Consider the following 230686-nt stretch of genomic DNA (forward strand, 5'->3'; position numbering starts at 1 on the left):
TCGATCAGGTCCAGGCCGACACGAAGATGAAGCCCGACGACAAGAAGCAAGTCCTCAGCGATCTCAACGCGGCGCTGAAGGCGAAACCGCCCGAGGTCGAGAACAAGGGCAACATCGATCTCGTCGTCAAATACTACGACAAGCTCGCCGCGGCGTTCGGCGAGGACGACAACTGAGCCCCGGACGTCACGTGAACTCGGGCCCCGGCCTGTTGGTCGGGGCTTTTGATTGACCGTGAGAGGTCATGCGCGGGAGCGAATCAGCGCGCGAACGTCCTTTCCATCTCTTTGCGGGTCGCGACGATATCCTTGTCCATGTCGTCGACGTCGACGTCGCTCCACCGCACGACTAAACCATGAGCAACGTCGTCGGTGAGCTTCACGCGATGCGCCAATCCGATCGGCAGCGCCCCAAGCTGGAGGCTCTTACGCGCCGGAATCACCTTGCCCCAGACCGTGTAGCCGCCCTCACCATCGAGCATCTCGCCGGCGCGCAGATCCTTCTTGGCGACGGCGACGACGTCGCCGCGGAAACCGAGCGGCCGTCCGGTCGGCTCGCGCCGCAGCGCCGCCGACAGCACCGAGACGTTCAGCTCCAACCCGATCAGGTGATAGGGCTTGTACATCGCCGCATAGCGGCCAGTGGCGTCCGTCTTCAGGCCATATTGGCGGAAGCAGTCCGCGGCGTAGTCGCTCGGCGACTCCAGCACGACATAGACGCCCCAGCGCAGATCGCGAAACACAGGCCGTCCGTCGCGCTCCAGCGATGACACCACCTCGACCATGCCCGATCGTTCCAGCACGCCGCCGCGGTCGCGCGGGCGCAGGACATGGGGCAGATCATCGACACCGCAGGGGGGAAACAGCAGTCCGTCCGTGGGCACGTCGAGCCCCGTCGCGTTGGCGATCGCGGCCATCTCGATGGCCGACTTGGTGCCGTCGAGGAAGGAATTGAACATCTGCGGATTCATGCCGGCGGACTGTGCTTCGCCGGCCGTCAGCCCGTAATGCTGCCAGACGCCGTCCGGCGTCACGTCGTGATAGGCCGGCAGATATTTCGTGCCCTTGCCGGCCGCGACCACGTGGAAGCCGGTCGCGCGCGCCCAGTCGACGAGCTCGGCCGTCAGCGCCGGCTGGTCGCCATAGGCCAGTGAATAGACAACGCCCGCCTTGCGCGCCTTTTCCGCGAGAAGCGGCCCGGCCAGCACGTCGGCCTCGACATTGACCATCACGATGTGCTTGCCAGCCTTGATCGCGGCGCGCGCGTGGCGGATGCCGGCAGCAGGGTTGCCGGTCGCTTCGACAACGACGTCAATGCCGTCACCCGTCGCCTTCGAGCCGTCGGGGCTGAAATTCGTGCGCGCGATCAGCTCGGCGCTCCAGCCGACCGTCCGGCAAGCGTCGCGGGCGCGGTCGGGATCGAGGTCGATGATGACGGGGACCTCGAGGCCCGCGACGTGCGGCACCTGCGCCAGGAACATCGAGCCGAACTTGCCGGCGCCGATCAGTGCGACGCGCACAGGCTTGCCGGCGGCGGCGCGGGCTTGGAGGAGGGCGTGGAGGTTCATTGGATAGTCCAGTGTCGATGCTTGCGCGAGCTGGCGTGATTTTCCTGACTCGTCATGGCCGGGCTTGACCCGGCCATCCATCTCTCATGGGGGAGTCGTCCTGTGGATGGATGCCCGGGTCAAGCCCGGGCATGACGCCTCTTTTCGTAGCGCGATTGTCTGCCTCACTCCGCCGCCTCGCGATTTTTCGCGCGGGCGAGCTGCAGCAGCGCGTCATCCGGAAGCATCGCGATCGGGGTGAAGTCGCGATGCGCGATGTACTCCGGCCGCGTCGGGGTGCGGATATGGTTCGAGACGGCGTTGAGCGTGAGGTACACGATCTTGCGCGGGTAAGGCGTGATGTTGCCGGCGGAGCCGTGCACAAGATTGCCGTGGAACATCAGCATGCCGCCGGGCTTTCCGGTCGGCGCGACGATGCCGCCTTCCGCGACCAGCCGCGTCACCGTCGCCTCGTCCAAGGTCCACAACGGATAGGACGTGGTCGCGAGATCATGCGACGCCTCGAGGTCGCCGGCATGCTGGCTGCGCGGCACCAGCATCAAGGGGCCGTTGATCGGCATCACTTCGTCGAGGAAGATCGCGATGTTCATCGCGCGCGGCTCCGGCATGCCGTCGTCGCGCTTCCAGGTGCCGTAGTCCTGGTGCCATTGCCAGACATCACCGGTGAAGGCCGATTTGGCGTTGATCTTGAACTGATGCATGTAGACCTTCTCGCCGAAGATCTGCTCGATCGGCTCGATCATGCGCGGATGCGCCGCGAGCACGCGGAAGGCGTCGTTGTAGAGGTGGGCGGCAAACGCCGTGCGCGGCGCGCCGCTCTTCTCGCGCCAGACCTCGGGACGGTTAGCCGCATAGATCGCCTCGGCCTCGCGGGCGAGAAAGGCGGTCTCCTCGGGGCTGAACAGCTCGGGCAGGAACAGCCAGCCCTCGCGGTTGAAGAATGCGATCTGCTCCGGCGTCAGCTTCATGGCCGTCTCCCTCGCCTTGGTTTCCTCGGATGAGGCGCCCGCTCTTGGCGCCGGGCTGCCCCCGCGCCGTGCTCCCATCCTTTCGGCCTGCCGATGGGCATCACGGTGCTTCCGCTGTCGACATTGGCAGAATCCGGGTGGATCGCAACATTCTCCAAGCCTAATTTGACTGGCAGATGATACGGGGCAGAGCGGCGATGGAGTCCGTCATGTCAGAGCAAAGCTTTGCAATTTTCGAGACCGCGATCGGCCCTTGCGCGATCGCATGGGGAGCGCGCGGCATCAATGCGGTGCAACTGCCGATGGGCGGCGTCGCGCAGATCCGCATCCGGATGCAGCAGCGTTACGAAGGCATCGGCGAAGCCGAGCCGCCGCCGCATGTGCGGCGCACCATCACGCGGATCACGGCGCTGCTTGCCGGAGAGCCGGATGATCTCAGCGATGTCGACCTCGATCTCGACGGCGTCAGCGCGTTCCAGCGCGGCGTCTACGAGATCGCGCGCCGGATCCCGCCGGGCCGAACCCTGACCTATGGCGATATCGCCAAGCAGCTCGGGGGAGTCGAGCTGTCACGCGAGGTCGGCCAGGCGCTCGGGCGCAACCCGTGCCCGATCGTGGTACCCTGCCATCGCGTGCTGGCGGCGGGCAACAAGCCCGGCGGCTTCTCCGCCAATGGCGGTGTCGAGACCAAGCTGAAGATGCTGGCGATCGAAGGCGCCGCGGTGAACCATACGCCGAGCCTGTTCGATTGACGGGCGCGGTGACCGGCGCCGCGCCCGTGTCTCAGACCGCCTCGCAGGCGAAGCCGTTGCCCTTGCGGGTAATGCGGCCGACCGAGGGCGACGGGAAGTGCGCCGTGCAGCACAGCGTCGACGTGTCGCAATAGCGCTCGAGAAAGGCGCGGCGCGTCACCCCGGCCTGAGCCGGGTCGACGTCGAATCTCGGTGACAGCTCGGGAAAGCTGAGCTGCAGCGGCGTGTGGATCAGGTCGCCGGCGAACACCGCATCGTCTCTGCCCCTGCCGACGGCGACTGCGATATGGCCGGGCGTGTGGCCCGGCGTCGGCAGCAGCCGGACATGATCACCGATCGCGAATGCGTCGCCGACGATGTCGGCGCGCTTGGCCTCGACCACCGGCAGTACGCTGTCGGCGAATGGAGGCACCTCGGCCTTGGCATTCTGCGCCACCCAGTAGTCATATTCGCGCTGCGCGAACACGTAGCGCGCATTCGGGAAGGTCGGCACCCAGCGGCCGTTGTCGAGCCGCGTATTCCAGCCGACATGATCGGTGTGCAGATGCGTGCACATCACGACGTCGATGTCGTCGACCGATACGCCCGCGGCCGCAAGCGCAAGCATGTAGCTGTCGTCGGTCTTCATGTTCCAGACCGGCCGCGCGCGCGGCTTGTCGTTGCCGATGCAGCTGTCGATCAGGATGGTGTGGTGAGGCGTCCTCACCACGTAGGACTGAAAGCACAGGATCAGCGTGTCCTGCGCATCGAGGGCACCGGCCGCCTGCAGCGCGCTGCGCTCTGCCGCCAGCATCTCCGATGTCAGCTCGGGAAACATCTCACGCGCCGGCAGGAACGTGGTTTCCTGCTCGATGATGCGATGAATGGTCGTGTCTGCAACCGAGAACGTCAGCGTCACGGCAGCTCCTGTTCAGGGATCAAGCCGCCGGCGGCACCGAGATCTTCACCGATTCGCGTTCGAGCATCTTGTTGTGGAACGCGTCGAGTGCTGGAAATGCCTTGCGCCAGCCGCAATCGGCGAAGCGGAAATCGGCATAGCCGAGTACGCAGACGAGTCCGATCGCGACGATGTCGAACGGGCGTGTCATCAAGTCGGGCTGCGCATTGAAGCGCGCCATGCCCATCCAGGCCCTGTTCCAATGATCGTCGGACCAGGCCTGCCAGCGGAGGCCCTCGGGCCGCACCATCGCCTCGTAGCGGCATAGCAGCATGGAATCGAGCATGCCTTGCAGCATGGAATGCTCGCTCTTGACCTTCCAGCGCGACGGGCCGGAAGCGGGGATCAGCTTGTTGCCGCCGGCGAGCTCGTCGAGATATTCGACGATCACGTAGGAATCCAGGATCACGTCGCCATTGTCGAGGATCAGCACCGGCAGCTTCTTCAGCGGCGTGATCTTCGAATACTCCTCATTGGCCTGGCCCGGCACCACGGCTGCAGGCACGAATTCGAGCCGGTCGATCAGCCCGAGTTCGATGGCGGCGATGCGCACCTTGCGGGCGAATGGCGAGGCGGGCGAGAAGGTGAGTTTCATCGGAAGTGTCCTCTGGCTGGTCATTCCGGGGCGATGCGAAGCATCGAACCCGGAATCTCGAGATTCCGGGTCTGGCGCTACGCGCCATCCCGGAATGACTCACAAGTCGATATCGCGCCTTACGCCTCGATGATCTCCTGGCGCTGCTCGCCGAGGCGTTCGATGCCGAGCGTGACGACGTCTCCGACATTGAGGAAGGTCGGCGGCTTCATGCCCATGCCGACGCCGGGAGGCGTGCCGGTGGTGACGATGTCGCCGGGCAGGAGCGTCATGAACTGCGAGACGTAGGAGATGCACTTCGCCATCGAGAAGATCATCGTCGCGGTGGTGCCGGTCTGGCGGCGCTGGCCGTTGACGTCGAGCCACATCGACAGGTTCTGCACGTCTGGAATCTCGTCCTTGGTGACGAGCCACGGACCTACGGGACCGAACGTGTCGTGCGACTTGCCCTTGGTCCACTGGCCCAGGCGCTCGATCTGGAAGTTGCGCTCGGAGACGTCGTTGCAGATCGTGTAGCCCGCGATGTGGTTCAACGCCTCGGCCTCTGAGACGTATTTGGCGCGGGTGCCGATGATGGCGGCGATCTCGACTTCCCAGTCGAGCTTGGTCGAGCCGCGCGGCTTCTCGACCTGATCATAGGGACCGCACAGCGCGGTGTTGGCTTTCAGGAAGAAGATCGGCTCGGCCGGGATCGGGTTGCCGGTCTCCTTGGCATGGTCGGAGTAGTTGAGGCCGATCGCCACGAATTTCGAGATGCCGGTGACAGGGGCGCCGAGCCGCGGCTTGCCGGCAACGGCGGGCAGGGAGGCCGGATCGAGCGCGGCGAGCTTCTTCAGCGACTCCGGCGCATAGGCCGCGCCATCGAGGTCCTTCACATGCGCCGACAGGTCGCGCAACTGGCCGGATGCGTCGATCAGGCCCGGCTTTTCCGCGCCCTTCTCGCCGTAGCGAACAAGCTTCATTGGTTTCTCTCCCTCAATTCCCTGGTATTCCAGAGCCCTGTCATGGAGCATGGCGGGAGGAAATTCAACCTTGCGGGCTATGCGTCGCCGCTGCCCTGTAATGCCTCGAAGCGGAAGGCGGCGCCGTCCCGCCGGATATGGCCGGCATGGAAATGGCCGCCGATCACCAGCGTCTCGGTGTCGGCAAAACGCGAGAACAGCGCCCGCCGGGTCGCGATCGCCAGCGCCGGATCGGAGTCGACCGTCGAGCTCCAATCGAGACGCGCCATCTGGCAGGGATGGTGGGCGACGTCCCCGGTGAGCACGGCCTGCGCGCCATCCGAGCGGATGTGCAGGCTGACATGACCCGGGCTGTGCCCCGGCGTCGGGATCAGGTTGATCTCGTCGGTGATCACCGCTTCGCTTCCGACGAACTCCGCGCGTCCGGCGGCGACGATCGGCTGCACGGAATCGGCGAAGGTCGCCGTCTCGTCGGCGCCCTCGCTGTGATCGCGCCAATGCTCATATTCGGTGCGGCCGAAAACGTAGCGCGCATTGGAGAAAGTCGGGACCCAGCGGCCGTCGACCAGCCGCGTATTCCAGCCGACATGGTCGACATGGAGGTGGGTGCAGATCACCATGTCGATGCTTTCAGGCGGGAGGCCGGCAGCGCTCATCGTCTCCAGGAACGGTGTCGCGCGGTTGTTCCACATTGGCACGCTGCGGCCCTGCGTGTCGTTGCCGAGCCCGGTGTCGACCACGATCCGCATCGTCGGTGTTTCCAGCACCAGGGTGTGGATCGACATCTTCAGCCGACCTTCATCGGTCGCAAAATCGGGCGTGAGCCAGGACAGCTCGCGGATCGTCTCGGGTGTTGCCTGCGGCAGGATGAAGCGGGTGCCGCCGACGGTCTCCAGCTCGACGAATTTGGTGACCCTGACCCGGCCGATCGTCCAAGACATGCGCGCTTCCTCGTCCTATTCTTGATGCCGGTCACGATGCCGCGCGGCTTGTTCCGGCGCAATGGATCAACTGCCCGGAACAGGCGTTGCTGCAGTCCGTCCATGAGGAGAACGCCATGCCAGAGCTGACGATATCGCCCGAGAAGGTCGCCTTCCTGATCGAAAAGGCGCGCGAGTTCGACGTCAAGGAGCAGGCGACCGATGAGGAATCCGGCTCGAATGCCGTCGATGACGACATGGTCGACGTGCTCCAGGATAGCGGCGATGATCCCGTGGTGCGCGAGATCACCGGCTTCATCAACGCGATGACCGAGGACGAGCAGACCGATCTCGTCGCCTTGATGCGGCTCGGCCGCGGCGACGGCGATATCGACGAGTGGGACGATCTGCGCCGCGAGGCCGCCGGCCAGCGCGACCGCCACACCGCGCGTTATCTGCTGGGCGAGCCGATGCTCGGTGACCTGCTGGCGGAGGGCCTCGATGCGTTCGGCATCGATTGGACCGAAGGCCGCACCACGGCGGATTCGTCGAGCCCAAGCCAGCGCGACGAGGACGAGAAGCGGTAGGTCGTTCGGAAAGGCAGAGTCGCTGTATTCATAGCGCGGATGGCAAACAGAACTCACAGCTTTATTAGTTGGATTCGAATTCCTATTGCGCCGGCACTGCGCTCCCTCGCCCCGCTTGCGGGGAGAAGGTTGGGGTGAGGGGGACTCTCCACAGACACCGCGTTCGCGGAGAGCCCCCCTCACCCGGATTGCATCTCGCGATGCAATCCGACCTCTCCCCGCAAGCGGGGCGAGGTGAAAGCCCGGGATCGGCGTAGCAGGTTTCCGCGCCAGACCGCCCAAGGAAGTCTGTCTTACAGCGTGCCTGGGAAGGCGCCGCCGTCGAGCAGGATGTTCTGGCCGGTGATGTAGCCGGCCTTGGCGCCGCACAGGAAGGCGCAGGCGAGTCCAAATTCCTCGGGATCGCCGAAGCGACCTGCAGGGTTCGTCTTGGCGCGGTCGGCGAGGATCTGCTCCGGCGTGACACCGCGCTTCTCGGCCTCGCCCTTTGCCGTCGAGAGCAGGCGGTCGGTCTCGAACGGCCCCGGCAGCAGCGCATTGATCGTGACGTTGTTGATCACGGTCTTGCGCGACAGGCCGGCGACGAAGCCGGTGAGGCCGGCGCGGGCGCCGTTGGAGAGGCCGAGAATGTCGATCGGCGCCTTCACCGCGGCCGAGGTGATGTTGACGATGCGGCCGAACTTGCGCGCCATCATGCCGTCGACGGTCGCCTTGATCAGTTCGATCGGCGTCAGCATGTTGGCGTCGAGCGCCTTGATCCAGTCGTCGCGGGTCCAGTTGCGGAAATCGCCGGGCGGCGGGCCGCCGGCGTTGTTGATCAGGATGTCCGGATCCGGGCAGGCCTTCAGCACGGCGGCGCGGCCCTCGGGCGTGGTGATGTCGCCCGCCACTTCCGTGACGGTGACGCCAGGATTGGCCGCGCGGATCTCGGCCGCGGTCTTCGCCAGCACGTCGGCGCCGCGCGCCGTGATCGTGACATGTACGCCTTCATTGGCCAGCGCGATGGCGCAGGCGCGGCCCAGGCCCTTGCTGGAGGCGCAGACGATGGCGCGGCGGCCCTTGATCCCGAGATCCACGATTGATCACTCCGATATGTCAGTGAGGCTGGAAGAAAGATGGGCGCATTCTAGCCAACCGAATTGCCGCTGATAAGAGCAGCCGGCCTGTGCCGAATTGCATGGCTCGCTATGACGGGAGAGGCGGCGCCGCCGTGTCCGTCAGATGCGCCGTTCCTGCTTCAGCCGGTCGATCAGGCTTGCGAGCTCCGGAGGCAGCGAGCGGAAGCCTTTTGCGCCTGCGAGCGAGAGCATCGGCCGCAGGCGTGATCCCTCGAGGAAGCGCGGCTGACGCTCGGGGGGAACGATCCTGTCGAACACCAGCACCAGCGTGGTCGCGACCATGCCGGTGCGCACGGCGCCGAGCAGAGCGCCGCCGAGCCGGTCGCCAAAACCGGCCTCGGAACCGATCGCTTCGTCGAGCAGGATGCGGCCGATCTTGCCCAGCGCCATGCCGATGACGACGAAGGCGGCGAAGAACTGCAGCCAGTTCTGTGCCAGCGGAGTGCCGTGCACGTCGCGCAGTTGCGGGCTCATCGCCGCAACCGCGCCCATCGCCAGCGGCATCGCGAGCAGGTAGGCCAGAATCGTGATGGCGCTGCGCAACAGCCCGGTCGAGAAGCCGCTGTAGACGGCAACCATCAGTGCGGCACAAGCGGCGAGGTCGAAAGCGTTCATGGTTGCTCCGCCGCGGTTGTAGGCCGGGCCCGGTAAACGATTCCGGTTTGCGCTGCTTCAAATCGTCTGTATCAATGCGCCGCAACAAATGAGCAATCGTGGGAGGAACCATGTCCGAGCTGTTCGACGTCAGCCGCGAGGTGATCCTGATCACCGGCGCGAGCCAGGGGCTCGGCCGGCAGTTCGCCCGGGTTCTATCGGCACGTGGCGCCGCCGTCGCGCTCGCGGCACGCCAGACCGGCAAGCTCAAGGCGTTGGAGGCGGAGCTCAAGGCAAGGGGTGGTCGCGCCGCCGCGGTCGAGATGGACGTGACGAGCATGGCATCGATCGTCAGGGGCATGGATGCGGCCGAGGCCGCGCTCGGACCCGTGACGGTGCTGATCAACAATGCTGGCATCGCGGTAGAGAAGCTCGCGGTCGAGCAGAGCGAGGCGGATTGGGACGCCGTGATCGGCGCCAATCTGAAGGGCGCCTATTTTGCCGCAACCGAAGCAGCTCGGCGCATGGCCGCGCGCAAGACCGGCGGCAACATCATCAACATTGCCTCGGTGCTCGGCTTCAGCGTCGTCAAGTTCATCTCGCCCTATGCGATCTCCAAGGCCGGCGTGGTGCAGGCGACCAAGGCGCTGGCGCTGGAGCTCGCGGCGAGCGGCATCCGCGTCAACGCACTGGCGCCCGGCTACATCGACACCGACATCAATCACGAGGTCTGGGAGACGCCGGCGGGCGAGAAGCTGGTCAAGCGGATCCCGCAGCGGCGCGTCGGCCACGAGAGCGACCTCGACGGCGCGATCCTGCTGCTGGCGTCCAACGCCTCGCGCTACATGACCGGCAGCGTCGTCACGGTGGACGGCGGCTTCCTGCTAACGTGAGACCCTGCTGATCGGCAGGTTGATTTCCCTCGATGGCGAGCCGTCTCAGCCTTTCAGCTCGCGCTTGATCATGTCGGCGGCCTTCTCGCCGATCATGATGGTCGGCGCATTGGTATTGCCGCCGATCAGGGTCGGCATGATCGAGGCGTCGACCACGCGCAGGCCGGACATTCCGCGCACCTTCAATTCGGGATCGACCACGGCGAGCGGATCGTCGACGCCCATCTTGCAGGTGCCGACAGGATGGTAGACCGTATCGACGCGGGCGCGCAGGATGGCGCGAATGTCGTCGTCGGTCCTGACGTCCGACGTGAACAGGTCGCGCTTGCTGAGGCTGCGCATCGCCGGCGTCTGCATCAGCCGCAGCGTGGTCTTGTAGCCGGCCACCATGGTTTCGAGATCGTCGGCCTCGCCCAGGAAGTTGGGATCGATCAGCGGCGCGGCGAGCGGATCGGCATTCTTTAAGCCGACCATGCCGCGGCTCTTCGGCCGGAGCAGACAGAAATGGCAGGAGAAGCCATTGCCGTGGCGCTTGCGGCCGTGATCGTCGGTGACGGCCATGCCGAAATGCAACTGGATGTCGGGCACGTCGAGATCAGGCCGCGTCTTCAGGAAGCCGCCGCATTCGGCGAAGTTCGAGGTCAGGACGCCGCGGCGCTCGCGGCGATATTGGCCGATGCCCGCCAGCAGCCGGCGCAGGCCCTTCGGCGACAGGGAAGAGAAGTTGGGGTTGTCGGAGGTGTAGGCGAAGATGAAATCCGGATGGTCCTGCAGGTTCTGTCCGACACCCGGCAAATGGTGGACGCCGGCGATGCCGAGCCGCGCCAGGGCGCTCGCGTCGCCGATGCCCGACAGCATCAGCAATTGCGGGGTCTGGAACGCGCCGGAGGCGAGGATCACTTCGCGCCGGCAGCGGATCTCCTTGACCTCCTTGCCCTGGCGATACTTGACGCCGACCGCGCGCTTGCCCTCGAACAGGATCATCGACGCATGCGCCGAGGTCTCGACCCGCAGGTTGCTGCGGCTGCCGCGATGCGGCTGGATGTAGGCCCGTGCCGCGCTCCAACGCTCGCCATTCTTCTGCGTGACCTGATAGAGCCCGAGCCCTTCCTGCGTGTCGGCATTGAAATCGTCGCGGACCGGAAACTGCGCTTCGCGCGCCGCCTGGAGAAAGATGTCGTGCACGGGATTGTCGGTCCGCAGCCGGCTGACCGGCAGTGGTCCCGATTGGCCGTGATACGCGCCGTTGAACTCGGCGTTGTTCTCGGCGCGCTTGAAGTAGGGCAGCACGTCGTCATACGACCATCCGGTGTTGCCGAGGGAAGCCCAATGATCGTAGTCGGCGCGGTGGCCGCGGATGTAGACCATGGCGTTGATCGCGGAGGAGCCGCCGAGCCCGCGGCCGCGCGGCTGATAGCCGCTGCGCCCGTCCAGGCCCTTTTGCGGCACGGTGGTGAAGGACCAGTTGTTGACGGGCCCCGCGACCATCAGGAACAGCATGTAGGGCGTGGTCACGATCCAGTTGTCGTTGCGTCCCCCGGCGTCGAGCAGCGCGACGGATGTCGCCGGATCTTCCGACAGGCGGCCGGCAACCGTTGCGCCGCCGCTGCCGCCGCCCACGACGATGAAATCGACCTCGTCCGTCACGCATCTCTCCCTGATGTTTGTCTTGCTTGTTGTTCGAATGTCGTTCCGGCGGCGCGCGGCAGGTGGCGAAGTCATTTGCGCTGAGCGTCGAACTCGGAATCGAGAGTTTGGTCTGCACCCGATCGTCTCGGGATTCCAGGGGGGCGCTCTGCGCCCCCGAACGACGATTGGCTAGGACAGGAATCGCAGCAGCTTTTCGATCCGCGCGATGCTGGCGCCGTAGGGTGGATAGAGATCCTTCATGCGGTTGAAGGGAGAGCGGTAGAACACCGGCTTCAACTTGCTGAAGCTGTTGAAGCCCCATTCGCCGTGATAATGGCCGATGCCGGAGGCGCCGACACCGCCCATCGGCTGGTTCATCTGCGCAAAATGCAGAAGGCAGTCGTTGATGGTGACGCCGCCGGAGACGGTGCGCGCCAGCACCGTGTCACGGGCCGCAGCGTCAGTGCCGAACCAGTACAGCGCGAGCGGCCGGTCGTGGGCGTTGATGTGGCGGATGACGTCGTCGGATTGCCGATAGGTCATGATCGGCAGCAGCGGACCGAAGATCTCCTCCTGCATGATTGCCATGTCCGCGCTCGCACCGACCACGATCGTCGGCGGAAATTTCCGCAGCTTCTTCCAGGCCGGATCTTCCGGGCTGGTCGTGCTCAGCGTCCTGGCGCCGCGCGCGATCGCATCGCGCAGCAATCCTTCCAGCCTGGCATAGTGCCGTTCGGAGATGATCGACGTGTAGTCGCCATTGGCCGGGTTGGTGCCGAACATCTGCAGCATGTGCCGGTGCAGCTTGCTCGCGAATGCGTCCGCGTGCTGTTCGGGCACGAACACGTAGTCCGGCGCGATGCAGGTCTGGCCGGCGTTGAGCAGCTTGGCATAGGCGATGCGCTCCGCGGCTTCGTCGATGTCGGCGGAGACGTCGACGATGGTCGGTGACTTGCCGCCGAGCTCGAGCGTCACCGGGGTCAGGTTGCGCCCGGCGGCCTCAGCGACGATGCGGCCGACGCGGGTCGAGCCGGTGAAGACCAGATGATCGAACGGCAGCGCGGCAAAGGTCTCCGCGACGCCGTCCTCGATGCCGGTGACGATGAGCTCAGTCGGGTCGAAATTCGCCGCGATGAGCTCCTTGAGCAGCGCGGAGAAGTGCGGCGTCAGCTCGCTCGGCTTGATCATGACCCGGTTGCCGGCGGCGAGCGCGCCGATTGCTGGCGCCAGCGTCAGCTGCAACGGGTAATTCCACGGCGCGATGATGCCGACCACGCCGAGCGGCTGCGGGATCAGGCGGTTGCGCGCCGGCCAGAACTGCAGCGCGGTGGCGATGCGCCGCGGCGCCATCCAGCGCGGCAGCACCTTGAGCGTGTGCCTGATCTCGGCCTGCAGGAACAGCGTTTCGGCAATCGTCGTCTCGACGGCGCAGCGGTGGCCGAAATCGGCCGAGATCGCCTGCTCCAGGCGCTTCTCGTTGTCCGACAGCATCGCTCGCAGCCGCTTCAGGCCGTCCAGCCGTGCCGCGAGAGCGGGCGGGGGCGCATTGCGGGAGGCCTCGACCTGGGCGTGGAACGCGTCGTCGAGCGCCGAGAGGGCTGGGCTCTTCAGGGACTGGTCCATGGACGTCTCCTCGCGTGTACCGCGGCCGCGTGCAGGGCCGTCATTCTGGTTGGCTTAAAGCTGCCGCGTTGCGGGACCCTTGGCAAGCACGGCGTCGGTTTTGTGCCGGCTGGGCGCGAGCGTGGAGCCAATCCATTTGGGGTGTGTGTCGTCGGTCCCTGCCGCCGCCCCCCGAAGAACTTGTCCTTGTCCCCAGCCCGGGCCGTGCCGTGGTCCCGGCCGGCAAATAGGTCGCTCTCATATGTATTTGTAATGTTGAGGTAATTTCTGATGTGAGTCGTGAGAGAGGCGGTGTCACAATCCGGCAAAAAAACTTCCCGAAAGGCCTTTCCAAACCGGCCTCGCATTGGTACATACCGCCCGCACCCGACGGCCGGCTAGGCCAACGGGCTCAAGCCTTCTCAAGAAGCCTTTGGGATGGATCGGCAGCGCCTCGGTGTCTGCCAGGACCGCCCGGCGCTTCTCTGAAGGTGACGCACAAGTTAACGCGGGGTGGAGCAGCCCGGTAGCTCGTCAGGCTCATAACCTGAAGGTCATAGGTTCAAATCCTATCCCCGCAACCATTGAGACCGACACTCCCGTAGCCGACGAGGCTGCGGGAGTTTTGGTTTGTGAGCTGCTGTGCAGCTGAGGACAGTGCCGTCTCCCCCTGAAGCGTGGCATCGGAAGATCCGGGAATTATCACCAGGACGGCGCTCAGGCGACCATGCGAGCCGGCAGACAATCTGCGAAGCGCGTGAACTGAAGTATTGAGGCAACGGCGAAATCCACAATCCGTCTGCCTGCGGTACAACCCCATTGCCCTGGTGTGGGAGCGAGCTTGCACATTGCGCGAGCGCAGCCGCCGTCACGATGTCAGACGCAGCAGGTTGCGCACGGCAGGGCGCCATTCGCCGGTCATGGTGTATTCGAGGCCGAGACGTGCGCCGCAGGTGATCGCCAGCATCGTCAGCGGCGCCGAGATCGCCAGCGTCGAGAATGCCGACAGGCCCTGTCCGATCGTGCAGCCCATCGACATGATGCCGCCGGTGCCCATCAGCAGCGCGCCGGTCATGTGACGCTTCAACTCACGCGCGTCATCGCAGGCTTCCCAGCGGAAGACGCGCGAAAACATTGCCGCGACGAACGAGCCCAGGATCACGCCGGCGACGGAGCCGATCGCAAAGTCGGCCCGGCTGCCCGAAAGCGTGGCGATGTAGAGCACGGTATTGCCGAGCGGGGCAACGAAGGTCAGGGATGCCACGCGCGCCGGATCGAAATCGTCATTGCCGAGCCAGCTGGTGGCGAACCAGCCGAACGCCACCGCGCAGCCTACGGCGAGGCCGGAGAGCAGCAGGCGCGGCGATCTCACGAGGCGCCCGTCGGCCAATGCCCAGGCCGCGAGCGCGACCGCTGCGACGGAAACGGTTGCCGGCCGCGCATATGAGCCAAGTGCGGGCGACAGCAGCATATCCATGCCCTGGGTCATCGTTTCGGGCAGGCGTATGGAGAGCGGCTCGATCAGCGAGATGCGCAGGAATCCCGTGAGCCCGCGCATCGCGGCCAGGGCTGACACGCCCAGCACCAGAAACACGACGATGGCGCGCAGATCACCGCCGCCGATACGGACCAGTGTCCCGAAGCCGCAGGTGCCGACCAGGGCCATCCCGATTCCGAACGACAAGCCGCCGAGGATGGCGCCGCCGAGCGGAATGGACGACGTCAAGTAGATCGAGCGCGACAGGTCGATCAGGCCGAAGCTGGCGAGCAGCTGGGTTGCGACCAGCGCGACCGCGGCCGCCAGAGCGAAGGATTTGAGTCGCCGGGTATCGGCGCCGAAGAACGCGTCCTCCAGCATCGCGAGCGTACAGAAGCGGCCGGCGCGACCGGCGACGCCGAGAACGGCGCCCGCGAGGAGCCCACACATGAACGTCAGTGCTGATGGGCTGAGCATTCCTCTCCGACATCCTCGTTGGTTTCCTGGCATTGTGCGCCAGGAGCGGCGGGGACGCCAGACCTCTTGCGCCGCTACGGGGCGCGCCGATGCGAAGCCCGAGACCGCGAGGGCCAACCGGTCAGCGGCGGCGCTTGCGGACCGGCTCGCAATAGACGTCGTAGATCGCCGTCAGGATCTTGCGGACATCTTCGCTCGCAAGGCTGTAGTAGATCGTCTTGCCCTCGCGCCGCGTCGTGACCAGCCGGTCGAGCCTGAGACGGGCGAGCTGCTGCGAGACGGTCGACTGCCGCTCGCCCAGGAACTGCTCGAGCTCGGTGACGGATTTTTCGCCTTCGGCAAGGATGCAGAGCAGCAAAAGCCGGGACTCGTGGGACAGTGCCTTCAGCATCTCGCTGGCTTCCCGCGCCTTCTCGATCATCTGCTCGAGCTCGGCAGAGGTTTCGATGTCCTTCAACTTCGGCAGCGGCATGAATTCTGAATCCCTCGGTTGGCGTCAGGAGCGGGCCGGAGCCCGCTTGTAGCATTCATTATGCGGCCGAGCAGCCCAAAGAAGAACGCATCGCCGGGATAACCGCGGATGCGTCCGATCTCGCGGCCCTGATCGACCACCACGAAGGTCGGGGTGAACGCTCCCGGATCGATACCGGAAAGGTCCGTCGGCAGCGGCTTGGCAAGGTCGACCCGTCGCAGCGGCAGCGCGCGCCCCTCGTCGGTCTTGTCATAGATCGGACCGATTTCCGCGTTGAAGCGGGCGCACCAGCCGCAGCCCGGACGTTCGAACATCACGAGCTCGGAGGCGAACGCCGGGGACGAGAGGCAAATGCCGGTCACTACGGCTCCTGCGAGCGTTGCGAATCCGCGCGATGCACGTCTGCTGGTCATGCCGAGATCCTCTCTGGACTTGGTGGCCAATCTATCATTAAATTCGAATATGTACTAGTGCGCGATTTCCGAATCCTGCCCGGCAGGCCGGGCACGTAGCGCTGGCCGACCGGGGGGAAAGATGGATCTCGACGTCACGCTGGGCGCCGCGCTGGCCGCGGGTCTGTTGTCGTTTCTGTCACCGTGCATTCTGCCGCTGGTCCCGCCGTTCCTGTGCTACATGGCCGGCGTCTCGGCGGCCGACGCGATCGGCGAAACCAGCATGGCCCAGCGGCGGCGGACGGTGCTGACGGCGCTGTGCTTCGTCGGCGGTTTTTCGCTGGTGTTCGTCGGTCTCGGCGCCACCGCCTCGGTGTTCGGAAGGTTCATTGCCGGCCATCTCAGCCAGCTCGGCATCCTCGCTGGCCTCGTCATCATCACGATGGGGCTGCATTTCCTCGGGGTGCTCCGGATTCCGCTGCTGTACCGGAGCGCCACGATCGACGTCGGAAGCAAGCCGGCCGGCCTGCTCGGTGCGTTCGTGATGGGACTTGCCTTCGCCTTCGGCTGGACGCCGTGTGCGGGGCCGGTCCTTGCCGCCGTCCTGATGATGGCCGGCGCGGAGGCGACGGTGGGGAAGGGCGCGCTGCTGCTCGCCGCCTATTCGGTCGGGACCGGCATCCCGTTCCTGATCGCCGCTGCCTTCACGGGACAGTTCATGACCATGCTCAAGGGCATCAAGCCGCATCTCCCCCTGGTCGAGAAGACGATGGGCGGCTTTCTCGTCCTGACCGGCGCGGCCTTTCTCGCCGGCGTGATCCCGCGGATGTCGGAATGGATCTTCGAGCGCTTTCCGTCGCTCGCCACCATCGGCTGATCAGCCGAAGCGGAAGTCCAATAGATTGACGAAGGACTGCAGTTCGATCTCATAGCGATGCACCAGGCCGGCGTCGCTCTCGCGCGCCGCGCGGCCGATCTCGCCGGCACTCGTCGTGGCGCCGTCGATCAGGCGGCGGAACTCGGCCTGGCTCGCCACGTCGGGCGCGGCGAGGCCGTTGCAGCGTTGCAGCCGGTCGCGCAGCGCTGTGCCGGCCTGGACGACCTCGCCAGGCTCGGCCTTGCCCGCAGCGAACCGCGCAGCTGCGTTGCGCAACGCGTCCATGACGGGTGACAGGTCGAACACGCAATCGCTGAGTTCGACCACGCCGGCGTCCTGCCTCAGGGCGTGAAGCGACCGGCGCAACGCGGCAATGGCCGCCGCAGCGCGTGCCCCGTCACCTGCGGTCAGCGCTTCGTCCGCCTGCTTCAGGCGATCGTTTCCGGTGGCGATCAGCTCTGCAAAGGATTTGGCCGAATAGGGCGCATTGGAGCGCTCGGCGAGCCGGCTGAGCCTGCCCCAGGCGATCCGGGCGTCGTCGAGCTCGATCTGCGCCAGGCCCACATTGCCGGTGCGGCCATAGCTCGCGGCGGTGCGCAGGCTGGCCATCGCCGAGCGCATGAAGGCAGCGACGTCCGTGTTCTCTTCGGCGCGCCCACGGACGCCGTGCGTGAGGCATGACAGCACGAGCGACAGCATGATGACGCGGCGCAGCATCGAATGTCCTTTTCACATTCTCTTATTCGAATATCATGTATCGAAATTCCGTGGACTTGGCAAAGTGGACTTGGCAAAGCGCGCGAGCAGGCTGATGACGACGAACCGGACGATGACGCGGCGCGATCTGGTTGCGCTGCTCTCTGCTGCGGCGGCCGTCGGCCCGGCGTCGGCGCCGGCGCAGGCCGACGCGGCGCTCGGCGACGACGGGCTCTATCACCAGTCCTGGTTTCTCAACAGCTTCCTGGACCTGCGCGAGGATCTCGAAAGCGCGGCGTCGGAAGGCAAGCGGCTTGCGATCATGTGGGAGCTGCGCGGCTGCCCGTATTGCCGCGAGACGCATCTGGTGAACTTTGCCGATCAAGAGATCACGGACTACATCCGCGCCAATTTCGAAGTGCTGCAGCTCAACCTGCTCGGCGCGCGCAAGGTGATCGACTTCGATGGCAACGAGCTTGCCGAGAAGGAGCTCGCCGAGCGCTACGCGATCCGCTTCACGCCGACGTTCCAGTTCTTTCCGCCATCGGCCGAGGGGGTCTCTGCGAAGGAGCCGCTCGCGCGCGAGGTGGCGCGCGCGCCGGGCTATCTCAAGCCGCCGCATTTCCTCGCAATGTTCCGCTTCGTGCGCGAGAGGGCCTACGAGCGCGGCACCTTCCGCGACTATCTCGCTTCGACCAAGGGTTGAGTGCAGTGCGGCATCGAAATACGCTTGACACCAATCACATTATCAAATCATAATTCTTGAATATGATGGATCGTAAGTCCGTCGTGTCATCGTAAGGCGAGGGGACGCCTCGTCGGTCAGGGTGGAAACATGCGCCGTTTGATTCCGGCCGCCTTGCTCTGCGTGTTGCTGTCGGCAGCCGCGCGGGGTGACGAGCCGATCAGGCTCGATGTCGTCGACTATGCCATTCCGAAATCGCTGACGGGCGCGCCCGGCAATGCCGATGCCGGCAAGAAGGTGTTCTTGACGCGGACGCTGGGCAATTGCCTCGCCTGCCATCAGGTGTCGTCGCTGAAGTCGGAGGAGTTTCACGGCGAGTTCGGTCCGTCGCTCGACGGCGTCGCGACCCGCTACAACGCGGCGCAATTGCGCCTGATCGTCGCCGATCCCAAGCGCATCTTCACCGATACGGTGATGCCCGCCTTCTACAAGAACGACGGACTCAATCGCGTCAGGCCGGAGTTCGTCGGCAAACCCGTCCTCACCGCCGCGCAGGTCGAGGACGTCGTCGCCTTTCTCGAAACATTGAAGTAACCGCCTCTGGAGGATGATGCATGGGCGCAATCAACAGACGACAGGCGTTCCTTCTCGGCGGCGGTTTCGTCGCCCTGACGGTGCTGCCGATGGCCGCCAACGCCGAGCCGAGCAACGACGCGGCCGAGATGATCAAGAAGTTCACCGGCGGCAAGGAAGCGGCCAAGGGCAAGATCACGCTCGATCTGCCTGAGATCGCCGAGAACGGCAACACCGTGCCGCTCGCGCTCTCGGTCGAAAGCCCGATGACCGCCGAGAACTACGTCAAGGAAGTGCTGTTCGTGGCCGACGGCAATCCGAATGCCGGCGTCGCCACGCTGATGTTCACGCCGATGTCCGGCAAGGCCGAGGCATCGATCCGCATCCGTCTGGCGCAGACCCAGAACGTGATCGCGGTCGCGAAGATGAGTGACGGCTCGCTCTTCACGGAGCGCAAGACCGTCAAGGTCACCATCGGCGGCTGCGGCGGCTGAGACAGGGGAGAGACGAACATGGCAGACAAGCCGCGCATCAAGCTTCCGAAGGAAGCCAAGAAGGGCGAGATCATCCAGATCAAGACGCTGGTCTCGCATCTGATGGAATCGGGTCAGCGCAAGGATGCGCAGGGCAAGCCGATCCCACGCAAGATCATCAACAAGTTCACCTGCGAGTTCAACGGCAAGCCGGTGTTCTCCTGCGCGCTGGAGCCGGCGATCTCCGCCAACCCGTACATCCAGTTCGACGCAAGGATCGACGAGGAAGGTACGTTCAAGTTCGCATGGACGGATGATGATGGCTCCGTGGTGACGGCCGAAGAGAAGATCGCGTTGAAGGCCTGATCGGCAGCGTGTGATCGCTAGGAGGAGTGACGGATGTCCATTCGCTACGGTTCTCTCGCCGTCCTGGCTTCGGCCGCGCTGGCCCTGTCCGCAGTCGCGACGTTCGGCCAGGAGGCCGAACGGAAGGGCATTCCGGCGCCTCCCGGTCACGTCTTCAAGACCATCATCTCGGGCTATCAGTTCCGCACCAAGGAAACGCGCGCGCTCCAGGATGACGACCTGGAGAATCCCGGCTTCCTCGCGGTGGAGCGGGCCGCCGACGTCTGGAAGACGGTCGACGGCAGCGAAGGCAAGTCGTGCATGAGCTGCCACGGCGAGGCGGAAAAGACCATGAAGGGCGTCGGCGCCGCCATGCCCAAATGGAGCGATAAGCTCAACAAGCCGGTCAATCTCGAGCAGCAGATCAACATCTGTCGCACCGAGCACATGAAGGCGCAGCCCTGGGCCTTCAAGTCGAAGGAACTGACGGACATGACGGCGTTCGTCCGCTACCAGTCGCGCGGCATGCCGGTGGCGGTGAAGACCGACGGTCCGATGTCGCCATGGTTCGAGAAGGGCAAGGAGATCTACTATACGCGGGTCGGGCAGCTCGATCTCGCCTGCGCGTCCTGCCACGAGAAGAACAACGGCAAGTTCATGCGCGCCGATTTTCTGAGCCAAGGCCAGACCAACGGCTTTCCGACCTACCGGCTGCGCGATCAGCGCCTGATCCCGCTGCACGAACGGTTCGAGGGCTGCATGTTCGACGTTCGCGGCGTGCCCTACAAGCCGCTGTCGGACGAGTTCCTCGCGCTCGAAGTCTACGTCGCCTGGCGCGGCATCGGGCTGCCCGTCGAGACACCGTCGGTCCGCAACTAGCCGCGGACACAAGGAAGATACATCATGATATCGCGTCGCGAATTCGTTCAGGTCGCATTGGCGGCGGCTGCCCTGGCGGGTGGCTCCGGTCTTGCGGGTGCGACCCGCGCCTTTGCTCAGCAGAAGCTGACCGAGAAGGAGCTGCTGGCGTTCGATCCGGTCGGCAACGTCACCTTGGTGCATGTCACCGACATCCACGGCCAGCTGATGCCGCTGTATTTCCGTGAGCCGTCGACCAATCTCGGCGTCGGTGACGCCAAGGGCCAGCCGCCGCATGTCACCGGCAAGGATTTCCTCACCCGCTTCGGCATCGCGCCGGGCTCGTCGTCGGCCTATGCGCTGACCTCGGAGGATTTCGAGGCGCTCGCCAAGACCTACGGGCGGATCGGCGGGCTCGACCGCGCCGCCACCGTCATCAAGGCCATCCGCGCCGAGCGCGGCGACAAGGTCGTGCTGCTCGATGGCGGTGACACCTGGCAGGGCTCATGGTCGTCGCTGAAGACCCGCGGCCAGGACATGATCGACTGCATGGCGCTGCTGAAGCCGGATGCGATGACGGGGCATTGGGAGTTCACCTACGGCACCGAGCGCGTCAAGCAGGCGGTCGATGGTCTGGGCTTCCCTTTCCTCGGCCTCAACATCCGCGACACCGAATGGAACGAGCCGGCGTTCGAAGCCTCGACGATGATCGAGCGCGGCGGCGTCAAGATCGCGGTGCTCGGCCAGGCCTTCCCGTATACGCCGGTCGCCAATCCCCGCTGGATGATTCCGAACTGGTCGTTCGGCGTGCGCGAGGAGGATGTTCAGACCCAGGTCGACAAGGCGCGCAAGGACGGCGCCGGCCTCGTGGTGCTGCTGTCACACAACGGCTTCGACGTCGACCGCAAGCTGGCCAGCCGCGTCAAGGGTCTCGACGTCATTCTCACGGGTCACACCCATGATGCGCTGCCTGAGGCCGTGAAGGTCGGCAAGACGCTGCTGATCGCGTCGGGCTCCTCCGGCAAGTTCGTCTCGCGGCTCGATCTCGACGTCAAGGACGGCGAAGTGAAGGGCTATCGTTACAAGCTGATTCCGCTGTTCTCCGACGTGATCACGCCGGATCCGGCGATGGCGGCCAAGATCGCCGAGGTGCGCAAGCCGTTTGCCGCGGATCTCGCCCGCCCGCTGGGGCGGACCGAGACGCTGCTGTATCGCCGCGGCAATTTCAACGGCACGTTCGATGACCTCATCTGCCAGGCGCTGCTGCAGGAGCGCGATGCGGAGATCGCGCTGTCGCCGGGCTTCCGCTGGGGCACCAGCGTGATGCCGGGCCAGGACATCACGTTCGAGGACGTCACCAACGCCACCGCGATCACCTATCCGGCCGTCTATCGCATGGGCATGACCGGCACGCGGCTGAAGGAGATCATCGAGGACGTCGCCGACAACCTGTTCAACGTCGATCCTTACTACCAGCAGGGCGGCGACATGGTCCGCATCGGCGGCATGTCCTACGCCATCGACGTCAACAAGCCGCAGGGGCAGCGCATCTCCGACATGCGCCTGATCAAGACCGGGGCCGCGATCGATCCGACGCGGGAGTATCAGGTCGCGGGCTGGGCCAGCGTCAACGAAGGCACGCAGGGGCCGCCGATCTGGGAGGTCGTGTCGAGCTATCTGCAGCGCCAGAAAACCGTTCGTCTCGAGCCCAACCGGGCCGTCAAAGTCTCCGGAGTGTGACGACGATGTCCAAGGACAAACTACTTCCCTCAGCCACACGCGCGTCGCGCCGTGGTTTCCTGACCGCAGCCGGCGGTCTTGCCGCCACGGCGCTGGCCTCGCAGGCGCGTGCCGGCGTCGGCAATCCCGCCAACCAGCCGCCGAACGTGCCGGAATGGACGCGGACCCTCGGCGAGGGCGTCGCTGTGCGCCCCTACGGCAAGCCGTCGAAGTTCGAGAAGGACGTCGTCCGCCGCGACGTCGAATGGCTGACGGCTTCGCGCGAATCCTCGGTCAGCTTCACGCCGCTGCATGAGCTCGAAGGCATCATCACGCCGAACGGGCTGTGCTTCGAGCGCCATCACGGCGGCGTGGCCGACGTCGATCCGGCCGATCACCGGCTGATGATCCATGGCCTGGTCGAGCGGCCGCTGCTGCTGACGCTCGACGAGCTCAAGCGCTACCCGCGCGTCAACCGCATCCACTTCATGGAATGCGCGGCCAACTCCGGCATGGAGTGGCGCGGCGCCCAGCTCAATGGCTGCCAGTTCACGCATGGCATGATCCACTGCGTGCAATATACCGGCGTCTCGCTGCGCACCCTGCTCGAAGAGGCCGGCGTCAAGACCAACGGCAAATGGCTGCTGGTCGAGGGCGCCGACTCCGCGTCGATGGATCGCAGCCTGCCGATCGAGAAGGCGCTCGACGACTGCATCATCGCCTACAAGATGAACGGCGAGGCGCTGTATCCCGAGCAGGGCTATCCGATGCGCCTGGTCGTGCCGGGCTGGCAGGGCAATCTCTGGGTCAAGTGGCTGCGCCGTATCAAGGTCGGCGACCAGCCCTGGCACACCCGCGAGGAAACCTCGAAATACACCGATCTCTTGCCGAACGGAAAGGCGCGGCGCTTCACCTGGGCGATGGATGCCAAGTCGGTGATCACGAGCCCGAGCCCGCAGGCGCCGATCAAGCACGGCAAGGGCTTTACGATCGTCTCAGGGCTGGCGTGGTCGGGCAACGGCAAGGTCAAGCGCGTCGACGTCTCGCTCGATGGTGGCCGCAACTGGTGGCCGGCGCGGATCGACGGCCCGGTGCTCGACAAGGCGCTGACCCGGTTCTACTACGAGTTCGACTGGAACGGCGAGCCGCTGCTGCTGCAGTCGCGCGTCCAGGACGAGACCGGCTACGTCCAGCCGTCCAAGGCCGAGCTGCGCAAGGTCCGCGGCTACAACTCCATCTATCACAACAATGGCATCCAGACCTGGCATGTGCAGGCAAACGGTGAGGTCGAGAATGTCGAGGTCGCCTAAGCTCATCATTGCCGCCGCAGCGCTGGCAGCGCTTGCGGGCTCGGTGGCGTTCGCCGGCGGTCCGAGCGAGAAGACCGAGGCCAAGTCCGATGCCAAGCCGGCGCAGCGCTTCAACATCGGCCGCGCGCCGAGCGCCGAGGAGATCCGCGGCTGGGACATCGACGTCCGTCCGGACGGGCAGGGGCTGCCAGTCGGCAAGGGCACCGTCGCCCAGGGCGAGAAGCTGTTCATGGACAATTGCGCCAGTTGCCATGGCGAATTCGGCGAGGGTGCCGGCCGCTGGCCGGTGCTCGCCGGCGGCAAGGGATCGCTGACATCAGACAATCCCGTCAAGACGGTCGGTTCCTACTGGCCCTACGCCTCGACGCTGTTCGACTACGTCCGCCACGCGATGCCGTTCGGCAGCCCGCAGTCGCTGAAGGTCGACGAGTACTACGCGCTGGTTGCCTATGTGCTGTATCTGAACGACGTGATCACCGATCAGAACTTCGAGCTGAGCAACAGCAATCTCGCCACGATCAAGATGCCGAACGAGGGCGGGTTCATCATGGATGACCGGAGCACGAGCGAGAAGGCGTTCTGGCAGAAGGATCCTTGCATGAAGAACTGCATCGCGCCGGTCAAGATCACCGGACGCGCGACAGCGGTCGACGTCACGCCGGAAGACAAGGACGGCAAGCCGCGAGGCGTCGAGTGAGGATTGCCGGATGCAGCCGCCGCCAGATGCTATTGGCGGCCGCATCCGTCGCCCTGGCCGGAAGCGGGGTTGCGTCCATCGCCACTGCAGCCGAGCCACATAGGCTCGCGCTGCAGATCAGCGACGAGGATCCGGCCAAGATGCGCGCGGTGCTCGACGTGGCCGCGAATGTCTCCCGCCACTATTCGGGCGAGGGCGCGGAGGTCGAGATCGTGATCGTTGCGTTCAATGGCGGCCTCGACATGCTGCTGGCCGACCGCTCGCCGGTGAAGGAGCGGGTGCTCGGCTTCGCCAAGTCGATGCCCAATGTGAGCTTCATCGCCTGCGGCAATACCTTGGAGACGCTCGCGAGCAAGGAGGGACGGCAGCCGCCTCTGCTCGACGGTGTCACGGTCGTCAAGACCGGGGTCGCGACCCTGCTGGAGCTGTCCGAGAAGAACTGGACGATCGTGCGTCCCTGAGGAATTTGCGATGCGGTGGTGGCTCGCTCTTGTCGTCTCGTTCATTGCGTCGATCGCCTTCGCGGCCGAGGAGCCGCGCGAGCTCACGATCGGCGGGCGTACGGCGCTCGGCACGCTCCGACTGCCGGCGCAGTCTGGACCGGATGTGCCGCTGGTGCTGATGACGCACGGCACGCTCGCGCACAAGGACATGGAGACCATCCAGGGCCTGTCCAAGGCGTTGGCCGAGCGGGGGATCGCCTCGCTCGCGCACAATCTCGTGCTCGGTCTCGATCGCCGCACCGGCATGTACGATTGTGCCAAACCCCATGACTATGTGACGGACGATGCTGTCGTGGAGATCGCCGCCTGGCTGAGTGAAGCGCGCAAGACGTCGTCGCACGTCTTCGTCCTCGGTCATTCGCGCGGCGCCAATCAGGTCGCGCGCTATCTGGCCGCCAATCCCAGAGCGGCGGTCGACGGTGCGATCCTGCTGGCGCCCGCGACGGCGAGCATCGAGGCCGGTTTGAGAGACGCCTATGCGGAAAGCTACGGCCAGCGATTGGCGCCGCTGCTCGACAAGGCTGAGGCAGCGATCGCCGCCGGGCGCGGCGGTGATTGGATGTCGGTGCCGGGCTTCATCTATTGCCGCGATGCCAAGGTGACGGCACGCGCATTCGCAGCATTCTATCGCGCCGACCGGCGTCAGGATACGGCGGCGCTGGTCGCCGATGTGAGCCTGCCGGTTCTGGTGCTTGCGGCAGCGCAAGACAAGACGGTACCGGACGTGGCAGCGTCGTTCGCGCCGCTGGCGTCACGCGCCGGCAGCCGTGTCCGACTGGAGACGATTGACGACGCAGATCACTTCTTTCGCGATCTCGCCGCCGAGGATGCCGCTGATCGCATCGCAGGATTCATTGCAGCCGCGCGTTAGGAGCCACCATGGAACGTCGATCTTTGATGCAAGCCGGTCTTGCCGGCCTGTTTGGAATCTTCGGTGTCAGCAGCGCACGCGCGGCGACGGAATCTCCGCGCCAGCGCGTCGCCTATCATCTCGCCGATCAGGACCGCGCCCTGTTCGTTCTCGGCAACCTCCAGAACCACGTCGATGGCACCGGAGGACCTGGACGCGCAGACATTCGCCTGGTGATCCACGGTCCGGGCTTGCGGGCCTTTCATGCGATTTCGGCCGACCAGACCATCTCGGCTCTGGCCGAGCGCCTCATGAAGGCTGGCGTCGGCTTCGAGGCCTGTGCGAACACCATGAAGGCGCAAGGCGTGAAACTCGACGATCTCTTGCCAGGGTTCGCGGTGGCGGAGAAGGGCGGCGTCGTGCGCCTCACGGAGCTGCAGCAGAGTGGATACGCCTACCTGCGCCCGTGACGGGCGCATGCGTCCTTGCCGATGCCGCCCGGCATGTTGAGCGGTAGGCCTGAACGACGGGAGCGCCTGTGCTCACCGCATTGATCGACCTTCTGGGTGAGGAGCTGGTGTCGCTGCTGTGCGGGCTCGCGGCCGGCGGCGCGTTCGGCTTCTTCGCCCAGCGCAGCCGCTTCTGCCTCCGGGCGGCCACGGTCGAGTTCGCGCGCGGGCAGGGCGGTCCGCGGCTGGCGGTGTGGCTCCTCACCTTCGCCTCGGCGCTGCTGGGCACCCAGGCGCTGGTGGCGATGGGCCTGCTCGACGTCTCCGAAGCGCGCCAGCTGGCGCAGCAGGGCAGCATTTCCGGCGCGATGATCGGCGGTACGCTGTTCGGCTGCGGCATGATCCTGGCGAGAGGCTGTGCCAGCCGTCTGCTGGTGCTCTCGGCCAACGGCAATCTGCGGGCGCTGCTGTCCGGCCTCGTCTTCGCGGTGACGGCGCAGTCGGCCTATCGCGGCCTGCTTGCGCCGGCACGCGAGTGGCTCACCAATCTTTGGCTCGTCGACGGCGGACCGTCGCGCGACATCATGAGCCTGTTCGGCGGGGGTACGCCCGAGAAGCTCGGCTTCGGAATGCTGTGGTTCCTGGCCGGGCTCGCCGCCGTGTCGAAGTTTCAGGTTGGCCCGAAGATCCTGCGCTCGGCGGTGGCCGCGGGCGCGGCAGTCGCCGGGGGCTGGCTCCTTACCTATCAGCTCGGCCAGGCCTCGTTCTCGCCGGTGCCGCTGAAGAGCCTGACATTCAGCGGTCCGTCGGCGGAGCTGCTGATGCAGGTGCTCGCCAGCCCGCAACTGAAGCCGGGCTTCGATCTCGGCATCATTCCGGGCGTGTTCATCGGCTCGTTCGTTGCGGCCGCGCTGGCGCGTGAACTCAATCTCGAAGGCTTCTCGGATGGGCGCGGCATGCGCCGTTACATGATCGGCGCCGTCCTGATGGGATTCGGCGCGATGCTGGCGGGCGGCTGCGCCGTTGGCGCCGGTGTAACCGGGGCATCGGTGTTTGCGCTCACAGCGTGGATCGTGCTCGGTGGCATGTGGTTGGGTGCGGCCGTCACCGATTTTGTCGTCGACCGCTGGCTGTTCGCCACCAAGCCGGCGCAGAGCCCGGTTCAGTCGCCCTCCGTCATGCCTTCTTGAGGCATCCTGCGGAAGCGAGCCTGCTTCTGCTGAGCGGCATGGGACATGCAGCGTCAAGGCGCAGCATCCATGAATCTCCGGGACCTGTCTGTCACAGGCTCGTCGACGCGTGGCGTGTCGGCGCACTTCAAGCCTCCGACGAAGAACATTGTCCGATCAGATCGGATCGAGCCCGAAGACACGCGTCTTTGCGTCGTCACGCCGGAGCGCGGATCGGCCACAGGAGATGCGTGCCGAACACGGCATTCGGACCATCGTGCCCGATCATGACGTTGGTAGATTCCAGTCTGGAAATCCCGCCCGTTAACCAATTTGCGAAGGTCGGGTGATACCGTCGCGAGGGGACGACGCAATCATGCGGCGGACCGATACGAATCGCCGGGACTACGAAAGGCACGCGTGATGTCGCAACTCTCCATTCGAGCAAAAATGGCGGCCGTCATTGCGCTGCTGCTGGTGGCGATGACCATCGTCGGGTTGCTGGCCGTCCGCGGCATGCAGACAATCAATACGCATACCGAACAGATCGCCAAGAACTGGCTGCCGAGCGTGCGCGTGCTCGGCGAGTTGCGTTCGGCGATCAATCTCAATCGGGCGCAGCTGCGAGCCTACATGACGGCAGATACGACTGAGGAGAAGGACAATCTCGACCGCAACATGAAGGCAACGCTCGCCGTCATCGCGACGGCGCGCCGCTCCTATGAGGCGATGATCTCGTCGGCCGAGGAGCGCAGCCTGTTCGAGAGCTGGTCGCGGGGCTGGGAGCAATATGTCAAGGCTGCCGATGGTGTGCTCGAGGTGCTGCGCGCAGGGAACGGCAACGCGACCAAGCAGGCGAGCGATCTGTTCAACAAGACGGTCCGGAGCGTCGCCAATCAGTCGGACGAATTTCTTCGAAAGCTGATTGACCTCAACAATCGTGGCGCCGACGCCGAAACCAAGATCGCCGCGGATGGCTATGCCGAGGCATTTGCATTGATGTCGACGGTCATCGTCCTTGCCGTTCTCACCGGCATCGGCGTCGGAAGCTGGTTCGTTCGCGACATTTCCCGGTGCATCGCTTCCATCATCAGGCCGATGCAGGCGCTCGGTGAGGGTAACCTGGCGATCGAGATCCCCTATCGCGGTCAGAAGACCGAAGTAGGCATGATGGCCGACGCCCTGGACGTCTTCAAGACCGCCTTGATTGCGAAGAAGCAGGCCGACGATATCGCTTCGAGAGAGGCAGAGGTGAAACTGGAACGCGGCCGGCGGCTCGACGAGATCACTGGCCGCTTCGAGGCCGTGGTCGGCGAGATCGTCGATACCGTGTCCACGGCATCGAGCACTTTGGAAGGTCACGCCGGCGGGCTCAGCAACACGGCGAGCCGCGCACAGAACCTGGCCACATCCGTCACCGCGGCTTCCGAGGAAGCCTGCACCAATGTGCAGTCGGTGGCATCTGCGACCGAGGAGCTCTCCGCGTCCGTCAACGAGATCAGCAGGCAAGTCCAGGATTCGGCCCGGATGGCCAATGAGGCGGTGGCACAGGCACGCAGGACCAATGAACAGGTCGGCGAGCTCTCGAAGTCCGCTGCCCGCATCGGCGACGTCGTCGAGCTGATCAATACGATTGCCGGACAGACCAATCTGCTCGCGCTGAATGCAACGATCGAGGCCGCACGCGCCGGCGAGGCCGGCCGTGGATTTGCGGTGGTCGCATCCGAGGTCAAGGCGCTGGCCGAGCAGACGGCGAAGGCCACGGGCGAGATCGGCCAGCAGATCTCCGGCATCCAGTCCGCCACCCAGCAATCGGTCGGTGCCATCCGCGACATCAGCATCACCATCGAGAAATTGCAGGAGATTTCGTCGACGATCGCATCGGCCGTGGAGCAGCAGGGCGCTGCCACGCAGGAGATCTCGCGCAACGTCCAGCATGCGGCGGCGGGAACGCAGCAGGTCTCAGCCAACGTTGCGGATGTGCAGCGCGGTGCCGTCGATACCGGAACCGCCGCATCCCAGGTGCTGTCCGCCGCGAAATCGCTGGCCGACGACAGTGCCAGACTGAGCATGGAAGTGAAGAAGTTCATCGCCGGCGTGAGAGCCGCCTAGGAACTCGCGGCGACTGAGAGCCGCGCAGATCCGATCTCGCCGCCATTCGCCGGCCCGCGTCGGAGTGCTGGACAGGTGCGCAGGCCCGGCCACCACGCGCCGGGCATCGCTTCTGCGTTGGCCTGCGAGCCTCATCTCGAGGACTTCTCCCGCGGCCGCGGTAAGCGGCGCGACCGAGTCGCGTGGTGACGATGGACCTGCGAGAGGCCGCGCCGACATGAACAGAGCGTGGGGCTGCGGCGGATCATGCTCCACTGCGGCTTGCTCGGGCCTGCCATCCCCGAGGTCGTCCGTGCCGCTGATTCCTCGCCGTCACGCTGCCGCAGGATCTCGCCTTTCACCTATCGGCACCGGCCGATTTATAATTGCATAAATTCGAATGTATGCATATAGTAGCGTGCGTCGGTCGCGGCGCTGGGCCGCGTCAGCAGGGAGGGCCCGTCGTGGCAATGATGAACGACGTCATGGTCAAGGATCTGGGCGAGTCCGGGCGCATCGACTGGTCGCCTTATCTGGTCGGCGCCGGCATCGGCATCCTCAGCTGGGTGGCCTTTGCCGGGTTCGGCGACCCACTCGGCGTGACGACGGCGTTCTCGCGCATCGCGTCGCTGTTCGCCGTGCCGGTGATCGGATCCGACGCCGTCGCCGCCAACAGTTATTGGAAGTCGATGCCGCTGAAATGGGATTATGGCGTCTGGTTTCTGGTCGGCATTCCGCTCGGCGCATTCTTGTCGGCGGTCATCTCCGGCACGTGGCGGCTCGAACTGGTGCCGGAGGTCTGGCGGGAGCGCTTTGGTCCGTCGGTGTTCAAGCGCTTCGTCGCTGCGTTTCTCGGCGGCATCGTCATCATGTATGGCGCGCGTCTGGCCGGCGGCTGCACCAGCGGCCACGGCATTTCAGGCGGTCTGCAACTGGCGCTGTCGAGCTGGCTGTTCCTCGCCGTGATGTTCGCGACCGGCCTGGTTGTGTCGCGCGTCATGTTCCGCAAAGCATAGGAGAAGGGCCATGACGTCATTGATGAGCATCGCCGGTCCGCTGTTGATGGGCGCCGTGTTCGGCTATCTCCTGCAGCAGGGCAAGGTCACGAGCTGCAACGTGATCGAGAACCAGTTCCGGCTGCGCGACTTCACCGTGCTGAAGGTGATGGGCACGGCGATCGTGGTCGGCGGCATCGGCGTTCTGCTGCTGGTCGATACCGGCAACACCAAGTATTACGTCAAGGACGCCAACATGCTTGCGGTCGCGCTCGGCGCGGCGCTGTTCGGCGTCGGCATGGTGGTTTACGGCTACTGCCCGGGCACTGCGCTCGGCGCCATTGCCAGCGGCAGCGTTCATGCTGCAGTGGGCGCTTTCGGCATGATCGTCGGGGCGATCCTCTATGCGCTGAGCTTCGACTGGGTGAAGGCCCATGTCCTGAATGTTTGGGCGCTCGGCAAGGTGCGGCTGCCCGACATCACCGGCGTGCCGGATGGCGTCTGGTTCGCCGCGCTCGCGATCGGTGCAGGTGCGTTCTTCTTCTGGGTCGAAGCGTCCGCGGCCAAGGCGAAGCGGACACAGGGCTAGGCTGAGTCGCCCGAGTGCCCCTATGTCAAACAGTGAGAGGTTCCTCCCATGCTATCAGGACTGTTCAGCAGGTTGACCGGGTCGACCAGCGTGCCGGCGATCGAGCATGATGAGCTGGTGCGGGCGCATCAGCAGCGGAGCTGCGTCATCGTCGACGTGCGCGAGCCGCATGAGTTCAAGGGCGGCCACATCCCCGGCGCCGTCAATCACCCGCTGTCGCGTTTCGACCCGGGCAGCCTCGTGCACGACAAGCCGGTGGTTCTGATCTGCCAGGCCGGCGGTCGCTCGGCCACCGCCCTGCGGCGGGCGCTGTCGGCCGGGCGGCAGGATATCCGCCACTATGCTGGCGGCATGAGCGGCTGGCGGGCGCGCGGCGGTCCTGTCGCCTGAACGCGCCCTGCCGGACAGGTCGGACGTTCTGCTCTGTCAGGATGTTCCGACGGGACTTGTGAAGGGTTGAGGTGAAATGATCTGCAACCAGCATGGATTGCGGCAGGTTAAGAGCAGAGTGTGCGGCGGAAGGCTGCGATAGCCGTTCCCGCCCCGCAGCAGCTAATTTGTTGTTGGTCCAGTCCATTGGTTGACTCGTTCAGGAATAATTAGTTGCAACGCTGCAATACTCGAACACCGGTCGACGTTCGAGGATCGCATGTTGAAGTTTAGTGGCTTGAGAACCCGGATCACCCTTTCTCTGGTGATCGGTGCGGCAGCGACGGCCCTCTTCGTGCTGCTGGTCGCCATGTGGATCATCGGCGGCATCATCGACCGCGCCAATGAGCGCGAGCTCCACGCCCAATATGACGCCTTCAATTCGCGCCTGCAGCTGGAGTCGACCCGCGCGGAAGCGATGAGCGCGGTGGTCGCCAACATCCCCGCGGTCCAGGACGCCATGGCGCAGAACGACCGCGACGCCTTGATGCGGCTGTTCGGCGCGGGCATGGCCAGCCTGAAATCCGATTATGGCGTCGACCAGTTTCAGTTTCACACGCCGCCGGCGATGTCCTTCCTGCGGGTGCACCAGCCGGCCAAGTTCGGCGACGATCTGTCGGGATTCCGCAAGACGGTGGTGGCCGCCAACACCGACCGCAAGCCGATCGTCGGGCTGGAGGGCGGCGTTGCCGGCCTCGGCCTCCGCGGCGTCGTACCGATCGTTTCCGCCGGCAAACATCTGGGCTCGGTCGAGTTCGGCCTGACCTTTGGCCAAAACTTCTTCGACGAGTTCAAGCGCAGCCGGAATGTCGAGGTTGCGTTCCGCCTGGCCGGCGACACCGGCTTCAAGCTGTTCGCGACGACGATCGGGGAGACCTCCTTCTTCGCAAGCGGCGACTATCGGGAGGCCTCGGCCGGCAGCTTCCTGTCGCGCCAAGGACAGCTCAAGGGTGTTCCGGTCGTCGCGCTGCTGGGCCCGATCAAGGATTTCTCCGGCAAGCCGATCGGGGCCGTCGAGATCATCATGGACAACAGCGAGTTCATCCAGGCTCGCAATCGCGCCGGGGCGTTGGCGATCGGGATGACGCTGGCCGGCCTCGTGCTGATCGCGCTCGCCGGGCTGCTGATCGCGCGCAGCATCTCCCGCCCGATCGTCCAGATGACGAGCGCGATGCGCGAGCTGGCTGACGGCAACCTGGACGTTCGCGTCCCGGCGGACTGGCGCAAGGACGAGGTCGGACAGATGGCACGCGCCGTTTCGATTTTCAGGGACAACGCCGTCCGGATGAGGGATCTGCAGGCGGAGCAGGAGAAGGCCCAGGCTCGTGCCCAGGAGGACCGGCGCCGCATGCTGATGGAGGTGGCCGATGGCTTCGAGGCCAGCGTCCGCGGCGTCGTCGACGCAGTGTCGGCTGCGGCCATCGAAATGGAGGCGACCGCCCGTTCGATGTCGGCGACAATCGATCAGTCGAAGCAGCAGGCCCTGACGGTATCGCAGGCGTGCGGCTCCGCATCGGACAATGTCAACACCGTTGCCTCGGCGGCCGAAGAGCTGTCATCCTCGATGAACGAGATCAGCAAGACGCTCGAGCGTGCGTCGTCCGTGGTTCGCAAGGCCGCGGACGAAGGGCAGCAATCCAACGACAAGGTGCAGCGGCTCAACATTGCGGCCAGCAAGATCAGCGAGGTCGTCGCACTCATCACCCAGATCGCCAGCCAGACCAATCTGCTGGCGCTGAATGCGACGATCGAGGCCGCGCGCGCCGGCGAGTCGGGCAGGGGATTCGCCGTCGTCGCTAGCGAGGTGAAGACGCTAGCGACCCAAACGGCCAAGGCGACCGAAGAGATTGGTGCTCAGATCGCCGCGGTTCAGGCCGAAACCGCCGCCGCGGTCCAGAGCATCGGCATGATCTGCACCACGATCCAGGAGGTCGACGAGATCTCGACCATCATCGCCTCATCGATCGCGCAACAGGACGCCGCGACCCGCGAGATCGCCGGCAATGTGAACGTCGTCGCCGGCAAGACCCAGGACGTCACGCGCAACATCGCGGGCGTGACGTCCGGGGTCGTGCAGACCGGCCACGCCGCTAACGAAGTGCTGTCGGCGGCCGGCGAGCTCGCGCAGCAGTCGACCCGGCTGCGTAGCGAGGTCAACCAGTTCCTAGCCCATATCAGAGCGGCCTGACCGGTCGTTGGGTGGCTGAAGTATCAAGCTCGCCGACACGCCGATCGCTCCGGCGTATCCGCCACGGGCGCGAGCCGGGGCGGGGCCTCCTGTCCCGTGGCTCATCCCTGCTTTGCGGCCGCCTTCTCGAGCCGCTTCGCCATCACGCGCCAATAGGTGGCCGGCATGAACCGCTGCAGGAGATCCATGAAGCGTGCATCGCCGCCAATCAGGATGCGGGGCTCATTGGGCTCGATGCCCTCGATGATCCGCAACGCGGCGTCGCGCGGGCTGGTCCTGGCAAGCCGCTCGAACCGCTCGATGGCCTGCACGCGGCGCGCATTGTCGGTCATGCCCTGGCCGGCACGGGCATTGCGCGCAATCGCCGTGGCGATGCCGCCGGGATGCACGACGGACAGCCGCACGGGACTGCCGGCGGCTGTGAGCTCGTGACGCAGGCTCTCGGAAAATCCCCTTACCGCGAACTTTGCCGCGGCGTAGGCCGATTGGCCGGGCGGAGCGATGATGCCGAAGATCGAGGACAGGTTGACGACGTGCGCTTCGCGCTGGCGCGAAAGATGCGGCAGGAACGCGCGCGTGCCGTGCACGACGCCCCAGAAATTGATGTTGAACAGCCACTCCATCTCCGCCTGATCGATCTCGGCGAAGCTGCCGAACAATGCCACGCCAGCATTGTTGACGACGATGTTGAGGCCGGGATGCGCGCGGGTCGCGTCTACGGCGAACTGGGCGACTGCAGCCACATCGCTGACGTCCAGCCGGTGCGTGGTCACCTTGCGGCCGCTTGCGGTGAGCTCGGCGGCGAGGCTTGCGAGGCCTGCCTCGTCGCGGTCGGCGAGCGCGAGGTCGCAACCGCGCCCCGCCAGCTCCTGCGCCAGCGCACGGCCAATGCCGCTGGCTGCGCCTGTCACGGCGGCAGATGCGCCTCGAATGATCGTCATTGTCGCTTCACTCCCCTGATCGACCGGTTCTACGTGCCTGTTCCAATTGCAGTTGGGTTTTCTGCCACTTTTTCTGATTGGAACCGAACCATCCGGCCGTTCAGCTTTTAACTCACATTACTTTGCGAGCACACATTCGTGGAGGACCTGCATGGGACAGTCGCAACCTTTTCGCGCCACCGCACTGATCGTGGAAGACGATCTGGCGCAGCGCGAGATGATCACGCTGCTGCTCGAAGAGAGCGAGTACGACGTGATCGCGTGTGAGAGCGCGGAGGCCGCCGAACTCGTCCTGAACAAGCCGGGTCATCGCATCGTGTTGCTGATGACCGACGTCAATCTGGCGGGCCGCATGAACGGAGTCGAGCTTGCCCATCTCGCCAAGGCGCGTCACCCCCACATCAATGTGGTCGTCACTTCTGGCCGGCCGTTGTCGCAGCCGCTGCCGGGCGGCACGAAGTTCTGGAGCAAGCCGTGGGCGCCGCTGGACGTGCTGCGCGAAGCCGAGGTGACGCTCGAGCGTACGCCCGATATCAGGTGAGGCGTGTTGCGTGGCAACCGCCGACCGGTGGAGACGTAGGATCGGCTGGCGGGTCGAGCTGACTGAGAGCCGGGTGGAAGCCGCGCTCCCACCCGGGAAGTGCAACTACTTCTTCTTGGCAGCCTTCTTGGTCTTCTTCGCAGCTTTCTTGGTGGCCTTTGCGGCCTTCTTCGCCTTCTTCGCCATGGAATCCTCGTCAGGAGTTGATGGATTGCAACGCGACTTCGAGGCTTCGCTGGCGCACGCCAGCCATGCATCAGCCTCGGGTGTCGATCCCAGCAGATTCGCGAAGCTCTGCCTCACGCTGTCACCAGCGCGGTTGCGCTTATCCACAGCTCGATGCATTCGCCGGCCAGTTGCGCCGCTGGCGCTCGGGGTGTGACAAGGTTAGCGGATCGTAAAAGGTGTCTTCATTGATTCAAAACCAAGGCGCAACCTTGGTTGGGCCCTTGAGGAACCGTTAACTGCGCCGCGCCCATGTTGCCTCGAGCAACAGGGTAGCTCATGAGCGCGGCGTTATTGAACATCGAGGACAGGACCTGCGGCGTCCTGCTGTCGGGATGCTGAACGTTCCGACGCTGTGGACCGCCTTCGTGGTCAATTTCCTCGCGTTGGGCCTGATCTGGGCCTACGTGATGCGCAGCTATCCCAATCTGGATTCGGCGCGGTACTGGACGGCATCTGCGTTCATGTGCGCGCCGGCGGCGGCGTTCGCGCTGACGCGGTTCTATTTCGGCTCGTTCGTTCCGCTGCTGGTCGGCGGCTCGCTGATGACCTTCGCGATCTGCCTCGCGGCGATGGGCGTCGAGCGCTTCTACGGCTCCAGGGCGTCGTGGCGACTGAGCTTGACCGTCGTCGCGATGACCTGCGCGTCGATCGCATTTTTCCAATACGGATACGACCACGGCCCGCTGAGGATCCTGTGCTACTCGATCGGGCAGGCGGTCCCCATGGCGATCATCGCGCGGCTGGTGCTGGATGCGAGGCGCGGGCCCGTCAATCCGGGAGCGCGGCTGGCCGGCCTGCTGTCCGTTCTGATCATCGCGGTGTTTGCCGCGCGCTCGATCGGGGCGTTCATCGGCGCCGATTTCAATTTCAGCCGCTCCACCAGCGGTCAGGCCGCCGCGGTGCTGCTGCTGATCTTCCTGTCGATGTCGCTCAATTTCGGCTTCCTGCTGATGGCGGTGGACCGGCTGCGCAACGAGGTCGCCGACCTCGCGCTGCTCGACGATCTCACCGGCGTCGCCAACCGCCGTCACCTGATGCAGCGCCTGAGCGAGGAATGCGCGCGCGCCGAGCGCTCGCGGCGGCCGTTCGCGCTATTGGTGATCGATCTCGACGGCTTCAAGATCATCAACGACACCCATGGCCATGCTGCCGGCGATGCCTGCCTGCAGCACTTCACGCTGATGGCCCAGACCCGGCTGCGCCCCGGCGACATGCTGGCGCGCACCGGTGGCGACGAATTCTGCATCGTGCTGCCGGCGTCCGCCTTGCGCGAAGGGGCGATGATCGCGCGGCGCATCCTGCAGGTCTGCCGCGACGATGCGGAGGCCTGTGCCGGCGCCGAGGTGCCGATCGAGGTCTCGATCGGCATCGCCGAATGGACCGAGGATGTCGGCGCCTTCCCCGACCGGCTGATGGCGCGGGCGGACCAGGCGCTCTATGCCGCCAAGAAGGAGGGCAAGAACCGCTATGCCGTCTTCGCCGCCGACCACGAGACGCCGACACTGGCGCCGGACCAGGTCGAGCCGATGATGGCGCCGCCGCGTCGGCAGGATGCCGCCGCCGGGTAGCCGGTGCTATCGTTGCCGGCCATGAGGCCGGTCCTGTTCTCCCTCCGCGCAGCGCTCGCGCTGCTTCTCGTCGCGCTGCCTCTGCCTGTTGCGGCTGAGGATCTCACGTCGCTCGCCCGTTCGTCCGGCACGCCGGACATCCCGGGACTGAAGATGGTCTGGCTGGCGCCGTGGGGCGATCCGCACCTCGCCCATCCCTGGACCAACATCATCGTCCACCAGACCGAGGGTCCGGCCGGGTCGGCGCGGGCGGGGGCGCTGGCCCAGGCCAAGAACCCGAAACGGCGCGGCGTCACGATCTGGGTGGAAACCGACGGCACGGTGTATTGGGCGGTGCCGGACACCCTGGTGACCTTGCATGGCGACGGCGCCAACCGCAACGACAACCGCTATATCGACAACGGCCCGACCTATCGCAAGGTCGTGCGCGACAATTCCATTGGCGTGGAGTTCGCCGGCAACTATCCCGACGTCACCCGGCCCGCCACGGACGCCCAGGTCGCCGCCTGGCGCGTGCTCTCGAAGCTGCTCCGGCTGCGCTATGGCATCGCCCGGGAGCGGATCTATGCGCACAACTGGATCGACTACAAGGACGCCCGCTATTGCGAGGGCTGTGCGCTCGCCGAGCTCGCCCGCGCCGCGCCCGACTAACTGCACCTAACAAGAAGCCGGCGTCTCCGCCGGCTCCGATCGCATCCAAAAACCACCTTCAAGCAAGCCGCGCGTCTAGTGCGCGGCCTCCAGGGCCGCCGCCTCCTGCCTGGCGATGGCGCCCTTGACGGCGGACTGCACCTTCTCGAACGCGCGCACCTCGATCTGGCGGACGCGCTCGCGCGACACGCCGAACTCGGCCGCCAGGTCCTCGAGCGTCATCGGCTCGTCGGCCAGGCGCCGCGCCTCGAAGATGCGGCGCTCGCGCGCGTTGAGCACGCCGATCGCGCCGTTCAGCGCCTGCCGCCGGTGGTCGTATTCCTCGTGCTCGGCCATGATGGCTTCCTGGTTGGGCGTATTGTCGACCAGCCAGTCCTGCCATTCGCCCGCTTCGCCGTCGTCGCGGATCGGCGCGTTCAGCGAGGCGTCGCCGCCGAGGCGGCGGTTCATGTCGACCACGTCCTGATCGGTCACGCCGAGGCGCTTCGCGATCAGCTTGACCTGATCCGGATGCAGATCGCCTTCATCCAGCGCGTTGATGCGGCTCTTGGCCTTGCGCAGGTTGAAGAACAGCTTCTTCTGGTTCGCGGTGGTGCCCATCTTCACGAGCGACCACGATCGCAGAATGTACTCTTGTATCGACGCCTTGATCCACCACATGGCGTAGGTGGCGAGGCGAAAGCCCTTCTCGGGCTCGAACCTTTTCACCGCCTGCATCAGGCCGACATTGCCTTCCGAAACGACTTCGGATATCGGCAGGCCGTAGCCGCGATAGCCCATGGCGATCTTGGCCACGAGCCTGAGGTGGCTGGTCACGAGTTTATGCGCTGCGTCGCTGTCGTCATGCTCGCGCCAACGCTTGGCGAGCATGTACTCCTCCTGCGGTTCCAGCATCGGGAACTTGCGGATCTCGGCGAGGTAGCGTGAAAGTCCCGATTCTCCGTTGAGAACCGGCAGCGTAGCTGTACGGGCCATCGAGCGCCCTCCAGTTGGTTCAGGCCCCCGATAGCGGCGGGCCAGGCAAAGCGGTCGCTTGGTTAAAGCCAACCGGTTTGCGACGTTCCATGCGTCGACCATTCGACGCAGGCGCAACATACACCATTTTCGCCCCCCGGTGGAAGGATTCCGGGGGTCACGTCCCCGTGTGGCTGCCATAACCTGTTGGCATGCTTGCGGTTTTCTGAAGGCGCTGCGTCATAGCGCCGCTCGCAGGGCGTCTCTCAAAAGCATGAGATCCTCCGGCAGCTCCGATTCCCAGTGCATTATTTCTCCCGTCCGCGGGTGCTCGATGACCAGCAGATAGGCGTGCAGCGCCTGCCGCCCGAGCGCCGCGAGCGCGTCCCGCGCCGCCGGCGCGAGCTGGTTCGCCTTGGTCTTGAAGTGCGGGCCATAGACGGCATCGCCGAGCAGCGGATGGCCGAGATGGGCGAGATGCACCCGGATCTGGTGGGTGCGCCCGGTCTCGAGATGGCAGGCGATCAGCGACGCCACCGGCTTGCCGTCGCGGCCAGGAAAGCTCTCCTGCACCTCGTAATGGGTGATGGCCTCGCGGCCTTTGGGCCGCACCGCCATCTTGTCGCGGGCATGCGGATGCCGGTCGATCGGCGCATTGATGGTGCCATGCGGCCGGTGCGGCACCCCCCAGGCGAAGGCGAGATAGCCGCGCTCCATCGCGCCGGTGCGGCCGTGATCGGCGAACTGCGCGCTGAGCGAGGCGTGGGCGTGGTCGTTCTTGGCCACCACCATCAGGCCGGTGGTGTCCTTGTCCAGCCGGTGCACGATGCCGGGCCGCTTGACCCCGCCGATTCCGGAAAGACTGGCGCCGCAATGCGCGATCAGCGCGTTCACCAGCGTTCCCGTCTCGTGCCCGGCCGCGGGGTGCACGACGAGGCCGGCCGGCTTGTCGATGACGACGATGTCGTCGTCCTCGTAGATGATTTTCAGCGGGATCGCCTCGGCGGCGGGCTCGGCGGCGACAGCCTCCGGCACGTCGATTGTGATCGTGTCGCCGGCTGCGACGTGATAAGCGGGGTCCCGCACCGCCTCGGCACGGAGCGACACCTGTCCGGCCAGGATCAGCGCCTTCAGCCGCGACCGCGACAGCTCCGGCAGCCTGGCCGCGAGCACGCGATCGAGCCGCGGCGAGCCTTCGTCGCCGGCGACCGTGACCGTCATCAGACCGTGGGATTGTGAAGTCGAGATGTCCATGAACTCTACCGTTGCGCCCGAGCCGTCCTCGCCCGAGCAGGCCCAGCTGATGGCGCGGCTGCGGCGCATGATGATGATCGCGGGCGTGACCACCTCGATCGCGATCGCAGTGCTTCTGGTCGCCATCGGCTACCGCCTTTTCCGCGGCGATGGAAGCACAGCTTCGGGCCCGGACCTCACCGCCATGCTCCCGAAGGGCGCCCGCATCGTCGCCACCGGCACCGCCGGCGACCGCCTGGCGGTGACGCTCGATGTGGGCGGCACCACCGAGATCCGCACCTTCGACGCCAAGACCCTGAAACCCACCGGCCGCCTCCGCTTCGCGGTGGAGCCGTAAGGGGGCAGGGCGGTTTCGGCGGCCATTTCGGCCCTTTCTCTTTTTGACTTTGGCCCATCTCCCCGCCCGCGGGCAGTCAGCGCCTCCCCCGCCTGCGGGGGAGGTCGCATCGCATCGAAGATGCGATGCGGGTGGGGGAACTCTCTCCATTGGCACCGGCGACGTGGCGCCCCCACCCCAACCCTCCCCCGCAAGCGGGAGAGGGAGCCCACCGCCGTCGCGGCCGCCTGACTCCATCCCCATTGATGACCACTTCCCTCACCACCCGGGCAGTGAACTCCCCTCCCCCTTGCGGGGAGGGGTCGGGGGTGGGGGTCCCCACGGGGACTCTCTCCTCCGCCCGCCCCCACAAATTCTGCATCCCCCGTCTTGCGGCGCGGCGATTTCGAGGCTATGCGGTTCACCTCACGCTCCCTTCGTCTAGCGGTTAGGACGCGGCCCTCTCAAGGCTGAAACAGGGGTTCGATTCCCCTAGGGAGCGCCAGTCATTTCAACAACTTAGAACTTGCCCCCAGAACTCGTCGAATATCGGTCGAATAAGCGGCGACGAACGTTGGCGAACACCGCCGCGCTAATTCAGGTGATCCACTAAGCGCGTTTGTAAGTCGATCAGAGTGGATAGTGGTGCGCCGAGAATCCAAGGTCGGCGCGACCAGCAAGCAGCGCGGCCGCGAGATCTGCAATTACCCCAGTAAGTGCATCCGCGTGGACGCCGGAGGCATCATCAGTCGTGAGTAACGCGTCTTCCAGTCCTGCGGCCTGATAGGCACGTCGTCGCTCGCGCCAATCGCGGGCATAGTCTTGCCGATCGAGCATACCGAGATGCTCCCAATAAAAGGTCTTGCCACCGACCTGAATAGTGAAATCAGGCCGGACGCTTACCTTGCGCTCTCCGAATGGTAGCTCAAGCGGCGCCTCATAAGAAAAGCTTAGTTGGCCGGCCTCGCGAGCGCGCACCAAGCTCGAATAGATCATGTATTCGATCTTGGATTTCACTCGGATTCCAGGCTCAGGCTCGAACAACCGCGCGGCATCAAAGGGTGCGGCGAACACCGAGGAGTTGCGTGTCGCGAGCACCGAGCGGTCGCGTGCAATCCGAAGCGGATTTGCGCGTTCAGATTTCTCGACGAGCAAGGTCAAGCGACCCTTGGAACGGGTCATTGCCGTGTAGAGCAGTTCCCTTGAAAGCAGGGCGCGCCGCTCGGGCACTACCATGAGCACCTCCGTAAACTCGCTGCCTTGCGCCTTGTGCACCGTCAGCGCATACGCGAGCTCAAAATCCTCCTCATCCATCCGGCTCCAGTCGATAGACCAGGCGCTTTCCGGAAAGAAACCTTGCCAGCCATGCTTGGTTGTGCGCGAAAGCACGCCGATCGAGCCGTTAGACAACCGCAATTCGCGGGTTCGGGTCGACTTATTCCAGAGATACAGGTTGCTGATTCGGACCAGCTTGTCGGAATGGTAAAAGCCGTCGGTTTGACGCCGCGGCTGTTCGCGCACATCCGCCCGCCAGACCTCGCGAATATGGGTGCCAAGGCCGAGCGCTCCACTTGGACCGCCGCGGTAAGGCGATAGCAACTGCGCGCGATCAAGGGCAAGACTGTCGGATTTGAACCCGCGCACGCTGCCATTCTCGAAGAGGTTGAGGAGCAGGTTAAAAGCCTGTTCTCTCGGCAGGTCCGCGTGGCCGGGCACCGCCTCGTCGAGCACCCGGGTTATGAAGGCGTCAATCGCCGCCCGAAGCTCTTCGGTGCTGCCATAGTAACGCACGTCAAGGAACGGGCTGATCTGGCCACCTTGGCACATAGCGTCGAAAAGTTCACTGTGATACCGGTTGCAGCCAGCGAATAGATGTGCCGCTTCCAGGACTTTGGTGTCATGCTGCTGCCGACAATTGGCCACGAGCCGGACATGATTGGCGGATTCGAGCGCTGGCTCGCTGCGCAAATGACCAAGGATGTCCTGGAGCGGCTTGCCGCAACCGATCGGCGGCAGCTGGTTCTCATCGCCGACGAGGATGACGCGCTTGGTGAGCGTCGGCTGATGCACTTCAATCGCGCGGAAGATGAAGGCCATTTGAAACAGATCAACCATCGAGGTTTCCTCGATGATGAGATTGTCGAACGTTTTAAACCGGTCGGCACGGGCCATCGCGCCAAGATCGGCCTCGTCGCCGCCATATGCCGATAGGCCCGAGCGCCACATCCAGCGATCGATGGTCTCTGCGACCCAGGTCGCGCCCGCTGGACGCTCGTGGTTGAGCCGGAGGGCGGCCTTGCCCGTGGGCGTGAGCACCACGGTCGCCTCGCCAAGTGCGTCGAATTCGGCGAGAAGGCGTAGGATCGCCTGGCTCTTGCCGGACCCGGGCCGCCCCGTCGCGCAGTAGAATCGCTGGGTGAGCGCGCCGCCCATCAGTCTTCTGCGCTCATTCAGGAATCCGTCGCGGTCGAAATCCGGGATGACGCTGCGCAAAATCTGGGCTTCATCTGTAAGATAGCCATCGAGCCAACTAGTGTCGGCTTTGAGTGGCGGCAGGCCTATCCGATCGGTCGCGAAACGCACGACGATCCGCTCAGCATTCCACGTCGGCTGCCTGTAGAAAAAATGCTCGCCATCGTGGATTTCGATATGAAGTCGCTCACGGAAATGCGCAAGGTGTCGGGATGACAAGAGTTGTGCTTCGCCGACGGTAAGCTTATCACGATAGAAAAGCGGGTGTTCGGCGGCATGCGCGGCGAGTGCCGCGCTCGAAACAAAGCTGTGACCGAGCGCTTCGGCAGCGCGCAGCGCCTCGACTGCAAAAGCGCGAAGGCGTTCGGGGCCGGCGACTGTCAAATCGTGCAGGACGTCATGTGACTCTAGATGATCGTCATCCGGAAACATGCCGATGTCGATGACCGCATAGTCGATTGCACTGTCGGTGCGTTGTTCGCGGTCGAGATCTGCGCGTTCTTCGGCCGCATCGGAAGTCACGGGAACATACGATTCAGCCAGAAGATAAGGGTTGGCGGCGATGTCACTGTCGCTTAGCGAGAGATAGCCGAAGGCCGGCACATCGTCAGCGTTCGGAAACAAGATTCGCCCGATCTGGCGCGAAGTGAGAGTGAACAGCGCGAGCTTACGCAGCAGTGCTTCGCGTGCCTCGTGATCGCGAAAGCCAAGCCGCGCATTCCGGATTATGCGCTTATGTGCGGCCAGAGATGAGGGCGGTGCACCCTTTCCCGCCAAGAGCTCAAACATTGCATCGGCAAGGTCAGCGCCTGGTGCAAGCGTCGACTTGACCGCGGCAACAAGTACATGACCATCCTCCCCTTCCAGTTGGACTTCTCCCTGTGCGAGGTCCGCAAGGGCGGTAACCACCGCTCCGAGCCCTGGATAAAGACCTCGATCGGCCCAACAGTCGGCGATGAAGCCCTCAATCCGCTCGAGTTGGTCGTTAACATCCGCGATTCCGTGAGACTGCGCCCGCTCGAGCGAGCGGCGCAGCTTATATAGGAGCGCTAATGCATGATCGTCATGCACTTGCTCGGAGACATACTTGAAGCGCGGCAGGAGCGCTGGCTCGTCGATGAGCACGCGAATCTCCTCAAGCTTAGCTTCATCCTCTGGGTGGGTTTCAATGTGCTTGAGATAAGCGTGATAGGGTAGCACCACCGCGCCCTGATGGCTGAGCCTGAGCGCCCAGTTAAGACTCGGGAAATTCTTCATATGCTTGGACGCGCCGCGCAACTCGGCGAGTTCGCTGGCGTTGAAAGGGAAGGTGCCGCTGTCCGAAATGTCGGTCAGGCGCCCGCAACCGACCACTGCATATTTGTACTCGTCGGCCGAGACCGGATTGTCGTAATTGAGATAGAAGAAGACCAGCGATCGTCCACCCTTGAGCCGCTCAGTATAGCGTCTGATCCGGTCATCAAGGTCGGGAAAGTACTGGCCATGCTGATCAAAACTATCGTGGGTGATCGAGAGCCGGAAGGGCCAAGTGTAGATCGAATTGGCGGGTAGTTCGTCGGCAATCTGTTTCTCGTCCCGATACTGCGGGAAGGGATGCCGATGCAGTGTCCGTGTCGCTAAAGGCGCGAAGGCGCACGAGGTCCAGAAGCAGGGTGGTTGGTAGTCGGGCAGATCGGCGTCAAGCGCCGCGCCCGGCCGCTCGCACTGAATCCTTTTCTCGCGGGCAAGCCGGTCCGAAAGTAGCGAATGACTGCCGACGCAATAGCTATTGGCGGCAGGATCGTCGCAAACCCGCCCATCCCATCCCCGGTCGTGCCACGCCATGCGCGCGGTGACGTGCCATGTCATTGCCTCCTCCCTTTCCGCGATGAACTATGCCTATCGCGCTGGGGGGATGCAACCGCGGAGCAACGGCACAACCGTCGCTGGGAAACCTGCATGTGGGACCGTCTGCCAGCTTGCCGCGAGAGCACCATTCGTCGTGAGAAGCTGGTTCGAATGCAGCAGGCGTTTGCTAGTTATGACTCAGAGACCCAGGGCCCCTTCAACTGTTCTGAAAGCGAGAGCTGTGTGCCCCCAGCACTTGTTTTTATGAATAATGACGCATGAAGTAATGATAGGCGAGGCGGTCTCCATACTGCACGAGATTGTCCACCACCGTGATTATCTTACAAGTCTCAGTGCCGCCGTTCTTGGGCCCTCGAAGTCCGCGGCCGACCATTTGCATATAGCGCACCGGGCTGAATACCGGACGCGAAATGAGGATCGTCGCTGTCTTCGGCGCGTCGAAGCCGGTCGCAAGGACCTGGTAGTTGGTGAGCACCTTGACGCGGCCGTCGAGGAATTGGCGGATAAAATATTGTCGCACTCCCGAGTCGGTATCAGCATAGATAGATGCCGCTGGCACGCCCGCGAGGCATAGCCTGGCGCTCAGGTGCTGAGCGTGTTCAACCGAGTTTGCGAAAAGCAGGACGGGCCCGTCTTGAACAGCTTTTTTAACGCGATTGACGATTAGGTTGTTGCGATCGCGGTCGTCGGCCAGTCGTCGAAGCGCGCTGTCGGAAAATTCGCTGAAGCGAAGAAAATGATCCAGTTCGTCTGGCGTAAACGCAAAGGGAGCGTCGTAGGGAAGCGGTTCAGCTTCGACCGCCGAGAGAATGCCGTCCCGGCGCAGCTGGTCATACAGCTCGGGCTGTTTCGTCGAAGAAGGTATCACGGTTCGCCCGAACCGGTTCGCGAGCCACTTCGTTTCCTCCTCGTTCGTGCCGCGAAACGGTGTCGCCGTCAATCCGATCACGGGAGGTAAGTTCTCGTCAGCATCAACTGTCTCCTCTGGAAGGAACCAGTCCAGTAGCTGCGTATAACTCGGGGTGATCGCGTGGTGCGACTCGTCAATGACGACTAACGCGCAACTTTTAAGAAATGCGAGACGATCTTTCCCAAGCCGTGAGGTCAACGTTTGAATCGTCGCTACAACAGCCGTAGGTGCGTCATCCACTGACGGCGTCGGGTCGGGATTTCCTCCCCACAAGCGCACAATCCGAAGGTCGGTCCAGTCCTTGCCACGGTTGCTCCAGACTTGACGGAAGCTCTGGACCGCCTGCTCGCACAACTCGTCAGTTTGAGCGACCCACAGGACGTATTTATCGCCGGCCCTAGCCGCGAGCACGTGCTTAATTGCTGCCTCTACCGCTACCCTGGTTTTCCCCGCGCCCGTCGGCAAGCTTACCTTGGTGCGTGCTTTAGCTCCGCGCGAAGCGATAATCGGAGCAAGCGCCGTCACGATATCTTCCTGGTATGCATGCAGGTCGCCGAGCGGCATAGGCCCGGATGCTGATAGTTCCGAAGGACGCTTCTGGGACGGGCTGACCGAAAATTCCGGAGGAAACCCAAGCGCCGCCACGAAATCCCGTGCATCCTGCGTGCCCCATCTGGCGGGTGGCTCGAGCCCATTATCCTTGAGCACCCCTGATAGATGGGAAAGCGTTGCCGGCCCATGCACGTGGAGTGCCAGCTGGGCAAGCCTACGAGCGTCAGTCGCGATAACATTGGAAATCGCCGTGCGCGTTCCTTGGTCAAAGCTGTCCAACAACTGTCTTGAGTTCCCGCGAACCGCGCGAAGGAGCCGGTCAAGAAGATCGTGGCCTTCGGCCACCGATGCACGGAGACGAAATACACTGTGTCCGAGGAGCTGGTCGAGCGCCGCCGTCGCATCGCCCGAGAACCACTTCGCGCTTACGGCTTCATCTATGAGTGACCGCATTTGCGTCTTCCACGGAAGCTCGTCGAATTGTTGTCGGTCCAACAAGAGCTCTCCCGCGTCAAGGATGCAGGGCTTTTTGATGCACGTGCCCGCGACACTCAGCGCAAGTCCCGCCACGAACCTTACTAACGCCGAGCCTTTCGCTTCATCCGCAAGAACCTGAACAAACTCCGGCACCACCTCGATGAGTGGCACGGGTCTTTCGTCTTGGGACGCAGTCTCAATCCGTATTTGAGTTTCCAAGGCCTGAGCGCCGTTCTTGAGCCACATGGCGGCTGCGCTCGGTGAGAGCACAATGGCGGGTACGGCGGCCTCACGAGCGGCCTCGGCCAGAGTATAGGATTGCGTCACATAGCAGTCCTTAAGATCTACGTTGGCGATCGCTGTGCCTACGGTCGACGGATACCATCCTGCTTCCGCCATCCATTCATAAATGGCCCGACAATCTTCCACAGATACGTCGTCCTGCTCACAATGCTTAGATAGGGCGATCCAAAATGATCGCTCTTCCTGGTCAGCTCTCTTCTTAGGCCTTGGAGGAAGGGTCGAATAATCGTTGTCGGGAATGCACGCCACGAGGCCTTCGATGCCACGTCGCCATCTCTTGAAAGGATGACTGTCGAGTGCTCGCAGTCCTTCGAGTTGGATAGCGAGCATCTCAACGCTTATCGATTGGCCGTGCGCTTCCACGATTCCGTGTTTCAGGAGCGACCACGCCGCGGGATTGACCACATCGATTTTCGGATAGGTCTCTGGCCGTGATCTATGGCCGAACGTGACGGGGCGAGTTGTGGCGAACGCGACTGTCTCAAGAAAGTATTGCGAAATGCGGGCCCGTATGCGCCCAGTTGTCCGTTCTACGAGCTCCCACCCATGCGGCGCTGTAAAATCGTCGATGATGCGGATCAGATGCGTATGGGGATTCGGGCTGTCGTCCCTCAGATGAGGCCAATACAACTGCCGCATTGCGTCGACGTATTCGCTCGGCGCGCTGGAATGATCGAACTGATGCAAACTGTCGCGGGGGACATCAGCGACGCCTATCAGTTTGAGGATCGATGTGTTCGCCTTGTGAAACTCACAATCGACGAGGAGACTGGCGCTTTGACCGGCCTCATGTTCAAGTAGAATGCGTCCTGGCAGCAAAACTTCGTGCCGACATCGCCAACCTTTGTCCAGGCACTGTATCCTTATCTGGTCAAAGAGGTCGGAGAGTTCCTCAAATACTGTCGGCGGTGCAGCTCTCAAAAGTCTCCACGCAGCTTTCCAAGCGAGCGTCTCTCGCATTCCTTGTTGGCTGCGCGCGTTCCCAACAAGCCGTCGTATGCGACGCTGCCATTCGTCGTAGTCGAGGCTTTTAATTGCGAGCAGCTCCACGAGAGCCTTACGCGATGCCGCATCGGCAAGCAGCTTAGGCTCAACTTGGTAGATCCCACTAATCTTCGTGGTCACTCCCTCGATGACCGCGTCTTGCGCGGTAACAAGCTCGCCAGTGTCCGCAAGAACTATCTTGGCTTGGCGAATGGGCTCTCTGAAAGACCACCACTCCGTAGAGTTGCTTAGCGCGGATACGAGCGTCAGGCATGCCGACGCGGCCCGAACAGTTGTATCGCATGCTGCCTCGAGCCACCAGCATAAGTCGTGCTCGGTCAGCTTCTGCTTGGAGCGGGAGCGAAGTTCCCGCAAGCGGGACATGCGAGGGCGCTTCATGCAAGAAGGATGAATGATTTCGCTGGGGGCGTCTTCGGCCTTAACAACCGAGAGCCACCGCTCTGCGAGCGCTTGATCTTCCGTTGGATGCGGTGAAAGTTCTTCTACGGAATGCAGGCTCCCCGTACCGTCAGGAACCACGGTGCTCTTGGCAAGCAAGGTCCACATCTCCTCGACGAGCGGCGCAGCGGGCTCATCCTTTGATTCGAGCGTCCGGGGCAGGGCATCTAGTGTCCGTCCAGGGTCATCCGATAGGCAGAGCTCAGGAATCGTGTCGACGATGAGTGCGGCGGCCGCTTTCATCAGCGCTGTGTTGAACTCTCCCGGAACGAGGGCTGAGCGGCCGAAGTCGATTTTCCACGGGGCATTGATAATGCCGGACACCCGGCTGCGCGTGTCCGTCGGAAAGAAGGCCCAGAACCTGCCAGCACTGTCCTCGGAGGAATCGAGCGGCGTGGCCCAAATGACCGGTATTTCTTGTATTTCCTTTCTGCCATGAAGCGCGCCCGCGTCCTTGCGCATGGCGTCGGTTACCGCAACGTCGCGTTCAGCTACGAGCCATCGCTCCTCGTTGTCGCCCTCGTAAAGGATGACGGTGTCGCCGTCGTGCTCTCGGTGAATTGTTCGCGATGTCCCATCACCAAGCTCCAGCTCTAGCGACACTTCGACCGGCAAGAACAGTACGAACTCGCGCGGAAAGTTCTTGAGCTCCTGAAGCAGCTGTTCACCTAGGCCTTCCGCCCTGATCTCCGCGCGTAGAACGGTTGTTGCCCAAGAACCAAGGTCCGCTAGGTGCTCGTCCTGTTCTGCTTCATCGGCGAAGGATATTACCTCGGCCATCCGCAGCCCGGGCGGCATCTCCTCGGGCGGAAGCTTTAATTCCTTAGCGATCGTCCGCTGGCAGGCTTCCGGATCGAACCGCATGGAGATCGATTGGCTGAACAGGTCGATCGTGCCGCCGAGCGCCAGCAGCGACTTGAAACCCAGCCCGAAGCGGCCGATCTGGTTTCTCCCCTTGCGGGAAGAATTAGCACCTAGAAGCGCGATTATGCCATCTTTGTTGAGGGGGGCGCCGGTGTTGCCAACGTAGAGATGCGTTTCGGTTGCTCTGACGAGTATCCTGCCTCCGTCTGCTGCAGGCTCGGTCTCTTCCAGGATGGCGTCTGCGCCGTTTTGAACGACTTCGAAAACCTGGCGATAGCGATAGCCGCTCGAAAGCACGGATTGCTCCGTGCCGAAGTGCTCCCGGATAAGCTCGGGCTTTATCCGGTAGACCTGGAGAGTCTTGTCGCGATCCGCTTCTATATATGAGACGAGCGACGGGTCCGGAGGCGGCCATCCCGTGGCTTTAATCGGCTTTGGCTTCTCTCGCTCCAGCATGCCAAGGATCGTACAGGCACGCTGCGACGGATTAAAGTGGCTCCTGGCAACCATGAATGCCGGAGCCGAACTGCAGAAACCGCTACCTTCAACGAAGAAAAATGGGCTTACACGGCGCCACTGATTGGCTCATGTCGGCTGGTAGTCCCGTCCTGGCGACAATGACAGGGCAAGTCGAGCGCATTGGCCGTACAGCCGAGAATGGACCGTTTTTCGTCCAGATAAGGGCATTCGACGGGACCATCGATTGCAAAGGGCGTGGAGGTAAAGGCAGGTGAGACCATCATTGGCCACGCAGCAGACTTGAGCATCGTGAATGAATACGCGTCGGCCGGCGTAACGAACCACGTTCACGTTGACTATACCGATCGCAACGGTCGGCGGTTCGATCCATTCTTGAACGTCTATATTGAAAATGCTCCACCAGTCGCGGACGCAAAGCACGAGCCTGGCAAGTAGCGGGAAAATGGTAAGCGTGGTTAGCCGCTAGCAAGGAAAGCCTCGAGGTAAGGCCGAAGGGTGCTCCAAACTCCGCCTCGCATGGCATAATCCGATATCTCCGCCGGAGTTGCCTTTCCCTGACGAAGAGCTTCCCCCAATGCGCGGATGCTCACCTCGATTCCAACTGATCGTCGATGGCGAAACACATCGGTGACGGTCTTGGCAACGTTAGAAATGGATACCGAGACGCCTTCAATTTGGTGGACCTCGATGCCGTCGCGAAGGAGCTTGTTAGAAAACCTGACGACACGGACGGCAGGATAATCGATTTGTGGTTTGCAATCCTTGGGTCCGATCGCGACCCAGACGCGGCACGGTGACTTATCGGCAATGCAGTGGAAGGCAAGTGCTGACGTAAGGCAAATCACCCCCCTAGGTATTCGCTTCGCTGCCGCTGCGAGACAACGATTGGGGTCAGCAGGTGCATTGGCTAGTTGATAAAGACCGCGGCCGAGCCTTGTAACATGCCCGCTATCGACTGACCGCGAAACCGTCGCTGCCGTGATTCCCTTGCGTCTGATCTCGGCCAAGCGAGCGATCCCTTGAGCCCGTAGGAAGGTTAAGAGCAACTCCCGCTGCGAAGCGTGGGGATTTGATACATTTCCTCGGAACGGTTGAGCTTTCATCCGAGTAATTGTATCATCTGCTTGCGGCCCAGTCAGGGCCTCCGAATCGGCCATGTAACGAGTGCGCGAAGTTGACCTCCGGGCCGTTCTGGGCAATGTTCCTTCTTTGTTCTCGGGAGGCCAGCATGCCGTTGCGAGATCATCGCTATCTACCTCTGAGCGAGAATGCTGTCAGCCTCAATCATAGGCTTGCGGCATTGCCACAAATATTAACTCATCCGCAGCAATTTGAATTACCGTCGAAAGGCGGTGGGGAAAGCTTTTGGACCGGAGGTTTGCAGGTGACGGAGTTGTGGGCGTTTCGCGTTAATTGCCGCGTTGCGCGGCGGGTCGAGGAGAATACCTTTGCGCAGTAAGGATATTCTCGCCCTGATGCGCCAGGCACACTCAGCTTCCGCGCCAACATTCATCGATGTGTTCGCAGGTTGTGGGGGCCTCACGCTCGGACTGATGCGTGCGGGTTGGCGTGGGATGTTTGCCGTGGAGAAGGACGCCTTCGCGTTCGCCACTTTGGAGGCAAATTTTCTCCAACCCACCTCGGTCTTCAAGTTCGACTGGCCGAGTTGGCTGCCGCGGCAAGCGTCGGACATCCGAGTGCTCTTAGAGACGCACGCCGGTGAATTGAGCAAACTTCGCGGCGCGATCGACCTGTTGGCCGGAGGTCCTCCATGCCAGGGGTTTTCTTCTGCCGGACGCCGCAAGCCACACGATCCGAGAAACCAGCTCTTTCGTGACTACGTCGCACTAGTCGAGATGGTGCAGCCGCGGCTGATCCTCCTCGAAAATGTCGAAGGTATTACGTATCCCTTCGGGGAAACAGAAGCCACTTCCAAGCAGGCGAAGCCAGCAGCCGACGACAAACGCGAATCCTACGCTGAAGCGATCGAGAGAGCGCTTGAGGAGCGCTATCACGTGTTCACGTCGATCGTCCGCTGCTCTGACCATGGGATTCCGCAGAGTCGACCACGATTCATACTGATCGGATATTCGAAGGAGTTCTTCGAAACGGAAAATATTCAACAGCCGTTCGCAATGCTCGAGGCGTGCAAGGAAGCCCTCCTCGCAAAAAAGGGCCTCAAGTGTTGCACGACGGCGAGGCAGGCGATTTCCGATCTAGAAATCAGCCGAAATGGCCTGATCGAAGGCGATGGAGCGCCACGGTTCAAGTCCATTGGATACAAGGGGCCACTGTCGAATTATCAGAAAGCGATGCGCGATGGACATTCCGGGATACCTTCCGATACGCGCTTGGCGCGCCATCGGCCGGATATCGCCCGGCGATTTGCGCGCATCATCGCCGCGATGAAGAAACGCAATCGCCTCGGCATCCAGCTTAATGCCGAGCAACGAAGGGAATTCGGCGTTGGAAAATCGACCCTGCGCGTGCTGAACCCGGATACACCCGCGCCGACGATAACCAGCTTGCCGGACGACCTCCTTCACTACTCCGAGCCGCGAACGCTGACCGTGCGGGAAAATGCGAGGCTGCAGACGTTTCCCGATTGGTTCGTATTCAAGGGAAAATACACGACGGGTGGAGATCGGCGTGCACGCGAGGTACCTAGGTTCACGCAGGTGGCCAACGCGGTCCCGCCGCTGCTTGCCGAGCTGTTTGGAGCAGTGCTAAAGGCGACACTCGTATCATCCAGGTTGAAGACCTGCCCTCCGAGGAGCGAGGCGGCCTAGCGTGGCTTACTGCACGAACCCCGTCGTCGAATACCTGCTGAGACATTCCTACGGCCAAGGCGGCACCGTCGCGGTGCCGACCCTAGACACGGGAGGGCCGTCAACAGCTCTAGCGGAAATCAAGGGCAAGTTTCCAGCCGGCGTTCAAGACGTGCTCAATCGGCTTGTTGACGTCTACGCGGCTTGGCAACCCTCTGTTGTTGGCGCGCCCCTGGAGTGGTGCTTCCTGGTGGGAGGCCCCGGTAACGGAAAATCCGAGGCGTTGCGCGCGCTGTCGGGCGCTCTCCAGGTTACCTTGCCTGCCCGGCAAGCCGGGCAGCCGGCGCCGCGGACCGTTCCCGAGACCTGGCCAGGCCAGGGCGCGGAGGTCGTACCCGGGCTGCAGATTGCGTTCGTAAACGACGCCTCCGTTCCACGGATGGACGCCGTCGGCGAACGTCGCACCGGCTCGTTGTTTCTTGACGTCCGCGATGGCGTTCAGAAGCTGTTCAGCGTCGACGCGGCGCTCGTGATGTTCGCGAATGTCAATCGCGGCATCCTAGTCGAGGAATGTAGGGCGCTGGAGATCGCCGGCGGTGCTGGTGTGCCCTCGAGCGCCGCGGCTGAAATCATTCGATGGCTTGCCGACCCACGGGGCACCGGGAGCCCACCGCGGAACCACGTGCGACCCACTGTCCCGGTTAGCCCGGCGTCCCCTTTTTACGGACAGCTCGCCGTAAGCTTAAAGGAACACGGCGCTGGCCACGACATCATCGTGCACGCGGTTTTCCTCGACGCTCTATCGCTGCTCGAACCGACGCCGGGACCAAGCGCACGATCTATCGATTTTACCACGTCCCCAGCGACGCCCGCCCGCTACGAGCCGCTTGGGGGCCTATCGGATAACATCTCGTCCCGGGCCGACACGATCGGCGGGGATCTCGCGCAAACGGTCGTAGCCGAGGAAAAATGGAACGGTGGTGGCTGCCGGACCCCTGGTTCGACATCCCCCTGCGAGGCGTACGAATATTGTCCGTTTGCGCAAAACGCGCGCTGGCTTCGCCATGGCCGGCTGGGCGACCGGTTTCTAGATATACTTAGGGCAGCGGAGTTAGCGGGTGGCCGCCGGCTAACTTACCGCGATCTGCTCGGCCACTTGGGGCTCGCACTTGTTGGCACGCCAGAGCCAAGCTGGCTCACTAACGAGCATCCGTGTAGGTGGGTCGAACGCAAGGTTCGCGAGGCCAGCAGCGGAAACTCGCAAAGTATTGCCGAGCTCGTGAGCCATCGCATCTACGCGAATCTCTTCCCCGTGACTGACACGATCGCGTGGCCCCGGCGGAGGCCGCTTACGGAGCCGCGAGCCTATCGTGTCGTCGCAACTACGATGCGCGGCGTTCACGACGCGCCGCGCGTCCGCGCCTTCGAGCAGGCATTTAACCTCATCGACCCGGCGCGAGACGTGGATTCTTGGGACGGGATCCGTGCCAAGATCCTGGACATGGTAGAAGCCATGGACGTCGCGCCGCCCGCCGCGGAAATCACAACTCTGCAAGGCTGGATCGACGAGGCGAGTTCCCAAATCGAAGAACGACTTGACGCCGTAGTGCCTGGAGAAATCGTAAAGGAGCTTGGCGAAAGCGCGGAAGCCGTTGCAAGGGCTCAACTGGTGAGAAAGTGGCGAGCCGTGTTGCTGCTGCGCCAAGCAGGGCTCGCCCTCGGCTGGTTACCACACAAGGGTGTCATCCAGGGATGGCTTCGCGAGCACCAAGCCGCGCTAAGCAATAGGCCGAGCGGTTCTCTCCGGGTTGGGCTGAACAATCTCGTCCTACCAGGCAAGAACGAGCTCAACCTTGCTCCATTTCGTCCTCGCACGGTGGAACTGGGAAGCACCTTACCTGCGAACTGCGTCGTGGTCTCGCTTCTCGAAAGAGATGTGCGCCTCGAACTAGTGGCCGATGGCGACACGCTTTCCGCGGAGCTGAGGCTAACAAGCACGGGTGGCGCCACGAGGATCGTTGCGCGACTCCCAATTGATCTTAAAGTCGCCCGAGAGGCTTTGCTCAATTTCGACGGCTCTTCTGGCTCGTTCACGGAAATCGGCGAGGCGGCTTTTGCCCGGATCGAACGCGCTCGCGCTGCACTCGTGAGCGAGCGCTACCTCGGGAGTGCAAGGTTGTTGTTCTCAGACACGTCAGGGCAGCCGTGGGAGATCGTTCCCCAAAGCTCGGGGCCCGCGCCATTTCGCGTCCAACCGGGGGCCGCGCGATGACGGGAAGCTGGTTGGTCAAGCCGGACGGCCTACTTCCCTTGCCGCGCCCCGAATACGCCAAGCAGACGGAGGTCCTCCTTACAGACCTCCTGTGGCGGTCTCGCGGATCGAGCCTGGGTGGAGACAGAGGGTATTTCGAGGACCTTGCTGCACTTCGATCGACGACAGGGCCGCACGACATTCGACGGCTCGTTGCGCGCAAGGCCCATGGAGGTTCGCCGAAAGCGCTGGAGACTTATCCGATTGCGATCGGCACTCAATTGACAGGGCTTGTTGACAGGGTGCCGGTCGGGATCAACCCGATGGCCATCATTCTTGATTCTATCCTTGCGCCCCGGGCCCGCGGGGACAAGTCGTTGGCCTGCGCGCCCGTTACCCCGGACGTGGTGGTCTTGCAGACGCTCCACGGCATGGTCAATAAGGACAGTCCCGCAAACCAGGCCCGCGCCATCGAGATGGTAGGTTGGCTTGGCGGATCAACAGGGGACGGAGACGTTGCCTCGACCTTTCTAACCGCCCTGTCCGCGGACGATCCGGCTGATCCGTTGAATCAAGTGACTTCGCTTGCCCTTCGGGCAATGGCGGCCCACGTATGGCGCGAGCTCGGGAGCGGCACCGCGAGCTGGCGAGAGTGGCCGGTCATCGGCCCGGTTCCTCCAACTGCGCCGCAAGTGCATCCGCTGGCTTCCGCGCGTTTCACACCTTTCCGCTGGTTCTGGACCAAGTGGGGCAATCTCTGCGACCCGGCAAATGGTTGGCGGGCTGCGCTACCAGCGCGGCGTTTCACGGACTGGGCGCTGTGCCTTTTGAGGACGGGGCTTGCGTTTGCCTACCTCTGGGAAGCTGAATTCTTCCGCATTTTGCACAAGGCGGTAATCCACTCGCGGGACAATTCCAGTGAGGCACCCGCGACTATCCTAGCCCTCAAGAATCTTCTCCAACAGGGCGCCCGCCTCGCATCCATCGAGCCTGCAGACGTCCCGCCGTCCGAGAAGAACGCCTGGCCCGCGCTCGAGATGCTGCTAATGCAAGGCTACAAGGCACGTGCCGCCATCGAGGACGCGCAGCCGCCCGAGGTTGACCTGACGACTATTGGATCAGACTTGTCCAGCCACCTTGAAACCTGGATTTCAGATTTCTCTCGGATCGGGGCCACGGCCCTCCCAGCGCGGCTCGAGCCGGAGGATGACGCGGCCAAGAACACGCGCGAGTTCGTTCGATACCTCCTGGTACCCAGGGTGTCGGATGACGATACGGAGGACCAGGCTGATTTTTACTACCTCGCCCGCAGCAAGCAGCGGAATTTCTGGTTCGAGCCTGGCCCAGAGTGGCTCGTCGTGGTTTGCAGCCTCCTAGCCCGACGGCCGGGTGAGCCTTGCACGTTGGGAGAATTGGTCGATGACCTGGCTGCTCTTGGAATTCACAACGATCGAGCGGTCTTGGTGAGATTGCTCGAAGAGGCTGGTCTCAGTACCGATAGTCCCGATGCGGACAACGCGCTGGTGATCAAGTCCGCGTTCTAGGGAAACGGCCCGCAGAAAGTTGAATGGCATGGGACTTCTCGGACGAGCTATTGCTGCTCACCTCTCGGCTCTCAAGGGCCTGTACTCGGTTGAGCTTCCGCTTGCCCTTGAGGAGGAGATGTACGACCTCGTTGCGCAGTGCAACTCGGTCGCGACCAATCGCGCCGTGCTGGTCGGCGAGCGGGCGACCGTGCCAAGCGGGGTGAAGCAGGTTAGCTGGCCAGACATAATTGGATGGAGGACGACGGAGGACAGGGTATTCGCTTGGAAACGAAGCGAGCGCGACCCGGACACGTCGTTCCGCGATGTTGTCCGCCCGTTCATTTCCGCCCGGTTTCCCGGGACGGGAGGAGGAGAGTGCTCCACCGAGTTGCTTGCCGAATTGTGCGTCAAGGAGCTGTGGCGAAGCCTTGGGCTTCCGCCGGGTGCACCGGCGTTTAAAGCCTTTGCTGAAACCGCCGCTTGGCTCGCGGAGCTGCTGGTAAAGGCGTTCGAAGAGGCCGGGAGCACAGCGACCGAGCACTGGAGCGACAGGTTCCTCGAACATTGGGCGGTGGTCTGGTCCGACATCGAGCAACGCATGCGGGTGTTCGGCTCTGCACCAGCCGAGAGACACGCCTGGGAGCTTCTTCGCCTGGCCGGGATCCCTGTTCCTGCCCGCGAGGGGGATGCCGACAATCCCTTCCTCGGCAACCCCATGAGACGGCTCGAGACAATCCCTCCCTCAAAACTTGCCGAATGGTGGCAGCAGTTCGTGGACGAATTCGTCATCCCGCGAGGCGGGATTGAGACGCTGCTGACCGCGCTCGACTTGCAATCGCCTGGTGTGCGGAAGCCAACGCCCTGGCGCGGCCTTGACTGGCCAACCGCGCTTTCAATGGAGCCTGGAACTCCAGCTCCCGTTGTTGCCCGGCAAGTGTTCATCGCGGCGTCTTCCCCAACTGTACTGGCCGCGACCCCACCGGCATTTCCGATAGCGCCGGTGCCGGCATGGTGGGGAGTGAACACGGAGCAGCTGCGGCGTGCGCGACAAGCACTGGAAAAGGCGCGTGGCATCGAGACAAATCCCTCGTGTGCGTCGCTGGTCACAATTCCAGGCAGGGAAGCCACCCTAATCCTGCAAACGCGAAATGGCGGAGTATCCATAGCAACGGCGGGAAAAAAACAGCGCCTCGTAGTGACGTTGGCCGGTCTCTCGCTACGCTTCAGGGAGCCTTGGACCTCGCTCCTCGTCACACCGACGCCCCCGCAAAGCGGAACGGCTGGCGCGACGATTGTCGACCCCGATTCTGTAGAGATATCCCTGTCTGGCGGAGGTCTAAAGGCAGAAAGACGGAACGTGCGTTCCGCACCCGCCGCGCAGCTCGAGGTCGAGTTCGACGTCACGCTAACCTATACAGCCAATATTGACCCGGCCGGCGAGATTTCTGGATCGTGGCATCCCGTTCGAACCTTGCATCTATCAGCAAGCGCCCAGGATTGGAATGGCACGGGTTGGAGCGAACCGCGCAAGTTGGACCACTCGATCGAGATAATCGCTCCATCGTGCTTCTCGCCGACGCTGGTCGCGTACGAAGGAAACCGCTCTAAGCTCGCCGTCGCGCCGGACCGTGGAGACACGTTCACCCGCAGTGGATCTGCCGGTTCGGACTGGGAAGCCAGCGCCACGCCCGACCTCCTACTCCAGCGCGAGGGCTCGTACACGCTCTCTTCTTATGATGGCAGGATAGTTGCCGCTGGTTCGTTCGCGACCGAAGGTATCATCGATGTTGAGACCAGAAACTTCGATCCCGTGGCCGGCACGGGCCTCAGGCAGGTCGTTGCGCGGGTAGACGAGGGTGATCAGGTCACGAGTTCGGCCGCGGGATTGATAGCCGTTGTCAAGGTAAAGCAACGTGCGAAGGCGGTCACATCTGGGCTTGTCGCGGCAATCACCAAGTCCGGATCTGGCCGAAGACCTCCGTCATCTGGTGCGCGTACCAGCGTTCTCGGTCGTTTCCAGGGAGCCCTGGTTGGCGCGGTACGTGGTTCGACCGGCGTGCTTCCTGAGAGCCTGTTTCAATACGTGCTCGGCACCACGCGCGTTGTGGCTGAATGGCCGCAAAACATTGCAGGTGCTGCTCCAACATTCCTCGCGACACTACCTGCGGGCTTCCGCTTGCCTGGCGTGGGTAACGGCCCGAGCGCTGCACTCGCTGGTAGCGCGGCCTGGACGAGCTTTATCTCGGCATCGCGGGCTGTCCTCGACCATCTTGGAGTGCGGCAAGGCGGAGAGGAGATTTGGCTATCCGCAGCCAACCCGGGCGACTTGCCTGGGTCTGCCGTCCGCGCGCTTGTAGAAGCTCACAGCGATCTCGTGGAGCACGCGAAATCACTTTCGCCCGCGGACACGTTCTGGGCCAGCTATCCGTTTTCGATCATCGTTGTCGATGATGCTCAAGGCGCGAGCCTCGGGCAGGTCCAAGCCGTCTTTCTTTCACCGCTGCATCCCGCGCGCTTGGCGTGGGCGTTCTCCGTCGCCCGCCTTGCGCAGGGATCTGGCGTCGACACGGCGCTCCTCGGCCTTGCTGAGGGCTGGAACTTGCCGCTGACCGGGACGACAGTGAACGTGACGGGACAGCCGATACCGATGGTCGCGATGCCGCTCGATCCCGGTGAGGACGCCGATTTCGTGACATGGAGTGCGCTCGGGATCCTTGGGAACGACGGCCTCGTGCGTGTGCCAAGGCTGGCGGCCGGCCTCGAGCTTCCGTGGGGTGGTCCAAGCGGCATCAATGAAGAGGTGGTTAGCCAGGCGATCACCGACTATCTGGCCACGCACCCCTACTTGAGCTCGCTCGAGATCGACGTCAGGTCAGTGTCGCCTGCTCCGCGCGCGAGGGAAATAGATGAAGCCCTTGTCAGTACAGTCGGAGGGGCAACGCTACGCGGCGTGTCGCTCCTGGGCGGCGCAACGAGAATATGGGACTCTAACAACAGGCTAGGCGCTCCGCCGGCGCGCGACCGCTTACTTGCGCAGCGCGGCACGGAGGGGGCTGAGCGGCCATTCGAGTGGCGGCGCTATAGCGCGTTCACCGTTCCAGCCTCCGACATCGCCCTCATCGAGAATGCCAGCGCCCACATGGGCGCGGTCGGCTCGATCGCGATGGGCGTACTAGGACCGTTGCCGCTTCGTCGCTTCACGGTGCCGTTCATCACGGGGCAAGTACTTGATCAGCAGTACGCAGCCCAACCAGGCGATGACCTGCTGGGGCTCGCTCGGCTGCTCTCCAACATCGAGCACGTGTTGCCAACTGGTCCGAGCGCGTTGCGAGTTGCACCCCAAGCGAACGCGCTCGGCATTGGCAGCAACGCTCGATGGGAGGTACTCGGAACGTTGAACATTGATCCAGCGCTGCTGTCGAGCACCATTAGGGCCGGGGGAAGCGCCGACCGCATGTTGTGGGAGTGGCGTCCATCCTGGCTCTCGAGTGGCCAGGCAGATCGAGACGCGCTTGCGAAACGCGCTCACTATGTCGTGGCACGCGTTCCGAGCTCCCTGGTGAAGGCCCTCGCCAGCCGCCAGGGACTCGCGGAGTCCCAGGCGCTAGAGATGGTGGCAGAGCTCGGACGCCGCGGGATTGGCTTGGCATCGCTGCAAGCGGCTGGCGGTACGCAGGAAAGCGCGGCAGCCGGTCATTTTTACGCGACGCGAGCGCTACTTCCCCCGGCCGGGCACCCGCAACCCCAGCGATGGGTCTCGCTTGGACAAAATACTTTCGCAGGCCTGCTACCTATTGATCCCGTTGCACCGCTGCTGGCCAGTATTGCGGGCGAACAGCACAAGCGTAGGGCTGATCTCCTAGCCTTCAAAGTGTCTATCGAAGCTGGCGCCGTTCGCATCGGCATCGTGCCCATCGAAGTGAAACATCATGGCAGGCCCGGACAACCCGAGCCGATCCCGCCGGAATCCGATCCAGAGCTACGCCGCGCGAGGGAGCAGCTTAAGGATGCGGCAGCACTCGTTAGGTCGCTGGCAACGGCATTGAGCACGGGTCCAGGGATGACCGCGGATCCAGCCGCTACAGCCGCTCGACGACAAGCTTGTGCTGCTCTCCTTGATCTCGCCCTTAGCTTTGCGGATGAGCAGCTGGACCCCACCATCAGGGCGTCGATCCTCCGCTACGTAGTGAACGGTCGATTCGTCGTCGACGCTGGAGCCGCGATGCTCTTGTGGTTCGCGCCAGGATCCATCACCACGAGCGGCTCCGCTTGCATCGTGCGGCCCGGTGCGGGTGGAAGCTACGAGGCCTTTATCGATCCTGCCGCATTAAGCGGTACATTTTGGCCTGGTATTGCGCCTGGGCCTGACGATGCTGCTCTGAGAACGGAAATCGACACGGCGATGCGGGCGCTGCTTGCCGAACAAGCGACCATTTCTCCAGAAGCGGAAACCGACATCACTCCGTCCCTGATAGCGATGCTTGGTCTCGCGACTGCTCCGACGAGCGGACCGGGGGAAGATGGCGGGGATCAAGGAGGAACGCCGTCGATGCCACAGCCTGGAGACGGGGAAGCAAGTCCCGTCGAGGAAGCAAGTGACGAAAGCCCTGCGGAACCACCGCCCGGTGTCGCTCCCCGGGAAGCCTTGGCCAGCGAGACCCGCCTTGATGAACAAGAGCCCGCAGCAGCGACCAACACCGGAAGCTTAACGCCGCCGGCGGCCTACGTTGGCTGGAGCGAGCCAGCGACCCGCTTCTCGTTGTTAGGAAATCTTGTTGGCAGCAATGAGCCTGTGGCCCTTGATCTCGACCATCCCAAGGCGATCGGCGTGTTCGGCTACATGGGTTCTGGCAAGAGCTACCTGCTCGGAACGCTAGTCGAGTCGGCGCTAGTCCCCATTGCTGGAATTAACTCGCTGCCATCCCCGTTGGCTGTCGTGATCTTCAACTATCGGCGACATTCTGCCGATCGCTTCGAACTGAGCTCGCTGGCAGTCCCGAACCCCGATCCTACCGATCGACAGCGACTCCAGCAGCTCTATCAGGCTTCCCCGCGGTCGGTGGACGACATCCACATCCTTTGCCTTCCGGGGCAACTCACGGACGAACGCGTCGCTGAGTACGGTGGCCTGCCTGCCTCCGAGCTTTTCTTCGATCCTTCAACACTGGGTGTCGAAGATTGGGAGCTGCTCATGGGCGAACCCGGGAGCAACGCTGTTTTCGCACGGGTAATCAGAAATACGCTGATGGATTTGCAGGCGGCTGGCGATGTCAGCCTCGAGAGCCTTGAGCGAAGCATTTCGAGCACGCTGAACAAGTCCAGTCAGGCCGCGGCGCAGCTTAGGCTTGATTTCATTCGTAGGTATCTCTCGTCCGATCGCGGGCTTCGCTTCGAACAGATCCTGCGGCCGGGCCGAGCGGTCATTTTTGACCTGCGACAACCCCTATTCAACAAAGAAGACGCCTTGCGGTTCTTCCTCGTTTGCTCAAATCACATCAGCCGCGTGCAAGGAGGCTTTAACAAGCTCGTCGTCTTCGACGAGGCCCACGAGTACATGAGCGAGGCTTTCGGCGAGAAGATAGAGGCTCGAATCCGGCTGATGCGACACGAGGGGACATCCTACGTGTTTGCGACGCAGGACGTCGGGTCAATTCCCCTCCAGATTCGCCGGTTCATCACTACAAGGTTCGTTTTTAGCCTAGGGACACGCGACAACGTCAATGACCTCGTGCGATTTGCCCCCGAATTCCAGGACATGTCGCTGCAACAGCTCGCGCCGGGAACGTGCTACGTTCAGTCAATCCCGTCGCAACGAAACTTATTTGGGCATCCGCGATTGGTGCAGGTGCGTCCACGAGTAACGCAGCATGGCGGCACGAGCCGGATCTTCACGGAGCCAAGCTAGCGCGGCCGCGCCGACCGTTGTGTTCGATCAGGAGGTCATAGAGAAGGCGCGCTGGTGCCGGCGGCGGCTCCTCTCATGGTACGACCTGCATGGGCGCCGCTTTCCCTGGCGGTCGCCAGGGGCTAGCCTCTACCAGCAAGTCGTCGCCGAGGTGCTTCTCCAGCGAACGCAGGCATCGACGGTCGGCCGCTTCTTTGACGCCTTCTTTGACCAGTTTTCCAGCTGGGTCGACATCGATACAGCGCCGAATGAAGCGCTCGAGAACGCACTTCTTCCAATCGGCCTCTGGAGGCGGCGCGCCATTGCTCTCAAGGCGCTCGCGCGCGAAATGGTGAAACGCGGCGGCCAGTTCCCGGATTCACGTGAGGAGCTCGAGGCGTTACCCGCGGTTGGCCAGTATGTTGCAAGCGCGGTGCTTCTGTTCGCGCACGGGCGTCCCGAGCCCCTTCTAGATGGGAACATGGCCCGGATCGTCGATCGCGTCTTCGAGCCTCGCAAATTGGTCGATATCCGCTATGACTCGCGGTTGCAGAGCTTAACACGGGTCATGGTTCGGTCACGCAATCCAGCTCGACTCAATTGGGCCATTCTCGATCTCGCGGCGCGTCATTGCACTTCGCGGTCACCTGAATGCAAAGCGTGTCCCTTGAGGACGCGTTGCAACTTTGCACTTGCTAGCAGCCCCGGTACCGCGCCAACGTCGGCACGCTCGTTTCGGAAAGGCGCCGCGTGAAGCAGTGCCGGCCTATTTGGCTCCCCTGCACTATTATCAAGGCTTAGAACGCGGCACGTAAGTCTGAACAACAATACATTTCTGCGGCTCGCCGCACGTTTCTGGCAATACAAGGTAGAGTCCCCCTGGGAGAAGAGGTTGATCCGTCATGGGTACGCCGTTTGCCTCTGCAATAGCGCGGCGCATTTCCAGCTCCCCCTCGGCCAATATCAAGTAGGCCTGCTCGATGCGCGAGCCGGGAAAGAAAGTGGCAGGGTCATACCCTTGCATCCGCTTGAAGGAGGCAAGCAGCTCGTCGCTCAGAAAATAAAACTCTTCGCGCATGAGGTCACGCTCGACTGCATCGTCGGTGAGAATGCTGTAGAGACGTTCCATCAATGCCAGCTTCTCGCCTCCCTGCGCGTCTACGGGCATGGATAGGTCCGGCCGGCGATTAAAGCCTCTGTGCATCTCTCTGTGACAGGTACTGCAAAGGGTGATGCCGTTTCCCGTTTGGAATTGTGCGTCAGCGAGGAAGGACTTTCGGCAGATGTGATGGGCCGACAGCCGCTTGCGTGAATGGCAATCCACGCACCTATGCCCATCGCGCTCGCGGATAAACTCGCTCCATCGGCGTAAACAACGTTCACGGGACAAGCCGTCGCCTACAGCTGCCTGGAGCCTCGCCAGCTTGCCCGTGATCGCTTCCAGATCGGGAGTGCCTGTCGCTTTCACCACCTGTCTAGTGCTCCCACTGGACCTCGGTGGCGAGAAATTCAGACAAGATCGACCGCACCCTGAGCCCGCCAACTTGCCTTACAGAATAGCGATAGATCCCGTCCTGCACAGTTACCCAGTGGCCTGCCATGTCCTCACCCGAAACCATGCGCGTCATCATGCCGCTGCCGACCTCCGGCAAGAAAGCAAAGCTACCTCCGTCGATCAGCCCGTTGAAACTCCGTCGCTCCACCGCCGTCATGCTTTCTAATGGGAGTACCCAGATATGAGCGGGGGCTTTCAACATCGGCTCTCCGTATTCGAAATACGCGTGCCCGCGAGCATTCTTCAGGACCACGCGCTGAATTCGCTCTAGCTCAGGCTTCCACATGATGCGTTTCTCTCCAGATCGCGTCATGTACTCGGTTCGCGAACGCTCAAGCCGGGCGCGTAACGCTGAGCTATCGATCAGGGCACGCCTAGCGCTCGCGTTCGGCTGTTGTGCTGGATCGGCACCGCCAGCTAGAACGCAGCTTAGAAAAGTGGTCGCGTACTGCTCATCGAGCGAGAAGCTCGTGTTGCATTCCTTGCAGATGGTCACAACAGGCAGGTTATGCGGGCGGGGTTTTACCAAAAAGCTCTTCGATGGAACATGATCCTCGTTCGTCTCGCGGCTTGCGAGCGATCGAGCGCAATGAATGCACCACGACTTCTGTCGTTCGTCGACGAATTCTTCAATCTTTCGCATGTGTCCCATCGTATGACAGGGAGCGCGGGTAGCAAGAACAACACGATCTCGGCTTCGCCGCGCCCAGGCCCTTTGTCTCCGCTAATCGCTAGTGACTGTTACTGCATTGTCATTTCGTCTTGGACTGCGTGGCGGCACTCATATTGGGTTGCTGGAACTTAGGCTTTGCAAGGACGACAAATACATCGTTCAAAAAAGCATCATACGCTTTCAGATGATCGCGCATGAACTTGTCGATAGGCATATAGCCATCCGCGGGTGAGTACCTGATGGTGTGCTCAAAAATCTTCTCCGTGCCGTCAGCGTAAGTCACTGCTCCAGTCGATTCATACATATCCAGCCCGAGCGGAAGTTCTGCATCCATCATTCGAGAACGCCGGGTATCAAGAATTAATTTGGGAATGCTTTTGGGTACAACCACAGGCAATATTGCGGTCGACGATTTACCGTTGTGAGACACCTTCCAACCGGTAACTGGTTGTTGGACAACCAGGCGGTGGACGACTTCATCCCGGTAGTCCTTCAGCTGAGTCAGCCAGGCGAGGTGCTTTGCCACCACGGCCAGCACAGGGGCGGATTGCCCCTTACCGGCCATCTTCATCAGCGTATGAATTGAATGAGCAGTTGTGCCGGGTAGCGATCGACTCGCTGCCATGGTCAAAAAATCGAGCCCGGATCGAAGAGCTGCGAGAAATGCTACCAGCTCGTGCGCGCAATCGTTCGAAGGCCGTGTTGCGGACATCGTGAATTTTGCGGCGGGCCCGAGTTTCTTCTTTTTGCTAGCTGCAGCTTGTTCTTTCGCCCGTGCTGCGACCCGAGCTAAACTCTCGACCATATTGTCCATATGATATTTTGCGGCCTGCCGCTTTCGCACTGCAAACATGAGGCGAGTCTCGTAGTGTTCCTTATCTTCAGTCTTCTTGAAAATTGGATGCTCTCTATCGGCCTTTTCAATGTCCAGTTGTTTGAAGACCTGCTCCAAAGCTTTCAAATATGGGGGCTCTGCCATTGACTTGCTCATGAGCTGTTCTTGCTCGGTTGTATATCGGGAATACTCTATTTCCGCGTAACCACTCCAATGGCGGGCGGGGCCGTCATCTTGGCGCTGCGCAGAGATGTGAGGAAGCAGCCATTTCACCGTAATTGTTTGAAATATATGCGTGAATGGTCTTCTCGGGCAATGGTGGGCAAGCAAATTGGGCCGGTCGTCAGTGCTTATCAGTGATCATAATCCTTCTCGACAGAGTTGGCGGCCGGAAGTTCGCGTCGTCGGCAGCTTAGTGGGCTTCGCAATCGCTGGAACGCACTCCGAATGAAAAAGCAAGCCACGAAGTCGGTCGCTCACCGCACGCTCAAGCTGCGTATCGAATTGATCCCGAGGCCACTCTGGGAACGGAATCTGCGGTCAAGCGAGGGTATCGGCAAGGGGCGATGGGACAAGCTGCGTCGGCAGCTCATCAAGGAGCGGGGCTCGCGGTGTGCCATCTGCGGCGCGATCCGGGAGCGGCTTCACGGTCACGAGGTATGGCAGTATCGGGAGAAGAAGACGGTCGGGACCGCTGTGCTTCTCAGGGTCGAGATCGTTTGTGGTGACTGCCACGACATCCATCACTGGGCGCGCACAACAAGAATCTTCGCGGCAGGCGAGATCACAGCCCAGAGATACAAGTCTCTCAGGCAGCACTTTCGGGCGGTCAATGGCTGTCTCCAGAAAGCCTTCGATGACCACTTTCGGCAGAGTGCCCGAGCTTGGGAAATGCAATCTAGGAAGCGCTGGAAGATCGACTGGGGCGAGTTCGCCCTCCTCGTGGAGCAAGCGAAGGCGGCTCGGACTGTTTGGGCCAAACGCAATCCCGACTACGACGAATACTTCAATGTAGGTCCTGGCCATCATATACCGAGCCGGTGCCCAGACTGCGGCGCAATCGGAAAGCTGACGCCCATTGAGCCTGACCAGGACCAAATGAGTGAAGGTGAAGAAGCGGAATATGAGGCCGGAATGTGGGGCTTAGCATTCTGTCACGCGTGCCAATCAAATGTTTTTTGGCAGGTCTAGCGTCCGGCGTGATCAGCGGCCGCGGTTCTTCTATCCTTCCAGCGACAACGGCTCAATGATGGCCGTGTGCTGGGCGAATATCTCTCGAACTTGTTGGGAGATCGCTTTGTAGACGTCGAAACGGGGCCTCACGAAGATCACGTCCGGCACTTCGCTTCGCTGTCATCGACGGCATCGCCCATCGGACTTCTGAACTTAGGGCTTCGTACCTGGCTGCCGCTATCACGCCGCCGCGCTCGCGGGATCCGCCGAAAGCGCTTGGCTTGCCGCGTAGATCCGGATTATCCCGCTGCTCGACGGACGCATAGAACGGCGGTCCGTGTCGAGGTGGATGATCTTGCTTTAACGGGACGGGGCCGAACCCTGATCGTCGTCCTCGTCCTCAAGCGTCGGCCCAGTCGGATCTTCCTTGACGCCGCGAGCAACGATTTTTAGCGACCCGTCCGGGAGCGGCCGCTGCAGCTTCAAGGCGTCGTCCCAAGGCGCCGTCATCCAGGTTTCGACTTCTTCCGATGTCGTTAGGATCACGGGCATTGCCTTGGGGTGGACGGCGCCGACCTCGGCATTGGGCTCCGTCGTGAGGAACGCGTAGAGGTCGTTGGTTGTCTCGCCTTCCTTAACTTTCCGGACCGATGTCCAGTTGGTCCAGATGCCAGCGAAGCAGGCGAGGGGACGAGTCTCATCGAGCGCGAACCAAATATCGCCGCCTTCGGCCTTGTTGAACTCGCTGAACGAGTTGAACGGCACCACGCAACGATGCTCGGGACCGAGCCAACGAGCCCAGTGTCTGCTCTTCACATTGCGGATGTTGGTCGTCCCGCCGTCCGGCTCCATTCTGAGCAATTCCTTGAAATCGACCGTCTTGCCTTTGGCCTGCAGCTTTTCGGCTCGTTTCTTCGTGGCATTCATCAGCGCTTTTGACGATGACGACATCCCCCACCGCGCCGTCACGAGTTCGCGGCCCTCGGCTCCGTTGCGCACGATCGGCGCCGTGTAGTCCGGAAAAACCCCCGGCATCGGCGCTAGGTTGCCAACGTAGCGGTTCACGACGCGGAACAGCGCGCTGATCGCGGCTTGGTTGGTCGTGATCGAATAAAGATTGCACATCTGTCAAGATTCGGTTCGAGGGTGGCGCGGCTGCCTCGTCAACTGTAGCAGAGTCGCGGATGGACGACGGCCCGCCTTGGCGCATTTGCGGCAGCGTAGCCGACTGGCAAGATCGTGCACCAAGGTGGTGGGCGGGTGCTTCATCGCCGCGAAGTCCACGTCGCTTGGCGTCTTGCAGCGTGCGCACCTGATCTCCAACCAGGCAAAGCCTCCGTTCATGGCCTGATCGATGGTCGGCGGATCGATCGGTTCACCGTCACTCCACATCCGCTCGTTCCAGCTTTCGCAAAGCAGCCTGTCGGCTTGCTGGATCATCGCCTCGCCCTTGGCCCGCATCTCCGCCGATTGGGTAGCCAGCATGCTAGCCATCGCGCGTGCCTTGCCGAGCTCTTTCGCCAGAGCCTTGCGATCGCCGCCCGACAGGGGCGTAGGGTGATACTTCGGGGCCATCCGGACATCGCAGGCGCAAAGAGAACGGATCGGCAAATCCAGAGCGACTACGGTGTCTCGAACGCGGGCCAGCACCCGTCTTCTTCATGCCTGCCGGTGCGCTGCTGGCAGGTGTTGTCGAGCAACCGCTGCGCCACGTCCTTCCACACGGCGTTGGCGCCATACAAGCTGACGGCATCGGCGGTCTGGATTTCCACGGTTCGCTCGCAGCGGCGACAGGAGACGCGGAGCACATGGCGCTGAATTTCGGAAAGACGTCGCTGCCGCGTTTCGGCCAGCGTCGTCCCGGCGCGAGGGTCTTTGAGGACTGATTCCCAGTATTCGGCCGGAAGCTGCGAATCCGGGGCCGGAGTCGAAGGGCTCGGCCTACGGGCGGCTTCGGCAGCCAGCTTTTCCATTTGCTTCGGGGTCGGCATGCGCCAGCTCGCGGGTCGGTCGGTCATGCCCGAATTAGAACATAACAAGAACAAATGTCGAGTCCGTCCAAGGGCCTAGGTGAGAAAAATCGGCCTGTTGGACGGGTCGCGATGTCGGAACCAAGGCGGGCCGTTCGTCTTGAATCCGGCATCAGTAATGGAGTTCCCCGCGATGGCCCCGCGCGCCAACTGGAAAGGCTTCCTTCGTCTTTCCCTCGTCACCTGTCCGGTTGCGCTCTATCCGGCCACGTCGGAATCGGAAAAGGTCTCGTTCAACCAGCTGAACCGAAAGACCGGCCATCGGATCAAGTACGCCAAGATCGATTCCGACACCGGCGAGGAGGTCGACAATGAGGACATCGTCAAAGGCTACAAGGTCGACACCGATACCTTCATCGAGGTGACCAAGGAGGAGCTTGAGAACGTCGCGCTGGAATTGACACGAACCATCGAGATCGACGAGTTCGTCGACCGCAGCGAGATCGATCCGCGATATCTCATTCGTCCCTACTACCTGCGTCCCGACGGTAAGGTCGGGCATGATGCCTTCGCCGTCATTCGGGAAACGATCCGCGAGATGAACAAGGTCGCAATCGGCCGCGTGGTGCTGACCAATCGCGAGCACATCATCGCGCTGGAGCCGCTCGACAAGGGGCTGATGGGGACGCTGCTGCGCTACCCTTACGATGTCCGTTCCGCGGACGAGTATTTCGACGATATCCAGGATGTCAAAGTTACCAAGGACATGCTTGATCTCGCCAAGCACATCGTCAATCAGAAGGCGGGCCACTTCGAGCCGAACAGGTTCGAAGACCAGTACGAAACCGCCCTCATCGATCTCATCAATCAGAAGCGCGCCGGCAAGCCCATCACCGCGAAAACTCGTCCTCAAGGTGAGAACGTCGTGGACCTGATGGACGCGTTGCGCAAGAGCATCGGACGAGAGGCGACGGCCCCGACAGAGGCGCCGAAGAAGCCGGCCAAGAAGCTGCGCAAGGCCGTGGCCGGGCAGAAGGAAATGCTGATGCCGATTGCCGGCAAGAAACCGGCCAAGGAGCCTGCGGCGAAGAAGCTGGCGGCCAAACCGCAGCGGAAGTCAGCCTAGGGCCTGTCAATTCTCGATGATGTAATATCGGAGCAGGTGAGAACCGCGGCGGTGCGTGCGCTCTAGCAGAGCCGTTCTGCGTGGCAGTCGTGACGGTCAATCCCGGGGCGATTTCTCTGACTGCCGATCGCCGTGTGCGGCAGGTAATCTCGGATACGGCAGATGCTCGGTTTCCGGCAGAAGTGACCAAGCGTTTCTCGATCATGATTGCGCAAGGCGATCCCATCTAGGCGCGTGCGGCAACGGCCGCAGCGGGCACTCGTGAACCGAGCCGCATGGCGTCTCGGCCATCCGGCTTCGATCCCTCGCGCAGAATAGTGTGTCGCTTGCCGGAGGCTCTCGTCCGCGGCCCCGCCGTCATTGCATGCCGGCGTCGCTATCACTGTCCCGCGTTCGGGTGCCTTGTTAACCGGTCTCGCGACTGCAGTCGGTCCCGCGTCCCGCCGCGTTCGGCGTCGGCGCTATGCTGACGCTCCTGCGGCTGCCTTATTCTCTGCCGGGCACGGCTTACACCAGCCAACATGCCCCGTCTTCTAGATCTAAGGGGCTCCGCCCCTCGCGCGCGCCAGGGTAAAGCGCCGGCTGGTGCCGGCGCCGACCCGAGCGCTCTCCCCGGTCTTCCGCGCTTCCTCACATCCTGAATCATCTCAGCCAGTCCTGCGCTTGTGCAGACCCGCTCTTCGAGCGGCCCTTGCGGGCGGGCGATCCCCCACCGCTCGGATCGCCCTGGCACTTGCTACCCCCGGTCTCGCCGACGGGCAGGGGCGCAGGCGCGGAGTGTGCGCGCTTTGCGCCCATCAAGCCAGAGAAGGGAGATCGATCATGTCGGCCAAATCAGTCGAAACCATTGTGGAGAGCGGGACCGAGCTTTTCATTCCGCTTAACAAGCTGAAGAAGTCCCCGAAGAACGCCCGCAAGACGCCGCACAGCGAGGCGGCGGTCGAAGCCTTGGCGGCAAGTATCGCCGCCAAGGGCATCTTGCAAAACCTCGTTGTCGAGCCGGAGTTGGATGGAGAGGGGGGCGCGACCGGGTTCTATTTCGTGACCATCGGCGAGGGCCGGCGCTTGGCCCAGCTCCTGCGCGTGAAGCGGAAGGAGATCAAGAAGACCGAGCCGATCCGCTGCATCATCGACACCGCCAACGATGCCCACGAGATCAGCCTCGACGAGAACGTCACCCGGGAAAACATGCATCCCGCCGACCAGTTCGAGGCGTTCAGGAAGCTTGCCGACGAACGCGGGTTTGGCGCAGAGGAGATCGCGGCCCGCTTTGGCGTGACCGCCCAGGTGGTGCGGCAGCGGCTGCGATTGGCCGTAATCTCGCCGCGGCTGATGCAGGTCTATCGCGATGGCGAACTGACCCTTGAACAGTTAATGGCGTTTGCCATCACCGAGGATCATGCGCGGCAGGAGGCTGTCTTTGACCGGCTGTCCTACAGCGGCGACGCCACCATCATCCGCCGTCTTCTCACCGAAACGCATGTGCCTGCCACGGATCGCCGCGCGCGCTTTGTCGGGATCGAAGCCTATGTGGAGGCGGGCGGGACCGTCCTGCGTGACCTGTTTACGGAGGATCGCGGCGGCTATCTGGAAGACGTGGCGTTGCTCGATCTGCTGGTGACGGCCGGGCTTGGCCATGAGGCCGATAGGCTGCGGGCCGCGGAAGGGTGGAAATGGACGGAAGCCCATCTCGATTTCCCGCACGCGCATGGCTTGCGGCGGGTCTACCCGCATCAGGTCGAGCTGTCGGCTGAGGATCAGGCGGCACTGGAGGCCGCCCGCCACGAGGTCGAGGAACTGTCCGAATGGCATCAGACGGTCGATGAAATCCCCGACCATGTGGATGTCCGGTTCTGTGAGCTGGAAGCGGAGATCGACCTGCTGGAGGCAAAACGGCACGTCTACGACCCTGAGGATGTCGCCCGTGGTGGCGCCTTTGTCATTCTCAGCCATGACGGCGACCTTCGCATCGAACGCGGGTTCATCCGTCCCGAGGACGAGAAGCCGCGATCGCAACCGGATCAGGTTGGCGATGCCTCGGAGCCGGAGGCCCAAGGCGCAGGTGACGAAGCCGCTGAGGATGGGAAGGGCGAGGAGAGCGGCAGCGATGAGGAGGATGAGGACTGTCCATTGTCGGACCTGCTTGTCCGTGACCTCACCGCGCACCGCACTTTGGGGCTGCGGCTCAATCTGAGCGAACAGCCGGAAACCGCGATTGTCGCTGTGACCCATGCGCTGGCCGCGCAAATCTTCTACATCGGCGCGAATGCCCATGCCGTCGGCATTCAGCCGGTCAGGATCGATCTGGCGTCACATGCCGATGGGATCGAGGATACCCCGGCCGGCAGGGCCTGGGCGGATCGCCACGCCGATTGGGCAAGGCAGCTGCCGCGCGACGTTGCCGGCCTGTGGACCTTTGTGGCCGACCTCGATTGCGACAGCCGCATGGCCTTGTTCGCGCATTGCGTTGCGCTGACCGTCAATGCCGTAAAGCTGCCATGGGAGCGGCGAACGCGCGCCCTGGCCACCGCCGACCGGCTGGCGCAATCGGTTGAACTGGATATGACCGGATATTGGCGGCCAACGGCGCGCAGCTATCTCGGCCGTGTCACCAAGGCGCGCATTCTGGACGCCGTGCGGGAAGGGGTCAACACGGAGGCCGCCGAGCGGATCACTGACATGAAGAAGCGCGACATGGCGGACGCCGCCGAGTAATTGCTGACCGCGACCGGTTGGCTGCCCGCGCTGTTGAGGACGCCGAAATCCGATCAGGAGCGCGCAGGCGAAACGCCGAACCAGGAGAGCGGAGCGACCTGTCCGATGGCTGCCGAATGAAGTCGAGGTCGGGGCCGCGCGAGCGGCCCCCGATTGGTTCCAAAAATTTGCGGCCGCGCGCTAATCGGCGCGCGGCCGGTTCGATGGATACCAACTGCGTCCACCGCCCCGTGCAAGCCCCGCCTGAAGGATGACGCGGATCGCGATCTCCCGATTCCGGCCGGCGACGCAGGCGAGGGATCGGTGCGTGACGCCCTCGGTCTTGACCATCACGATGCGGTCGGGGCAGGGGCTCTGACCACGGAATGGCCTGAGCCCTCGAGACCGTCGATACATTGCACGGCAACGCCGGCCACGCCTTCGATCTCGCGCGAGAAGCTGCGATGCCGGTCGCTATCGTTCGCCTTCGCAGTGCTTGACCTGGTGTCGATGCCGAGACGTCAGCGTGTGTCTGATCAAACCAGCCGTTTCGGTGTGTCGCGTCGGTCCGGTTGCGATGGTGATCTCCGTCCGTTCGTCGTGGCGCGCATCCGGCGTGGACCTCGAATGGCTGATCAGGCCCGAGGGCCGGCCAAAGCCTCGATCGCCTTCCCGCAAGGGCTACGCCGGCTTTTTTCCCCTGCCGCCAAGCGGCGGCATTCCTCGCGGGAAGCCAAAAGAGCCGGCTCTCGCCGTCCTCCGCTGGCGCTTCGGGCCTGACGGCTGCGGGCCGATCGCTCCCCGGGCCAAGGACCGCCATCGAGGCCGCGATGGGCGCGACCCGAGCAAACAGACGGAGACCACCATGGCAACCATTGGCACCTTCACCGCATCGGACAACGGCTACACCGGCTCGATCAAGACGCTGACGCTCAACATCAAGGCCAAGTTCGTCGCAAGCGACAAGGACAGCGACAAGGCGCCCGACTACCGCATCTGGGCAGGCGCCATCGAGTTCGGTGCGGCCTGGAAGAAGACCGCCCGTGACAGCGACCGCGAATATCTCTCGGTCAAGCTCGACGATCCGAGCTTCCCGGCGCCGATCTACGCGTCGCTGGTCAAGGTCGAGGGCGACGACGTTTTCGCTTTGATCTGGTCGCGCCGCAGCGGCGACTGATCCCCTGGGATCATCGGCCCCGCCTCTTCGGAGGCGGGGCTTTTTGCATGCTCATCGCCGTCTAAGAGGAAGGCCAAGGCTCTGTTTCTGACAAGCGATTGCTATGGGCTCCGCCCTCGCGCGGGCAAGGGTGAAGCACGACAACGTGCCGGCCGGTGCGGTTTCCCCAGTCTTCCGCGCCTCCATCGATCACAAGAGTCTCGCATGGAACGGCGCGTGCAGACGCGCGCGGATCCCGCGCGCCCTTGTCAGGCGGGTGATCCCCCTCCGCTCCGGCCGCCCTTGCTACCCCAGGTCTCGCCGACGGGCAGGGTTGCAGCGCAGCGCTGCGCTTCAACCTGAACAGGAGAGTGACAATGAACGTGACGATGTCACAGCACGGCGAACAATCGTTTTCCAGCGGTTTCCGGGTGGATATCTCGCGCGGCCAGCGGATCGGCCGGGTGTCGTCGGAGTGGTTTGCGCGTCCAGATGACGAACGCTATCTCAATTTGCCGGACCTCTATGACGCCGTGCGCAGCCGGGCCGAATGCGCCGATGTGCGCACCGTCGAAAGTCGGACCATCCGCGTGGAGGCTACCCGCGAGAACGCCGAGCGGTTGGCCCTAATCGTTCCCGGACAGTCTGAGCCGGTGACGCCGACGCATTGGAGTTTTGGCCAGCTCTGCACGCTGGTGGGTGCCCCGGGCGCCTATCTGCGGCAACTGCCCGCAGCTTTGTCAGCCATCAATCTGCAGCATGGCCTGCTGTCACACCGCGCCGAACTGGTGAAGACCCTTGAGGCCGATAATGGCCGAGTTGAGCTTCGTGCCGTCACCGGGCCGGACTACGGCCGCATCTGGGATCACGAACTGGTTGCCGCGGTCATGCAGATTGCCGGCAATGGCACCGGAGACACCCGATGGAAAGTGCCGGGTGTGCTCGACTGGTCGACCATGAACCACAATCCTTTTGTGGATGTCACCAAGGACACCACCACGCTCTACGCCAGCGATCGCGACGTGTTCCTCTTTCTGGTCGACGACACCAACCCGATCGAGGCGGGACGGCTTCCGGACGGCTCGCCGGATATGTATTTTCGGGGCTTCTACTGCTGGAACAGTGAGGTCGGCAGCAAGACGCTGGGTATTGCCAGCTTCTATCTGCGCGCCGTCTGCATGAACCGGAACCTCTGGGGCGTGGAAAATTTCGAGCAGATAACAATCCGGCATTCGAAGTTTGCCGCGCAACGGTTTGCGCATGAGGCTGCACCGGCATTGTCGAACTTTGCCAATTCCTCGCCCGCGCCGTTTGTTGCTGGCATTGCGGCCGCGCGGCAGCGCATCGTCGCCCGCACGGACGAGGATCGCGAGGGCTTTCTGCGCAAGAATGGTTTCTCCAAATCCGAGACATCGAAGGTCATTGAGGCCGTTCTTGGCGAGGAGAATCGCAAGCCGGAGAGCATTTTCGACTTTGTGCAGGGCATCACGGCCGTGGCCCGAAGCAAGGCGCATCAGGACGCGAGGCTCGAGCTGGAAGGCAAGGCCAGGCGCCTGATGGAGCGTGTCAGCTGACCACAAACCGCGCAACCGGGTGACACCGGTTGCGTGGCCACTCTCAAAAAGGTTCAGCGTCGCTGACTCCGCTAGCCAGATCGGCGACGCTGACGCGCGCACGCGTCCGGTGCTCGCCGGGCCTTCGGCCCGGCTCGCAATAGAGCACAGTTTGACAATCAACGCCCGATACGACGGACAATCGGACGGACGAATTCGTCCGGCGTTTTTGGTTTGCGCTGGTTTGTCGATCTGCCAAGATCGTCGGCTTAGTGCGCATTCTGCGCGGCACGATACCATCTACGACATCGGTGCATAGTGACGAGGCTGGTGCTGACTTTTTTGGCGAAGACCTACTGACAACCGACATCTGATTTGTAGCGGCCGGGCAAAAAGTCCGTAGCAGCGCCGCGGCCGCGAGGCGCTAGAAGCAGCTTCAGCCATCGCCTTTAGCGGTACTGCCTCGTTTTAGCCCGACGTTACCGGATGACGATTCTCAGCATCGAGGGCGCCCTGAGCGGCAGTCGGTTTGCTGCAGGACCGCCAGGATATTATCATTCTCGTACAGCGGCGGCACCGGCGCTCTCGCCAATTCTCTGCAAGGAGGCATCAAGAATTACTCACTCGGAAAGCCAGTTGGTTGCAGCATGATCGCGGCCTCATCAACGCGTCCATTGCAACAGTTGTGCGTTCTGGCGGCTGGGATTGGGCTTCTCCACAAGCGGGCAACGGCAATCAAGAGCAGAGATGAGTCTTAGGGAAGAGAAGGAAGAAGTTTTTCACACCCTATGCACCTGTGGTGCTGACACTTCGCGACCCGCATGCGGCTATCTCATTGGGGTGAAACAAAAAAGTCATGTTGATCGGTGTTTACAAAAGAAGGATCGAGCGAATACAGCAAGGGTTCTCTAAGGATCAATAGATCAAGGTGGGTCAATAACTTGCAGGCGCTTGGACGCGTATACGAGCGAAATTTCGGTATCACTTTCTAGCTGTGACGAGGTTATTCACGTAGCTGTTCCCAAAGCGTCCCCTGTCGCGATCTGAACTCAAAGCTAGCAAATCGTTTCCTAAGGGTCGCTGATCGATTGTGAACGGGCGGGGCTACTCCTCCTGCCGGCGTGTCCGTTTGCAGCGATCCAGGGGCCGACGCTGCCGCGGGAAGGGCCAATCGTCTTCCCGACTCTCGCTCAATCCCGATCATGCTCACTTTGGCGGAGCTTGATCCTGACCCCAGACATGCCGGCCGACTGGTCCATCGCGCGGAGCACTTGCCCGAGGCGAGAACCGAGTTGGGCGGCGCTTTGATGCTGGGTTGGTTTAGCAGCGGCCCGGGCTCCCGCCGGTGCTGGTTGGCCGACCGGCGAACGGGTTTGGCCCCGCCCTCCTGCAAGCTCCACGTGAGAACGGCTGCGGCTTGTGGTGTGTATGTGATCACGGCTCCTACGGATATCAAAGCCCAGAGACTTGGCCTCGGCTTGCCAATGGCTGGTGAGTTCGCTGAGCTTGGCATCCTGCTTGGGCCGGCGCGTGCGTAGCGTCGCCAGCTCCATGCCCTTTGGCGTGCTATAGCCGTGGGCTTTCGCGGCTTCCTCGATCGCGTGGCGCCGCTTGGAGAAAGCGCGCTCGATGTGGCGCGGGATGGCCGCCACGCGAAACGTGTCCTTATGCTGCTCCAGCCGAATACCTTGCCGTTCGAGCTCCGATGCAAGCGCTTGGCGGTAGGTGGTCCCGGCCTGCTTCTGGGTCTTGTAAAGCTCACGGCTGACGATCGCGCCCCAGCTGCCATCGTGACGCGGAGCCAGGTTGAAAACGAAGGTGTGGGTGTGCAGCTGCGGGTCGGATTCGCGGCTGGTGTGATGATCGAACTGCGCCATGAGTAGCCCCGCGGTCTGCTCTCGGGTGGCTCCGGCCCGGCCACGCCTTGCCCAGCCGGCGGTTGCTTCCAGCTGACCGCTCGCAGTTAGGACAGCCGACCGATGGGCCTGGGCGATCATCTGGCGCTCAGCGGGCTCAGAAAGAGCCCAGAGTACTGAGACCGATTTGGGTGCGCTGAAGGTCATGTCCCAGCCGGCCGCGTGCTCTCGACCGCGGCCGCCAAGCTGCGCCAGCCGCTCGCCGGTCTTGGGATCGATCCCGCGCAGCGCAGCGTCGAACTCGGTGCGCGTGACGGGTCCGTCCAGGCTGAGCCGCTCGGCCCCTCGGCCGGCCCAGCGGCCCGGTGGATCGCCGTCCCGGCTGTAGTAGTCGTCGCGCTGCAGATGACCGTAGTAGCGCGAAGCGGAAGCTGCGTTCCCGCGAGCTGAGATGGAGGCCACCATGGCTCACTCCCGCCGTTTGAGGATCTGTTTCGCCAATTCCTTCGACAGGCGGGCAGGGGGAGAGGGTGGAGTTGGATGAGTGTCATCGTCGGCGCGGTCCGACAGCCTCACCCGGGACGAGGGGCGAGTCCAATCGGCCGGCATGATCGGTTCGCGCAATTGACGCAGCTTGAGATAGGGCAGTTCCAACTCGTAGACGTCTTCGCCGAGACCGATGAGCAGGACCCGGACGCCGTCTTTGGTCGGTCCAAGGCGGGAGCCTAGTTCTGATGCCGTGATCACCCGGCGCATCTCGCGTTGGGTGCTCTCGGTGACGCTGGTCTTGCCGCCGGTATGGGTTGAGCTCTTCGTTCTCCGCTCGACCTCCTGCTCGCCGATGAGGCGGCTGATGTCCTCGGCCGCTTCGCTGGCGTTGATGCGGGTGATGATCTTGGTGCCGGTCATACCGAACCAGGACTTGGCTTGATCCTGTCCATAAACAGCGCGGATCTGGGCCGTGTCCTGAGCTCCGATCACGACCGCAACGCCCTTGGAGCGGCCAAGCTCGAGGAAGGTCGGAAACTGCTTGACCGGCGGCAGCTGCGGGAACTCGTCCAAGAACAACCAGACCCTCCGCTCGCGGCTTTCGGCAAGGGTAGGGCTGCCTACGGCTGAGGCGAGCAGGCCGAGCATGCTGCCGATCCAGATCCGTGACAGTTCGGGATACCCGGGGTCGTGCTGAAGGATAAGGGGGCGATAACGCGTTGGGTGATGCAGCCAATTGCGAATCGAGAACCGCCGCGCCGATGGGGCGGACCAAGCCTCCGCCAGGACCGAAACGATCTGCATGTGGGTCTGGAAGGTGGTCAGGATGCTGAGCGTGGTCTTGCTTTCCGGCTGGTCGAGCAGTCGCAGCGCATTGGGATTGTGATCCTTGGCGTACGCTGCGAGCGTGCCGACATCAGCGGTCACGACTCGTTGCAGATCACCCCACCCCCACTCCTTGCCCCTGGTCGCCTGGAGATAGGCGATACAGGCGACGAGGATCTCCTGTGCCGCCTGGGACCACATCGGATCGGAACTTGGCGGGATGAAGCGGGCGGCTAGCTCGCGGGCGTCCTGCTTGATGCTGCAGTCGGCTGCCACGTCCCAGACCAGAGACCGCTGATCATGGGGCGCGACCAGGAGGGGGTCCCCATCGGCTGGGAGCCCGCCCATCATGTCGCCTTTCGTGTCGAGCACCAGGAGGCCATCCCCGCGAGAGAGCGCTTCATCGATCAGGTGAAGCATGGTCTGCGTCTTGCCTCCGCCGACGCTGCCCACGATCAAGAAATGCCGCGCCTCCCGCTCGCGCCCAAGGGGCACCGATGGCATCAACTCAACGCCCTTGCCGTGGACCTGGCACTCCGCGGCGGCCGCCCGGGCGAACGCCTTCAGGCCTTGACGGCCGATCTGCAGCCGTGCTCCGCGAAGGACCTTGAGCGAGACCGAGTCTAACCGAAGACTCAGCGCAAAGCCGAACAGCGCCAGCAGGCCCGCAAGACTGGCGCCGATCACGCTCCAGAAACGAAGCTCGAAGCCGTTCAGAGCTTGATATCGCGCGAGCCAGTCTCGGCAAGCCTGCCAATAGGCCTCGCCGGAGCGGTCTGCCAGCCAGGCCAGGCCACGCCCTCTGATGCAGGCCTGAATGTCTGCTGGCTGGAATTCGGCGCTCCCTCCATCGGCCAGCGTGGCGCTCGGCGGCCAGACCTCGAACCCGAGATACGAGATGCTCGCCGCGACCGCAAAGCAACCCATGGCAGCGAGAAAGCTGATGATCCGCAAACGCTTGGTCATGCTGCCCTCCCGGAGCTTTCGTCGGTCAGGGCCTTCAACAGGGCCTCAAACATCGCAAGCAGATTACGCGCTGCCTTGTCGGTCGATTGAACCTGCGCGTAGGTTTCCTGGCTTTGCTGTTCGAGCGCGGCGACTCGACGCTCTATCCGCATCAACCGATCGGCGAGAGCCTTGTTGTCCCCGCCGGCAAGCCCGGTGCGGATAAGGTCGCGGGCGACCCCGGTGATGTTTGCCGAAAGTTTGTGAGCCCGCGCGCGGATTTGCTCGATCTCGTTCGCGGCGAGACGGATCGAGATTGGTCTTGTCTTGCTTGTCATGAGATGGCCTCAACAGAGTTGCCGAGGCGATCGCTGATGAATGCGGATGAGCCCGCTGCCCTATTTGGAGCGTCCAGAAGACTCGAGGCTAACGCTCAGCCCAAGGTTGGCAAGCGCGAGAAGGGAGCGGAGCTTATCGGTGCACCCGATTGTCGCCCCTTAAACAATCTCGCTCAGACGTTGAGATACACTGCAACTGACGAAAAGGCACGTCGAACGATAGGATACAAAAGGGTGGCTCCTGGAAATTCTCTGCCCCGCCGATCGTCGACCAGTAGTGGTCATTGTGCTTGAGAGTGGTTATAGAGAGGTGCCGTAAGATTTCTCGGGCCTATCTTTTTGAAAGGCTAGCTCGCTACAGAGGCACAGGCGACCGAAAGCGCCTCGTAGATGCGCGATGCGCAGGATAGATTCAGCTTCTCATTTGCAGGAAGTTCAGCCAATAAGTCGTCAATTCTGTTTACCGAGATCGGGCTCGGACCAACTCAAGCTACTTCTAATCTCGAGTTCGGCTGTACGGTCGATCACGCTTTGAACGATGGCCTTGCAATCAACTTGGGTTAGTTCAAGAACGCCGTATGCTACCAATTCATCTTCTAGTATCGCGGCCATGATCGATACGACACTCATTCGCTTTGCTCCGTCGTGAGTGAGCTATGGAAGCGCGACGCGAAACCGCACTCATGCGTCGACTTCTGAATCACGAAAAGGCAATGCTGCGCCCGCTACCTCGCAGACTGCTTCTATCAGGCAGCGCACCGCCTTTGCCTCCCAATCGATTTGGCCAAGGTCCTCTTCCCAATACTGAGACATTACATGGGCCGCGTGCCGCGCCTTTGCGCCCAATCCCACGATTGTCGATGCTGGAGTTTGTACAATCTGTTGCTCGATCGGGTAGAGGCGGCGAGGAATTGCTTCTGTTCGGTCTGCCGCGACTTCGTTAGGGGACGTTGCCATGAAGAGAGCTCCCCATGGGGCTGTACCTCGCCAGCGGCCTGACTTCGATTGCGAGGCAACGACTCCAGCCCTTCCAGCTCTGCGCATAACTCGGTGAATTGCTGTCCATGCGCGAGGAGCGGGCCGTCTTCCGGCTGAGATGCCGGAGAGTGAGCCGACAACCCGTCAGTTTTGATATTCCAGGAGCGGTCGATCATTGGCCACTCCCCATGCGCTCGGTCGCAAGACTCGCGATCGCCAATGAAACGACCAGCGTTGATCCGGCTCACGAGTTCTCACTGTGCTCGACAATGATTATGTGCTGCCTTCGAGCACTAGGTGTGATCCAGGTATGCGGGCTTTGGGCAGCCCAGCTGCACCTGCTTCCCACGAAGACATCCGTCTGTGAGGACGGTCCGATGCGCATGTTCGCAACCTGGCCTGGGTTATCGCAAGCCACGCCCGGCAGCTCTGAGTTGCACTCAATCGGATATTGGTTATGATCAGGACGATAGATTGAACTGAGCAAACTGATGAGCAAGACCCTTGATCGGCCATTGGCACCAATCTTCTCTGCCTGCAGAGAGTATTATCTCACCAATCGCGGCGGGTTGAAATTCGGAAAAAGCACAATTTTTCGAGAGTTGAAAGAGGCTCTAACCGCTACGTTGCAGGCGATGGCAAGTCTTCATGCCGTGACGTATCGCGACTACCGGGCTGATAAAGAACATGCGGGCTATCTTATAAAATTCGCCCCACCAATGATTTTCCGCGTCCCCTATCACGTATTGCCGACGTTTCCCACTGGACGTGAATTGGATGCTCTTTGGAATCTTTCAAGAATCGTAAGATCTAGCTCCAACTCGACGATCTCCATCAGTGGAAGCAACGTTCTGAGAAAGCTATTTGATGTAGTTGGCGATGTTGATTTCTGCGAGTACCTTCCTGCGCGAGATATCGGCGATGTGAGCAAACTGCGGTCTAATATGCTTGGCACACAGCAGATCGTCTGCCTTACCTTAACATTAGGATGTGAGCGATGGCGTTACCCCTGGGATGAAAATAGTCCGACGGAGGAGTATTTCGCAAGGACGATCGATCCTCGGAATAAAGATAGGTCGTTTATAAAGGCAGATTATCTTGGCGAAATAGACGAAATCGGCGTCAGCGAAATATCGAATTTGATTATTGCTATCGACGAGAATGGCAACTCCGCTAGCAAGTCCAGAACGTTCGCCGCACAGGAAGCGCCGTTAGTCCCCATTGACCGACTTCCCAATCAAATGAACGATCCTGCAGAGCTCGGGCGCTACATAGACTGGTTAAGCTCGACGATAAGGAGCCACGCTGCGGAAGGTGATATGCGGAAATGCTTAAAGAGGTGCGCCTCTCTATCGCGTATACTGTTTCTGCCGGATGTGACTGACGAAATTTCCGAATTGGCGAGCGGAAATGCCATACTTCTTAGCTACAAGCTACGGAACCTGCAGCATCTCTATTCCGAGCTTAGGAGTCTGTCAGACGAGCGATTGCAGCGACTCTGTAATCGAATTTCCGAGCAAATCACTACGACGCAGGAAACAATACGTATACGGGGTGCCCCAGACGAGGTGTCCCGTAAACGATTTAATGACCAAGCTCGCGCAATGATGGTTCGTTTGTTAAGTCATCTGGAGCCTGATTTATACCCGAGCTCAGGGAGGGTTGCATGACCAGTCCCGTGCCCTATTCTTTACCTAGTGCTTGGTCGCATCGCAAGAGCGCGAGACAACAGCTGGCCGAGACTTTGCGAGCATGGCCCCTCGACCGCGAACAGAGAGCGTTCTTAAGTGACGCAACCTCTTTAGTTTCTTCCCTTCAAGCTAGCGAGCTAAATGAACGTTTGTTGGAAGCTGAAGCGGCCTTGAACTCTTTCGCGAAAGCAGCCGGAACTGCGCCGTTTTTTTCTTACCGAGAGTCCTACGAAGTTTCGCCGCGAGGGCTACCATTGTTGCGTGATCCTCTGCTCAACAAGGGCACTGGTTTCACCGAGCAGGAACGCGATGCGCTCGGACTGCGTGGCTTCCTGCCCGCAGGGGTGTTGTCAATGCAGGCCCAGGCCGAGCGCGTCGTGGTCAACCTGCGCAGCCTTTCCAACGACCTCGAGAAATACGTCGCCTTGAATGCGCTGCACGACCGCAACGAGGCGTTGTTCTTCCGCGTGGTGTGTGACAACATCGACGAGATCCAGCCGCTGATCTACACGCCGACCGTGGGCCTCGCCTGCCAGAAGTACGGCCTCATCTTCCAGCGTCCACGCGGCCTGTTCATCTCGGCCAATGATCGCGGGCGGATCGCGGAGATCCTCGCCAACTGGCCGTACCGCGCCAAGCTGATCGTCGTCACCGACGGCGAGCGCATCCTCGGCCTTGGCGATCTCGGTGCCAACGGCATGGGCATCCCGGTCGGCAAGCTGTCGCTGTACTCGGCCTGCGCCGGTATTCACCCGGAGGAATGCCTGCCGGTCATGCTCGACGTCGGCACCAACAACGAAGAGTTTCTGGCCGACCCCTACTATATCGGCCTGCGGCAGAAGCGCCTCAGGGGCGAAGCCTATGACGCCTTCGTCGACGAGTTCATGACCGCGGCTCGCACGGCTTTCCCCGGCGTACTGATCCAGTTCGAGGATTTCGCCAATCACGCGGCGTTCAAGCTGCTGCACAAATATCGCGACGAGGCCTGCGTCTTCAACGACGACATCCAGGGCACGGCGGCGGTGGCGCTTGCCGGCATGTTCTCGGCGCTGCGCATCACCGGCGGCAAGCTGCGCGACCAGACCGTGCTGTTCCTCGGTGCTGGCGAGGCGGCGACCGGCATCGCCGATCTCGTCGTCTCCGCGATGATGGCCGAAGGCCTGTCCGAAGCCGAGGCGCTACGGCGCAACTGGCTGACGGATTCCCGGGGCCTGGTCATCAAGGGCCGCGACAATCTACATGGCCACAAGCTGCGCTATGCGCATGACCAGGCCCCGATCGGCGACTTCCTCTCCGCAATCAAGACACTGAAGCCGACGGCGATCATCGGCGTGGCAGCGGTCGGCGGCGCGTTCACGCCAGAGGTGCTGCAGGCGATGGCCGAGCTCAACGAGCGTCCGATCATCTTCGCGCTCTCCAACCCGACCTCGAAGGTGGAGTGCTCGGCGGAGGCGGCCTATCGCTACACCCAGGGACGCGCGCTGTTCGCCTGCGGCAGCCCCTATGACCCGGTCAAGCTCGACGGCAAGACCTTCGTGCCGCGGCAGGGCAACAACTCCTACATCTTCCCCGGCATCGGCCTCGGCGCCATTGCCAGCGGCGCGCGGCGGATGACGGACGAGATGTTCATGGCCGCGGCCCACACCTTGGCGAATTGCGTCACCGGCGCTGATCTCGAACAGGGCAGTCTGTACCCGGCGCTGCGGCGTATCCGCGAGGTCTCGGCCCATATCGGCGCGGCGGTGGCCGGCGTCGCCTATCAGAACGGACTGGCCAGCGGCCCCGCACCAAACGACCTGCTCGGCTTCGTTGAGTCGATGATGTATGACCCACGCTACTGATCTGTGTCGACTTTTTGCCCTATCGCTGAGGAACCTGATCCACGAGGGGTCATCGAAAAGCGCATCCGCCAACGGCAAATAAGCCTTTCAACCGGAATTAGGTAATCAAGTAATAGATATACCCGAAGCGTTGCGATTCAGGCCCGGCAGCGCTGATCCTGCTCGCCTATTGCTATGCTTTACAAGGAAACGGCAACCGCAGGCCGGCAGCCTTGCATATCGCTTCGATCAAGAGCCGAACGGCGCGGGCGTCCCAGTCAATTTGCTCGATCGGCGATTCCCAATGCTCTGAAACCACGTATGCTGCATGACGAGCTTTTATACCCAGACCTACGATCGTCCGCGCAGGCGTAGCCATAATGGCTTGCTCAACGGGTTCCAAGCGAGCCAGGATTGATTCGACCTTCTGTGCGCGGCCAGTTAATTCCGAGCCGGCACTCTCAGGGCGTCGCCCCCGACCGCCACTGCGCTGTGGGTCCAGGGCGGATATCTCGGACAACAGGGTGACAAACCTTGTGTCTAGCTGGACCAGCGCGAAATCGTCCAGGCACGCTTGGTCGAGCGTACTCGGGCTCACCACACCTTCATTTCTAGACTTTCGCTTCTGGTGTCTTGGAGGGCTGTTGGCGTTCATCGACTACCCCTGTCGCGACCCTATCCGTAATCGGTACGTATTGTACGTGTTACGGTACAACAGTTACATGGACCAAACAAGCTGCGTCGGAACAGATTGTTCTTATGCAGGTACTGGGGCAAAAGCTTCGATCACGCGCCAAAGAGCTCGGCTTTTCAAACGCCGAGGTAGCGCGCCGTGCAGGTTTGAGCGAAAGGCGTTATGGTTTCTATGTGACCGGCGATCGTGAGCCGGACCTCTCGACTCTATTGCGGATTTGCAAGGTGCTGACCACGACACCGAACGCCTTACTGGGGATATCAGAAGACGGAAAGGAGGGATCCAATCGAACGGTGCTAACCGAGCGTCTTCGTCTGGCAAGCCGCGGGCTATCTGAAAGCGATCTTCAGATTTTGGTAATTCAAGCAGAGGCGGTAGTATTGCATCGTGGACGGTCAAAGTAGCATTGCTGTGGATGGACTGAATGGCTTCGTAACGCTCAACCTGATCGGCCACTAGCTCTGGATCGCTGCAGCCGACGAAGGACCGCGCGGGTTCAACTCCAGCTAAGGCGGTGGCCGGCACGCTGATCCTAAGTTTGCCGAAGAGGTCCTGAAGTTCTTCGATGAGCTGAAGACCAATGCAGCAGAAGAGCCTGGACGACCAGCATCCCGACCGCATGCGGACCAAAGCTCGGGCTTTGGCCTCGGGGACCGAGGCCATGCGGTTTGTCGACGCGGTGAATGCGATGTCGTTCGACATTGATGACGGCCTTTCGCACATCGCGGCGCTTCGAGGCCATCATCTGGCCTCCCAGTGCAACCTGAGCGACGCCCTTGCGGCCTAGCCCATGAAGATCAGCACGCTGCGGATGAACCGGCGCTGGAAGCCGACTTCCTGGGCCGTCCAGTCATTCCCCTGGGTCGAGCTATCGCACGCGTGTGAAATTTACTGGCACGTCTTGTAATTGAATGTGGTTTGTGCAGAATTTTGAGGCTCCGGGCTTGGGGCCGAACAACTTACTGAGATTATTTTGACGCCGAGAATCCCGTGCAGGGATTTTGGGCGCTTATCCATGGCTGAAGCCGCCGGCTGAGGACAGGTTGTTTTTTTACAGGTTCGTGACGGCGCTTCTTGCGGGGCTTGCTTGGACTTTCTGTTCCTATTCTGCCTGAATTCATTCTGGAAAGTATTGAGCCGGTCTATGCGCAAAAGAAGCAAGCCAACCGATCCCTTTCCCGCCCTTGCAATCGCCGGTAGCCACGTTGTGCTGCTCGGATGGGATTACCCAGCCGCCTCTATCCGGAAGGACAGGGTTTTGGGGTTCGCCATTGAACGAACCCGTCACTCGGACGGCGAAGTCATCTGGCTGCCGGGCATGAAGACGTTCCAAGCTGTCGAACCGAACCCGGCACCCGGGGTCCCCGTCACCTCCTACAAACATCCGCTGCAGACCTTCCAATGGTCGGACTATACCGTCGAGGAGGTCCACGAGTACACCTATCGCATTGTCCCGCGCTGCGGGGCGCCGACGGCACTGACAGACGGGCCCGACGTTTCGCTGAAGGTCACAACCGAAGGCACGAAAATCGGCAAGCACGCCGTGTTCTTCAACCGCGGGGCCGTCGCGTCCCAGGAATATGCACGCCGCTTTCAGAACAGGGCGCCCGACGAGGTCGGCCAGGCTGCGTTCGACTGGCTTTCGCGCGGCCTGATCGAGGGGCTCGAAACCTATATCGAGCAGGCCGGAGATGGCGACGAACTCTACGGCGCGTTCTTCGAATTCAAGAACAAGGAGATTTACACTGCGCTTAAGGCGGCCAAGAAGCGCGGCGCGACGGTCAAAATCCTTTATGACGGAAAAACGCAAGGCGACAAGAACCGGCAGGCTATGGAGGGGGCGGGCGTTGGCAAGATGGTCAAGCCGCGCATCCATACCGGGCAGTTCGCACACAATAAGTTTCTGGTTCTCCGCAAAGGCGAGACATCAGAGCAGGTTTGGACCGGCTCGACCAATCTCAGCGAGAACGGCATCTATGGCCATTCCAACAACGCCCATATCGTCCGCGACCGTAACGTCGCCGAGAAGTATTTCGAGTTCTGGAGCTTGTTGGACAAGGACCTGACCAAAAAACCCACGGCGGAAGCTAATGACGAAGCGACGCCCGTGCCGGCGGATCCCTGGGACAAGGAGGTCACACCCGTGTTCTCGCCGCAGACCGAGCTTGGCGCGATGGACTGGTACGCGAAGATCGCCGGCAAGAGCGAGCGGGCCCTCTTCATGACCTTCGCTTTCGGTATGAACAGCCGGTTCGTCGACGTCTATGATCGGAAGGACGATGTGCTGCGTTTTGCCCTCATGGAGAAGAAGGGCAACGGCAAGACCATGAAGCAGCAATCGGCCGAGATCGACCGCATCAGAAAGCTTCCCAATACCGTCGTTTCGGTGGGACACAAGGTTGAGCTCAACAACTTCGATCGCTGGCTTGAGGAAATCGACAAGATCACGGACGAGCAGCACGTCCTCTACGTGCATACCAAGTACATGATCTCCGATCCTCTCGGCTCAAATCCGGTCATCATCGTGGGTTCAGCGAACTTCTCCGACGCCTCGGCAATCACCAACGACGAAAACATGCTGGTGATCAAAGGTAACGAAATACTGGCCGATATTTATCTGGGCGAATTCATGCGGCTCTTCTCTCACTATGCCTTCCGTGAATCGCTGTCGTTCAAGGACAGTCAGACGCCGGCCGCTGCCCTTTTACGAAAATGCCTGATCGACAATCCGAATTGGATCGACGGCGAGCGGCCGAGCGCCAGCTATTTTGCGAAGGGAACGGATCGAACCCTCAGGCGCCTCTATTTCTCAGGCCAATAGGACGCCGAGCGGCCATCGCAAGCAGCGTGCCCAAGTCCAAGTATTCCTCTCGAAGGGAGACGTATCATGCGGGTTCTTTCGCTTGCTACCATCATCTGGGCAGCGCTTTGCGGCCAGGCCGCCGCGTGGGGTGACGAGGGCCACAAGATCGTATGCGAGATTGCCTTTCGTCTCGCGCAGCCTGACACGCGTGCGGCTGTTCGAAAGCTGATCAAGTCGGGAACGGAGTTCGATACATTTGCCGACTCCTGCATCTTCCCCGACCACCCGCGCATTCACCCGCCGCGCCACTTTCTGAATTTGCCCCGCGACGGGAAGCCGCTAACCACGGATGATTGCGGCGGCGCCAGCGAATGCGTCGTGACGGCTATTCTCAACGATGCCGAGAACGTAGCCTCGAAGGCCTCGAAAACCGCCGACCGCCTGATCGCGCTCAAGTCCTTGGGCCACTGGGTGGGCGACGTCCATCAGCCACTGCATGTCTCGTTTGCGGATGATCGTGGCGGAAACAACATCGACGTCTCCGGCGCCTGTAGCCGAAGTCTTCATTCCGCCTGGGACAATTGCCTCGTGGTGCACGCGGTCGGACCGGATGTGAAGCTTGCGGCAGACAAGCTCCTAGACGCCATCACGGACGAGCAAATCGCGGAGTGGAATGCGTCCGATCCTCACGACTGGGCGAATGAATCATTCGCCATCAGCGAGGCGGCCGAAACCGGCTATTGCACCTTTCATGGGAAATCCTGCGACCCACCTGACAGTGGCAGCGTGACTATCGATACTGCCTATTTGGCAAAGAGCGACGTCATCATCCGGGAGCGCTTGCAGAAGGCTGGCGTGCGCCTCGCGCATCTTCTCGATAGCATTTTTGCAGATTGATTCTGCCGATGGCTTTGGCAACACAGACATAGGTGAGCGATGGACTCAGGGCTGACGCTATGGGGCTTGTACATCCCGGTGGATGTCCTCCTCACCTCGATTGCGCTCTATGTGGTCGTCTCGATCACGCTGATTATCGCTGTTCCAGCCTATGCGGTGCCCATCGACCGCAAGGTGGGTGATGACGGTAGGCGCCTTCCCATTCTGCCGGATGACCTCGGCAAGATCATCGAAATGCGATCCAAGGTCCGATCAGCAGTCGTACAGACGCTAGGGGGCCTCGCCGTCTTCGCCACCGTCATCACGAGCCTGCAGGGCATCCGCGGGACCGAAGACGCGTTCAATCAGAAGAAAGCCGAGCTGTTTGCCTCAAATATCAAGCCGCTGCTGGCGACGGATGCGACGGCTGGCTCGGAGCCTGCGCGGGCCGAGGCGATCCATGTCCTGAACTTTGTCGCGCGAAGCGACCGATCCTACCATCGGGCCGTGTTCGATGCGTTGTCGTCCTATGTTAAGACGGCCTCAGACAAGCTCTGCTCGGACGAAAAGTACCGCCAGCCGGGTTTCAAACTGGACGGATCTATTCAACTCGCGATGAGGGCCATCGGCGAGCGGAAAGTGCAGGACGATCCGACCGGAAAGCATTTTGACCTCGAACACGGCTGCTACGTCGGCCTCGACCTGCAAGACGAATGGGGCGTTGTCAAAGGTCTGGGCCATACGCGCATATCGGCGTCGAAGATGCACCGCGCCAATTTCGTTAAGGCGGAAATGCAGGGGGCGGAATTTATCGGCATCGAGGCGGGCGATTGGCAGAACCCTGGCTGGTGCACGGCAATCGGCAACCGTCTGAACGAACCGGCCGAGGATGACACGCGGCCCGCGCGGTGTCGGGGCACGTGGAATGGTGACGAGCGACGGCACTACGTCACGCATTTCATCGATGCCAACCTCACGGACGCAAATTTCTCCTACGCCAACATCCAAGGTGCCGATTTCTCGGGCGCTACACTCACGGGAGCAAAGTTCGACCACGCAACGATCTCACGGGTCAGCTTCAAGGGCGTCACCGGCCTGAAGGTAGAGGAACTGGAGAAAGCCTGCGTTGGCGCGCCGGGGATGACAGCCGAACAGCTCGAGTGCGAACAGCCCTATTTTACTAAGGATATGCTGGCCGAGCTGAAGAAGAGCGCGATGATAGCCAAGGGCATTCGGCAATGCACGGAGCCAGCTGGCTTCAAATATGAACCGATCGCATGCCCGACGCCGCCAGCGCGATAGGAAGTCTTCTGCGGAAGGCCGCGAGTTCTAGCCAGACATAAGCAGCCAGTTCCGGTCGATTCCTAGCCGTGCGCGTCCGCATGTGCGGATCGGGCTTTCGTGAACCAGGCCGCAAACCCGTCCTGGTCGTTCAGCTTCAATCCCTCGCGCAAGATGCTCTGAGAGTGGCAAGCCGCTTGCATACGTTCTTCCTGTTGCTAAAGGGCTGCGCCCTTGGCGTGCGCAAGTTCGACGCGCTGGTTGCGATCAAACGCGAGGTCAACGGTCTGCCGGCCCACGAACGCAAAGCCGCACGCAACGCACGCAGCCGTCCACTCATCGATGAACTCTATGACGTCCTGCGCAAGCACCGCACCAAGCTCTCCGGCAAGAGCGAGACCGCCGAGGCCATCGACTACAGTCTCAAGCGCTGAGAGGTGTTCACGCAATTCAGACCGCCGAGAGCAGTCGCTCAGGCGGCCTTCACCGGACGCGTACGCAGAAGTTGTCGCAATCTGGGGCGCGGCGGACAGCGACCGAGCCATGTTGAGGTGATCGAATAGGTATTATTTGCCAATCGCCCTTTACGGCATTCGGCTCGTTGGTGGCATTCAGGCGTCGGTCACCTCTTTGGTGGTCGCCAGGCGCCCGAGGCGGCCACGCGCAACCGCGCGACACTCCGAGCCGCAGGCGAGGAAATTTATGCAAGCTGCCTTGAAGTTGAGAAAATTTCATGCTGCAATCTGTGTCGAAAACGGGACGCAGACCGCGCTTCGCGCTACCAATATTTCTATCGCGGATATTATTGCGGGTGAAGCGCTCGACGCTTCCGAAGCCCGATTTTCGGATAATTGCATCTTCTGGAGCGTCCGATGAGCGCGCCTTGCCCTTTCGATGCACAACAGTTGTCGTTTGCGGGATCCCCTGTGGGGCAGGCGCGCTGTTTGGTCCGCTTTGTCAAACGTGCAGGCGAGGTTGATGACACACCAGCCAACCTGCCGCAGCCGCTTATCGACCTCTTATCAGATCCCCTCAACCTCGGCATTACCAAGACGCGACTGAGATCTTACCTGCAGAAACAGGGCATTCCGGAGAGCTCAAGGGAGGCGTTATCACGGATTTCGACGGTGTTGCAAAATCCTGGCGTATCGGCGCCGAGTGGCAGCCGGTCAGCAACGATCTCGGTCTGAGCGCTCCACTTCCGATCGATCTTCTGAATGCAACTGTAACGCCGACATTCAAGGTGCGGGCCGAGTACGACGGGGTCGTCGGCAAGACAACCCAGCCGATCTTCGCCCACCACAACGACGCAATAAGAGTTGGCCCAACCGTCGGCTTCCTGGTCGCTCCGGTGAAACTGGAGGGATACTGGCCGACATGGCTGCAGAACACGAGCTTAAGTCTGAGCTACAGCGTGCTGCAGGACTTGAGATCACCGTCGACCTATAGTCTTTTCGATGCCGCATTCACCTACTTCATGGACGACAACAAGACACTTGGTCGCACCCTCACTTACGAGCGAGGACAATTGGATCAGACGGGCGCAAAAAGCGACACCTTTTTGGCAGGACTGTCGCTAAAACTCTATCAGGATTTCTCCAGGCTGCCCCCCAGCGGCCTATAGCGAGATTGTTTGCCGATGGATCGCAGATGGCTAAAGAAGCCGGCGCTCTCGGCTGCGTTGCCCCCAAGGTTTATCTAGGTCGCCTCCAGTGAATGTCGGTGCGCTATCCCTCGAACTTTGGTTCTCGGACGCGCAAAGGCGCGTTCGCAGCATGATTTCAGGTGCTTTGGTCGCGAGGCGGAAACCTTAGTAAAAGCTATATCACAGTGCGCAAATGAGAGTCGTGCGGCCGCTACGAGGTCGCGCGAACATGCAAATGCTAGACGAAGGGGCGGGTCTCGCGGTTAATCGCACAATACCTTCCCGGAGCTCGACTGCGCTAGCAGGCTGTTGAAGAAGTGCCGTTCCGAGGCGGACTTTTGGGCCTGGCATCGATCGGCTGGTCTATATAACAGAACACCTCCATCAAGCCGACCTAACCAGGGTGAATTGAGAGGAGGGCTGCGACCCGGGCTGATAGAGCTGAACCAGATTTCCGTTCTTATCCAGTGTCCACTTGAGGCCGAACCATTGGGCCGAAAATTGCTGATCATTGGTTCGCTGTAGCTTCATGTAGGAAGCCGAAGGATTTCGAGCAAGGATTGCCTGCTTAGAAGAGCCTCGCGCTCCGAGGTAATCGAGAACGTCCGGCGTGTTGTCACGACTAATCTTGTATGCGCGATTTCCGTCGGTCTCCAACTTGATTGTCTTTGAAAGGGTCTGATTGCTCGAATTCCTTTCGGTCCACTTTACTTGATCGTAGTCGATTTCGAGCTTCCAACGCCCGCCAGGATCGTTACTGTTCCAGATGCCATTTCCAAAGTCCGATGTGCTGTTGTTCTCAGCGAGCTTGCGGATAAGAAAGGCTGGAAGCTGAAGGTTGTCCGGGACAGTGTCTCTTGCAGGCAACTTGAGCTTCAGAGCGCTAGCAATTTCAAAAGAGAATGTGACGCAGTCCTGGAACATCAGCCGATACTCGGCTGAATCATTGTTGGTCTTCTGTGTCCAAGTGTCGATTATCCTGCTTGCAGCCTGAAATTCGCGATCTGTCACCGCGCACGATAAAATGACGTCTGAGATGTTCCAGGCGTCGGTCTTCAGTTCTCCCGGGACCGGACCAATCACCAGGGATGCTCCGCCCGCGAGTTGGCTCTTTGGATGAAGGCCAAACGCCTTGATCCATGATTGCTTCTGCACAGAGTCATCCCGCCCGATACCAATGAAGGCGTGTCCAGCAGGAGAACTTCCTGCTTGCGATCCGACGACGCTTGGGAATCTTGCAAAGAAAAGGACCCAGCTTGGGTCGCCGCTTGCTCCAGTCTTGAGATCGACGTCTTTTCTGAATAGTGTAGCAGCGGCTGACGACATTCCAAACGTGAGCAACGCTGCAGAAGATAACAACAAGTGCCTACGGTTTAAGTCGAAATGCATGGTTGAGCTCGTTTCGGTTTAGTTGTTGAAATTCAAGAAGGGAGAACACCCAAGTGAGGGAAGCCTTTTCTTATGGACGTAAGTGGAGGCCCGGCCGGTAGACCTCTCTCAATCAGTCTGCAGCACGGCCGGATTGCTCGATAGCTGTTCTCGATGAAGGAGGAGGCGGACGGGACGCCCCCAGAGGAATGTATGGTTGTTGCGGCGCAAATCTCAGCTCTTCAGCTCGATGACGCAAAAATCAAGCACACGTCAGGCGTGTTGCTTCAGCGCAAATCAATTGTGGATAACCTGTTCACGGCCTTTGGGGACGTCATCCAGGCGCTCGACGAGCACGAAAATTGTACTCTTACTTAGGTTGCATTGCGATTTCGGTAGACTCAATTCCTTTTTGATCGGGATATTGTATGGGGGCGGACGAAGAAGGCGAGCTGGGCTCGTCGGACGATCGCGGCGCGAGCGTAGTCGCTTCGGTTGTTTCCCTAGTACGCGAAATCCGGCCCAGCCGACGTAGCGTATTGGCTGGCGGCGCGGCCATCGTGCTGGCTCCGCCGGCGCGAGCAGACGACTATCCATCAGTCGAGATCGGCTACGAAGATGCGTCCCGGCGCGCACTTCTGATCACGTACGCAAAGAGCGCAGGCGACGCCCGTCAGCTTCGGCTTGCGGTCGCAGCGTTTGGCGATCCCAACACCGAGGGCCTCAACAGTGCCGCGCGCTTTGTCAGAACAAAGACGGCAACGGGTTGGCTCGCTTACGTCGCCAATGCCGGCTTTCCAGGCAGCGCCACCTTTAGGCTGGAAGTCGAGATCGCTTGGGACCCGACAGCGGAGCCGGCTGCGAGGGTCAGGAACAGCAAGCTTGCCTTCCGCCTGATCGGTGGTTTCGGAAAAGCTCCGATCCAAATTTCGACCGGGCCCGACGGGGCAGGCGATCTCCAGCAATTTCTATTCAACGACGCGCACGCGCCGGGCACAGCGTCCAAGATCGAGTTGACGGGCGCACTCGCCCCGGATGCTGCGCAACAGCTCGTCTCAAGTCTGTTTGGCGATACCATAGCCGTGAACGGCACGAAGGGCGCCAAGGACACGGATGTTCGCCTCTGCTTTAACCGAAACGGACACTGGAGATTGTGGGCCAGGAAGGGCTCATTCACGGTCTTGCCGAAGGAGGGATTGAGCGCCCAGGTCGACAACGTCATCTTCGCTGTCTTGACCGATCGGACCGGCCCGGGCGGTGACAAGCCGACGTCGGATCCATTCGTCGTGACGGATGCCGACGGCAAGCCGCCGCTGGACGTGCGCGGCCTGTTTGAGGGACCCGGCGCGCCTCTGGGCGCGAAGACAGCGGACTCGGCTCTGCCGCGTGCGCTCTACGGTCTTGGCACGTTGACAAGGCTGTCGGGCTCGCTGAGCTTCGGAAATATCCCCGGGCGAAAGCCCGGCGATCCGCCGGCCGGAAAAGTCAGCGTCGTTCCCACCAACGACGAAATTCCGAACATCGTGGCGTGGCGGAATCTCGGCGACGGCAGGCCTGTGCTGGCGTTGCGCGCCGGCATGGCAGCGCTCGTCGAGCGGGCAGAGCCGAAGAGCAGGCCGAGCAAGTTCGAGCAATTGCGGGGCATTATTTGGCGCATGTCCGGCGAGGACAAGACTGTCCGGTTTGCCGGCGCGTTGGAGCCACTCGGCGAATCGCAAGTGGCGACGCGCTTCGGCCCGTTCACGGTCGCGCCGTTGCCGAGCATGCCAGCGCGGCCGACCGTGAGGGCGGCGGTTCCTCCGATTCGAATCGCCGCAATGGGCGGCGATGTGGCAAAGCGCGTGGTGACGCAATTTGCAGCGCCGTATGCACTCAAGCACGCGGCCATAGCCCTGGACCGCGCCGATGACGAGTCGAGGGAGATCTTCACTTCGCTTGATTTTGACGAAGCGGAGTGTCTGTTCCGGGTGGATGGCGTTCCGCTTCGACATTCGTGGAATGGCAAGCTTCTGCCGAGCACGGACCCTCCGCAGGCCGAGGCGATCATCCAGCTGGGTGCGCTGCCAGCAGAAGGTCCAGCGGTAAGGCTGTCGCTCAACCGTGCGAGATTGACGATGCGGCGGCCTCGCGATCTGCTGGCACTGAATTATCGCTTCCAGGATCTCGTGCTGGAACGCGATGGCGCAGAATGGGATTCCGCCAGGAGCGTGGCCAAGGACATGCCGCGCTGGTGGGTCGTGCCGGATCGCCGGCTGGCCGCATACGCAGGGTATCGCCCCGCCCTCGCACCATCGGCCGTGTCTCCGTTGTGCGACGATCCGAAGCCGGCACCGACGTCGGCCGCCGGCTACGGCACTCCCCGAGGCCCGCAGCCGTTGATGGTAGTCGAGTTTCCGCCGCAACACGTGGCCGAACAGACCTTCTTCCGTCAATTCAAGGTCGCCCCGGCTCTTCCGGATGTCAGGCCCGCAATCAGTGGCAAGGAAGCCGAACGCCTGCGAGGCTGGGATGCAAGGGACCTGCGTGGACGCGGCTGGGAAGCGAAGGCCGAGCGCACCGCACGCCTCGCGGCGGCGCTCGAGGCTCGCGTGAAGTTGCGCAATGAAATATGCGCCCGGACGATCATCGGGGAGATGCCAGTCGAGTACGTCAATGCTGCGGACGATCAGTTGCAGATATGGCGTGGAGCATTGAGTGATCCCGCCGCCAACGACTACGAGGCGATTCGAATTTTTGCCAATTTCTACCGCACCTATCCGTTCACGGCCTTCGCGGTCGCGTTCGCCCGCTTCGCCGAAAAGGCAAATCTCCCGAAGGATCAGGTCATCTACGTCGGTCCGGCCCATCTGGATCCGGTAGCGAGCCGCGTCGCGCGTCAGGTCGCCAACTGGATCGAGGAAGCAAACAATCGCATTCTGCCGAACGGCAAGGCGGAGCGCAGCTACCAGCTGCGCGGTTTGCCCGAAGTCGAACTGATACCGGGAGAACTCAACGACCTTGTCTTCACGACGTTCGGCGTCGGATCCACCAGCTTGTCTTCCCCTGACCTGCCGGCCGAGTGGAGCAAGAAGACGGCCGTGACAAAGGCCGATGGCAAGCCGGTCGATGCGGAACAGCTTTCGAAATTTGTCGAACGGCGTGAAGCGCTGAAGACACAGCGCGATCATGACTACGCTGCGTTTTCCGAGTTCTACCGCACCAACATGAAAAGTGCGGTGCCGTATCCGGAATTCTACGTCGGTCGGCATAGCTATATTAAATTCATCGAGGCATTGCCCGACGATCCGCAGCGGCTTACGGCTTGCAAGGATATTCTCGCCAGCGTCGACGCTTACAATCAGCTGGTAGAGAGTCGCAATCTGGAACCATTCAGGATTCCGGCGGAAGCCCGCATTTCCGGTGCGTCGCGTTTGGCTTTCCGGATTCCGGCCGACGACTATGAGGGCGGTCGGCCGGCAACCGAAGGAAGGCCCGCCGGCGCGTTCCCGTTTGCCGCGAGCGCGCTGACCAATTGGGGCTCGTTCGACCTTGCCGTGGTGCGGCGGGCCGAAAAGGTTTTCAACCCGCTAAAGGGCGGCCGCGACCCCCGGCGCTGGGATCGCAACGAGACGCGTGATGAAGCGGAGAAGCTGTTTCATCAGGGGTTGACGCAAGGCGGCGCTTGGGCGCGTCGCGACCGGGAGGGGCGCATCCAGGAAAAGGACAACTGCGTTCTGCCACCGTTGTTGACGAAGCCCTTTACCGACGACCAATATGCTAAGGTGAGGTTGGATTTTCTCGGGGCCAGCCGGATGACCGGCGCGCAGCGCATGGCCGAGATCGCGGCGAGCAGCCGTGACGCGCCGCATTGGGACCAGACATCGATCGAATTGCCGTTCCGGCTGATGTTGTCGCCAGCGCAGGATGCCTTGTGGCGCACGCCGCGGAGGGTACGCGCGATCGACTCGCTCTCGCCTGGAAGCGACCGGCCGGTGCCACTTTGGTTTGCGCGCCTGGAGGAGCCGGTGTCGAGCTTGCGAGCCATCTGGTCGCCCGACTACCGTCCGGAAGCGCTGCTGGACCCAGAGCGAGATCCGGAGGTCGGCAGTCCTCCGCGCGGGCCGTGGGCCCCGTGGGCGCTGCCACGCAACAAGACGTCGCGCCAGCCATACTCAGAAAAGGAGAGCGAGACGGTCGAGCGCTTCCGCGCCGCTCTCGATGCCTATGATCGCCATGAACTGGTGATGCTGAGTTCGTTGTACGGTCTGCCGGTTCGCGGGCGGCGGGCGGAAGACGGTTCTCTGGTCGGCAACAGCCAGATCAATCCACCGCCCGGCTACGAGTTGCGCGATGCGATGCCTGAGAGGCTAGGCGAGGATCAGTCTCCCAACGATTGGTCGGCGATATACCGGCCTCAGGCGATCGGGGCGAGCGAATTGACGTTGACCGCCCTTGGCGGAACGTTCGAAGCCGATACCAACTTCACGCCGCCGGCGTCGGCCCGGATGAGAGACCCTGGAGGCGGCGATTCGCGCTCGTTGTTTGACGCGCTCTCGATCGAGCGGTGGCGGCAGAGCACGGTCCTCGGCCGCGATACCAGGGTCGAAATCGTCTATCGAGGCTTCTTGTTTCCGTTGGGACACCGCGCGTCGCTGGTCAAGCTAACGGAACGGCGCTTCATGGCAATGAGCGATGGCGGGCCTCCGGTCGCCTTCCTGGTCCAGCGAATGTTTCTGCGCGTCGGCGCTCCGAACAAGAAATATCCGGCGATCCGGCAAGCCAACAGGGGGCGCGGCTGGCCGGCCGAAGCGGTCCAGATTCTCACAATCGAAACGCCGGACCTTGTCGATCCGACCGACGCGCTCGACCCCGGCCCCGGCAAAATATCGCCCACCAGAAACGGTCGACTTTTTCTCCGCGAGCCTACCGCCAAATCGCCGGGAGTGCGGCCGGGATTGGTGTTCTGGCCGCGCGTTGCTCCCCGCGTCGGCGCTGAGGTGCGCTTCGAAATGCAGATCGACGGCCGCGCGGCGCGTGTGCGTCTGCCGCTGATCTTCGTCGACAACACCGCGGCAAACGACATTCCGGCAATGAGATGTCTCGCGAACTACTACAATACCCTGATGGATGGGCCGGAGCCGGATCCGCTGCGCGTGATGGACCATTCGGGCTTCAAGCGCCGTTATGCCTCCGAGAAGGAGCCCGACGGCACGAGCTTCGAGACCTTGAATTGGGTGATCGGGGTGGAAGGTAGCGAGCGGGTGCTGCCGACCTTCGACCCCGATCGGAAGGCGTTCAGCTTCAACAACGATCTTTTCGATTTTTCGGCGCTGCATCAAGGCGCAGACCAGCCTCCCTTCTATCCGACCATGCAGGAAGGCGAGATCCGGATCGCTCAACTCGACCGGTTGTTGGGCGGTGCGACAAAGCCGGTCAAGGTCCGGTTTGATCCAGAGTATCGGACTTTCGGCTTTCCATCCGACGAGTCGCTCACCAAAGACCAAAAGGAACCGAAACAGGCCTGGACTGACATCTATCTCGATTTCATGTCGGAGGTAGCACTCGAGCCTGGAGATGCCGGGGATCGTATTGGAGGTGCCGCGCGGCCAAACGCCAATCTGGTTGCACTCTCTCGGTCAAGAGGACCCGTGGGCGGAGCTGTCGTGTCGGCAGCGCCCGCGGTAGCGGGCGGCGGCGCAGCAGGGAATAGCTCGCTGCCTTCTGCCGCCGGACAGTTTTCCACCCCGAAGGTCGAACAGTTCTTCGATCTGAACGCAAAGATCCTCGGAATTCTCTCGTTTAGGGATGCGCTGAAGTTTATCGGCGCAGGCATTGCCAGCACCCCAGCCTTCAAGGAGGTCACACACTACGCGTCCGCTATCATCGACCAAGGGAGGAGCAAGGAAAAGCAGCTCGAGAACGATGCCGGCGCTGTCATCGCCAAGGTTCGCGACGCCCTACTAGTACCGCTGCGTGACGCGCTGACGCTGCTTGCGAAGGAGTGGTTTGCTGCCGGCGCGGTCGCCGGGGCCAAATTCAACGAGACGGATGCGGTCGACAAACTGGCGTCGCTCTATCCTGACGTCGGACGCTCCTATACCGATCTGAGATCCGAACTCGACGATGCCATCGCCGCCAGTGCCTCGATTCGCGACATCGAGGATCTGCTCAAACACTTTGCCGCTATCTACGCCGCCGGACGCCGCTTCGTCTCGGCGATTGAGCGCGTAGCTGCCGACCCCATTGCGCCGGTGCGTGCCGCGCTGCGCGATGCGTTCCAGTCGAAGGTCGCCAAACTTCTCGGTGGACTTGGCGCTGTCGAACAGTCGGTACGCGAGGGTCTCAATGAACTCGAGAGCGCCGCAAAGGAGAAGCTGCGGAATTTCGTCGCGGGAGAAGAACTGGCCGTGTGGCGACGCATCGTATTCGCGCTACCGGTTCCGCGTCCGGGGTCTCTGGCGGACAAGGTTCGTGCTGCCGTGGAGAAGGCGCTGGTCTATACGCTCGCCCAGGATCCCTGGCTCGATGCATTGGGCAGCACAAATCTGGGAGAGGCGGCCAGGATCATTGAAAACGGCGTCCGCACGAGGCTCGCAGACGCCGCCAATAACGCCATCAAGGCCGGGATCAAGGACGCGCTTGACGATTGGAGCGTCACACCGGAAGCCGAACGCATTCGCGGCTTTCTGTTCGATCAGGTGCTGAATGCGATCCAGACCATCAGCCAAGCCGTCACCGACCTGACGCGCGCGAAGGACGCGGACGTCGCCGAGGTTCGCAGGCAGCTCAACAACGTGATTCGAAGCGCTATGGATCTGGCGGGCCCCGCGATCGAGAGCTTGCAGTTGCCAGCGCTCGAGCTTTGCCAGCACGCTCTTCTGAGTTTGAGGAACGCGGTGAGCACTGCAGCGCTTCGCAGCAATGCTCCGCTGGCCACTTCGGCCCAACTGACCGAAGGCCTGCAATCTGCCATCGGCAGACTTGCGGCATTGCGCGACAGTGTCGAGACGTATCGGGCGGAAGCTGCCAAGACCAACCCTGGCGCCGCCCTGGTTTCGGATCTTGAGGTGCTTCGTGACAAGGTCGAGGCGGTCCGCAAGAGCATTGACGACGCGCGCTCAGCAGCCTTCGACACAGCCGCCGCCCTGGAGCGCGCCTCGCAGGAATTCGAACGCCTTGTCAAGGCCGATCTCTCGGACAAGGTTTGCAAGCACCTCGATCCGGCGGATATTGCCGGCCTGCCGCTAGAGACGCTATCCGCGCTTGGGAAGTTGCGAGTCGCTCTGATTGACGCCCTGGTCAAGGTGGCCAACGCGACAAAAGACATTGCGCGACCCTTCGGGGACAACGGCGGCATTCTGGATCGGCTGCGAGCCACCGATGACGATATCAAGACAAGCGCAGCACCAGCCATTTTCACGAAAGGGCTTACTTCGTTCGAAAAATGGGCTTCAGAGCATGTGCCTCTGGTTGGCCAGTGGTTCACTCCGGCCGATCCGCTGAAGCCCCAACGCATCTACGCCGTGTTTGCGACGCGTGAAGCCGTGCAGGCCGTCGCAGGGCTGTCTGCGACGGCCTGCCAACTGGTCCAGGAAGCGACGTCGTTGAAGAGCAGTCCGAAGGACTTGCAGGATTTGCAGGATGCGATCAACGCCTTCAGCGCCGATCTGAAAAAGGTCAGCCCCGTCGCGGCGTCCGATCTGGACAAGGTCTTGACCAGCCTGACGGAGCAGCAGCGCACCTACGTCGGCAAGCTTAATGCTGTCGTGGTCAGAGCGAACCAGGCCGTCAGTGATGCCGATGAAAAGCTGAAGCAGAGCATCGATAACCTGCAGACTGCCGCAAAGGGGGCGGCGAACGTATTGGAGGGCCTGGGACGCGACCTCGTGCAACAGGCCGAACAGCGCTTGATGAGCGAGGCGGCGCGTCGGCTTTCGGCCGGGGAGCAGACCGCGAAGGCCATTGTCGATTCCGCTCTGGAAATCGTCAGGCCGGCCATCCGCGGGCTTTCTATCCTGCAAACGACAATCGTGAAGAACAGGGACGGCATCCTCGATGAGCTTCCTTCGGATGGCGCCGGAGGGCCCTCGGGTGGCGTTGAAGACGTTCTCAAAAATATAGCCAAAGCAACTGCGTCCGATCTCCGAAAGCTGTTGCTCGTGCCGCGACCGGCCGCCGCAAGACCCTTCTTTCCGAATGAGTCGCGTGAACCAAACGACCGCACACAAGACTATTTGACGGCAGAGTCCCGACAACTAAAGGCGCTTTCGGAGAAAAATCTTAAGGACTACGAGGTAAGCGACTTTGCCGACCTGATCGTTCTCTTCAAGGACTGGAGCGAGGGGCGCTCGTCGGCGGAGTTGCTGGTCGACAGGCTCAGGCGCGCCGCCGAAATGATCCTCAGCGGCGATCTCGCCCGCGTCGTCGACCTCGAAGGCGCGCGGCGGCGGATCGAGGCCAAGCTGAAGGAGATGATCCCCTCCAGGATATCTCTCAGCTACGATCTCAACGTCGAGATGCGGGACTTCAAGAAGCTGTTCCTGCCGAAGGGCGACAAGCGGCTCACGATCGCAGCAGGGGCCAACTACGATCTCCTCACGCCGCAGAATCCGCCGGTTTTTACCGCCGTCGCAACGCTGAGTCCGTTCGATATCGATCTGTTCGACGTCGTGACCCTTATGTTCGACGGCGCGCGCTTTACCAACGACAGCCGCAAAGGGGCCGATTTCAAGCTGAGCTACCGGGACTTCAAGCTCGGGTCCAAAGCGGAGTTCATCAAGCCGCTCGAGAGCATACTCAATCCGAAGGGCAGCGGGCCGTATGTCAGGCCGCTGCGCGGCTCGCCGGGCATCGAGGCCGGCTATAGCCTCGACATCGGAATCGTCGCCATCGGGACGCTCTCCTTCACCAACGTGTCGCTGAATGCGGCCTGTCGTCTGCCGTTTGACAACAGGCAGGCGATCTTCAGCGTTTCGATCGGCCGGCGCGACAAGCCGTTCCTGATCTCGGCACTTCCATACACCGGCGGTGGCTTCCTCGGGCTGCTCGCCAACAGCAAGAGCATCATCGGCTTCGAGGCGTCCTTCGAGTTCGGCGGCGGCGGTGCGTTCAAATTCGGCCTGCTGGAAGGGCGGGGACGAATTTGTGTCGGCATCTACGTGAATCAGGTCGACGACCCCGGCGGCGCGCAGGGAGCAGCGATCGAAGGGTTCTTTTACGCCGGCGGCGAGGCGCACATCTCCTGCTTCAGCGTTTCGGCGACGCTGGTGGTGCGGATCGCGCAGCAGGCGGGCGGCTCGATGCACGGCTCGGCCGTATTCACCTACTCCTTCTCGCTCGGCTTCACCGACATCACCTTCAAGATCGGAGTTGAGAAAAAGGAGGGCAAAGGCTTTTCGGGCAGCGCCGGGCTGTTCTCCCAGGACCTGACCCGCTTTGCTGCGGCCGGGCAACCTGCGATTCCAGTGCAGGTTCATCGCGGGGCGTCGATCGTGTCGAACGCCGTCTCTCAGAGCGTGGACTGGAACAAGTATCAATCATACTTCACCGACGATATTGACGGGTTCGCATCATGAGTACCGAGTCGGCTTCTTCGAGTGCGTCGAAACCATCACCGGGGCTGTTGGTCGATGCCGCCATTCGGGTCATCGCCGCGGGAATATTCGAGCATGCGGACGGAAAGCTGTACGCTCGCGCGACGCTTGCCCTCACGCCCGTGGCGTGCGTCGGCGCCGACACGAAGGACGCAATCGACCTCGCCAGTTGGCCGCAACAGGTCGAGACCCTGCTCGCGACAAAAGGCATCAGCCTCGATCTGTGGGACGTGACCACGGACGCCGGCCGCGGTGGAAAGCCCGATGGGCCGCCGCCGAAGTTCGTCAGCCTTCCGGTAACTCCGGTCAAGCGGTTGTCGGACGTGAAGGACAGCCTGAACGAATACTGGCTCGACGTCATGGGCGGGACAGACGGCGTCAAGTCCCTCGCGCGCGCCTTCGCGGGAAAGGCGGGGACGCTCGACGATGTCCTGCGCGCGTCGGCCGGCAATCCGGGCGGTGCGCGCGATGTTCCGGATATCCACGGCACGGATCGCAGTCCCGCCGCCGTCGCGTTGATCATGGAGCGTGCCTACCAAATCATCAATCGCCTAGCCGGGCGGGCCGATGCCACTCGTCCTGCTCCGCGCGACAACATAGAGGACCGGATCTGGGCCCGGGTTTGGAGCGACACGTCGACGCCGACATTGATCGCGGTGACGCCCGACGAGCGCCGCGCGGCCTACGAGAAGATGCGCGGGGAAGCCATCGCCGAGGAGATTGCGGCAGCGCTCGCTGGCAGCTCGGCGCGGGCCGATGCCGTCGCGGCGGCGCGTCGCAGATATCTCGACGCCAACGATTCCAAGTCGGCCATTGACGAGCTGAAGAAGGCCGATAGCCATTGCAATCGCACGCCGCCCGGCGCCTGCGCCAAGGCATTTGCGATCAATCCGGCGCTGGGGCCGCAGCTCGATGCAGCCCATGCGGCCTACCAGGCCGCATCCCGGACCGCGGAGCCCGGGAAATCAACCGACCGGCTGCCCGCCGACGTCGATGGCGATTTCGATGCGGAGCTCGAATTCGCGCGCCGGAGATTCTTTTCGCTGCAGACCTATCCCTCGCTGGCGCGGCTGTTCCGCTTCGTCATAGACGTGCAGTGCGAGGTCGCCCAGCTCGCGGCGAAGGTCGCCGGAGAGACAAAGCCGGAGCAGGGCGTGCTCGATCATGTCGTGCACGCCCTGAGCAACAAGACCCCGCCGTCGAAGCTGCCGCAGCCGTCGAATAACGAGGCGCGTTTCTTCTTTCTTTCCGCTCGACTTCAGGGCGACGGAGTCGCCAAGCGGCTTCCCCGGGTATGGACCAGCGCGAAACTGCGCCTGCCCAACGACAGCGGCAAGGCCGACGCCACACTACGCGGACATTTTTATCCCTGTACGCGGGAAGAGATGGACGCCCGCGCCGCCGGGGAAGACACCAGGAAGCTGCGCGAAATGGCGATTGCCGAGCAGATCGACGGCATCGTGGATCTGGGACAGGCTGCGGCGTGCGACGGAGCACGCGAGCCGCGCTTCGATATCGTGACGTTGGATTCCATCACTTTGACGGCCGGCGACCTGAATTATGAACGCGCGCGGTCGTTACGCGCGTCGGCGCGGCTCAAGAACCAAGGCGACTTGCCGATAGGTCTGCTGGACGACGAGCGAACACCGGAGCGAGGCACCTTGCGCACCTCCGGATTGGCGCTGGTCGACCGCTGGCGCCAGACCAACGCCATCGCGCGCCACCTGGCATCGTCCGCGCAGCATGATGCGATCGGAACCAAGAAGGATGTCTTGCTCGACGCATCCGACGTTACGATCGGCTACAAGCTCGATGTCGGCGTCAAATCCAAGCGCGACGACTCCGATGCGCGCCGGCGCTGGCACACTCTAATGCGGCGCAAGGTGGAGTTTCATCCCTACACGGCCCTGCCGGCAAACCTGAACAAGCTCGATGCGACGCTGAGCGGGCTGTACCCGGACAGGCTGTCGCGCATCAGGGCGGATGACGGCTTGTTGAGCGTGCCCGCCGCGCTCAGGGACTGGAGTAATGGCAGCTCGCCAAAGGGAGCGGCAAAAACCACGGCATTCACCGAAGAGATCATCGGCTCCTGGCGAGGCGATCCCCTCGGTCTGTCTTGCGGCAAGCAGACATATCGACTTTCGCAGGATGACATTGGCGTCAACATCAAGTTCGACTTGCCGACGCGGAGCGATAGCGACGCTTTCACGCCGCCGCCGCTGCGATTCGGCTGGCGCTATCATTTGGGACTGCGCGCGGTGTATGCGGGCGGCGTTGCCATGCCGCTTGAGAGAGCGCTGGGACACTACGAGCTCAGCCATGATCGTACGCTGGTGCTGCCGCCGGTGACGGAGCCGGGCCGCGTATTCCGTCGCCACGAACGCATCGACGCGCCGGTGGCGACCGTTCCGCAGTGGGCGTTTGGCACGGCGGCTTCGCCGGGTTCGAAACTGCTGAGGCTGCCGGGCCGAAACGCCGCCGAACAGACCGCGCGGATGATCGTGCGTACCATCACCGACGGCGAGAATGCGGAGGTATTGGGCTTCGGGGACAATCCCATTGTAGACCCGGATCATCCTGCGCAAGAGCCCAGGATATCGCGGCGGATTCTGATCCCGCCTGCTGTCGCGCTCGATTTTGCCGGACTCCATGGAGCGCTCGACGGGGGCAAGACCGAGCAGGTCGAACTCTTCGAGCCTCGGATCACGGATGAGCAGGATCGGCCTGCCGGCGACGAGTGCTGTGTGGACGACTTCACGGTCACGGGCGTGCCGGGAGCCGAGCAATCAACGACGATATGGAAGAAGGTCAAGGTGGCCTGGCGGCGAATTGAGGTCACCGACCGACCGGTCGGCGGCCTCAAGGGCGTCGATTACCACGCGGCTTGGGGCGGCTTTCCGGTCTTCCGCATGCGGTCGTCCAATTCGACGGCTCCGGCGCCCGCTGACGGCCAGCCGGTCATCGTCTCTGGCGAAGCGGTGACGGATTACGGCGAGATCGTCGATCGCGCGCCGAAGAAGACGGCGCTCAAGTACAAGCAACCCAGCGGCGGCGAGATACAGCGATTCGTCGAATGGAGCCCCGCGGCCGGCGTGCCGTCCGGCGCCGCCGTGTTCCGACCGCTTGCAGCTGATCGCGGCGGTGCGACGCAACGGGCGCCCTATTATCCGGATCCCGGCGCTCAGCATATGGTGATCGAGGTCGACGTTCACGGCGGGCCGAAGCGCCATCAGGTCGTGCCGCTGTATCGCGACGATAGGGGGATGCCAAAGCCGACCGGATACCCGGACGTCCTGCCGGTGCTGCTCGACGTGGTGGCCGCGCCGACCACGCAACGCGAACTGGTCCGGCTCGCCGAGGGGATCAGTGTTTACGAGGACAAGAAGCTGCTCGCACCACACCAGGGCGCGGCAAAGAACCTGAAGAAGGGCCATGCCAAGCCCAAGGAGGATGACAACGCGATCCTCGTTCGCCAGGTGATCGTCGCGCTTGCCCCTGGAGAAGAAGCCACGATTCGGACGTGGTGCCTGCCCAGCCTCGGATTCCTTAAATATATGTTTGAAGGCACGGAATCGGCCGCGGCGCTTTGCGTCGCCTGCGGCTGCGTGAGCCCTTCCGCCTTGAAGGATGCTGCGGAAGCGAACTCCGCATGCCGCGCCGGCTTCGCTGCCCTGGGCGCCGGCAAGCTGGCCGCAGCGGTCGACGCAAAGGATGCTTGTGCGCAGGGGGTGGGTGGTTTGCGCCTGCCCTCGCAAGAACAGATCGATGCGTTGGCTGCATTCATCCATGACTTCATGATGACGAAGCCGCTGAGCGAGATTTCCGCCATTCTCGAACTCGGGGCCGTTCACGCCGTCGATCGGCCGGCTATTGCGCCGAGTTTTCTTCCCGCGGATGACAGCCGGGGCTATCACGGCCTTCGTCTGCTCAGGACGCGAAGCGATGAGAAATGGCTGAATGATATCCTCCAGGCGAAGACGCCGTCGGACGATAGCGCTCTGCTTTGGGAGCCATCCAACTGGAAGCTCGACAACCACCCTGACGGTGGCATCGGTGTGCTGCTCTCGGGGACGATCGCGTTGCACGCCCCCTCCACCGGAGCAGTCGAGATCTATGCAAGGGGGGCGGCCGCGGCACGAGGGAGGTTCGATGATCCCGATCGCGGCCGCAGCGTTGACGACCAGGTGCGAGGGCTGTGGCCGCAGCCCGACGGGGAGAAGGATATCAGGCCGAAGGATCTCTTTGGTTTCACGCCAGCTGCGGATGGCCGCGTCGCGCTCAACGAGGAGACCGTCACCTTGCTGCGGATCGAGGGGTTCGAGCCGAACGAAGATGTTCTGGATCTTCTTGCTGTTCAGCGCCGTGCGGCGGACCCCTCCAATACGAGCGCATTGCGAGCAATACGGCCCGCATCCTTCCCGGATGCGCGCGCACGGTACATCACGTTTTTTGCGACGGCGATCGCGCGCCATGGCCCCGTGCTTCGCACGAGATACGACGAGTTGCTGCCAAACCTGTCCAAAGATGCTGCTCCACCTAAAGACGCGAAGCAGGCCGTATTGCGCAGTATGTGGTTGCCCGCTACCGTAAGGCCGGCGCGGATTGCGCCGCTCAGCCTGATCCCGTCCTTTGTCTGGGTCGCGCCCAAATGCGGGGATGGCGAGATCGGAGTCGAGCGGCGCATGTGTGTGCGGGTGCGGATGCGCCGGCCGTGGTTCAGTTCGGGGGAGGGCGAACGCATCGGCGTCGTTCTTTGGCCGCCCCAGCTTTTCGATCTCAAGTCGGAAGACGTGCAGCAGGACAGGATCATCGAACTGACGCCGGGCCGCGGCGAAATCCTGCTGAACAAATTGCCGCCGGACAGCGGCGATCTCAACAAACCGACGTCGGACCGGAAAGGCCTCGATGCGCTGCAGGACCTCGATCTCGGGCCAGGCGGTGCCTGGGTCACGCGTTGGGGCGCAGATCCGATTCGTCCGGGATCAGGCGTCAACGGCTGGCTGTTGTCGCCGGACAACTTCAAGGGCTTCGATCACGGCAAGAGCCATCATTTCCTGAAGGCACAGACCGTATCCGACCAGGCGTGGGACGCACCTCCGGACAATGCGCCGCCGGACGGGGCCGTTGTGGCTCACGCTCTGATGCCGGTCCCTGTCGCCATGGACGCTGAAGAATCGAGGGCGGCCGAGCCGAAAGGGGGATTCATGTCGGTTGCTCTGGCAACCTACGAGGCCCGCTTCGATCCCGAGCAGCAGAACTGGTACGCCGACGTCTACATCGACCCACTCAAGGCGACCTGCCCCTTCGTTCGCGTCGGCCTGGTTCGCTACCAGCCGCATGCGCCGGATAGACTGAAGGTCTCGGAGCCGATCGTGGAATGGATCCAGATCATGCCGACGAGAAACGTAAGCGCCAGTATCGGTTTCGATACGGCAGCGGACATGGCGCTGATCTATGTGAAGACGTCCGGTCCTGCACAGTCGCGTGGCGATGATCAAGGAGAGCGATCATCGGCGCAACGCCCAAGAGTGCGGTTGTCGCTCTTGCGAAGCGTCACCGATGCAAACGAAGCCAGCGGAGAATGGGTCCACGAAACGCAGGAGCCGACGTCGGCGACCGACGCCGGCGGGATCGAATGGAACACCACCTTCTTGGTCCCGAAGGCTGATTTCATGGCGCCGGAGAATTCCTGGTCGGTGTATGTCGAGGAAGTCGAGCGCATGCGGCCGGCGACCTACCAGGACGAGCCGCGGCCAGGAACGGCAAACGATACGGTGTTCGCCGAGACGGGTCCGCGGTTCGCCGCCAAACTAGAGTTGAATCCGCTAAGGAAACCGATATGAGCCGCAAACCAAAGGGACCAAAAGCGCATGCCAGAGGCAGCGAAAAACAAGATGCCTTCTCGTGCAGGCAGCGCATCTCAAGTGCTTCTAGCCACCTTCTGACTTGCATTGAAATGGAGCCCAAACGTGGAAAGATTCGCAAGATCTGGACGAGTACGCAGATGGCAAAGTTGGATCGACGGTGTGAGCTGGGCTGATAAGAAAACCGCACTTTGCGTGGCCATGACCTTTGCGCTTCTTGCTGCTCCGGGCAGGGCAGCCTCGATATCGGAAAGTAACAAGATATTAACTCTGCCAACATTCAAAGACTCAGATACTAAATGTTCTGCTACGCTGCTATTTAAGCCTGTGACCAATAATGACCAGCATGGCTTTGTCGTGGTCAAAGGTCCCGACGGTAAGGAGCTCGAGCTCCGCGGTGGCCCCTCCAAAGGTGGGGGAACGAGCGCATGGGTCCCTGGTCGCATATCTCAGGCCTCAGGTGATCAGCCGACTGGAAATCCGTTCAACTGCAGCACGTCGCACAAATGGGGCGTTATTGTTCCGTACGTGGGCCCCCATGGCCTGCTTGGGAAGGATGCCGCCGGAAATACTGTCTACTCGCCCGATGGCAATGTTCCCAATCCAACGGCCGCAGTGTCCCTGGGTCCTGGGGCGCAGGCCAACGTTTGCAAACTGGCAAATTGCATTATGACGATTTTGCAAGCGCAGGGGAAGAGCTGCAAAATCTACACCGTAGGTGTTGGCGCATTGAGAAATTCAAACACAGTTGTTTCCATGGCGCTCGCAGCCTGCGGGCTCTCGGACCCCCTTCCCCGAAGCATATCTGCGCCGGGTTGGGGAAGTAACTGGGAAGATCAAAATTAGCTAGCAAGCATTTTTCGGCGCAGGACGAGGTACTCTGTCTACTTCTTGAAAGAATTGGGATCACGGTGGTGCTAGCTGAACTTCTGGGGCGCCGCGGATGGACGGCGCTCGCTATCTTGAGGATGGCAAGCTCAGAGTTCGCCGCGGGGCTGGCATTTGCTACACCCGCCTGCGACGTTCACCGGGAAAATAGGTGACTCGGTCGTTGGAGATGAGGATCGAGGAGGTGGAAGGTGATAGGTCGATGGAACGGTTGTCGTGGAATTCGTAAGACCGTCGCCAAACAATCGGACAATTGACCTTGCCCCTCGGGCCTAATCCAGTTTGAAGTTCGTTCTGGCCCGCGACGAGGACCAGAGCCTGAAGCGCAGCCGCTTTACGGAAGAGCAGATCATCGGAATTTTGAAGGAGCACGAGGCGGGTGTTCCGGTCGCTGACCTGTGCCGCAAGCATGGCGTGAGCGACGCCAGCATTTACAAGTGGAAGGCCAAGTTCGGTGGAATGGACGTTTCGGAGGCCAAGCGGCTGAAGACGCTGGAGGACGAGAACACGCGGCTCAAGCGGCTGCTGGCGGACGCGATGCTGGACAATGCCGCCCTGAAGGATCTGCTGGGAAAGAAGTGGTGACGCCCGCGGCGACGCGGAAAGCTGTCGCACATCTCGTGGGCGTTCATGGGATGAGCGAACGGCGGGCGTGTAAAGCCATCGGCTGTTGCCGCATGACGGTCAGATATCAGACGAGCCGGGTCGATGATGCCGGGCTGCGGCAGCGCATGAGGACGATTGCCCACGAGCGCCGCCGCTTCGGCTATCGTCGCCTGCACGTTCTGCTCAAGCGGGAGGGCCACCTGGTCAATCACAAGAAGCTGTTCCGGCTGTACAGGGAGGAGCGGCTCTCGGTGCGCCGCAGAGGTGGCCGCAAGCGCGCTATCGGGACGCAAGCGCCGATGACGGTGCCGCTGCTCCCGAATGATCGCTGGTCGCTCGACTTCGTTTCGGATCAGATGACCGATGGCCGGCGCTTCCGCATCCTGACCGTGGTCGGCGACTGCACGCGCGAGTGCCTGGCGCTGGTAGCCGACACCTCACTCTCGGGCACCGGGTCGCTCGAGAGCTGGATCGGCTAATCGCCGAGCGCGGCAAGCCCAAGATGGTGGTGAGCGACAACGGCAGCGAGCTCACCAGCAATGCTATCCTGACATGGACCGATCAGAGCCGCATCGCTTGGCACTACATCGCGCCGGGCAAACCCATGCAGAACGCCTTCATCGAGAGCTTCAACGGCCGCCTGCGGGATGAACTGCTGAATGAGACGCTGTTCACCTCGCTCGCCCAGGCCCGCGTCGCGCTCCGATGCTGGCGGGCCGATTATAACGACGCTCGGCCGCATTCCCAGCTCGGATGGAAGACGCCATCCGAGTTCGCCGCCACCTGCAATCCGCGTCGAGATCTGGCGCTGCGCTGTGTCGAAGGCTCCGCGCCAGCTCCCGCCGCTACCACCGCCCGCACGGGCATATCCAACCGCCCGAACGAACTCAGACCTGGATAAAACTTGGGGGCAAGGTCAACATCAGCTGCTTCGACCGTCGCAGCGCGCGCTTCCAAGTCATTGCCGGCCAATGTCCGCCCTGGGTGTCTGCAATACGGTAGGAGTCGCGCTCGACCGACGCAGGTCGCTCGCCGCACTAAACGTCGCCATTCCGACAACGGGAAATTCTGTAGCAGTCACAATCATCCGCAAACCCGCAAAATGTCGGAATGGCTGTTGAATCGTTTTGCAGATTTCATGACTTCCAAGCTGAAGTAAGCCTCTGAATAATACGCCGGACGCTAGTCCTACTCGATGACGAGAGGAGTCCTTTGTCGCCCTTTTCAAATGCTCCGCGTCAGGTCGCCCCGATCGGATAGGCACAGCTATACACATGATCGCAGATCCCGTTCACGGTTGCTCCGGCGGGTTTTCCGAGAAGTTCAAGCTGATCAGATCACCACCCCCCACGATGAGTCTTAATGAAGGTCGCCTCGAAGAACTTTAATCGCCCGTTCTTCAAGTCGACCTACAACGCCCAGTCCGCGGCCTCGGGCAAGTAAGCGGAGAACAATCCGCCTTCCTTGCCGATTCGCATGTCGAGCAAGAAAGGCATTTCGGAAACGGTCTGACCCTTGCCGATGCGCGGCCAAGGCACTTCGTCTGGATCATCAACACGGTCGTATTTCCGCGAGCAAATGAGCGAGCAGGTCACTTCCTTGCCTAGGTGCTTGGGCATCTCAGGCTGCATTGCGACGATGTCGCAGAGCACGTCGGTTATGGCTTCGTCCGAGACGCCGTCGCGTGTTTTTATACATAGTAACTCACAGTGAAGGACTTCACGGACGCAAGCAGGGCCGCTCGTACGCCGGCTGCTGCTGCTTGCGCTTGCGTCCTCGTTCCTTCTTCATCAGACCCGCGCTCTCTCGACTCAATGAGGTTACGGACTGTAAAAACCGTGTAGAAGCGGGCGATTCGCGCAGACGATAGAAGGGAGACTCGAACGTGACCATGCGGTTCGGAAATGTTGGTTCGCGTTTTAGAGGCTGAGCCCTCCGCAGTATTCTGATGTACGCCAGGACACTCTGCTCTTTCGGTTTTGTTGACGTCGGGTGCAGGCGGCCTCACGGTGCATTTCTTCGATCACGGAGGAAGCACATCCTTGACGCGGCGTGGCCGAGACATCGAATGCACTACCCAAGCGGCGCCTATTGTGGCTCCAGAGGAGCCGAAGCGTCACCCGTCGGATTGCATCCCGTTCGCGCAGCGGCTGACCTGTACCGTGGCGGAAGCGTGTGAAGCGACCGGCCTTGGGCGAACAAAAATCTATGAACTCATCGGGAATGGTCGAGTTACGACCACGACGATCGGTCGTCGCAGGCTCGTCGTTGTGCAATCTCTGCTGTCTCTGGTTGGCATCAATGCGGCACCCGCCAACAGCAGATAGACTTGTTGCCTCAAAAGTAGCCAATAAAGTAGTCAATAACTGACGGTCGGCCGCGTTACGACTCAGGCCCAGCAGGGCCGGTCCATCTAAGGCATCATGGATCGGCAACGAGACCTTCCGGTTGGACCCCGCCATCGGCGAAATACTTGCCTGGCCTCTCCGGGTGAATAAGCGGTATAACAGCCGCCCTGGCGAGATCTTCGAGGGCCGTTGCGATGTACTTCGCATAATGGCGTTCAATCATCTGCACTGACGTGTTGTGAAGTTTAGCAACGTGTTGGATAGGTAGTAGATTGCGTAGGCCGCGTACGATGCTGGAATGCCGTAAGGCATAAGGGATAACCTTCGGGAGCCCGGCACGCTTGCGGATATCTTGCCACGGGCGAGTGAGTTCGGCTGTTCTCCACGGACCGCGCTCTGACTTTTTCCACCCGAAGCTACCAGCCTGCTCGTACCTCCAGCGCTCGAACAATGGCGCTTCTTTCGGGCGTCCTGAAATTGCGGGCAACAGCACGTCGATGACATCTTCACCCACGGGTACCGGGACATAGCCGCCGTTGCCGCCGCGCCCCTTGTATGACCCTGGCACCATCAAGCGTCGCTCTATTCGCTGCGCATCACTCACGCGCATTCGCCTTAGTTGCGCGAATCGCGCACCCGTGGCCGCAAGGCACACGACAATGCGATATAGGTCGCCTTCAAACCCTTGCTCTTCGTCGATCTTGCGCGCGGCTCGGAGGAGGGTGCTGACCTGTGTGTCCGTTAGGATTTGGTTGTCTCGAGCGACAGATGTCTCGTCGTCATCATCGATACGCTCAGCCTTGAGTCCGTCTTTTACGATCGAGGGGAATGTCGGGTTCAACTTCTTCTGTTCCGAGGGCAGGCGGAGCCATGCTGCATTTAGGGCAGCCTTCAGGTCAGCTGCGAGCCGGCGCCTGGTCGTGGCCTTCAATTTTGCGGGCAGGCTCTCGCGCCACGTCAAAAGGTGATTTTCTGTCAACGCGTACAGGCGGACAGCGACAAGGGGGGCAGCCTTAATGGCTTCCTGACGACCACGGCGCTCTTGACCAAGAAGGTAGCGCCGCAGTCGGTGGCCAGCATCGGAGCGAATCTCGCGACCGACCCTCCGGCTGTCACGGGCGTTGCGCTCCCGAACGTATGTCTCAATTGCCGCTTGCACCGTGGGCGGCGGTCCGGCAGCTAGCGCTGCCGCTTCTGCCCTTGACCGGGTGACGTGTTCTCGTGCTTGTGTCACGGCTTGTTCAAAGGTCAGCGTGCCTTCGGCTGGTTTGTCGTTGACGTCGTTGGCAACGCCGATCGGCGCCTGCTTGTAATTGGCCCCGTCATGGTGATTGCGCCAGCGTACCAGCCATTTCCCACTTCGCTTGCCCTTGCGATAGCCAAGATGCGCCTCGGCATCGAGGCGACGCCAATGTACGCCTAGCTCCAACCTTGAGCGCGCCCTGGCCGTTGTGATCTGTTCTTCTGCGAGTGTTTTCGCCATGACAATCTTCTCGAAAGCGTCGAATATCCGTCGAATAAGCGAGGGCGTACGGAGGCGGCCGACTGCGAACCGCTGCCGGCTAAGTGTATGATAATATTGGATTGTGGCGAATGGATGCGAACTGGCCGAGCGGGAAAAACTCCAACTCTCAAGGCTGAAACAGGGGTTCGATTCCCCTAGGGAGCGCCATTTCCGGCGCTCAACCCTTCATGTCTGACCTGTAAGCGCGGCTCCGCAGCCTCGCGGCGCGCTGTCGCGTCCGAGCTTTGCTCATCGGGGCACCCTTCAGAGAGAAGGGCGCAGGGAAGGCCGGGTGCGGGCCGCACCCATGGCCCGCCTGCAGAAAGAAAAGCAGGCGGCAGTCACCACAGGATTGGCCGAACAACCGGCCTTCCCTGCGCGATGGGTTGAACGGCTGCTCCGTGCTCTCCCAGGGGACCGGGCTTGCTTGCCCCCGTCATCGGGATGTCGCCGACCAAGACACCAGCGTCGGGGTGTCGGGACCACACGGCTTGACCGTCCGCGAGGGGCTCGTTCGTCCGCACGCGAAACGCGCACTGCGACCCCAGGCGGCCACCGCATCTCCCGCTCCACGGTCCGTGACGATCGCGAAACGCCCCTTCAGCGAGCAGGAGACGGCGGGGAGCATCGATCTGATTTGCCCGACGACACAAGCGGAGAGTTGCCCGACGGAATGCGGCAAACTGGCACGACGGGCAGTTTGGGCATGGGTGCGATGCGGGAGGCGATTTGAGGGCGGTGAGTTGAGTGCGGCGTACCAAGATCTGGCATCTGGGGCGCTTGCTGCCGATGCCGCCGTGCGGCAGCTCTGCAATCGGATTGAGCGGGATCATTGCAAATGCAACGGCGCGGGAGCGCGCTTTCTGTCGGCAACATAGATCGGCGCATACGATTTCGTCGCTTGATATTTCACAAGCTTAGCATTTCGCATCTTTGCGGCCGAGCAAACATGGAGTAATCAAAGAACGTTTCTCGGGGAAGTTGATGACACCAAAGATTGTCACGATATTCAATAACAAGGGCGGCGTCGGAAAGACTACGTTGACCTTTCACTTGGCTCACGCGCTCGGCGAGCTTGGAAAAAAGGTCCTACTGATCGACCTCGATCCCCAGTGCAATCTGACGATCTTCTCGCTCGAAATGGAGCGCATCCATGATATCTGGGCCGCAGAAGACGACTTTATTGAAGATTTTGCTGCGACTAGAAAACGCACGCCGGCACGGAATTTCCAGGCGATGCTTCAGGAGCCTCGATCAATTCACTTCGACCTTAAGCCCACGGAAGACGGCACTGCCGAGATCGACAACTTGCCTCCGCCTATCAAGCTGGCCGAGAACGTCGACCTCATACCTGGCCGCCTGACGCTTCATCTCTTCGAAGCAAAAATCGGAGAGCGATGGAGCGGCATCTACCAAGGCGATCCCCTGGCTATTCGAACGGCAACGCGGGTGCGCCAAATCGCTTACCAATTTGCCCAGATTAACGGGTATGAACTCGTGATCTTCGATACATCACCGAGCCTAGGCGCTCTCAATCGGCATCTGCTGACGTTGGCAGATGGCTTTCTTATTCCCTGTGCGCCTGACTTATTTTCGGTTTACGGTATCCGAAACATAGGCAGCGCTCTCCGCCTTTGGCGCAAGCAGTTTGACACGATTTTTCAGTTGCTGTCAGATTCAAAGCGCGATCAATTTCCGAAGAAGTTTGTCAAACTCATCGGATATACGATCTACAATGCGAAACGCTATAGTGGTCTGCTCAACGATCTGGATCTGGCCACCGCACATTATCACTATGCCCAGCAGATACCTCAGACGATCTCCAAATTCATCGATGCCGAAAATTCATTGCCGTTCAAAAAAGTCTTGGCTGGCTCGATCGGTGGAACAGCAGTTATTCATACTCATAACACCTTTCCTGGGATGTCGCAAAAGTATCACAAGCCCATGTGGAAATTGCCGAGCATCGAGCTTCAACCTGAGGATAGCAGCACGATCGGCGGCAACCGAGGCAAGTTCGAAGCAACCCAAGGCAGCTACCACGCTTTTGCTAAGGACTTTCTTGAAAGGGTGGCTAAGCTTTGAATCCAGACGCAAACGATGGGCCAGGCAGCGATGTAGCAGCGGGTTCGGTGGAGTCGGTAGTATCTGGCGCCGCGAGGACAGGGGCTGCAGCTCAGCCATTGCCGGCCCCAACTGATGCTGAGTTGGATGCAATTGTATCGGCCTACGGTACCATGACCCATGACTTGAGGATTTTCATGTCCGGGGTTGAGCAGTACATTGGCGAGAACCCGCGTCTGACCGTTAACGGCCATCGGCTGGTGCACTCGTCAAAGAGTCGTCTGAAAGATCCCGGGCACCTGCGAGCTAAAGTCGTTCGTAAGGCTGCCGAAGGCAAGGCTATCACGATCAACGACTTCTACTCCAAGATAACAGATCTTGCAGGAGTTCGCATATTGCACCTGTTTCAAGAGCACTTTTCTGAGATTGACTCTGTGATCCGCAGGAAGGTGGATGAGGGCGATTGGTTCCTCGCTGAGCGCCCTAAGGCATATACTTGGGATCCTGAGGCGGCCGCCTACTTTCATAGGTTTGACCTCGAGGTTTCGGAGAAATCGACTTCTTACACCAGTATCCATTATCTGGTGAAGCCTCGCGCGGATTCGAAGCTGTGCTGCGAGGTTCAGGTCCGCACCTTGTTCGAAGAAATTTGGGGTGAAGTTGATCACCAGATTAACTATCCAGTCCCGACCGAGAATGTTTCGCTACGGGAGCAGATCAAAGTGCTTTCAAAGATTGTAGGTGCAGGGAGTCGTCTTCTAGATTCGCTGCAACGAGTCCAACAGGCCAACTGAGGGCGATCGCTTTGCGCGTCTCGTATATCAGCATTTGATGCAAACTCTGCGGAAACGCCCGAAAATGCGTGAGTAGTTGCATCTGCTCTTCCATCGAAATAGGTGCTAAATTTTCAGTACTTCACATCGGCGCGTCGGGTTGATCTGCTAATCATCTTATGATCAGTTAAAATGTATTGATGGCGAAACGCAGTAGTATTTTTATCTCGTCCCAATCCTATTGCAGCCGCACCGGCAAATTCAGCGGCCCCCGAAACCCAAACCCGTGCCACCGCACGCTGGCCGCATCCACCAGCTTCATCCTCGGAAACCGCTCGAACAGCATCGGCAGCAAAATCGCGCCGACGGTGCGGCGGGAGAGGTGGGCGCCGGCGCAGTGGTGGGGGCCGTTGCCGAAGGCCTGGTGGGGGTTGGGGTCGCGCAGGGCGTTGTAGTGCTCGCCGTCGGTGAACAGCTCCTCGTCGCGGTTGGCGGAGGCCTGGATGGTCATCACGGTGTCGCCCTTCGGGATCAGGCAGCCGCGGATCTCGGTGTCCTCCATCACCAGGCGTGAGCTCGCCGGGCTCGGCGCCACCCAGCGCACACCTTCCTCGAAGACCGATCGTCATTTGTCCTGCGCGCGCACAGCGGCGAGCTGCTCCGGATTGGTGAGGAGGCCGTAGAGGATCGTCAGCAGCGCGTCGCGCGGTTCGTTGATGCCGCGGCAGCGGCCTCCGCACAGGAATGTGCGAGACGGGACGTTCGCCCTTCGAGCCCGCCGCTACGGCGTCCAGTTCCCCGGGCCGAGCAGGGTCGGAGGAATGAGCGCGCCGGTCATGGCGTGGATGAAGTGAAATCTCGTGCAGGCCGGGCAGCTCACGGTCTCGAAGGTCACGGTCTCGAACCGACAGTCGTCCTTCGGCTGGTGCAGGATGGCATCGACCTCGGACCCGGTCTGGGGGCAGCGAAATGTGATCGGACAATCCATCATCCCATCTCCGGTGCAGACTCGAAAGTTGGGTCGCCGCAAGTTGCGCCTGATTCTCCGGTATTGACTGAGCAATATTGATCAGCCGCGCGCGTTCGCCTCTGGCAGTCTGATCGCTGGAGACATTGGGAGACGCGCTCGAACGGCCGCTTCGCCCCGCCCGAAAGGCCGCGAGGCGGATCAAGCGTCGCTTCAGACCCGTTGTATCACGGGGCGTCCAGTCGTGGCCGCCGACCGCGAACGACGCGTCATGGCGTCGCGTGCCGTGCGGCGACGTCGAAGCTTGGATGACGACCATGCCGGAGAGCTGATCATGATCGCGAATTCCATCTTGCGACGTTTGACGCTTCACCTGAAGGAGACTCGGATGTTGATCGATGTCAGGACCGATGGAAACGTCGAGAGCGGCGAGCAGTTGTCGCAGGACGTGAAGGCGTCGCTTCATGCGGTGCTGCTTCGCTACGAGGATCAGGTCAGGCGGATCGACGTGCAGCTCAGCGATGCGGTGAGCCACAAGCCCAGTCACGACGACAAGAGCTGCAAGATCGAGGTGCACCGTGACGGCGGCGAGCCGATCGTCGCGGCGCATCAGGACAGCTTCATGGAGCAGGCCGTGCGTGGCGCGGTCCACAAGCTGAAGCGCGCGCTCGACCACGCCTTCGGCAAGGAGGCGGTGTCCGATCAGCTTCGGGACCATCGCTAGACGCGTGGCGGGACGGTTTGCCGGCAATGCTGCCGGTTGGGAGATCCGTGATGGACATGCTTGCCGAGATCACCGACATCGGGCCGCAGCCGCAGGCGTTCGACATCGAGCGGGCGACGCGGGACAATGCCAATTATCGGTCGGTCGCCTGGAGCGGGCGCTATCTGCAGGTGACGCTGATGTCGATTCCGGTCGGCGGCGACATCGGACTGGAGGCGCATCCGGAAACCGATCAGTTCCTGCGGCTCGATGCCGGCCGCGGCCGGGTGCAGATGGGGCCCGCCAAGGACAAGCTGACGTTCGACCAGACGGTGTCGAACGGCTGGTGCGTGCTCGTTCCGGCCGGGACCTGGCACAACATCACCAACATCGGCCCGACGCCGATGCAGGTCTATGCGATCTATGCGCCGGCCCATCACGCGCCGGGCAAGGTGCAGGCGACGGCGGCTGCGGCCGCAGCCGACCGTGACGACGCGCCCGCGACCTGGTCCGTGCAACCCAAACAGGTGGCCGATCACCACGGATGAACGACCGCGAGGATGCGATGAGGCCTCATTCGCTCGGCCGGCTCGCGCCGAGGAGATGGTCGAACGCGCGGGGTCTGGTGCACGCCGGTCTCTCGTTCGAGGCGGCTCCGGCGTGAGCATGCTCCATCATGTGAGGGGCTGCATCGCAGGGAAGGTCTCGCATCGATTGCAGAATGGCGCTCGCGGCGCTCTATCCTCGCCGGGAACTCAATCGGAGGGCGATGAGAAGATTGACCTAGCGCAAAGATGGAAGCGGTTTCCACCGTAAAATTTCGGCATGTCCACCGAGGGGGATGGCATGTCCACCGAGGGGGATGGGGGCTGTGCCGAGTTCGAACCTCGCCAGATTTGATCCGAAGGCCTTTCTCGACAAGGTATGCCCGGGGCAGAAGGTCCTGAAGGTTCCCAAGGGGGGAAGCGTGTTCGCCCAGGGCGACCCGGCCGACGCCCTGTTCTTTCTCCAACAGGGAAAGATCAAGCTGACCGTCGTCAACGACGTCGGCAAGGAAGCGGTCATCGGCATCGTCGATGCCGGGCAGTTTCTTGGCGAAGGCTGTCTGACGCGGCAGGCGGTGCATACCGGCTCGGCATTCGCCCTGCAGGATTGCGTGGTCACCGCCATCGCCAAGAAGACGATGATCGCAGCGCTTCGCCTCCATCCCGAGCTTGCGGAGATGTTCGTCGCGTTTCTGCTGGCCAGGATCGACCGGTTCGAGGCGGACCTGATCGACCAGCTCTTCCATAGCAGCGAAAAGCGGCTGGCGCGGCTGCTTCTGACGATGGCCGATTACGGCCGCGGCGAAACGCCGCTGCCGGTCATTCCAAGAATCAGCCAGGAAACGCTGGCCGAAATGATCGGCACGACGCGGTCGCGCGTCAGTCATTTCATGAACAAGTTCAGAAAGGCGGGCCTGATCGAATATGACGGCGAGATCGTCGTCTATCCGGCGCTGCTGCAAGCCGTCCTGAACGACAACCTGCAGGCGGAGCAGCAGAACTAGCTGCGGGTGTGCAGCGCGCGGGTGGTCTGTTTTGCACAGACGGAACTCCGTCCGCATCGCTAGCTGCCAGAACTCGCCGCCGGGCTCTGCGTTTCGTTTCGCCGCTTGAAGGCGGGACACGCGAAGCGTTCGTGACGGGGGGACGTGTTGCGTAGGGAGGGGACCACATGTTCAAGCAGCAGTTTTCCGACGCGTCTGACGCGTGCGCACTTGCCGAAGCCATTGTGGACACGGTCCGGGAGCCGCTGCTCGTCCTCGACCACGATCTCCGCGTGATTGCCGCTAGCCGTTCGTTCTATCTCACCTTCTCCGCGACGCCCGAGGACGTGCTGGGACAACTCTTCTATGAGCTGGATGACGGCGCCTGGAATATTCCGGCGCTGAAGTCGTGGCTGAGCCAGATCTTCTCCAACACCGGCGCGCTGCATGATTTCGAGGTGGAGCACGTTTTTCCCGCCGTCGGACCCCGGGCGATGCGGCTGAACGCCCGGCAGGTGTCCTACACGGTCGGGTCCCATACGACCATCCTGCTCGGCCTCGAGGACGTCACCAGCGAGCGCGAGATGGCGCGCCGGAACGAGGAGCTGCTGCGTCAGAAGGATATGCTGCTCGAGGAGTTTCAGCACCGCGTCGGCAACAGCCTGGCGATCATCGCCAGCATCATCTCGTTGAAGGCACGGTCCGTCGGCTCCGAGGAGGCGCGACGCCACCTGGACGACGCCCGCGACCGGGTCATCTCGTTCGCGAACATCCAGCAGAGTCTCCACACCTCCGCGCGCAGCGGCGTGGTCGCGCTCGGAGCGCATTTCGCGAGGCTCTGCCAGGCGATCTCGCAATCGATGATCGCCGACCATCAGCGGACCAGGATCGAAACCCGCGGCGACGGTCAGGCGACGACGAGCGAAGCCGAAAGCCTCGGGCTGATCGTCACCGAGCTCGTCATCAACTCCCTCAAGCATGCGTTTCCCGAGGACACCGCGAATGGGCTGATCACCGTGACCTACGAGTCCTCCGGAGCCGGCTGGACCCTGTCCGTCTCGGACAATGGAACGGGGAAATTGCAGCTGAACGGCCGGCCGAAGGGGGGCCTCGGCACCGGCATCGTCACGGCGCTGGCGAAGCAGCTCGGTGCCGAGGTCACGACCGTGGCCGGCCGGCCCGGCACGACCGTCTCGGTGCGTCACGCCGCCGTGGCGACCCGCGACGACTTGACCGGAGCAAGCGTGCCGTCCGCTTCCGCGATCCGATCCAGGGCCGAGTCCAAGGCGGGATCCACGGCCGGATCGCGGACCGTCAGCCGATCGTGACGTCGCCGCCGATCAGTACGACCCGATCAGTACGACGGTGAGACCAGGGTCCTAGCCCACCCGCGACCAGATCAGGCGCACCGACTCAGCGCGCAGTAGTACGATCCCCCGCGCGCTGCTTCTACTGCAGCCGAACCGGCAGATTGAGCGGGCCGCGGAAGCCGAACCCGTGCCAGCGCACGCTCGCAGGATCGGGCAAGGTCATGTTGGGAAAACGCTCGAGCCGCATCGGCAGCAGGATGGCGCCGACGGTGCGGTGGGAGAGGTGGGCGCCGGCGCAATGGTGCAGGCCGCCCCGATTGCGCAGCTCACTCTCCTCGCTCGAGCGACGACGTCCTGATCGCAAGGAACCAATGGTCCGACACGGAGATTGGTATCGAGACCGGGCTGGCCCCACTCCGGCGATGCCGCACAGGAAGGCCTTTCAATGAACAAGCGCAAATCAAATGGCTCCCACAAGGGGAACAGCGCGAAACCCGTCGTGGCGAAGCCGGTATCAATGCCCAAACACGCCGACGCGACAGCGAGGCAGAAGCGCGCTCGCGTGCTAACCGAGTTCGTAAGCTCGGACGCAGACGAACTGCAGGCAGTTCCGGAGACCGAAACGAGGCTCCCGGGACGACCAGGCCAGGAGACGGAAACGATCCTGCCGCCGCTCCCGCCTCTTGAGCCCGAATCCGCGCCGGCGCGCCTGCCGCCTCTCAGCGAGCTGAAGCCCGATGCCGTTCAGCCTGTCGGCGCTGGGACGGACTCGCACGAATCCCAGCCAACCCCGATCGCTGAAGCCAGGGCGGCCGATCCCTCGCCCGTGGCGGGCGGACCGCCGCCGGCGCTCGCCGGCATGGAGGCCTGCCAGACCCTGCTTATGGAGATGACGCGAGACAATCTCGATTTGGCGGCCAGCCTCGCCACGATGCGCTCGCCTCTCAGCATGTTCGGCGTCGCGACCACGTTTGCCGGCAGACAGATCGACATCTACCGCAGGTTCACGAAGGCCGTCGTCGAGATCGCCACCGGGCCTGCCAAAGCGCGATAACTCGAACGTGGTGATTCCAACCAACCCGGGGCCCGCCTCAGGTGCACTGAGACAACGCGAAGAACAACGCCCTTCGTGCCGGTCCTACTGCAGCCGTACCGGCAGATTGAGCGGGCCGCGGAAGCCGAATCCGTGCCACCGCACGCTCGCGGGATCGGGCAGCGTCATCTTCGGGAAGCGCTCGAACAGCATCGGCAGCAGGATGGCACCGACGGTGCGGCGGGAGAGGTGGGCGCCGGCGCAGTGGTGGGGGCCGTTGCCGAAGGCCTGGTGGGGGTTGGGGTCGCGCAGGGCGTTGTAGTGCTCGCCGTCGGTGAACAGCTCCTCGTCGCGGTTGGCGGAGGCCTGGATGGTCATCACGGTGTCGCCCTTCGGGATCAGGCAGCCGCGGATCTCGGTGTCCTCCATCACCAGGCGTGAGCTCGCCTGGATCGGCGCCACCCAGCGCACGCCTTCCTCGAAGGCGGAGCGCCATTTGTCCTGCGCGCGCACCGCGGCGAGCTGCTCCGGATTGGTGAGCAGGCCGTAGAGGATCGTCAGCAGCGCGTCGCGCGGCTCGTTGATGCCGCCGCCGATCGCGATCTTGATGTTGGCGATGATCTGGCTCTCGGGGATCGGGTTCTTCGCGTTGACCATGAAGGAGAGCGCGGAGGAATCCGGCATCGCGCGGACGCGCGCCATGTTGGCGCGGATGCAGCGGTCCATCTCCGCGTTGGCGATATCGGACGCGTCGAACGGCCCCGGCGTCCAGCCGAAATTGCCGGCGCCGTCGATCAGGGCCTGCGACCAGCGCTGCATGTCGGCATCGCTGGCGTCGGGAATGCCCATCACTTCAGCGAGGATGCGCGCGGCCAAGGGGCCGGCGAGGGCGGGGAACAGATCGACGATCTCGCCGCGCGGCAGGCGGTCGAGATAATCAGTGGCGAATTTGGTGTAGAGCGGCTCCCAGACGGCCTCGATCGTCTTCGGCATCAGGGCCGGCATCATCGCCATGCGCTCGGCGCGGTGCTCGTCGTGATCCTTGCGCATCAGCGTATGCGCGAGGAAGGCGCGCTTCATCGGCGTGTTCGGATCGTCGGACGAGAACAGCGCCGCATTGTCCTTCACATATTTGGTGTCGGCCGCCTTGGTGAGGAACGTCCGGCCCACCGACTTGACCCGCAGCACCGGCGCTTCGCGGCGCAGCCGCCGGTAGATCGGATAGGGATCGCGCGTCAGCTCCGCGATGGTGATGGTCTCGTCCAGGGGAGCCAGGGTCTGAGCCGGGGTCGCGGTCGGCATGGGGCGCTCCTGTGGGATGCGGGCCAGCGCGTGTCGTGCCTCGAGGATAGTGGCCGGGACGGACCCGTGCAATCCTGGTCCGATGCATTGGCCGGGACGAGCGTCCGTGCTGAACGAATTCTGACCTCGCCGGTTCCGTACCTTCAGCGATTCCGCGGGTTTGCGGTGACAGCCGGCGGGCGACATTCCGCGCTGCGAGGTGTCAGCTCCGACATCGTCGGCGCGCCACCGCCATTGCAGCACGCGGATGGATCGCGAGATCGTCGTTGCCAGCGCCTCCTGCGCAACGCGGTGCGACGTGCGCTCCGCGGGGCGGCTGTGACGCGGCGTTCGGGCCGTGATTCCCGGCACGCATTCAGCCGGTCAGTCCTGCGCCGCCGGCGAGGCCTCCTGCGGCCTGGTCAGCAGCGCTCCTTCGCGGCGCAGGTGTCCTGCGTCGAGAAGACTTCTGAGACTGCCCTGCACGGTCTCCCGCAGCTGGGCGCTGGTCGACCCGAAGCCAAACAAGCGGGCCACCGCCTGGATCAACTGGTCCTCCTCGGCACCGAAGTTCTGCTCGACAATCTGCATGATGGCCGCCTTGATTTCCTCCGGCGGCAGCATCTCGGGCTTGCGCAAGGACTGCGATTGCACGTCCTCGCGCGTGCGGACGACGATCGCCTGTCCCGGCACGGCGTAGAACGGACCTCCGGCGATCTGTCCCTTCGCAACTGCCGATGTCAGCGCCGCTCTCACGGCATCGCGGATGCGATTGCCGGCGCGGGCAAGGCCCCAGGCCGATCTGATCCGGACGATGATTTCCGATTCATGCACCGGCCCCTCGATGGCGACGATCTCGACGACATGCCGCGTCATGTCGGCAAGCGGCGTCTCGTGCGGCTCGATCTCCCGACGGACGCGCAGCTTCGCCTCTTCATAGGGGGCCACCGTCGGTGCCTGTGCGAGGATCTCCTGAGGGCGCTGCTCGGTCTGCTCCGGCGCCGGCACATCGGAGGATGCCGGAGGCTCGGGTTGAGCTCGCGCCGTCCCTTGGTCGATGTCCCGCCAATGCGCCTTCGCAGCGTCGATCGCGCGGAGGACCTTCTCGGTTTCCTCCTTGGGACGGAGAAACCAGTCGGTCGACCAGATGCGATGCAGCACCCAGCCATGCGCTTCCAGCACATTCTGCCGAAGGCGGTCGCGGTCTCGCGCCGAACGAGACGCATGGTACTGGGCGCCGTCGCATTCGATTCCGAGCAGGAAGCGGCCCGGCTTGTCGGGATCGACGACGGCGAGGTCGACGAAGAATCCGGCGGTGCCGATCTGGGTCTTCACGTCGTGGCCGAGCGCCCGCAGCCTTGCGGCGACCTGCTCCTCGAACACCGAGTCGGGATCGCGCCCGGTCTCCTGCGCGATGCCGAGCTGCCCCGTCTGCGCGAAGGTCAGGAACGTCTTCAGGGCCGCGATGCCGCGGCCCTTGGCGCGCGACAGGTCGATGTCGTCGCCGGTGATCGACGAGAACACCTCGCATCGGAGCTTGGCGCGCGAGATCAGCACGTTCAGCCGGCGCTCGCCTCCGTCGGAGTTGAGGGGGCCGAAGCTCATCGAGACGAAACCTTCCTTGGTTCGCCCATAGCCGATGGAGATGAAGATGACGTCGCGTTCGTCGCCCTGGATGTTCTCGAGGTTCTTCACGAAGAACGGCTCGCTGGCCCCGCGGACGAAGAAGCTCTCCGTTGCCGGGTTTTCCTTGCGCAGGATTTCGAGCTGATCCTGGATCGCCTGGCGCTGCGCCACCGAGAAGGTCGCGACGCCAAGGCTTCGGTCCGGCGTCTCGCGCGCATGGCGCATGACGGCCTCGGCGACGAGCCGCGCTTCCCTGGGGTTGGTCCGGCTGCTGCCGCGTTCGTAGTGCGCATCGGGGTTGTAGTTGAACTTCAATCCCATTCCCGCGACGGCGTCGTACGGGCTCGGCACGATGAACAGCCGGTTGTCGTAGAACTGCTTGTTGGAAACGGCGATCAGCGACTGGTGTTTGCTGCGATAGTGCCAGTTCAGCATCCGATGCGACAGGCCCTTGGCAAGGCAGAGGTCGAGAATGCTCTCGGCGTCCTTGACCTGGAAGGTCGGCTGATCCTCGTCGTCATTGTCCTCGTCGTCGTTACCTGTCAGCTTCGCGAAGAAGCGCGTCGGCGGCAGCTGCCGCTCGTCGCCGACGACCACGATCTGCCGGCAGCGCGCGACCGCGCCGAGCGCGTCGACCGGCTCGATCTGCGAGGCCTCGTCGACCACCAGAAGATCGAAGGCGATCGCGCCAGGCTTGAGGAACTGTGCCACCGACAGAGGGCTCATCAGGAAGATCGGCTTGATCTGCTGAATGACCGGACCGGCCCGTTCCAGGAGCTGGCGGATGGGCAGATGATTGCGCTTCTTGGCAAGCTCGCCGTTGAGCACACCGAGCGGCCCGATGCCGCCGGCGTTGCGCGGCAGGGCCGCGGCATGCTCGTGGGCGATCTGATCGCGGGCCAGTTGCATCCGTGCGACGTCGAGCTTGCGGAAGCCATCGACCAGCCGATCGTGCGATTCGCCGTCGAAACGTTTCAGTTCAGGATGATCGGCGAAGATCACGCTGCGCATGGCGTCGTAATAGGACCGGTCGAAGGCGGCTTCGAGCCCTTCGCCTGGCAAGGAGCCATCGAGCGTGCGGTCGACCAGCGCGGCGAGGCCTTGCGCGCGCGCAAGGCGGACCCGGTCCATGAATGCGATCCAGCGGGTGAGGCGCTCGGTCGCGTTCTGCCACTCCGACAAAGTCTGCGACAGGCCGTCCAACCGGATCTGGTCGCCGGCCTCGAGCGGGATGCGGGCAGGCTCCAGCTGGAGAGAGTCGATCAGCCTGCCGAGGCCGGACCTCAGACTTGCGAGGTCGTGGTTGAGCTGTTCGATCGATTGCCGATCATCGGCCGACAAGGCCAGCTGCGTCAGCCGCTGGCGCGTTTCGTCGTTTGCGAACGGCTTGGGGAATGCACTCCACCAGGTCGCCAATCTGGACAACGCATCCCAGTCCGACCGTTCCTTCTGCCACGCCGTTCCGAATGCGGTGCTGCCGGCAGCTTCGACCTCCGCGAAGGACCGGCGTGCGGCTTGCGCCGCGATGAGGCCGTCGAGCAGCAGAAGCCGCTGCTCGAGCGTTTTCGGCATCGGCACCTTCAGGTACGAGGCCAGCAGCACCACCTGCTCGCGATAGCGCGGGCTGAGCAGACGCAGCCAGGAGCGGCCCTTCTCGGCGATGACCTTGCGGCACTCGGCGATCGGCGCATCCCAGGCGGCCTCGACGAAGGCGCTCTCGAAGGCCGTCCTCAATTTCGCGTAACGCAGCCCCTTGTCGATGATGTCCGTGATGAGTCCGGTCTGGCTCCAGACGCCGTCGCGGAAGGACGTCCGATCGCACTCCGGCATCGCGGCCGCGGCCTCGGCGAAGGCGAGTATCCCCGCGGCATCGGCCAAGGTGGCCGGCGGCGGGAGATCGAGCAGCGTGCCGAGGCGGGCCGCGCCTGTGGATACGCTGCCGACAACGTTCGAAATGTCGTCGAGCGATTTTCGCAGCTCTGTCATCTCGGCTGGATCCAGCGCGTCGCGGCCGACACCGCGCCAGGGATGCAGGTGCGGCGCGCCGTCGGCCGCAATTCGTTCGGCGAGTTCGGCGATCAGCTCACGCCGCCGCTCCAGATCGAGGGGAGACCAAGAGGGGGCACCCTGCAACGGATAGGGAGGCTGCGCGGAGTTGTCCCCAGAGCGCACGAGATGACCCAGCAGCCTGAACGGTGTCAGTTCGCTCGGCTGATGCGGCTGGTGCATCATCTCCGCATGCCGGTTGAGGCCGTCCCGGCTGTCGGTCAGGCGCTGCACCAGCGTGGCTTCGCCGCGCGGGACCGGGACCTCAGCCGATTTGCAGCGTTTCAGCTCTTCGAGCAGAACGCGCTTGTTGGCCTTGTTGGAGTGCAGCTCCAGCGCGAGCGCGCCGAGACCGACATGCTTCAGCCGCCGGTGCACGACCTCGAGCGCCGCCATCTTCTCGGCGACGAACAGCACCGTTTTCCCCTCGGCGGCAGCCGACGCGATGATGTTGGTGATGGTCTGCGATTTGCCGGTTCCAGGCGGTCCCTTGACGACGAGGTCGCGTCCGCGGACCACTTCCTCGATTACCACGGCCTGCGATGAATCCGCATCGACGACATGGTTCATCGCCACCGGCTGGATGACGGAATCGATCTTTCCGTCGTCGGCCACGATCGGCTCCGCGCCCTCGAAACCGTCCTGAAGCAGCGCTGCGATGAGGGGGTGACGATCAAGGCCGCCATCTGCGGGCCAGTTGTCAGGGTCCAGATCGCGATACATCAGGAACTTGGAGAACGAGAAGAAGCCGAGGACGATCGCGTCCGTCCTGACCTCCCACCGCTGTTTGTTGGCGACCGTCTCCGCGACGCCGGCGAGATAGGCCGCGATGTCGACATCGTCCTCGTCGCCAAAATCCTCGATCTTGAGTCCGAACTCGGCGTCGAGCTTGGCCTGGAGCGAGAGGTTCGGCGACGGCGGCTCAGCGCGCGAGACCAGGTGAAACCGATCGGCGGCGCTGCTGCGTTCCAGACGGACGGGCAGCAGGACGAGCGGCGCGAAGCGCTCGACATCGGATTTGTCGTCCTCGAACCATTTCAGTAGCCCGAAGGCGAGATAGAGGATATTGACGCCCTGTTCTTCCTCGAGCGTTCGTGCGTCGTACCAGATATCCAGCAGGCGCTTCTGCAGCGCCTCCGATGACAGCCGGGTCCTGAGCCGGGTGTCCGGCTGCCGCGTCTGCGACTCCGAATCATCACCTTCCTGGTCCACCTTGGTGGTCGGCGTGTCGGATCGAGGTGCCGGCACGCTCAAGGGCAGGGTGCCTTCCGCCTCCGCAGTCTCTGCCTTCGTCGGAAGGAACGTGAAGCGCTTGCCTTCGCCGAGAAGCTCGAAGAGCGCAGCAGAGCGCGCGCCGACGATGTCGATGGTGCGGATGGTCTTGGTCTTGAGCGGGATGTGCACGAGCCGGTTGCGCGTGCCCAGATCGAGCAGCGCGCGCCGGTCCGCCAGCAATCGGTCTCGTACGGATGTGGTTGCCACGTGCAATCCTCCTGCGATTCGAGGATTGCAACCCGGAATGATCGCGGTCAAGCATCCGGCGCGGTGGAGAAGCGGTCAATGAGCGATGGTTCATCTTCCCCATGAAGAGGTCTCATCTCCCAATCGAGGGAGATGAGACTCGTATGTTCCCAGGCCGCCTGTTCCTAGGCCGCTGCCTTATGCCGCGCCAGTTCCGTCTTGTAGAGCTTGAACTCCTCGGCGATGGCACGGGCGATCGACGGCCGCGCGCGCAGGCGCTCGTAGTACGCCTTCACGGCCGGCCATCTCGCGAGCTGGACCGGCGGCGTTGCCATGGTCCAGTTGATCACGGTGACGAGATACGCGTCGGCGACCGTGAAATGATCGAGCAGATAGTCGCGATCCCGCAGATGGTTCTCGAGATGATCGAGCCGCGACAGGTTCTTTTTCAGGACATGAGCCTTCATTTCCTCGGGCGCGGTCTTGTCGAGGATCGGAATGAACAGGCCCTTGTGCAGCTCGGTGCCGATGAAGCAGAGCCATTGATGCAGCCGGCTGCGGTCCATGCCGGGGCCGGTGCCGAGCTTCGCCTCGGGGAAGCGATCGGCGACATATTGCAGGATCGCGGCGTTCTCGGTCAGCAGGTCGCCGTCATCGGTGCGGAGCGTCGGGACGAGCCCGAGCGGGTTGACGGCGCGGAAATCGGAGCCGTCGTTGAGGACGATCTTGGTCTTGGGATCGACCTCGAGATAGTTCGCCTTCGCGCCGGCTTCGTAGAGCGCGATGCGGGTGGCGAGCGAGCAGGCGAGCGGCGAGAAATACAGGTCCATGGACGTCTCCCTCGGGCTCCGGACCGGAGCATTGGTTGATTTTTATACTGTCTCGCATAATATGGGCTCGGTCAAGGAATTTAGTGCGAAATGGTACAAAAAAAGAAAGGGCCGCCGCAAGGCGACCGTCCGATAGAAAAGGCGGGTGCCCCCGACCAGCCGAAGCGGCGCGGGAGGCCGCGGGCGTATGAGCCGGATGTCGCGCTCGGCAAGGCGCTCGACCTGTTCCGGTCGACCGGCTTCGCCGCGACCTCGCTCGACGATCTCAGCGCCGCCACCGGCATGAACCGGCCGAGCCTCTATGGCGCGTTCGGCGACAAGCGCGAGCTCTACATCAAGAGCTATCAGCGCTATCGCGACAATGCCCGCGTCCTCATGGGCGACGTCTTCAGTAACGATTGGCCGGTGCGACGGCAGCTCGAGCAGATCTTCGCCACGGCGCTCGACATCTATCTGTCGGGCGAGGAGGGACCGCGCGGCTGCTTCACGGTGATGACGGCGGGCTCGGAGGCTGTCGCCGACCCCGACATCCGCGCCATGGTGCAGAACGCGCTGACCGAGCTCGACAAGGCGTTTGCGCATTGCTTCCGCCGCGCCAAGGAAAAAGGCGAGCTGCCGGCCGACGCCGATCCCGTCGTGTTGGCGCGTCTGGCGTCGGCGACGATCCACTCGATCGCTGTCCGGGCGCGCGCGCGGGCGCCGCGTCAGGAGCTGGAGGCGATCGTCGCCGGCGCGATCGATGTGATGGTCGGCAACAAATAGCGGTTCAATATCCCCTGACGCGATCGACCGGATTGCGCAGCGCCCCGCCGGCCTCGAAGGTCGCGATCTGCTCGGCGACGTAGCGCGAGATCGCGTCGGCGTCGGTGTCGGCCGCATTGTGCGGCGTCAGCACCACCTTCGGGTGGCTCCAGAACGGGCTGTCGACCGGCAGCGGCTCCTGGCCGAACACGTCGAGCGAGACCGAACCAAGTGTGCCGTCGTCGAGGCAGGCGAGGATGTCGGCCTCGTTCTGCAGGCCGCCGCGCCCGGCATTGATCATGACGGGGGCGCCGAGCGGCGAGCTGCGCCGAAGCCTCGCGAACATCTTGCGATCGAGAATGCCGCGCGTGTCGGGCGTCAGCGGTAGCAGCGACACCAAAATGTCGGTCCGCGCCAGGAACGCATCCAGCTGCGCCGCACCGTGGAAGCACTCGATGCCGTCCGCCTGCTTTTCGCTGCGGCTCCAGCCGGCGACCTGGAAGCCGAGCCGCTTGAGCACTTCGGCCGCATCGATGCCGAGCGTACCCAGTCCGAGAATACCGACTCCGATCGCGGCCGCCGGCCATTGATACTTGGGCGCCCAGCGCTTCACGCGCTGCGACTCGCGCAGATACAGCTCCTGCCGATGATGCATCAGCACGTGCAGCACGACATATTCGGTCATCCGCGCCGTAAGATCATCGACCGCGACCCGGACCAGCGGCACGCTCGGCAGCGTCTTGTCGGCCATCAGTGCGTCGACGCCCGCGCCGAGATTGAAGATCACGCGCAGGTTCGGGAAGCCGGCGAGCTCGCCGGGGACCGGCTTCCACACCGCGGCGTAGTGCACCTCCGCCGGATCGAGGCTCGCATCCGGCAGCAGCACCACCGGGCGGTCGCCGCAGACGTCGTCGAAACGCGCCTTCCAGCGCTGCGGCGACCAGTTATCGGTGCCGCCATGGATCAGGAGCGCCAGCGCGCCTTTGGTCATCAGGGGGTCCTCGAGCTTATGTGACGTGTTCCACATACCAGATCGCGCGCGCAGGCCAATCTCCAGCCATCAACACGGAGACATCGTCATGCGCAAATTGCTTCTCGCCGCCGCTTTCGTCATCGCATCCGCCTCGGTCCAGGCTCAGACCATCGATGTCGGGTCGATCCTGTCGGCCAACGGCATTTCCATTGGCAAGGGCGGCGGTCAGCCGCAGGCCGCCAGTCAACAGGGCGCCGCGGACGGCATGGCGCAAGGTGCGGGCGGCCAAGGTGCCGCAGGGCAAGGTCAGGGGCAGGGCCAAGGCCAGTCGCAGCGCCAGACGGGCCGAGCCAGGCAGCCGCGCGAGAGCGCGCAGGAGACGCGGGCGCGCAACATCGCGGCCAAGTACGGCATCTCTTGGTAGGCGGCTTGTTCCTGCAGGCGGAACCCGCGAAAATACTTCGTGGGTCTGTCGGCCGGAGGCATACTCCGCCGTCTTGAAGACGAATGGAGATGACTTCCGATGCTGTATGCGCTGCTCTGCTATCATGACGAGGATGTCGTCTGCGCCTGGAGCAAGGACCAGGATGCCGCGGTCATGGCCAAGCTTGCGGTCATCCAGGAGAAGCTCGCCAAGCAGGGGCGGCTCGGGCCGGTGGCGCGGCTGCTGCCGACCACGGCCGCGACGACGCTCCGGAAGGAGGATCCGCCGCTCGTCATCGACGGCCCCTATGCCGAGACCAAGGAGCAACTGCTCGGCTTCTATCTCGTCGACTGTGCCAATCTCGACGAGGCGCTCGAGGTCGCGCGCGAGCTCGGTGAGGCCAATCCAGGCGGCTCCTACGAGATCCGTCCCGTCGGCACGTTCAGGCCGGGTGGAGCGCTGGCATGACCGATACGGCCTGGATCGATGCAGCCCTGACATCAGCACGTCCCCAGGCCGTCGGCGCGCTGCTGCGCTATTTCCGCGACCTCGACACGGCGGAGGAGGCATTCCAGAACGCCTGCCTGCGCGCGCTGAAGAGCTGGCCCCAGAATGGGCCGCCGCGCGATCCCGCGGCGTGGCTGATCATGGTCGGACGCAACGCGGCCATCGATGACGTCCGCCGTGTCCGCCGCGAGCAGCCGCTGCCGGAGGACGAGGCGATCTCGGATCTCGACGACGCCGAGAGCGCGCTGGCCGACCGGCTCGACGGCTCGCATTATCGCGACGACATCCTCCGCCTGCTGTTCATCTGCTGCCACAAGGATCTGCCCGCGACGCAGCAGATCGCGCTGGCGCTGCGCGTGGTGTCCGGACTGACGGTGAAGCAGATCGCCCGGGCCTTCCTGGTCAGCGAGGCCGCCATGGAGCAGCGCATCACCCGCGCCAAGGCGCGCGTCGCGCAGGCGAACGTGCCGTTCGAGACCCCTGGCGCGGTCGAGCGGTCGGAGCGCCTGACCGCGGTCGCCGCCATGGTCTACCTGATCTTCAACGAGGGCTATTCGGCCAGCGGCGAGACCGCCGCGCAGCGCCAGCCGCTGTCCGAGGAGGCGATCCGGCTGGCGCGGTTGCTGCTGCGGCTGTTTCCGAGCGAGCCCGAAATCATGGGGCTGACGGCGCTGCTGCTGTTGCAGCACGCCCGCTCCGCCGCCCGCTTCGACGCCGAGGGATTGCCGATTCTTCTGGAGGATCAGGATCGCTCGCTGTGGAACCAGCCGATGATCGCGGAAGGCACAGCCCTGATCGACAAGGCGATGCGCCATCGCCGCAGCGGTCCGTACCAGATCCAGGCGGCGATCGCGGCGCTGCATTCACGCGCCGCGCGTCCGGAGGACACCGACTGGACGCAGATCGACCTGCTCTATGGCGCGCTGGAAGTGGTGCAGCCCTCGCCGGTGGTGACGCTCAACCGCGCCGTTGCGGTGTCCAAGGTCCGCGGCGCCGGGGCGGCGCTCGACCTGATCGGGCCGCTCGAAGGGCGGCTCGCCAACTATTTCTATTTCTTCGGCGTGCGCGGCGCGCTGCTGATGCAGCTCGGACGCGCCGACGAGGCACGGACCGCCTTCGACCGCGCCATCGCGCTGGCGCACAGCTCGGCGGAGGCCGCGCATATCCGCATGCAGCTCGATCGCCTGATGCGCGACAGCGCAACGGCTCAGGTCCAGGTCGGCCAGTGACATTCCGCTGAGATTCGATCCAAAATCTTGAACCGGGCTGTCGGCGGCACGCTCCTTCATTCGTCCTTGGAGCAGCATTACGGGGAGGAGCTGCAGATGACGACGATCACCTTGGAAGAACCGGTCTCGCGCGCCGAATTGTGGAGCGGCCGCATCCTGAGTGGGCTGGTGACCCTGTTCCTGCTGTTCGACGGCGCGATCAAGCTCGTCCCTCTGTCCGTCGTCACCCAGACGCTGGATCAGATGGGCTATGGCGCGAGTGACGGCACGGCCCGCGCGCTCGGTCTGATCACGATCGTCTGCACCGTGCTCTATGCGTTGCCGGCGACGTCGTTCGTCGGGGCGATCCTGCTGACAGGCTATCTCGGCGGCGCCATCGCTTCTCATGTCCGCATCGGCAGTCCGCTGTTCAGCCACGTCCTGTTCGGCCTCTATCTCGGGCTGATGCTGTGGGGCGGCTTGTGGCTGCGCGATCGCCGGCTGCGCGCGCTGCTGCCGCTGCCGCTGCCGCTGCCGCTGCCGCGCTGACGAATGATCTTTCAACCAAGGAGGATGACGATGATCTGTCCCTATCTGACGTTCAACGGCGATTGCGAGCAGGCGCTCAAGCACTACCGCGAGGTGCTCGGCGCCAAGATCGAGATGATGATGCGCAACGGCGAGGCGCCGCCGGAGATGCCGTGTGCGCCGGAGCACAAGGACAGGATCATGCATGTCCGCTTCTCGATCGGCGGAGGCGTCCTGATGGCCTCGGATTCGCCGCCCGAATATTATCAAGGCAAGCCGCACGGAATCTCGGTCTCGCTCCAGATCGCGGATCCGGCCGAGGCCGAGCGCAAGTTCAACGCGCTCCTCGAAGGCGGTGCCGTCACCATGCCGTTTGGCAAGACCTTCTGGTCGAAGGGCTTCGGCATGGGCGTCGATCGCTTCGGCATTCCGTGGATGATCAATTCCCCGGCGGAAGGCTACGCGGCGTGACGCCGCTAGCGGCACGAGGGGTACATCGCCTTGAGCTCGCGCCCGCGCAACAACAGAAGCCGCGACGTCAGGCCGCCGCGGCGCTCGATCCAGCCGCGCACCGGCGTGGGATAGGTCTGCAGCACCAGCTTGGAGGCTTCGGGTTCCGCATAAACGCGGCCGCGCCGGTCGACCGAGCGTGCGGCGTGGAAGCCGAGGGAGGCTCGCTGCGTCACGCAGATGCGGTCCTCGGGCACGACGCTGAGCACCAGCGTGCAGGCCGACAGGCAGGGACCGTCGATGATGACACGCTCCCCGGAGGCGCGCACCTTCTCGAACAGATCGAGGAACGGTCCCACCTCGCCGCCGGGCGAGGAGATGATGCGGACGTCGGCGCGCGCCAGCATCGTCGCGATCCCCCACAAGAGGACGGCGAGCAGCAAGGTCAGGATGATGCGCGTCCGGCTCGGCATCGTTTCATGTGTTCCTGCGTTGGCCGCGCAAGGTCGGCAATCCGATTCCCGCGGCATCGAAGCCGCCATCGACGGCCAGGATCTGTCCGGTGATATAGCTGGAGCGTTCGGAGCTGAGAAACAAGATCGCCTCGGCGAGCTCGTCCTCGAGGCCGTAACGGTTGAGTGGAATGGCGTCGTGATAGTCGGCGCGGATCTCCGGCGTGTGCACGTCCTTGGCCATCGCGGTCTCCACCGGGCCCGGCGCCACCGCGTTGACGCGGATGCCGGTGGAAGCGAGCTCGACCGCGAGCTGCTTGGTCAGATGCGCCAGCGCCGCCTTGCTGGTGCCGTAGGCGGAGCGCAGCGTCGAGGCGCGGACGGCTGAAATCGAGGTGATGTTGACGATGGTGCCGCCGTGCTCGCGCATCAGCGGCACCGCGGCGCGCGTGCACAGAAACGGCCCGGTCAGGTTGACGTCGAGGATGCGTTGCCAGTCGGCTTCGCTGGTTTCCATGATCGGGGCGAAACGCGCCACGCCGGCATTGTTGACCAGTGCATCGAGACGACCGAAACGGCCGGCAATGCGCGCCAACGCATCGGCGACCATCGCCGCGTCCGCGACGTCGCAATGCAGCGCGAGCGTTCGATCGGGGGATTTGAGTGCCGATGTGGCGTCGTCGAGCAGCGTCTTCTCGATGTCGAGAAGCGCCACGCGCCAGCCTTCGTGCAGAAATCTCTTTGCCGTCGCCAGCCCGATGCCGCGTGCCGCCCCGGTGATCAGGGCGACCTTGTCAGTCAGCGTCGTCGTCGATGTTTCCGTCACGGGGGTCGACTCCTCGGGCCGGCAGCCCGGCTCTTCTCGTCGTTGAGTCCTAACATGCGCTGCGCGGATCGGCTGTGAAGGCCGTCACATCTGTCAGTGTACGTTCAATCCAGCTCCGCGCGATGCGTATAGCCAGCGAGTTTCGTGGGCGTTGTCAAACAGCCAGGGGTGGTAACGACGACGTCAATTCGCGTTCTCGCGGTGTCGAAGCACCCGAGTCATGCTCGCCCTGGCCTCCCTCTCGGGTCGGAGGGCGCAGGGAAGACCGGGAGCTTGCCCGCCCCATGGCCCCCGCGGGAAAAATGCACGGGGCAGGAACCACAGATTCGGCTGAGACATCCCGGCCCTCCCTGCGCGATGCCCGGGGACCGGCTGTTTTGCCCCCGTTTCCGCCACAATACGCTCCCGCATCGGACACGGCATCAGCATCGGGATGCCAGGGACCACATGATTTCGCCGTACGCGCCGCGTTGTTCGTCTGCGTGTCCTCATATGAGCATGATCTTGTCGGAAAGCTGTGGCGCAATAGCCGTCAACGGCCTCCGGTTCCGAATCATGCTCCACGCTGCAACATCGACGCGTCCACCGCATCCTGCTCCCCACGTTCGTGACGACCGCGAAACATCCCTCTCGATCGGGAACAGGACGTGGCTAAAGGAGCATGAATTCTGGAAAGGCGAAAGAGGGACTTTCTTACGGGAAGCACTGGACAAGGGTGATCGACTTGAAAGTCTTCAGGAAAAGAGCCGCCTCTCCAGGCGCGTTCCCCCGTGGAATTGGACAGTCCCGCCGTCGGCTGATTTGCCCGTCGTCGGGTGGCTCTCGGACGTGTCCGGGACGAATCTGAACCGGTGGCGTAGAGTTTAAGAGTCTCGGTAGAATCGACATGGGCGATCTATTCATCAGCCGGCGAATCACCCTCGTCAGAACCACGGAGCTGCACGCTTCGTCGCACGGGTCGAATGGTCTGTGGCGCGGGTGCGGCGCGCTGCTGTTGTCGTGCATTGTCCTCGGGCTCGCGGCGTCCGGCGCCGCCGGAGCGGATGGCAGCGTTGCTGCGAAACCGGCAGAGACCGAGCAGGCTGCGCACGATGTCGCGCCGCCGCAGCAGCCGCAGACGGCGGAGCCCGAGACGGTGGGGCGGCCGTCGGACGTGCAGACGCCGGCTCTGAAAGTGGTTGTTCCACCGACCGAGCCTGCGAAGCCGATCGCGGTCGAGCGCAAGGGCGACCCGCGGAGCGACGCCAAGACCACGAAGAATCTGTCGGTGCCTCAGCGCGCGCTGCCGGCCGACGTCGCGCAGATGATCGGCCGCAGGATCTGGCTCAACGAGGCCGGGGGACGGCGCGACGCGATCACGTCGTGGAATGCGGGTGAAGAATTCGCCTCGCTGGGAATCGGGCATTTCATCTGGTACCCGTCCACCGCGAAGCCACCTTATGAAGAGGGTTTTCCGGGGCTGATCGCATTTCTGCGCAAGGGCAAGACGCCGTTGCCTGCATGGCTCGACAAGACGCCGATTCCGGCATGCCCGTGGACCAGCCGGGCCGACTTCAAGCGGAATTTCAACTCGCCGCAAATGCGGCAATTGCGGCAGTTCCTGCTCGACACGATTGCGGAGCAGACGCAGTTCCTGGTGGCGCGTGCGCAAGGCGCGATGGACAAGATCCTCGCCAACACGCCCGACAGCGCCGAACGCGAGCACATCGTCGCGCAATATTCGCGAGTCGTGCGCGCCTCCAACGATCTCTACCCGCTGATCGACTACATCAACTTCAAGGGCGAGGGCACCAATCCGTCCGAGACGGCCGTGGACAAGGAGACGGGCCAGCGCCAGGGCTGGGGTCTCAAGCAGGTGCTGCTCAAGATGAACGGCACCACCACCGAGTCCAAGGCCGTGCTCGCCGAATATTCCGACGCGGTGCAGGTCGTGCTGCAACAGCGGGTTCGCAATCTGCCCTCGAACCGCGTGTGGGAGGCGGGCTGGCTGCGTCGCGCCGAGACCTATCGCCGTCCGATCGCGCAGCTCGAGCAGGCCCCCGAACGCGCCCCGCGCAAATCATCGCGCTACAGGGCCGACAACACGCGGTTCTGATGCGGGAAGCGGCGCGCACGATCCGTGCGCGTCGCGAGGCGTGCGATCATCGGCCGCCTGCCTCGGCCTTCTTGGCAGCGACGACCTTCTGGTAAGCTGCCTGCAGCCGCTCGCCGACGCTCGGTCCAGCCCTCCTGCGCCGTTTCGCGCCGAGATGGGTTTCGCGCAGCTCGTCCATGAATTCGGCCCACATCTTCGGGCCGCCTTCCATCAATAGCTTGGCGCGGATGCCGAGCTCCTCCGAGACGGGCAGATACTTGTAACCCCAGCCCGCCATCTGCGCGAGGATCGGCAACAGCTCGATGCCCTGCTCGGTCAGGGAATAGATGCCCTTCTGCCTGTGGCTCGGATCGTCCGCACGGCTGATGATGCCGGCCGCGAGCAGCGTCTTCAGCCGGTCGGCGAGAATGTTCGAGGAGATGCCCTCCTCCGAGCCGCCGAGCAGCTCGCGATAGTGCCGGCGATTTCCGAACATCATGTCGCGGATGATCAAGAGGCTCCATTTGTCCCCCACCACTTCAAGCGACAGGTTGATCGGGCAGCCGGAGCGCTGAGGGTCGGACATCGAAGTCTCGTGAGCAGGGATCGCGCATAAACCGCTTGCAATATTGCACCGGTCTGGGCATTCTCCAACTGCTTGCAAAATGAAAGCAGTCAGGGAGAGGCAGTCGATGGCGAGACTGGTGATGTGGAACATGATGACGCTGGACGGCATGGTTGCGGGCCCGAACGGCGACATCTCCTGGCACGAAGATGTGTGGGGCCCGGAGCTGGAGCATATCTCCGAGACGCAACTGCACGAGGCGGGCGGATTGCTGTTCGGCCGGGTGACCTACGATCTGATGGCCGGCTATTGGCCGACCGAGAAGGGCGTGATCGCCGACGTCATGAACAGCATCCCCAAATATGTTGCCTCCCGCACGCTGTCTCGCCTGGCATGGTCAAACGCGCATCTGCTGGGTCCGGAGCTCGCGGCCGAGGTCGACAAGCTCAAGCAGGAGAATGCCAAGGACCTGTTCCTGTTCGGCAGCGCCGACCTCGGCTCGACGCTTGTGGCACACGACCTGATCGATGAGCTTCGAATCGCGATCAATCCGCGCGTGCTTGGCGCCGGACGGCCGCTGTTCAAGCCGGGGCAGGCCTTGAAGCTCCGCCTGATCGACAGCCGGGCGCTGTCCAACGGCGTTGTCATCGCGCGCTATGCCCCCGTTCGGGGCGTGTGAGCCCATATCTCGCGGCGCGCTCCGGGTTCCGGGGGAGCGCAGGTCTTTCCACTCACACCACCCGTGCGTCTAGCGCCTCAGCTCAACCCTCTCCCCGTGAACAACGGTCCGCGGGAGCGCACCGCCCTGCGGCCGCGCGTTCGGGACCAAACGACTTGTTCTCACTCAACTCAGCAGGAGCGTACGATGTCCCTGACCCTTTACTATCATCCGCTGTCGTCGTTCTGCTGGAAGGTGCTGATCGCGCTGTATGAGAACGACGTTTCGTTCACGCCGAAGCTGATCAATCTCGGGGACGCGGATGAGCGCGCGGCGTTCTTGAAGCTGTGGCCGGTCGGTAAATTTCCCGTGCTGCGCGATGAGCAGCGCACGATTCCGGAATCGAGCATCATCATCGAGTATCTCGACCAGCACTATGCGGGCAGGACGCGCTTCATTCCCGATCATCCCGATCTCGCCTTGCGGACACGTCTACGCGATCGCTTTCTCGACCTCTATCTGCACATGCCGACGCAGACCGTCGTGTTCGACCGGCTGCGGCCGGCCGATGCCCGCGATCCGCTCGGCGTCGCCGACGCTCGAAGCCGGCTGCGCACGTCCTACGCCATGCTCGAGGCCGAGCTGCCGCCGCGTGGCTGGGCGATGGGCGACCCTTTCACCCTGGCGGATTGCGCGGCCTTGCCGGCGCTGTTCTACGCCGACAGAGTGGAGCCGCTGGGTGATGGGCTGCCTGGGGTCACTGCCTATCTCGACCGGCTCAAGACGCGGCCCTCCGTCGCGCGGGTGCTCGCCGAGGCCGAGCCTTATTTCCACATGTTCCCGCAAGAGCCGGGCTGAACCGGGAACCCGGCCAAAACAATTGCGGGAGCGTGTCGGCCGTACCGGGGCCGGATCGTCCTACTGATGAGGGCAGGGCAGTCCTGCCGGACAGCATCAGGGGAGAGCAGCCATGCGGTTCATGGTGATCGTGAAGGCGACCAGGGACACGGAAGCCGGAATCCTGCCGACCACCGAGGAGTTCGCGGCGATGGGCCGGTTCAACGAGGGCTTGGTGAAGGCCGGCATGATGGAGGCCGGCGAGGGCCTGCATCCGACCGCGAAGGGGGCGCGCATCGACTTCTCGAACGGGACGCCGAGCGTCGCGCGCGGTCCGTTCGATCTCTCCCGCGATCTCGCGGCGGGCTTCTGGATGCTCAAGGCCGGCTCGCTCGAGGAGGTGATCGAGCACATGAAGCGGGCGCCGTTCCCGAGCGGCGAGATCGAGATCCGCCAGGTCTATGCCGCGGAGGATTTCGGCGAGACGTTCACGTCCGAATTGCGTGAGCGGGTCGAACGGCTGCGTGCGCAGGCCGCCAGGAACTGAACCGACCCTGATCAGGAGAGGAGGATAAACGCGATGCGATTCATGATGCTGATGATCCCGCTCGGCTATGAGAGTGCGCCGCCGGACGTGCAGCTCGATCCCGAGCGTGTCAAAGCGATGATGCGCCACAACGAGGCCCTGAAGGACGCCGGCGTGCTGATCACGCTGGAGGGCCTGCATCCGCTGTCGATGGGGGCGCGGGTCTCGTTCGCGGGCGGCAAGCCTGTGGTGACCGACGGCCCGTTCGCGGAGGCCAAGGAGGTGCTCGGCGGCTATTGGATGATCGAGGTCGCCTCGCGCGACGAGGCGATCGCCTGGGCCAGGCAGTGCCCGGCCTCGGACAACGAGATCATCGAGATTCGCCAGGTCCAGGAGATGGCCGACTTTTCCGAGGAGGTGCAGCAGGCGGCGGCGGGCTTCGCCGAGCTGCCGCATGCCGGCCGTGTCTGATCGATCCGTTTCACAGCAGGAGAGGGAAGTGCAATGAGTGACAACAGCAACACCTATCTCGCCGTCTTTCTCGGCAGCAAGACCAGTCCGGTCTGGAAAGCCTGGGAGGCGCTGTCCGAGACGGAGCGCAACGCCAGGGGACAGCAGGGCATGGCGGCCTGGCATGCCTGGGTGGACCAACACAAGGGCGCGATCGTCGCGATGGGCGGGCCGCTCGGCAAGACCAAGCGGGTCGACAAGGGCGGCGTCAACGACATCGCCAACGAGATGGGCGCGTTCACCGTGGTCCGCGCCGCGTCGCACGAGGATGCCGCGAAGATGTTCGTCAACCATCCGCATTTTGCGATCTTCCCGGGCGAGCGGGTCGAGATCATGCCGGTGCTGCCGATTCCGGGCGGCTAGTTGAGCGGCCTGCAGGGCGGAGCACGTCGGCTGAGGTGAACGTCCCGCTTGCTGCGGGCGCCCGGCGCTTGTGCCGGGCGCGCTGATCCCGCGGCGAGTTCGGTGCCACCCTGCCCCTTGCGGGGGGCCTCAAGGGACGAGGGTGGCACCTGTTCGCGGGGGCTTAACCGAACGGCGCGATAGAGCGTCCCGGAAGTCGGCGGCTGACCCCGCCCAAAAGTCGCTGGCTTCCTTCGACCCGGCTCATGTAAAAGCCATTTACATGAGCTGGCGCAAGGAAGAGCGCCGCGCCGAGCGCGGCTATCATCACGGTAACCTCAAGGAGGCGCTGCTGCAGGCGGCGCTCGACCTGATCGCGCAGAAGGGGGCTGCCGGCTTCACCTTTGCCGATGCGGCCCGCATGGCCGGCGTCAGTCCGGCCGCGCCCTATCGCCACTTCCGCGACCGCGATGAACTGCTGTCGAGCATCGCCCAGCGCGGCTTCGAGCAGTTCGAGGCGCAGCTCTCGGCGGCGTGGGACGACGGCCGGCCCGACACCGTCACGGCGTTCGAGCGCGTCGGCAAGGCGTATCTGGCATTTGCCCGTTCGGAGCCTGCGTTCTACTCGGCGATGTTCGAATCCGGCGTGCCGGCGGACTCCACCGCGGGCCTGTTGGCGGCGGGTGAGCGCGCTTTCGGCGTCATTCGGGCCGCGGCGGAGCGGCTGGCGGCGCTGGCGCCGCCCGGGATGCCGCGGCCGCCGGCCCTGATGATGGCGCTGCACATCTGGTCGATGGCGCATGGCATCGCCTCGCTGTTTGCGCGCGGCGATGCCGCCCGGCGCAAGCTGCCGATGTCGCCCGAGGAGCTGCTGGAGGCCGAGCTGCTGATCTATCTGCGCGGGCTCGGCTTCCCGACCGACCGCCGGCCTGCGCCGTCCTCCGCTGCCGAGCCGCCGCCGCTGCCGGACGATGACAAGCCGGCAGGGCCCTGGGGCCGCCCGAAATAAGGTTCAAAGAACGCCGAAAAATAATTCGAGCGACGCGTCAGGCGGTCGCCTTGACAAAATCCCGGGTTGAGCTAGCTATGTAAATGTTATTTACATTCACACGGCATGGCGCCGCGAATGGAGAGGGAGATGGCCTACACCGCAGATGTCAATCGTTGGCGCGGTTCGGAGGAGGAGCAGAGGTACCGGCCCCGCATGATGGAGTCGCCCTGGCATCCCGGCTGGATCGCCGTGACCGTGCTCGGCTTCATCATCTGGTGGCCGATCGGACTTGCCCTTCTCTTTTTCACACTCGGGAGCAGAAAGATGTCGTGCTGGAACGGCGGCGATCGCTGGTCGAACAAGATGGAACGGATGCAGTGGAAGATGGACCGCATGCGCGACAAGATGGAGCGCCGCGGCTTCGGCTTCGGTTTCTCGCAGCCGGCTTCGAGCGGCAACCGCGCCTTCGACGAGTACCGCATGGAGACCCTGCGGCGGCTCGAAGAGGAGCAGCAGGAGTTCCGTGACTTCCTGACCCGGCTGCGCCACGCCAAGGACAAGGAGGAGTTCGACGCGTTCATGGCCCAGCACAAGCCGCGTCCGACCCCGCCGAACGACCAGCCGCAGAGCTGATCGCCTCTCACCTGACGCCGCAGGGCTTTCAGCCCCCGCCCTGACGGCACAAGACGCCCGCCTGCGGTTCCCCCGCCGGCGGGCGTTTTGCGTTCTCCGATACCGCCCGCCTGCGGCGGCTGGCCGCTGTCCGCCGCCGGCCAAAACGGTCAAGCGGCTGATCACAAAGGCTCTATCTGGCTGGTCCGGCTGGACCTTTGACCTCGGCAATACTCCGCGGTAACCCCGCCTTAACCCCGGAGGGGGTTTGGTTAAGGGGCGCTTACGCGCGCCAAGAGCCCTTGTTTTGACACGTTGGCAGAGGAAGCAGGCCGCTTATGGCTTCGGCGGGCCTCTTAAAGCGATCAGTTCAGGGTTTTCTCGCGCAGGCGCTTTCCGCCGCGACGGCATCCGGCATGGAACGGCGGCTGCATGGTCCCGGGCATCCCGGGATGATTGGTTGAGAGGATACTGCAGATGTCTGTCGATAGCGGCGGCCTGTCCCTGATCGATCTGTTCGGCAATGCCGGCTGGGTAGTTCGGATCATCATGCTCGGCCTGATCTCCTGCTCGATCTGGGTCTGGGCGATTGCGATCGACAAGATGTTCCTGTTCTCGCGGACCCGTCGCTCGATGGACCGGTTCGAGCAGGCCTTCTGGTCCGGAGAATCCATCGAGGAGCTGTACCGGGTGCTATCGGCGAAGCCGACGCAATCCATGGCGGCGTGCTTCGTGGCGGCGATGCGCGAGTGGAAGCGCTCGTTCGAGGGCCACGCGCGCTCCTTCGCCGGCCTGCAGATGCGCATCGAGAAGGTGATGAACGTGTCGATCGCGCGCGAGGTCGAGCGGCTGGAACGCCGTCTCCTGGTGCTTGCCACGGTCGGTTCCGCCGGCCCGTTCGTCGGTCTGTTCGGCACGGTCTGGGGCATCATGACCAGCTTCCAGGCGATCGCGGCTTCCAAGAACACCTCGCTGGCGGTGGTCGCGCCGGGCATCGCGGAGGCGCTGTTCGCCACTGCCATCGGCCTGATCGCGGCCATCCCGGCGACGATTTTCTACAACAAGTTCTCTTCGGAGGTGAACCGGCAGGCGCAGCGGTTGGAAGGCTTCGCAGATGAATTTTCGGCCATCTTGTCCCGTCAGATCGACGAGCGGGGATGAGGGCAGGTATAGTGGCATCCGGATCGTGAGTACCACAGCATGGGCATGAGCATGGGCAGCGCGTCCGGCGGCGGTGGTCGCCGCGGTCGGCGCAAGGCGGCCGTGATGGCGGAGATCAACGTCACGCCGATGGTCGACGTCATGCTGGTGCTGCTGATCATCTTCATGGTCGCGGCGCCGCTGCTCACCGTCAACATCCAGGTCGACCTGCCCCAGGCGCAAGGCGGCTCGGCCTCGACGGCCGACGCCAAGCCACCGCTCGAGGTCACCGTGAAGAAGACCGGCGGCGGCTGCGCGTCGAAGGTGGACGTGTATCTCGGTGACTCGCCGATCGCGATCAACGAACTTGGGCCGAAGATCAAGGCGATGAAGGAGGTGGGCGCCGGCGGCGGCGACAACGTCGTCAAGATCCGCGGCGATCGCGACGCCTGCTACTCCGACATGATGAAGGTGCTGGGCCTGGCGCGCGATGCCGGCTATCGCGCCAGCATCGTCGTGCTGCCGGATCAGGGCTCATGACGTCGAAGGACCTCATCCGGTTCGTGCGCACGCGCAAGGGGACAGTGCTGTCCGTCGCCCTGCACGTGCTCGTGCTGTGCTGGGGCCTGTTCAGCTTCTCCGCGCGCTCGATGGTGGCGCCGCCGGAGGACCTTGTGCCGGTCGACGTGATCTCGGAGGACAACAGCTCGAAGGCCAAGGCCGGCGCGCTGACGGGCAAGAAGGAATCCCAGAAGCTGCTGGCCGACAAGATCGGCGAGAAGAAGCCGACCGAGGACATCGTCGGCAAGGTCGATACCAAGCAGGTCACCGAGACCGACGCCGCGCCTGAGCCGCAGCCCAAGCCGGAGAAGCCGGTCGAGAAGAAGCCCGATCCGCCGAAGCCGGTCGAGAAGCAGCCGGATACGCCGAAGCCGGTGGCCGAGAAGAAGCCGGAGCCGCCGAAGCCCGCGCCGGCCGAGAAGCCGAAGCCGGAGGAGAAGAAGCCGGACCCGTTCAATCCGGACCAGATCGCCAGCGTGCTCAACAAGGACAAGGCGAAGCAGCCGCCGAAGCCGCAGGCCGCCGCCGCGCCGCCGGAGCCGCCCAAGCACAAGAGCGAGCGCAAGTTCGACGCCGAGAAGATGGCGAGCTTGATCAATCAGAAAGATCCGACGCGGCAGGCGGTCACGGGATCCGAGATCAATGCGAATGCGGCGCTGGGCTCGGTGCGAGGAACGGCAGAGGCCAATGTCGCGAGCTGGCAGGCCGCGTTCCAGGAGGCGGTCACCCGCTGCTTCAATGCGCCCTATAGCGGCGTGGATGAAGACAAGATCTCCGTTGATCTCGATATCCAGCTACGGCCGGATGGATCGCTCTTTGCTGCTCCCGCCGTCGTCGGCATGACCGGACCGTCCCGTACCGTCAGCCTGGCCATGGCGGAAAATGCCAAGCGTGCGGTCGAGAACTGTGCGCCCTACGCGTTTCTGCCGAAGAACCGGTACAATGAGTGGAAGTTGATACCCGCGACATTCAACCTCAAAATGATGAATTCGATGCGAGGCCGAACTTGACGACACCTCCGACGCGCAAGATAGGATCCACCACGCGGCGCCAGGTTCTGCTGGGCGGAGGAGCCGCCATGGCAGCCTTGGGCGCGGGGCCCGCGTTCGCGCAACGTGTGATTATCGGCCCTGGCGAGTTCAAGCCGATCCCGATCGCGATTCCGCCATTCGTGCCCGGCGGTGCCGGTGACGCCGATGTCGGCAACGGTATCGCACAGGTGATTACCAACAATTTCAAGCGCAGCGGGTTGTTCGCGCCGGTGGACCCGGCCGCCTTTCCCGAGCGCATCAGCAATTTCGAGGCCCCGCCGCAATTCGCGAGCTGGAAGCCGCTCGATCTGCGCGGGCTCGTCACCGGCCGCGCGACGCGGCAGCCGGACGGGCGGCTGAAGGCCGAGTTTCGGCTGTGGGACCCGAACTCGGGCCAGCAGCTCACCGGCCAGCAATATGTGACGGCGCCGGAATACTGGCGGCGCATCGCACATATCATCTCGGACCAGATCTACACCCAGATGACCGGCGAGAAGGGCTATTTCGACAGCCGCGTCGTGTTCGTCGACGAGAGCGGCCCGTCCGAGCGGCGCGTCAAGCGGCTCGCGCTGATGGATCAGGACGGGGCCAACGTCCGCTACCTCACCCGCGGCGCCGACCTCGTGCTGACGCCGCGGTTCTCGCCGTCGAGCCAGGAAATCACCTACATGGAGTTCGGGCAGGGTGACCCGAGGGTCTATCTGTTCAACATCGAGACCGGCCAGCGCGAGATCGTCGGCAACTTCCCCGGCATGTCGTTCTCGCCGCGGTTCTCGCCGGACGGCCAGCGCATCATCCTCAGCCTCCAGCAGGGCGGCAACTCCAACCTGTTCGTGATGGATCTGCGCTCGCGCACGACGACGCGGCTCACCGACACGCCGGCGATCGACACCTCGCCGTGCTACTCGCCGGACGGCAGCCAGATCTGCTTTGAAAGCGATCGCGGCGGCAAACCGCAGATCTACGTAATGTCCTCCAGTGGCGGCGCAGCGCAGCGCATCTCGTTCGGCGAGGGCAGCTACTCGACGCCGGTGTGGTCGCCGCGTGGCGACTTCATCGCCTTTACCAAGCAGGGCGGCGGCCAATTCGCGATCGGCATCATGAAGACGGACGGCTCGGGCGAGCGCATCCTCACCGCCGGCTTCCACAACGAAGGGCCGACCTTCTCGCCCAACGGCCGCGTGCTGATGTTCTTCCGTGACCCCGGCGGCACCGCTGGTCCTTCGCTATATTCGATCGACGTCTCCGGCCGCTTCGAGCAGAAGGTGCCGACGCCGGGCTTCGCCTCGGATCCGGCTTGGTCGCCGCTGCTGTCGTGATGGAGCGAGCCTCTGGGCCCGCTCACGTCGTGGTGGACGCGATTTTTCCAGTCGCGCGATGCGTGTTCTATGGAAAGGCAGAACTATTAGTTGTAGTAGCCGGGTAGTGTTTGCCTAGTTCTCTGAATTTTCGAGCGAATTCGTGCACTTCGCGAACGCGGAAACGCTCCGCTAACGATGTTCCCTCAGAAAGACTTCACCTGCGAGCGGTAATGTTTGTGCACCGAACAGGACGCGTGCGCACGAATGCAGCTTGCCACTCAGAACGGAGAAGACGATCGAAAGTTGTCGCCTGCGATCCAGGCGGCTCTCGTCGACTCCCTCTTCCAGGATCCCGGCCCGATGTTCGCCGGCGCACTCTGCGCCGCCGTCGCCGCCGTCATGACCGCGATCAAGAGCGGCGACGTCAATCTGTGGCCGTGTGCCGCGATGCTGATCATCGCAGGGGCGTTCCGTTCGCTCGACATGCGCTACTATCGAAGCCTGTGCGACAACGGCCGCCTCACGCAGGAGGCGGTCGAGCGCTGGGAGGTTCGCTACCAGATCGGCGCCATGATCTATGCGCTGGTGCTCGGCGTCTGGTGCGTGGTCGCCCTGGTCGACAACAGCGACCCGGTGGTGCACCTGATCGCGATCACGGTGACGCTCTGCTACATGTCGGCGGGCGCGGGCCGGACCTACGGGCGGCCCTGGATCTTCCACGTCCAGATCCTGCTCGCCTGCGGACCGCTCGCAGTGGCCCTCGCGATCCACGGCAGCCCTTATTACCTGGGCATGGCGGCGTTCTGCGTCCTGTTCTTCGTGTCGCTGAAACACATCTCGACCAACCTGCAGCGGATCTTCGTCCAGGCCTTCGTGGCGCGCGAAAGCGAGGCCGCACTGGCCAAGCAGTTCGATACGGCTCTGAACAACATGCCGCACGGCCTGTGCATGTTCCGCTCCGACGGGCGTCTGGCCGTGATGAACCATCGCTTCGGCCAGATGATGAGCCTGCCGGATGACATCCTGCAGCGTGGCGGCAAGGCGGCCGACATCATCAACGCCTGCGTGATTGCAGGCTCGATCTCCGCTTCGAGCGGCCGGCTGATCCTGGCCGAGATCGAGCACACCAAGACCCATAATGTCATTACCAGCGATCCCGACGTCGCGCGCGACCGGTCGCTGTCCTGGACCTTCCAGCCGATGGCCGACGGCGGCGCCGTGGTCCTGCTCGAGGACATCACCGAGCGCCGGCATGCCGAGGCGCGCATCTCGCATCTGGCGCGCTACGACGAGCTCACGACCTTGCCGAACCGCGTCAGCTTCCGCGACGAGATCGAACGGCTGCTCAGGATTCCGCAGCGGCACGGCGAATTGTCCGCGCTGCTGTTCGTCGATCTCGACCGCTTCAAGCAGGTCAACGACACGCTCGGCCACCCCTGCGGCGATCAACTGCTCTGCGCGGTCTCCGAGCGGCTGCGCGACATGCTGCGTCCTGAAGACTTCGTCGCGCGCTTCGGCGGCGACGAGTTCGTGGTGTTCCAGCGCAACATCCGCTCCAACGACGACGCGGCGATGCTGGCGCGCCGGATCGTCGACCAGCTCAGCGAGCGCTACAAGATCGACAATCACCTGGTCGAGATCGGCGCCAGTGTCGGCATCGCCATGACCGCGCCGGGGATCAGCGCCGACACCCTGCTGAAGAATGCCGACATGGCGCTGTATCGCGCCAAGGCGGAGGGACGCGGCACCTTCTGCTTCTTCCGCGATGAACTCGCCCAGACGGTGGAAGCACGCCGCATCCTCGAGCTCGACCTGCGCAAGGCGCTGGCGAACGAGGAGTTCGAGCTGTTCTACCAGCCGCTGGTCAACCTGAAGTCCGGCAAGATCTCGACCTGCGAGGCGCTGCTGCGCTGGAACCACCCGGTGCGCGGCACGGTCTCGCCGGTCGACATCATTCCCGTCGCCGAGGACATGGGCCTGATCGTTGATCTCGGCCGCTGGATCCTGCGCAAGGCCTGCCTGGAATGCATGAAATGGCCGGATGCGGTCAGCGTCGCCGTCAACTTCTCGCCGCAGCAGTTCCATCAGCGCGATGTGCTCAGTGAGGTCCGCTACGCGCTCGAAGTGTCCGGGCTGCCGCCGCATCGGCTCGAGATCGAGATCACCGAATCCTCGCTGTTGCGCAACACTCAGCTCACCCACGATGTGCTGTCGCAGCTGCACATGCTCGGGGTCCGTATTTCGCTCGATGATTTCGGCACCGGCTATTCGAGCCTCAGCTATCTGCACAACTTCCCGTTGGAGAAGGTCAAGATCGATCGCTCATTCCTCGAAGGAATCGACAGCGATCGGCCGCTGACCCTGTTGCGCGGTGTCGCAAGATTGTCCGCCGATCTCGGCATGTCGGTGGTGGTGGAGGGCATCGAGACCAACGAGCAGCTCGAACTGGTCAGCGCCGACGGTACGGTCACCGAGGCGCAGGGCTATCTGTTCAGCCGGCCCGTCCCCGCCATCCGCATCCGGCAGCTCCTGAATGCATCGCATGGGCGCCGTTCGAGCGACGGGGCGATCGCGGCCGCCGGCGGGACACGTTCGATCGCTTGATCGCCCGACCTCCGCCTTGATGCGGTGGTGCCGGGAAAGACCGACCAGTGCTGAAGGCGGCTCTGTGCGCAGCATCCCGCCGGTCCGAGCATGGCTCGTATGGGAATGGCAATGTAACAACCCCACGTCGCATCGTTCGGAAACATCGCACGTGCATGCCAAGCGAATCCGTTTCGATTTGATACGCAAGTGATCCGAAGCAATCGTCCAGCGTAGCATCCAATCCCGTAAGTCACGGTTACGCCTCCGGGATTCTACGTGCCGTTAACTTTGTACCGGCGAAAGCTTTGCGTCGGCATTAACCCGCTGTTAAGCTCATACTGCTCGTAGGAGTTGTGTGAAAAGGGGTTGCGGATGAAGTCGGCGGCTAGAGTGAGTGCCGTTGCTGAGCAGAAGTCGGATGTGCTGGAGAACGTGGACTATCGACTGGCGTTGACTGCTGAAGACAAGGACGAGATCTATCGGCTGCGCTACCGCGCCTACCTGCGTGAAGGCGCCATCCTGCCGTCGCCCAGCGAACGCGTCAGCGACGAATATGACGATCTTCCCAACAGCTTCATCTTCGGCGTCTACGTCAATGGCGAGCTCTACAGCTCGATCCGCATCAGCGTGCTGAACTCGCAATGGCGCCGATCGCTGTCCTCGGACATGTTCGCCGACCTGCTGCATCCCGAGCTCGATCGCGGCAAGGTCATCATCGACCCGACTCGGTTCGTCGCCGACCATGAGAAGGCGCGGCTGTTTCCGGCGCTTCCCTATGTGACCGTCCGGCTCGGCTACGTTGCCTGCGCCCATTTCAATGCGGACATCGGTCTCGCCAACGTGCGCCCCGAGCATCGTGCGTTCTACAAGAAGGTGTTCCTGCAGGAACCATGGGGTGAACCGCGGCTCTACTCCGGTCTCACCAAGCCGGTCGGCCTGGTGGCGGCGCATTATCCTTCGATCCGCGATCGCGTGTTCCAGCGCTTTCCGTTCATGCGATCGAGCGCGTTCGAGCGACGGATGCTGTTCGATCGTCCGGCGCCGGACGCCTTCACTGATTCGTTCAGGATTCACGCGGTCGCGAGGGCTGGCTGATCGTCGGCCGATATCGGGGCCAGTTCGGCCGTCCGGCCGGTTCGCACCGTGGCAGCGATGCAAAAATCAGCGAAAAAGCGCCCTGCTGCAGGCGCTGAGCGGCTTGCCTTCACCCTGGCGCCACATTTACAACCCATTAACCATCGCGGTCGCTTTTCGGGTTTCGTTAGCATTTGACGGGGTTCGGCAAGACCCCATCAAGGTTGACGGAACGTTCGCTTAACCATCGCCCTGTAGACCGGATGGCAGTCTAAGAACGTGAGCGTGGAGGCTCCGGGAATGAAATATCAGATGCGTATCCTCCAGGGATTGAAGTTGGCCGCCGTGCTGGCCGTGGCGCTGTCGATGGGCGCCTGCGCCAACAAGAATCTCACCGGGGCCGACGGGGCGATGGCCAGCGCTGCGACTCCAGGCAGCCAGCAGGACTTCGTCGTGAATGTCGGCGATCGCGTCTTCTTCGAGAGCGATCAGACCGATCTCACGCCGCAGGCGATCGCGACCTTGGAGAAGCAGGCGCAGTGGCTGCAGAGCTATCCGCGCTACTCCTTCACGATCGAGGGCCACGCCGACGAGCGCGGCACCCGCGAGTACAACATTGCGCTGGGCGCGCGGCGCGCGCAGTCGGTCCGCAACTTCCTGGCGTCGCGCGGCATCGACCAGGGCCGCATGCGCACGATCTCCTACGGCAAGGAGCGGCCGGTGGCGGTCTGTAACGACATCTCGTGCTGGTCGCAGAACCGCCGTGCGGTGACGGTCCTGAACGCCAGTTCATAAAGCTGAACGAATCCGTTGCTGATGAAGCCGGCGTCGCCCATCGACGCCGGCTTCATCGTTTGTTGTCGGCGGGTCTCGGCCGGACTTGGTTTTTTCTTCGCTTGAACGTCATTTGTATCCGTCGCATTTCTGCTTTACAGCCACGCTCACAGGCCTGTTTTCAACGTCTCGCCGATCTGGTCGTCAGGGCAGCATGTCGTTCATGTTTCTTCCACGGAGCGCCGCCGCGATCCTCGCCGCGCTCGTCATTTTCTCGTGCCAGGCATTTTCGTCGCGGGCGCTCGCCCAGACCGATGATGATGATCCCGAGATCCGGATTCAGCGGCTCGAAAATCAGCTCCGGCAACTGACCGGTCAGAACGAGGAGCTGCAATATCGCAATCGCCAGCTCGAGGAGCGGCTGCGACAACTGCAGGGCGCAGCACCTGGGGGCGCCGCCGCGGCGCAGCCGACCGCGGCCGCGCCGGCGCAGGCCAATCCCGCCTACGGCCAGGCTGCTCAGCCGGCCAACGGCCAGCAGCAATATGGCCAGCAGCCGTACGGCCAGCCGCAACAGGCCTATCCCCAGCAGCAGCCGGGCTACGCGCAGCCGCAGGCCGGCGCGCCGGTGCAAATCGTCCAGGAGCCCGCGGCCCCTGGCCGGGGCCGCCGCGGCGATGCGTTCGATCCGAGCCAGAATCCGACGGCTCCCGGCGCCCCGCAAGCGCTCGGCGGCGGCCAGTTGCCGATCCAGCCGGGTGGCGGCCAGCCCGCCGGCCGTCCCGCCGGCGATCCCACGACTCTCGCCAACACGGGCGGTCGCTATCCCCAGGGTGCTCCGCCGGCCGCCGCTCCCGGCGCTGGCGGACTGGAGACCGCGCCGCCGCGGCAGACGCCGCGCGACGAATACGACCTCGGCATCGGCTACATGCAGCGCCGCGACTACGCGCTGGCCGAGCAGACGATGCGCAACTTCACCCAGAAATATCCGAACGATCCGATGGTCGGCGACGCGCAATACTGGCTCGGCGAGAGCTTCTACCAGCGTCAGCAATATCGCGATGCCGCCGAGGTCTTCCTCGCCGTGACGACGAAATATGAGAAGTCGGGCAAGGCGGCGGATGCGCTGCTCCGGCTCGGCCAGTCGCTGGCCGCGCTGAAGGAGAAGGAGGCCGCCTGCGCCGCGTTCGGCGAAGTGACGCGTAAATATCCGCGCGCCTCGGCGGGCGTGAAGGCGACCGTCGATCGCGAGCAGAAGCGGGTGAAGTGCTGAACGTCCCCGGGCGAGGGGGAGCCTCTCGCCTATAATCGGCGGGGCGGGTAGGCTGCGGCGCCATGTCGAAGGCCCGTTCCGAAGCCGATCCTGCGATCTCCGCAGCCGAAGCCGAGCGCCTGTTCGCCCCGCTTTCGGGGGCGCCCGCGCTGGTGCTCGCCGTGTCGGGCGGTCCGGATTCGATGGCTCTGATGTGGCTCGCGGCGCAGTGGCGCGCGGGGCTCGCGGAGGGGCCGCGCCTTGTGGCCGTGACGGTCGACCATGCGCTGCGGCGCGAGTCCGCCCGTGAAGCCCGCATGGTGAAGGAGACCGCGCGCAGGCTGGCAATTCCACACCGGACCCTGCGCTGGAACGATGAGAAGCCGGACACTGGGATTCCCGAAGCGGCGCGCCTGGCAAGATATCGCCTGCTGGCACGCGCCGCGCGGCAGGCTGGCGCCGGACACGTCGTCACCGCCCACACCCGTGACGACCAGGCCGAGACCGTGCTGATGCGACTCTTGCGCGGCAGCGGCATCGCGGGGCTCGCGGCGATGGCACCGCTCAGCGAGCGTGAAGGGCTGTTGCTGGCGCGGCCTCTGCTCGACGTTGCCAAGGCCAGGCTGGTGGCGACGCTGCGCTCGGCCGGCATCCCTTTCGCAGATGATCCGACCAATCAAGATCCCGCCTTCACCCGGCCGCGGCTGCGCGCCCTGATGCCGGCTCTGGCCGCCGAGGGCGGCGATGCCCGGACGCTGGCGACGCTGGCCGACCGGCTCGGACGGGCCAATGCCGCGATCGAATTGATGGTGGATGGCGCCGAACGCTATCTTGCACTGCGCGCGGCCGGGAGCAGGCCGGTGGGCGCGATTCACGGCGAGACCTTCGAGGCGCGCGCCTTTGTCGCACTTCCAGCCGAAATCAGGCTGCGGCTGCTGATGCGCGCGATCAACCGCGTTGGAACCGAAGGTCCCGTGGAACTCGGCAAGGCAGAGTCGCTGCTGGCGCGGCTGGACCGGACTCTTGCGGAGATCGCAGATGGTGGTACGTCTGCTCCGGGCAGGCTAAAACAGACCCTGGCTGGTGCACTGGTAAGCATGACGAGAGAGACGATCCGCATCACGCCCGCGCCGCCGCGGCGGTCGCGCGGGGTCTGAAGCGGTTCACCGCCTTCGCGGACGCTTAACCACCTGCCTTGGCGGCGCTTTCCCGCGCCATTTTTTGAGCGGGAATCGGGCTAGGATGCGATAAATAGTCCTTTCTAGTTCCCTTGGCATTGCGGCGAGTGGTACCTAGATTACGAGATGGTCGACCGGGGGATTCCCTCGTGGCTACCCAGGGATGAGTCCGAGGACGAACGGCCGCGATCCGCGCGACCACGAAGGAAAATCGATGAACGCCAATCTGCGCAATTTCGCCCTTTGGGTCATTATTGTCCTGTTGCTGTTGGCGCTGTTCACACTCTTCCAGAACCCGGGGCAACGCGCGTCGTCGACCGACATCAACTTCTCGCAGCTGTTGACCGAGGTCGATCAGGGCAATGTGCGCGACGTCGTGATCCAGGGGCCAGAGATTCACGGCACCTTCAAGAACGGCTCGTCGTTCCAGACCTACGCGCCGAGCGATCCGAACCTCGTGAAGCGCCTGTACGACGCCAAGGTCAACATCCAGGCCAAGCCGCCCGGCGACAACGTGCCGTGGTTCGTGTCGCTGCTGGTGTCGTGGCTGCCCTTCATCGCGCTGATCGGCGTCTGGATCTTCCTCTCCCGGCAGATGCAGGGCGGCGCTGGCAAGGCGATGGGCTTCGGCAAGTCGCGCGCCAAGATGCTGACCGAGGCGCATGGCCGGGTGACGTTCGAGGATGTCGCCGGCGTCGACGAGGCCAAGCAGGACTTGCAGGAGATCGTCGAATTCCTGCGCGATCCCGGCAAATTCCAGCGGCTCGGCGGCCGCATCCCGCGCGGCGTGCTGCTGGTCGGCCCTCCCGGCACCGGCAAGACGCTGATCGCGCGCGCCGTCGCCGGCGAAGCCAACGTGCCGTTCTTCACCATTTCGGGTTCTGACTTCGTCGAGATGTTCGTTGGCGTCGGCGCCAGCCGCGTCCGCGACATGTTCGAGCAGGCCAAGAAGAACGCGCCCTGCATCATCTTCATCGACGAGATCGACGCTGTCGGTCGTCATCGCGGCGCCGGTCTCGGCGGCGGCAATGACGAGCGCGAGCAGACCCTCAACCAGCTGCTGGTCGAGATGGATGGCTTCGAGGCCAATGAGGGCGTGATCCTGATCGCGGCCACCAACCGGCCCGACGTGCTCGATCCGGCGCTGATGCGTCCCGGCCGCTTCGACCGCCAGGTCGTGGTCTCGAACCCCGACATCATCGGCCGGGAGCAGATCCTCAAGGTTCACGTCCGCAAGGTGCCGCTGGCGCCGGACGTCAACCTCAAGACCATCGCCCGCGGCACCCCCGGCTTCTCCGGCGCCGACCTGATGAACCTCGTCAACGAGGCCGCTCTGACCGCCGCCCGCCGCAACAAGCGGATGGTAACGCAGTCCGAGTTCGAGGAGGCCAAGGACAAGGTGCTGATGGGCGCCGAGCGCCGCTCGATGGTCATGACCGAGGAAGAGAAGATGCTGACCGCCTATCACGAGGCGGGACATGCGATCGTCGGCCTCAACGTCCCGAGCCACGACCCGATCCACAAGGCGACCATCATTCCGCGCGGCCGCGCGCTCGGCATGGTGCAGTCGCTGCCCGAGGCCGACCGCCACTCGCATACCCGTGAGTGGTGCGTCTCGAAGCTTGCGATGATGTTCGGCGGCCGTGAGGCCGAGGTGCAGAAGTTCGGTCCGGAGAAGGTGACCAACGGCGCCACCGGCGACATCCAGCAGGCCACCAACCTCGCTCGTGCGATGGTGATGGAATGGGGCATGTCCGACAAGCTCGGCCGCGTCCGCTACCAGAGCAACGAGCAGGAGGTCTTCCTGGGTCATTCGGTGGCGCGCTCGACCAACATCTCCGACGATACCGCCCGCCTGATCGACTCCGAAATTCGCGGCCTGATCGAGGCCGGCGAGCAGGAGGCGCGCCGCATCATCACCGAGAAGCGCGACGATTGGGAAGCGATCGCCCAGGCGCTGCTCGAATACGAGACGCTGACCGGCGAGGAGATCAACGACCTCCTGAAGGGCAAGAAGCCGAACCGCGAATCGGCGATCGAGCCGTCGACGCCGCGGGCGTCGGCCGTGCCGCCGGCCGGCAAACCGCGGCCGCGACCCGATCCGGGCCTGGAGCCGCAGCCTCAGGCGTGAGCCAGGGTTGATATGCAACGGACATCCGGCGGTCAGCCCGTCTGATCCGGAAGATTAAGAGAAACGACAGGCCCGGCTTGCAGCCGGGCTTTTCGTTTGTTCGGAGTCGGGCCGGCGGCAGTTCGATTCGCGCGCGGTGGGCGCGCGTTCTGTTTGTCACGTCTTTCGTTGATGGGGTGCTGCGCCGCGGACCGTATCCAGCGGCGCCGCGCGCATCACGGCTTGTCGAACCAGGCCTTCCACTGCGGGACGGCGGTCGCGAACGTGCCGCGATGGCTGGTCGGTCCCGTCGACACCGCCTCGACCTTGCTGTTACCGGCCCCGATCGCCTGCTGGTAGGTCATCGCCAGGCGGCCGAGACCGGTCGAGATCGCCTCGTCGGTCTCACCGTAATAGTTGCGCACCGGCGTCTTGATGATCCAGCGATAGGCCTGCGTCTGCGCGACCAGGCGGCCGTAGGCCGACGCCGCGAAATACTCCGCATCGAAATAGTCGGGCTTGAGCAGCTTGTGCAGATCGGTCGGGACGTCGGCGACGTTGAAGGGCTCGCGCTCATAGGCCTTGCGCGCCACATCGTAGTAGCTGTCGCTGATCACCGAGCGCGCCAGCCCCGGCACCGCATAGTAGTTCTCGAACGCGAACGCCGACAGGATGAACAGCGAATTGACCCAGGCGGCGTCGTTCTTGCGCGGGAAGCTGAGGAAGCCGTTGAGCGCCACGGACACGTCGACAGGGGCGCTCGCGGTCGCCGCCGCCGTCACCGGCACGCCGGCGCTTTCGAGCTTCTCGAGAAAGGCCATGGTCACGAACCCGCCTTGCGACCAGCCGGCGATGTCGAGCCTGGCGCTCGTCAGCTTCATCTGGTCGAGCACGGCGCGGCTCGCCCGCAGCATGTCGTAGGTGGCCTGCTGATGGCTGGCCTTCACCATGTAGCCTTCTGGCTCGGTCGAGATGCCCATTCCGAAATAGTCGGCGCCGATCAGCAGATAGCCTTGCCCCGCGAACTGCGCGATCATCAGCTGGGTCTCGGGCGACTGCTCCGGAAACGACGGCACCTCCTGCTTCCCGTACACCGTGCCGTGCTGATAGGACACCATCGGCAGGCTGGTCTCGCCGGTCTCGGGCACCGCGAGCAGGCCGCTCGCCGTGATCGGCTTGTTGCCGCGCTCGGGGATGACGGACGCATAGGTGACGCGATAGAGCCGGACGGCGTTGCGGGCCGGGGTGTAGGTCACCGAAACGCCCGCGAATTTCGACGTGTCGACGGTGAGGATGGTGTTCAGCCGGGCGACGTCCCAGCGGGCCAGATATTCATAGCTGACGTCGGAGGAGACATGGATAGGACCCTTGTCCTGGGCGCGGCTGGTTACCGGCCAGATCATGCAAACGAGCAGGGCGATGAGAGCGCGATAAACGAACATGGGATCTCCCCGGCCTGCCGCCGTTGGTTGCATTCGGACCCCTGCGATACAGATTACGAGTAAACAATCGGTGCGGCGCCCGTGGTCGCGCGCCGTTGCCCGCGCTTAAGCCTTCTTCAAGCGTCCGCGCCTATGTCTCGATCGGGAATGCATCCATGCAGCGCGGGGCGAGGTCCAGATGGCCGACAATCCTGATGCCGCCGCGATCCCATCGCAGCGTCGTGACGTTCCGCTCGGCCTGTTCGCGGCCTGCTTTGCGCTCGCCTGCATCAACGCCTCGTTCTGCCCGGCCGGACTGTGGTCGGGCACCTGGATCTGGGACCAGGCCGGGCTCGGCATTCCCACGGACTTCGTCAATGTCTGGGCGGCCGGCAAGCTCGCGCTGCAGGGACATCCGGCCCTGGCCTGGGACTGGGACGTGCAGCGCCAGGTCGAGCTCGCTCTGCTGCGGCAGGATTTTCCGGGCTACTTCGCCTGGCACTACCCGCCGCCATTCCTGTTCGTCGCGGCGTTCCTGGCGCAGTTTCCCTACACGCTCGCCTTTGTCGGCTGGGTCTATGCCAGCTTCGTTCCCTATGCGCTCGCGATGCGCGCGATCGTCGGCCGCGGCTTCGGCCTGCTGCTCGCAGCCGGCTTTCCGGCCCTGTTCTCGAACGCGCTGGTCGGGCAGAACGGATGCCTCACCGCCGCGCTCGTCGGCGGCACACTCTATCTGCTGCCGGTGCGGCCGGTGCTGGCGGGGATCTGTCTCGGCCTGCTGACCTACAAGCCGCAATATGGCCTGCTCTTCCCGATCGTGCTGATCGCCACCCAGCGCTGGACAGCCTTCGTCTCTGCGAGCGTCACCGCCATCGTGCTGGCGCTGCTGTCATGGCTCGCCTTCGGGCTGGAGAGTTGGCAGGCCTTCTTCCATTGGCTGCCGATGTTCTCGCAGGCGTTCCTGACCGAGGGCAAGGCGACCTGGTGGAAGCTGCAGAGCCTGTTTTCGCTGGTGCGCTATTTCGGCGGCTCGGAAGCGCTCGGCTGGACCTTCCAATGGGTGCTGACCGCGGCCGTTGCGGTCGTGCTGGTGATGCTGTGGCGCAGCCCCGTGCGCTATGCTCTGAAGGCGGCCGCGCTGGCCGTCGGACTGCTGCTGACGACGCCTTATCTGTTCATGTACGACATGATGGTTCAGGCCATCGCCGTGGCGTGGCTGGTGCGGATCGGCCTCGCCGAGGGCTTTCGCCGCTACGAGCTGCCCGCGCTCGGCGGCATCGCGGCGCTTCAGATCACGTTCATGCTGTCCGGGATTCCGCTTGGGCTCGCCGCCAATCTGATCATGGCCGGCTTGGTGCTGGCGCGCGCCGGCTCGTGGTGGCGTCGGCAGCCGGCGCCCGCCGGCATGGCGCTCGCGCACGCCTGACGTATCGATCACGCGGCACAGGGTCATGATTTCTCTTGTCTTATCGCGTGAACAAGTGTTCAGTTCTTCCCAGCCATTTGTGAGGTCGATCCTCCAAAAACACTGAACCAGCGTTCGCCGGGTGCCCTGGACGAGCGCGTCCGGGACGAGAAACGCCATGGTCTATCGGCGAACCCATCAGGTCGTGAAGCGGCTGGCGGCCCGCCGTAGTGCGATTCTGGCAGCCGCGCGCGAAACCGCCGCGGAAGGCGGCATGTCGGCCGTCCAGATCGCCCCGGTGGCGATCCGGGCCAATGTCGCAGCCGGCACCGTCTATCGCTACTTTCCTTCCAAGGCCGATCTGATCTCGGAGCTGATCGCGGAAGTCTCGCGCGACGAGCTCGCTGCCGTGCGGCGCGCCGCCGATGCGGCGCCTGGGCCGTCCTCGGCCCTGGCTGCCGCGGTATCCACGGTGGCAGTGCACATCCTGTCGCAGCGCAAGCTCGCCTGGGGCATCCTGGCCGAGCCGGTCGACGTCGACGTGACGGCGTCACGGATCGCGAGCCGCCGCGAGATCGTCGGCGAGATCGCCTCGCGGATCGACGCGGCCGTCCGTGCCGGCCACCTTCCGGCGCAGGACACCCAGTTGGCCGCGACCGCGCTGCTCGGCGCGCTGCACGAGGCGCTGGTGGGGCCGCTGGCGACCGAGAATCCCGACGACCCTGCCAAACTCCGCGACACCGTTCAGGCGGTCACCCTGCTGGCGCTGCGCGCGGTCGGCGTCATGGATGCGCGTGCGCGCGGTCTCGTCGTGCAGGCCGTGCTGCCGGTCAGGAGCCTGGTCGGCGCGTAGTCCGCGTCACCCATGCCTGTCGGGCAAGGCCGCGCTTAAGCAAGGATTCACCCGTCGCGGCGATGGTGGGGGCTGGCGCGCCGCGAGAGGGCCGCCCTTGCCTCACTCCAGGTGCCTCCTCGGACGATGTCGATTGCACGCAACCCTCTGGCGACGCGCCTCGTCATCGCCGGATCGGCCGCCGCCGGCGCCGTCTATGCGTATCTCGCCGGCGAGGATATCAACTGGGACTGGCAGAACTATCACGACTATGCCGGCTTCGCGCTGCTGCACGGCCGCTTCGATGTCGATGTGGCGCCCGGCGGCTTTCAGAGCTTCCTCAATCCGCTGATCTACCTGCTGCCTTACGCGGTCCGCCACGGGCTCGATGCGCCGTGGTGGGGCGTCGCACTGGGCGCGCTGCACGGCCTCAATCTCGCGCTGGTCTATTGGGTCGCGCGCGTGCTGCTCGGGCGCGCGGCTGACGCGTTCACGCTCGGCGCCGCGCTCATCATCGCCGCCCTCAGTCCGATGGCGCTGTCCGAGGTCGGCACCAGCTTCGCCGACATTCTCACGACCATTCCGATCCTCGCCGGCATCGCGCTGATCTTCGGGGAGGACGATGAGCGCGGCCGACGTTTCGTCGCCGCTGGCCTGCTGATCGGCGCGGCCACGGGATTGAAGCTCACCAATGCGACGTTTCTGGTCGGAGCGGGCGTGTCGCTGCTGCTGGTGGCGCGGCCGTGGCGCGCGATCGTCGCGTTCGGGGCCGGCAGTGCGGCCGGCGCGATCGTGACCGCGGGGCCGTGGGCGCTGAAGATGGCGCGCGACTACGGCAGCCCGCTGTTTCCATTCTACAACACGGTCTTCCGCTCGCCCGAAGCGCCGCAGATCTCGATCGCCGATACGCGCTTCATGCCGTCCGGCGTGCTCGATGCGCTCGCCTATCCGTTCTACTGGGTGATCGGCAAGCATCCCTCGTCGGAATGGCCGTTCCGCGATCCGCGTTTCGCCGTCGTGATCGTGCTGCTCATCGCGCTGATCGTCACCGGCCTATGGCAGCGGCGTGAAGTGCTGCCGCTGCGCGAGCGGCGCCTCCTGATCTTCTTCTGGCTCAGCTACGTCCTGTGGATGCTGGCCTTCTCGATCCAGCGCTATCTGATGCCGCTCGAGCTGTTGTCGGCGCCGCTGATCGTGCTGCTGCTCATCCGCCTGGTCGATGCTTGGCGTGCAGACGCTGGGCCGGTCGCGTCACCATCGCGGCGGATGACGCAGGCCGTCACGGTGATGGCCGCGCTCGGCATCGCGCTGGCGTCGCAGCCGACCGACTGGATGCGGCGGTCGTGGTCGGACCCCTATCGGCCGCAGCTCGCGGCCAACCTGCAGCGTCCGGCGACATTCCTGCTGCTGCAAAAGCCGCTCGGCTACGTCACGTCGTTCCTGCCACAGGGCTCGCGCGTCTATCAGTTGTCCGAGCTCGTGGTGCCGATCGTGCATGGCGGCGTGCTTGACCGCCGGGTTCGCAACGGCTTGGCCACCCCGCTGCCGGGAGGCGTATGGGCGCTGTATCTGTCCAGAAGCCCGGCCGACAACCCGCCGCGGCTCGAGGTGCTCGCCGACTACGACCTCCAGATCGATGCGTCGCGTGGCTGCGAGCGCATTCCTGGCGCCGCCGGCATTGCCATCGAGGCCTGTCCGGTGATCGCGCTGCTCAAGCCCCCGTCCACGGCCGGATTGGGTGCGATCGATACGACCCAATAGGTCGTCTCAGATATGGGCGTCGCTCGACGGCCCGACATAGGCGATCCGCACCATGTTCGTGGTGCCGGGCGTGCCGAGCGGCACGCCGGCGACGATGATGACGCGCTGTCCGGCGCGGACGAAGCCGTCGCGGAACGCGATCGAGCCGGCGCGCTCGACCATGTCGTCCTGGTCGCGCGCGTCCTCGGCCACCACGCAGTGCACGCCCCAGACGACCGACAAGCGGCGCCCGGTCGCCAGATTGGGCGTGATCGCGACCACCGGCGGCTTCGGCCGCTCGCGCGCGACACGGATGGCGGTGGAGCCGGACGAGGTCCAGCAGATGATCGTAGGAAGATCGAGATTTTCCGCGATCCGCCGCGCGGCCTCGGCGATCGCATCGCCCGCGGTCGATTCCGGCTCGGGACGCTGCGCCGCGATCACCGAGCGATAGACCACGTCGCGCTCGACCTCCTCGCCAATGCGGTTCATGGTCGAGACCGCCTCGACCGGGTATTTGCCGGCGGCCGACTCGGCCGACAGCATGATGGCGTCGGCGCCTTCATAGACGGCGGTGGCGACGTCGGAGACCTCGGCGCGGGTCGGCACCGGCGACTGGATCATCGATTCCAGCATCTGCGTCGCCACCACCACCGGCTTGCCGGCGCGGCGCGCCAGCCGGGTCATCTGCTTCTGCAGTCCGGGCACGCGCTCCAGCGGCAGCTCGACGCCGAGATCGCCGCGCGCCACCATCAAGGCATCGGAGACATCGATGATGTCGTTGAGCCGGTCGATCGCCTGCGGCTTCTCGATCTTGGACATCACCGCGGCGCGGCCGCGGATGATCTTCTTGGCTTCCAGCACGTCGTCGGCGCGCTGCACGAAGGATAGCGCGATCCAGTCGATGCCGATGTTCAAGGCTGCATCGAGGTCGGCGCGGTCCTTCGGCGTCATCGCCGAGACCGGCAGGTCGGTGTCCGGCAGGCTCACGCCCTTGCGGTCGGACATCCTGCCGCCGATCACGACCCGGGTGACGGCGCGGGTCGGCGAGGTCTCCTCGGCGATCAGCCTCACCTTGCCGTCATCCAGCAGCAGCGCATGTCCCGGCTGCAGGGCGGCCAGGATTTCCGGATGCGGCAGGTGGACCCGCGTCACATCGCCCGGCGTCTTGTCCGAATCGAGCACGAAGCTCTGGCCGTTGTTGAGCTGAACCGGCCCCTCGGCGAAGGTGCCGAGCCTGAGCTTCGGGCCCTGGAGGTCGACCAGAATGCCGATCGGGCGGCCGTAGCTCGCCTCCACGCTGCGGATCGTGGCCACCAGCTCCCGCAGCTTGTCGTGCGAGGTGTGGCTCATGTTGATCCTGAAGATGTCGGCTCCGGCCTCGAACAGCTTGCGAATCATCGTGCTGTCCGAGGAGGCGGGACCGAGCGTGGCGAGGATCTTGATGCGTCGCAGCCGCCTCATGGCTTGGGTGCTTGTCCTGGCGGCAGGGCCGGCGCGGCCGCCGGCGGCGTGCCCTGCGGCCCATTCGGCAGACCGGGGACGTTGCCTCCGGGCCCGAGCGTGCCCGGGATACCTGGAACGCGCTGCTGCGCCGGCTGCTCATTGGCTTCCGTGAGCTGCACGGTCCAGGCACGCTGGTCGCCGGTGTCGACCTCGAAGAAGCCGGTGCGGTCGAAGCCTCGGGCCAGGCAATTGTCGGTGCCCTTGATGGTGAATTCCTTGTCACGCGAGCACATGAAGGCCTGTCCCGACCATTCACCGCCGCGGTCATAGTCCAGCGCATAGATGTAATAATAGCGCGCCACCAGCGTGCCCTTGAGCAGTGTCTCGCAGCTGCGTGACGACACGTTCCACCAGCCTTCCGTGGTCCAACCTTCGGCGTCCTTGTAGCCGAGGGCGATCCCGACCCGGCTGGAGGTGTTGTTGCAGAGCCGAAAATCGGCGGCCGCCGGGGACGACCACAGGCAGAGCGCGGCCAACCCAAGCAGCGAAAGCAGTCCGTAACCGGGGCGGAAGGGATTGCGATGCAAGAGAGAGGAGATTTTCGGGATCATTGCGCGACGCTATATCAACCGTTGAACGATGTCGCTGGGCTTGGCTGCGGCTATCAACGCCATGACGATCTCGTGCGAAGCCGCTGCGATCCAGCGCCTCGCTCCTCCTGACGGTGCTGCGATATGGCCAAATCTGCGACGAAGCCTCATTATATAGCAGACATCCGTCACGGCGCGGAACAGGGAACAAAGAGATGACGATGGACAGCACCACCCGGACCGAGCTCGAAGCCGCCGCCTTTCGCCGGCTTGTCGAGCATCTGCGGACCAGAACCGACGTTCAGAACATCGATCTGATGAATCTGGCAGGCTTCTGCCGCAACTGCCTCTCCAACTGGCTGAAGGACGCCGCCGACGCCCAGGGGGCACCAATGACCAGGGACGAGAGCCGCGAGGCGGTCTATGGCATGCCCTACGAGCAATGGAAGGCGAAGTACCAGCGCGAGGCGAGCGCCGAGCAGCACGAAGCGTTCAAGAAGGCGCATCCGGGCCACTGAATCCGGAACGAGCGCGCAGGAGATGCGCTGTGTTGCCCTGCGCGCGCGAGTCCAGACTTGGCAGGGGCTTCGAACGGCGAATCGGGTGCTGCGCGCGATGGCGACGAAACACAAGTGGCGCGGGCGGCTTGCGCGGGCTTGACGCTGCGCAGGCCAACAAGATGTGGGCGCTCTGTGGATGAGGTCGATGTCGCCTTGACGCAGGGCACGCCAGATTTGAGGGTCGCGGCGAACACGCAGCGCCCTTTGGCGCCTTCCTTGGACACAGAGTTCCACTCAGGAGTATCAGATGGCCACCTCCGCCGCCGCGAAGGACGACGACTCGCCCGCGACCCGCTTTGCCGTAGACCAGCTCAAGTCGATCATCGAGCGGATCGAGCGTCTCGAGGAGGAGAAGAAGGCGATCTCCGAAGACATCAAGGACGTCTACGCCGAGAGCAAGGGCAATGGCTTCGACGTCAAGGCGCTGCGCACGATCATCCGGCTGCGCAAGCAGGACCCGAACGAGCGCCAGGAAGAGGAAAGCATCCTCGAGACCTATATGCAGGCGCTCGGAATGATCTGAGCAGCCGGCCTCGCTCACCAGCAGGAGACCTCCGCCGGCCCCTGACGGGGCATTCGCTTTCTCGCGATTCGGCTCGGCGCGCCGGCGGCATGCGCGTGCTGCGGCGATCGACGCCGCACTCCAAACGCGTCAATGCTGAGGAGAACGACGAAGCCGGCCGCCTCGGCGTCAGCGCAAGGCTGCCGCGCGCATGGCGAAGGATTTGGTTTCGAGCTTGATGATCGCCGGCCCTGTGAACTGGTCATAGCTCAGTCCCGGCGTCGGCTCGGCGGCGAAGCTCATCGCCAGCGCGACCTGCGGCTTGACGAAATAGCTGCGCATCACGGTGAGGTCGACCTCGCCCATTTTCGTCACGGACATCGATGACGATGCGCTCGGCGTCAGCATGATGGCCCGCATCCAGGTCGAATCGGGGCCCTTGGCCGCGGAGATTCGCGTCGCCATCGTGATGGCGCCGTCCTGACCTTGCCCGTTCTTCGCGGCCACCGGGGCGGGCTCCGGCGCCGGCGTGACGCTGCGGGTCGCCGGGCGGGAGTTTCGCACCGGGATGGCGGTCGTGGAGGCGGCATTGGCGCGATCGAGCGGAGAGGAGGCCGGGGGCGCGAAGGCCATGGCCTGCATCAGGCTCGCGGTCTGTTGCTGATCGATCGACGACAGCGCACGGCGCGCCGTGATCGCGGCAACCTGCTCGGGGGTTGCCTGCTTCGGCGTCCCAGGATTGTCACCCCAGAAGCCGCGCGAATTGATGATGTCGGCGACGCTCTGCGGCGCGCCGTCCCTGGATTTGCTGCCGACAGCACCCGTCGTTTCGGACTTCGTCTCGGGCCTGGTCGCCACGGGCTGAGCGGCAGATTGCGCATCCGCGGAGGCCAACTGCAGCGCATTGGCGATCTTGCCACGCGCGGTGGCGGCTTTGCTGTCCACCGCTCGCTCGGCGGTCCGGCTGTCCTTGTCGGAGCTCTTGTCAGCCGGCTTGGCGGCGAGTGCCGCGGTTTGGACCGGCTTGGCGTCGGCCTTGCTCTCGCTCTCGCCAGACTCGTCGTCATCCTCGCTCGGACGACCGCGGAACAGCCGTGCAAACAGGTTGGGGCGGCTGGACGACGCGTCATCGCCATTGCCGCGTTTCTCGATCTCGGCCTTCGCCAGCTCATAGCCCTTGAGCGGAACGCCGTTGCTCGGCACGTGAACGGTCTTTCCGTCCGGGAAGACGCGGGCAAGCTGGTCAGCCGTCATCCGCGGCCAGTGCCGGATGTTGCCGGTGTCGAGGTGCACGAAAGGCGAGCCGGAGGTCGGATAGAAGCCGACACCGCCGCGCTGCAGGCGCAGGCCGGCGAAGCGGATCTGCTCCAGCGGCACGTTGGGAATGTAGAAATCCATCGCGTGGCCCAGCATGTGCTGGCTGTGCCGCGCCACACCGGAATGCGCCGAGCGACGGCGCAGCATCGAATTGGTGGCGGGCGACCGGTACGACGAGATGATCTGGATCGGCTGCTTGGCGTCGACGTCGCGATAGACTTCCCAGAGGATGTCGAACAGGCGGCGGTCCATGACCGTCTCGTCCTGGGTACGCCAGTCGCGGAGGAAGTGATTGAGCTTCTTCAGCGCGTCTTCGTCATAGCGGCCCTCGCGCTTGAAGGTGACCGTCAGGTCCTCGCCGGAATGGGTGTGGTGGAAGGAGAGGGTGTGGGTTTCATTCAGCGCCGCTGCGTCATGCACCGAGCCGGCGCCGATGAGCAGCAGCAGCGCCGCCAGCCCGCATTGGCATCCAGCCTTCCAACCCGCCCTCGTGAGCGAAACAGATTGGCGCGCGAAAACAGACAGCAAGATGCAGCCCACCCCGTCGACGAGCGTTTACTCGATTACCCTCTTGCGGCCCGTCCGGCGGAAGAGAGAGGAAACGCTTACCTAAGGCGGGATGGTTAAGGGATACTGACCGGCCCGCCCCCCAATTACCCTTAACATATACTCTTGAGTGTGGCGAAAAAGAGCCATCGAATCTTGGTTGATCCTTGTGGTTAACCTAAAGCAAAGGCCCCGCCGATCGGCGAGGCCTTTGATCTCCAAACGGAAATTGTGACCGTGATTGGCGGCCTGATCAGCGGGTGAAGACCCGCCGGGCAGGACGGCCGACCGGCGCCGGCGGCGTCGGCGGGCCACCGCCACCGAACAGACGCTCGAAGAAGTTCGGGCCGGAGGAGAAGCTGTTGTCGCTGAGGCTGACCGAGTTCGGCAGCGCCCCCTTCGGACGCGCGTAGCTGGGTTGGGCGTGGGCGACGACGTTCTCGAGATCCTTGCCGCGGTTGTTCTTCAGGATCGCGATCATGGTGGCGTCGCGGCCATAGATGTCCTTGCGGAATTGCAGCTTGCCGGCATCGTCGACGAAGGCGGTCTGGTAGGTGATGTTGACCGGGATCGGCGTCGGGAATTTCAGGTCGATCTCGCTCCGGCCGTACATGCTGCGGATGCGCTCTGGCGTGTAGCGCTCGTTCGGCATGGTGATGTTGAGCAGCACCGACGCGTACTGATCCGGATACTGCACGCGCATGCAGCCGTGGCTGAAGGCGCGCTCGTCACGGGCGAACAGGTTCTTGTCCGGCGTGTCGTGCTGATAGACCAGGAACTTGTTCGGGAAGTTGAAGCGGATGCGGCCGAGCGCGTTGGCCTCGCCCGGCGGCTGCGAGATGTGGATCGAGCCGTCGCGCGCGCGCTCCAGCCGCAGGCCCATGCGGTCCAGCACGGTCGGGTCCTGCTGCAGCGCCGGCAGATACTCGTTGTAGATGATCGACGGCGGCACGTTCCAGGTCGGATTGACCGTGATGAACTTCATCGTCTCGCTGAGCAGCGGCGTCGCATGCTGCCCGGGCTTGCCGGTCACCACGCGGGTGGTCCACACCTGCGCGCCGTGTTGCATCACCTTCAGCGTGTAGTCGGGAATGTTGAGGATCACATAGGCGTCGCCGATCGCAGGCGCGCCGAGGTCGCGCGGCAACCAGCGCCAGCGCTCCATGTTGACGAGGACCGTATCGATCTGCTTGTCACGCTTGGGCGTGTTCAGCGCCTTCACGGTGCGGTCGTCGAGCACCCCGGTCGGCTTGAGGTCGACACTCTCCTGGAACTTGCGGACGGCGGCGGCGACCTTGGCGTCGTAGCGGATGTCGTCGGCATTCTCGGTGAGACCGAGCTTGGCGCGCAGCTTGGGCACGCGCGGGTCGGACATCTGCGCCTCGGCTTCCTGCGCATTCTTGCCGCGGGCCGGGGTGTATTTCAGCGGCTGGCCTTCGTCGATGATGACGGGCGCGCCGTCGGTGACGCCGCGCAGCTCGGCAAGCTTGGCCTTCAAGAGCTTGTAGAGCCGGTGCGGCGGGTTGTAGCTCTCCAGCGCCGCGGAGGCGTCCTTGGCGCCGGTGACGTTGGCCAGCACCTCGTTCGGGTCGATCGGGTGCTCGGGATACTGGATGTCCGCCGAGACCTGCGACCAGTGCATGCGGCCGCTCTGCGCCTGGCGGGCGTAGTCCATCATGCTCTCGGTGAGCCTGAGATCGGCCTCCGCCAGTGCGTCCGGTGCGGAGGCTGCGGCCGCGAAGTCCGGCACCGGATAGTCGCCGGGATTGAGGCCATCGGCCGCTGCATCCTTGAGACGGGCGATGACGCCCTTCGCGGCGGCCGTCAGGTTGCCGCCCTGGGTCCAGATCGGCGCGTAGTCGCGGCCGGTGTAGAATTTCTCGACGGCGGCGCGTTCGGCCTTGCGGTCGAAATACCTTGTCGCCTTGGTCGCCATCAGGTCGCGCAGACGGTCGGCAACCGGCTGATCGGCGGCGGGAACGGTGCTGGCGGCCTTGACCGGCTCTGGGACTGTCGCGGTCGCAGGGGCTGCTGCAGGCGGCGTGGCGATGGTCTTGGCGGGATCGGCCGCAGGCGCCGCGGCAGAGTCGAGCGGCTTGGTCGTCGTCTCCGGCGCCTTGGCCGGGTCGGGCGACACGGTGGCGGTGGTGTCGAGTTTGAAGTCGCTGGCGGTCGGTGGCGGCACGTTGGCCGGCTCGGGGAACGGGATCGCAGCATCGATGGCGAGCTCGGCCGCGCTGCTGCGGGGCGGATCGCTCTGGGCGAAAGCAGAGGTCGAGGACACCGCGAGGAAGGTCGCCGCGACAGCCATGAGCACGCGGTCATATCCGCCACGGGTGGTCACACAATCTCGCATCGTCAATCCCTCGGATGATCTGTCCCGGCTGGAACAGGTGTAACAAGGTCGATCTGCCAGCTTCGGCGTCGGTACCGCCGGTGAGGATGGTTCACGTCTGCACGCAATGATTCACGCCCAAACGATACTCAAGCCCCACTTCTGCGGCCAGCGCCACACGGGACAACTCACGACAAACTGACTCTTGGGAAACCCCGGCCAAACCGATCGTGCGTTTGTGCCACGCGTTATTTCCTTTGTCTGTCACCGCAAGGCAACGGTTCAGATGTTCCAGTGTTGCCAAGACTTGCGGCCTTTTTCGGACGACAGCCGAGCGCGACCATGGTGAGGATCCGAGCGGCTCAGCCGAGCGGCGGGCTTTCCGTCGCGGGCGTCTCGCCATTGGCTTCGTCGAGCTTGCGGTAGAGCGTCGAGCGTCCGATTTTGAGGCGGCGCGCCACCTCAGACATCTGGCCGCGGTAATGGGCGATGGCGAAACGGATGATCTCATGCTCCATCTCCTCGAGCGGCCGCACCTCGCCGCTTGCGGTGAGCAGCGGCAGGAACCCATGCGAGGGCAGGGGGGCAATGGGGACTTCACTCCCCGGCACCATCGCAGGCAGGGGAGGAACGGGCCGCTCCACGGTGAGGGCCGGCGCAGGCTCCACCGGCGGCGCGTGGGTGGGAATCAGCGGAAAATCGGCAACGCTGAGCTGGTCGCTCTCGCCCATGACGACGGCGCGGTAGACCGCGTTTTCCAGCTGGCGGATATTGCCGGGCCAGTCGAGCTTGGTCAGATAGGCGACGGCCTCGCCGGTGATGCCCGAAATGGCGCGGTTCTCCTCAGCCGCAAACCGCGCGAGGAAATGCCGCAACAGATGCGGGATGTCCTCGCGGCGGGTGCGCAGCGGCGGAACGGTGAGCGGCAGCACATGCAGCCGGTAGAAGAGATCCTCGCGGAAGTGGCCTTCCTTGACGCGGTCTAGCAGCCTGCGATTGGTCGCCGAGATGATGCGCACGTCGACCTTGACCGGCTTGCGGCCGCCGACGGCTTCCACGGCGCCCTCCTGCAGGGCGCGCAGCAGCTTGACCTGGGCGGTGAGCGGCAGCTCCGAGACCTCGTCGAGGAACAGCGTGCCGCCATGGGCTTCGACGAACTTGCCCATGTGACGCTCGGTCGCGCCGGTGAATGCGCCCTTCTCGTGGCCGAACAGGATCGATTCCACCAGATTGTCCGGGATCGCGCCGCAATTGACGGCGACGAACGGCTTCGTCTTGCGCTCGCTGGTGCCGTGGATCGCGCGGGCGAACAGCTCCTTGCCGACGCCCGATTCGCCTTCGATCAGCACGGGAATCGACGAAGCCGCGGCCTTCTCCGCGATGCGCAGGATCGGCGCCATCGCCTCGGCGCGGGTGATGATGTCGGCGAAGGTCAGGCGCCCCTCGCGGCTGTGCCGGATGCGCTGCAATTCGCCCTTCAGGGCCGAGGTATTGAGCGCATTGCGCAGGGAGACCTGGAGCCGCTCGATGCCGACCGGCTTGACGACGAAATCCTGCGCGCCGGCGCGCATCGCGGAGACCACGTTGTCGATGCCGCCATGCGCGGTCTGCACGATCACGGGTATCGAGATCCCCGTCTCGCGCATCTTGGAGAGCACGCCCATGCCGTCGAGGCCGGGCATCACGAGGTCGAGCACGATGGCGTCGATGGGGCCGGCATCAGGATTCGTCAGCTTCTCGATGACGGCGTCGCCGGTCTCGACGACGACCGCCTCGTAGCCGCATTTCTGCACCATGTTCTCCACCAGCCGGCGCTGGACCGGATCATCATCGGCAATCAAAATGCTGGCAGCCATGGCTTTCCTTGCACGCTACGACTATCTGTCTCGAATCGGGGCACTCTCGCCGACGCCGATTAACGCAACCTTAAACCTCGCTGATCGGGATAAACGTTCGAACAACAGGTTACCCATCCGATGACCTCGCGCGCCTCTTCTGCCCTTCGCAAGCCGACCAAAGCTGCTCCTCCGCCCAAAACCGCGTCAAAGACTGCCAAGGCCAAGCCGGCCAAGAAGTCCGTCGTCAAGACTCCGTCGAAGCAGGCAGCCGCCAAGACCAAGCGTGGCGCGACGGCCAAATCGTCTGCAAAGCCGGCGAAGAAGGTGGTCGCGGCCAAGACGGGGATCGGGACGCTGCCCGAATGGAATCTCGGCGATCTTTATATGGGCATCGACGCGCCGGAGATCGCTCACGATCTCGCGAAGATGGATGCCGAATGCGTCGCGTTTGAGACCGACTACAAGGGCAAGCTTGCCGAGCATGTGGCGCGCGAAGACGGTGGCGAATGGCTCGCAGAAGCCGTGCGGCGCTACGAGGCGATCGACGACCTCGCCGGACGGCTCGGCTCCTTCGCGGGTCTCGCGCATGCCGGCGACAGCGTCGATCCTGCGATCTCGAAATTCTACGGGGACATCTCGGAGCGCCTGACGGCCGCGTCGACGCACCTGCTGTTCTTTCCGCTCGAGCTCAACCGCATCGACGATGCCGTGATCGCGCGCGCGATGGAGACGCCCGCGCTCGGTCACTACCGGCCGTGGATCGAGGATCTGCGCAAGGACAAGCCGTATCAGCTCGAGGATCGCGTGGAGCAGCTGTTCCACGAGAAGTCGCAGACCGGCTATTCGGCTTGGAACCGGCTGTTCGACCAGACCATCGCCGGTCTACGGTTTCAAGTCGGTGGCAAGGAACTCGCGATCGAGCCGACGCTGAATTTCCTGCAGGACCGTGACGGCGCCAAGCGGAAGGCCGCCGCCGAGGCGCTGGCCAAGACCTTCAAGGCCAATGAGCGAACGTTCGCGCTGATCACCAATACGCTCGCCAAGGACAAGGACATCTCCGACCGCTGGCGCGGCTTCCAGGACGTTGCGGATTCGCGCCATCTCAACAATCGCGTCGAGCGCGAGGTGGTCGATGCGCTGGTGGCCTCGGTGCGCGCGGCCTATCCGAAGCTGTCGCATCGCTACTATCAGCTCAAGGCGCGCTGGTTCAAAAAGAAGAAGCTCGCGCATTGGGACCGCAACGCGCCGCTGCCCTTCGCCGCCAATGCCACCATCGCCTGGCCCGAGGCCAAGAACATGGTGCTGACGGCGTATCGCGGCTTCTCGCCCGAGATGGCCGACATCGCCCAGCGCTTCTTCGACCAGAGCTGGATCGATGCGCCGGTGCGGCCGGGCAAGGCGCCGGGCGCGTTCTCGCATCCGACCACGCCCTCGGCGCATCCCTATGTGCTGATGAACTACCAGGGCAAGCCGCGCGACGTCATGACGCTCGCGCATGAGCTCGGTCATGGCGTGCATCAGGTGCTGGCAGCGAAGAACGGTGCGCTGATGGCGCCGACGCCGCTGACGCTGGCCGAGACCGCGAGCGTGTTCGGCGAGATGCTGACCTTCAGGCGCCTGCTGTCCGAGACCAAGGACGCGAGGCAGCGCCAGGCGCTGCTCGCCGGCAAGGTCGAGGACATGATCAACACGGTGGTGCGGCAGATCGCGTTCTATTCGTTCGAGCGTGCTGTCCACACCGAGCGCAAGAACGGCGAGCTGACCGCGGAGCGGCTGGGACAGATCTGGCTGTCGGTGCAGACCGAGAGCCTCGGCGAGGCGATCGAGATCAAGCCGGGCTACGAGAACTTCTGGATGTACATCCCGCACTTCATCCATTCGCCGTTCTACGTCTACGCCTATGCCTTCGGGGACTGCCTCGTGAACTCGCTCTACGCCGTCTACGAGCATGCCGCCGAGGGGTTCGCCGAGCGCTATCTGGCGATGCTCGCGGCCGGCGGCACCAAGCACTATTCGGAGCTGCTCGCCCCGTTCGGGCTGGACGCCAAGGACCCCAGGTTCTGGGACGGTGGTCTCTCGGTCATCGCCGGGATGATCGACGAGCTGGAGCGGATGGGGTAGGGGCGTATAACATGTGTTGAACGGGTCGAAGAGGCGCGCCGGCGAGGTCAGCGAGGCCAGCCTGACGCGCTGGATCCGTGATAATTGGCCTTGCCAATAGGGCGATCGGAAAAGGTGATAAAACTGCCTTGCATGCCAGCCGTTGCCCTTGCATCGGCTTTGGGGTATGCGACCTTAACAAAGCATATTTTCTCTGGGGGACCCCGATGGCAAACCATGGCGAGATCGCCTACTCGACGGCTGACGGCAACGACTATCTGGCGCATGAGGCCACCTACGAGGGCTTCATCAGGCTGGTGAAGTACGGCACGATCGGCGTCGCTCTCATCGTCATCTTGATGGCTATTTTCCTCGCTTAATGTCGCGATCGGCCCGCCGGCATCCCCGCTGGCGGGCCTTCAGCTGACTGCCGAAGCCGATTGCTGACCAGGCGTCACGCTGTAGCCCATGGACGTCCCGCCCTCTTAAAGCTCGCGCGCGCATTCGCGCCGGAGGCCTCATGAAGATTGCCGTCGCCAAGGAAATCGACCCGTTGGAGCCGCGGGTCGCCGCCTCTCCCGACACGGTGAAGAAGTTCAAGGCGTTGGGTGCCGAGATCGCGGTCGAGCCCGGCGCCGGCATCAAATCCGGCCTGCCGGATTCGGAGTTCACGGCGGCGGGCGCAACCGTGAGCGCCGATGCGCTCAAGGACGCCGACATCATCATCAAGGTGAAGCGGCCGGAAGCCTCCGAGCTTGCCAACTACCGGCGTGGCGCCTTGGTGTTCGCGATCATGGATCCCTACGGCAACGATACCGCGCTCAAGGCGATGGCCGATGCCGGCATTGCCTCATTCGCGATGGAACTGATGCCGCGCATCACCCGCGCCCAGGTGATGGACGTGCTGTCGAGCCAGGCGAACCTCGCCGGCTACCGCGCCGTGATCGAGGGCGCCGAGGCGTTCGGTCGCGCCTTCCCGATGATGATGACTGCGGCCGGCACCGTGCCGGCGACCAAGGTCTTCGTGATGGGCGTCGGCGTCGCCGGCCTGCAGGCAATCGCAACCGCGCGCCGGCTCGGCGCCATGGTCTCCGCCACCGACGTGCGCCCCGCCACCAAGGAGCAGGTGGAGAGCCTCGGCGCCAAATTCCTGGCGGTCGAGGACGAGGAGTTCAAGAACGCGCAGACGGCCGGTGGCTACGCCAAGGAGATGTCCAAGGAGTACCAGGCCAAGCAGGCGGCGCTGACGGCGGAACACATCAAGAAGCAGGACGTCATCATCACAACCGCGCTGATCCCCGGCCGTCCGGCGCCGCGCCTCGTCACCATGGAGATGGTGAAGTCGATGCGCCCGGGCTCGGTCCTGGTCGACCTCGCGGTCGAGCGTGGCGGCAATGTCGAGGGTGTCAAGCTCGGCGAGACTGTCGAGATCGACGGCGTCAAGATCATCGGCTACCCCAATCTCGCCGGCCGGGTCGCAGCGTCCGCCTCCGGCCTGTACGCCCGCAACCTGTTCTCCTTCATCGAGACGATGATCGACAAGAAGGAAAAGACACTGGCGGTCAACTGGGACGATGAGCTGGTCAAGGCCACGGCTTTGACAAAGGATGGCGCCATCGTCCACCCGAACTTCCAGCCGAAGGCCTAAGGAGCAGAGCCATGGAACATGTCGTCCAAGCCGTCGACCCCTTCGTCTTCCGGCTGTCGATCTTCGTGCTGGCGGTGTTCGTCGGCTACTTCGTGGTGTGGTCGGTGACGCCGGCCCTGCACACGCCGCTGATGTCGGTGACCAATGCGATCTCCTCGGTGATCGTGGTCGGCGCGCTGCTGGCGGTCGGCGTTCCCATGCTCTCGAGCGGCAGCGGTCTGGCGCGAGCGTTCGGCTTCGTCGCGCTGATCTTCGCCTGCGTGAACATCTTCGGCGGCTTCCTCGTCACCCAGCGCATGCTGGCGATGTACAAGAAGAAGTCCAGGTAACAACGCCGCACGACGCGGGATGACAGGCACAACGGGGCATCTGCAATGAACGCCAATCTGTCGGCACTCCTTTATCTCGTGGCAGGTGTGCTGTTCATCCTGTCTCTTCGCGGGCTGTCGAGCCCGGCCTCGAGCCGGCAAGGCAACTTCTTCGGCATGGCCGGCATGGCGATTGCGGTCGCCACCACCCTGGCCGGGCATCCACCGGCGGATGCGATCGCCTGGGTGCTCGTCATCCTCGGCGTTGCGATCGGCGGCGGTATCGGTGCGGTGATTGCGCGCCGGGTGCCGATGACGTCGATGCCCGAGCTCGTGGCGGCGTTCCATTCGCTGGTCGGCATGGCCGCGGTGCTGGTCGCCGCCGGCGCGTTCTTCGCGCCGGAAGCCTTCGACATCGGCACGCCCGGCAACATCCATCCGCAGAGCCTGGTCGAAATGTCGCTCGGCGTCGCCATCGGCGCGCTGACCTTCACCGGCTCGGTCATCGCCTTCCTCAAGCTGTCCGCGCGGATGAGCGGTGCACCGATCATCCTGCCGGCGCGTCACATCATCAACATTGCGCTCGCGGTCGCGCTCGTCTTCTTCGTGGTCCGCCTGGTGATGACCGGTGGCGGCTTCGACTTCCTGATGGTGACGCTGCTGGCGCTGGCGCTCGGCGTGCTCATGATCATCCCGATCGGCGGCGCCGACATGCCGGTCGTGATCTCGATGCTGAACTCCTATTCGGGCTGGGCCGCGGCCGGCATCGGCTTCACGCTCGGCAATTCGGCGCTGATCATCACCGGCGCGCTGGTCGGCTCGTCCGGTGCGATCCTGTCCTACATCATGTGCCATGCGATGAACCGGTCCTTCATCTCGGTCATCCTCGGCGGCTTCGGTGGCGAGACCGCAGCGGCCGGCGGGGCGACAGGCGAGCAGAAGCCGGCCAAGCTCGGCTCGGCCGACGACGCCGCCTTCATCATGAAGAACGCCTCCAAGGTGATCATCGTCCCCGGCTACGGCATGGCGGTCGCCCAGGCGCAGCACGCGCTGCGCGAGATGGCCGACACGCTGAAGAAGGAAGGCGTCGAGGTGAAATACGCGATTCATCCGGTCGCGGGCCGCATGCCCGGCCACATGAACGTGCTGCTCGCCGAAGCCAACGTTCCCTACGACGAGGTGTTCGAGCTCGAGGACATCAACTCGGAATTCGCCCAGGCCGACGTCGCCTTCGTGATCGGCGCCAACGACGTCACCAATCCGGCGGCCGAGGAGGACAAGTCCTCGCCGATCTACGGCATGCCCGTGCTGCAAGTCTGGAAGGCCGGCACCGTGATGTTCATCAAGCGCTCGCTCGCCTCGGGCTATGCCGGCATCGACAATCCGCTGTTCTACCGCGACAACACGATGATGCTGCTCGGCGACGCCAAGAAGATGACCGAGAACATCGTCAAGGGCATGTAGCCCACGGCGTCGGGAGCCATGACGTTTCTGAAATGGCTCCTGATCGTCCTGGCGGCGGTCTACGGCATCGTGCTTGCGGCCCTGTTCGTCCGCCAGCGTGCGATGCTGTTTCCCATTCCGCCGGTCGGCCGCACGGCACCGGCTGCAGCCGGGTTTCCTCAGGCTGAGGAGCATGTGCTGACCTCGGCCGATGGCGAGCGGGTCATCGTCTGGCATGTGCCGGCGAAGCCGGGCCGCAAGGTCGTTCTGTACTTCCCGGGCAATGGCGATTTTCTTGCCGGCGTGGCGTCGCGCTTCAAGGCGCTCACGGCCGACGGTACCGGTCTCGTTGCGCTTTCCTATCGCGGCTATGCGGGGTCCAGCGGCAGTCCCAGTGAGCCCGGGCTGCTGCAAGATGCCGCAGTCGCCTATGCGTTCACGACAGAGCGCTACGAGGCGGGACGGATCGTCGCCTGGGGCTTTTCCCTCGGCAGCGGTGTCGCCACCGCCATCGCGACGGAGCACCCGATCTCCAAGTTGATCCTCGAAGCCCCTTATACGTCGACCGTGGACGTCGCCTCCGCGATGCTCAGGGTCGTCCCGGTCAGCCTGCTGATGCGCGACAGCTTCCATTCCGACCAGCGCATCGCCAATGTGCATGTGCCGCTGCTGATCATGCATGGCGAACGGGATCCGGCGATTTCGATCCGCTTCGGGGAACGATTGTTCGCACTTGCGCATGACCCCAAGCGCTTCGTACGGTTTCCCGGCGGCGGACATAACGACCTGGATCTTTTCGGTGCGACTGAGACGGCAAAGAGCTTCATCGACAATCCGTAACGTCCGTGGATCGCGGTGGCTGGCCCTGCGCGGGACCATCCTGCTCCTTGTCTTTGGGAGCCTGCCGGTGCAGGCGCATGCGGCCGGGCTGAACGGCTCCGCGATGACCTGGCCGTTCGCGCTGCCGTTCGCGGGACTGCTGTTGTCGATTGCGCTCGGGCCGCTGCTGTTTGCCAGGTTCTGGCATCATCACTACGGAAAGATCGCCGCGGCATGGGCCTTGGTGACGTTGGCGGCGTTGACCTGGAATGCAGGGCTCGGCACGGCGCTCGACGCCTTCGTCCACGCGCTGCTCGCCGAGTATCTCAGCTTCATCGTGCTGCTGTTCGCCCTCTATACGGTGGCCGGCGGCATCCTGGTGACCGGCGACATCAGAGGTACACCTGCGACAAATACGGCCATCCTGGCACTCGGCACGATCATCGCGAGCGTCGTCGGCACGACGGGCGCCGCGATGATCCTGGTGCGCCCCCTGATCCGCGCCAATCTGAGCCGGCCGCATAATGTGCATGTGCTGATCTTCTTCATCATTCTGGCCGCCAATGTCGGTGGTGCACTGAGCCCGCTCGGCGATCCACCGCTGTTCGTCGGTTTTCTGCGTGGTGTCGACTTCTTCTGGACGACGCAACATCTCTGGCTGCAGACCGCGATCGTCGCCGGATTGCTGCTCATCGTCTTTGCCGCTACCGACTGGTGGCGCTTCCGCGCGGAGAAGCTTGCGTTGCAAGCGTCCGTAACAAGGGAGCCGGTGCGCATTCGCGGCCTCATCAATGTCGTTTTGATCGCCGCGATCGTTGCCAATACGCTGCTATCGGCGACCTGGAAGCCGGGCATCTCCTTCGACGTCTTCGGCACGCATGTCGAGCTTCAGAACCTCGTGCGCGATGCCGTCCTCGTGGCGATCGCCGGACTGTCGCTGTGGCTGACGCCGGACGAGCACCGCGAGGCGAACGGGTTCAACTGGGAGCCGATTCGAGAGGTCGCCAAACTGTTCGCGGCGATCTTCACCGCGATCGTCCCGGTCATCGCCATGCTGAATGCGGGGCGCAGTGGCTCTTTCGGCTGGCTCTTGGATGCCGTGACGACACCCGCCGGCGCGCCGCGGGAGGTCGCCTATTTCTGGTTCACCGGGCTGATGTCGGCCTTCCTCGACAATGCCCCGACCTATCTCTTGTTCTTCGAATTGGCGGGCGGCGATCCCAAGGTGCTGATGGGCGAACTCTCGGGAACGCTGGCGGCGATTTCGATGGGCGCAGTCTACATGGGCGCGCTGACCTATATCGGAAATGCGCCGAACTTCATGGTCGCAGCGATCGCCACTGAGCGCGGCATCAAGATGCCGAGTTTCTTCGGCTACATGTTGCGGGCAGGTGCAGTCCTCATTCCGCTGTTCGTGCTGCTGACCGTGCTTCCGATCCATCCGCTGCTCAGCCCGCATTGACCTGATCGACGGCACTTTCAGAGACCGTCCAGGTTGACCCGGTCACGGCCGGACCGCGTGACGATCGCCTCGCGGTCGCGCATAGTCGGACAGAACGGATCGAAGGACGCGAATCATGAGCGTGAAGGGCGCAACGCCCGCATCATCGGTGATCTTTCCCGGCCTGGCGGTCGCGCTCGTCGCGATCGTCACGGCGACGCATTATGACTTCACGCCCTCGGCCGCCGGCGTGGTCTTCGCCGCGGTGCTGCTGGTGATCCTGTTCGGCACGGTGTTCGCGGCCGTGCACCATGCCGAGGTGATCGCGCATGAGATCGGCGAGCCGTTCGGCACGCTGCTCCTGACCCTGGCGGTGACGGTGATCGAGGTGGCGCTGATCGCCACCATCATGCTCGGCGACAAGGCTGCGCCCGCGCTGGCCCGCGACACCGTGTTCGCGGTCGTCATGATCGTGTGCAACGGCCTGGCCGGCATCTGCATCTTCATCGGCGGCCTGCGCTATCGCGAGCAGGACGTGCTGGTCTCCGGTGCCAATCTGTATCTCAGCGTACTGTTCACGATGGCAACCATCACACTGGTGCTGCCGAATTATACCTTGACGTCGCCTGGTCCGGTGTATTCTGCCGTGCAGATCGCCTTCGTCAGCGTCGTGACGATCCTGCTCTACGCGGTGTTCCTGTATACGCAGACCACCCGCCATCGGGATTATTTCGTCGGCGGCTCGGCTGGGTTCGCCGATGACGATGTCCGGCTGCCGCGTGCGAAGCTGTTGCTCAGTGTCGGGCTGCTGCTGGTTGCACTGCTCGCTGTGGTCCTGCTTGCCAAGAAGTTCTCGCTGGTGGTCGACGCCGGCGTTGCCGCAACGGGGGCGCCGCAGGCGGTCGCAGGCGTGCTGGTGGCGCTGTTGATCCTGCTGCCGGAGAGTGTCGCCGCCCTCTCGGCCGCCCGCGCCAACGACCTTCAGAAGAGCATCAATCTCGCGCTTGGCTCCTCGCTCGCCACCATAGGGCTGACCATCCCGGCAGTGGCGGTCGCCGCCCATGTGCTCGACAGGCAGCTCGTCCTCGGGCTGGACCCGCAGGGAACAGTGCTGCTGGTCCTGACCTTCGTCCTGAGCATGCTGACCTTCGGCACCGGACGGACGAACATCCTGTTCGGGCTGGTGCACATGGTGGTGTTCGCGATATTCGTGTTCCTGCTCTTCGTCCCCTGATTCAAGAGATCCCCCATGCTCAGCGCTCAGTCCGACGTCCAGGTCGATACGCCCGAAGTCCGCGTCACGGAGTGGCGGCTATTGCCCGGCAGTGCCACGGGGCGCCACGTTCATGAGATGGATTACGTGATCGTGCCGGTCACCGCGGGCGAGATGACGATCGTGGCGCCGTCCGGCGAGCGCTCGAAGGCGCAGCTCGCGGTCGGCAAATCCTATTTCCGAAAGGCCGGTGTCGAACACGATGTGCTGAACGAGACCGGTTCCGAGATCGTTTTCCTCGAAGTTGAATTGAAGCCGTAACCAATTGTTTACCGGGATGCCGCTGATTGTGGTATCTTGAGCCGGCGATCCGGAAGCTGTGGCAACACCCTCGGATTGCTGGCTCCGGTTTCAAAGGATTTCAGGAAACGACTTTTCGGCGGTCGCGTCTGCGCGGAGTGCAGTCTGCGAGCTTCGGAAGGTGTGGGATGGTCCCTTAATTGTGCCTCAAAGTTCCCGCAAATACCGCGCGGGAGTGGTCAGCATGCTGAAATATCTCACAAAGTTCGCCATGGAGATCATCCCGTCGGTGGTTGCCACCATCATCGGGGCCTACATCGTCAATCACTACATCAACACCAAGCCGGACTCGCCGCCATCGACCGTGGCGTCGGTGGCGTCGGCTGCCTACGCCAAGCTCACCGGCTCAAAGAGCGACGCTCCGAAATCCACGGGCAAGGGGACCGACCCTGCCAAGCTGGAAGCGAAGGCCGATCCCAAGTCTGACGCCAAGCCGGCGGAAACGTCGAACGAGATCTCGAGCATTCCCGCTCCCGGCATCAAGGCCAAGGGCGTGTCCGAGAAGTCGCTGGCCGACAAGGCTGCAGAGAAGGCAGTCGAAGTGAAGCCGGCCGAAACGGCGAGCCTCCCGGCCGATCCGCAGGCCTCGCGCCATCCCGCGTCGCCGCGGGAAAAGCTGATTGCGCGCGGTACTCCGGCCGAGGCCCCAGCGACCCAGCAGGAAGATCGCCGGGATGCCGCTGATCTCGCCCGCGCGGCGATCGAGCGGTTGCGCGCGAGCGAAGGTACCGGCAAGACGGCTGTCGAGAAGCCGTCGAGCGACGCACCCCGGGGCGCTGGCGAGGCGCCGCGCATCGCGACCGTCGCGCCACCGGTGTCGCCGGTCCGTCCGCTGCCGCCTCCCGTGACGGTGTCTGCGCCACCGGTCGAGCAGGGCTTTGCCTTGCCGTCGGCCTCGAGCCCGCCCTACACGGGATCATTGCAGCCGGACGGGCGCCCGACGCCTCCGGCGGAGATCCCTGTCCAGCAGTTGCGTCCGCTCGACCTGCGCGCCGACAAGACTGATCCATCGATCAAGGACCAGATGTCCAACGTGGCGCAGGACATGATGTCCGCAGCCAAATCGGTGTTCCACTCGGTGTTGCCGAAATAGCTGACCGAATCGTTCGCCGACGTGATCGAGGCGGTGGGCCCGGGCGGTCTGCCGCTTTTTCTTTGGAGTGGCGAACTCTGCAGCGATGCGAGGAGTGGCGGCGCAACCCGGATTGACCCCGGTCGCCGGATGGCAGGAGGCATGAAATCAAAGAGAGGCGCCCAAAACAAAAACGCGAGCCAAAGGCCCGCGCTTCAGACGACGTCAGATCAATCTGGCCAGATCAGCGCGGCGCGCTGGGACGGGCACCTGCACCCGGACCACGACCAGCACCACGGTCGCCGCCGGGGCCAGCGCCGAACACCGGCTTCGGCTTCATCGGCAGCAGGCCTTCACGCTGCAACTTCTTGCGGGCCAGCTTGCGCGCACGACGCACGGCTTCGGCCTTCTCGCGGGCTTTCTTCTCGGACGGCTTCTCGTAATGGCCGCGAAGCTTCATCTCGCGGAAAATGCCCTCACGCTGCATCTTCTTCTTGAGCGCCTTGAGGGCTTGATCGACATTGTTATCGCGAACGAGAACCTGCACGCGGCATCCTCTTTCTCAGTCTATCGGTTTGAAATCTGGTGAAGCCAGGGCTGGCAGATGGCCGCGCCCTTGACCTTGAGCGCGCCCGTGTATCAGAGGACATCCTCGCTGTCCACCCGCTGACGGGCTCTTGACCGCAAGTTTAACCCCGCCGGAGCGGTTTATTTCAGCCCTGCCTCGGCGGCAGTGGTGAGACCTGGGTCACATGCCCCATCTTGCGGCCCGGACGAGCGGCGCCCTTGCCGTAGAGATGCACGGTGGCGCCCGGAACCGTGAGCCACTGCTCGTAGCTGTCGATCTCGTCCCCGATCAGGTTCGTCATCGTGACGTGACCGTGGCGCAGCGGCTTGCCGAGTGGCCAACCGGCGATCGCCCGGATGTGCTGTTCGAATTGGGAAATCGAGGCGCCATCGAGGGTCCAGTGGCCGGAATTATGCACCCGCGGGGCAATTTCGTTGACCAGGACGCCTGGAGTGGGACCGTCCGACACCACGAACATCTCCACGGCCAGCACCCCGACGTAGTCGAGGGCGGTGGCGATCCGGCTGGCAATGTCCCTGGCCTCGTCGGCGAGCGCATCAGGGATACGCGCCGGCGCCCGCGACACCTTCAGGATGTGATCGCGATGCTCGTTCTCGGTCACGTCGAAGCACTCGACCTGACCGTCGGCCGCTCGGGCCGCCACGACCGAGATCTCGCGCTCGAACGGAACGAACGCTTCGAGGATGGCCGATTTGGTGCCGAGCTCGGCCCAGATCCGCTCGAGATCGTCACCCTGTTGGATCTTGATCTGACCCTTGCCGTCATAGCCAAATCGCCGCGTCTTCAGCACGGCCGGTAAGCCGATCCGGAACGCAGCTTCGCGCAAGGTGGCGACCGAGGACACATCCGCATAGGGCGCGGTGCCGATGCCCAGCGAGGTGACGAAATCCTTCTCGGTGAGGCGATCCTGGGTGGTCTCGAGCGCCGAACGCCGCGGCAGCACCGGGCGTCTGGCCGCCAGCACCATGGCCGCAGCCGAGGGGACGTTTTCGAACTCGTAGGTGACGACGTCGACATCATTGGCGAACAGCTCGAGCGCCTCGACGTCGGCATATTCGGCGCAGGTTGCGTTCAGCACGACGTCGAAGGCGGGGGAGTCCGGGTCCGGCGAGAACACCTGGCAGCGCAGCCCCAGCCGCGCCGCAGCAAGCGCCAGCATGCGGCCGAGCTGGCCGCCGCCGAGAATACCGATGGTGTCGCCGGGCTTGAGCTTCACCCGATTGGAGTCGGTCACGCCGTGCCCTCCGGACGTTCGGCGATCGCATTGGTCTGCGCCTGGCGCCAAGCCGACAGACGGCCGGCGAGCGCGGAGTCCGAGAGAGCGAGCACGCTGGCCGCCAGCAGCGCTGCGTTAATGGCGCCGGATTTGCCGATGGCGAGCGTTCCGACCGGAATTCCGGCCGGCATCTGGACGATGGAATACAGCGAATCGACTCCCGACAGCGCCTTCGACTCGACGGGAACGCCGAGCACGGGCAGTTCCGTGAGCGAGGCCGTCATGCCCGGCAGATGGGCGGCGCCGCCGGCACCGGCGATCACGACCTTGTAGCCCGCCGCCTTGGCACCCTTGGCGAAAGCATACAGCCGGTCCGGGGTGCGGTGCGCCGAGACGATCCGGGCGTCGTAGCTCACGCCCAGGGCGTCAAGCGTCTCGGCGGTATGGCGCATGGTATCCCAGTCCGACTGGCTTCCCATGATGATGGCGATCGGGGCGGTCATGACCTCAATTCTTCTCGGGAATCCATCAGCATGGGCCGGAGTATAGGATCGGTCCTGACAGCGGCAAGCCATGGCATGGAGGTCCGAATGGACTATCCTGTCTTGGTCAAGCCCGGCAAGCCCAAACGATGGCGCGGCAGGTGTCCGATGAAAAAGAAGCGCATGGCGGCCGCGTGGCGAGCCGGGAAGCGAAGAACCCGGTACCGTCATCGGCCTTCGCGGCGCGCGCGGGCTCCTGAACCCGGTTCCGTACCGGCAGGCGCGCGGCACACGATCCGACGCCTCAAGGCCGAGTTGGCGACAGCACAGGCCCGGATCGCCGAGCTGACGGCCTCCGCTGAGCGCGATTTCCTGCTCGACATCTTTAATCGTCGCGGCTTCGCCCGCGAACTCCATCGTTCCATCGCCTTCATCAAGCGCTACGACGCGACCGGTGCTCTCATCGTGCTCGACGTCGATCGGCTGAAACCGATCAATGATACGTTCGGCCATGCCGCCGGTGATGAGGTCCTGAAGGCGGTTGCGCGTGTCCTCGGCGAGCATGTCCGATCCTCCGACGTGATCGGTCGGCTCGGCGGCGACGAGTTCGGCGTGCTGCTCTGGCACCTCAGCGCGGCGGACGCACATGCCAAGGCGACGGAGCTGGAACAGGCCATCGACAGCCTGACCTTCACCTTCGGCGATCAGACCGTGCGTGCCGGCGCGTCGGCCGGGATTGCCCTTCTCGACAAGCGCGTCAACCCAGTACGTGCGTTGGAGGAAGCCGACCGTGCGATGTATATGCGCAAGGCCCAGCGGAGGTACGAGAGCCCCGCGCACGGCACGGCCCTGTCGGGCGACCAGCGGTGACGCTCGTGGGCCGTCCGCTCCGATGACAGAGCTGTGCACGGCGCTCACAACTCGCCGAGATCGTCGGGCAACTCGCCGAACTTGTGCAGCAGCCGGGCGTCGCAGAATTCCCCCAGCAAGGGATCCCCGCTGCGGCTGAAGGCAATGGCGCCGATGTTGTCCGGCAAGCGCGACATCGCTTCGGCACGACGCAGCGCTGCGGACGAGCTCTGGCATTCCTCGGCCGCGCCTGCGACCAGCATCCCAGTCTCGTCCCGTCTGAACGGCATGGCGACGTAATAGGTGATGTCAGGCATTGCACGCACCTCCCGGCCTTCGTCGAAGCTGCGAGCGAGCGCGGTGGCAATCGTCCGGAGAGCCTCGACGGCCTAGGGCTCAGGCCGCATTGTTCTGCGCATCGTCCGAAATGGTGTTGGGCATGCAGCCGCAGGAGATTGCCGCCCGCAGCTCCTGCAGCTCCAGCTCGAGATACTCGTTCGCCATGATCAGCGCCTTGATCGTGGAGCGCAGATTGCCGTCGCACATCGCGATGGCTTGGTCACAGGCCTGTTCATAGAGGCGATCCTGTGGGGAGAAGGAGGCGGGCATCACAACCATCCTTGTTGTCGTCAGGAGTTACGAGGGACTGGTCCGATTGTTCTCTTTTTGTTCTTGTTGTCAAGGCGCTTCGGCAAATCCTGCACCGCTGTTGCGTATTGCTTGTGTGCATACGGTCAGCCGTGCTGACGCTTCGCCTCAGGCGATGATGTCGGGCGTGATCTGGTCTTCGATGAAGGCGATCCGATCGCGTAGCAGAAGCTTCCGCTTCTTCAGTCGTTGCAGCCGCAACAAATCGGGGGCGGGCGATTGATGCAAAGCGTCGATCGCCGCGTCGAGATCGCGGTGCTCCTGCTGCAGGCGCGCGAGTTCGGCCTGCAGTTCGCGCTCGTCTTGGTCAGCCATGATCTATGATAGCAAAAAAGCGGAAGGAAGTGGAAAGCCTTGCGAAGGCGGGCGCAAATATTGCGCCTGCGAAGCTGATAAGCAAGTCGCACTCCTCGAGATCGGTGCAGCTGTCCCGTGAATTTCGGGTTGGCGCCGGCTTTAGATTCGTCCGGATCTGCTCACGCTTCGTTACACACGGCGCTCAAATTTGCATGTGCGGTCTTTTGGCCCCATCGACAGGTCAAGCGACTTGTGTACACTCATTAGCCCTGGTCGAATCTCAGGTTCACCTACCGAGGAGGTTTCGAATGGCCATTCAGGCGCATCTCGTTGAACTGGAGCGTAAGCATAAAGTTCTTGAAAACGAATTGCATCAAGCTCTCCTGCATCCATCGACGGACGACCTGCGAATTGTCGAACTGAAGCGACGCAAACTGATGGTGAAGGATGAGATCGAGCGCTTGAGACAGGTAACCAGCGAAACACTTCACTGACATGTGACCATCATCCGCCGTACCATCTGATCGTAAGACCGTGCGCCTGGGATGGTGACGAGTCCATCCCAGACGCAACTCCAATCAAATTAGTTGCGATATACGATGACGCGGACGCATCTGCCTGCGTTGTCTGCCGGCGCATCTATCGCGACACGCCGTTCATCGCGATATCTGGGGTCTTCAGCTCGAGGCGAGATCGCAGACGTGAGCCGCAATCGCGAGCGATGACGTCAATCCAGGCGATTCAATTCCGAACAGATTGATGAGTCCGGGCACCCCGTGATCGCGCGGGCCCTGAATGACGAAATCCTGCGACGCCACGGCCGGCGGTACGATCTTCGGCCTGATACCGGAATAGCTCGGCATCAGCGCCCCATCCGGCAGCGACGGCCAGTACTTGCGGATCGCCGGGTAGAAGCGCTCGGCGCGCGCCGGATCGACCGTATAGTCGATCCGGTCGATCCACTCGACGTCGGGGCCGAATCTGGCCTGGCCTGCCATGTCGAGCGTGAGGTGCACGCCGAGGCCGCCTGGTTCCGGCACCGGGTAGATGAGCCGGCTGAACGGTGCCCGGGCGCTGCAGCTGAAATAGTTGCCCTTGGCGAGATAGGCCGTCGGCACCAGCGACGACGGCATGCCGTCGATCAGCCGCGCCAGCTCGGGCGCGTCGAGGCCGGCGGCGTTCACCAGCAGCCGGCAGCTCAGCGTCATCGGTTGCGCGCCGCCCGCATCGACCTCGATCGATCCCCCGGTCGCCTTGGCCCGCAGCAACGGCGTGTGGAAGGCGAAGGCACCGCCGGCGTCCTCGATCTCGCCGCGCAGCGAAAGCATGAAGGCATGGCTGTCGAGGATGCCGGTGGACGGCGACAGCAGCGCAGCCTGGCAGGCCAGGGCCGGCTCCAGCGCCAGCGCTTCGGTTCCGGATAGCAGCCGCATACCTTCGACACCATTGGCTTCGGCGTGCGCGCGGATGCCCTGCAGCTTCTCGGTCTCGGCCGGATTGGTCGCAACGATCAGCTTCCCGCAATTGCGGTAGGGCACGCCATGGTCGTCGCAATAGCGGTAAAGCATGCGCTTGCCGGCCACACAGAAGCGGGCCATCAGGCTCCCGGCCTTGTAGTAGATGCCGGCGTGGATCACTTCGCTGTTGCGAGACGAAGTGACGGTTCCGATACCCTCGGCCGCCTCGAGAACGATGACCTCGCGTCCGGCCCGCGCCAATTGACGTGCGACGGCAAGTCCGACGACGCCGGCGCCAACGACGACGCAATCCACTCTATCCATGCATAGTCCTGAGACGATTGGGAGAAGTCATGTCTCGCTGCAATCCCTGGTGGGTGGAACCCCGGTCCGGAGTGCGAGGGCCCTTAGCAAACCATTCATCATAAGGCGCCATTGACCAAATTTGCTTCGTCTTTTTCGAAGTTTGCAGAACCCGTTTACCCGATCCCAATAGGTGAAGCCAGATACTGTCGCCGAATACCGCGGGTGATTGATGGCTGGCAAGAATTGGCAGGCGAGCGACCGAAACGCGTTTTCTGCGCGTGTCGTTGCGGCCTCGGTGGCCGCCATGGCAGCGTGGGCGGCTGCGCCGACCCGAGCCTGGGCCGCTTCCGCCGATTTCTCGCCCTCCGGTTACCTGGCCACCATCGAGCCGGACGTGCTCTGGAAGGTGTTGATCGCCGGCGTTGTCGTCTGCGCCTTCCTCGCGTCGGTCGTGATCTGGATCCATTCGGCCTTGCGGCGCGCCAAGCGGGCACAACTGCGGCGTAATGTTTTCATCAGCTCCGCGCTCAACAATCTGAGCCAGGGGCTGATGCTGACGGACGCCGCCAACCGCGTCGTCTTCTACAATCATCGCTTTCTCGAGATCTACGGCATGAGCCGGGCCGACATTCCGCCCGGTTGCACCGGCCGGGATCTGGTCGAGTTGCGGCGGCAGCGTGGCCTGCTCAATCTGACGGTCGAGGACTATGCTCGCCAGGCGCGGGCACCGGACGGGTGCCTGACCGAACTGCCCGACGGGCGTGTGGTGCGTGCCCAGATTTTCCGCCTTCCCACCGGAGGATCGATCGGCATCCATGAAGACTGTACGGTGCAGCACCGGCTGGAGCGCGAGCTCGCCTCGACCAAGCAGTTCCTGGAATCGGTGGTCGATCAGGTTCCCGTCTGCGTCGCCGCCAAGAACATCGAGGACGGCCGCTACATCTTCGCCAACCGGGCGTTCGAGCAGTTCGCGCAGGTGCCGCGGGATCAGATCATCGGACGGCGCCCGAGCGACCTGTTCGGCGAGGAGACCGCGGCCGACATCGCGGCGGCCGATCGCGAAGCGATGCTGGCACCTGGCACCACCTATTGCAGCGAACTCGTGGTTCAACGCGGTGACGAGAAGCGCATCCTGGACGCCCACCGGGTCGTTGCACGCAACGACAAGAACGAACCGCAATTCCTCATCGCGCTGTTCGACGATGCCACGGAGCGGCGATCGCTGAGCCGCGAGCTGGAGAACAGCAAGAAGTTCCTGGAACTGGTTGTCGACAACATTCCGGTTTCGCTCATCGTCGAGAGCGTCAGCGACGGCCGTTATCTGCTCGCCAACCGCAGCGCCGAGATCATCCTCAACCGCAAGCGCGAGGACGCCACGGGCCTGACCACCGCCGACATCTTCAATCCGCGCGAGGCCAGACTGATCACGGCGCGCGACGAAGCCGCCATCAAGAAGCGGGGCCTTCTGACCGAGGAACATCCGATCTCGACCAAGGACGGCCTGCGGCTGTTCCTGACCCGGCGGGCAACCGTGCTGGGCGAGACCGGCGAGCCGCAATATCTGATCAAGACCTATGAGGACGTCACCGACCGGCGCCAGACCGAATCGCGGATGGCGCACATGGCCTATCACGACGGCCTGACCGATCTGCCGAACCGCGCCGCGTTCCTGCAGGCCCTGAGCCAGATGATCGAGGCCTGCGCGGATACGGACGAGGAGTTCGCGGTCCTGAACGTCGATCTCAAGGGCCTGAAGGACGTCAACGACGTCTTCGGCCACGCCATCGGCGACAAGCTGTTGATCGAGGTCGCCCGTCGCGTCCATGCCGTTGCCCGGGGCGGGGTGGTCGCGCGGCTCTCCGGCGATGAGTTCGGGCTGATCATCGACGGCAAGCAACCGGAAACGGGCAGGGCGCTGGCCGAGCAATTGGCGGCGGCGATCGCGGTGGACTTCCAGATCGAGGGCAAGTCGATCCGCACCGCGCTGACGACGGGCATCTCGGTGTTCCCGCACAATGGTTCGGATCCGGCGTCGCTGCTCGCCAATGCGGGTGCCGCTCTGTTCCGCGCCAAGGCCAAATCGCGCGGCAGTATCACCTTCTACGAGCCTGAAATGGATCAGCAAATTCGCGACCGCCGCGTTTTGCATCAGGAGCTGTCTGTCGCGATCAAGCATGGCGAACTGTCGCTGTACTTCCAGCCGCAGGCCGTCTCGGGCCGCACGGTCGACGCCAGCGAGATCATCGGCTTCGAGGCGCTGGCGCGCTGGCAGCACCCGGTCCGGGGTTTCGTGCCGCCGAGCGACTTCATTCCGCTCGCGGAAGAGAGCGGCCTCATCGTCGAGATGGGCGAGTGGATCCTGCGCGAGGCCTGCCGCGAGGCGGCGTCGTGGCCGAAGCCGCTGCAGGTCGCGGTCAACCTGTCCCCGGCCCAGTTCGTCCATGGCGACCTCGTTGCGCTGGTCCACTCGATCCTGATCGAGACGGGGCTCGCGCCCGGCAGGCTCGAGCTCGAGATCACCGAGGGTGTGCTGATCGAGGATTTCGATCGCGGTGTCGCGCTGCTGCGCCGGCTGAAGGCACTCGGCGTTCGCGTCTCGATGGACGATTTCGGCAGCGGCTACTCGTCGCTGAGCTACCTGCAGGCATTCCCGTTCGACAAGATCAAGATCGACCGCGCCTTCGTCATGAACATCGGCCGCAATCCGCAATCGGCGGCGATCATTCGTGCGGTCATCGGTCTGGGTCACGGCATGAACATGTCGATCGTGGCGGAAGGCGTCGAGACGCCCGAGCAGCTTGGCTTCCTCGCCGAGCAGGGCTGCGACTCGGTTCAGGGCTATCTGCTCGGCAAGCCCCTGCCGATCAACAAATACGACGGCATTGTCGGTCGCGCTCACGACGACGACGTCGCGTCCGTTCGCAAGACGGGCTGACCAGGCACGCCGGTCAGAGGCTGTTGCGCAACAGCGCGAATTTATCCGCGCGCACGACAGCTCGGCCGCTACGAGAATCATTTCCGCCGGTCTACGATCATTCGCCCTGGCACGCTCGAAGACCTTGCGTATGGCGGACTACGATCTTGCGATCATCGGCGGCGGTCTGAACGGCGTCAGCCTGGCACGCGATGCGGCCGGCCGCGGCTTGCGCGTGATCCTGGTCGAGCAGGGCGATCTTGGCGGCGCCGCCTCGTCGGCCACGTCGCGGCTGGTGCACGGGGACCTCGCGGCGCTGGAGCGCCGCGGCTTTCTGCGCGTGCGCCGCGCGCTCGCCGAGCGCGACGTCTGGCTCACGGTCGCGCCGCATCTGGTGCGGCCGATCCGCTTTGCGATTCCGGCTCACGCCAATGAGCGGCCGCCATGGCAGCTGCGCGCAGGGCTCTGGCTCTACGATCGCCTCGCTACGCGCAACCGGCTGCCGGCCGCGTCGGTGCTCGACGTCACGCATCATCCGATCGGCGATGCCCTGAAGCGTCCGATCGGGACGGCGTTCGACTATTCCGACTGCGTGGTCGACGATTCCCGCCTGGTGGTTCTGACCGCGATGGATGCCGCCGAGCGCGGCGCAGAGATCCGCACCGGCGCCCGCTGCGTGCGAGCCGACCGTGACCATCTATGGCGGCTCGCCATCATCGACCGCGGCCATCGCCGCATCGTCACTTCGCGCGCGCTCGCCAACGCCACCGGCGCGTGGAGCGTCTCGACGGCGGAAACCGTGCTGCGTCAGCCGCCGCCGCGGGTCACCGCGCGGCAGGTCAGCCAGATCATCGTGCCGCGGCTGTTCGATGTCGAAGCGGTCTACGTGTTTCAGAATTCGGATGGAAGGCTGATCTTTGCCCAGCCCTACGAGCAAGATTTCACCCTGATCGGCACGGTGGCCCACGGCTTCAAGGGCGACCCAGCCGTGGTGGCGGTGCCGGCGGCGGACGTGGCCTATCTCTGCAAGGCGGCGAACCGCTATTTCCGCTCGGACGTCCAGCCCGCGGATGTGGTCCGGAGCGTGTCCGGCGCCAACATGATGGTGCTGCGTGCTGCCGACAGCGGGGAATTGGAAACGATCGTGAGCCTTGATGCCGGCCGCGCCAAGGAGCCCGCCAAGGCGCCGCTCCTGACCATGTGCGGCGGCGATGTCACGACAGCCCGGTACCGGGCCGAGCGGGCGGTCTCGCGGCTTGCGCGCTTCTACCCGATGTCGCCGCGCTGGACTGCGAGCGCGCCGCTTCCGGGTGGCGATTTCGCCTGGGATCGGTTCGAGGATCTCGTCGACGACGCACGGGAGCGCTGGCGCTTTCTCGGCGAAGCCGAGGCCCGGCGGCTGGTCGGCGCCTATGGCACCCGGCTGGCGGAGATCCTCGGCGGGGCGAGATACCGGGCCGATCTCGGACAGGCGTTCGGGCCGAAGCTGACGGAGGCGGAGGTCCGCTACCTCATGACGCGCGAATGGGCGCGGTTTCCCGACGACGTTCTATGGCGGCGGACCAAGCTGGGCCTGACGCTTCCCGCTGCCGAACGCGATGCGCTCGCCGCGTTCATGGCGACGGTCGCCTGTGGCCGGGGCTCGCCGCAGGCCGCTGACGCGAGCGGGGATAGTCCGGCCCGTGCGGTTGAGCTGCAATCCATGGGCGGCTAGCTTGCCGACCGGCCGGGCGTTGTGTCCGGGCAGGGTGATTTGATCAGGACATGGCTGACGACATCGCAAATCCAGCGCCCGCCGAGGAGCCGGCGGCATCACCACTGCCGGAACCGCGCCCCGATCCTCAGCCGCCGATCCTGCGGATCGAGAACGTCGTCAAGACCTTCGGCAGCTTCCGCGCCGTCGACGGCGTCTCGCTCGACATCCGAGCCGGCGAGTTCTTCGCGCTGCTCGGCCCCAGCGGCTGCGGCAAGACGACCTTGCTGCGCATGCTGGCCGGCTTCGAGACGCCGGATGAAGGGCGCATCCTGCTATCGGGCGAGGAGATCGCGCAGGTGCTGCCGCATCAGCGGCCCGTCAACATGATGTTCCAGAACTACGCGCTGTTCCCGCATCTGAACGTGCGCGACAACATCGCCTTCGGCCTGAAGCGCGCCGGCATGCCGCGCGCCGAGATCGCCACCCGCGTCGCGGAGATGGTGGCGCTGGTCCGGCTCGAAGGCCTGGAGAAGCGCAAGCCCGATCAACTGTCCGGGGGACAGAAGCAGCGCGTCGCGCTGGCACGCTCGCTGGCGCGCCGGCCGAAGGTGCTGCTGCTCGATGAGCCGATGGCGGCGCTCGACAAGAAGCTGCGCGAGAGCACGCAGTTCGAGCTGATGGAGCTGCAGCGCAAGCTCGGCATGACCTTCATCATCGTCACCCACGACCAGGAGGAGGCGATGACGGTGGCGAGCCGGATCGGGGTAATGAACGCGGGAAGGCTCGAGCAGGTCGCTGCACCGCGCCGCCTGTATGAAGAGCCCGTGTCGCGGTGGGTCGCGGAGTTCGTCGGCGACATCAACCTGTTCGAGGGCGAGGTGACCGCGCGTGAGTCGCACCGGCTCCGGATCACGACCGCCGCTGCCGGCGAGCTCGCCGCGGCGCAACCCGTCACTCCGATCAGCGAGAGCAAGGTCGCAGTCGCGATCCGTCCCGAGAAGATCCGCCTCGCGCTTCGCCGGCCGGCGGCTGATGCCGCAGCGATCAACTGTGTCGAGGGCGCCATTTCCGATGCGAGCTATCTCGGCGGCAAGACCGTGTACAAGATCAAGCTCGACGGCGGCGCTGTCCTGCACGCGTCGCAAGCCAACACGGCCCGGCTCGACGCCGACGGCTATGGGCTGAACCAGCGCGTCGTGGCCTGGTTCACGCCCGATGATTGCGTGGTGCTGGAGCGATGAGCGCGCGCCGCATCTTCTCGCGTCCGGCGCGATTTGCGGCGATCGCGCCTTACGTCTGGATGGTGCTGTTCTTCCTGGTGCCGTTCGCCTTCGTCGCCAAGATCAGCCTGTCGCAGACTGCGATCGCGCAGCCCCCCTATACGCCGGTGTTCTCGCTGGCTGATGGTTTGTCGTCGCTTCGGGATGCATTTGCGGCGCTGTCGCTCGACAATTTCCGTCTGCTGCTGTCGGACGATCTGTATCTCGCGTCCTATCTGCGCAGCGTCGTCGTCGCGGCGACGTCGACCGCGATCCTGCTCCTGATCGGCTACCCGATCGCCTATGGCATGGCGCGGCTGCCCAGGCGTTGGCAGGGCATCGCGATGATGCTGGTCATCGTCCCGTTCTGGACCTCGTTCCTGATTCGCATCTATGCCTGGGTCAACATCCTGCAGCATGACGGCCTGTTGAACCAGATCCTGCTCGCGCTGCATCTGGTGTCCGCGCCGGTGGTGTGGCTGTCGACGGACAGCGCGATGTATGTCGGGATCGTCTATTCCTATCTGCCCTTCATGATCCTGCCGCTGTTTGCGACGCTGACGAAGCTGGAGCCGGCCCTGGAAGAGGCCGCCGCCGATCTCGGCGCCTCGCCGCGCCAGACCTTCTGGCTGGTGACGTTTCCGCTGTCGCTGCCGGGTGTCGGCGCCGGCGCGCTGCTGTGCTTCATTCCGATCGTCGGCGAGTTCGTCATTCCCGATCTGCTCGCCGGCTCGAAATCGCTGATGATCGGCCAGACGCTGTGGCTTGAATTCTTCACCAACAAGGACTGGCCGGTGGCCTCCAGCATCGCCGTGGTCCTCTTGGTCGTGCTGTTGCTTCCGCTTCTGCTCTACGACCGGCTGCAGCGCCGGCAGTTGGAGGAGAGCAGGTGATGGATGGCGTACAGCAAGGCACGTTCTCTCGCTCCCCTCCCCCTTGCGGAGAGGGGTTGGGGGTGGGGGTCCGCATCGGCGGTCTTTGCTGGGTGCCCCCCTCCCTGACCCTCCCCCACAAGGGGGGAGGGAACGGAGAGGGTTTCACTGGGATTGAGGGAGGAGGAGATCGTGCCTAATCCCTCCCGCCTGTCGCGCTTCAACGTCGCCTCGCTGACGCTTGGGCTCGCCTTTCTTTACCTCCCGATCCTGATCCTGGTGATCTATTCGTTCAACGCCTCGCGGCTGGTCACGGTCTGGGGCGGCTGGTCGCTGCGCTGGTACCACGAGTTCTTCAACGACCGCGCGATGATCGATGCAGCCTGGATGAGCCTGCAGGTCGGCGCCACCTCGGCGACGGTGGCGACCTTGCTCGGCACCCTTGCCGCGGTGGCGCTGTCGCGCGGCCAGGGATTTCGCGGCCGCATGCTGTTCTCCGGCATGCTGTATGCGCCGCTGGTGATGCCCGAGGTGATCACCGGCCTGTCGCTGCTGCTGCTGTTCGTGGCGCTGGAGGCCGAGCGCGGCTTCTGGACGGTGACGCTCGCCCACACGACCCTCACGATGTGCTTCGTTGCGGTGATCGTACAGTCGCGGCTGGTCTCGCTCGACCGCAGCCTGGAGGAAGCCGCGATGGACCTCGGCTGCGATCCCTTGCGCGCGTTCGTGATGGTCACCTTGCCACTGATCGCCCCGGCGGTGGTCGCCGGCTGGATGCTCGCCTTCACGCTGTCGCTCGACGATCTCGTGATCGCGAGCTTTACCACCGGCCCGGGCTCGGCGACGCTGCCGATCCGGATCTATTCGGAAGTACGGCTCGGGGTGAAGCCGGAGATCAACGCGATCTGCACGCTGGTGATCGGGCTGATTGCCGTGGTGATCGTCGTGGCGTCGTTAGCTTCAAAGCTGTCGAGTGATCGCGGCGAGAGCGCTGCGCCACTATAGAAGTCGTCATTGCGAGCGTAGCGAAGCAATCCAGGGCCGCGCCAGGACTCTGGATTGCTTTGCTACGCTCAAAATGACGGAGAATGCTGCGGCAGCGTCGCTCAGGCCTCGAACAGATGCAACGCGGCGGCCACAACCGTGCGGTGGATCGCGCCGCGGTCGACCGACGGCGGATCGACGCAGCACGCCGGGTCGGCGCTGCGTCCGAGCGCGGTGCTCTTCGGCAGGAACACATAGTGGCCGGCCTCGTCGGCAACGACATCAAAGGTGCTGCCGCTGAGCCGCTCATGCAGCCAGCGCGCGGATGGCAGCAGGGCGTCCCCACCGCCGACCATGATGCGTGCGGGTACGCTGATCGCGGCGACGCTCTCGTCGGAGAAGCCCTGCACCGATCGGCCCGGCGCCAGCAGCAGCGCAGCCTTGATGCGGGGATCGCGATAGGAGGCCGACATCCGCCCCCAGGAGTCGCGGAAGATCTGGCTCTTCTCCATCAGCCGCGGCAGATGATCGACGAGATCGGGAAACTCGCGCGGTCCGCGGCCCAGATTGGCGCCTGGTTCGAACGGCGAGCGGAGCATGATGGCGCCGAGCAAGGCGGTGGCGGTGACGCCGCCGAGCGAATAGCCGACGGCGTAGATGCGGTCGGGGTTGATACGGCCTTCGAAATTGGGATGAGTGGCGATGTGGTCGATCAGCAAGGACATGTCGCGCGGGCGTTCCCATGAGCAGAGGAAGCCCTCTGCCCGGTAGGGCTCAGCGTTGCTGTTGCCATGATGATTGACGGCGACCGCGACGAAGCCGCGGGACGCCAGCTCGCGCGCCAGCCATTCGAACTGCAGGCCGTTGCAGCCGGTGCCATGCGAATACACGACGAGCGGGCAAGTCCCGTTGGGACCGAGCGGCGCATCCAGCGCCGCAGGTCCCGCCTCGAACCATCCTTGCGGCCATGGGGCGACCGGAAGCGCTGCTTCGATCGCGCTATCCGCGGCCGGATACCAGGCGAACCAGTCGATGGGCCGCGGCCCGTCGTCGTCCCAGTTCGGCCGCGAAGCGTCGGCGAACCGTCCCTGACGAAATCCGACCCTCATCGCTCCGTCACGACTTCACGGCGCCGGCGGTCAGGCCGCCCACCATGTAGCGCTTGAAGGCATAATAGACCGCCGCGGGCGGCAGCGCGTAGATGAAGCCGGTGGTCATCAGGAGCTCCCACGGCGAATCGTCGGCGGCCAGGAAGTTGCCGAGCGCCACGGGCAGCGTGATATCCTTGTCGTTCGACAGCAGGAGGAACGCGTAGAGGTACTCGTTCCAGGCCAGCAGCACCGCATAGGTTCCGATCGCGACCAGCGAGGGCATCATCAGCGGCACATAGACGAGGCGGAAGATCTGCAGCGGGCTGGCGCCATCCATGACGGCGGCCTCGTCCAGCTCGACCGGCAGCTTGTCGGAGGCCTGTTTCAGCACCCAGATCGCGTAGGGCGAGGCAATCGTCACCATCGCCAGGATCAGCGACCAGTCGTTGTTGAGCAGGCCGTATTTGCCCATGGTGCGATACATCGGCACCGCGAGGAACGCCGCCGGGATGAAATAGGTGAACAGCGCGAGGTTCATCACCACCCGGCTGCCGGGCACGCGCAGGCGCGAGATGGCGTAAGCCGCGCAAGTCGCGATCACCAGGGTCAGCGCGCCGACGGCGGCGGCAATGATGACGGAGTTGCCGAACTGGATCCAGAAGTCGCGCAGGAAGTAATGCTGCTGATGGAACACGATCGAGAAATTGTGCAGCGTCGGATGGTCCGGCCACAGCTTGCCCGAGAACGCGTCCTCCTTCGGCGAGATCGCGAACAGGAACATGTGGTAGATCGGGATCATCGTCCAGATGAAGACGGGGATGCCGATCAGCAGCAGCCGGGCCTCGGTGCCGACTTCGCGCAGGGTGGGGAGCTTCATCGCGACAACCGCTTCATCATGAAATAGACTAGGGGGAGCACCAGCGGCATCGCGCAGACGATCGAGGCCATCGCGAGGCTGAGCTGATCGAGCCGGAGATAGCGGATGCCGAGTGTCGCCAACACGTGGGTGAGATCGGCCGGACCGCCGCCGGTCAGGAGATACACGCTGTTGAAGTCGCCGAGCGTCCAGATCATCGAGAGCAGCGTGCAGGTGACGTAGAGCGTCTGCATCGACGGCCAGGTGATGTAGCGGAACTTCTGCCACCAGGTGGCGCCGTCGACCTCGGCGGCCTCGAACAAATCGTGCGAAATCGCCAGCCGCCCGGTCATCAGGATCAAGGTCCAGAACGGCAGCGACTTCCAGATGTGCATGCCGATCGCCATCGACAGCGCGACCGTCGGGTCGTTCAGCCAGTTGGGGCCATCTTCGCCGGTGAACTTGAAGATCAGCTGGTTCACCACGCCCCATTCGGGATTGAGCATGAAGCGCACCGACAGGATGGTCGGGATCGAAGGCACCGCCCAGGGCAGGATGAAGATGACCGACAGCCATTTGATCCAGCCGCGCTGCTGAATGAAGAAGCCGGACAGGAACAGTGCGATCACCATCTTCAGATTGATGCCGACCACAAGGAAGATCAGCGTGTTGACGGCGGCGCGCGCGAAGATGGGGTCGTTATACAGCGCGACGTAGCTGGCCGGCTCCCGGGCGAGCCACAGGCCGTAGCCGACGGGATAGACGACGAAGGCGAGGAAGACGAGCAGATAGGGGGCAAGCATGACGATGCCCCACACCTGTGACGGTGTGAGCAGCACCGGGCGCGGCGCCTCCGCGAGTGCGGAATCGGAAGCTGAGAGCGTGATCGCCATGGTCGTTTTTCCCGGGTCGTCTCTTCCCGCCTATAAGCCATCCCGGCCGCATGCGCTGCGGCCGGGTTTTGTTGTCGTTGTCAGGATCTCGAGCTAGTGCCTCGCGAGGCGAGAGACTAGCCGGCGACCTCCTTCAGCCGCGCGATCAGCTCGTCGACGGCCTTCTCGACCGGCACCTTCTCGCTGACCACGCGGTTCATCGCCTTGGCCCAGACGTTCTCATTGTTGAGGATCGTGAACTTGTAGTTCTTGGTGAAGTCGAACGGCGTCGTGCCGCCGGTGAACTGGGTGTAAACGGCCTTGCGATGGCGGTCGGCCTGCCAGAACGGGCTCTTCTGGCCTGCGGTCGTCACCGGGAACCAGCGGCCCAGCGCGCCCTCGATGTAGGGGCCGAGGTTCTCCTCCTGCATCAGGAACTTGATGAATTCCTTGGCCTGCGCCTTGTGAGGAGCATTGGCGAAGATCAGTCCGGTCTTGACGTCGGAGCGGTACTTGATCGGCGTGCCGTCCGGCTTGTTGGGGAAGGACGCGGTGATGATGTCCTCCTCATAGGCCTTCTTGCCGGCCGCGCGCTGCTCGGGCGTCAGCGCCGGGTTGGTGGAGTCCTCGAACCACTTGGCCGCGATCGAGATCGTGAAATTGTGGGTCATCACGATCGTCTTGTTGTGGAACGCGACGTTGTTGTCCGGATCCTTCCAGGTCGTGGACGAGGGCGGCGTGCAGCCCTTGATGTAGGTGTCGGTATAATCCTTCATCGCCTTGACGAGGCCGTCGCGCACCTTGGGGTCGTCGACCAGCAGCTTGCCGTCGTCGTCGACCAGCTTGACGTTGTAGGCGTCCATAAAGGTGTAGAACGACTGGAACGAGTCGGTGGATTCCACGCCCATCGGCTGACCGACGCCATACATGCGCTGGCCGGTGGCCTTGCGGACCGCCGGCTGCACCTTGTCGCACCAGAACGTCCAGTAGTCTTCCCACTTGGTGGGGATGTCGCTCTGCTTGAAGCCGGCCTTGCTCAGCAGGTCGCCCCAGATCTGGACGTGCATGCTCTGTTGCTTCAGCGGGAAGCCGTAATAGGCCTTCTTCTTGGTGACGTTGTTGTAGAGGTAGGCGGTCTCGAGCGTGTTCGGAGCGAACGCCGACTTCATCGGCTCCAGGATGTCGGTGAGATCCTCGAGCTTGCCTTCGTAGGCCCACTTGCCCTGGGCCTGAACGTCGTAGGTGTCGGCATAGGCCACGTCGGGCACGGTGCCCGAATCGAGCGCGGCGACCGTCTTCGGAATCATGTCCTGGATCGCGTATTGCGACAGCTCGACCTTGATGCCGGTCTTGGCCTCGAACTTCTTGACGACGTTGAGCAGCGCATCGTCCTCGGACTTGTAGAAGCCCTTGCTCCACCAGATCGTGATGGTGTCCTGAGCGATGGCTGGTGCTGCAGCGCAAAAAAGCCCGGCGGCTGCGACTGCGATCGAAAGCGCACCCATTCCCCTGGATTTCACGTGTCTCTCCCTGATCCGCCGATCTTGCTTGATCGGTTGCGGCCGGACACTAGCCCAGGGACCCGACGTGATCCAGAAGTAATATATCAGACATAGGTCGTGACGGCGGCCGCGTATCGGCACGCGAAGCAAGCCGCGTCGGTCAGTTCTGCTTGGTGGGAGGGTCGCCCGTCGGAGCGTCAGCCTGCGGCGCAGTGTCTGGCTGCGCCGGGCGCAATCCGCCGCCGGTGAATCGTTCCAACACCGAGCGCACCGCATCCCTCGTCTTGCGGTCCTTGACCGCATCGAGCAGAGGGGCGGCGGCCGGAGCGCGGCGGATCAGGCTTTCCGGATCGGGAAAGATCAGTGGATCTTCCCAGGGGCCCTGGACAACGAAAGGCAGTTCGAAGCCGTTGCTGCCGTTGCCGGACGACAGCAGGCTCGCGACGCCCTTGAAATCGTATTCCCGTGTCGGCACCGAGGCCGTACCGGTCATCGTGATGCGCGCGGTCGGGCTCTCGACGCGGATGTCCTCTGCGGTCGCGATACCCTCGGAGAACTTGACCGCGATCGTCAGCGAATCGTAAGGCGTCGAACCGGAGCGGAAATTGCCGCCGCGCGACAGCGGGCTGCGCTCGAGGCGCTTCAGGAGCTGCTCGACGTTGAAGCCGGAGATCGCGCCATCGCGGCCCTGCAGGTTGGCGCTGCCGTCGAGCGACTGGGCGAGCCCGAACGGGCTCGAGCCCGAAGCCGTCAGCGAGACGTTGAGATTGCCGCGTCCCGACAGCGACGACACGCCGAACATCTCGTTCGCGCAGGCCTGCAGATCGACATCGTTGAATTGCAGCTCAGCCTTCACGTCGGCCACGGTGTCGGCACGGGCGATTCCGAACGAGCCGCGCACGATGCCGCCATACATCTGAGCCTCGCCGACCGAGAGGGCGAGCACGCCGTTGCGCAGGTTGGCGCCGAAGGCCGTGCGTCCGATTTTCGAGGAGCCGACCGTGACCTTTGCGGCCGATAGCCGCATGTCGAGGTCAGTGGTGGACAAGGCCTTGAGGTCGAAGAGTTGCCGATTCCAGTCGCGGGCCCCATTGGCCAGCAGCCGGACCGTCGAGATGTAGGGGGTGAAGTCGAGCGCGTCGGCCGCCAGCGTCGCCTGCAGCGTCTGCCGGCCGTTATTGGCGTAGGTCATCACGCCTTCGGCGGTATTGCCGTCGAGTTCGACGTTGACATTGGTGAGGGCGATCGAGGCGCCGACCACGTTGGCGCGGGCACGCAAGGCGAAGCGCCCGAAGCCGCCGCCGCCGAGCGGCGTCTGCCCCGTCCAGCGCAGCGCATCGCGGAGCGACGGGCTATCCACCGTCAGCATGCCTTCCATCAGCGCGCTGGTGCGGTTCGCGACCGTGCCGTCGAAGGCGACCTTCAGCGGCGCGCTGGCGAGCCGCATCTTCAAGCCGGACCGGTCCCCCGACAGCGCAGCCAGGAAGTCGCTGACGCTGATGGAGCCCTCGATGCGCTGGCCGCGCCAATCGAACTGCCCGGTCGCCGCGAACGAGCGCGAGATCGACGGCCAGGCGAGCGACAGGTCGATATCGTCGAGCCGCTCGGACGCGTGGTGGTCGGTGTCCTCGTAGACCAGGATGCCGTCCTGAATGCGGATCTCGGAGAACGACATCTGGCTGTCGGGCCCCGGACGCATCGTGCGCGCGATGGTCTCGATGAAGGGCGTCCAGTTGCTGTTGCCGTCGGCCTCGCGGGTGACGTTGATCTGCGGCCGCAGCATCATGACATCGGCGATTTCGAACCGCTGCAGCAGCAGCGGCAACAACTGCAGATTGGCGGTCAGCACGTCGACGCGCAGGGCCGGATCCGCGGTGCCGCTGCCCTTCAGGCCGACATCGTGGAACGAGACATAGCTGCCCGGAAACAAGGAGACGTCGATATGTCCCTTGACGACGAGCTCGAGCCCGGTCACGGCGCGGATCTGGCTCTCCACCGCCTGCCGCAGTGCCTCGCGATTGACCAGCCAGGAGCTCGCCAGCAGGGCCACGAACGCGATGCCCAGCAGCACCGCGATCGGTGTGCCGAGGCGCCTCATTCCTTGGGCCATGGTCACGGACATGTCCTGGGATCGTCGGATCGCTGGTTACGCGGGATGGGCAGGGTGCGCCGAAAACCACTGCCAACATCAACAACTTGATGCGCTTTCTTGACGCTTTCAAGGCCACGCCGCCGGTGTGGCCGGATTGCGGCGGAGCCCTGATATTCCGGACTCCGGATCGCCACGGAGGCGCAGGCTGGTGCGACAGCTAAAGCAGGATGTGCGCGTTGGGAAGGCATCATTGACGCATTGCGAAGATTTCGCCTAATAATCCGGTCGATATCCGCGCGGTCGCCGCTCTCCATCAGGTCATTCCCGTATGAACAAGGTCTATCCGGACGCCAAATCCGCCCTTGCCGGCCTCCTCAAGGACGGCATGACCATCATGTCGGGTGGGTTTGGTCTTTGTGGCATCGCAGAAACCCTGTCCGACGCCATTCGCGAGTCCGGGGTGAAGGACCTCACCGTCATCTCCAACAATGCCGGGGTGGACGGCATCGGCCTGAGCCGGCTGCTGGAGACGCGGCAGATCAAGAAGATGATCTCGTCCTATGTCGGCGAGAACAAGCTGTTTGCCCAGCAATATCTGGCCGGCGAGCTGGAGCTCGAATTCTGCCCGCAGGGCACCCTGGCCGAGCGCATCCGCGCCGGCGGCGCCGGCATCCCGGCCTTCTTCACCAAGACCGGCGTCGGCACGCTGGTCGCGGAGGGCAAGGAGGTGCGGGAGTTCGACGGCGAGAAATATCTGATGGAGCGCGGTCTGTTTGCCGATCTGGCGATCGTGCACGCCTGGAAGGGCGACACCGCCGGCAACCTCGTCTACCGCAAGACCGCGCGCAACTTCAATCCGATGATGGCCACTGCGGCCAAGGTGACGGTCGCGGAGGTTGAGCATCTGCTGCCGGCCGGCCAGATCGATCCCGACCACATTCATACGCCGGGCATCTTCGTGAAGCGCATCATCCAGGTCGGAACTGCGCTCAAGCGCATCGAGCAGCGCACCGTGCGCAAACGTGAAGCCGCCGCCGCAGCCGGGGAGGAAGTCTGATGGCCTGGACGCGAGAGCAGATGGCGGCGCGCGCCGCCAAGGAGCTGCGGGACGGCTACTACGTCAATCTCGGCATCGGCATTCCGACGCTGGTCTCCAACTTCATTCCGCCGGGCGTCGACGTCGCGCTGCAGAGCGAGAACGGCATGCTCGGCATGGGTCCGTTCCCCTATGAGGGCGAGGAGGATCCCGACCTCATCAATGCCGGCAAGCAGACCGTTACCGAGCTGCCGATCACCAGCTATTTCTCGTCAGCCGAATCCTTCGCCATGGTCCGCGGCGGCCACATCGACCTGTCGATCCTCGGCGCCATGCAGGTCGCCCAGAACGGCGATCTCGCCAACTGGATGATCCCCGGCAAGATGGTGAAGGGCATGGGCGGCGCGATGGATCTCGTCGCCGGCGTCAAGCGCGTGGTCGTGGTCATGGAGCACAGCGCCAAGGACGGCCCGAAGCTGCTCAAGCAGTGCACCTTGCCGCTGACCGGCGAGCGCGTGGTGGACATGGTGGTGACCGATCTGGCGGTGTTCACGATCGACAAGCACGGCAATGACGGCATGGCCCTGATCGAGCTCGCCGACGGCGTGACGCTCGACGAGGTCAAGGCCAAGACCGAAGCCGAGTTCCGGGTCGCGCTGAAGAATGCCTGAGGGCGCGGCTACCAGCGCCGGCACAGCATCTCCGCGACCTTGACGGCGAGCCGGCATGCCGCTCGCCGCGGCGGGCTCGCAGCAGTGGACTGCGCGGTCTCCGCCAGCCCCTGAATGATGAGACACGGCACACTGCGGCTGAGGCAGATCAGCCCCATCGCATAGGCCATGTTATCCGTCGCAAGCGCGCCTGGAAACGCTGCCGAGATCTCGGCATTCGTGCCGTCGCCATCGCACGTCACCGTCATTCCTTCGAAGAACACGCCGATGTCATCCAGCATGCCATCCGCGGCCTCGTGCGCGAGGCGGCAAAGCTCGGGATCGGCCGGAATGATCATTCCGCTGTCATCGACCAAGGGCGGCTCGGCAATGCTGAGCGCGTCGCGCAGCTTGATCTGAATCCGGAATGGCGCGACCGAGGTGGCGATGACGAGATCACCGGGGCCGGCGCCGACGAATCGCGGGCCGCGGGCCGCGTGCGGAAGATTCGGGCCCAGTGCTTCGGCCCGTCCCGGCATGATCAGCCACTGCGCCCCATGCTCTTCGATCGCCACTGCGGCCGCGCTCGCCACCTCGGCCATCGATCGCCCGAGGCACACGACCGCATGGAAGCAGGAATGCCTGATGATGGCGCGCGCCGCGTTGCGCTGTTCAATCAGTGTGCCCGGGCCCATGGCCTGGACCAGGGCTTCGATATCCTCCGGCGTTTCGACCAGGAAACCGATCGTGTTGGCTTTGGCATGGAGAAATCGCAGCGCGTCGAGCATCGCGTTGATGCTGGCCTTCTCCCGACCATCGAGCTGCTGCCACAGCGCTTCCAGCACGTCCAGAGAGGCCTCGATGCCGGCGCCGATCACGCCCTGGCCGAGCGGGCGGCCGGGTGTCTCGCAACGGTAGAGCTCCTCCAATGCCTGCAGGACGGTTCTGCGGTCCTTGACGGCGTAGGCTCCTTGCAGGATGCGCGCGAGAACCTGGGCGCGCTTGCCAAGTTCGAGCGGAACGGCGAGCCAGGCAAAATCAGCCAGCTCGGCCGCCTGCTCGCTTGCGGCGCGCTGGAATTCGCCGACGACCTGACCGTAGTGCCAGCTCAATTGCCACGGCGTCACCTGCCGTCCGCGATACCTGCCGCGCTCGATGCGTTCGAGCGATTGCGCCTGCAACTCGTTGCGCAGGTCGGGATCTATTCCCGATGCGCGGGAATCCAGCAGACGATAGGCGCGTGTTGCGATCGCCGGTCCGAACCATTCGTGCTCGGGGTCGCCGACCGAGAGACCGCTCGGCATGCGGATGTGGACGGTCCTGCGAAACTGGTCGAGCTCGCGTCTTGCGACCTGGGCCGCGGTCACCGAAACCTGCTGCACCTCGCACAAACCGTCGACCACACTGGCCCAGTCCCAGAAGTCGTCGCCATAGAACGGAATGCGATATTGGCGGCTCGCGACGATCCGTGCGCAAGCCTGTTCGATGGCGGGAGCCACGCGATCGAGAATATCCTTGCGCGCCAGCGCGCCGTCCGTGAGACATTGGTGCACGAGACGCGCCGCGCCCGCATTCACCACGTGCCAGTCCCTGGCGGCGAATTTAGGCGACGTCCGCAGATATTCGAGCGCGTCGATGAGGCAGCGTCCAGCCAGTGCGCGGGGCGAATCGTCGTCGAACCAGCTGGTGTTGCCAATTCCGTAACCATGCAGGTCGGACGTGAAGAAGACCGGCGGATGTCGAGAATTCACACTCGCCTCCTGGTCCGCTTATCGCGTCTCTCAACGAAAATTGTCTAACGTTTGTAGCTTGCATCTCGCAATCGAAAGTTGATTTTGCGTGACTGTCATTTGTGCCAGTGTCAGGGCACCGCCGATCCGGCACCGGCGTGGGTTGCTGTCGAGCGTGCTTAACGCTGAGCACGCCGCGTCAGGCGCGAATGGCGCCGAGGAGCCGGCTGAGACGCTGCGTCATGCTGCGGCTCCATGAGGGCTGTTCGCGGACCAGCCGGAAGCCGAGATTGGCAGGTGGCGTGCCGGAGGCGCAGCCGCCGGCGCGCGCGTCGCGGATGAAGTCGGTCACGTAGGCTCGATGCGCGCCTTCGGCCAGCCGCACGCCGCAATTGCTGACGGTCTTGGTGACGCGACCTGCACTATCCTGCATCTTGCGTGTGAAGCAGGTCGAGGTCCACTCCCAGACATTACCCGCGAGGTCGGCAATGCCGTGCTCGTTGATGCCGAAGCTGCCGAAGCCGCGCGTCTCGGAGTCCTCTTGCAGCGCGGCTTCCCGCTCGTAGCGGGCAATCCAGCGTCGGGAGGGATCGGCGTCGTCGATCGAGACGCCATCGTCCTTGAAGCGGCTGCCCGCTGCATAGGCCCACTCGGTATCGGTCGGCAGACGATAGCTGTGGCCGGTCCGGTGTGAGAGCCATTCGGCGTAGGCCACCGCGTCATGCCAACTCACCTGCACGGCCGGGCGATCGCTGGCGATGGGAACGTTGCGATCGAGCGCGCGGCACGCATGCGCTTCGACGCAGGCGTGGTAGTCCGCGGCACTGACCTGGTTCGTCATGATCGTCAGCGGATGATCAAAGCGGACCGTCGTGATGGGCGCTTCGGCCTGCCGCCCGCTGCGGAGATGGTCACCGGAGTCGCGGTAGCTGATCGTACCAGGTGCGATCTCGGTGAGGGCGGGGCCGTCGAAGTCCGCAACGCGGTTTGGCAGATCGGCAAGGATCGGTGCCATTGCGGTCGGGCCAGCCAATCCGACGACGCAGGCGATGGTGAGCTTGAGCTTGAAAGCGAGCAGCATGGCAGCACACTCAGGAGAGTGGGGGCCGGATACGCCGGCCCCCAGGGCCGATCAGTTCGTCGTGCCGGTCGGAATGTCCGCCGGGGCCTTGACCTGCGTCATCAGGTCGTCATTCCACTTGCCTTCGACCTTGAAATGGGCCGTCGCGCCGAGATTGGCCGCCTCGATCAGGTTGTGGGTGACGTAGGCGTAGATGCCGGGCTGCAGGAATTTGTAGAGCGCGGCGCCTGCCGAGCCGCCCCGGATGAACCAGGTCTCGAGCCCGGTCTCCGGCGCGTTGGAAAATTTGCCGGTCTCCCAGACATAGTCGCCGTGGCCGCCGATCAGATGCGGACGACTGTCGCGGTTCGCCTGCGAGTGCACGATCAGAACGTTCTCGCCGACATTGGCCGTGAGCGCATTCTTTCCGGTGAGCGCGCCGGCCTTGCCGTTGAACACCACATGGGTCGGCGTGAGCTTGCGCATGACCTCCTCGGTGTCGCTATAGGCTTCGCCGGGCGAGTCGTAGGACTTGAAGTTTCCCTTCTCGTCGCGCGGGACGTAGAGGTCCTGCTCGCCGATGTAGTAGACGCGATCGTAGCGCAGCGCGTGTCCGCGGCCGTCATTGAGACCGTCGCGCGGCAGCACCATCACGGCGCCGTTCATGCCGGAGACGACATGCCAGGGGATCATCGGTCCGCCGGGGGCGCAGTGATAGACGAACACGCCGGTCCGCGTCGCCTTCCAGCGTAGCACGACCTGTTCGCCCGGATTGACCAGGGTCAGCGCGCCGCCGCCCAGCGCTCCGGTCGCGGAGTGGAAGTCGATGTTATGCGGCATGCTGTTGGTCGCGGGATTGACCAGGGTCACCTCGACATAGTCGCCCTCATGGACCACCATCAGCGGGCCTGGCATCGAGCCGTTGAACGTCATGGCCTGGAAGGTGGTGCCCTTCTCGTCGATCACCATCTTCTTTTCCTGGACCACGAGCTTGAACTCCATGATCTTGGGCCCCTGCTTCGTCGCCTGCTCGTGCGCATGCACGAACGGCGGAGCCACCAGATCGACCTTCTGGCGCGGCAGCTTGAGGTCCTCGGCCATCGCGGGAGCCGCAAGCATCATCGCGGCGATGGCTGCACTGAACATGGCGGTGCGGCGGGTCAACATGGATCGCTCCTTCATTGGATCTGTTGTAGTGCCGCAATCACCATGCTCCCGTTGGAACTCGGCTTGTTTGTGCTGCAACAAGCAACTTCGCAATTGCGGAATCAGGCGGCGGATTTTGAGCGAATTTGGCGCGGCTGCGCCCGCGCAGCGCGCGAATGAGTTGCATCGGCGCGCAGTTTCTTGGGAGGCCGGACAGGGTGCGGAGCAAAGCGGGCCGGACTGTCCCGCGCGACGACGCGATAAGATGGGATCTGTCCGTTTGCCCATACGGCACGAGAATCGCGGGCGCTATGATGCGCGCTTCAGAGCACAGCTCTGGACCGATCGACGATGGGCTCCCGAACTCGTCAGCTCAGCCAGCGCACCGCCAGCAACACGATGAAGGCCACTGCCGCGGCGATGCAGAACACCGTGGTCATGAACATGGCGATGTTGCCGAGCAGGCCTGTGGGCCCCGACTCGTCGCGGAACGATTCGAAGCCGTCGGACTGGGGGATATGGCCGCGGATGCCGGCGAGGAGAGCAAATGAACGGATCAGCAGTTGCAGAGCTTCCATTGCGGTTTCCTCGAATCGTCGATGAATCAATGATGACGGGAAATGAGCCGGCCACTTTGAGGAAGCGCAAAGTCCGCGGTGATCACCGGCGTTCTACTGCTCCAACAGGGTATCTGCCGGCCGCGCCTTGAGAAAGCTCAAGGTCGTCCCTCTTGCCTTGTGTCAAGAACCTCCGAACCCCAGGTCGACACGCTCAGGTGACAGGCAGGACATGAGACCAGATCTTGCAGCATGCTACGGACAGGAGCGCCTCCCGCGCTACACCAGCTATCCCACGGCGCCTCATTTCTCCACCGCGGTCGGCCCGTCCACCTACGCAGAATGGCTGCGCGCGATACCAGCAAGCGCGACGGCATCGTTGTACCTGCACGTGCCCTTCTGTCGCTCGATGTGCTGGTATTGCGGCTGCAACACCATGGTCGCCAAACGCGACGAGCCGATTGCGGTCTACGAATCGGCACTACGTTGCGAGGTCGACATGGTGGCGCGCCAGATCGGCCGGCGGCTGCAGGTCGGGCACATCCATTTCGGCGGCGGCACGCCGACCATCATGGCGCCGGAGTCCTTCGTCGATCTCGTCGGATCGCTGCGCCATTCCTTTTTCGTGTTGCCATCGGCGGAGATCGCCATCGAGATTGATCCGCGCACGCTGACGGCGGAGATGATCGCGGCGCTGGGGGTGAGCGGGGTCAATCGCGCCAGTCTGGGCGTGCAGAGTTTCGATCCGCGGGTGCAGCAGGCGATCAACCGGGTGCAGAGCTTCGAGCAGACTGCGGCGGCCACGAACGGGTTGCGTCAGGCCGGCGTTGCCGGCATCAACTTCGACCTGATCTACGGACTGCCGCATCAGAACGTCGAGTCGTGTCTCGACACCGTCCGGCGCGCCATCGACCTGCGCCCCGACCGGCTCTCCGTGTTCGGCTACGCTCATGTGCCATCGTTCAAGACGCACCAGCGCAAGATTCAGGACTCGGCGTTGCCGGACAGTCTGGAACGCTACGATCAGTCCTGCGCGATTGCTGACGCGCTGAAGGACGCAGGCTACGTCCAGATCGGGCTCGATCATTTCGCCTTGCCCACGGACCCGATGACCATCGCGTTCCGCGAAGGCCGGCTGCATCGTAATTTCCAGGGCTACACGACCGATGCCAATGATCTGCTGCTCGGCTTCGGCGCCTCGGCGATCGGACAGCTGCCGCAGGGCTATGTCCAGAACGCGCCGCAGGTCCGGGCCTATGAGCAGAAGATCGCGTCCGGCAGCCTCGCGACCGTTAAAGGCTATGGACTGACCGATGACGACCGCCTGCGGGCGGACATCATCGAGCGCATCATGTGCGACTACGGCGTGGATCTCGACGTCATCTGCACTCGCCATGGCACGGACACCGACGACATGCTGAGATCGGCGCCGCGGCTGCAATCGCTGATCTCCGACGGTGTGGTCGAGCTCAACGGCGGTGCGCTCGCGGTGACCGAGCATTCCCGGTTCCTGGTGCGCAGCGTCGCTGCGGCGTTCGATGCGCATCTCGACGCGTCGAAGCAGCTGCACAGCCGGGCGGTCTGACTGTCGAGGTGCCGCGGTGCTTGTGCCGCGACAAAGACCGCAAAGGGCATGCCCGCTACCGTTCGCGCTGGAATGGAGGCGCGCATGCCAATCTCCTTCGATGAACTGGTCGACGATGTCATGCGGCGAAGGCCGGAGACGATCGGCGTCTTTCTTGCTTTCCAGATGCGTTGCGTCGGTTGCCCGATCGCCTGTTTTCACAACGTCGCGGATGCCTGCCACGAGCATGGCGTCGATCGCGACGCGTTCCTCGCGGCCCTGTGTGCCTGCACGTGATCAGGTGCGGGATGCGGCCGCGTCGCCGGCGCCCTGCTGCGCCAGCAGCACGATCTTGTGCGGCTCGCGCAGGACGATCTTCTGACGGCCGCTTTCGACCAGGCCGAGCTGCTCCCAGCCGGAGAGGATGCGGCTCACCGTGTGCAGCGTCGTCCCGGTCATCTGCGCAATGTCCTGCCGGCTGATCGGGAAATCGATCTGCACGCCATGATCGAGCTTGCGGCCGGCCTGGTTGGCGAGCCGAAGCAGCGCATGCGCGATGCGCTGCTCCACCTGCTGCGTCGACATTTCGATCACGCGCGCGTGGGTTTCCTGCAGCCGCTGGCCGACCGTCTGCAGCGTGTTCGCCGCCAGCGATGGGAACTTCGCGACCAGCCGCGGCCATGAGGCGGACGGCCAGGCCAGCACGATGCTGTCATCGACGGCGGTCGCTGTCGCCGGATAATGTTGGAGTCCGATGGCGGGGGCGACGCCGAACGTGTCCCCTGGCACGACATAGCGCACCACGATCTGGTCGCCGGTCGGTGTCGTCTTGCTGGCGCGGACATGACCGTGGAGCAGCAGGAAGAACGAGGTCGCATCGGCGCCCTGCTCGAACACCGCGCCGTTGCGGGGCACGCGAAGGGAGCGGGCTTCCCGCAGCACGTCCGTGAGATCCTCAGCGGACAGCCCTGCAAACAGCGGCAGATGCGCGACCAGCGAACGGTCGATGGAAGCCATGGTGTTCTCCGGGGCCGGATTCGGCTCAATTTTGCGGCGCTCAATAGCACGTTTTTGCGATCCGTCGGAAGTTTGTGCTGGCGCAAGCCATGGTGGGCGACCCGCAACTACATGTTAAGCACAGCGCCGCGATCGGTGCGGTTCCCGTCCTTCATCGAGCGAGCATGCACATGGCCATTCCACGCAACTATCAGGGCTGGACCGTCCTCGCCAACGGGTTCAGGCCGTTCTTCCTGCTCGGCGCGCTCCAGGCTGCGCTGGCGATCCTGATCTGGCTCCCGGCCTTTTACGGTGAGCTGAAGCTGAGCTCGGGCTTTGTCCCCCGAGACTGGCACGTGCACGAGATGCTCTACGGCTACCTGCCGGCCATCGTCACCGGCTTCCTGTTCACGGCGATCCCGAACTGGACCGGACGGCTGCCGATCCGGGGCCTGCCGCTGCTCACCCTGGTGCTCGTATGGACGGCCGGACGACTGGCCGTCACGGTGTCGGCGCTGGGTCCCTGGTGGGCCGCGCTGCTGATCGATGCGAGCTTCCTCGTGCTCGTCGTCCTGGCCGCGGCGCGCGAGATCGTCGCCGGGCGCAATTGGCGCAATCTGCCGGTGGTCGCGATCGTCACGGTGCTGTGCGCCGGCAACATCGCCTTCCACGTCGAGGCCCATCTGCGTGGCTCGGCCGATTACGCGATCCGCGTCGGCGTTGCCGTGATCGTGCTGCTGCTCGCGCTGATCGGCGGCCGCATCACGCCGAGCTTCACGCGCAACTGGCTGGTCAAGCACAATCCCGGCCGGCTGCCGGCGCCGTTCGGCCGCTTCGACATCGCGGTCGTGCTGTTCAGCGCGCTGAGCCTGCTCGGCTGGATCCTGGTTCCTGAGAGCGCGCCGACCGCGCTCGCGCTGGCTGCGGCCGGCATGTTGCATGTGGTGAGGCTCGCGCGCTGGGCCGGCGATCGCACCTTGCGCGAACGGCTGCTGGTCATCCTGCATGTCGGTTACATGTTCGTTCCGCTCGGCTTCCTGCTCACGGCGGCCGCCAGCCTCGGATGGATTCTGCCCAGCGCCGGGCTGCATGCCTGGATGGTCGGAGCCGCCGGCATCACGACGCTTTCCGTGATGACGCGGGCCACGCTCGGCCACACCGGCCAGGCGCTGACGGCCGCGCCCGCGACCCAGGCGATCTATCTGGCGATCATCATCGCAGCGGTGACGCGGATCTGCGCCGCAGTGGCGCCGGCGCACGGCGAGGTGCTGCTGCACGTCGCGGCGTTGGCCTGGATCGTCGCATTCGCCGGCTTCGTCCTGGTGTTCGGTCCGCTTCTGCTCGGTCTCAAGCGTCGGTCACTGGCCGTGCGGCGGGCGGGATCGGCTCAACCAGTGCTCTGATTGCGCGCCACGGCGCGGGGAAACACCACCTCGATCAACGTGCCGGATTTCGGCGCCGCCTTGATATGAAACTGCGCCCGGTTGGCTTCGACCAGCGCCTTGGTGAGCGACAGGCTGAGACCGGCGCCATCGGGGCCTTGCTCGGAAGCCGAGGGCGCACGGAACGGTTCGAGCGCGGCGGCCACCTCCTGATCGTTCAGGCCATGACCGGTGTCGCGCACGCGCAGCGCGACCTCGCCGAAATCGGTCAGCGCGGTCGAGACGATGACCTGGCCGCCGGGATTTGCCAGCGAGATCGAGGCCGAGATCAGGTTCATCGCGATCTGGCGCAGCGCCCTTGTGTCGGCGATGACCGGCGGCAGCAGTTGCGACAGCGAGGTGCGGATGATGATGCGGGCGCGGTTGGCCTGCGGCTGCATCACTGCGACACAGCTCTCCACCAGCTCGTTGAGGTTCTGGCTGGTGAAGGTGAGCTCGAGCTTGCCGGTCTCGATGCGCGACAGCTCCAAGAGATCGTCGATCAGGGAGACGACGCGCTCGCCCGAGGCGCGGATGTCCTTCATGTATTCGGCGTAGCGCGTGTTGCCGATCGTGCCGAAACGTTCGCCGATCATGACCTCGGCAAAGCCGATGATCGCGTTCAGCGGCGCGCGCGCCTCGTGGCTGATCCGGGCCAGCATGTCGGCCTTGGCGTTGGCGGCCCGATCGGCCACGCGACGAGCCTGCAGCAATTCGCTGTCGCCGCGATGGAGTTGCGACAGGTCGCGGAACACGGCAAAGAAATTCGGACCGCCGGGCCGGGTCCGGCCAATTGCCATCGACAACGGAATGACGCCGCCCTGAGCGACCTTCCCGAGCACCTCGCGGCCCTGATCGAGCCCGCTCGACGCGCCGGCCTGCTGCACGCTGTCGAGGTCATCGAGCACGAGGCGGGCGCTTTCCGGCGCGAACAGCTCAATCAGGTTACGGCGCACCAGCGCCGCGCCATCGTAGCCGAACAGCGCCTCGGCGCTGCGGTTGCAGGCGTGGATGTTGCCGCCGGCGTCGAACATCAGGATGCCCTCGGCTGTGACGTCGAGGATCACCGCAAGATCTTCGGCTTCGGCGTGGCCGGCGGCCGGAGGCGGGGCCACGACCAGGGGGGCCGGTGCAGCCGAGGCCGGCGCCGACATCGGTGCGGCGTCGGCCGCCGTCGGAACCGCGGCTGCGGTGCCGGGCGCCGGAGCGAAGATCAGGGCATGGGCAGTATCGCCGTCCCAGGTGATCGTGAACAGGCGAGCTTCCGCCTTCACCTCCTCGCTGGAGGAGCCGTCGGCGGCCGAGATCGTGACGGGGGTGCCGGCCTCCGACTTGTTCGACGCGGACGACACGCCCGGCTCGACATAGAGCGCATCGAGCCCGCCTGCCTGCTCCAGAGCCGCAAGATCGGCGTAGCCCATCTGCCTGAAGAAGGCCGGATTGCCATAGAGCAGCCGATCGAGCCGGTAGATCAGCATGCCCGTCGGCAGCAGGTCGAGCAGGATGCGGTCACGCTGACTGTCGCCCTGGGCCGGCGGCTCCTCGGGGCTGAGCCATTCGGTCTGCAGCTCCGCGCCATGATCGGTCGCCGTTTCCGTCGCCGACGGAGCCTGCTGCTGCGGCGGGACCGACGGATCGCTCACGCGCGATCCCGGCTCGAGCGCCGCACTCGCGACGCCCGCGGCTGAGTTGCGGATCTCGCCTTCGAGCCGGGCCGACAGCTGACGCGCGAGTTCATGGAACGCACTGTTCTCCACCGGCGTGAGCACCGGATGCTTGGACTCGCCCGGAGCGCGGAACGGGACCACGTTCCCGGTCGTTTCGAGCCCGATACCGTCGATGTGGTGTACGTCCGGCGCAATGGAAGCCTCACGCGATGACGCAGTGACGTTGTCCTGCTGCGGCGGCACATCTGCGGCCTGCACATGGTCGGATTGGGCAGGTTCGGTTTCGTCGGCGTCCGGAGCATCGGTCGCGGCTGCATCGGTCGATGCGGGGCGACGCAGTGCGGCCAGCCGGTCCAGGGCGTCGAGGTCGCGACAGACGCCGAAGCCGCGATAGCCGGCATGGGTTCTTTCGTCCGTCAGGACAGGCAGTCCCGACAATTCGACCGCAAGCCGCTCGCCCTCGGCGGGCCAGCTGACGACGATCCCGCTCCAGGTCTCTTTCGTTTCGATCGCGGCACCGACCCGCCCTTCGGGATCGAGGCCTAACGATGCAGTGAGCTCATGCCAGGGACGGCCGAGCTTGGCGGCGCTGTGCCGCCCGATCAGGCGGATGAATTCATCGGAGCCGATCGAGAACCGTCCCTCGGCATCCATCTGCCAGGAAAATCGGAGCGGATGGCGGCGGCCGACTGAAGGGTCGGCCGCGCCGGAATCGGCAGGATGCGCGTGATCTTCCGTTTGCGGCGCCGACGCCTTGAACAGGTCGGCCTCGGCCGGATCGTCGATCAGCAGGAACTCGGCCGGCGCTTCGTTCGACAGCGCGGGGGATTCGTCGTCGGTTTGGCGTTCAGTCATTGCATCCATCGGAAGAGGAGGCGAAGTCACGACCGCGGGCCCAGCGGCAACGTCCACGGGGGATGGTGATGCCGGGGCGGCATCCGCGGTTGGCTCAGGTATTGGCGCCGTGCCCGGCGCCTCGATCTCCTCGGCAGGGGCCGGCATCGGGACGGCCACCAGCCCGACCTGGTTGCCGCTGCCGATGCGGTAGAGCGCTGCGCGCTCCGTGCCGAACGCCACCTCGGCCATGCCATCGGCCAGCGCCGCCCTGCGTATCCCGACGAAATCCGGCTCGCTCAGGTCGCGCATGCCAAACAGGCGCCGTCCGGCTGAACTGATGCCGGCGAACTGACCGTCCTGGGTGAATGCGATCAGCGCATGCTCACTCGTCTCCACGAGCCGCTTCAGGCGATCCGCCAGGGGGAAGCTACGTCCACCCCCGTCGGTGCCGGTGATCAGCACCGCGCGCGTGCCATCCGGCAGATCGATCCGGGCGCAGCCGCAGGTCGCGAGCGTGCCGAGCGGCGCGCCGAAGCCACGGAGGCGTTCGAGCCGCAAGGCGCCGGTCTCGGGCAGCCGCCGTCCCAATTGAGCGACCTGGCGACGATGCGCGTCGGCAGGGCCGAGCGTCTTAGCGATCAGCGCCGCTGCGCTCGCCGCGCCGAGGGCGCGCGCACCGGCCGCATTGGCCCACAGCACACGGCTGCCATCGGCCGACCATAGCCAGGCCGGCAGACTGCCGGCGGCGTGGACGGCCAGCCGGGGGTCGCTGAGGGCCTGCAATTCGAGATCGGCGTAGGTCATGGGCGACGACGGCAAACGGCTCTTGTGATGTTGATCGGCCGACGGATCGGCGGTCGGAACTGGTCGCGTTAAGAATTCGTTACTATCGCGCGTTTTGAGGGCCGAGGTCCACGGCGGGGCCGCGCTCCTGTCCTGCTAAAGCTTGGATAACCTTAATGTGTTCCTCGTGAGCCGCAGCGCGCGGAATCGCGGCGATCCCCCTGTTGGGGACCACGATGATACCTGGGCAGGTCGAGAGCTGCGCGGGCAACGGGACGGTCACCGCGAGGACGAGGCGCTAAGGGCGCCAGCCAATCGTGACGTCAGAAGGAGGGAACCATGACCGACGACGGGCGACGATTCGAGATTCCGAAAGACATGCGGGCGATGGCGGAGGCAGGCTTCAACCAGGCACGTCAGACGTTCGAGAAGTTCCTGGCTGGAGCGGAGGCGACGGCCGGCTCGCTCGAACACCGCAGCACGACGGTGCGGGCCGGGGCCAAGGACATCGGCGCCAAGGTCTTGTCCTACGCTGAAAAGAACGTCCAGTCGTCGCTCGACTACGCCCAATCGCTGGTGCATGCCAAGGACCTGCCCGAGGTGCTGCGGCTGCACGGCGAATTTGTTCAGGGCCAGATGCGGTCGCTCGCCGAGCAGGCAAGCGAAATGGGGCAGGCCATCGGCAAGGTTGCGATCGACGCCACAAAGCCTAAGGCCTGACGGAACGTTCTCCGCTCCCGAAAAATCTGGAAGCGGGTGCGGCAAACAGTTCCTGATAGTGGAATTTCCGTTGCGTTGCACAAAAGCGCCACGATATAGCTCTACGCGAGGTTGTTACCTCCCAGGGGCGGTTCCTCTGCGTGATCCGAAGTGACGTCCCGATTGCCGGGACGGTCCAGTCTCAATGTTTCGAAGGATGCATGCCATGACCAATGCCACCGATCCTTTCTCCGCGTCCATCATCCCGTTCGAGGTTCCTGAACAGGTGCGCGCGTTCGCCGAAAAAGGCGTGTCGCAGGCCCGCGAGAACTACGCCAAGTTCAAGGACGCAGCGGAAACCCACAATTCGGCCATCGAGGCCTTCTTCGCCAACGCCAGCAAGGGCGCCGGCGCCTACTCGTCCAAGGTCATGGAATTCACGAAGGCCAATACCACGGCTTCGCTCGACTTCGCCCAGGAGCTGTTCGGCGTGAAGTCGCCGTCGGAGGCGATGGAGCTGTGGACGGGCTTCGCGCGCAAGCAGTTCGAGACCTTGACGGCCCAGGCCAAGGAGCTCGGCGAGCTCGGCCAGAAGGTTGCGGCCGAGACGGTCGAGCCGATCAAGGAAAGCGCCACCAAGCTGTTCAAGACGGCGGCCTGAGGGCCAGCCTCAAGTCTCGCCGGGTGCGCGGTACGGCCGTGTGCCGGCATGGACGGCGGGAGATCCATGACCCGGGCGCGTTCGCGGCCGGGTTTGCTTTCTGGGGCTCACCGTTTGCACGGGGGCTCGTTCGGGCCGAAGCCGCGTCCAAAAAACGCCGTCACGGCAGGGGACTTTATCCGTTCTCGGCCTTGCCAAATTCGCCCGTTGCACCTAGTTTCCGCCCCGTTCGGACGCCCCCTCGTGGGCCGTCCCATGCGGATGCAGTTGTAGCTCAGTTGGTTAGAGCGCCTGTCTGTGGAACAGGAGGTCGGTGGTTCGAGCCCACCCAACTGTACCATGGCCACGCCCATCGCTGTGCCGTTCGCAAGCTCACCTCCATCCGTGCTCCGCGCCCCATTGATCCTGCGCCGTGATTTGTAGCCCCGTCGCGACCTCTCGCGCAGGGCCGGGGCGTGGGCGCAGAGCTTTGGTCGCGGAAGCCCGAGCCCCGTCTCCGTATTTCGACGGATATATCGCCGGTCGTGCGCTCGCTTGCGGTTTTGCTGCGACGGATCGGTAGCACGGCGTGGCGCCGTTGCTTGCGAATCCGGTCTCCTTCAATCACAGTTGGCGGCAACGAGGGGGAGGGGGCGATGAGAGGGATTGATCTCGATCCATGCATCTCTGCCGTACTGATCGCTTTAGCCGCGCTGTTAGTCCCCGTAACCGCACGGGCCTATACCGCCGAGCAGGAGCAGGCGTGCACAGGCGATGCGTTCCGGCTTTGTAGTTCCGACATTCCCGATGTCGATCGTGTCACCGCCTGCATGGTCCGCCGCAAGGCCGAGCTGTCGCCGCCATGCCGCGCCCAATTCGGGCCGCCAGAGCGCCAGACAGCGTCATCGGGCCGCGCGGAGCGGCCGATGAGCATTCGTCCTGTCACCAGGAAGCCGATCACTGCGCGCGCCGGCAAATCGAAGAAGTCGACGCGACCGGACGCGACCTGAGCGATGCCGATGGCCGCATTTGGCGGCACCGGGAATGGCGGCGGTTCTCGACGCGCAGCCTCAACATGTAAATGCGATGGGGCATGACCGGATGTTGTCGAACATCGCGGCCTGATCTGCTGTTTTGCCTGCTTTGGTGTGACTCAAAAACCAATGCGTTTCGGCAATCAGGAGTTACGTCTTATCGATCGCTAAATTTATCTTCCGCGAATCAGTCCGCTGATTCATTTTCGCTGCCGGGGTCAATCTGGAGGCCAAGGTATGAACGTTATTGTTTTCGCATCGCGTAAGGGCGGTTCAGGCAAGAGCACCCTGGCCGCCCATCTCGCTGCGCAGATCAAGTCGAGCAAGTCTTGTCTGCTCATCGATGCCGACCCGCAGGGGTCGCTGACGCTTTGGCACAAGCTTCGCGGCACCAACGAGCCGCCGATCAAGACGGCCGTGAACTCGGTGAGCGCGATCGTGTCCGCCGCCCGCCGCGACGGCGTCGAATGGGTGCTGATCGATACGCCGCCGACCATCTCGGCCGTCGTCGAGGATGCGATCAAGAACGCCACCATGGTGATCATCCCGGCCCGCCCCGGCGTGTTCGACGTCAACGCGGTGCAGGAGACGATCCAGACCTGCCGCGCCGCGCGCAAGCCCTACGCGGTCGTTCTCAATGGCGCGCCGGCGCGCCGCGACGATGCCGAGAGCCCGATCGTCACCATCGCCCGCGAGGCGCTGGCGAAGTTCAAGGCCCCGGTGTGGGGCGGCCAGATCACCAACCGCGCCGATCTGCTGATGGCGCTGGGCCAGGGTGAAGGCGTGCGGGAATATTATGCGGAGGGCCGGGCTGCGGCCGAGATCGCACGCCTCTGGGCTGCGATCGAGCGTTCGGTGCGGGCGATTCGCGGGACTGTGTCGGCCAACGGCGCCATGCACAAGCAGGCGGCCTGATCGCGGCATCAGATGAGGCATCGACGCGCGGTCTTCCGCGCGTTTTTTGCGTCGGGTCACACGATCTGGCGTGAGTGCCGACCTCGCGCCGCGCGCGAGGGCGCGGCGAGGTCAGGCAACCATCAGGAAATAGAAGGCGATTGCCGGCGTCAGGGTCAGGATGACGGACCAGATCCCGACCGCCCAGAGAATGTCTTCGACGCTGAACCCCTGGTGCTCAGGGTATGGATGATCCTGCAAAGCCACGACGCCCTCGCGCTCTTTGATGTTTTCAACATCCATAGCGGAACATCTTTAAACACGAGGTTGCGGACTGCGCCGCTTTTGATCGCGTTTGTTAGCTCGGATTAACCACGGAGATTCTGCTCCGGCTCCGCAGCGGTGGCGCGGCTCTGCCTGGCCGTCCCGATCGGGACGGCAAGGCAGAGCCGGCGAATAGGTTGGGGCGTGCTCAGGCAACGCGGTTCTGCGTGGTCGTCGGCTGGCGCCGCTCGATCTGCTGATCCAGCCGTGCGGCGAGGTCGTCGCCAACCTCCACCATCGGCAGCCGCACTTCGGGGCTCGCAATGACGCTGGTCCGCGCCAGCCAGTACTTGGCCGGGGCCGGGCTCGGCTCGGTGAACAGCAGCCGCGTGAGATGCTCGACCTGCGCCCAGCACGCTGCTGCCGCGTCGTGACGGCCGGCCTTTACGTGCTGCAGGATTGCGGCAAACGTCTCGGTCTCCAGATGCGCCGAGAGCAGGATGGCGCCGTCGGCACCGGCCTGCAGCGCATCGAAGCTCTGGGCGTCTTCGCCCGTCAGGATATGAAAGCCAGCGCGCCGGCGCGTGATCAGGTCGCGCGTCTGCGTGCGGTTGGCGCAGCAATCCTTGAGCCCAGCGATGGCGGGATGCTCGGCGAGCTGCAGCAACGTCTCGTTGTCGAGGCCGACCGCCGACCGATAGGGAATGTTGTAGAGCACGATCGGATGGGCGGTGCGGTCAGCCAACGCGGTGAAATGCGCCAGCAGGCCGCGCTGCGACGGACGCACGTAAGGCGGACTCGAGATCAGATAGAAGTCGATCGGCCATGACGCGGTTCGGTCGAGCGCTTCGATCACCTCGGCCGTCGCCACGCCGCCGACACCAAGACAGATCGGCAGCGACCGGCCGGTGGTGTCGAGCTCGTCCCGGACCACGCTGATCAGACGGGCGCGCTCGTCCCACGACAGCGCCAGTCCTTCGCCTGACGTGGCACCGAGCACCAGTCCATCGATCCGCTTGGCGGCGTAGTGCCGAACCAGACTGCGTAAGGATGGTTCGTCGAGCGCGCCATCGCGGAACGGCGTGATCAGGGGCAGCCAGAGGCCCTGCAATCGGGTCGTAACGTCGGTCATGGTCCATCTCCTTGGGTTGGCAGGAGCCGGAGACGGGACACGCAAAAAAAGCCCCGTCCTCGCGGCGGGGCTGGTGATGCGGCGGTGAATTCGAGAGATTCTAGCGCGCGCGTCCACAGGTCCCCGGGAGGGGAGCTTTTTTCGACGACAACTTGGCGTGCGAAGACGTGGACATGCGATCTAGATGCGCGGTGCGGGCGATGCTGTCAACGCCGCATCGGGCACGACACGGAAACATTCGGCAAAAAAAATAGCCGGGCCCAAATGAGCCCGGCTGGAGGTATTGGCCAAAGCGGCCGACACAATCACCTTCCAAGAGGGATTTCTGAACGCTCGCGCCACTGGAGGAGGGGGACAATGCGCAACGCCAACGCTCAGCACATCCTCAGTATGGGCTCTCGCATGGCGTCGCAGCAACCATGCAAGCCGCATGTCAGACATGCACAATCTCACGCCGGCCAGCGCTGCGCTTTGCTCACGACGAAGTCACGGAATACTTGAACGCGAGCGACCGTTTTCAATTCCTCGGGATAGACGAAGTAGGTGTCGAGCTGGATCGAATCCGACTCCCCAAACAATTGCACGAGACGGCTGTTTTCCTCGACGAGGTAGTCCGGCAGCGCGGCGATGCCGAGTCCTTGCTGGCAGGCGCGGACCAGGCCGAGAATGTTGTTGACCCTGAAATAGGCCTCGCGTGGACCGGAGCCGTTGCGGCCGGCATCGACCAGCCAGCTGCGGTTCTGGAGATGCGGCGCGACTTGGCCGTCGGCCAGCATGATGATGCGATGATCATCGAGCTCGTCGAGCGTGCGCGGCGTGCCGAAGCGCTTGACATATTCCGGTGAACAATAGGCGTGGAAGCTGATCGCGAACAGCTTGCGCTGGATCAGATCGGGCTGAGTCGGCTTGCGGGTGCGGATCGCCACGTCCGCCTCGCGCATCGACAGATCAAGCTCCTCGTCGGTGACGATCAGCGAGATCCGGATCTCCGGATAGAGCGCGGTGAATTCTCCGAGTCGCGGGATCAACCAGTTGATGCCGACGCCCGGCGTGGTCGTGATCTTCAGGTCGCCGCTCGGGCGCTCGCGGCTGTCGGTGAGCTTGGCGCGCGCCGCCTGCAGCTGCATGAAGACGTCATGCGCGGTTCGGAACAGGAGGTCGCCTTGCTCCGTCAGGATCAGCCCGCGGGCATGGCGATGGAACAGCGAGACTGCGAGCTCCTGCTCGAGCGCGCTGACCTGTCGCGACACCGCCGATTGCGACAGCCCGAGCTGCTCCCCGGCATGCGTGAAGCTGCCTGCTTCCGCCGCTGCGTGAAACACCTTCAGCTTGTCCCAATCCATATCCGTAAATCCATCCCGTGATCGTGGCATCGTCAGTTCATTCCGCCGCGGCGCGTTCGCTCGCGGCGTGGGCGAGGAAGCGTTCGGCCTCGAGGGCGGCCATGCAGCCCATGCCGGCTGCGGTGATCGCCTGCCGATAGGTTTCATCGGCGACGTCGCCGGCCGCAAACACGCCGGGAACGGAGGTCGCGGTCGAGCCCGGCGCCACCTCGACGTAACCGGAAGGCTTCAGTTTCAGTTGCCCCGCGACCAGCTCGGTTGCCGGCGCGTGGCCGATTGCAACGAACACGCCATCGGCGGGCAGCTCGGTGAGCGCGCCGGTCTTGACGTTCTTGAGCCGGACATGCGTGACCTTGGATGGCGAGCTGGCGCCGCAGATCTCATCGAGGGCGCTGTCCCAGACGACCTTGATCTTGGGATGCTTGAACAGCCGCTCCTGCAGGATGCGCTCGGCGCGGAAATGGTCGCGCCGGTGCACGACAGTGACGGTCGACGCGAAATTGGTCAGGAACAGCGCTTCCTCGACCGCGGTGTTGCCGCCGCCGACGACGACGACTTCCTTGCCGCGATAGAAGAAGCCGTCACAGGTCGCGCAGGCCGAGACCCCGAAGCCCTTGAACGTCTCCTCCGACGGCAGCCCGAGCCAGCGCGCCTGGGCGCCGGTGGCCAGAATGACGGTCTCGGCGAGGTAGACGTCACCGGAGTCGCAGGTCAGGCGGAACGGACGCTGTCCCAGCTCCAGCTTGGTCACGAGGTCCGTCTTGATCTGGGCGCCGACATGCGTCGCCTGCTTTTCCATCTGCTCCATCAGCCAGGGGCCCTGGATGACGTCGGCAAATCCCGGATAGTTTTCCACGTCGGTGGTGATGGTGAGCTGGCCGCCTGGCTGGATGCCCTGGATCAGCACCGGCTCCAGCATAGCTCGTGCCGCGTAGATCGCCGCCGTATAGCCAGCAGGGCCGGAACCGATGATGACGACTTTGGCATGGATCGGAGCTTGCATGGGGCCGAAGACTCGCTGGAAAAGGGAGGATTACCGACGCAGCGAGCGGAATGCGCGGAAGAAACGCTCCGAAGCCCCATCGAAAATGTCAAATCCAAGTCTAAGCCATCTGGCAAGCTATGCAAGAATTGCAACGCATCTCGGCGAATTTTCCCTTCACGAGCCGGTCAACAGGGGAAATCTAAAGTAATAAAATTGCGTGGATTGACCGGCTTGCGCTAAGAGAGTTGCCCATCGTCGCCCGGCGCCCCTGCGCCTCCTCCTGTTCCGCCAGAGCCCACAATCCCCGTGTCCAAGAATCTTGATGAGATCGATCTCAAAATCCTGAGCGAAATTCAGGCCGACGGCAGGATCACCAATGTCGAGCTCGCCAAGCGGGTCGGCATCTCGCCGCCGCCTTGCTTGCGCCGCGTGCGGACCCTGGAGGAGGAAGGCTACATCACCGGCTACCGGGGCCTGCTCGACCCGCGCAAGCTCGGCTTCGACGTGACCGTGTTCGCCTCGGTCCACCTGTCGAGCCAGGCGGACGCCGACCTGAAGGCGTTCGAAGAGTTCGTGCGGTCCGAGCCGCTGGTGCGGGAATGTTGGATGCTGTCCGGCGAGGTGGACTTCATCCTGAAATGCGTGGCACCGGACATGGCAACGTTTCAGGAGTTCGTGACCCACCTGACAGCGGCACCTCACGTGCGCAACGTGCGAACGTCCCTGGTGCTGCACAACTCGAAATACGAGGCGGCGGTGCCGCTCGAGGTCAAGGGACGCAGCTAGGCCCACCGCCATTCCGGGTTCGCCTCTTTCGAGGCGCCCCGGAATGACCGTGAGTGAAAGCCTACGCCTTCTTACGCAGCATCGCGTCGAGGCTGATCGGACCCCCGCCGGCCGTCGCCAGATAAAGGCATGAGAAGCAGAATGCGATTGCCGCGGTGCCGTTGTTCAGGAGCGGCAGCCACACCGGTTCACCTGTCTTGAACATGTGACCGAGGAAATAGGCGAAGGCCATCTGACCCGACAGAATGAACGCGACGGGCCGCGTGAGCAGACCCACCATCAGCAATCCGCCCAGCACGAGCTCGATCAGGCCGGCCGTATAGATGAGCGGCGGAATGTTTGCGAAATACGGAAGCACTGGAAACTTGAAGATCTTCGCCACGCCGTATTGAAACAACAACAGACCCGTGACGAAGCGAAACAGGCTGAGTACAGCCGGTTGCCATTTCGAGAACATCTGCTCCATGTCGATCATCCCCCAATCAAAGCCATCATGATGCGACGGACCGGACCCATCCTCCCGGCACGGCTCGTCGGTTCTGCACTAGCTCATTCCCGAAAGCCCGTCACCGGCGTGTGGCCTGCAGCCCGATGAATTGACCGTGTGCTGCCGAACGCCATTGTGCCGCAGTGCGGCCGGCCAAACGACGAAGGGCCGCGCCTTCGCGCAGCCCTGGTTTCGTCCGAACGGTCACAGGCACCGCTCCGGTGCCTCGGGTCCTCAGCGCCACTCGACCTTGGCGATCTCGTAGGACTTGGCGCCGCCGGGCGCCATGACCTCGACGGTGGTGCCCATCTTCTTGCCGATCAGCGCGCGCGCCAGCGGCGAGGTGATCGAGATCTTGCCCTTCTTGGCGTCCGCCTCGACCTCGCCGACGATCTGCCAGACCGTCTTCTTCTCGGTGTCCTCGTCGATCAGGGTCACCGTCGCGCCGAACTTGATCGTGTCGCCGGAGAGCTTGGTTACATCGATGATGTCGGCGCGCGCGAGCTTGTCCTCGAGCTCGGCGATGCGGCCCTCGTTGTGAGACTGCTCTTCCTTGGCGGCGTGATATTCCGCGTTCTCGGACAGGTCGCCATGCGAACGCGCTTCCGCGATATGTTCGATGATGCGCGGACGGTCCACCGATTGGCGCTGCTTGAGCTCGTTCTCCAACGCGGCGTAGCCCATCGAAGTCATGGGAACCTTTTCCACCATCTCTTCTCGTCCTTCAGTCGTGCGGGCGGGGGCGCGCACGATCAGCATCTTCAGAATAGGCCTTTGCGGCTCAAAGCAAAGCCTCAAGGCCCGGCAAGACCGTCCCGTCAAAGGCCGGTACAACATCGAACGGGGCGGCGAGTTCCTGAAAGCTTCTATTGCCGATTGTTGCCAACCGCTTAGCGGGCGTTCGCCCGCGCGCTGCGATCAGTTTTCGGAAAAGTAACTCTGCAGGGTGCGGACCTCAAGGTCTCCCCCGAGATAGGCACGGATGCCTTGCGCGGCCGCCACGGCACCCGAAAGAGTGGTGTAATACGGCACTTTATGCAAGAGGGCAGCGCGCCGCAGCGAGCGGCTGTCGGCCAGCGCCTGCGGGCCTTCGGTGGTGTTGAAGACCAGCTGGATGTCGCCGTTGGTGATAGCGTCCACGATGTGCGGCCGGCCTTCCAGCACCTTGTTGATCTTCTCGGTCGGCACGCCCTGGTCGGTCAGGAAGCGCTGGGTCCCGGAAGTCGCTACCACCTTGAAGCCGAGTTCGTGCAGCATCCGCACCACCTCGGTGATGCGCGCCTTGTCGCTTTCACGCACCGACACGAACACCGTTCCTTTGCGCGGCACGCGTGTGCCGCCCCCGAGCTGGCTCTTGGCGAACGCCACGGCGAACGAGCGGTCGATGCCCATCACCTCGCCGGTGGAGCGCATCTCCGGGCCGAGCACGGTGTCGACGCCGGGGAAGCGGGCGAACGGGAAGACTGATTCCTTCACCCCGACATGCTTGAGCGCGCGCTTGGTCAACCCGAAATCGGCGAGCTTCTCGCCCGCCATGATCCGGGCCGCAATCTTGGCGACCGGCGTGCCGACCACCTTGGCGACGAAGGGCACCGTGCGCGAGGCGCGCGGATTGACCTCGAGCACGTAGATCGTGCCGTCCTTGATCGCATATTGCACGTTCATCAGGCCGACGACGTCGAGCCCGAGCGCCAGCTCGCGGGTCTGCCGCTCCAACTCGGCGATGGTCGCCTCGTCGAGCGAATGCGGCGGCAGCGAGCAGGCGGAATCGCCGGAATGGATGCCAGCCTCCTCGATGTGCTCCATGATGCCGACGATGAAGGTGTCCTTGCCGTCGGAAAGGCAGTCCACATCGATCTCGGTGGCGTCCGACAGGTAGCGGTCGAACAGCAGCGGGTTCTTGCCCAGCACCGTGTTGATCTGGCCGGTCTTGTCGTTGGGATAGCGCGCCTTGACGTCGGCCGGCACCAGCTCCGGCAGGGTGCCGAGCAGGTAGTCGCTGAGCTGGTTGTCCTCGCGGATGATCTGCATCGCGCGGCCGCCGAGCACATAGGACGGGCGCACCACCAGCGGCAGGCCGAGATCGGCCGCCACCAGGCGCGCCTGCTCGACCGAATAGGCGATGCCGTTCTTCGGCTGCTTCAGGTGCAGCTTGTCGAGGATGCGCTTGAAGCGGTCGCGGTCCTCGGCCAGGTCGATGGCTTCCGGCGAGGTGCCGAGGATCGGTACCTCGGCGGCTTCGAGCGCGCGCGCGAGTTTCAGCGGCGTCTGGCCGCCGAACTGCACGATGACGCCATGCACGGTGCCGTTCTTGCGCTCGGTGGCGATGATCTCGAGCACGTCCTCGGCCGTCAGCGGCTCGAAATACAGCCGGTCGGCGGTGTCGTAGTCGGTCGAGACCGTCTCCGGATTGCAGTTGACCATGATGGTCTCGTAGCCGGCATCGGCCAGCGCGAAACAGGCATGGCAGCAGCAATAGTCGAACTCGATGCCCTGGCCGATCCGGTTCGGGCCGCCGCCGAGAATGATCACCTTCTTCTTGTCCGACGGCGCGCTCTCGTCGCCGAGAGCGCCGGCAAACGGCGTCTCATAGCTCGAATACATGTAGGCGGTCGGCGAAGCGAACTCCGCTGCGCAGGTGTCGATTCGCTTGAACGCCGGACGGACGCCGAGCGCCTGCCGCTTGGCGGCGACCTCGGCTTCGGTGGTGTTGGCGAGCACCGAGAGCCGCGCGTCGGAGAAGCCCATCGCCTTCAGCGTGCGCATGCCGCTGGCATTCGGCGGCAGGCCATGACGGCGAACCTTGTCCTCCATCTCGACGATGCCGCGCATCTGCGCCAGGAACCACGGATCGATCTTGCAGGAGTTGAAGATGTCCTCGTCCGACCAGCCGAGGCGCATCGCCTGCGCCACCTGGAGCAGGCGGTTCGGGGTCGGCGTGCCCAGGGCGGCGCGGATCGCATTCTTGTCATCGCCGCGGCCGAGCCCCTCGATGTCGATCTCGTCGAGGCCGGTGAGGCCCGTCTCCAGGCCGCGCAGCGCCTTTTGCAGGCTTTCCTGGAAGGTGCGGCCGATCGCCATGACTTCGCCGACCGACTTCATCGAGGTCGTCAAGGTGGTCGAGGCGCCCGGGAATTTCTCGAAGGCAAAGCGGGGGATCTTGGTGACGACGTAGTCGATCGTCGGCTCGAACGAGGCCGGGGTCGCGCCGCCGGTGATGTCGTTGGCGATCTCGTCCAGCGTGTAGCCGACCGCGAGCTTGGCCGCGACCTTGGCGATCGGGAAGCCGGTCGCCTTGGAGGCCAAGGCCGAGGAGCGCGACACGCGCGGATTCATCTCGATCACGACCATGCGGCCGTCGGCCGGGTTGACGCCGAACTGCACGTTGGAGCCGCCGGTCTCGACGCCGATCTCGCGCAGCACCGCCAGCGAGGCGTCGCGCATGATCTGATATTCCTTGTCGGTCAGCGTCAACGCCGGCGCCACCGTGATCGAGTCGCCGGTGTGCACGCCCATCGGATCGAGGTTCTCGATCGAGCAGACGATGATGCAGTTGTCGTGTTTGTCGCGGACGACCTCCATCTCGTACTCCTTCCACCCGAGCACCGATTCCTCGATCAGCACTTCGTTGGTGGGGGAGGCATCGAGACCGCGCTCGATGATGTCGAGATACTCTTCCTTGTTGTAGGCGATGCCGCCACCGGTGCCGCCCATGGTGAAGGAGGGACGGATGATCGCGGGCAGGCCGATCTCGGACAGCGCCATCAGCGCCTGTCCCAGCGCATGCTCCTGATAGCGCTTGCGGCGCTCGTTCTCGCCGAGCGTCCATTGCCGGTCGAGCTCGTCGCGCGCGGCGCCCGACAGCGTCTCGCGCTCGGCCAAGTATTTGTCGCGATACTGCTTCTTCAGCGCCGACGCATTGGCGAGCCGCGACTTCGGGGTCTGCAGCCCGATCTTCTCCATCGCATTGCGGAACAGCTGGCGGTCCTCGGCCTTGTCGATCGCGTCAGCCGTCGCGCCGATCATTTCGACGTCGAACTTCTCCAGTGTCCCCTGCCGGCGCAGCGACAGCGCGCAGTTCAGCGCGGTCTGCCCGCCCATGGTCGGCAGCAGTGCGAAGCCGCCGGGGATGACGTGGCGTTCCTTCTCGATGATCTTGGCGACGATCTCCGGCGTGATCGGCTCGATATAGGTCGCATCGGCCAATTCCGGATCGGTCATGATCGTGGCCGGATTGGAATTGACGAGGACGACGCGATAGCCCTCCTCCTTCAGCGCCTTCACCGCCTGCGTACCGGAATAGTCGAATTCGCAGGCCTGGCCGATCACGATCGGACCGGCGCCAATGATCAGGATGGTCGAGATGTCGGTTCGTTTCGGCATTCAAGCTCACGGGCAAGAAACGGGCAGGAATTGGGCACAAAAAAAGGGCGCGCGTGCCGCGCGTCCCCGAAGGCCAAGGCGCGACCATTGCTCGCGCGCGAGCGGTCTTTAGACCAGTTTCCTCTGAGCGAAAAGGGTTTTGGGCCGAAATCAACGGCCAATTTGGCCGAAGAGGGTCTGAGGGGCGCGGCGCCGTCGCTGGCTCGCCGAGCCGAAGCTGCGCAGCAGCGACGGCTGGAGGCCCGGCCTGGACTTGAACCAGGTTCAAGAGCGTTGCACCGCTCTTCGCGTCGTAGCTTCCGCCACCGGGCCGGGGGTGATCTTACCTCTCACGGCCGCGTGAGCCAGCCCGTGTTTCAGTTAACCCTAATCCGGTTGCTCGATGTTGGGCCACGGCGTGGGGTTGGTCGGCTCGGCCGGTCACACGGTTCCCATTGCCGGCTGCGCCACGAAGGTCATGCGCCAGGGATTGTGGCCGATATTCTTCGGCGCCCGGACGGCAGAGAGGCCGGCCTTCTTCAGCCGTGCCAGGATCTCGGCCTCGCTGTAGCGCTGCAGGCCGACCTTGGTCCGCAACTGCCGGTAATCGGACAGGGCAGTGGCGACCAGCCCGACCAGGGCATCCCTGAGGAAGCCGTCCCGCGCCGCGAACATCAGCAGCGCGAGCACGTCACGGCCCATGCCGACGTCCGGACGCAGGACGTCGCCGAGGACGAACTTTCCCGACGGCTTCAGCAGCCGCCTGATCACGGCCAGGGCTGCATCGAATTCCGCCTCGCTCATGTACTGGGCCACGGAGTTCATGACCACGAGGTCGATCGAACCTTCCTGCATGTTGCGCAGCTCGTCCAGCGACCGCACGCGGATCTTGGTGTTGGGGGCGAAGCGCGCGATCAGCCGGCCGCGCACGCCCGGCGCCGGCTCGGCCAGGATGAGCGTCATGCAGGCGTCGGCGACCTTGGCGGCCGACAGGGCCTCTCCGCAGGAATAGTCGAGAACGACTGCGTCGGGCGAGGGAATATAGCCGACGATGTCGCGCGCGATCCCCTCGAAGTGCAGGTCGCGATGCAGCTTGCTCGCATAGATCGTGTGCGTGGAATCGTAATAATCGATCCAGTCGTCCATGGCGGGTTCCGGCAAACACAGTTCCTTGATCGGAACTGGAGGGGTCAGCGAGCGTTAACGGGTCCGATCATCCGTGTCCATCGCTGCTTCTAACAGGAAGGCCAAGCCGTGAGTAAAGCAAAGACCGACAAGACCGCCCCCGAGCTCGATACCCCGACCGATCTGTCCCCGGATGCCGTGAACAAGATCTCGACGGCATTGAACACGCTGCTTGCGGACGCCTTTGCGCTCTATCTGAAGACCAAGAACTTCCACTGGCACGTCAGCGGACGGCATTTCCATGACTACCACGAAATGCTCGACGAGCAGTCGGACGCGATCTTTGCCACCACGGACCAGCTCGCCGAGCGCGTGCGCAAGCTCGGTGGCACCACGCTGAAATCGATCAGCCAGATCAGCAAGCTGCAGACCATCAAGGACAACAACGAGGAGTATGTGCCGCCGCGCGAGATGTTGCGGGAGTTGATGGAGGACAACAAGCACGTCGCGGCTGCGATGCGGAAAGCGCACGGGCTGTGCGACGACAATGACGATCCCGCCACCGCGGGACTGCTGGAGACCTTCATCGACGAGACCGAGCGCCGCACTTGGTTCTTGTTCGAAGCCAGCCGCCAGGAAGGCAGCAACGCGGCGTAGGCGGGCCAGCGTCGAGTTGAGGTCCGGGCGCGCTGCGAGGACGTGGCGCGCCGGTCCGGCCTCGATGCCGGCCTCCGGCTCATACCATGCCAGGCTATGCGGAGTGGCCGAGTGCCGACCAGCTCCGATAGATCATGTAAGCCGCCACCACGAATACCACCGTGGCAAACACCTTGTTCAGGGTGCCGCGCGTACCGGACAGGCGAGCCGCCAGCTTCGCACCGACCAGGCCACCGGCGATGCCGGCGACGAGAAAGGTCGCCGCCAGCGCCCAGTCGACCAGTCCCGACAGCGCGTAGTTTGCTGCGGTCGTCAGTCCGAACGCCGTGACGGACACGAGCGAGGAGCCGATCGCGTAGAGGATCGGCATGCCCGTCGCAAACATCAGAGCCGGAACGATCAGGAAGCCGCCGCCGATGCCGAAGAAGCCGGACAGTGTTCCCGTGCCGAAACCGAATGCCAAGAGCGGCAACAGATTGTCGCGCGAAAGCTTGACGTCCAGCTGGCTGTTCGTGCCGCGCCTGCGCAGCATCAAGAGGCCGATCACGATCATGACCAGGGCGAACAGCAGCAGCAGCTTCTGACCGTCGACCATCTTGCCGAGCGTCGAGCCAGCGAAGGCGCCGACCACGCCCGTTGCAGCAAACACCAGCGCGCAAGGCCATTTGACGTTCCCGGAGCGGGCATGATTGGCGAGATTGGCCGCCGCGTTGATCGCTACGGCGACCGCGCTCGTGCCGATCGCGACGTGGGGATTGCCGACGCCTACCAGATACACCATGAGCGGCACGGCCAGCACCGATCCGCCCCCGCCGATCAGGCCGAGCGTGAATCCGACGAAAGAGCCCGACAGCGAGCCGAGCGCAAGCTGGGCAGCGGACAAGGTCATCCTGCGATGCTCCGGAGTGGCGTGCCGCGCCGGCGCCCGGCCGTTGCCAAATGGGAAAGCCGAGCCGCGACGTCTGCCGCGTGGTCGGTGGGGCGAGGGGTGTCCTAGAGTGCGTTGAGCGGGACTTTCAGGAAGCGCCGGCCGTCCTGATCGGGCGTCGGCAGCCGTCCCGCCTTCATGTTCACCTGCAGGGAGGGGATGATCAGCTTGGGCATGTCCAAGGTGCGGTCGCGCGCCTCGCGGGCGGCGACGAACTGATCCTCGGTGATGCCGTCGCGGACGTGGATGTTGTGCGCGCGCTGCTCGGCCACCGTCGTTTCCCAGCGGATGTCGCGGCCGTTTGGACCGTAGTCGTGGCACATGAACAGCCGCGTCGCGTCAGGCAACTCCAGCACCCGGCGGATCGAGCGATACAGCGTGCGGGCATCGCCGCCAGGAAAGTCGGCGCGTGCCGAGCCGCCGTCCGGCATGAATAGCGGGTCGCCGACGAAGGCGGCGTCTCCGATCACATGAGTCATGCAGGCCGGCGTGTGCCCCGGCGTATGCATGGCGAAGGCGGTGATTGCGCCGATCCGGTAGGTGTCGCCATCATGGAACAGGCGGTCGAACTGGCTGCCGTCGCGCTGAAACTCGGTGCCTTCGTTGAAGATCTTGCCGAACGTCTCCTGCACCATCCTGATGTTGGCGCCGATGCCGATCCTGCCGCCCAGCCTTGACTGGATGTAGGGCGCCGCCGACAGATGGTCGGCATGGACATGGGTCTCGATCAGCCAGTCCAGTTGCCAGCCGCGATCCTCGATCAGGCGAATGATCTCGTCGGCCGAATGCGGTGCGATGCGCCCCGATGCATAGTCGATGTCCATGACCGAATCGATCACCGCGCAGGCCCGCGAGCCTGGGTCCTTGACCACATAGCTGACGGTGTTGGTGGCGCGATCGAAGAACGGTGTGACCTCGGGTTTCACTGACAGGTCGACCGGATGAGGAATGCCGGACATTCAAGCCTCCCTCATTCTGAAGCGACTGCGGCGAGCGAGGGCCGGCGGCTCGCGAGCATGCGGGCTGCGGCCATTCCGATCATCATGGCCGTGACGAACAGGACGATGGCAGGCGAGCCGTAGCCGAGCGCCACGAAGGCCGGGCCCGGGCAGATGCCGGCGAGGCCCCAGCCGATGCCGAAGATCGCAGGGCCGGTTGCGATCCGCCAATCCAGCGTCTGAAAGGATGGCAGGTGGAATTGGTCACCGAGGACGGGACGCCGGCGCCGGAAAACCAGTCGGAAGCCGGCGAAGGTGACCCCCACCGCTCCAGCCATCACGAGGATCAGGCTCGGATCCCAGCCGCCGAAGCGGATCGCCGCGAAATCGAGGAAGTTGAGCACCTTCTCTGGATTGGACATGCCCGAGAGCAGCAGCCCGAGTCCGAAGATGAGGCCGACGGTGAACTGGACGAAAATGATCATGGTGCCTCACAGCACGTGGCGAACGAGGAAGGTGGTCGCGACCGCGGTGGCCATGAACACCAGCGTGGCGACGATCGAGCGCGGCGAGAGGCTGGCGATGCCGCAGACGCCATGACCCGAGGTGCAGCCGTTGCCCCAGACCGCCCCGAAGCCGACCAGCAGCCCGGCTGCAACCATATCGATCGGACCGACCTCCAGCTTCAGCGGCGGCAGGCTCCCGCTGACGATGCGGACTGCAAGGGCGGCGGCGACCAGCCCTCCTATGAAGGCGAGCCGGCCAGCGAGCGCACCGTCCCAGGGTGGCAACAGCCGCGCGGCGATGCCGCTGACGCCGGCAATACGGCCGGTCAGGCCCATCAGCATGACGGCTGCAGCGCCGATGAGGGCGCCGCCTGCGAGCGCCGTGACCGCTGTATACTCCGTGATCATATCGTCCTTGATTCCTCGTCGGGGGCATGTTGCAATCGGCTATCATGTGCATTATTGCATATATACGAAAATGAAGAAGTAACAATCATGACAACACAGGCCAGGCGCAAAACCCGTGAGGCCATGGTGGCGGCGCTCGACGACAAGGCGGAGGAGGCGGCGGGCCTGCTCGCTGCCATGGCGAATTCGAAGCGCCTCATGGTGCTCTGCAACCTCATCGACGGCGAGCGCGCGGTCGGCGATCTCGCCGAACAGGTCGGGTTGCGACAGGCGGCGCTGTCTCAGCATCTCGCGAAGATGCGCGCGCTCGATCTCGTCGCCACCCGGCGCGATGGCCAGACCATCTACTATCGGCTGGCGAGCCGGGAGGTCCGCGAGATCCTGCAGACGCTGTATCGGCTGTATTGCGCCTGATCAGCGCGCCTGGTGCCACAGGCGCGTGAGCGGGCCGCCCGCGCCGAGCACAGGATCGGTCGCGGGCAGCG

At 63.7% G+C, this 230686-nt stretch carries 194 protein-coding genes, 4 tRNA genes and 5 pseudogenes (2 of these 203 cut by a window edge); 121 read left to right on the plus strand and 82 right to left on the minus strand.

Going from position 1 to position 230686, the window contains the following annotated elements; all coding sequences use genetic code 11:
* Nucleotides 1-176 carry the 3' end of a hypothetical protein gene (locus tag QX041_RS24440; RefSeq protein ID WP_315718087.1) on the plus strand. The gene continues 418 nt to the left of window position 1, outside the view, so only the last 176 of its 594 coding nucleotides appear in the window; the start codon falls outside the window, past its left edge; the stop codon is at nt 174-176.
* Nucleotides 177-259: 83 nt separating this feature from the next.
* Here QX041_RS24440 and QX041_RS24445 read toward each other — a convergent pair whose 3' ends face one another.
* A complete protein-coding gene (locus QX041_RS24445; RefSeq protein ID WP_316166774.1) occupies nt 260-1567 on the minus strand; it encodes an NAD(P)H-dependent oxidoreductase in 1308 nt (435 codons plus the stop codon).
* A gap of 164 nt (nt 1568-1731) precedes the next feature.
* Nucleotides 1732-2535 (minus strand): phytanoyl-CoA dioxygenase family protein, encoded by an 804-nt coding sequence (locus QX041_RS24450; RefSeq protein WP_316166775.1) that lies wholly within the window; start codon nt 2533-2535, stop codon nt 1732-1734.
* Nucleotides 2536-2744: 209 nt separating this feature from the next.
* On the opposite strand from QX041_RS24450, the gene QX041_RS24455 reads away from it, so the two are divergent.
* Nucleotides 2745-3287, plus strand: a complete 543-nt coding sequence (locus QX041_RS24455; RefSeq protein ID WP_315753793.1) for a methylated-DNA--[protein]-cysteine S-methyltransferase — start codon at nt 2745-2747, stop codon at nt 3285-3287.
* A 31-nt stretch (nt 3288-3318) separates the two neighbouring features.
* Here the strand turns inward: QX041_RS24455 and QX041_RS24460 are convergent, their stop codons facing one another.
* The 4 genes from QX041_RS24460 to QX041_RS24475 form a co-directional block, all read right to left on the minus strand.
* On the minus strand, nt 3319-4185 hold the full coding sequence (locus tag QX041_RS24460; protein ID WP_315753791.1) for an MBL fold metallo-hydrolase: 867 nt from the start codon (nt 4183-4185) through the stop codon (nt 3319-3321).
* A gap of 19 nt (nt 4186-4204) precedes the next feature.
* Nucleotides 4205-4819 carry a glutathione S-transferase family protein gene (locus tag QX041_RS24465; RefSeq protein WP_315753790.1) on the minus strand — a complete coding sequence of 205 codons (615 nt, stop codon included), beginning with the start codon at nt 4817-4819 and terminating at the stop codon, nt 4205-4207.
* Nucleotides 4820-4938: 119 nt separating this feature from the next.
* Nucleotides 4939-5781: a fumarylacetoacetate hydrolase family protein gene (locus QX041_RS24470; RefSeq protein WP_315718081.1), complete on the minus strand. Its 843-nt coding sequence runs from the start codon at nt 5779-5781 to the stop codon at nt 4939-4941.
* A 77-nt stretch (nt 5782-5858) separates the two neighbouring features.
* Nucleotides 5859-6722, minus strand: a complete 864-nt coding sequence (locus tag QX041_RS24475) for an MBL fold metallo-hydrolase (RefSeq protein ID WP_316166777.1) — start codon at nt 6720-6722, stop codon at nt 5859-5861.
* 116 nt (nt 6723-6838) lie between these two features.
* Between QX041_RS24475 and QX041_RS24480 the strand changes: the two genes are divergently transcribed.
* On the plus strand, nt 6839-7288 hold the full coding sequence (locus QX041_RS24480; protein ID WP_315718078.1) for a DUF3775 domain-containing protein: 450 nt from the start codon (nt 6839-6841) through the stop codon (nt 7286-7288).
* Nucleotides 7289-7581: 293 nt separating this feature from the next.
* Here QX041_RS24480 and QX041_RS24485 read toward each other — a convergent pair whose 3' ends face one another.
* Together QX041_RS24485 and QX041_RS24490 are read right to left on the minus strand one after the other, a co-directional pair.
* The gene (locus tag QX041_RS24485) at nt 7582-8364 is read right to left on the minus strand and encodes an SDR family oxidoreductase (RefSeq protein ID WP_316166778.1); all 783 of its coding nucleotides are present in this window, start codon (nt 8362-8364) and stop codon (nt 7582-7584) included.
* A gap of 141 nt (nt 8365-8505) precedes the next feature.
* The gene (locus QX041_RS24490; RefSeq protein WP_315718075.1) at nt 8506-9021 is read right to left on the minus strand and encodes a CvpA family protein; all 516 of its coding nucleotides are present in this window, start codon (nt 9019-9021) and stop codon (nt 8506-8508) included.
* 110 nt (nt 9022-9131) lie between these two features.
* Between QX041_RS24490 and QX041_RS24495 the strand changes: the two genes are divergently transcribed.
* Nucleotides 9132-9893 (plus strand): SDR family NAD(P)-dependent oxidoreductase, encoded by a 762-nt coding sequence (locus tag QX041_RS24495; protein WP_315718074.1) that lies wholly within the window; start codon nt 9132-9134, stop codon nt 9891-9893.
* A 45-nt stretch (nt 9894-9938) separates the two neighbouring features.
* Here the strand turns inward: QX041_RS24495 and QX041_RS24500 are convergent, their stop codons facing one another.
* A complete protein-coding gene (locus tag QX041_RS24500) occupies nt 9939-11540 on the minus strand; it encodes a GMC family oxidoreductase (RefSeq protein ID WP_315826658.1) in 1602 nt (533 codons plus the stop codon).
* Nucleotides 11541-11711: 171 nt separating this feature from the next.
* A complete protein-coding gene (locus QX041_RS24505; RefSeq protein WP_315826659.1) occupies nt 11712-13145 on the minus strand; it encodes a coniferyl aldehyde dehydrogenase in 1434 nt (477 codons plus the stop codon).
* Nucleotides 13146-13631: 486 nt separating this feature from the next.
* Between QX041_RS24505 and QX041_RS24510 the strand changes: the two genes are divergently transcribed.
* A tRNA-Met gene (locus QX041_RS24510) sits at nt 13632-13708 on the plus strand.
* A 284-nt stretch (nt 13709-13992) separates the two neighbouring features.
* On the opposite strand, the gene QX041_RS24515 is transcribed toward QX041_RS24510, so the two are convergent.
* From QX041_RS24515 to QX041_RS24525, 3 genes are all read right to left on the minus strand, one after another.
* A complete protein-coding gene (locus QX041_RS24515) occupies nt 13993-15078 on the minus strand; it encodes a YeeE/YedE family protein (RefSeq protein ID WP_315718316.1) in 1086 nt (361 codons plus the stop codon).
* 121 nt (nt 15079-15199) lie between these two features.
* The gene (locus QX041_RS24520; RefSeq protein WP_315718315.1) at nt 15200-15550 is read right to left on the minus strand and encodes a metalloregulator ArsR/SmtB family transcription factor; all 351 of its coding nucleotides are present in this window, start codon (nt 15548-15550) and stop codon (nt 15200-15202) included.
* Complete coding sequence (locus tag QX041_RS24525) at nt 15532-15963, minus strand: thioredoxin (protein ID WP_316166932.1); 432 nt, start codon at nt 15961-15963, stop codon at nt 15532-15534. Before QX041_RS24525 ends, QX041_RS24520 begins: the two co-directional genes overlap by 19 nt.
* Before the next feature lie 121 nt (nt 15964-16084).
* Between QX041_RS24525 and QX041_RS24530 the strand changes: the two genes are divergently transcribed.
* On the plus strand, nt 16085-16819 hold the full coding sequence (locus QX041_RS24530) for a cytochrome c biogenesis CcdA family protein (protein WP_315778323.1): 735 nt from the start codon (nt 16085-16087) through the stop codon (nt 16817-16819).
* Here QX041_RS24530 and QX041_RS24535 read toward each other — a convergent pair whose 3' ends face one another.
* Nucleotides 16820-17536 (minus strand): hypothetical protein, encoded by a 717-nt coding sequence (locus QX041_RS24535; RefSeq protein WP_316166779.1) that lies wholly within the window; start codon nt 17534-17536, stop codon nt 16820-16822.
* 94 nt (nt 17537-17630) lie between these two features.
* Between QX041_RS24535 and QX041_RS24540 the strand changes: the two genes are divergently transcribed.
* The 17 genes from QX041_RS24540 to QX041_RS24620 all read left to right on the plus strand — a co-directional run bounded on the left by QX041_RS24540 (nt 17631) and on the right by QX041_RS24620 (nt 33438).
* A complete protein-coding gene (locus QX041_RS24540) occupies nt 17631-18221 on the plus strand; it encodes a thioredoxin family protein (RefSeq protein ID WP_316166780.1) in 591 nt (196 codons plus the stop codon).
* A 129-nt stretch (nt 18222-18350) separates the two neighbouring features.
* Nucleotides 18351-18794 (plus strand): sulfur oxidation c-type cytochrome SoxX, encoded by a 444-nt coding sequence (gene soxX, locus QX041_RS24545; RefSeq protein WP_315754844.1) that lies wholly within the window; start codon nt 18351-18353, stop codon nt 18792-18794.
* A 20-nt stretch (nt 18795-18814) separates the two neighbouring features.
* On the plus strand, nt 18815-19267 hold the full coding sequence (gene soxY, locus QX041_RS24550; RefSeq protein ID WP_315718310.1) for a thiosulfate oxidation carrier protein SoxY: 453 nt from the start codon (nt 18815-18817) through the stop codon (nt 19265-19267).
* Between the two features lie 18 nt (nt 19268-19285).
* Complete coding sequence (gene soxZ / locus QX041_RS24555; protein WP_315718309.1) at nt 19286-19612, plus strand: thiosulfate oxidation carrier complex protein SoxZ; 327 nt, start codon at nt 19286-19288, stop codon at nt 19610-19612.
* 33 nt (nt 19613-19645) lie between these two features.
* Nucleotides 19646-20470, plus strand: a complete 825-nt coding sequence (soxA, locus tag QX041_RS24560; RefSeq protein ID WP_315772267.1) for a sulfur oxidation c-type cytochrome SoxA — start codon at nt 19646-19648, stop codon at nt 20468-20470.
* A gap of 24 nt (nt 20471-20494) precedes the next feature.
* The gene (gene soxB / locus QX041_RS24565; RefSeq protein ID WP_315718307.1) at nt 20495-22189 is read left to right on the plus strand and encodes a thiosulfohydrolase SoxB; all 1695 of its coding nucleotides are present in this window, start codon (nt 20495-20497) and stop codon (nt 22187-22189) included.
* A gap of 5 nt (nt 22190-22194) precedes the next feature.
* On the plus strand, nt 22195-23478 hold the full coding sequence (gene soxC, locus QX041_RS24570; RefSeq protein WP_316166781.1) for a sulfite dehydrogenase: 1284 nt from the start codon (nt 22195-22197) through the stop codon (nt 23476-23478).
* Entirely contained in the window at nt 23417-24175 is a 759-nt protein-coding gene (locus tag QX041_RS24575; RefSeq protein WP_315772271.1) for a cytochrome c, read from the plus strand. The genes soxC and QX041_RS24575 overlap by 62 nt, the downstream gene beginning before the upstream one ends.
* 26 nt (nt 24176-24201) lie before the next feature.
* Nucleotides 24202-24636 (plus strand): hypothetical protein, encoded by a 435-nt coding sequence (locus QX041_RS24580; protein WP_315718331.1) that lies wholly within the window; start codon nt 24202-24204, stop codon nt 24634-24636.
* Between the two features lie 10 nt (nt 24637-24646).
* Complete coding sequence (locus QX041_RS24585) at nt 24647-25549, plus strand: alpha/beta hydrolase (RefSeq protein ID WP_315826665.1); 903 nt, start codon at nt 24647-24649, stop codon at nt 25547-25549.
* A gap of 8 nt (nt 25550-25557) precedes the next feature.
* Nucleotides 25558-25998 carry a DsrE family protein gene (locus QX041_RS24590; RefSeq protein ID WP_409978004.1) on the plus strand — a complete coding sequence of 147 codons (441 nt, stop codon included), beginning with the start codon at nt 25558-25560 and terminating at the stop codon, nt 25996-25998.
* Nucleotides 25999-26066: 68 nt separating this feature from the next.
* Nucleotides 26067-27167 carry a YeeE/YedE family protein gene (locus QX041_RS24595; RefSeq protein ID WP_315754833.1) on the plus strand — a complete coding sequence of 367 codons (1101 nt, stop codon included), beginning with the start codon at nt 26067-26069 and terminating at the stop codon, nt 27165-27167.
* 402 nt (nt 27168-27569) lie between these two features.
* Nucleotides 27570-29258: a methyl-accepting chemotaxis protein gene (locus tag QX041_RS24600; RefSeq protein WP_316166782.1), complete on the plus strand. Its 1689-nt coding sequence runs from the start codon at nt 27570-27572 to the stop codon at nt 29256-29258.
* A 452-nt stretch (nt 29259-29710) separates the two neighbouring features.
* A complete protein-coding gene (locus QX041_RS24605; RefSeq protein ID WP_315754875.1) occupies nt 29711-30253 on the plus strand; it encodes a YeeE/YedE thiosulfate transporter family protein in 543 nt (180 codons plus the stop codon).
* 10 nt (nt 30254-30263) lie between these two features.
* Nucleotides 30264-30821 carry a YeeE/YedE thiosulfate transporter family protein gene (locus QX041_RS24610; protein ID WP_315718301.1) on the plus strand — a complete coding sequence of 186 codons (558 nt, stop codon included), beginning with the start codon at nt 30264-30266 and terminating at the stop codon, nt 30819-30821.
* Nucleotides 30822-30869: 48 nt separating this feature from the next.
* Nucleotides 30870-31211, plus strand: coding sequence for a rhodanese-like domain-containing protein (locus QX041_RS24615; RefSeq protein WP_315718300.1), 342 nt, complete (start codon nt 30870-30872; stop codon nt 31209-31211).
* Between the two features lie 259 nt (nt 31212-31470).
* On the plus strand, nt 31471-33438 hold the full coding sequence (locus QX041_RS24620) for a methyl-accepting chemotaxis protein (protein WP_316166934.1): 1968 nt from the start codon (nt 31471-31473) through the stop codon (nt 33436-33438).
* 101 nt (nt 33439-33539) lie between these two features.
* On the opposite strand, the gene QX041_RS24625 is transcribed toward QX041_RS24620, so the two are convergent.
* A complete protein-coding gene (locus tag QX041_RS24625; protein WP_316166783.1) occupies nt 33540-34379 on the minus strand; it encodes an SDR family NAD(P)-dependent oxidoreductase in 840 nt (279 codons plus the stop codon).
* 151 nt (nt 34380-34530) lie between these two features.
* Here QX041_RS24625 and QX041_RS24630 point away from each other — a divergent pair, with 151 nt between their 5' ends.
* The 4 genes from QX041_RS24630 to QX041_RS24645 all read left to right on the plus strand — a co-directional run bounded on the left by QX041_RS24630 (nt 34531) and on the right by QX041_RS24645 (nt 37367).
* A complete protein-coding gene (locus QX041_RS24630; protein WP_315718298.1) occupies nt 34531-34920 on the plus strand; it encodes a response regulator in 390 nt (129 codons plus the stop codon).
* A gap of 73 nt (nt 34921-34993) precedes the next feature.
* On the plus strand, nt 34994-35302 hold the full coding sequence (locus QX041_RS24635; RefSeq protein ID WP_316166784.1) for a hypothetical protein: 309 nt from the start codon (nt 34994-34996) through the stop codon (nt 35300-35302).
* Nucleotides 35303-35480: 178 nt separating this feature from the next.
* Nucleotides 35481-36716: a GGDEF domain-containing protein gene (locus QX041_RS24640; RefSeq protein WP_316166786.1), complete on the plus strand. Its 1236-nt coding sequence runs from the start codon at nt 35481-35483 to the stop codon at nt 36714-36716.
* A gap of 21 nt (nt 36717-36737) precedes the next feature.
* Nucleotides 36738-37367 carry a peptidoglycan recognition family protein gene (locus QX041_RS24645; RefSeq protein WP_316166787.1) on the plus strand — a complete coding sequence of 210 codons (630 nt, stop codon included), beginning with the start codon at nt 36738-36740 and terminating at the stop codon, nt 37365-37367.
* 75 nt (nt 37368-37442) lie between these two features.
* Here the strand turns inward: QX041_RS24645 and rpoH are convergent, their stop codons facing one another.
* Together rpoH and QX041_RS24655 are read right to left on the minus strand one after the other, a co-directional pair.
* On the minus strand, nt 37443-38342 hold the full coding sequence (rpoH, locus tag QX041_RS24650; RefSeq protein WP_315754871.1) for an RNA polymerase sigma factor RpoH: 900 nt from the start codon (nt 38340-38342) through the stop codon (nt 37443-37445).
* A 219-nt stretch (nt 38343-38561) separates the two neighbouring features.
* On the minus strand, nt 38562-39542 hold the full coding sequence (locus QX041_RS24655; RefSeq protein WP_316166935.1) for an RluA family pseudouridine synthase: 981 nt from the start codon (nt 39540-39542) through the stop codon (nt 38562-38564).
* A 31-nt stretch (nt 39543-39573) separates the two neighbouring features.
* Between QX041_RS24655 and QX041_RS24660 the strand changes: the two genes are divergently transcribed.
* Together QX041_RS24660 and QX041_RS24665 are read left to right on the plus strand one after the other, a co-directional pair.
* On the plus strand, nt 39574-39912 hold the full coding sequence (locus tag QX041_RS24660) for a hypothetical protein (RefSeq protein WP_315718294.1): 339 nt from the start codon (nt 39574-39576) through the stop codon (nt 39910-39912).
* 409 nt (nt 39913-40321) lie between these two features.
* Nucleotides 40322-40396, plus strand: a tRNA-Glu gene (locus tag QX041_RS24665).
* A 125-nt stretch (nt 40397-40521) separates the two neighbouring features.
* Here QX041_RS24665 and QX041_RS24670 read toward each other — a convergent pair.
* From QX041_RS24670 to QX041_RS24680, 3 genes are all read right to left on the minus strand, one after another.
* The gene (locus tag QX041_RS24670) at nt 40522-44211 is read right to left on the minus strand and encodes an AAA family ATPase (protein WP_316166789.1); all 3690 of its coding nucleotides are present in this window, start codon (nt 44209-44211) and stop codon (nt 40522-40524) included.
* Between the two features lie 241 nt (nt 44212-44452).
* The gene (locus tag QX041_RS24675; protein WP_316166791.1) at nt 44453-49216 is read right to left on the minus strand and encodes a DEAD/DEAH box helicase; all 4764 of its coding nucleotides are present in this window, start codon (nt 49214-49216) and stop codon (nt 44453-44455) included.
* Between the two features lie 479 nt (nt 49217-49695).
* Nucleotides 49696-50397 (minus strand): type IV toxin-antitoxin system AbiEi family antitoxin domain-containing protein, encoded by a 702-nt coding sequence (locus QX041_RS24680; protein ID WP_316166792.1) that lies wholly within the window; start codon nt 50395-50397, stop codon nt 49696-49698.
* Nucleotides 50398-50468: 71 nt separating this feature from the next.
* Between QX041_RS24680 and QX041_RS24685 the strand changes: the two genes are divergently transcribed.
* The 6 genes from QX041_RS24685 to QX041_RS24710 all read left to right on the plus strand — a co-directional run bounded on the left by QX041_RS24685 (nt 50469) and on the right by QX041_RS24710 (nt 62423).
* Nucleotides 50469-50699, plus strand: a complete 231-nt coding sequence (locus QX041_RS24685) for a hypothetical protein (protein WP_316166793.1) — start codon at nt 50469-50471, stop codon at nt 50697-50699.
* Nucleotides 50689-52029 (plus strand): DNA cytosine methyltransferase, encoded by a 1341-nt coding sequence (locus tag QX041_RS24690; protein ID WP_316166795.1) that lies wholly within the window; start codon nt 50689-50691, stop codon nt 52027-52029. The genes QX041_RS24685 and QX041_RS24690 overlap by 11 nt, the downstream gene beginning before the upstream one ends.
* A 1-nt stretch (nt 52030) precedes the next feature.
* Nucleotides 52031-54280: a hypothetical protein gene (locus QX041_RS24695; RefSeq protein WP_316166796.1), complete on the plus strand. Its 2250-nt coding sequence runs from the start codon at nt 52031-52033 to the stop codon at nt 54278-54280.
* Between the two features lie 11 nt (nt 54281-54291).
* The gene (locus QX041_RS24700; RefSeq protein WP_316166798.1) at nt 54292-55803 is read left to right on the plus strand and encodes a hypothetical protein; all 1512 of its coding nucleotides are present in this window, start codon (nt 54292-54294) and stop codon (nt 55801-55803) included.
* Nucleotides 55804-55921: 118 nt separating this feature from the next.
* A complete protein-coding gene (locus tag QX041_RS24705; protein WP_316166799.1) occupies nt 55922-61690 on the plus strand; it encodes a hypothetical protein in 5769 nt (1922 codons plus the stop codon).
* Nucleotides 61691-61709: 19 nt separating this feature from the next.
* The gene (locus tag QX041_RS24710; RefSeq protein WP_316166800.1) at nt 61710-62423 is read left to right on the plus strand and encodes a hypothetical protein; all 714 of its coding nucleotides are present in this window, start codon (nt 61710-61712) and stop codon (nt 62421-62423) included.
* Between the two features lie 36 nt (nt 62424-62459).
* On the opposite strand, the gene QX041_RS24715 is transcribed toward QX041_RS24710, so the two are convergent.
* The 3 genes from QX041_RS24715 to QX041_RS24725 all read right to left on the minus strand — a co-directional run bounded on the left by QX041_RS24715 (nt 62460) and on the right by QX041_RS24725 (nt 64888).
* On the minus strand, nt 62460-63140 hold the full coding sequence (locus tag QX041_RS24715; protein WP_316166801.1) for a hypothetical protein: 681 nt from the start codon (nt 63138-63140) through the stop codon (nt 62460-62462).
* 4 nt (nt 63141-63144) lie between these two features.
* Nucleotides 63145-63867, minus strand: coding sequence for a hypothetical protein (locus QX041_RS24720; protein WP_316166802.1), 723 nt, complete (start codon nt 63865-63867; stop codon nt 63145-63147).
* A 109-nt stretch (nt 63868-63976) separates the two neighbouring features.
* Nucleotides 63977-64888, minus strand: a complete 912-nt coding sequence (locus tag QX041_RS24725) for a hypothetical protein (protein WP_316166804.1) — start codon at nt 64886-64888, stop codon at nt 63977-63979.
* Nucleotides 64889-65179: 291 nt separating this feature from the next.
* Here QX041_RS24725 and QX041_RS24730 point away from each other — a divergent pair, with 291 nt between their 5' ends.
* Nucleotides 65180-65923 (plus strand): hypothetical protein, encoded by a 744-nt coding sequence (locus QX041_RS24730; protein ID WP_316166805.1) that lies wholly within the window; start codon nt 65180-65182, stop codon nt 65921-65923.
* 36 nt (nt 65924-65959) lie between these two features.
* Here the strand turns inward: QX041_RS24730 and QX041_RS24735 are convergent.
* The 4 genes and pseudogenes from QX041_RS24735 to QX041_RS24750 all read right to left on the minus strand — a co-directional run.
* Nucleotides 65960-66259: pseudogene (locus tag QX041_RS24735) on the minus strand (DNA polymerase IV); the annotation flags it as partial.
* 6 nt (nt 66260-66265) lie between these two features.
* Nucleotides 66266-67030, minus strand: coding sequence for an SOS response-associated peptidase (locus tag QX041_RS24740; RefSeq protein WP_316166807.1), 765 nt, complete (start codon nt 67028-67030; stop codon nt 66266-66268).
* A 3-nt stretch (nt 67031-67033) separates the two neighbouring features.
* Nucleotides 67034-67480: a hypothetical protein gene (locus tag QX041_RS24745; protein ID WP_316166808.1), complete on the minus strand. Its 447-nt coding sequence runs from the start codon at nt 67478-67480 to the stop codon at nt 67034-67036.
* Between the two features lie 47 nt (nt 67481-67527).
* On the minus strand, nt 67528-67923 hold the full coding sequence (locus tag QX041_RS24750) for a hypothetical protein (protein WP_316166810.1): 396 nt from the start codon (nt 67921-67923) through the stop codon (nt 67528-67530).
* A gap of 145 nt (nt 67924-68068) precedes the next feature.
* Here QX041_RS24750 and QX041_RS24755 point away from each other — a divergent pair, with 145 nt between their 5' ends.
* From QX041_RS24755 to QX041_RS24770, 4 genes and pseudogenes are all read left to right on the plus strand, one after another.
* Nucleotides 68069-69001 carry a Ku protein gene (locus QX041_RS24755; RefSeq protein WP_316166812.1) on the plus strand — a complete coding sequence of 311 codons (933 nt, stop codon included), beginning with the start codon at nt 68069-68071 and terminating at the stop codon, nt 68999-69001.
* An 822-nt stretch (nt 69002-69823) separates the two neighbouring features.
* Nucleotides 69824-71836: pseudogene (locus tag QX041_RS24760) on the plus strand (ParB/RepB/Spo0J family partition protein).
* A gap of 724 nt (nt 71837-72560) precedes the next feature.
* Complete coding sequence (locus QX041_RS24765; RefSeq protein WP_316166813.1) at nt 72561-72872, plus strand: DUF736 domain-containing protein; 312 nt, start codon at nt 72561-72563, stop codon at nt 72870-72872.
* Between the two features lie 356 nt (nt 72873-73228).
* Nucleotides 73229-74425 (plus strand): DUF932 domain-containing protein, encoded by a 1197-nt coding sequence (locus QX041_RS24770; RefSeq protein ID WP_316166814.1) that lies wholly within the window; start codon nt 73229-73231, stop codon nt 74423-74425.
* Between the two features lie 1169 nt (nt 74426-75594).
* On the opposite strand, the gene mobF is transcribed toward QX041_RS24770, so the two are convergent.
* The 4 genes from mobF to QX041_RS24790 all read right to left on the minus strand — a co-directional run bounded on the left by mobF (nt 75595) and on the right by QX041_RS24790 (nt 79487).
* Complete coding sequence (gene mobF / locus QX041_RS24775) at nt 75595-76725, minus strand: MobF family relaxase (protein WP_316166815.1); 1131 nt, start codon at nt 76723-76725, stop codon at nt 75595-75597.
* A gap of 3 nt (nt 76726-76728) precedes the next feature.
* The gene (locus tag QX041_RS24780) at nt 76729-78540 is read right to left on the minus strand and encodes a type IV secretion system DNA-binding domain-containing protein (RefSeq protein ID WP_316166816.1); all 1812 of its coding nucleotides are present in this window, start codon (nt 78538-78540) and stop codon (nt 76729-76731) included.
* Nucleotides 78537-78857 carry a hypothetical protein gene (locus tag QX041_RS24785; RefSeq protein ID WP_316166818.1) on the minus strand — a complete coding sequence of 107 codons (321 nt, stop codon included), beginning with the start codon at nt 78855-78857 and terminating at the stop codon, nt 78537-78539. Before QX041_RS24785 ends, QX041_RS24780 begins: the two co-directional genes overlap by 4 nt.
* Before the next feature lie 450 nt (nt 78858-79307).
* A complete protein-coding gene (locus tag QX041_RS24790; protein WP_316166819.1) occupies nt 79308-79487 on the minus strand; it encodes a hypothetical protein in 180 nt (59 codons plus the stop codon).
* 839 nt (nt 79488-80326) lie between these two features.
* Between QX041_RS24790 and QX041_RS24795 the strand changes: the two genes are divergently transcribed.
* The 10 genes from QX041_RS24795 to QX041_RS24840 all read left to right on the plus strand — a co-directional run bounded on the left by QX041_RS24795 (nt 80327) and on the right by QX041_RS24840 (nt 90624).
* Complete coding sequence (locus QX041_RS24795; protein WP_316166820.1) at nt 80327-81505, plus strand: hypothetical protein; 1179 nt, start codon at nt 80327-80329, stop codon at nt 81503-81505.
* Nucleotides 81502-83367: an NAD-dependent malic enzyme gene (locus QX041_RS24800; protein ID WP_316166821.1), complete on the plus strand. Its 1866-nt coding sequence runs from the start codon at nt 81502-81504 to the stop codon at nt 83365-83367. The genes QX041_RS24795 and QX041_RS24800 overlap by 4 nt, the downstream gene beginning before the upstream one ends.
* A gap of 738 nt (nt 83368-84105) precedes the next feature.
* Nucleotides 84106-84444 (plus strand): helix-turn-helix transcriptional regulator, encoded by a 339-nt coding sequence (locus QX041_RS24805; RefSeq protein WP_316166822.1) that lies wholly within the window; start codon nt 84106-84108, stop codon nt 84442-84444.
* 176 nt (nt 84445-84620) lie between these two features.
* Nucleotides 84621-84827 (plus strand): hypothetical protein, encoded by a 207-nt coding sequence (locus tag QX041_RS24810; protein WP_316166823.1) that lies wholly within the window; start codon nt 84621-84623, stop codon nt 84825-84827.
* A 357-nt stretch (nt 84828-85184) separates the two neighbouring features.
* Nucleotides 85185-86861 carry a phospholipase D-like domain-containing protein gene (locus tag QX041_RS24815; protein ID WP_316166824.1) on the plus strand — a complete coding sequence of 559 codons (1677 nt, stop codon included), beginning with the start codon at nt 85185-85187 and terminating at the stop codon, nt 86859-86861.
* 66 nt (nt 86862-86927) lie between these two features.
* The gene (locus tag QX041_RS24820) at nt 86928-87740 is read left to right on the plus strand and encodes a S1/P1 nuclease (RefSeq protein WP_316166825.1); all 813 of its coding nucleotides are present in this window, start codon (nt 86928-86930) and stop codon (nt 87738-87740) included.
* A gap of 39 nt (nt 87741-87779) precedes the next feature.
* Nucleotides 87780-89021 carry a pentapeptide repeat-containing protein gene (locus tag QX041_RS24825; protein WP_316166827.1) on the plus strand — a complete coding sequence of 414 codons (1242 nt, stop codon included), beginning with the start codon at nt 87780-87782 and terminating at the stop codon, nt 89019-89021.
* Nucleotides 89022-89089: 68 nt separating this feature from the next.
* On the plus strand, nt 89090-89434 hold the full coding sequence (locus tag QX041_RS24830; protein WP_316166828.1) for an IS66 family transposase: 345 nt from the start codon (nt 89090-89092) through the stop codon (nt 89432-89434).
* A 438-nt stretch (nt 89435-89872) separates the two neighbouring features.
* On the plus strand, nt 89873-90190 hold the full coding sequence (locus tag QX041_RS24835) for a hypothetical protein (protein WP_316166829.1): 318 nt from the start codon (nt 89873-89875) through the stop codon (nt 90188-90190).
* 53 nt (nt 90191-90243) lie between these two features.
* On the plus strand, nt 90244-90624 hold the full coding sequence (locus QX041_RS24840; protein ID WP_316166830.1) for a hypothetical protein: 381 nt from the start codon (nt 90244-90246) through the stop codon (nt 90622-90624).
* Between the two features lie 405 nt (nt 90625-91029).
* On the opposite strand, the gene QX041_RS24845 is transcribed toward QX041_RS24840, so the two are convergent.
* Entirely contained in the window at nt 91030-92034 is a 1005-nt protein-coding gene (locus tag QX041_RS24845) for a hypothetical protein (protein WP_316166831.1), read from the minus strand.
* Nucleotides 92035-92226: 192 nt separating this feature from the next.
* Here QX041_RS24845 and QX041_RS24850 point away from each other — a divergent pair, with 192 nt between their 5' ends.
* The 4 genes and pseudogenes from QX041_RS24850 (at nt 92227) to QX041_RS24865 (ending at nt 109844) form a co-directional block, all read left to right on the plus strand.
* The gene (locus QX041_RS24850) at nt 92227-92391 is read left to right on the plus strand and encodes a hypothetical protein (RefSeq protein ID WP_316166832.1); all 165 of its coding nucleotides are present in this window, start codon (nt 92227-92229) and stop codon (nt 92389-92391) included.
* 50 nt (nt 92392-92441) lie between these two features.
* On the plus strand, nt 92442-101567 hold the full coding sequence (locus tag QX041_RS24855) for a hypothetical protein (protein WP_316166833.1): 9126 nt from the start codon (nt 92442-92444) through the stop codon (nt 101565-101567).
* Nucleotides 101564-107428 carry a hypothetical protein gene (locus QX041_RS24860; protein WP_316166834.1) on the plus strand — a complete coding sequence of 1955 codons (5865 nt, stop codon included), beginning with the start codon at nt 101564-101566 and terminating at the stop codon, nt 107426-107428. Before QX041_RS24855 ends, QX041_RS24860 begins: the two co-directional genes overlap by 4 nt.
* A 1227-nt stretch (nt 107429-108655) precedes the next feature.
* Nucleotides 108656-109844: pseudogene (locus tag QX041_RS24865) on the plus strand (IS3 family transposase).
* 508 nt (nt 109845-110352) lie between these two features.
* Here the strand turns inward: QX041_RS24865 and QX041_RS24870 are convergent.
* The gene (locus QX041_RS24870; RefSeq protein WP_316166835.1) at nt 110353-110595 is read right to left on the minus strand and encodes a hypothetical protein; all 243 of its coding nucleotides are present in this window, start codon (nt 110593-110595) and stop codon (nt 110353-110355) included.
* A gap of 510 nt (nt 110596-111105) precedes the next feature.
* Here QX041_RS24870 and QX041_RS34415 point away from each other — a divergent pair.
* Nucleotides 111106-111270 carry a hypothetical protein gene (locus QX041_RS34415; RefSeq protein ID WP_410051885.1) on the plus strand — a complete coding sequence of 55 codons (165 nt, stop codon included), beginning with the start codon at nt 111106-111108 and terminating at the stop codon, nt 111268-111270.
* A gap of 94 nt (nt 111271-111364) precedes the next feature.
* Here the strand turns inward: QX041_RS34415 and QX041_RS24875 are convergent, their stop codons facing one another.
* Nucleotides 111365-112774 carry a tyrosine-type recombinase/integrase gene (locus QX041_RS24875; RefSeq protein ID WP_316166836.1) on the minus strand — a complete coding sequence of 470 codons (1410 nt, stop codon included), beginning with the start codon at nt 112772-112774 and terminating at the stop codon, nt 111365-111367.
* A gap of 1005 nt (nt 112775-113779) precedes the next feature.
* Here QX041_RS24875 and QX041_RS24880 point away from each other — a divergent pair.
* Together QX041_RS24880 and QX041_RS24885 are read left to right on the plus strand one after the other, a co-directional pair.
* On the plus strand, nt 113780-114880 hold the full coding sequence (locus QX041_RS24880) for a ParA family protein (protein WP_316166837.1): 1101 nt from the start codon (nt 113780-113782) through the stop codon (nt 114878-114880).
* A 176-nt stretch (nt 114881-115056) separates the two neighbouring features.
* On the plus strand, nt 115057-115653 hold the full coding sequence (locus QX041_RS24885; protein ID WP_316166839.1) for a RelA/SpoT domain-containing protein: 597 nt from the start codon (nt 115057-115059) through the stop codon (nt 115651-115653).
* A gap of 217 nt (nt 115654-115870) precedes the next feature.
* Here the strand turns inward: QX041_RS24885 and QX041_RS24890 are convergent.
* Both QX041_RS24890 and QX041_RS24895 read right to left on the minus strand, forming a co-directional pair.
* Nucleotides 115871-116353, minus strand: a pseudogene (locus QX041_RS24890) (cytochrome P450); the annotation flags it as partial.
* A 60-nt stretch (nt 116354-116413) separates the two neighbouring features.
* Nucleotides 116414-116623: a hypothetical protein gene (locus QX041_RS24895; RefSeq protein WP_316166841.1), complete on the minus strand. Its 210-nt coding sequence runs from the start codon at nt 116621-116623 to the stop codon at nt 116414-116416.
* A 364-nt stretch (nt 116624-116987) separates the two neighbouring features.
* Here QX041_RS24895 and QX041_RS24900 point away from each other — a divergent pair, with 364 nt between their 5' ends.
* The 4 genes from QX041_RS24900 (at nt 116988) to QX041_RS24915 (ending at nt 120158) form a co-directional block, all read left to right on the plus strand.
* Entirely contained in the window at nt 116988-117323 is a 336-nt protein-coding gene (locus QX041_RS24900) for an HPF/RaiA family ribosome-associated protein (protein ID WP_316166843.1), read from the plus strand.
* Between the two features lie 50 nt (nt 117324-117373).
* The gene (locus QX041_RS24905) at nt 117374-117850 is read left to right on the plus strand and encodes a cupin domain-containing protein (RefSeq protein ID WP_316166844.1); all 477 of its coding nucleotides are present in this window, start codon (nt 117374-117376) and stop codon (nt 117848-117850) included.
* Between the two features lie 314 nt (nt 117851-118164).
* Nucleotides 118165-118851 (plus strand): Crp/Fnr family transcriptional regulator, encoded by a 687-nt coding sequence (locus tag QX041_RS24910; RefSeq protein ID WP_316166846.1) that lies wholly within the window; start codon nt 118165-118167, stop codon nt 118849-118851.
* Nucleotides 118852-119018: 167 nt separating this feature from the next.
* On the plus strand, nt 119019-120158 hold the full coding sequence (locus QX041_RS24915; RefSeq protein ID WP_316166847.1) for a sensor histidine kinase: 1140 nt from the start codon (nt 119019-119021) through the stop codon (nt 120156-120158).
* A 121-nt stretch (nt 120159-120279) separates the two neighbouring features.
* Here the strand turns inward: QX041_RS24915 and QX041_RS24920 are convergent.
* Nucleotides 120280-120450: pseudogene (locus QX041_RS24920) on the minus strand (cytochrome P450); the annotation flags it as partial.
* 135 nt (nt 120451-120585) lie between these two features.
* Between QX041_RS24920 and QX041_RS24925 the strand changes: the two are divergent.
* Nucleotides 120586-121194, plus strand: coding sequence for a hypothetical protein (locus QX041_RS24925; protein ID WP_316166849.1), 609 nt, complete (start codon nt 120586-120588; stop codon nt 121192-121194).
* Nucleotides 121195-121278: 84 nt separating this feature from the next.
* Here QX041_RS24925 and QX041_RS24930 read toward each other — a convergent pair whose 3' ends face one another.
* From QX041_RS24930 to QX041_RS24940, 3 genes are all read right to left on the minus strand, one after another.
* On the minus strand, nt 121279-122475 hold the full coding sequence (locus tag QX041_RS24930; RefSeq protein ID WP_316166851.1) for a cytochrome P450: 1197 nt from the start codon (nt 122473-122475) through the stop codon (nt 121279-121281).
* Between the two features lie 363 nt (nt 122476-122838).
* On the minus strand, nt 122839-127608 hold the full coding sequence (locus tag QX041_RS24935) for a DUF3320 domain-containing protein (RefSeq protein ID WP_316166852.1): 4770 nt from the start codon (nt 127606-127608) through the stop codon (nt 122839-122841).
* 164 nt (nt 127609-127772) lie between these two features.
* Nucleotides 127773-128417 (minus strand): glutathione binding-like protein, encoded by a 645-nt coding sequence (locus tag QX041_RS24940; RefSeq protein ID WP_316166854.1) that lies wholly within the window; start codon nt 128415-128417, stop codon nt 127773-127775.
* A 90-nt stretch (nt 128418-128507) separates the two neighbouring features.
* Between QX041_RS24940 and QX041_RS24945 the strand changes: the two genes are divergently transcribed.
* Nucleotides 128508-129179 (plus strand): TetR/AcrR family transcriptional regulator, encoded by a 672-nt coding sequence (locus QX041_RS24945; protein WP_316166856.1) that lies wholly within the window; start codon nt 128508-128510, stop codon nt 129177-129179.
* Between the two features lie 4 nt (nt 129180-129183).
* Here the strand turns inward: QX041_RS24945 and QX041_RS24950 are convergent, their stop codons facing one another.
* The gene (locus QX041_RS24950; RefSeq protein WP_316166858.1) at nt 129184-130149 is read right to left on the minus strand and encodes a glyoxylate/hydroxypyruvate reductase A; all 966 of its coding nucleotides are present in this window, start codon (nt 130147-130149) and stop codon (nt 129184-129186) included.
* Between the two features lie 88 nt (nt 130150-130237).
* Between QX041_RS24950 and QX041_RS24955 the strand changes: the two genes are divergently transcribed.
* The 5 genes from QX041_RS24955 to QX041_RS24975 all read left to right on the plus strand — a co-directional run bounded on the left by QX041_RS24955 (nt 130238) and on the right by QX041_RS24975 (nt 133269).
* A complete protein-coding gene (locus QX041_RS24955) occupies nt 130238-130555 on the plus strand; it encodes a hypothetical protein (protein ID WP_315717601.1) in 318 nt (105 codons plus the stop codon).
* Nucleotides 130556-130654: 99 nt separating this feature from the next.
* Entirely contained in the window at nt 130655-131023 is a 369-nt protein-coding gene (locus QX041_RS24960) for a YciI family protein (protein WP_315717600.1), read from the plus strand.
* Nucleotides 131020-132291, plus strand: coding sequence for an RNA polymerase sigma factor (locus QX041_RS24965; RefSeq protein WP_315717599.1), 1272 nt, complete (start codon nt 131020-131022; stop codon nt 132289-132291). The genes QX041_RS24960 and QX041_RS24965 overlap by 4 nt, the downstream gene beginning before the upstream one ends.
* Before the next feature lie 96 nt (nt 132292-132387).
* Nucleotides 132388-132819: a DoxX family protein gene (locus tag QX041_RS24970; protein WP_316166859.1), complete on the plus strand. Its 432-nt coding sequence runs from the start codon at nt 132388-132390 to the stop codon at nt 132817-132819.
* Nucleotides 132820-132849: 30 nt separating this feature from the next.
* The gene (locus QX041_RS24975) at nt 132850-133269 is read left to right on the plus strand and encodes a VOC family protein (RefSeq protein WP_315753957.1); all 420 of its coding nucleotides are present in this window, start codon (nt 132850-132852) and stop codon (nt 133267-133269) included.
* A 5-nt stretch (nt 133270-133274) separates the two neighbouring features.
* Here QX041_RS24975 and QX041_RS24980 read toward each other — a convergent pair whose 3' ends face one another.
* Together QX041_RS24980 and QX041_RS24985 are read right to left on the minus strand one after the other, a co-directional pair.
* Nucleotides 133275-133721: a hypothetical protein gene (locus QX041_RS24980; protein WP_315753955.1), complete on the minus strand. Its 447-nt coding sequence runs from the start codon at nt 133719-133721 to the stop codon at nt 133275-133277.
* A 4-nt stretch (nt 133722-133725) separates the two neighbouring features.
* A complete protein-coding gene (locus tag QX041_RS24985; RefSeq protein WP_315753952.1) occupies nt 133726-134526 on the minus strand; it encodes an SDR family oxidoreductase in 801 nt (266 codons plus the stop codon).
* Between the two features lie 886 nt (nt 134527-135412).
* On the opposite strand from QX041_RS24985, the gene QX041_RS24990 reads away from it, so the two are divergent.
* Complete coding sequence (locus QX041_RS24990) at nt 135413-136621, plus strand: hypothetical protein (protein WP_316166860.1); 1209 nt, start codon at nt 135413-135415, stop codon at nt 136619-136621.
* A 46-nt stretch (nt 136622-136667) separates the two neighbouring features.
* Here QX041_RS24990 and QX041_RS24995 read toward each other — a convergent pair whose 3' ends face one another.
* On the minus strand, nt 136668-137186 hold the full coding sequence (locus QX041_RS24995; protein ID WP_316166861.1) for a helix-turn-helix domain-containing protein: 519 nt from the start codon (nt 137184-137186) through the stop codon (nt 136668-136670).
* 106 nt (nt 137187-137292) lie between these two features.
* Here QX041_RS24995 and QX041_RS25000 point away from each other — a divergent pair, with 106 nt between their 5' ends.
* From QX041_RS25000 to ftsH, 17 genes are all read left to right on the plus strand, one after another.
* On the plus strand, nt 137293-137844 hold the full coding sequence (locus tag QX041_RS25000; protein WP_316166863.1) for a dihydrofolate reductase family protein: 552 nt from the start codon (nt 137293-137295) through the stop codon (nt 137842-137844).
* A gap of 186 nt (nt 137845-138030) precedes the next feature.
* Nucleotides 138031-138681: a glutathione S-transferase family protein gene (locus tag QX041_RS25005; RefSeq protein WP_316166864.1), complete on the plus strand. Its 651-nt coding sequence runs from the start codon at nt 138031-138033 to the stop codon at nt 138679-138681.
* A gap of 112 nt (nt 138682-138793) precedes the next feature.
* Entirely contained in the window at nt 138794-139207 is a 414-nt protein-coding gene (locus QX041_RS25010; protein WP_316166866.1) for a YciI family protein, read from the plus strand.
* 33 nt (nt 139208-139240) lie between these two features.
* Nucleotides 139241-139657, plus strand: a complete 417-nt coding sequence (locus QX041_RS25015; RefSeq protein ID WP_316166868.1) for a YciI family protein — start codon at nt 139241-139243, stop codon at nt 139655-139657.
* Nucleotides 139658-139690: 33 nt separating this feature from the next.
* Nucleotides 139691-140059, plus strand: a complete 369-nt coding sequence (locus tag QX041_RS25020; RefSeq protein ID WP_316166869.1) for a hypothetical protein — start codon at nt 139691-139693, stop codon at nt 140057-140059.
* 262 nt (nt 140060-140321) lie between these two features.
* Nucleotides 140322-141047 (plus strand): TetR/AcrR family transcriptional regulator, encoded by a 726-nt coding sequence (locus tag QX041_RS25025; protein WP_315717586.1) that lies wholly within the window; start codon nt 140322-140324, stop codon nt 141045-141047.
* 129 nt (nt 141048-141176) lie between these two features.
* The gene (locus QX041_RS25030) at nt 141177-141662 is read left to right on the plus strand and encodes a DUF2852 domain-containing protein (protein WP_315717585.1); all 486 of its coding nucleotides are present in this window, start codon (nt 141177-141179) and stop codon (nt 141660-141662) included.
* 456 nt (nt 141663-142118) lie between these two features.
* On the plus strand, nt 142119-142802 hold the full coding sequence (gene tolQ / locus QX041_RS25035; protein ID WP_315717584.1) for a protein TolQ: 684 nt from the start codon (nt 142119-142121) through the stop codon (nt 142800-142802).
* Nucleotides 142803-142841: 39 nt separating this feature from the next.
* Nucleotides 142842-143321 carry a biopolymer transporter ExbD gene (locus QX041_RS25040; protein WP_316166871.1) on the plus strand — a complete coding sequence of 160 codons (480 nt, stop codon included), beginning with the start codon at nt 142842-142844 and terminating at the stop codon, nt 143319-143321.
* A complete protein-coding gene (locus QX041_RS25045; protein ID WP_315717582.1) occupies nt 143318-144352 on the plus strand; it encodes a protein TolA in 1035 nt (344 codons plus the stop codon). The genes QX041_RS25040 and QX041_RS25045 overlap by 4 nt, the downstream gene beginning before the upstream one ends.
* A 68-nt stretch (nt 144353-144420) precedes the next feature.
* Complete coding sequence (tolB, locus tag QX041_RS25050; RefSeq protein ID WP_315717581.1) at nt 144421-145692, plus strand: Tol-Pal system beta propeller repeat protein TolB; 1272 nt, start codon at nt 144421-144423, stop codon at nt 145690-145692.
* Nucleotides 145693-145938: 246 nt separating this feature from the next.
* A complete protein-coding gene (locus QX041_RS25055; RefSeq protein WP_315826695.1) occupies nt 145939-148278 on the plus strand; it encodes a putative bifunctional diguanylate cyclase/phosphodiesterase in 2340 nt (779 codons plus the stop codon).
* Nucleotides 148279-148632: 354 nt separating this feature from the next.
* Nucleotides 148633-149355: an N-acyl amino acid synthase FeeM domain-containing protein gene (locus QX041_RS25060; RefSeq protein ID WP_315717579.1), complete on the plus strand. Its 723-nt coding sequence runs from the start codon at nt 148633-148635 to the stop codon at nt 149353-149355.
* Nucleotides 149356-149634: 279 nt separating this feature from the next.
* Nucleotides 149635-150129, plus strand: coding sequence for a peptidoglycan-associated lipoprotein Pal (pal, locus tag QX041_RS25065; RefSeq protein ID WP_172133860.1), 495 nt, complete (start codon nt 149635-149637; stop codon nt 150127-150129).
* Nucleotides 150130-150331: 202 nt separating this feature from the next.
* Nucleotides 150332-151381: a tol-pal system protein YbgF gene (gene ybgF / locus QX041_RS25070; RefSeq protein WP_315826697.1), complete on the plus strand. Its 1050-nt coding sequence runs from the start codon at nt 150332-150334 to the stop codon at nt 151379-151381.
* 62 nt (nt 151382-151443) lie between these two features.
* Nucleotides 151444-152517 carry a tRNA lysidine(34) synthetase TilS gene (gene tilS / locus QX041_RS25075; protein WP_316166872.1) on the plus strand — a complete coding sequence of 358 codons (1074 nt, stop codon included), beginning with the start codon at nt 151444-151446 and terminating at the stop codon, nt 152515-152517.
* A 235-nt stretch (nt 152518-152752) separates the two neighbouring features.
* Nucleotides 152753-154669, plus strand: a complete 1917-nt coding sequence (ftsH, locus tag QX041_RS25080; protein WP_315717576.1) for an ATP-dependent zinc metalloprotease FtsH — start codon at nt 152753-152755, stop codon at nt 154667-154669.
* A gap of 215 nt (nt 154670-154884) precedes the next feature.
* Here the strand turns inward: ftsH and QX041_RS25085 are convergent, their stop codons facing one another.
* Nucleotides 154885-156090, minus strand: a complete 1206-nt coding sequence (locus tag QX041_RS25085) for an alpha/beta hydrolase family protein (protein ID WP_316166874.1) — start codon at nt 156088-156090, stop codon at nt 154885-154887.
* 178 nt (nt 156091-156268) lie between these two features.
* Between QX041_RS25085 and QX041_RS25090 the strand changes: the two genes are divergently transcribed.
* From QX041_RS25090 to QX041_RS25100, 3 genes are all read left to right on the plus strand, one after another.
* Nucleotides 156269-157495 carry a glycosyltransferase family 87 protein gene (locus QX041_RS25090; protein WP_316166876.1) on the plus strand — a complete coding sequence of 409 codons (1227 nt, stop codon included), beginning with the start codon at nt 156269-156271 and terminating at the stop codon, nt 157493-157495.
* 157 nt (nt 157496-157652) lie between these two features.
* On the plus strand, nt 157653-158327 hold the full coding sequence (locus QX041_RS25095) for a helix-turn-helix domain-containing protein (RefSeq protein ID WP_315717573.1): 675 nt from the start codon (nt 157653-157655) through the stop codon (nt 158325-158327).
* 126 nt (nt 158328-158453) lie between these two features.
* Entirely contained in the window at nt 158454-160067 is a 1614-nt protein-coding gene (locus QX041_RS25100) for a glycosyltransferase family 87 protein (protein WP_316166877.1), read from the plus strand.
* A gap of 6 nt (nt 160068-160073) precedes the next feature.
* Here QX041_RS25100 and pyk read toward each other — a convergent pair whose 3' ends face one another.
* Both pyk and QX041_RS25110 read right to left on the minus strand, forming a co-directional pair.
* On the minus strand, nt 160074-161510 hold the full coding sequence (pyk, locus tag QX041_RS25105; protein WP_315717571.1) for a pyruvate kinase: 1437 nt from the start codon (nt 161508-161510) through the stop codon (nt 160074-160076).
* Nucleotides 161507-162103, minus strand: coding sequence for a DUF1036 domain-containing protein (locus tag QX041_RS25110; RefSeq protein ID WP_315717570.1), 597 nt, complete (start codon nt 162101-162103; stop codon nt 161507-161509). Before QX041_RS25110 ends, pyk begins: the two co-directional genes overlap by 4 nt.
* A 194-nt stretch (nt 162104-162297) precedes the next feature.
* Between QX041_RS25110 and QX041_RS25115 the strand changes: the two genes are divergently transcribed.
* Both QX041_RS25115 and QX041_RS25120 read left to right on the plus strand, forming a co-directional pair.
* Nucleotides 162298-162600, plus strand: coding sequence for a DUF1244 domain-containing protein (locus QX041_RS25115; RefSeq protein ID WP_315717569.1), 303 nt, complete (start codon nt 162298-162300; stop codon nt 162598-162600).
* Between the two features lie 289 nt (nt 162601-162889).
* The gene (locus QX041_RS25120) at nt 162890-163165 is read left to right on the plus strand and encodes a DUF2312 domain-containing protein (protein ID WP_008961835.1); all 276 of its coding nucleotides are present in this window, start codon (nt 162890-162892) and stop codon (nt 163163-163165) included.
* Nucleotides 163166-163333: 168 nt separating this feature from the next.
* Here QX041_RS25120 and QX041_RS25125 read toward each other — a convergent pair whose 3' ends face one another.
* The 3 genes from QX041_RS25125 to QX041_RS25135 all read right to left on the minus strand — a co-directional run bounded on the left by QX041_RS25125 (nt 163334) and on the right by QX041_RS25135 (nt 169198).
* The gene (locus QX041_RS25125) at nt 163334-164989 is read right to left on the minus strand and encodes a DUF882 domain-containing protein (protein ID WP_316166879.1); all 1656 of its coding nucleotides are present in this window, start codon (nt 164987-164989) and stop codon (nt 163334-163336) included.
* Nucleotides 164990-165260: 271 nt separating this feature from the next.
* Nucleotides 165261-167318, minus strand: coding sequence for a murein L,D-transpeptidase (locus tag QX041_RS25130; protein ID WP_315826750.1), 2058 nt, complete (start codon nt 167316-167318; stop codon nt 165261-165263).
* A 386-nt stretch (nt 167319-167704) separates the two neighbouring features.
* Nucleotides 167705-169198, minus strand: coding sequence for a sigma-54 dependent transcriptional regulator (locus QX041_RS25135; RefSeq protein WP_316166881.1), 1494 nt, complete (start codon nt 169196-169198; stop codon nt 167705-167707).
* A 120-nt stretch (nt 169199-169318) separates the two neighbouring features.
* Here QX041_RS25135 and QX041_RS25140 point away from each other — a divergent pair, with 120 nt between their 5' ends.
* The 10 genes from QX041_RS25140 to QX041_RS25185 all read left to right on the plus strand — a co-directional run bounded on the left by QX041_RS25140 (nt 169319) and on the right by QX041_RS25185 (nt 179605).
* Nucleotides 169319-171301 carry a M3 family oligoendopeptidase gene (locus tag QX041_RS25140; RefSeq protein ID WP_315717566.1) on the plus strand — a complete coding sequence of 661 codons (1983 nt, stop codon included), beginning with the start codon at nt 169319-169321 and terminating at the stop codon, nt 171299-171301.
* 206 nt (nt 171302-171507) lie between these two features.
* Entirely contained in the window at nt 171508-171660 is a 153-nt protein-coding gene (locus QX041_RS25145; protein WP_315717565.1) for an aa3-type cytochrome c oxidase subunit IV, read from the plus strand.
* A gap of 140 nt (nt 171661-171800) precedes the next feature.
* The gene (locus tag QX041_RS25150; protein ID WP_315717564.1) at nt 171801-172928 is read left to right on the plus strand and encodes a Re/Si-specific NAD(P)(+) transhydrogenase subunit alpha; all 1128 of its coding nucleotides are present in this window, start codon (nt 171801-171803) and stop codon (nt 172926-172928) included.
* Nucleotides 172929-172939: 11 nt separating this feature from the next.
* Nucleotides 172940-173257 carry a proton-translocating transhydrogenase family protein gene (locus QX041_RS25155; RefSeq protein WP_315717563.1) on the plus strand — a complete coding sequence of 106 codons (318 nt, stop codon included), beginning with the start codon at nt 172940-172942 and terminating at the stop codon, nt 173255-173257.
* 45 nt (nt 173258-173302) lie between these two features.
* Nucleotides 173303-174700, plus strand: coding sequence for an NAD(P)(+) transhydrogenase (Re/Si-specific) subunit beta (locus QX041_RS25160; RefSeq protein WP_315717562.1), 1398 nt, complete (start codon nt 173303-173305; stop codon nt 174698-174700).
* Between the two features lie 18 nt (nt 174701-174718).
* Nucleotides 174719-175519: an alpha/beta hydrolase gene (locus QX041_RS25165; protein ID WP_315753918.1), complete on the plus strand. Its 801-nt coding sequence runs from the start codon at nt 174719-174721 to the stop codon at nt 175517-175519.
* Nucleotides 175520-175622: 103 nt separating this feature from the next.
* On the plus strand, nt 175623-176960 hold the full coding sequence (locus QX041_RS25170; protein ID WP_316166936.1) for a sodium:proton antiporter: 1338 nt from the start codon (nt 175623-175625) through the stop codon (nt 176958-176960).
* 115 nt (nt 176961-177075) lie between these two features.
* The gene (locus tag QX041_RS25175; protein WP_315810575.1) at nt 177076-178173 is read left to right on the plus strand and encodes an ionic transporter y4hA; all 1098 of its coding nucleotides are present in this window, start codon (nt 177076-177078) and stop codon (nt 178171-178173) included.
* Nucleotides 178174-178188: 15 nt separating this feature from the next.
* A complete protein-coding gene (locus QX041_RS25180) occupies nt 178189-178473 on the plus strand; it encodes a cupin domain-containing protein (protein WP_315717559.1) in 285 nt (94 codons plus the stop codon).
* Nucleotides 178474-178696: 223 nt separating this feature from the next.
* Entirely contained in the window at nt 178697-179605 is a 909-nt protein-coding gene (locus QX041_RS25185) for a hypothetical protein (RefSeq protein ID WP_316166883.1), read from the plus strand.
* Nucleotides 179606-179828: 223 nt separating this feature from the next.
* Here the strand turns inward: QX041_RS25185 and rpsU are convergent, their stop codons facing one another.
* The 3 genes from rpsU to purE all read right to left on the minus strand — a co-directional run bounded on the left by rpsU (nt 179829) and on the right by purE (nt 181892).
* Complete coding sequence (gene rpsU / locus QX041_RS25190) at nt 179829-180131, minus strand: 30S ribosomal protein S21 (RefSeq protein ID WP_315717557.1); 303 nt, start codon at nt 180129-180131, stop codon at nt 179829-179831.
* Between the two features lie 166 nt (nt 180132-180297).
* Complete coding sequence (locus QX041_RS25195) at nt 180298-181407, minus strand: 5-(carboxyamino)imidazole ribonucleotide synthase (protein ID WP_315753912.1); 1110 nt, start codon at nt 181405-181407, stop codon at nt 180298-180300.
* A complete protein-coding gene (gene purE, locus QX041_RS25200; RefSeq protein ID WP_315826706.1) occupies nt 181404-181892 on the minus strand; it encodes a 5-(carboxyamino)imidazole ribonucleotide mutase in 489 nt (162 codons plus the stop codon). The genes QX041_RS25195 and purE overlap by 4 nt, the downstream gene beginning before the upstream one ends.
* An 87-nt stretch (nt 181893-181979) precedes the next feature.
* On the opposite strand from purE, the gene QX041_RS25205 reads away from it, so the two are divergent.
* Nucleotides 181980-182741, plus strand: coding sequence for a GGDEF domain-containing protein (locus tag QX041_RS25205; protein WP_315753908.1), 762 nt, complete (start codon nt 181980-181982; stop codon nt 182739-182741).
* A 44-nt stretch (nt 182742-182785) separates the two neighbouring features.
* Here the strand turns inward: QX041_RS25205 and QX041_RS25210 are convergent, their stop codons facing one another.
* From QX041_RS25210 to QX041_RS25220, 3 genes are all read right to left on the minus strand, one after another.
* The gene (locus tag QX041_RS25210) at nt 182786-183037 is read right to left on the minus strand and encodes a hypothetical protein (protein ID WP_315717553.1); all 252 of its coding nucleotides are present in this window, start codon (nt 183035-183037) and stop codon (nt 182786-182788) included.
* Between the two features lie 79 nt (nt 183038-183116).
* Entirely contained in the window at nt 183117-183329 is a 213-nt protein-coding gene (locus tag QX041_RS25215) for a hypothetical protein (RefSeq protein ID WP_315717552.1), read from the minus strand.
* A gap of 147 nt (nt 183330-183476) precedes the next feature.
* Entirely contained in the window at nt 183477-183683 is a 207-nt protein-coding gene (locus QX041_RS25220; protein WP_009028242.1) for a YdcH family protein, read from the minus strand.
* 290 nt (nt 183684-183973) lie between these two features.
* Here QX041_RS25220 and QX041_RS25225 point away from each other — a divergent pair, with 290 nt between their 5' ends.
* Nucleotides 183974-184159, plus strand: a complete 186-nt coding sequence (locus tag QX041_RS25225; protein ID WP_315717551.1) for a YdcH family protein — start codon at nt 183974-183976, stop codon at nt 184157-184159.
* Between the two features lie 183 nt (nt 184160-184342).
* Here the strand turns inward: QX041_RS25225 and QX041_RS25230 are convergent, their stop codons facing one another.
* On the minus strand, nt 184343-185446 hold the full coding sequence (locus QX041_RS25230) for an NAD(P)/FAD-dependent oxidoreductase (protein WP_315826707.1): 1104 nt from the start codon (nt 185444-185446) through the stop codon (nt 184343-184345).
* A gap of 211 nt (nt 185447-185657) precedes the next feature.
* On the opposite strand from QX041_RS25230, the gene QX041_RS25235 reads away from it, so the two are divergent.
* From QX041_RS25235 to QX041_RS25255, 5 genes are all read left to right on the plus strand, one after another.
* A complete protein-coding gene (locus tag QX041_RS25235; protein ID WP_315826708.1) occupies nt 185658-188363 on the plus strand; it encodes an EAL domain-containing protein in 2706 nt (901 codons plus the stop codon).
* A 130-nt stretch (nt 188364-188493) separates the two neighbouring features.
* Nucleotides 188494-190056, plus strand: coding sequence for a glycerol-3-phosphate dehydrogenase (locus QX041_RS25240; RefSeq protein ID WP_315826709.1), 1563 nt, complete (start codon nt 188494-188496; stop codon nt 190054-190056).
* Between the two features lie 50 nt (nt 190057-190106).
* Nucleotides 190107-191279, plus strand: coding sequence for an ABC transporter ATP-binding protein (locus QX041_RS25245; RefSeq protein WP_315717547.1), 1173 nt, complete (start codon nt 190107-190109; stop codon nt 191277-191279).
* Entirely contained in the window at nt 191276-192190 is a 915-nt protein-coding gene (locus QX041_RS25250) for an ABC transporter permease (protein WP_315753900.1), read from the plus strand. The genes QX041_RS25245 and QX041_RS25250 overlap by 4 nt, the downstream gene beginning before the upstream one ends.
* A gap of 171 nt (nt 192191-192361) precedes the next feature.
* On the plus strand, nt 192362-193174 hold the full coding sequence (locus QX041_RS25255) for an ABC transporter permease (RefSeq protein WP_315826711.1): 813 nt from the start codon (nt 192362-192364) through the stop codon (nt 193172-193174).
* A gap of 101 nt (nt 193175-193275) precedes the next feature.
* Here QX041_RS25255 and QX041_RS25260 read toward each other — a convergent pair whose 3' ends face one another.
* From QX041_RS25260 to QX041_RS25280, 5 genes are all read right to left on the minus strand, one after another.
* A complete protein-coding gene (locus QX041_RS25260; protein ID WP_316166885.1) occupies nt 193276-194262 on the minus strand; it encodes an alpha/beta fold hydrolase in 987 nt (328 codons plus the stop codon).
* Nucleotides 194263-194269: 7 nt separating this feature from the next.
* Nucleotides 194270-195121, minus strand: a complete 852-nt coding sequence (locus QX041_RS25265; RefSeq protein ID WP_315717543.1) for a carbohydrate ABC transporter permease — start codon at nt 195119-195121, stop codon at nt 194270-194272.
* Nucleotides 195118-195993 carry a sugar ABC transporter permease gene (locus QX041_RS25270; RefSeq protein ID WP_315826712.1) on the minus strand — a complete coding sequence of 292 codons (876 nt, stop codon included), beginning with the start codon at nt 195991-195993 and terminating at the stop codon, nt 195118-195120. The genes QX041_RS25265 and QX041_RS25270 overlap by 4 nt, the downstream gene beginning before the upstream one ends.
* A gap of 116 nt (nt 195994-196109) precedes the next feature.
* Nucleotides 196110-197492 (minus strand): ABC transporter substrate-binding protein, encoded by a 1383-nt coding sequence (locus QX041_RS25275; RefSeq protein WP_315717541.1) that lies wholly within the window; start codon nt 197490-197492, stop codon nt 196110-196112.
* Nucleotides 197493-197634: 142 nt separating this feature from the next.
* On the minus strand, nt 197635-199584 hold the full coding sequence (locus QX041_RS25280) for an AsmA family protein (RefSeq protein WP_315810648.1): 1950 nt from the start codon (nt 199582-199584) through the stop codon (nt 197635-197637).
* A 310-nt stretch (nt 199585-199894) separates the two neighbouring features.
* On the opposite strand from QX041_RS25280, the gene QX041_RS25285 reads away from it, so the two are divergent.
* Nucleotides 199895-200623: a CoA transferase subunit A gene (locus QX041_RS25285; protein WP_315717540.1), complete on the plus strand. Its 729-nt coding sequence runs from the start codon at nt 199895-199897 to the stop codon at nt 200621-200623.
* The gene (locus QX041_RS25290; RefSeq protein WP_315717539.1) at nt 200623-201273 is read left to right on the plus strand and encodes a 3-oxoacid CoA-transferase subunit B; all 651 of its coding nucleotides are present in this window, start codon (nt 200623-200625) and stop codon (nt 201271-201273) included. The genes QX041_RS25285 and QX041_RS25290 overlap by 1 nt, the downstream gene beginning before the upstream one ends.
* Nucleotides 201274-201281: 8 nt before the next feature.
* Here the strand turns inward: QX041_RS25290 and QX041_RS25295 are convergent, their stop codons facing one another.
* The 4 genes from QX041_RS25295 to QX041_RS25310 all read right to left on the minus strand — a co-directional run bounded on the left by QX041_RS25295 (nt 201282) and on the right by QX041_RS25310 (nt 205766).
* Entirely contained in the window at nt 201282-203003 is a 1722-nt protein-coding gene (locus QX041_RS25295) for a hypothetical protein (RefSeq protein ID WP_316166887.1), read from the minus strand.
* 178 nt (nt 203004-203181) lie between these two features.
* Complete coding sequence (locus QX041_RS25300; protein ID WP_315754989.1) at nt 203182-204063, minus strand: formylglycine-generating enzyme family protein; 882 nt, start codon at nt 204061-204063, stop codon at nt 203182-203184.
* A gap of 51 nt (nt 204064-204114) precedes the next feature.
* Nucleotides 204115-205209 carry a copper-containing nitrite reductase gene (nirK, locus tag QX041_RS25305; protein WP_315754991.1) on the minus strand — a complete coding sequence of 365 codons (1095 nt, stop codon included), beginning with the start codon at nt 205207-205209 and terminating at the stop codon, nt 204115-204117.
* A gap of 347 nt (nt 205210-205556) precedes the next feature.
* Nucleotides 205557-205766: a hypothetical protein gene (locus QX041_RS25310; protein ID WP_315826714.1), complete on the minus strand. Its 210-nt coding sequence runs from the start codon at nt 205764-205766 to the stop codon at nt 205557-205559.
* A 211-nt stretch (nt 205767-205977) separates the two neighbouring features.
* Here QX041_RS25310 and hemN point away from each other — a divergent pair, with 211 nt between their 5' ends.
* Both hemN and QX041_RS25320 read left to right on the plus strand, forming a co-directional pair.
* Nucleotides 205978-207330 carry an oxygen-independent coproporphyrinogen III oxidase gene (gene hemN / locus QX041_RS25315; RefSeq protein WP_316166889.1) on the plus strand — a complete coding sequence of 451 codons (1353 nt, stop codon included), beginning with the start codon at nt 205978-205980 and terminating at the stop codon, nt 207328-207330.
* A gap of 84 nt (nt 207331-207414) precedes the next feature.
* Nucleotides 207415-207606, plus strand: coding sequence for a DUF1858 domain-containing protein (locus QX041_RS25320; RefSeq protein WP_315810649.1), 192 nt, complete (start codon nt 207415-207417; stop codon nt 207604-207606).
* On the opposite strand, the gene QX041_RS25325 is transcribed toward QX041_RS25320, so the two are convergent.
* A complete protein-coding gene (locus QX041_RS25325) occupies nt 207607-208326 on the minus strand; it encodes a Crp/Fnr family transcriptional regulator (RefSeq protein ID WP_315754997.1) in 720 nt (239 codons plus the stop codon). It lies immediately after the preceding gene.
* A gap of 170 nt (nt 208327-208496) precedes the next feature.
* Here QX041_RS25325 and QX041_RS25330 point away from each other — a divergent pair, with 170 nt between their 5' ends.
* The gene (locus tag QX041_RS25330) at nt 208497-209708 is read left to right on the plus strand and encodes an NnrS family protein (RefSeq protein WP_316166891.1); all 1212 of its coding nucleotides are present in this window, start codon (nt 208497-208499) and stop codon (nt 209706-209708) included.
* On the opposite strand, the gene QX041_RS25335 is transcribed toward QX041_RS25330, so the two are convergent.
* The gene (locus QX041_RS25335) at nt 209693-213034 is read right to left on the minus strand and encodes a PAS domain-containing protein (RefSeq protein ID WP_316166892.1); all 3342 of its coding nucleotides are present in this window, start codon (nt 213032-213034) and stop codon (nt 209693-209695) included. The genes QX041_RS25330 and QX041_RS25335 overlap by 16 nt on opposite strands.
* A gap of 318 nt (nt 213035-213352) precedes the next feature.
* On the opposite strand from QX041_RS25335, the gene QX041_RS25340 reads away from it, so the two are divergent.
* The 5 genes from QX041_RS25340 to QX041_RS25360 all read left to right on the plus strand — a co-directional run bounded on the left by QX041_RS25340 (nt 213353) and on the right by QX041_RS25360 (nt 216301).
* On the plus strand, nt 213353-213733 hold the full coding sequence (locus tag QX041_RS25340; RefSeq protein WP_315755002.1) for a phasin family protein: 381 nt from the start codon (nt 213353-213355) through the stop codon (nt 213731-213733).
* A 205-nt stretch (nt 213734-213938) separates the two neighbouring features.
* Nucleotides 213939-214373 carry a phasin gene (locus QX041_RS25345; RefSeq protein ID WP_315717527.1) on the plus strand — a complete coding sequence of 145 codons (435 nt, stop codon included), beginning with the start codon at nt 213939-213941 and terminating at the stop codon, nt 214371-214373.
* Between the two features lie 263 nt (nt 214374-214636).
* Nucleotides 214637-214713: transfer RNA gene (locus QX041_RS25350), tRNA-His, on the plus strand.
* 295 nt (nt 214714-215008) lie between these two features.
* Nucleotides 215009-215362, plus strand: a complete 354-nt coding sequence (locus QX041_RS25355) for a hypothetical protein (RefSeq protein ID WP_316166898.1) — start codon at nt 215009-215011, stop codon at nt 215360-215362.
* 261 nt (nt 215363-215623) lie between these two features.
* Nucleotides 215624-216301 (plus strand): ParA family protein, encoded by a 678-nt coding sequence (locus QX041_RS25360; protein WP_231327589.1) that lies wholly within the window; start codon nt 215624-215626, stop codon nt 216299-216301.
* Between the two features lie 111 nt (nt 216302-216412).
* Here the strand turns inward: QX041_RS25360 and QX041_RS25365 are convergent, their stop codons facing one another.
* The 4 genes from QX041_RS25365 to trxB all read right to left on the minus strand — a co-directional run bounded on the left by QX041_RS25365 (nt 216413) and on the right by trxB (nt 220022).
* Complete coding sequence (locus QX041_RS25365) at nt 216413-216583, minus strand: hypothetical protein (protein ID WP_315717524.1); 171 nt, start codon at nt 216581-216583, stop codon at nt 216413-216415.
* 169 nt (nt 216584-216752) lie between these two features.
* On the minus strand, nt 216753-217676 hold the full coding sequence (gene dapA, locus QX041_RS25370; protein WP_316166900.1) for a 4-hydroxy-tetrahydrodipicolinate synthase: 924 nt from the start codon (nt 217674-217676) through the stop codon (nt 216753-216755).
* Between the two features lie 449 nt (nt 217677-218125).
* Nucleotides 218126-219049, minus strand: a complete 924-nt coding sequence (locus tag QX041_RS25375; RefSeq protein ID WP_315717522.1) for a LysR family transcriptional regulator — start codon at nt 219047-219049, stop codon at nt 218126-218128.
* A gap of 7 nt (nt 219050-219056) precedes the next feature.
* Nucleotides 219057-220022, minus strand: coding sequence for a thioredoxin-disulfide reductase (gene trxB / locus QX041_RS25380; RefSeq protein WP_315717521.1), 966 nt, complete (start codon nt 220020-220022; stop codon nt 219057-219059).
* 288 nt (nt 220023-220310) lie between these two features.
* Between trxB and QX041_RS25385 the strand changes: the two genes are divergently transcribed.
* Nucleotides 220311-220790: an Lrp/AsnC family transcriptional regulator gene (locus QX041_RS25385; RefSeq protein WP_015664493.1), complete on the plus strand. Its 480-nt coding sequence runs from the start codon at nt 220311-220313 to the stop codon at nt 220788-220790.
* Between the two features lie 61 nt (nt 220791-220851).
* Here QX041_RS25385 and QX041_RS25390 read toward each other — a convergent pair whose 3' ends face one another.
* The 5 genes from QX041_RS25390 to QX041_RS25410 form a co-directional block, all read right to left on the minus strand.
* On the minus strand, nt 220852-221256 hold the full coding sequence (locus QX041_RS25390; protein WP_315717520.1) for a DoxX family protein: 405 nt from the start codon (nt 221254-221256) through the stop codon (nt 220852-220854).
* A gap of 255 nt (nt 221257-221511) precedes the next feature.
* Entirely contained in the window at nt 221512-221988 is a 477-nt protein-coding gene (gene greA / locus QX041_RS25395; protein ID WP_315717519.1) for a transcription elongation factor GreA, read from the minus strand.
* Between the two features lie 207 nt (nt 221989-222195).
* Entirely contained in the window at nt 222196-225660 is a 3465-nt protein-coding gene (gene carB / locus QX041_RS25400) for a carbamoyl-phosphate synthase large subunit (RefSeq protein WP_315810593.1), read from the minus strand.
* Nucleotides 225661-225895: 235 nt separating this feature from the next.
* Nucleotides 225896-225972, minus strand: a tRNA-OTHER gene (locus QX041_RS25405).
* A 108-nt stretch (nt 225973-226080) separates the two neighbouring features.
* Nucleotides 226081-226785 (minus strand): class I SAM-dependent methyltransferase, encoded by a 705-nt coding sequence (locus tag QX041_RS25410; protein ID WP_316166902.1) that lies wholly within the window; start codon nt 226783-226785, stop codon nt 226081-226083.
* A gap of 108 nt (nt 226786-226893) precedes the next feature.
* Between QX041_RS25410 and QX041_RS25415 the strand changes: the two genes are divergently transcribed.
* Entirely contained in the window at nt 226894-227421 is a 528-nt protein-coding gene (locus QX041_RS25415; RefSeq protein WP_315717516.1) for a DNA starvation/stationary phase protection protein, read from the plus strand.
* Between the two features lie 94 nt (nt 227422-227515).
* Here the strand turns inward: QX041_RS25415 and QX041_RS25420 are convergent, their stop codons facing one another.
* From QX041_RS25420 to QX041_RS25435, 4 genes are all read right to left on the minus strand, one after another.
* Entirely contained in the window at nt 227516-228310 is a 795-nt protein-coding gene (locus QX041_RS25420) for a sulfite exporter TauE/SafE family protein (RefSeq protein WP_315717515.1), read from the minus strand.
* Nucleotides 228311-228414: 104 nt separating this feature from the next.
* Entirely contained in the window at nt 228415-229308 is an 894-nt protein-coding gene (locus QX041_RS25425; RefSeq protein WP_316166904.1) for an MBL fold metallo-hydrolase, read from the minus strand.
* A gap of 11 nt (nt 229309-229319) precedes the next feature.
* Nucleotides 229320-229772, minus strand: a complete 453-nt coding sequence (locus QX041_RS25430) for a DUF6691 family protein (RefSeq protein WP_315717513.1) — start codon at nt 229770-229772, stop codon at nt 229320-229322.
* A gap of 6 nt (nt 229773-229778) precedes the next feature.
* Nucleotides 229779-230201 carry a YeeE/YedE family protein gene (locus QX041_RS25435; protein WP_315717512.1) on the minus strand — a complete coding sequence of 141 codons (423 nt, stop codon included), beginning with the start codon at nt 230199-230201 and terminating at the stop codon, nt 229779-229781.
* Nucleotides 230202-230288: 87 nt separating this feature from the next.
* Here QX041_RS25435 and QX041_RS25440 point away from each other — a divergent pair, with 87 nt between their 5' ends.
* Nucleotides 230289-230615 (plus strand): metalloregulator ArsR/SmtB family transcription factor, encoded by a 327-nt coding sequence (locus tag QX041_RS25440; RefSeq protein WP_315717511.1) that lies wholly within the window; start codon nt 230289-230291, stop codon nt 230613-230615.
* Here the strand turns inward: QX041_RS25440 and QX041_RS25445 are convergent, their stop codons facing one another.
* On the minus strand, nt 230616-230686 hold the 3' portion of the coding sequence (locus QX041_RS25445) for a cupin domain-containing protein (RefSeq protein WP_315826723.1). 472 nt of this gene lie beyond the right edge of the window; the window shows 71 of its 543 coding nt (coding positions 473-543); its start codon lies beyond the right edge, outside the window; the stop codon is at nt 230616-230618.

Origin of the sequence: Bradyrhizobium sp. SZCCHNRI2009, assembly GCF_032485115.1 — a bacterium.
GTDB lineage: Bacteria > Pseudomonadota > Alphaproteobacteria > Rhizobiales > Xanthobacteraceae > Bradyrhizobium.

Coding starts and splice junctions, on each gene's coding strand:
- QX041_RS24445 (WP_316166774.1), bottom strand. CDS start 1,567: ATGAACCTCCACGCCCTCCTCCAAGCCCGCGCCGCCGCCGGCAAGCCT.
- QX041_RS24450 (WP_316166775.1), bottom strand. CDS start 2,535: ATGAAGCTGACGCCGGAGCAGATCGCATTCTTCAACCGCGAGGGCTGG.
- QX041_RS24455 (WP_315753793.1), top strand. CDS start 2,745: ATGTCAGAGCAAAGCTTTGCAATTTTCGAGACCGCGATCGGCCCTTGC.
- QX041_RS24465 (WP_315753790.1), bottom strand. CDS start 4,819: ATGAAACTCACCTTCTCGCCCGCCTCGCCATTCGCCCGCAAGGTGCGC.
- QX041_RS24470 (WP_315718081.1), bottom strand. CDS start 5,781: ATGAAGCTTGTTCGCTACGGCGAGAAGGGCGCGGAAAAGCCGGGCCTG.
- QX041_RS24475 (WP_316166777.1), bottom strand. CDS start 6,722: ATGTCTTGGACGATCGGCCGGGTCAGGGTCACCAAATTCGTCGAGCTG.
- QX041_RS24480 (WP_315718078.1), top strand. CDS start 6,839: ATGCCAGAGCTGACGATATCGCCCGAGAAGGTCGCCTTCCTGATCGAA.
- QX041_RS24490 (WP_315718075.1), bottom strand. CDS start 9,021: ATGAACGCTTTCGACCTCGCCGCTTGTGCCGCACTGATGGTTGCCGTC.
- QX041_RS24495 (WP_315718074.1), top strand. CDS start 9,132: ATGTCCGAGCTGTTCGACGTCAGCCGCGAGGTGATCCTGATCACCGGC.
- QX041_RS24505 (WP_315826659.1), bottom strand. CDS start 13,145: ATGGACCAGTCCCTGAAGAGCCCAGCCCTCTCGGCGCTCGACGACGCG.
- QX041_RS24515 (WP_315718316.1), bottom strand. CDS start 15,078: ATGCTCAGCCCATCAGCACTGACGTTCATGTGTGGGCTCCTCGCGGGC.
- QX041_RS24520 (WP_315718315.1), bottom strand. CDS start 15,550: ATGCCGCTGCCGAAGTTGAAGGACATCGAAACCTCTGCCGAGCTCGAG.
- QX041_RS24525 (WP_316166932.1), bottom strand. CDS start 15,963: ATGACCAGCAGACGTGCATCGCGCGGATTCGCAACGCTCGCAGGAGCC.
- QX041_RS24530 (WP_315778323.1), top strand. CDS start 16,085: ATGGATCTCGACGTCACGCTGGGCGCCGCGCTGGCCGCGGGTCTGTTG.
- QX041_RS24535 (WP_316166779.1), bottom strand. CDS start 17,536: ATGCTGCGCCGCGTCATCATGCTGTCGCTCGTGCTGTCATGCCTCACG.
- QX041_RS24540 (WP_316166780.1), top strand. CDS start 17,631: ATGACGACGAACCGGACGATGACGCGGCGCGATCTGGTTGCGCTGCTC.
- soxX (WP_315754844.1), top strand. CDS start 18,351: ATGCGCCGTTTGATTCCGGCCGCCTTGCTCTGCGTGTTGCTGTCGGCA.
- soxY (WP_315718310.1), top strand. CDS start 18,815: ATGGGCGCAATCAACAGACGACAGGCGTTCCTTCTCGGCGGCGGTTTC.
- soxZ (WP_315718309.1), top strand. CDS start 19,286: ATGGCAGACAAGCCGCGCATCAAGCTTCCGAAGGAAGCCAAGAAGGGC.
- soxA (WP_315772267.1), top strand. CDS start 19,646: ATGTCCATTCGCTACGGTTCTCTCGCCGTCCTGGCTTCGGCCGCGCTG.
- soxB (WP_315718307.1), top strand. CDS start 20,495: ATGATATCGCGTCGCGAATTCGTTCAGGTCGCATTGGCGGCGGCTGCC.
- soxC (WP_316166781.1), top strand. CDS start 22,195: ATGTCCAAGGACAAACTACTTCCCTCAGCCACACGCGCGTCGCGCCGT.
- QX041_RS24575 (WP_315772271.1), top strand. CDS start 23,417: ATGGCATCCAGACCTGGCATGTGCAGGCAAACGGTGAGGTCGAGAATG.
- QX041_RS24580 (WP_315718331.1), top strand. CDS start 24,202: ATGCTATTGGCGGCCGCATCCGTCGCCCTGGCCGGAAGCGGGGTTGCG.
- QX041_RS24585 (WP_315826665.1), top strand. CDS start 24,647: ATGCGGTGGTGGCTCGCTCTTGTCGTCTCGTTCATTGCGTCGATCGCC.
- QX041_RS24590 (WP_409978004.1), top strand. CDS start 25,558: ATGGAACGTCGATCTTTGATGCAAGCCGGTCTTGCCGGCCTGTTTGGA.
- QX041_RS24600 (WP_316166782.1), top strand. CDS start 27,570: ATGTCGCAACTCTCCATTCGAGCAAAAATGGCGGCCGTCATTGCGCTG.
- QX041_RS24605 (WP_315754875.1), top strand. CDS start 29,711: ATGAACGACGTCATGGTCAAGGATCTGGGCGAGTCCGGGCGCATCGAC.
- QX041_RS24610 (WP_315718301.1), top strand. CDS start 30,264: ATGACGTCATTGATGAGCATCGCCGGTCCGCTGTTGATGGGCGCCGTG.
- QX041_RS24615 (WP_315718300.1), top strand. CDS start 30,870: ATGCTATCAGGACTGTTCAGCAGGTTGACCGGGTCGACCAGCGTGCCG.
- QX041_RS24620 (WP_316166934.1), top strand. CDS start 31,471: ATGTTGAAGTTTAGTGGCTTGAGAACCCGGATCACCCTTTCTCTGGTG.
- QX041_RS24625 (WP_316166783.1), bottom strand. CDS start 34,379: ATGACGATCATTCGAGGCGCATCTGCCGCCGTGACAGGCGCAGCCAGC.
- QX041_RS24630 (WP_315718298.1), top strand. CDS start 34,531: ATGGGACAGTCGCAACCTTTTCGCGCCACCGCACTGATCGTGGAAGAC.
- QX041_RS24640 (WP_316166786.1), top strand. CDS start 35,481: ATGCTGAACGTTCCGACGCTGTGGACCGCCTTCGTGGTCAATTTCCTC.
- QX041_RS24645 (WP_316166787.1), top strand. CDS start 36,738: ATGAGGCCGGTCCTGTTCTCCCTCCGCGCAGCGCTCGCGCTGCTTCTC.
- rpoH (WP_315754871.1), bottom strand. CDS start 38,342: ATGGCCCGTACAGCTACGCTGCCGGTTCTCAACGGAGAATCGGGACTT.
- QX041_RS24655 (WP_316166935.1), bottom strand. CDS start 39,542: ATGACGGTCACGGTCGCCGGCGACGAAGGCTCGCCGCGGCTCGATCGC.
- QX041_RS24660 (WP_315718294.1), top strand. CDS start 39,574: ATGAACTCTACCGTTGCGCCCGAGCCGTCCTCGCCCGAGCAGGCCCAG.
- QX041_RS24670 (WP_316166789.1), bottom strand. CDS start 44,211: ATGACATGGCACGTCACCGCGCGCATGGCGTGGCACGACCGGGGATGG.
- QX041_RS24675 (WP_316166791.1), bottom strand. CDS start 49,216: ATGCTGGAGCGAGAGAAGCCAAAGCCGATTAAAGCCACGGGATGGCCG.
- QX041_RS24680 (WP_316166792.1), bottom strand. CDS start 50,397: ATGGCCGATTCGGAGGCCCTGACTGGGCCGCAAGCAGATGATACAATT.
- QX041_RS24685 (WP_316166793.1), top strand. CDS start 50,469: ATGCCGTTGCGAGATCATCGCTATCTACCTCTGAGCGAGAATGCTGTC.
- QX041_RS24705 (WP_316166799.1), top strand. CDS start 55,922: ATGTACGACCTCGTTGCGCAGTGCAACTCGGTCGCGACCAATCGCGCC.
- QX041_RS24720 (WP_316166802.1), bottom strand. CDS start 63,867: ATGCGAAAGATTGAAGAATTCGTCGACGAACGACAGAAGTCGTGGTGC.
- QX041_RS24725 (WP_316166804.1), bottom strand. CDS start 64,888: ATGAGCAAGTCAATGGCAGAGCCCCCATATTTGAAAGCTTTGGAGCAG.
- QX041_RS24730 (WP_316166805.1), top strand. CDS start 65,180: ATGAAAAAGCAAGCCACGAAGTCGGTCGCTCACCGCACGCTCAAGCTG.
- QX041_RS24740 (WP_316166807.1), bottom strand. CDS start 67,030: ATGTGCAATCTTTATTCGATCACGACCAACCAAGCCGCGATCAGCGCG.
- QX041_RS24745 (WP_316166808.1), bottom strand. CDS start 67,480: ATGGCCCCGAAGTATCACCCTACGCCCCTGTCGGGCGGCGATCGCAAG.
- QX041_RS24750 (WP_316166810.1), bottom strand. CDS start 67,923: ATGACCGACCGACCCGCGAGCTGGCGCATGCCGACCCCGAAGCAAATG.
- QX041_RS24755 (WP_316166812.1), top strand. CDS start 68,069: ATGGCCCCGCGCGCCAACTGGAAAGGCTTCCTTCGTCTTTCCCTCGTC.
- QX041_RS24765 (WP_316166813.1), top strand. CDS start 72,561: ATGGCAACCATTGGCACCTTCACCGCATCGGACAACGGCTACACCGGC.
- QX041_RS24770 (WP_316166814.1), top strand. CDS start 73,229: ATGAACGTGACGATGTCACAGCACGGCGAACAATCGTTTTCCAGCGGT.
- mobF (WP_316166815.1), bottom strand. CDS start 76,725: ATGGTGGCCTCCATCTCAGCTCGCGGGAACGCAGCTTCCGCTTCGCGC.
- QX041_RS24780 (WP_316166816.1), bottom strand. CDS start 78,540: ATGACCAAGCGTTTGCGGATCATCAGCTTTCTCGCTGCCATGGGTTGC.
- QX041_RS24785 (WP_316166818.1), bottom strand. CDS start 78,857: ATGACAAGCAAGACAAGACCAATCTCGATCCGTCTCGCCGCGAACGAG.
- QX041_RS24790 (WP_316166819.1), bottom strand. CDS start 79,487: ATGAGTGTCGTATCGATCATGGCCGCGATACTAGAAGATGAATTGGTA.
- QX041_RS24795 (WP_316166820.1), top strand. CDS start 80,327: ATGAGCAAGACCCTTGATCGGCCATTGGCACCAATCTTCTCTGCCTGC.
- QX041_RS24800 (WP_316166821.1), top strand. CDS start 81,502: ATGACCAGTCCCGTGCCCTATTCTTTACCTAGTGCTTGGTCGCATCGC.
- QX041_RS24805 (WP_316166822.1), top strand. CDS start 84,106: ATGCAGGTACTGGGGCAAAAGCTTCGATCACGCGCCAAAGAGCTCGGC.
- QX041_RS24810 (WP_316166823.1), top strand. CDS start 84,621: ATGCAGCAGAAGAGCCTGGACGACCAGCATCCCGACCGCATGCGGACC.
- QX041_RS24815 (WP_316166824.1), top strand. CDS start 85,185: ATGCGCAAAAGAAGCAAGCCAACCGATCCCTTTCCCGCCCTTGCAATC.
- QX041_RS24820 (WP_316166825.1), top strand. CDS start 86,928: ATGCGGGTTCTTTCGCTTGCTACCATCATCTGGGCAGCGCTTTGCGGC.
- QX041_RS24825 (WP_316166827.1), top strand. CDS start 87,780: ATGGACTCAGGGCTGACGCTATGGGGCTTGTACATCCCGGTGGATGTC.
- QX041_RS24835 (WP_316166829.1), top strand. CDS start 89,873: ATGAGCGCGCCTTGCCCTTTCGATGCACAACAGTTGTCGTTTGCGGGA.
- QX041_RS24845 (WP_316166831.1), bottom strand. CDS start 92,034: ATGCATTTCGACTTAAACCGTAGGCACTTGTTGTTATCTTCTGCAGCG.
- QX041_RS24850 (WP_316166832.1), top strand. CDS start 92,227: ATGGTTGTTGCGGCGCAAATCTCAGCTCTTCAGCTCGATGACGCAAAA.
- QX041_RS24855 (WP_316166833.1), top strand. CDS start 92,442: ATGGGGGCGGACGAAGAAGGCGAGCTGGGCTCGTCGGACGATCGCGGC.
- QX041_RS24860 (WP_316166834.1), top strand. CDS start 101,564: ATGAGTACCGAGTCGGCTTCTTCGAGTGCGTCGAAACCATCACCGGGG.
- QX041_RS24875 (WP_316166836.1), bottom strand. CDS start 112,774: ATGGCGAAAACACTCGCAGAAGAACAGATCACAACGGCCAGGGCGCGC.
- QX041_RS24880 (WP_316166837.1), top strand. CDS start 113,780: ATGACACCAAAGATTGTCACGATATTCAATAACAAGGGCGGCGTCGGA.
- QX041_RS24885 (WP_316166839.1), top strand. CDS start 115,057: ATGTCCGGGGTTGAGCAGTACATTGGCGAGAACCCGCGTCTGACCGTT.
- QX041_RS24895 (WP_316166841.1), bottom strand. CDS start 116,623: ATGATGGATTGTCCGATCACATTTCGCTGCCCCCAGACCGGGTCCGAG.
- QX041_RS24900 (WP_316166843.1), top strand. CDS start 116,988: ATGTTGATCGATGTCAGGACCGATGGAAACGTCGAGAGCGGCGAGCAG.
- QX041_RS24905 (WP_316166844.1), top strand. CDS start 117,374: ATGGACATGCTTGCCGAGATCACCGACATCGGGCCGCAGCCGCAGGCG.
- QX041_RS24910 (WP_316166846.1), top strand. CDS start 118,165: ATGGGGGCTGTGCCGAGTTCGAACCTCGCCAGATTTGATCCGAAGGCC.
- QX041_RS24915 (WP_316166847.1), top strand. CDS start 119,019: ATGTTCAAGCAGCAGTTTTCCGACGCGTCTGACGCGTGCGCACTTGCC.
- QX041_RS24925 (WP_316166849.1), top strand. CDS start 120,586: ATGAACAAGCGCAAATCAAATGGCTCCCACAAGGGGAACAGCGCGAAA.
- QX041_RS24930 (WP_316166851.1), bottom strand. CDS start 122,475: ATGCCGACCGCGACCCCGGCTCAGACCCTGGCTCCCCTGGACGAGACC.
- QX041_RS24940 (WP_316166854.1), bottom strand. CDS start 128,417: ATGGACCTGTATTTCTCGCCGCTCGCCTGCTCGCTCGCCACCCGCATC.
- QX041_RS24945 (WP_316166856.1), top strand. CDS start 128,508: ATGGTACAAAAAAAGAAAGGGCCGCCGCAAGGCGACCGTCCGATAGAA.
- QX041_RS24950 (WP_316166858.1), bottom strand. CDS start 130,149: ATGACCAAAGGCGCGCTGGCGCTCCTGATCCATGGCGGCACCGATAAC.
- QX041_RS24955 (WP_315717601.1), top strand. CDS start 130,238: ATGCGCAAATTGCTTCTCGCCGCCGCTTTCGTCATCGCATCCGCCTCG.
- QX041_RS24960 (WP_315717600.1), top strand. CDS start 130,655: ATGCTGTATGCGCTGCTCTGCTATCATGACGAGGATGTCGTCTGCGCC.
- QX041_RS24965 (WP_315717599.1), top strand. CDS start 131,020: ATGACCGATACGGCCTGGATCGATGCAGCCCTGACATCAGCACGTCCC.
- QX041_RS24970 (WP_316166859.1), top strand. CDS start 132,388: ATGACGACGATCACCTTGGAAGAACCGGTCTCGCGCGCCGAATTGTGG.
- QX041_RS24975 (WP_315753957.1), top strand. CDS start 132,850: ATGATCTGTCCCTATCTGACGTTCAACGGCGATTGCGAGCAGGCGCTC.
- QX041_RS24980 (WP_315753955.1), bottom strand. CDS start 133,721: ATGCCGAGCCGGACGCGCATCATCCTGACCTTGCTGCTCGCCGTCCTC.
- QX041_RS24990 (WP_316166860.1), top strand. CDS start 135,413: ATGGGCGATCTATTCATCAGCCGGCGAATCACCCTCGTCAGAACCACG.
- QX041_RS24995 (WP_316166861.1), bottom strand. CDS start 137,186: ATGTCCGACCCTCAGCGCTCCGGCTGCCCGATCAACCTGTCGCTTGAA.
- QX041_RS25000 (WP_316166863.1), top strand. CDS start 137,293: ATGGCGAGACTGGTGATGTGGAACATGATGACGCTGGACGGCATGGTT.
- QX041_RS25005 (WP_316166864.1), top strand. CDS start 138,031: ATGTCCCTGACCCTTTACTATCATCCGCTGTCGTCGTTCTGCTGGAAG.
- QX041_RS25010 (WP_316166866.1), top strand. CDS start 138,794: ATGCGGTTCATGGTGATCGTGAAGGCGACCAGGGACACGGAAGCCGGA.
- QX041_RS25015 (WP_316166868.1), top strand. CDS start 139,241: ATGCGATTCATGATGCTGATGATCCCGCTCGGCTATGAGAGTGCGCCG.
- QX041_RS25020 (WP_316166869.1), top strand. CDS start 139,691: ATGAGTGACAACAGCAACACCTATCTCGCCGTCTTTCTCGGCAGCAAG.
- QX041_RS25025 (WP_315717586.1), top strand. CDS start 140,322: ATGAGCTGGCGCAAGGAAGAGCGCCGCGCCGAGCGCGGCTATCATCAC.
- QX041_RS25030 (WP_315717585.1), top strand. CDS start 141,177: ATGGCCTACACCGCAGATGTCAATCGTTGGCGCGGTTCGGAGGAGGAG.
- tolQ (WP_315717584.1), top strand. CDS start 142,119: ATGTCTGTCGATAGCGGCGGCCTGTCCCTGATCGATCTGTTCGGCAAT.
- QX041_RS25040 (WP_316166871.1), top strand. CDS start 142,842: ATGGGCATGAGCATGGGCAGCGCGTCCGGCGGCGGTGGTCGCCGCGGT.
- QX041_RS25045 (WP_315717582.1), top strand. CDS start 143,318: ATGACGTCGAAGGACCTCATCCGGTTCGTGCGCACGCGCAAGGGGACA.
- tolB (WP_315717581.1), top strand. CDS start 144,421: ATGGCAGCCTTGGGCGCGGGGCCCGCGTTCGCGCAACGTGTGATTATC.
- QX041_RS25055 (WP_315826695.1), top strand. CDS start 145,939: ATGCAGCTTGCCACTCAGAACGGAGAAGACGATCGAAAGTTGTCGCCT.
- QX041_RS25060 (WP_315717579.1), top strand. CDS start 148,633: ATGAAGTCGGCGGCTAGAGTGAGTGCCGTTGCTGAGCAGAAGTCGGAT.
- pal (WP_172133860.1), top strand. CDS start 149,635: ATGAAATATCAGATGCGTATCCTCCAGGGATTGAAGTTGGCCGCCGTG.
- ybgF (WP_315826697.1), top strand. CDS start 150,332: ATGTTTCTTCCACGGAGCGCCGCCGCGATCCTCGCCGCGCTCGTCATT.
- tilS (WP_316166872.1), top strand. CDS start 151,444: ATGTCGAAGGCCCGTTCCGAAGCCGATCCTGCGATCTCCGCAGCCGAA.
- ftsH (WP_315717576.1), top strand. CDS start 152,753: ATGAACGCCAATCTGCGCAATTTCGCCCTTTGGGTCATTATTGTCCTG.
- QX041_RS25085 (WP_316166874.1), bottom strand. CDS start 156,090: ATGTTCGTTTATCGCGCTCTCATCGCCCTGCTCGTTTGCATGATCTGG.
- QX041_RS25090 (WP_316166876.1), top strand. CDS start 156,269: ATGGCCGACAATCCTGATGCCGCCGCGATCCCATCGCAGCGTCGTGAC.
- QX041_RS25095 (WP_315717573.1), top strand. CDS start 157,653: ATGGTCTATCGGCGAACCCATCAGGTCGTGAAGCGGCTGGCGGCCCGC.
- QX041_RS25100 (WP_316166877.1), top strand. CDS start 158,454: ATGTCGATTGCACGCAACCCTCTGGCGACGCGCCTCGTCATCGCCGGA.
- pyk (WP_315717571.1), bottom strand. CDS start 161,510: ATGAGGCGGCTGCGACGCATCAAGATCCTCGCCACGCTCGGTCCCGCC.
- QX041_RS25110 (WP_315717570.1), bottom strand. CDS start 162,103: ATGATCCCGAAAATCTCCTCTCTCTTGCATCGCAATCCCTTCCGCCCC.
- QX041_RS25115 (WP_315717569.1), top strand. CDS start 162,298: ATGACGATGGACAGCACCACCCGGACCGAGCTCGAAGCCGCCGCCTTT.
- QX041_RS25120 (WP_008961835.1), top strand. CDS start 162,890: ATGGCCACCTCCGCCGCCGCGAAGGACGACGACTCGCCCGCGACCCGC.
- QX041_RS25130 (WP_315826750.1), bottom strand. CDS start 167,318: ATGGCTGTCGCGGCGACCTTCCTCGCGGTGTCCTCGACCTCTGCTTTC.
- QX041_RS25135 (WP_316166881.1), bottom strand. CDS start 169,198: ATGGCTGCCAGCATTTTGATTGCCGATGATGATCCGGTCCAGCGCCGG.
- QX041_RS25140 (WP_315717566.1), top strand. CDS start 169,319: ATGACCTCGCGCGCCTCTTCTGCCCTTCGCAAGCCGACCAAAGCTGCT.
- QX041_RS25145 (WP_315717565.1), top strand. CDS start 171,508: ATGGCAAACCATGGCGAGATCGCCTACTCGACGGCTGACGGCAACGAC.
- QX041_RS25150 (WP_315717564.1), top strand. CDS start 171,801: ATGAAGATTGCCGTCGCCAAGGAAATCGACCCGTTGGAGCCGCGGGTC.
- QX041_RS25155 (WP_315717563.1), top strand. CDS start 172,940: ATGGAACATGTCGTCCAAGCCGTCGACCCCTTCGTCTTCCGGCTGTCG.
- QX041_RS25160 (WP_315717562.1), top strand. CDS start 173,303: ATGAACGCCAATCTGTCGGCACTCCTTTATCTCGTGGCAGGTGTGCTG.
- QX041_RS25165 (WP_315753918.1), top strand. CDS start 174,719: ATGACGTTTCTGAAATGGCTCCTGATCGTCCTGGCGGCGGTCTACGGC.
- QX041_RS25170 (WP_316166936.1), top strand. CDS start 175,623: ATGACCTGGCCGTTCGCGCTGCCGTTCGCGGGACTGCTGTTGTCGATT.
- QX041_RS25175 (WP_315810575.1), top strand. CDS start 177,076: ATGAGCGTGAAGGGCGCAACGCCCGCATCATCGGTGATCTTTCCCGGC.
- QX041_RS25180 (WP_315717559.1), top strand. CDS start 178,189: ATGCTCAGCGCTCAGTCCGACGTCCAGGTCGATACGCCCGAAGTCCGC.
- QX041_RS25185 (WP_316166883.1), top strand. CDS start 178,697: ATGCTGAAATATCTCACAAAGTTCGCCATGGAGATCATCCCGTCGGTG.
- purE (WP_315826706.1), bottom strand. CDS start 181,892: ATGACCGCCCCGATCGCCATCATCATGGGAAGCCAGTCGGACTGGGAT.
- QX041_RS25205 (WP_315753908.1), top strand. CDS start 181,980: ATGGACTATCCTGTCTTGGTCAAGCCCGGCAAGCCCAAACGATGGCGC.
- QX041_RS25210 (WP_315717553.1), bottom strand. CDS start 183,037: ATGCCTGACATCACCTATTACGTCGCCATGCCGTTCAGACGGGACGAG.
- QX041_RS25215 (WP_315717552.1), bottom strand. CDS start 183,329: ATGCCCGCCTCCTTCTCCCCACAGGATCGCCTCTATGAACAGGCCTGT.
- QX041_RS25220 (WP_009028242.1), bottom strand. CDS start 183,683: ATGGCTGACCAAGACGAGCGCGAACTGCAGGCCGAACTCGCGCGCCTG.
- QX041_RS25225 (WP_315717551.1), top strand. CDS start 183,974: ATGGCCATTCAGGCGCATCTCGTTGAACTGGAGCGTAAGCATAAAGTT.
- QX041_RS25230 (WP_315826707.1), bottom strand. CDS start 185,446: ATGGATAGAGTGGATTGCGTCGTCGTTGGCGCCGGCGTCGTCGGACTT.
- QX041_RS25235 (WP_315826708.1), top strand. CDS start 185,658: ATGGCTGGCAAGAATTGGCAGGCGAGCGACCGAAACGCGTTTTCTGCG.
- QX041_RS25240 (WP_315826709.1), top strand. CDS start 188,494: ATGGCGGACTACGATCTTGCGATCATCGGCGGCGGTCTGAACGGCGTC.
- QX041_RS25245 (WP_315717547.1), top strand. CDS start 190,107: ATGGCTGACGACATCGCAAATCCAGCGCCCGCCGAGGAGCCGGCGGCA.
- QX041_RS25250 (WP_315753900.1), top strand. CDS start 191,276: ATGAGCGCGCGCCGCATCTTCTCGCGTCCGGCGCGATTTGCGGCGATC.
- QX041_RS25260 (WP_316166885.1), bottom strand. CDS start 194,262: ATGAGGGTCGGATTTCGTCAGGGACGGTTCGCCGACGCTTCGCGGCCG.
- QX041_RS25265 (WP_315717543.1), bottom strand. CDS start 195,121: ATGAAGCTCCCCACCCTGCGCGAAGTCGGCACCGAGGCCCGGCTGCTG.
- QX041_RS25270 (WP_315826712.1), bottom strand. CDS start 195,993: ATGGCGATCACGCTCTCAGCTTCCGATTCCGCACTCGCGGAGGCGCCG.
- QX041_RS25280 (WP_315810648.1), bottom strand. CDS start 199,584: ATGGCCCAAGGAATGAGGCGCCTCGGCACACCGATCGCGGTGCTGCTG.
- QX041_RS25285 (WP_315717540.1), top strand. CDS start 199,895: ATGAACAAGGTCTATCCGGACGCCAAATCCGCCCTTGCCGGCCTCCTC.
- QX041_RS25290 (WP_315717539.1), top strand. CDS start 200,623: ATGGCCTGGACGCGAGAGCAGATGGCGGCGCGCGCCGCCAAGGAGCTG.
- QX041_RS25300 (WP_315754989.1), bottom strand. CDS start 204,063: ATGCTGCTCGCTTTCAAGCTCAAGCTCACCATCGCCTGCGTCGTCGGA.
- nirK (WP_315754991.1), bottom strand. CDS start 205,209: ATGTTGACCCGCCGCACCGCCATGTTCAGTGCAGCCATCGCCGCGATG.
- QX041_RS25310 (WP_315826714.1), bottom strand. CDS start 205,766: ATGGAAGCTCTGCAACTGCTGATCCGTTCATTTGCTCTCCTCGCCGGC.
- hemN (WP_316166889.1), top strand. CDS start 205,978: ATGAGACCAGATCTTGCAGCATGCTACGGACAGGAGCGCCTCCCGCGC.
- QX041_RS25320 (WP_315810649.1), top strand. CDS start 207,415: ATGCCAATCTCCTTCGATGAACTGGTCGACGATGTCATGCGGCGAAGG.
- QX041_RS25325 (WP_315754997.1), bottom strand. CDS start 208,326: ATGGCTTCCATCGACCGTTCGCTGGTCGCGCATCTGCCGCTGTTTGCA.
- QX041_RS25330 (WP_316166891.1), top strand. CDS start 208,497: ATGGCCATTCCACGCAACTATCAGGGCTGGACCGTCCTCGCCAACGGG.
- QX041_RS25335 (WP_316166892.1), bottom strand. CDS start 213,034: ATGACCTACGCCGATCTCGAATTGCAGGCCCTCAGCGACCCCCGGCTG.
- QX041_RS25340 (WP_315755002.1), top strand. CDS start 213,353: ATGACCGACGACGGGCGACGATTCGAGATTCCGAAAGACATGCGGGCG.
- QX041_RS25345 (WP_315717527.1), top strand. CDS start 213,939: ATGACCAATGCCACCGATCCTTTCTCCGCGTCCATCATCCCGTTCGAG.
- QX041_RS25355 (WP_316166898.1), top strand. CDS start 215,009: ATGAGAGGGATTGATCTCGATCCATGCATCTCTGCCGTACTGATCGCT.
- QX041_RS25360 (WP_231327589.1), top strand. CDS start 215,624: ATGAACGTTATTGTTTTCGCATCGCGTAAGGGCGGTTCAGGCAAGAGC.
- QX041_RS25365 (WP_315717524.1), bottom strand. CDS start 216,583: ATGGATGTTGAAAACATCAAAGAGCGCGAGGGCGTCGTGGCTTTGCAG.
- dapA (WP_316166900.1), bottom strand. CDS start 217,676: ATGACCGACGTTACGACCCGATTGCAGGGCCTCTGGCTGCCCCTGATC.
- QX041_RS25375 (WP_315717522.1), bottom strand. CDS start 219,049: ATGCCACGATCACGGGATGGATTTACGGATATGGATTGGGACAAGCTG.
- trxB (WP_315717521.1), bottom strand. CDS start 220,022: ATGCAAGCTCCGATCCATGCCAAAGTCGTCATCATCGGTTCCGGCCCT.
- QX041_RS25390 (WP_315717520.1), bottom strand. CDS start 221,256: ATGGAGCAGATGTTCTCGAAATGGCAACCGGCTGTACTCAGCCTGTTT.
- greA (WP_315717519.1), bottom strand. CDS start 221,988: ATGGTGGAAAAGGTTCCCATGACTTCGATGGGCTACGCCGCGTTGGAG.
- carB (WP_315810593.1), bottom strand. CDS start 225,660: ATGCCGAAACGAACCGACATCTCGACCATCCTGATCATTGGCGCCGGT.
- QX041_RS25410 (WP_316166902.1), bottom strand. CDS start 226,785: ATGGACGACTGGATCGATTATTACGATTCCACGCACACGATCTATGCG.
- QX041_RS25420 (WP_315717515.1), bottom strand. CDS start 228,310: ATGACCTTGTCCGCTGCCCAGCTTGCGCTCGGCTCGCTGTCGGGCTCT.
- QX041_RS25425 (WP_316166904.1), bottom strand. CDS start 229,308: ATGTCCGGCATTCCTCATCCGGTCGACCTGTCAGTGAAACCCGAGGTC.
- QX041_RS25430 (WP_315717513.1), bottom strand. CDS start 229,772: ATGATCATTTTCGTCCAGTTCACCGTCGGCCTCATCTTCGGACTCGGG.
- QX041_RS25435 (WP_315717512.1), bottom strand. CDS start 230,201: ATGATCACGGAGTATACAGCGGTCACGGCGCTCGCAGGCGGCGCCCTC.
- QX041_RS25440 (WP_315717511.1), top strand. CDS start 230,289: ATGACAACACAGGCCAGGCGCAAAACCCGTGAGGCCATGGTGGCGGCG.